General features: G+C 60.7%; 198 protein-coding genes, 3 tRNA genes and 6 pseudogenes. 95 read left to right on the top strand and 112 right to left on the bottom strand.

The features are described 5' to 3' along the window. Positions 1-69: 69 nt before the first annotated feature. Together DM826_RS03105 and rfbD are read left to right on the top strand one after the other, a co-directional pair. The gene (locus DM826_RS03105) at positions 70-1359 is read left to right on the top strand and encodes a lysylphosphatidylglycerol synthase transmembrane domain-containing protein (protein WP_133304622.1); all 1290 of its coding nucleotides are present in this window, start codon (positions 70-72) and stop codon (positions 1357-1359) included. Between the two features lie 153 nt (positions 1360-1512). Beyond that, entirely contained in the window at positions 1513-2379 is an 867-nt protein-coding gene (gene rfbD, locus DM826_RS03100; protein ID WP_120101345.1) for a dTDP-4-dehydrorhamnose reductase, read from the top strand. Here the strand turns inward: rfbD and DM826_RS03095 are convergent. The 3 genes from DM826_RS03095 to DM826_RS03080 all read right to left on the bottom strand — a co-directional run bounded on the left by DM826_RS03095 (position 2371) and on the right by DM826_RS03080 (position 5051). Continuing rightward, entirely contained in the window at positions 2371-3300 is a 930-nt protein-coding gene (locus DM826_RS03095) for an NAD-dependent epimerase/dehydratase family protein (protein WP_120101342.1), read from the bottom strand. The two genes, rfbD and DM826_RS03095, sit on opposite strands and share 9 nt — an antisense overlap. Before the next feature lie 200 nt (positions 3301-3500). Then, the gene (locus tag DM826_RS03085) at positions 3501-4577 is read right to left on the bottom strand and encodes a glucose-1-phosphate thymidylyltransferase (protein WP_120101337.1); all 1077 of its coding nucleotides are present in this window, start codon (positions 4575-4577) and stop codon (positions 3501-3503) included. Between the two features lie 3 nt (positions 4578-4580). Beyond that, the gene (locus DM826_RS03080; RefSeq protein ID WP_120101335.1) at positions 4581-5051 is read right to left on the bottom strand and encodes a cupin domain-containing protein; all 471 of its coding nucleotides are present in this window, start codon (positions 5049-5051) and stop codon (positions 4581-4583) included. A 107-nt stretch (positions 5052-5158) separates the two neighbouring features. On the opposite strand from DM826_RS03080, the gene lhgO reads away from it, so the two are divergent. Both lhgO and DM826_RS13195 read left to right on the top strand, forming a co-directional pair. Further along, positions 5159-6367: an L-2-hydroxyglutarate oxidase gene (gene lhgO, locus DM826_RS03075; RefSeq protein ID WP_120101333.1), complete on the top strand. Its 1209-nt coding sequence runs from the start codon at positions 5159-5161 to the stop codon at positions 6365-6367. Positions 6368-6390: 23 nt separating this feature from the next. Further along, positions 6391-6957: pseudogene (locus tag DM826_RS13195) on the top strand (sugar nucleotide-binding protein). Positions 6958-7245: 288 nt separating this feature from the next. Here DM826_RS13195 and DM826_RS03055 read toward each other — a convergent pair. Together DM826_RS03055 and DM826_RS03050 are read right to left on the bottom strand one after the other, a co-directional pair. Continuing rightward, positions 7246-9609, bottom strand: coding sequence for a hypothetical protein (locus tag DM826_RS03055; RefSeq protein WP_120101325.1), 2364 nt, complete (start codon positions 9607-9609; stop codon positions 7246-7248). A 182-nt stretch (positions 9610-9791) separates the two neighbouring features. Further along, positions 9792-12767, bottom strand: a complete 2976-nt coding sequence (locus DM826_RS03050) for a BGTF surface domain-containing protein (RefSeq protein WP_165853236.1) — start codon at positions 12765-12767, stop codon at positions 9792-9794. Between the two features lie 277 nt (positions 12768-13044). Here DM826_RS03050 and DM826_RS03045 point away from each other — a divergent pair, with 277 nt between their 5' ends. Both DM826_RS03045 and DM826_RS03040 read left to right on the top strand, forming a co-directional pair. Continuing rightward, positions 13045-14451, top strand: coding sequence for a COG1361 S-layer family protein (locus tag DM826_RS03045; protein WP_133304621.1), 1407 nt, complete (start codon positions 13045-13047; stop codon positions 14449-14451). Beyond that, the gene (locus DM826_RS03040; protein WP_120101319.1) at positions 14452-16953 is read left to right on the top strand and encodes an efflux RND transporter permease subunit; all 2502 of its coding nucleotides are present in this window, start codon (positions 14452-14454) and stop codon (positions 16951-16953) included. Between the two features lie 4 nt (positions 16954-16957). On the opposite strand, the gene DM826_RS03035 is transcribed toward DM826_RS03040, so the two are convergent. The 4 genes from DM826_RS03035 to DM826_RS03020 form a co-directional block, all read right to left on the bottom strand. Further along, the gene (locus tag DM826_RS03035) at positions 16958-18064 is read right to left on the bottom strand and encodes a tubulin/FtsZ family protein (protein ID WP_120101317.1); all 1107 of its coding nucleotides are present in this window, start codon (positions 18062-18064) and stop codon (positions 16958-16960) included. A gap of 83 nt (positions 18065-18147) precedes the next feature. Beyond that, positions 18148-18942 (bottom strand): VOC family protein, encoded by a 795-nt coding sequence (locus DM826_RS03030; RefSeq protein ID WP_120101315.1) that lies wholly within the window; start codon positions 18940-18942, stop codon positions 18148-18150. Between the two features lie 44 nt (positions 18943-18986). After that, the gene (locus tag DM826_RS03025; RefSeq protein WP_120101313.1) at positions 18987-19454 is read right to left on the bottom strand and encodes a TIGR04206 family protein; all 468 of its coding nucleotides are present in this window, start codon (positions 19452-19454) and stop codon (positions 18987-18989) included. Positions 19455-19456: 2 nt separating this feature from the next. Beyond that, positions 19457-20566: an OBG GTPase family GTP-binding protein gene (locus DM826_RS03020; protein ID WP_120101310.1), complete on the bottom strand. Its 1110-nt coding sequence runs from the start codon at positions 20564-20566 to the stop codon at positions 19457-19459. Positions 20567-20749: 183 nt separating this feature from the next. Here DM826_RS03020 and DM826_RS03015 point away from each other — a divergent pair, with 183 nt between their 5' ends. From DM826_RS03015 to DM826_RS03005, 3 genes are read left to right on the top strand one after another with little or no spacing between them, the layout of a single operon-like run. Beyond that, on the top strand, positions 20750-20953 hold the full coding sequence (locus tag DM826_RS03015) for a VNG_1110C family protein (RefSeq protein ID WP_120101308.1): 204 nt from the start codon (positions 20750-20752) through the stop codon (positions 20951-20953). A gap of 59 nt (positions 20954-21012) precedes the next feature. Further along, positions 21013-21390, top strand: coding sequence for a DUF7541 family protein (locus DM826_RS03010; protein WP_120101305.1), 378 nt, complete (start codon positions 21013-21015; stop codon positions 21388-21390). 49 nt (positions 21391-21439) lie between these two features. Continuing rightward, complete coding sequence (locus tag DM826_RS03005) at positions 21440-21907, top strand: DUF6684 family protein (RefSeq protein ID WP_120101303.1); 468 nt, start codon at positions 21440-21442, stop codon at positions 21905-21907. Between the two features lie 4 nt (positions 21908-21911). On the opposite strand, the gene DM826_RS03000 is transcribed toward DM826_RS03005, so the two are convergent. The 8 genes from DM826_RS03000 to DM826_RS02965 all read right to left on the bottom strand — a co-directional run bounded on the left by DM826_RS03000 (position 21912) and on the right by DM826_RS02965 (position 31634). Further along, a complete protein-coding gene (locus tag DM826_RS03000) occupies positions 21912-23468 on the bottom strand; it encodes a GAF domain-containing sensor histidine kinase (RefSeq protein WP_120101300.1) in 1557 nt (518 codons plus the stop codon). A 66-nt stretch (positions 23469-23534) separates the two neighbouring features. After that, complete coding sequence (locus tag DM826_RS02995) at positions 23535-24644, bottom strand: M20/M25/M40 family metallo-hydrolase (RefSeq protein ID WP_120101298.1); 1110 nt, start codon at positions 24642-24644, stop codon at positions 23535-23537. Beyond that, positions 24641-25876, bottom strand: a complete 1236-nt coding sequence (gene lysA, locus DM826_RS02990; RefSeq protein ID WP_120101295.1) for a diaminopimelate decarboxylase — start codon at positions 25874-25876, stop codon at positions 24641-24643. The genes DM826_RS02995 and lysA overlap by 4 nt, the downstream gene beginning before the upstream one ends. Positions 25877-25940: 64 nt before the next feature. Then, positions 25941-27593, bottom strand: a complete 1653-nt coding sequence (locus DM826_RS02985) for a hypothetical protein (RefSeq protein ID WP_120101292.1) — start codon at positions 27591-27593, stop codon at positions 25941-25943. 60 nt (positions 27594-27653) lie between these two features. Beyond that, positions 27654-28493, bottom strand: coding sequence for a 2,3,4,5-tetrahydropyridine-2,6-dicarboxylate N-succinyltransferase (locus tag DM826_RS02980; RefSeq protein WP_120101289.1), 840 nt, complete (start codon positions 28491-28493; stop codon positions 27654-27656). A gap of 98 nt (positions 28494-28591) precedes the next feature. Then, on the bottom strand, positions 28592-29359 hold the full coding sequence (gene dapB / locus DM826_RS02975; RefSeq protein ID WP_120101286.1) for a 4-hydroxy-tetrahydrodipicolinate reductase: 768 nt from the start codon (positions 29357-29359) through the stop codon (positions 28592-28594). Continuing rightward, on the bottom strand, positions 29356-30270 hold the full coding sequence (gene dapA / locus DM826_RS02970) for a 4-hydroxy-tetrahydrodipicolinate synthase (RefSeq protein ID WP_120101284.1): 915 nt from the start codon (positions 30268-30270) through the stop codon (positions 29356-29358). The genes dapB and dapA overlap by 4 nt, the downstream gene beginning before the upstream one ends. A 494-nt stretch (positions 30271-30764) precedes the next feature. Beyond that, positions 30765-31634, bottom strand: a complete 870-nt coding sequence (locus DM826_RS02965; RefSeq protein ID WP_120101282.1) for an aldo/keto reductase — start codon at positions 31632-31634, stop codon at positions 30765-30767. A gap of 97 nt (positions 31635-31731) precedes the next feature. On the opposite strand from DM826_RS02965, the gene DM826_RS02960 reads away from it, so the two are divergent. From DM826_RS02960 to DM826_RS02940, 5 genes are all read left to right on the top strand, one after another. Beyond that, positions 31732-32553: an inositol monophosphatase family protein gene (locus DM826_RS02960; RefSeq protein WP_120101280.1), complete on the top strand. Its 822-nt coding sequence runs from the start codon at positions 31732-31734 to the stop codon at positions 32551-32553. 55 nt (positions 32554-32608) lie between these two features. After that, positions 32609-33175: a hypothetical protein gene (locus DM826_RS02955; protein ID WP_120101278.1), complete on the top strand. Its 567-nt coding sequence runs from the start codon at positions 32609-32611 to the stop codon at positions 33173-33175. A 126-nt stretch (positions 33176-33301) separates the two neighbouring features. Next, complete coding sequence (locus DM826_RS02950; protein WP_120101276.1) at positions 33302-33760, top strand: PH domain-containing protein; 459 nt, start codon at positions 33302-33304, stop codon at positions 33758-33760. Beyond that, a complete protein-coding gene (locus DM826_RS02945; RefSeq protein WP_120101274.1) occupies positions 33757-35442 on the top strand; it encodes a PH domain-containing protein in 1686 nt (561 codons plus the stop codon). Before DM826_RS02950 ends, DM826_RS02945 begins: the two co-directional genes overlap by 4 nt. An 87-nt stretch (positions 35443-35529) precedes the next feature. Beyond that, positions 35530-35898, top strand: a complete 369-nt coding sequence (locus DM826_RS02940; protein ID WP_120101272.1) for a hypothetical protein — start codon at positions 35530-35532, stop codon at positions 35896-35898. A 109-nt stretch (positions 35899-36007) separates the two neighbouring features. Here the strand turns inward: DM826_RS02940 and DM826_RS02935 are convergent, their stop codons facing one another. Next, positions 36008-36655, bottom strand: a complete 648-nt coding sequence (locus DM826_RS02935; RefSeq protein WP_120101269.1) for a bifunctional 4-hydroxy-2-oxoglutarate aldolase/2-dehydro-3-deoxy-phosphogluconate aldolase — start codon at positions 36653-36655, stop codon at positions 36008-36010. Between the two features lie 295 nt (positions 36656-36950). Between DM826_RS02935 and DM826_RS02930 the strand changes: the two genes are divergently transcribed. Next, positions 36951-38531: a winged helix-turn-helix domain-containing protein gene (locus tag DM826_RS02930; protein ID WP_120101267.1), complete on the top strand. Its 1581-nt coding sequence runs from the start codon at positions 36951-36953 to the stop codon at positions 38529-38531. An 80-nt stretch (positions 38532-38611) separates the two neighbouring features. Here the strand turns inward: DM826_RS02930 and DM826_RS02925 are convergent, their stop codons facing one another. Both DM826_RS02925 and DM826_RS02920 read right to left on the bottom strand, forming a co-directional pair. Beyond that, entirely contained in the window at positions 38612-39376 is a 765-nt protein-coding gene (locus DM826_RS02925) for an ABC transporter permease (protein ID WP_120101264.1), read from the bottom strand. Next, positions 39373-40356: an ABC transporter ATP-binding protein gene (locus DM826_RS02920; RefSeq protein ID WP_120101262.1), complete on the bottom strand. Its 984-nt coding sequence runs from the start codon at positions 40354-40356 to the stop codon at positions 39373-39375. Before DM826_RS02920 ends, DM826_RS02925 begins: the two co-directional genes overlap by 4 nt. A gap of 291 nt (positions 40357-40647) precedes the next feature. Between DM826_RS02920 and DM826_RS02915 the strand changes: the two genes are divergently transcribed. Continuing rightward, complete coding sequence (locus tag DM826_RS02915; RefSeq protein ID WP_120101260.1) at positions 40648-41664, top strand: aldo/keto reductase; 1017 nt, start codon at positions 40648-40650, stop codon at positions 41662-41664. 22 nt (positions 41665-41686) lie between these two features. Here DM826_RS02915 and DM826_RS02910 read toward each other — a convergent pair whose 3' ends face one another. From DM826_RS02910 to DM826_RS02895, 4 genes are all read right to left on the bottom strand, one after another. Next, a complete protein-coding gene (locus tag DM826_RS02910; protein ID WP_120101257.1) occupies positions 41687-41926 on the bottom strand; it encodes a SelT/SelW/SelH family protein in 240 nt (79 codons plus the stop codon). A 63-nt stretch (positions 41927-41989) separates the two neighbouring features. Next, entirely contained in the window at positions 41990-42562 is a 573-nt protein-coding gene (locus DM826_RS02905) for a response regulator (protein WP_165853233.1), read from the bottom strand. Positions 42563-42665: 103 nt separating this feature from the next. After that, positions 42666-43364: a DUF7546 family protein gene (locus DM826_RS02900; protein WP_120101252.1), complete on the bottom strand. Its 699-nt coding sequence runs from the start codon at positions 43362-43364 to the stop codon at positions 42666-42668. Positions 43365-43367: 3 nt separating this feature from the next. Further along, entirely contained in the window at positions 43368-44714 is a 1347-nt protein-coding gene (locus DM826_RS02895; protein WP_120101376.1) for a heme o synthase, read from the bottom strand. Between the two features lie 180 nt (positions 44715-44894). On the opposite strand from DM826_RS02895, the gene coxB reads away from it, so the two are divergent. Beyond that, entirely contained in the window at positions 44895-45617 is a 723-nt protein-coding gene (coxB, locus tag DM826_RS02890; protein ID WP_120101249.1) for a cytochrome c oxidase subunit II, read from the top strand. Between the two features lie 87 nt (positions 45618-45704). Next, entirely contained in the window at positions 45705-47537 is a 1833-nt protein-coding gene (locus DM826_RS02885) for a sensor histidine kinase (protein WP_120101247.1), read from the top strand. A gap of 36 nt (positions 47538-47573) precedes the next feature. Here DM826_RS02885 and DM826_RS02880 read toward each other — a convergent pair whose 3' ends face one another. Then, a complete protein-coding gene (locus DM826_RS02880) occupies positions 47574-48194 on the bottom strand; it encodes a hypothetical protein (RefSeq protein WP_120101244.1) in 621 nt (206 codons plus the stop codon). A gap of 118 nt (positions 48195-48312) precedes the next feature. Here DM826_RS02880 and DM826_RS02875 point away from each other — a divergent pair, with 118 nt between their 5' ends. After that, complete coding sequence (locus DM826_RS02875; protein ID WP_120101241.1) at positions 48313-49044, top strand: DICT sensory domain-containing protein; 732 nt, start codon at positions 48313-48315, stop codon at positions 49042-49044. A 92-nt stretch (positions 49045-49136) separates the two neighbouring features. On the opposite strand, the gene DM826_RS02870 is transcribed toward DM826_RS02875, so the two are convergent. Continuing rightward, positions 49137-50132, bottom strand: a complete 996-nt coding sequence (locus tag DM826_RS02870; protein ID WP_120101238.1) for a transcription initiation factor IIB — start codon at positions 50130-50132, stop codon at positions 49137-49139. A 225-nt stretch (positions 50133-50357) separates the two neighbouring features. Here DM826_RS02870 and DM826_RS02865 point away from each other — a divergent pair, with 225 nt between their 5' ends. After that, positions 50358-51092 (top strand): helical backbone metal receptor, encoded by a 735-nt coding sequence (locus DM826_RS02865; protein WP_120101236.1) that lies wholly within the window; start codon positions 50358-50360, stop codon positions 51090-51092. Positions 51093-51122: 30 nt separating this feature from the next. Here DM826_RS02865 and DM826_RS02860 read toward each other — a convergent pair whose 3' ends face one another. The 5 genes from DM826_RS02860 to DM826_RS02840 form a co-directional block, all read right to left on the bottom strand. Beyond that, positions 51123-52277, bottom strand: a complete 1155-nt coding sequence (locus DM826_RS02860) for an SPFH domain-containing protein (protein ID WP_120101234.1) — start codon at positions 52275-52277, stop codon at positions 51123-51125. Between the two features lie 59 nt (positions 52278-52336). Next, positions 52337-52945: an NfeD family protein gene (locus DM826_RS02855; RefSeq protein WP_120101233.1), complete on the bottom strand. Its 609-nt coding sequence runs from the start codon at positions 52943-52945 to the stop codon at positions 52337-52339. A gap of 87 nt (positions 52946-53032) precedes the next feature. Next, the gene (locus DM826_RS02850; RefSeq protein WP_120101232.1) at positions 53033-53236 is read right to left on the bottom strand and encodes a DUF7312 domain-containing protein; all 204 of its coding nucleotides are present in this window, start codon (positions 53234-53236) and stop codon (positions 53033-53035) included. Between the two features lie 72 nt (positions 53237-53308). Beyond that, positions 53309-55060 carry a pyruvate kinase gene (gene pyk, locus DM826_RS02845; protein ID WP_120101229.1) on the bottom strand — a complete coding sequence of 584 codons (1752 nt, stop codon included), beginning with the start codon at positions 55058-55060 and terminating at the stop codon, positions 53309-53311. A gap of 84 nt (positions 55061-55144) precedes the next feature. Beyond that, the gene (locus tag DM826_RS02840) at positions 55145-55519 is read right to left on the bottom strand and encodes a response regulator (protein WP_120101227.1); all 375 of its coding nucleotides are present in this window, start codon (positions 55517-55519) and stop codon (positions 55145-55147) included. 152 nt (positions 55520-55671) lie between these two features. Between DM826_RS02840 and DM826_RS02835 the strand changes: the two genes are divergently transcribed. After that, entirely contained in the window at positions 55672-56373 is a 702-nt protein-coding gene (locus DM826_RS02835) for a TVP38/TMEM64 family protein (protein WP_120101225.1), read from the top strand. A gap of 9 nt (positions 56374-56382) precedes the next feature. Here the strand turns inward: DM826_RS02835 and DM826_RS02830 are convergent, their stop codons facing one another. From DM826_RS02830 to DM826_RS02805, 6 genes are all read right to left on the bottom strand, one after another. After that, positions 56383-56805 (bottom strand): GtrA family protein, encoded by a 423-nt coding sequence (locus tag DM826_RS02830; protein ID WP_120101223.1) that lies wholly within the window; start codon positions 56803-56805, stop codon positions 56383-56385. After that, positions 56806-58260 carry a sulfatase gene (locus tag DM826_RS02825; protein ID WP_120101221.1) on the bottom strand — a complete coding sequence of 485 codons (1455 nt, stop codon included), beginning with the start codon at positions 58258-58260 and terminating at the stop codon, positions 56806-56808. It lies immediately after the preceding gene. A 78-nt stretch (positions 58261-58338) separates the two neighbouring features. Next, positions 58339-60480 (bottom strand): methionine--tRNA ligase, encoded by a 2142-nt coding sequence (gene metG / locus DM826_RS02820; RefSeq protein ID WP_120101219.1) that lies wholly within the window; start codon positions 60478-60480, stop codon positions 58339-58341. 82 nt (positions 60481-60562) lie between these two features. Continuing rightward, positions 60563-61648, bottom strand: a complete 1086-nt coding sequence (mfnA, locus tag DM826_RS02815; protein WP_120101217.1) for a tyrosine decarboxylase MfnA — start codon at positions 61646-61648, stop codon at positions 60563-60565. Positions 61649-61734: 86 nt separating this feature from the next. Continuing rightward, positions 61735-62652: a PhzF family phenazine biosynthesis protein gene (locus DM826_RS02810; protein ID WP_120101215.1), complete on the bottom strand. Its 918-nt coding sequence runs from the start codon at positions 62650-62652 to the stop codon at positions 61735-61737. A 53-nt stretch (positions 62653-62705) separates the two neighbouring features. Further along, positions 62706-63215, bottom strand: a complete 510-nt coding sequence (locus DM826_RS02805) for a nucleoside deaminase (RefSeq protein ID WP_120101374.1) — start codon at positions 63213-63215, stop codon at positions 62706-62708. A gap of 105 nt (positions 63216-63320) precedes the next feature. On the opposite strand from DM826_RS02805, the gene DM826_RS02800 reads away from it, so the two are divergent. From DM826_RS02800 to DM826_RS02790, 3 genes are all read left to right on the top strand, one after another. Further along, positions 63321-64025 (top strand): phosphoribosyltransferase, encoded by a 705-nt coding sequence (locus DM826_RS02800; protein ID WP_120101213.1) that lies wholly within the window; start codon positions 63321-63323, stop codon positions 64023-64025. A gap of 73 nt (positions 64026-64098) precedes the next feature. Continuing rightward, positions 64099-64479: a DUF5820 family protein gene (locus DM826_RS02795; RefSeq protein ID WP_120101211.1), complete on the top strand. Its 381-nt coding sequence runs from the start codon at positions 64099-64101 to the stop codon at positions 64477-64479. A gap of 49 nt (positions 64480-64528) precedes the next feature. Next, positions 64529-64975, top strand: a complete 447-nt coding sequence (locus DM826_RS02790) for a UPF0179 family protein (RefSeq protein WP_120101209.1) — start codon at positions 64529-64531, stop codon at positions 64973-64975. Here DM826_RS02790 and DM826_RS02785 read toward each other — a convergent pair. Next, a complete protein-coding gene (locus DM826_RS02785) occupies positions 64972-65790 on the bottom strand; it encodes a M14 family metallopeptidase (RefSeq protein ID WP_120101207.1) in 819 nt (272 codons plus the stop codon). The two genes, DM826_RS02790 and DM826_RS02785, sit on opposite strands and share 4 nt — an antisense overlap. Before the next feature lie 63 nt (positions 65791-65853). Then, positions 65854-66336 (bottom strand): DUF309 domain-containing protein, encoded by a 483-nt coding sequence (locus DM826_RS02780; protein ID WP_120101205.1) that lies wholly within the window; start codon positions 66334-66336, stop codon positions 65854-65856. 89 nt (positions 66337-66425) lie between these two features. Between DM826_RS02780 and DM826_RS02775 the strand changes: the two genes are divergently transcribed. After that, a tRNA-Leu gene (locus DM826_RS02775) sits at positions 66426-66509 on the top strand. Positions 66510-66645: 136 nt separating this feature from the next. Then, positions 66646-67584: an alpha/beta fold hydrolase gene (locus tag DM826_RS02770; RefSeq protein ID WP_120101203.1), complete on the top strand. Its 939-nt coding sequence runs from the start codon at positions 66646-66648 to the stop codon at positions 67582-67584. A 10-nt stretch (positions 67585-67594) separates the two neighbouring features. On the opposite strand, the gene DM826_RS02765 is transcribed toward DM826_RS02770, so the two are convergent. Genes DM826_RS02765 through DM826_RS12765 form a run of 3 tightly spaced genes read right to left on the bottom strand, consistent with a single transcriptional unit; the run spans position 67595 to position 71787 of the window. Further along, the gene (locus tag DM826_RS02765) at positions 67595-67879 is read right to left on the bottom strand and encodes a DUF7508 domain-containing protein (RefSeq protein ID WP_120101200.1); all 285 of its coding nucleotides are present in this window, start codon (positions 67877-67879) and stop codon (positions 67595-67597) included. Then, positions 67876-68319 carry a DUF5796 family protein gene (locus DM826_RS02760; protein ID WP_120101198.1) on the bottom strand — a complete coding sequence of 148 codons (444 nt, stop codon included), beginning with the start codon at positions 68317-68319 and terminating at the stop codon, positions 67876-67878. Before DM826_RS02760 ends, DM826_RS02765 begins: the two co-directional genes overlap by 4 nt. Before the next feature lie 48 nt (positions 68320-68367). Further along, positions 68368-71787: a BGTF surface domain-containing protein gene (locus DM826_RS12765; RefSeq protein WP_133304620.1), complete on the bottom strand. Its 3420-nt coding sequence runs from the start codon at positions 71785-71787 to the stop codon at positions 68368-68370. Between the two features lie 124 nt (positions 71788-71911). Here DM826_RS12765 and DM826_RS13345 point away from each other — a divergent pair. Further along, positions 71912-71980 (top strand): annotated as a pseudogene (locus DM826_RS13345) (zinc-ribbon domain-containing protein); the annotation flags it as partial. Positions 71981-72022: 42 nt separating this feature from the next. Further along, positions 72023-72241 carry a hypothetical protein gene (locus DM826_RS02745; protein ID WP_233735657.1) on the top strand — a complete coding sequence of 73 codons (219 nt, stop codon included), beginning with the start codon at positions 72023-72025 and terminating at the stop codon, positions 72239-72241. Between the two features lie 39 nt (positions 72242-72280). Here DM826_RS02745 and DM826_RS02740 read toward each other — a convergent pair whose 3' ends face one another. Next, positions 72281-73564, bottom strand: coding sequence for a hypothetical protein (locus tag DM826_RS02740; RefSeq protein WP_133304619.1), 1284 nt, complete (start codon positions 73562-73564; stop codon positions 72281-72283). Positions 73565-73723: 159 nt separating this feature from the next. Here DM826_RS02740 and DM826_RS02735 point away from each other — a divergent pair, with 159 nt between their 5' ends. Continuing rightward, positions 73724-74614: a shikimate kinase gene (locus tag DM826_RS02735; protein WP_120101187.1), complete on the top strand. Its 891-nt coding sequence runs from the start codon at positions 73724-73726 to the stop codon at positions 74612-74614. Further along, positions 74611-74904 (top strand): chorismate mutase, encoded by a 294-nt coding sequence (locus DM826_RS02730; RefSeq protein WP_120101185.1) that lies wholly within the window; start codon positions 74611-74613, stop codon positions 74902-74904. Before DM826_RS02735 ends, DM826_RS02730 begins: the two co-directional genes overlap by 4 nt. A 6-nt stretch (positions 74905-74910) precedes the next feature. Here the strand turns inward: DM826_RS02730 and DM826_RS02725 are convergent, their stop codons facing one another. From DM826_RS02725 to DM826_RS02695, 7 genes are all read right to left on the bottom strand, one after another. Then, positions 74911-75846 (bottom strand): DMT family transporter, encoded by a 936-nt coding sequence (locus DM826_RS02725; RefSeq protein WP_120101183.1) that lies wholly within the window; start codon positions 75844-75846, stop codon positions 74911-74913. A gap of 66 nt (positions 75847-75912) precedes the next feature. Continuing rightward, entirely contained in the window at positions 75913-76593 is a 681-nt protein-coding gene (locus DM826_RS02720; RefSeq protein WP_120101181.1) for a carbonic anhydrase, read from the bottom strand. A gap of 64 nt (positions 76594-76657) precedes the next feature. Beyond that, a complete protein-coding gene (locus tag DM826_RS02715; RefSeq protein WP_120101179.1) occupies positions 76658-77107 on the bottom strand; it encodes a Rieske (2Fe-2S) protein in 450 nt (149 codons plus the stop codon). A gap of 50 nt (positions 77108-77157) precedes the next feature. After that, entirely contained in the window at positions 77158-78153 is a 996-nt protein-coding gene (locus DM826_RS02710; RefSeq protein ID WP_120101176.1) for an aminotransferase class IV, read from the bottom strand. Beyond that, complete coding sequence (locus tag DM826_RS02705; protein WP_120101173.1) at positions 78150-78809, bottom strand: anthranilate synthase component II; 660 nt, start codon at positions 78807-78809, stop codon at positions 78150-78152. Before DM826_RS02705 ends, DM826_RS02710 begins: the two co-directional genes overlap by 4 nt. Before the next feature lie 16 nt (positions 78810-78825). After that, positions 78826-80382, bottom strand: coding sequence for an aminodeoxychorismate synthase, component I (gene pabB / locus DM826_RS02700; protein WP_120101169.1), 1557 nt, complete (start codon positions 80380-80382; stop codon positions 78826-78828). Between the two features lie 44 nt (positions 80383-80426). Further along, positions 80427-81080, bottom strand: a complete 654-nt coding sequence (locus DM826_RS02695) for a helix-hairpin-helix domain-containing protein (protein ID WP_120101163.1) — start codon at positions 81078-81080, stop codon at positions 80427-80429. A gap of 109 nt (positions 81081-81189) precedes the next feature. Between DM826_RS02695 and DM826_RS02690 the strand changes: the two genes are divergently transcribed. Beyond that, complete coding sequence (locus DM826_RS02690; protein ID WP_120101159.1) at positions 81190-81999, top strand: DUF7847 domain-containing protein; 810 nt, start codon at positions 81190-81192, stop codon at positions 81997-81999. Between the two features lie 28 nt (positions 82000-82027). On the opposite strand, the gene DM826_RS02685 is transcribed toward DM826_RS02690, so the two are convergent. Next, a complete protein-coding gene (locus DM826_RS02685; protein WP_120101155.1) occupies positions 82028-82834 on the bottom strand; it encodes a shikimate dehydrogenase in 807 nt (268 codons plus the stop codon). An 83-nt stretch (positions 82835-82917) separates the two neighbouring features. Here DM826_RS02685 and DM826_RS02680 point away from each other — a divergent pair, with 83 nt between their 5' ends. The 4 genes from DM826_RS02680 to DM826_RS02665 all read left to right on the top strand — a co-directional run bounded on the left by DM826_RS02680 (position 82918) and on the right by DM826_RS02665 (position 86271). After that, complete coding sequence (locus DM826_RS02680) at positions 82918-84378, top strand: D-aminoacyl-tRNA deacylase (RefSeq protein ID WP_120101153.1); 1461 nt, start codon at positions 82918-82920, stop codon at positions 84376-84378. Positions 84379-84408: 30 nt separating this feature from the next. Continuing rightward, on the top strand, positions 84409-85575 hold the full coding sequence (gene ftsZ / locus DM826_RS02675) for a cell division protein FtsZ (protein WP_120101150.1): 1167 nt from the start codon (positions 84409-84411) through the stop codon (positions 85573-85575). 85 nt (positions 85576-85660) lie between these two features. After that, positions 85661-85834, top strand: a complete 174-nt coding sequence (locus DM826_RS02670) for a protein translocase SEC61 complex subunit gamma (RefSeq protein ID WP_120101148.1) — start codon at positions 85661-85663, stop codon at positions 85832-85834. Beyond that, positions 85834-86271: a transcription elongation factor Spt5 gene (locus DM826_RS02665; RefSeq protein WP_120085663.1), complete on the top strand. Its 438-nt coding sequence runs from the start codon at positions 85834-85836 to the stop codon at positions 86269-86271. The genes DM826_RS02670 and DM826_RS02665 overlap by 1 nt, the downstream gene beginning before the upstream one ends. A gap of 168 nt (positions 86272-86439) precedes the next feature. Here DM826_RS02665 and DM826_RS02660 read toward each other — a convergent pair whose 3' ends face one another. Beyond that, complete coding sequence (locus tag DM826_RS02660; RefSeq protein ID WP_120101146.1) at positions 86440-86736, bottom strand: DUF7565 family protein; 297 nt, start codon at positions 86734-86736, stop codon at positions 86440-86442. A 128-nt stretch (positions 86737-86864) separates the two neighbouring features. On the opposite strand from DM826_RS02660, the gene DM826_RS02655 reads away from it, so the two are divergent. Continuing rightward, positions 86865-87599 carry a PHP-associated domain-containing protein gene (locus tag DM826_RS02655; RefSeq protein ID WP_120101372.1) on the top strand — a complete coding sequence of 245 codons (735 nt, stop codon included), beginning with the start codon at positions 86865-86867 and terminating at the stop codon, positions 87597-87599. A 15-nt stretch (positions 87600-87614) separates the two neighbouring features. Here DM826_RS02655 and DM826_RS02650 read toward each other — a convergent pair whose 3' ends face one another. Further along, positions 87615-88109: a metal-dependent hydrolase gene (locus tag DM826_RS02650; RefSeq protein WP_120101144.1), complete on the bottom strand. Its 495-nt coding sequence runs from the start codon at positions 88107-88109 to the stop codon at positions 87615-87617. A gap of 319 nt (positions 88110-88428) precedes the next feature. Between DM826_RS02650 and DM826_RS02645 the strand changes: the two genes are divergently transcribed. After that, on the top strand, positions 88429-89532 hold the full coding sequence (locus DM826_RS02645) for a pyridoxal phosphate-dependent aminotransferase (RefSeq protein WP_120101370.1): 1104 nt from the start codon (positions 88429-88431) through the stop codon (positions 89530-89532). A 73-nt stretch (positions 89533-89605) separates the two neighbouring features. Further along, positions 89606-90781, top strand: a complete 1176-nt coding sequence (locus DM826_RS02640; protein WP_120101142.1) for an ArsA family ATPase — start codon at positions 89606-89608, stop codon at positions 90779-90781. A 25-nt stretch (positions 90782-90806) separates the two neighbouring features. Here DM826_RS02640 and DM826_RS02635 read toward each other — a convergent pair whose 3' ends face one another. From DM826_RS02635 to DM826_RS13265, 4 genes are all read right to left on the bottom strand, one after another. Continuing rightward, a complete protein-coding gene (locus DM826_RS02635) occupies positions 90807-91631 on the bottom strand; it encodes an SDR family oxidoreductase (protein ID WP_120101140.1) in 825 nt (274 codons plus the stop codon). An 82-nt stretch (positions 91632-91713) separates the two neighbouring features. After that, a complete protein-coding gene (locus DM826_RS02630; RefSeq protein WP_394338537.1) occupies positions 91714-92517 on the bottom strand; it encodes an endonuclease V in 804 nt (267 codons plus the stop codon). A 2-nt stretch (positions 92518-92519) separates the two neighbouring features. Continuing rightward, entirely contained in the window at positions 92520-93449 is a 930-nt protein-coding gene (locus DM826_RS02625) for a rhomboid family intramembrane serine protease (protein ID WP_120101136.1), read from the bottom strand. 85 nt (positions 93450-93534) lie between these two features. Further along, positions 93535-93657 (bottom strand): hypothetical protein, encoded by a 123-nt coding sequence (locus DM826_RS13265; protein ID WP_267899958.1) that lies wholly within the window; start codon positions 93655-93657, stop codon positions 93535-93537. A 298-nt stretch (positions 93658-93955) separates the two neighbouring features. Between DM826_RS13265 and DM826_RS02620 the strand changes: the two genes are divergently transcribed. After that, a complete protein-coding gene (locus DM826_RS02620; protein ID WP_120101134.1) occupies positions 93956-94309 on the top strand; it encodes a PadR family transcriptional regulator in 354 nt (117 codons plus the stop codon). 24 nt (positions 94310-94333) lie between these two features. Here DM826_RS02620 and DM826_RS02615 read toward each other — a convergent pair whose 3' ends face one another. Together DM826_RS02615 and rnhA are read right to left on the bottom strand one after the other, a co-directional pair. Then, the gene (locus DM826_RS02615; RefSeq protein WP_120101131.1) at positions 94334-94930 is read right to left on the bottom strand and encodes a DUF7108 domain-containing protein; all 597 of its coding nucleotides are present in this window, start codon (positions 94928-94930) and stop codon (positions 94334-94336) included. Next, positions 94923-95513: a ribonuclease HI gene (gene rnhA / locus DM826_RS02610; RefSeq protein ID WP_120101129.1), complete on the bottom strand. Its 591-nt coding sequence runs from the start codon at positions 95511-95513 to the stop codon at positions 94923-94925. Before rnhA ends, DM826_RS02615 begins: the two co-directional genes overlap by 8 nt. 140 nt (positions 95514-95653) lie before the next feature. On the opposite strand from rnhA, the gene DM826_RS02605 reads away from it, so the two are divergent. Beyond that, complete coding sequence (locus DM826_RS02605) at positions 95654-96616, top strand: transcription initiation factor IIB (protein WP_120101126.1); 963 nt, start codon at positions 95654-95656, stop codon at positions 96614-96616. Between the two features lie 290 nt (positions 96617-96906). Beyond that, positions 96907-98169, top strand: coding sequence for a DNA repair protein NreA (gene nreA / locus DM826_RS02600; RefSeq protein ID WP_120101124.1), 1263 nt, complete (start codon positions 96907-96909; stop codon positions 98167-98169). Between the two features lie 5 nt (positions 98170-98174). Here nreA and DM826_RS02595 read toward each other — a convergent pair whose 3' ends face one another. Together DM826_RS02595 and DM826_RS02590 are read right to left on the bottom strand one after the other, a co-directional pair. After that, entirely contained in the window at positions 98175-98627 is a 453-nt protein-coding gene (locus tag DM826_RS02595) for a DUF302 domain-containing protein (RefSeq protein WP_120101121.1), read from the bottom strand. A gap of 60 nt (positions 98628-98687) precedes the next feature. Then, a complete protein-coding gene (locus DM826_RS02590) occupies positions 98688-98981 on the bottom strand; it encodes a DUF5789 family protein (RefSeq protein WP_120101118.1) in 294 nt (97 codons plus the stop codon). A 134-nt stretch (positions 98982-99115) separates the two neighbouring features. Here DM826_RS02590 and DM826_RS02585 point away from each other — a divergent pair, with 134 nt between their 5' ends. After that, positions 99116-100228: a DUF7139 domain-containing protein gene (locus tag DM826_RS02585; protein WP_120101115.1), complete on the top strand. Its 1113-nt coding sequence runs from the start codon at positions 99116-99118 to the stop codon at positions 100226-100228. Here DM826_RS02585 and DM826_RS02580 read toward each other — a convergent pair. Together DM826_RS02580 and DM826_RS02575 are read right to left on the bottom strand one after the other, a co-directional pair. After that, positions 100225-102018, bottom strand: coding sequence for a helix-hairpin-helix domain-containing protein (locus tag DM826_RS02580; protein WP_120101113.1), 1794 nt, complete (start codon positions 102016-102018; stop codon positions 100225-100227). The genes DM826_RS02585 and DM826_RS02580 overlap by 4 nt on opposite strands. Positions 102019-102038: 20 nt before the next feature. Continuing rightward, positions 102039-102488, bottom strand: a complete 450-nt coding sequence (locus tag DM826_RS02575) for a DUF5788 family protein (RefSeq protein WP_120101111.1) — start codon at positions 102486-102488, stop codon at positions 102039-102041. Positions 102489-102598: 110 nt separating this feature from the next. Between DM826_RS02575 and DM826_RS02570 the strand changes: the two genes are divergently transcribed. The 7 genes from DM826_RS02570 (at position 102599) to DM826_RS02540 (ending at position 108756) form a co-directional block, all read left to right on the top strand. Then, positions 102599-103942, top strand: coding sequence for an alkaline phosphatase family protein (locus tag DM826_RS02570; protein WP_120101109.1), 1344 nt, complete (start codon positions 102599-102601; stop codon positions 103940-103942). Positions 103943-104004: 62 nt separating this feature from the next. After that, complete coding sequence (locus DM826_RS02565) at positions 104005-104436, top strand: DUF5791 family protein (protein WP_120101107.1); 432 nt, start codon at positions 104005-104007, stop codon at positions 104434-104436. 1 nt (position 104437) lies between these two features. Further along, the gene (locus DM826_RS02560) at positions 104438-105331 is read left to right on the top strand and encodes an SDR family oxidoreductase (protein WP_120101104.1); all 894 of its coding nucleotides are present in this window, start codon (positions 104438-104440) and stop codon (positions 105329-105331) included. A gap of 83 nt (positions 105332-105414) precedes the next feature. Further along, complete coding sequence (locus tag DM826_RS02555; RefSeq protein ID WP_120101102.1) at positions 105415-106593, top strand: DHH family phosphoesterase; 1179 nt, start codon at positions 105415-105417, stop codon at positions 106591-106593. A 77-nt stretch (positions 106594-106670) separates the two neighbouring features. Continuing rightward, complete coding sequence (locus DM826_RS02550; protein ID WP_120101368.1) at positions 106671-107774, top strand: aldo/keto reductase; 1104 nt, start codon at positions 106671-106673, stop codon at positions 107772-107774. A gap of 42 nt (positions 107775-107816) precedes the next feature. Continuing rightward, on the top strand, positions 107817-108191 hold the full coding sequence (locus DM826_RS02545) for a methylglyoxal synthase (RefSeq protein ID WP_120101100.1): 375 nt from the start codon (positions 107817-107819) through the stop codon (positions 108189-108191). Between the two features lie 34 nt (positions 108192-108225). Further along, the gene (locus DM826_RS02540; protein ID WP_120101097.1) at positions 108226-108756 is read left to right on the top strand and encodes a DUF7332 family protein; all 531 of its coding nucleotides are present in this window, start codon (positions 108226-108228) and stop codon (positions 108754-108756) included. On the opposite strand, the gene DM826_RS02535 is transcribed toward DM826_RS02540, so the two are convergent. Both DM826_RS02535 and DM826_RS02530 read right to left on the bottom strand, forming a co-directional pair. Next, on the bottom strand, positions 108757-109251 hold the full coding sequence (locus DM826_RS02535; protein ID WP_120101095.1) for a hypothetical protein: 495 nt from the start codon (positions 109249-109251) through the stop codon (positions 108757-108759). It lies immediately after the preceding gene. Positions 109252-109295: 44 nt separating this feature from the next. Continuing rightward, the gene (locus tag DM826_RS02530; protein ID WP_120101093.1) at positions 109296-109718 is read right to left on the bottom strand and encodes a DUF371 domain-containing protein; all 423 of its coding nucleotides are present in this window, start codon (positions 109716-109718) and stop codon (positions 109296-109298) included. A gap of 142 nt (positions 109719-109860) precedes the next feature. Between DM826_RS02530 and truD the strand changes: the two genes are divergently transcribed. Continuing rightward, positions 109861-111240, top strand: a complete 1380-nt coding sequence (gene truD / locus DM826_RS02525; protein WP_120101091.1) for a tRNA pseudouridine(13) synthase TruD — start codon at positions 109861-109863, stop codon at positions 111238-111240. Between the two features lie 56 nt (positions 111241-111296). On the opposite strand, the gene DM826_RS02520 is transcribed toward truD, so the two are convergent. Next, a complete protein-coding gene (locus DM826_RS02520) occupies positions 111297-112136 on the bottom strand; it encodes a universal stress protein (protein ID WP_120101089.1) in 840 nt (279 codons plus the stop codon). Positions 112137-112501: 365 nt separating this feature from the next. Between DM826_RS02520 and DM826_RS12945 the strand changes: the two genes are divergently transcribed. The 4 genes from DM826_RS12945 to DM826_RS02505 all read left to right on the top strand — a co-directional run bounded on the left by DM826_RS12945 (position 112502) and on the right by DM826_RS02505 (position 115038). After that, positions 112502-112651, top strand: coding sequence for a DUF7512 family protein (locus DM826_RS12945; RefSeq protein ID WP_165853232.1), 150 nt, complete (start codon positions 112502-112504; stop codon positions 112649-112651). Between the two features lies 1 nt (position 112652). After that, entirely contained in the window at positions 112653-113684 is a 1032-nt protein-coding gene (locus tag DM826_RS02515) for a sulfite exporter TauE/SafE family protein (protein WP_120101086.1), read from the top strand. Between the two features lie 137 nt (positions 113685-113821). After that, entirely contained in the window at positions 113822-114226 is a 405-nt protein-coding gene (locus tag DM826_RS02510) for a helix-turn-helix domain-containing protein (RefSeq protein ID WP_120101084.1), read from the top strand. A gap of 101 nt (positions 114227-114327) precedes the next feature. Further along, complete coding sequence (locus tag DM826_RS02505; protein ID WP_120101082.1) at positions 114328-115038, top strand: type 1 glutamine amidotransferase; 711 nt, start codon at positions 114328-114330, stop codon at positions 115036-115038. Here the strand turns inward: DM826_RS02505 and trxA are convergent, their stop codons facing one another. Continuing rightward, positions 115039-115476 carry a thioredoxin gene (gene trxA / locus DM826_RS02500; RefSeq protein ID WP_120101079.1) on the bottom strand — a complete coding sequence of 146 codons (438 nt, stop codon included), beginning with the start codon at positions 115474-115476 and terminating at the stop codon, positions 115039-115041. Positions 115477-115675: 199 nt separating this feature from the next. Between trxA and DM826_RS02495 the strand changes: the two genes are divergently transcribed. Continuing rightward, entirely contained in the window at positions 115676-116587 is a 912-nt protein-coding gene (locus DM826_RS02495; RefSeq protein WP_120101077.1) for an NAD(P)/FAD-dependent oxidoreductase, read from the top strand. 27 nt (positions 116588-116614) lie between these two features. On the opposite strand, the gene DM826_RS02490 is transcribed toward DM826_RS02495, so the two are convergent. From DM826_RS02490 to DM826_RS02475, 4 genes are all read right to left on the bottom strand, one after another. Then, entirely contained in the window at positions 116615-118048 is a 1434-nt protein-coding gene (locus tag DM826_RS02490) for a sensor histidine kinase (RefSeq protein ID WP_120101074.1), read from the bottom strand. 109 nt (positions 118049-118157) lie between these two features. Next, positions 118158-118688, bottom strand: a complete 531-nt coding sequence (locus tag DM826_RS02485) for a DoxX family protein (RefSeq protein WP_120101072.1) — start codon at positions 118686-118688, stop codon at positions 118158-118160. A gap of 243 nt (positions 118689-118931) precedes the next feature. Next, positions 118932-119162: a hypothetical protein gene (locus DM826_RS02480; RefSeq protein WP_120101070.1), complete on the bottom strand. Its 231-nt coding sequence runs from the start codon at positions 119160-119162 to the stop codon at positions 118932-118934. A 290-nt stretch (positions 119163-119452) separates the two neighbouring features. After that, complete coding sequence (locus DM826_RS02475) at positions 119453-120280, bottom strand: sulfite exporter TauE/SafE family protein (protein ID WP_120101366.1); 828 nt, start codon at positions 120278-120280, stop codon at positions 119453-119455. Between the two features lie 105 nt (positions 120281-120385). On the opposite strand from DM826_RS02475, the gene DM826_RS02470 reads away from it, so the two are divergent. Together DM826_RS02470 and DM826_RS02465 are read left to right on the top strand one after the other, a co-directional pair. Continuing rightward, positions 120386-120775: a CopG family ribbon-helix-helix protein gene (locus DM826_RS02470; protein WP_120101067.1), complete on the top strand. Its 390-nt coding sequence runs from the start codon at positions 120386-120388 to the stop codon at positions 120773-120775. A gap of 216 nt (positions 120776-120991) precedes the next feature. Next, positions 120992-121846 carry a ZIP family metal transporter gene (locus DM826_RS02465; protein ID WP_233735656.1) on the top strand — a complete coding sequence of 285 codons (855 nt, stop codon included), beginning with the start codon at positions 120992-120994 and terminating at the stop codon, positions 121844-121846. 12 nt (positions 121847-121858) lie between these two features. On the opposite strand, the gene DM826_RS02460 is transcribed toward DM826_RS02465, so the two are convergent. Together DM826_RS02460 and DM826_RS02455 are read right to left on the bottom strand one after the other, a co-directional pair. Continuing rightward, complete coding sequence (locus DM826_RS02460) at positions 121859-122434, bottom strand: DUF1684 domain-containing protein (protein WP_120101065.1); 576 nt, start codon at positions 122432-122434, stop codon at positions 121859-121861. A gap of 79 nt (positions 122435-122513) precedes the next feature. Next, on the bottom strand, positions 122514-124205 hold the full coding sequence (locus DM826_RS02455; RefSeq protein WP_165853231.1) for an FAD-dependent oxidoreductase: 1692 nt from the start codon (positions 124203-124205) through the stop codon (positions 122514-122516). 207 nt (positions 124206-124412) lie between these two features. Here DM826_RS02455 and DM826_RS02450 point away from each other — a divergent pair, with 207 nt between their 5' ends. Further along, the gene (locus DM826_RS02450; RefSeq protein ID WP_120101061.1) at positions 124413-125657 is read left to right on the top strand and encodes an FAD-dependent oxidoreductase; all 1245 of its coding nucleotides are present in this window, start codon (positions 124413-124415) and stop codon (positions 125655-125657) included. Between the two features lie 178 nt (positions 125658-125835). Here the strand turns inward: DM826_RS02450 and DM826_RS02445 are convergent, their stop codons facing one another. Both DM826_RS02445 and DM826_RS02440 read right to left on the bottom strand, forming a co-directional pair. Continuing rightward, complete coding sequence (locus DM826_RS02445; protein ID WP_120101058.1) at positions 125836-126408, bottom strand: DsrE/DsrF/DrsH-like family protein; 573 nt, start codon at positions 126406-126408, stop codon at positions 125836-125838. A 1-nt stretch (position 126409) separates the two neighbouring features. Continuing rightward, positions 126410-126655: a sulfurtransferase TusA family protein gene (locus DM826_RS02440; RefSeq protein WP_120101056.1), complete on the bottom strand. Its 246-nt coding sequence runs from the start codon at positions 126653-126655 to the stop codon at positions 126410-126412. 270 nt (positions 126656-126925) lie between these two features. Here DM826_RS02440 and DM826_RS02435 point away from each other — a divergent pair, with 270 nt between their 5' ends. The 5 genes from DM826_RS02435 to DM826_RS02415 all read left to right on the top strand — a co-directional run bounded on the left by DM826_RS02435 (position 126926) and on the right by DM826_RS02415 (position 131114). Next, the gene (locus DM826_RS02435) at positions 126926-128116 is read left to right on the top strand and encodes an MBL fold metallo-hydrolase (protein WP_120101054.1); all 1191 of its coding nucleotides are present in this window, start codon (positions 126926-126928) and stop codon (positions 128114-128116) included. A gap of 8 nt (positions 128117-128124) precedes the next feature. After that, positions 128125-128616 carry a YeeE/YedE family protein gene (locus DM826_RS02430; RefSeq protein WP_120101051.1) on the top strand — a complete coding sequence of 164 codons (492 nt, stop codon included), beginning with the start codon at positions 128125-128127 and terminating at the stop codon, positions 128614-128616. Continuing rightward, positions 128613-129089 (top strand): DUF6691 family protein, encoded by a 477-nt coding sequence (locus DM826_RS02425; RefSeq protein ID WP_120101049.1) that lies wholly within the window; start codon positions 128613-128615, stop codon positions 129087-129089. The genes DM826_RS02430 and DM826_RS02425 overlap by 4 nt, the downstream gene beginning before the upstream one ends. A gap of 34 nt (positions 129090-129123) precedes the next feature. Further along, positions 129124-130302 carry an inorganic phosphate transporter gene (locus tag DM826_RS02420; RefSeq protein WP_120101046.1) on the top strand — a complete coding sequence of 393 codons (1179 nt, stop codon included), beginning with the start codon at positions 129124-129126 and terminating at the stop codon, positions 130300-130302. Between the two features lie 80 nt (positions 130303-130382). Then, positions 130383-131114: a DUF2103 domain-containing protein gene (locus tag DM826_RS02415; RefSeq protein ID WP_120101044.1), complete on the top strand. Its 732-nt coding sequence runs from the start codon at positions 130383-130385 to the stop codon at positions 131112-131114. Positions 131115-131135: 21 nt separating this feature from the next. Here the strand turns inward: DM826_RS02415 and DM826_RS02410 are convergent, their stop codons facing one another. Next, positions 131136-131723: a hypothetical protein gene (locus DM826_RS02410; RefSeq protein ID WP_120101042.1), complete on the bottom strand. Its 588-nt coding sequence runs from the start codon at positions 131721-131723 to the stop codon at positions 131136-131138. Between the two features lie 243 nt (positions 131724-131966). Between DM826_RS02410 and DM826_RS02405 the strand changes: the two genes are divergently transcribed. The 5 genes from DM826_RS02405 (at position 131967) to DM826_RS02385 (ending at position 136233) form a co-directional block, all read left to right on the top strand. Further along, positions 131967-133736: a cbb3-type cytochrome c oxidase subunit I gene (locus DM826_RS02405; RefSeq protein ID WP_120101362.1), complete on the top strand. Its 1770-nt coding sequence runs from the start codon at positions 131967-131969 to the stop codon at positions 133734-133736. Between the two features lie 52 nt (positions 133737-133788). Beyond that, on the top strand, positions 133789-134292 hold the full coding sequence (locus DM826_RS02400) for a preprotein translocase subunit SecD family protein (protein ID WP_120101039.1): 504 nt from the start codon (positions 133789-133791) through the stop codon (positions 134290-134292). A gap of 177 nt (positions 134293-134469) precedes the next feature. Next, entirely contained in the window at positions 134470-134832 is a 363-nt protein-coding gene (locus tag DM826_RS02395; RefSeq protein WP_233735652.1) for a DUF7520 family protein, read from the top strand. A 112-nt stretch (positions 134833-134944) separates the two neighbouring features. Beyond that, positions 134945-135214 carry a DUF5816 domain-containing protein gene (locus tag DM826_RS02390; protein ID WP_120101036.1) on the top strand — a complete coding sequence of 90 codons (270 nt, stop codon included), beginning with the start codon at positions 134945-134947 and terminating at the stop codon, positions 135212-135214. 104 nt (positions 135215-135318) lie between these two features. Further along, positions 135319-136233 carry a MinD/ParA family ATP-binding protein gene (locus tag DM826_RS02385; RefSeq protein ID WP_120101033.1) on the top strand — a complete coding sequence of 305 codons (915 nt, stop codon included), beginning with the start codon at positions 135319-135321 and terminating at the stop codon, positions 136231-136233. Positions 136234-136255: 22 nt separating this feature from the next. On the opposite strand, the gene acs is transcribed toward DM826_RS02385, so the two are convergent. Then, entirely contained in the window at positions 136256-138247 is a 1992-nt protein-coding gene (gene acs / locus DM826_RS02380; RefSeq protein ID WP_120101030.1) for an acetate--CoA ligase, read from the bottom strand. A 258-nt stretch (positions 138248-138505) separates the two neighbouring features. On the opposite strand from acs, the gene DM826_RS02375 reads away from it, so the two are divergent. Both DM826_RS02375 and DM826_RS02370 read left to right on the top strand, forming a co-directional pair. Continuing rightward, entirely contained in the window at positions 138506-139618 is a 1113-nt protein-coding gene (locus DM826_RS02375) for an FIST signal transduction protein (protein ID WP_120101027.1), read from the top strand. Further along, on the top strand, positions 139611-141497 hold the full coding sequence (locus DM826_RS02370; protein WP_120101025.1) for a sensor histidine kinase: 1887 nt from the start codon (positions 139611-139613) through the stop codon (positions 141495-141497). The genes DM826_RS02375 and DM826_RS02370 overlap by 8 nt, the downstream gene beginning before the upstream one ends. On the opposite strand, the gene DM826_RS02365 is transcribed toward DM826_RS02370, so the two are convergent. Then, entirely contained in the window at positions 141494-142135 is a 642-nt protein-coding gene (locus DM826_RS02365) for an FAD-dependent oxidoreductase (protein ID WP_120101023.1), read from the bottom strand. The two genes, DM826_RS02370 and DM826_RS02365, sit on opposite strands and share 4 nt — an antisense overlap. A gap of 207 nt (positions 142136-142342) precedes the next feature. On the opposite strand from DM826_RS02365, the gene DM826_RS02360 reads away from it, so the two are divergent. Beyond that, entirely contained in the window at positions 142343-144106 is a 1764-nt protein-coding gene (locus DM826_RS02360) for a 2-oxoacid:acceptor oxidoreductase subunit alpha (RefSeq protein ID WP_120101020.1), read from the top strand. Continuing rightward, positions 144103-144966, top strand: coding sequence for a 2-oxoacid:ferredoxin oxidoreductase subunit beta (locus tag DM826_RS02355; protein ID WP_120101017.1), 864 nt, complete (start codon positions 144103-144105; stop codon positions 144964-144966). Before DM826_RS02360 ends, DM826_RS02355 begins: the two co-directional genes overlap by 4 nt. Here DM826_RS02355 and DM826_RS02350 read toward each other — a convergent pair. Next, positions 144960-145859: a DUF6517 family protein gene (locus DM826_RS02350; protein WP_120101014.1), complete on the bottom strand. Its 900-nt coding sequence runs from the start codon at positions 145857-145859 to the stop codon at positions 144960-144962. The two genes, DM826_RS02355 and DM826_RS02350, sit on opposite strands and share 7 nt — an antisense overlap. A 189-nt stretch (positions 145860-146048) precedes the next feature. Here DM826_RS02350 and DM826_RS02345 point away from each other — a divergent pair, with 189 nt between their 5' ends. From DM826_RS02345 to DM826_RS02330, 4 genes are all read left to right on the top strand, one after another. Then, complete coding sequence (locus DM826_RS02345; protein WP_120101011.1) at positions 146049-147422, top strand: geranylgeranyl reductase family protein; 1374 nt, start codon at positions 146049-146051, stop codon at positions 147420-147422. Positions 147423-147493: 71 nt separating this feature from the next. Next, the gene (locus tag DM826_RS02340) at positions 147494-148333 is read left to right on the top strand and encodes an aldo/keto reductase (protein WP_394338536.1); all 840 of its coding nucleotides are present in this window, start codon (positions 147494-147496) and stop codon (positions 148331-148333) included. A 44-nt stretch (positions 148334-148377) separates the two neighbouring features. After that, positions 148378-149139, top strand: coding sequence for a hypothetical protein (locus DM826_RS02335; protein ID WP_394338535.1), 762 nt, complete (start codon positions 148378-148380; stop codon positions 149137-149139). A gap of 47 nt (positions 149140-149186) precedes the next feature. Continuing rightward, positions 149187-149381, top strand: a complete 195-nt coding sequence (locus DM826_RS02330; RefSeq protein WP_120101009.1) for a DUF7333 family protein — start codon at positions 149187-149189, stop codon at positions 149379-149381. Here DM826_RS02330 and DM826_RS02325 read toward each other — a convergent pair whose 3' ends face one another. The 11 genes from DM826_RS02325 to DM826_RS02275 form a co-directional block, all read right to left on the bottom strand. Next, a complete protein-coding gene (locus tag DM826_RS02325; RefSeq protein WP_120101007.1) occupies positions 149382-150470 on the bottom strand; it encodes a DUF373 family protein in 1089 nt (362 codons plus the stop codon). It abuts the gene before it with no gap. 109 nt (positions 150471-150579) lie between these two features. Then, positions 150580-151491 (bottom strand): coiled-coil protein, encoded by a 912-nt coding sequence (locus tag DM826_RS02320; protein WP_120101005.1) that lies wholly within the window; start codon positions 151489-151491, stop codon positions 150580-150582. 282 nt (positions 151492-151773) lie between these two features. Continuing rightward, positions 151774-152346: a GTP-dependent dephospho-CoA kinase family protein gene (locus tag DM826_RS02315; RefSeq protein ID WP_120101002.1), complete on the bottom strand. Its 573-nt coding sequence runs from the start codon at positions 152344-152346 to the stop codon at positions 151774-151776. A 1-nt stretch (position 152347) separates the two neighbouring features. Continuing rightward, entirely contained in the window at positions 152348-152545 is a 198-nt protein-coding gene (gene spt4, locus DM826_RS02310; protein WP_120100999.1) for a transcription elongation factor subunit Spt4, read from the bottom strand. Next, entirely contained in the window at positions 152546-153124 is a 579-nt protein-coding gene (locus DM826_RS02305) for a DNA-directed RNA polymerase (protein WP_120100997.1), read from the bottom strand. It abuts the gene before it with no gap. A 1-nt stretch (position 153125) separates the two neighbouring features. Further along, the gene (locus DM826_RS02300) at positions 153126-153509 is read right to left on the bottom strand and encodes a DUF188 domain-containing protein (protein ID WP_120100995.1); all 384 of its coding nucleotides are present in this window, start codon (positions 153507-153509) and stop codon (positions 153126-153128) included. Between the two features lies 1 nt (position 153510). Further along, positions 153511-154740: a translation initiation factor IF-2 subunit gamma gene (locus tag DM826_RS02295; protein WP_120100993.1), complete on the bottom strand. Its 1230-nt coding sequence runs from the start codon at positions 154738-154740 to the stop codon at positions 153511-153513. A 77-nt stretch (positions 154741-154817) separates the two neighbouring features. Next, on the bottom strand, positions 154818-155258 hold the full coding sequence (locus DM826_RS02290) for a DUF5809 family protein (RefSeq protein ID WP_120100990.1): 441 nt from the start codon (positions 155256-155258) through the stop codon (positions 154818-154820). A 31-nt stretch (positions 155259-155289) separates the two neighbouring features. Beyond that, on the bottom strand, positions 155290-155667 hold the full coding sequence (locus tag DM826_RS02285) for a DUF5810 domain-containing protein (RefSeq protein WP_120100987.1): 378 nt from the start codon (positions 155665-155667) through the stop codon (positions 155290-155292). Positions 155668-155749: 82 nt separating this feature from the next. Beyond that, positions 155750-156247 (bottom strand): ribosomal protein S18-alanine N-acetyltransferase, encoded by a 498-nt coding sequence (rimI, locus tag DM826_RS02280; RefSeq protein ID WP_233735650.1) that lies wholly within the window; start codon positions 156245-156247, stop codon positions 155750-155752. 83 nt (positions 156248-156330) lie between these two features. Continuing rightward, entirely contained in the window at positions 156331-158310 is a 1980-nt protein-coding gene (locus DM826_RS02275; protein WP_120100985.1) for a bacterio-opsin activator domain-containing protein, read from the bottom strand. A gap of 252 nt (positions 158311-158562) precedes the next feature. Between DM826_RS02275 and DM826_RS02270 the strand changes: the two genes are divergently transcribed. Both DM826_RS02270 and DM826_RS02265 read left to right on the top strand, forming a co-directional pair. Continuing rightward, positions 158563-159393, top strand: a complete 831-nt coding sequence (locus DM826_RS02270) for a bacteriorhodopsin (protein ID WP_120100983.1) — start codon at positions 158563-158565, stop codon at positions 159391-159393. 100 nt (positions 159394-159493) lie between these two features. Beyond that, positions 159494-159724: a DUF7860 family protein gene (locus DM826_RS02265; RefSeq protein WP_120100980.1), complete on the top strand. Its 231-nt coding sequence runs from the start codon at positions 159494-159496 to the stop codon at positions 159722-159724. A gap of 690 nt (positions 159725-160414) precedes the next feature. Here the strand turns inward: DM826_RS02265 and DM826_RS02260 are convergent. Beyond that, entirely contained in the window at positions 160415-162388 is a 1974-nt protein-coding gene (locus DM826_RS02260) for an aconitate hydratase (protein ID WP_120100978.1), read from the bottom strand. A gap of 175 nt (positions 162389-162563) precedes the next feature. Here DM826_RS02260 and DM826_RS02255 point away from each other — a divergent pair, with 175 nt between their 5' ends. Then, a complete protein-coding gene (locus DM826_RS02255) occupies positions 162564-163028 on the top strand; it encodes a deoxyuridine 5'-triphosphate nucleotidohydrolase (protein ID WP_120100976.1) in 465 nt (154 codons plus the stop codon). Positions 163029-163067: 39 nt separating this feature from the next. Here the strand turns inward: DM826_RS02255 and DM826_RS02250 are convergent, their stop codons facing one another. The 4 genes from DM826_RS02250 to DM826_RS12940 all read right to left on the bottom strand — a co-directional run bounded on the left by DM826_RS02250 (position 163068) and on the right by DM826_RS12940 (position 164862). Beyond that, complete coding sequence (locus DM826_RS02250; protein ID WP_120100973.1) at positions 163068-163634, bottom strand: hypothetical protein; 567 nt, start codon at positions 163632-163634, stop codon at positions 163068-163070. 153 nt (positions 163635-163787) lie between these two features. Further along, a tRNA-Lys gene (locus DM826_RS02245) sits at positions 163788-163861 on the bottom strand. Positions 163862-163938: 77 nt separating this feature from the next. Continuing rightward, positions 163939-164598: a DUF7119 family protein gene (locus tag DM826_RS02240; RefSeq protein ID WP_120100971.1), complete on the bottom strand. Its 660-nt coding sequence runs from the start codon at positions 164596-164598 to the stop codon at positions 163939-163941. 96 nt (positions 164599-164694) lie between these two features. After that, positions 164695-164862: a hypothetical protein gene (locus DM826_RS12940; RefSeq protein ID WP_165853230.1), complete on the bottom strand. Its 168-nt coding sequence runs from the start codon at positions 164860-164862 to the stop codon at positions 164695-164697. 293 nt (positions 164863-165155) lie between these two features. Here DM826_RS12940 and DM826_RS02235 point away from each other — a divergent pair, with 293 nt between their 5' ends. The 3 genes from DM826_RS02235 (at position 165156) to DM826_RS02225 (ending at position 167722) form a co-directional block, all read left to right on the top strand. Further along, on the top strand, positions 165156-165488 hold the full coding sequence (locus tag DM826_RS02235; RefSeq protein WP_120101354.1) for a hypothetical protein: 333 nt from the start codon (positions 165156-165158) through the stop codon (positions 165486-165488). Positions 165489-165564: 76 nt separating this feature from the next. Continuing rightward, positions 165565-167337: a nitrite/sulfite reductase gene (locus tag DM826_RS02230; protein WP_120100969.1), complete on the top strand. Its 1773-nt coding sequence runs from the start codon at positions 165565-165567 to the stop codon at positions 167335-167337. Positions 167338-167428: 91 nt separating this feature from the next. Next, positions 167429-167722, top strand: a complete 294-nt coding sequence (locus DM826_RS02225; RefSeq protein ID WP_120100967.1) for a DUF6360 family protein — start codon at positions 167429-167431, stop codon at positions 167720-167722. A 54-nt stretch (positions 167723-167776) separates the two neighbouring features. Here the strand turns inward: DM826_RS02225 and DM826_RS02220 are convergent, their stop codons facing one another. Beyond that, the gene (locus DM826_RS02220) at positions 167777-169174 is read right to left on the bottom strand and encodes an FAD-dependent oxidoreductase (RefSeq protein ID WP_120100964.1); all 1398 of its coding nucleotides are present in this window, start codon (positions 169172-169174) and stop codon (positions 167777-167779) included. A 141-nt stretch (positions 169175-169315) separates the two neighbouring features. Continuing rightward, positions 169316-170824, bottom strand: a complete 1509-nt coding sequence (locus DM826_RS02215; protein ID WP_120100962.1) for a phytoene desaturase family protein — start codon at positions 170822-170824, stop codon at positions 169316-169318. Positions 170825-170924: 100 nt separating this feature from the next. Between DM826_RS02215 and DM826_RS02210 the strand changes: the two genes are divergently transcribed. Then, positions 170925-171989 carry a Brp/Blh family beta-carotene 15,15'-dioxygenase gene (locus tag DM826_RS02210; protein WP_120100959.1) on the top strand — a complete coding sequence of 355 codons (1065 nt, stop codon included), beginning with the start codon at positions 170925-170927 and terminating at the stop codon, positions 171987-171989. Here the strand turns inward: DM826_RS02210 and DM826_RS13340 are convergent. From DM826_RS13340 to DM826_RS02195, 3 genes are all read right to left on the bottom strand, one after another. Beyond that, complete coding sequence (locus tag DM826_RS13340) at positions 171919-172158, bottom strand: antitoxin VapB family protein (protein WP_165853229.1); 240 nt, start codon at positions 172156-172158, stop codon at positions 171919-171921. The two genes, DM826_RS02210 and DM826_RS13340, sit on opposite strands and share 71 nt — an antisense overlap. An 88-nt stretch (positions 172159-172246) precedes the next feature. Further along, a complete protein-coding gene (locus DM826_RS02200; RefSeq protein ID WP_120100954.1) occupies positions 172247-172732 on the bottom strand; it encodes a nucleic acid-binding protein in 486 nt (161 codons plus the stop codon). After that, a complete protein-coding gene (locus tag DM826_RS02195) occupies positions 172729-172980 on the bottom strand; it encodes a hypothetical protein (protein ID WP_120101351.1) in 252 nt (83 codons plus the stop codon). The genes DM826_RS02200 and DM826_RS02195 overlap by 4 nt, the downstream gene beginning before the upstream one ends. A 227-nt stretch (positions 172981-173207) precedes the next feature. Here DM826_RS02195 and DM826_RS02190 point away from each other — a divergent pair, with 227 nt between their 5' ends. Next, entirely contained in the window at positions 173208-173477 is a 270-nt protein-coding gene (locus tag DM826_RS02190) for a hypothetical protein (RefSeq protein ID WP_120100951.1), read from the top strand. A gap of 38 nt (positions 173478-173515) precedes the next feature. On the opposite strand, the pseudogene DM826_RS13315 reads toward DM826_RS02190, so the two are convergent. The 4 genes and pseudogenes from DM826_RS13315 to DM826_RS02180 all read right to left on the bottom strand — a co-directional run. Then, positions 173516-174130: pseudogene (locus DM826_RS13315) on the bottom strand (replication factor C small subunit); the annotation flags it as partial. Positions 174131-174133: 3 nt separating this feature from the next. Continuing rightward, positions 174134-175411: pseudogene (locus tag DM826_RS02185) on the bottom strand (replication factor C small subunit); the annotation flags it as partial. Positions 175412-175435: 24 nt separating this feature from the next. Beyond that, a pseudogene (locus tag DM826_RS13190) lies at positions 175436-175798 on the bottom strand (AAA family ATPase); the annotation flags it as partial. A gap of 79 nt (positions 175799-175877) precedes the next feature. Further along, positions 175878-177476, bottom strand: coding sequence for a methyl-accepting chemotaxis protein (locus DM826_RS02180; RefSeq protein WP_120100946.1), 1599 nt, complete (start codon positions 177474-177476; stop codon positions 175878-175880). A 201-nt stretch (positions 177477-177677) separates the two neighbouring features. Between DM826_RS02180 and samp2 the strand changes: the two genes are divergently transcribed. From samp2 to DM826_RS02165, 3 genes are all read left to right on the top strand, one after another. Next, the gene (gene samp2, locus DM826_RS02175; protein ID WP_120100943.1) at positions 177678-177878 is read left to right on the top strand and encodes a ubiquitin-like small modifier protein SAMP2; all 201 of its coding nucleotides are present in this window, start codon (positions 177678-177680) and stop codon (positions 177876-177878) included. Between the two features lie 68 nt (positions 177879-177946). Then, positions 177947-178435: a peroxiredoxin family protein gene (locus DM826_RS02170; protein ID WP_120100941.1), complete on the top strand. Its 489-nt coding sequence runs from the start codon at positions 177947-177949 to the stop codon at positions 178433-178435. Continuing rightward, on the top strand, positions 178436-178915 hold the full coding sequence (locus DM826_RS02165; protein WP_120100938.1) for a GNAT family N-acetyltransferase: 480 nt from the start codon (positions 178436-178438) through the stop codon (positions 178913-178915). On the opposite strand, the gene DM826_RS02160 is transcribed toward DM826_RS02165, so the two are convergent. After that, positions 178909-179979 (bottom strand): DNA-methyltransferase, encoded by a 1071-nt coding sequence (locus tag DM826_RS02160; RefSeq protein ID WP_120100936.1) that lies wholly within the window; start codon positions 179977-179979, stop codon positions 178909-178911. The two genes, DM826_RS02165 and DM826_RS02160, sit on opposite strands and share 7 nt — an antisense overlap. Positions 179980-180132: 153 nt before the next feature. Here DM826_RS02160 and DM826_RS02155 point away from each other — a divergent pair, with 153 nt between their 5' ends. The 4 genes from DM826_RS02155 (at position 180133) to DM826_RS02135 (ending at position 185111) form a co-directional block, all read left to right on the top strand. Continuing rightward, complete coding sequence (locus DM826_RS02155; RefSeq protein WP_120101349.1) at positions 180133-180903, top strand: 23S rRNA (uridine(2552)-2'-O)-methyltransferase; 771 nt, start codon at positions 180133-180135, stop codon at positions 180901-180903. A gap of 112 nt (positions 180904-181015) precedes the next feature. Next, a tRNA-Glu gene (locus tag DM826_RS02150) sits at positions 181016-181090 on the top strand. A 498-nt stretch (positions 181091-181588) separates the two neighbouring features. Further along, the gene (locus DM826_RS02145; RefSeq protein ID WP_165853228.1) at positions 181589-182572 is read left to right on the top strand and encodes an outer membrane protein assembly factor BamB family protein; all 984 of its coding nucleotides are present in this window, start codon (positions 181589-181591) and stop codon (positions 182570-182572) included. 1252 nt (positions 182573-183824) lie between these two features. Then, positions 183825-185111, top strand: coding sequence for an endonuclease/exonuclease/phosphatase family protein (locus DM826_RS02135; RefSeq protein ID WP_120100932.1), 1287 nt, complete (start codon positions 183825-183827; stop codon positions 185109-185111). Between the two features lie 496 nt (positions 185112-185607). Here the strand turns inward: DM826_RS02135 and DM826_RS02130 are convergent, their stop codons facing one another. The 6 genes from DM826_RS02130 to DM826_RS02105 all read right to left on the bottom strand — a co-directional run bounded on the left by DM826_RS02130 (position 185608) and on the right by DM826_RS02105 (position 190232). Then, complete coding sequence (locus tag DM826_RS02130; RefSeq protein ID WP_133304618.1) at positions 185608-186087, bottom strand: hypothetical protein; 480 nt, start codon at positions 186085-186087, stop codon at positions 185608-185610. A 525-nt stretch (positions 186088-186612) separates the two neighbouring features. Beyond that, a complete protein-coding gene (locus DM826_RS02125; protein ID WP_120100926.1) occupies positions 186613-187323 on the bottom strand; it encodes a Stp1/IreP family PP2C-type Ser/Thr phosphatase in 711 nt (236 codons plus the stop codon). Continuing rightward, positions 187323-188057 carry an FHA domain-containing protein gene (locus DM826_RS02120; protein ID WP_120100924.1) on the bottom strand — a complete coding sequence of 245 codons (735 nt, stop codon included), beginning with the start codon at positions 188055-188057 and terminating at the stop codon, positions 187323-187325. The genes DM826_RS02125 and DM826_RS02120 overlap by 1 nt, the downstream gene beginning before the upstream one ends. After that, positions 188058-189221, bottom strand: a complete 1164-nt coding sequence (locus tag DM826_RS02115; RefSeq protein ID WP_120100922.1) for an ATP-binding protein — start codon at positions 189219-189221, stop codon at positions 188058-188060. A gap of 25 nt (positions 189222-189246) precedes the next feature. After that, positions 189247-189903, bottom strand: coding sequence for a hypothetical protein (locus DM826_RS02110; RefSeq protein ID WP_120100919.1), 657 nt, complete (start codon positions 189901-189903; stop codon positions 189247-189249). A gap of 50 nt (positions 189904-189953) precedes the next feature. After that, positions 189954-190232: a hypothetical protein gene (locus tag DM826_RS02105; RefSeq protein ID WP_120100917.1), complete on the bottom strand. Its 279-nt coding sequence runs from the start codon at positions 190230-190232 to the stop codon at positions 189954-189956. Positions 190233-190499: 267 nt separating this feature from the next. Between DM826_RS02105 and DM826_RS02100 the strand changes: the two genes are divergently transcribed. The 4 genes and pseudogenes from DM826_RS02100 (at position 190500) to DM826_RS02085 (ending at position 195233) form a co-directional block, all read left to right on the top strand. Further along, positions 190500-191033, top strand: coding sequence for a hypothetical protein (locus DM826_RS02100; protein WP_120100915.1), 534 nt, complete (start codon positions 190500-190502; stop codon positions 191031-191033). 4 nt (positions 191034-191037) lie between these two features. Further along, positions 191038-193014 carry a coiled-coil domain-containing protein gene (locus DM826_RS02095; RefSeq protein WP_120100912.1) on the top strand — a complete coding sequence of 659 codons (1977 nt, stop codon included), beginning with the start codon at positions 191038-191040 and terminating at the stop codon, positions 193012-193014. A 320-nt stretch (positions 193015-193334) separates the two neighbouring features. After that, on the top strand, positions 193335-194480 hold the full coding sequence (locus DM826_RS02090) for an outer membrane protein assembly factor BamB family protein (RefSeq protein WP_120100909.1): 1146 nt from the start codon (positions 193335-193337) through the stop codon (positions 194478-194480). Positions 194481-194597: 117 nt separating this feature from the next. Then, positions 194598-195233, top strand: a pseudogene (locus tag DM826_RS02085) (IS6 family transposase). A gap of 70 nt (positions 195234-195303) precedes the next feature. Here the strand turns inward: DM826_RS02085 and DM826_RS02080 are convergent. Continuing rightward, positions 195304-196518 carry an outer membrane protein assembly factor BamB family protein gene (locus DM826_RS02080; protein ID WP_120100907.1) on the bottom strand — a complete coding sequence of 405 codons (1215 nt, stop codon included), beginning with the start codon at positions 196516-196518 and terminating at the stop codon, positions 195304-195306. Positions 196519-196849: the final 331 nt, after the last annotated feature.

Raw genomic sequence — 196849 nt, 5'->3', positions numbered from 1 at the left:
CCAATCCGTCCCGCTTCACTTCCTAGTAGATTTGGCACTTCGTTAGAGCTACTAGCGAAACGATACTAGTTGCACATCTCTCTGACCGACCGGGTTCCCCGTCTAAACAAGGCCGAAACACTCGATTCGGAAAGTTTTGATATCACAGCCGAACTTCCGCTGCGGGCAATCATTGCTGGGTTTCGAACGACAGAGGTACCAGTCTCATGGCAGAGTCGGGAAGCAGGGGTAAGCAAATTGAATGCAACAAAAAAAGGACCAGTCTACTTCCGTCGTGTTATCTCTCAATTTGTTCGTGGAAATATGGCTGGATTCCGAGATCTGTTTGCCACTGTGACTGATCAGGGGATCGCTCGAACGCTTGGTGCAGCACTGTTCGGAATACTGTTACTTATTGGGCTTTTCTCATTTAGTGGGTTCACCGAAGTATTTAGTACGGTACGCACCGCGAACCCATTATTTATTGCTGGGATTGCTATTATATATCCACTCTCCTTTGTTTTCCGGACGTGGCGGTGGCGGGTTCTCTTGCGAGCAAGCGGACATCTGGCGAGCCGAGCTAATGCCTTCCGGTGTATTATGTCTGGATGGTTGGTTAACTCACTGATTCCTGCACGGGCCGGTGATGTGCTACGAGGATATGCGCTGAAAACGACCGAAGGAACACCGTTTAGTGTTGCTGTTGGAACCATCGTCATTGAACGCGTCCTCGATATGCTAGTCTTAGGTCTCTTAATGACTGTTGTCGCTAGTTTTTACCTTCGATCACAACAAACAATTTACCTCGCACTTGGTGCTTTTTTGATTGGCGTTGTCCTTCTTATTGGACTTATTATAATCTATCTTGTTGGAGACCGACTTTCTGATCTCCTCGCCGATCATGTTGCAGGCGTCAGTAACTCAATCAAGACAGTCCGACAAGCACTCAAACGGGTTAGTGGAAATCCCTTTGCGCTTGCACTTGCAGCAGCCATTTCTCTACCCGTCTGGATGATCGAAGTAACGACGATTTATTTTGCAGCGAAGGCAGTTGGAATAACACTTAGTTTCGTCCCCACAGTCACAGCAGGTGTCTCGGCGTTTGTTTCACAGGCAGTTCCTGTCACTCCTGGTGGGCTCGGAACTTACGAAGCAGCTATCACCTCAATTCTTGTCTTGTTCGATATCGAATCATCGACTGGAACTGCTTTGGCATTAGTCGATCATTTCACACGACTATCAGTTATTTATGTGATCGGATTAATTACCACAGTTCATATTATATTCCAATCTCGCTTATATTTCCGCGATCAAAAACAAAAAAGCGAACAGGAGTCCGATCGAATCCAGTCGTCAATTGGCCCCGAGGAAAGCGACTAATCTCGTATATAATTTTGTGTTTAGAATCAACTCATCTGATGAGAACGCTTGGGATGTTAGATATCGGTATGAATCAATAAATCAAGATATCAGAGATTCAGATACCAAACGAAAACCATAAAATGTTATGTACTCACCATCTTCAAATCCAGTATGGATTTCTTAGTAATCGGCGGAACAGGACTTGTCGGTTCAAATGTCGTCACGGCTACCACTGACGAACATACGGTTCAGTGGACATCCCGTAATTCGAAAAGCGAAGGGCACGAACTTGATAAAACTGAGAGAGACAGAACAACCGAACTCATATCAAAGCTGAATCCTGACGTCGTTGTCGATACCGCAGCCTTCCACGCTGTAGATGACTGTGAACACAGTCGAGCTAAGGCGTACGATGTAAACGGTACTGGAACTAGAAACGTTGCTATCGCTGCAGACGATGTAGATGCACATCTGATCTATTTTTCAACAGATTATGTCTTCGCAGGACTACCTGAAGAGACACCGTATAAGGAATCGGACTATGTTGCACCGATTAACTACTACGCGGAGACAAAGTACGTTGGCGAACAAGCTGCCAAGATCGCAGCAAAGCATACCATCCTCCGCCCGAGCGTTATATATGGACTCTCAAGTGACAACTTTGTTACGTGGGCACTGGGAGAGCTTGATGCGGGTAATGAGATTACGATCGTCAACGACCAAATATCAGCACCGACATACGCACCTGACCTCGCACAAGCATGTCTTGATATCGCTGAGCAGGAGATAACAGGTCTCTACCATGCTACTGGCCCCGAGAGCTGCTCACGATACGAGTTTACGGTACGGCTGGCTGAGGTATATGACTATGATACCGATCTCGTGAAACCGATAACGACGGAAGAATTCGGACAGGAAGCACCACGACCGAGTGATAGCACGCTTGATTCCACGGCTCTATACGAACAGCTTACCGAAGAATTCACACCGCCAAAACAAGCATTCAGCGAGATGGCACCGCAGATTAGCTCAGACTAACGCACGAAATTTGTCCGCCAATTCTTCAACACCCTGATCGATAGTATAACACGTCTCGAAGCCCTCATTGCGGATTTTTTCGTCACTGACGATATAAGAAAGTTGGTTGAGTTGTTCGGCTTCGGTGTATCCGATTTCGACGCCCGGGAAGTGGCGTTCAATGGCATCAACGACATCCTGTAGCCGTCCGTTCTGTCCGACAACATTGTATGCCTCCCCATCTCCGAGTTCAGCCCCAGCGAACAGCATGGATCTAACAGCGTCTTGCACATGGAGATACGGTCGCTGTTGGTCTTCTGCACCTTCGTATACAGTAAGGGGTTGTCCGGTCGCTGCAAGATACGCAAACTTGTCAACGACGGTATCGAACCGCATACCGGTTGTCCATCCATACACTGTACCGAGACGGAGTCCAGTTAGGCCCATTGTGCCGTCCCACCGCTCAAACATTTCCTGTTCAGCCGCAAGTTTTGCCTCACCGTATGGTGATTCAGGATCGCATTCGAAATCCTCCTTGATCTTCTCTTCAGTAGTGCCATAAACCGAACAAGTGACTGCGTTAACAAACTCTTCAACGCCAGCATCGCGTGCAGCCTCAAACACGGTCAGTGCACCTTCGTGGTTTACTTCCCACGTTTTGTCCGGGATATCAAATGTTTCCGGTGCGTTCGTAATCGCTGCAAGGTGGAACACTGTATCGACATCTTCCATCGTTGCGCGGACTACTTCTTCGTCTCTAATATCTCCTTCAACGAAATCATAGCTCGCATACGACGGAAGATCCCACAACGCGTTGAAACGTGGTTGGCGAAGATTATCAAGGATACGGATTTCTTCCCCGGAGAACGCTGGATGATCTGGTATTTCTCTGATGAGTCGAGAGCCAAGATAGCCTACGCCACCAGTAACAAGTACTGTCATACTACGAGTAAGAAATCAGTCGATACTATAGTTTTCGATATTCGAGACGATATAATCCTGCTCAGTCTGGTCAAGATCTCCGAACTCCAGTACGGCCTCACAGTTACGACCGGGGCATTTCATCACTCGACGTGCTTCAAGCACGTTACCAGCGACAATAGTACCACAGTCAGGGCAAGTATGTGTGATTATTCTCATTGTTATAGTTCCAAGGATGAGTTTCGGCCGACGACAAATCGGTCACCGGATGGTTGTGTGCCGTCACTGGAGGTAATCGTTGCCTCTCTCCCAATGAGGCTATCAACGATAGTTCGATCGGCCGTCAGTTCGTTCGCTCCGCTTGCCACACTTGATTCGATATGGACATTGTCGACTGTCGAATCGTCGCCAATGCTTGTGTAAGGGCCAATGTAGGCATTGCCGCCGATACGGGTTCGTTCACCGATAGAGACCGGGCCACGGACGACAGCTCCATCTTCGATAACGCTGTCTTCACCGACCTCTACGCGTCCGGTCGACGAGGCCCCTGCTTCGATCGTGCCACGAATATCGGTCTCGATATCGTCCAGCACAAGTCGGTTTGCGTGGATCACATCTGTCGGCTTGCCGGTGTCTTTCCACCAACCGTGAACGACATGTGACTGGACGTTTCGACCATCATCTAACAAGCCTTGGATCGCCTCGGTGATCTCCAGTTCCCCGCGCCACGAAGGTTCCAGCGCCTCTATTTCGTCAAATATTGCGGGTGTGAAAACGTAAATACCGATGAGAGCAAGATTAGACGGCGGATCCTCAGGTTTTTCCACGAGGCCGACCACATCACTGGACTGATCATCGGTATCGACCACACCATAACGTGAGGGCTCATCAACTTCCTGTAACCCGATGCCGGCAGCATACTGACTGCTATCGAATTCAGCGACTAGATCAGTGATCCCATCACGCATCAGATCGTCACCAAGATAGACAACGAATGAATCATCGCCAACGAAATCACGTGCACAACCGACCGCGTGGGCTAACCCGAGTGGTTCGCCTTGAACGATATAGGTAATATCGACGCCAAAAGCACTCCCGTCGCCGAAATATGCCTGGATCTCATCGCGGCCTTTCTGTCCAAGAATAATGCCTATTTCTGTGATCCCTGCATCCTTCAGATCCTCGACAGCATATTCCATGACCGGCTTGTTGGCAACTGGAACCAGTTGTTTTGGGCCGGTATGAGTCAGTGGTCGAAGCCGCGATCCAGTGCCGCCAGCGAGTATGACTCCTTTCATTGATTACTCGTGTGGGGGCTCTTCCCAATCAAGAGGGATTTTATCCGTATCATACGGCAGCCGTTCCTCGTCAGGATCTTCATAATCATAGAGGTTCGTTGGGAAGTTCAGTAACAACACACGCTCGTCACCGACGGCTTTAAATCCGTGCCAACAGTCACCTGGAACCCGAATCGCGTTCATCGTTCCCTCACCGATAATGTACGTATCGAGTTCACCTTGGCTCGGTGAGTCATCTCTGTCGTCGTAGATAGCAACCTTGGCTTTCCCACGCGGGACAACAAAATGATCAATCTGGCCGCGGTGGTGTCGGTGCCACGCTCGAATAATCCCTGGGTACGTTTCCGAAAAATACGACATAGTCGGTTTGTCATCTCCAGCATAAAAATCCCAATCGGATCGCCAAATCTCAGTGAGATGTCCCCGTTCGTCGGCATTGATTTGAAGTTCTTTGACGGCTACGTCGTGTATCATAAGGTGCAGATCACCATTATCACAGTCGTTATTATGTTTTCCGATACAGAATATACAACCAGAAGTATCAAAATAATTTAGTTGGTTCCGATTCAGAGATGAACAGTATGAAATACGATGTTGCAATCGTTGGAGGAGGATGTGTCGGTTGTTCGGTTGCCTATCATCTCGCACGCGAAATGGCGTTCGATGTGTGTGTCATCGAAAAAGAACATCAACTGGCAAGCCATCAGAGCGGTCGTAACTCAGGGGTACTCCACCCGGGTTTCAATTATCCACCAGGGTCACTCAAAGCCCGGTTCGCAACAGCGGGAACAAAGCAAATGAAAGAGTACTGTGCGGCCAACGGGGTGCCGATAGAGGAACTCGGCGTGCTCGTCGTCGCAACGGATAGCGAGGAACGAGCTCGGCTTACGGAGCTTCAGGAGCAAGCGACCGAAAACGGCGTCGAGACAGAACTCCTCGAAAATGAAAGAGAGATCCACGAACACGAACCGCATGCCGCAGGCGAAGCCGCGTTGTACTGTCCCGAGGCGGCATCGGTGGATTCGCAAAAATATGTCCATTCACTGGCAGGGGATGCAGAGAACGCAGGAGTCGATTTCTACACCGGCGCGGAAGTACAGGCAGTCAAAACGAATGGTAATACCCACCGGATCAGTACCTCAATCGGGACGATCAGTAGCACCTATCTCGTAAATACGGCCGGGCTATACGCCGACAAACTGGCTCATCAAATGGGTGTTGGTCATGAGTACCATGTCGTCCCATTCCGTGGAGAGTACTACGAACTCGTCCCGGAGAAACGACATCTCGTAAACTCGATGATCTATCCGACACCCGATCCAGAACTGCCGTTTCTCGGCGTCCACTACACACGGCGAAGCGACGACAAAGTCATTATCGGGCCGAATGCAGTGTTGGCTTTCGGACGAGAAGCGTACAAAAATACCCAATTCGACATCACAGAGTTACTCACAACACTCGGATACAGTGGGTTCTGGCGGCTGTTCATGTCGGAGAAGATGATTCGCGTTGGACTCAACGAGCTGCACAAATCGTATCGTAAGTCGGCGTTTGTCAAGGCAGCAAAAGACCTAGTTCCTGAAGTCACGGACGACGATTTCCAGCGGAGTTACGCCGGGATCCGGGCACAGATCGTTCGTGACGACGGTCAGCTGATCAAGGAGCCACTGTTTGAACATGGCCCACAGTCGACACACGTACTTAACGCTGTCTCACCAGGATTAACCTCGTCACTCCCCTTTGGCGCACACCTTACTGATGAAATTATAGCGAATTTGGATAGCGTTTAGAAGATGGAAAGGCTGGTATCGATATGCAAATGCTCGTTATCGGTGGGTCGGGGCTCGTTGGCTCGAACATTGTCGAGATCAGTCAAGAGAACGGTATCGATGTTCACGCAACGTATCACAGCAAGTAAACATCGCATACGGAGATCCAATTGGGCAAAACTGATTCCAAGCGGACAGCTGAGGTGCTCACCGATGTCGATCCTGATATCATCGTCGATAGCTGTGAGAGCGATCGGGACAAGGTATGCCGATGCAACGCGGTAGGGACACGGAATGTTGCTGGTACCGTAAAATCGAATAACGCGCATACGATGTATCCCTCGACCGACTACGTGTTCGCTGGCGACCAACCGGAAGCACCGTACACTGAATCGGATCGAATTGCATCGGTGAACTACTATAGACAAGCAAAATACGCAGCTGAACAGGCAGCAAAGATCACTGACGACATGACGATTCTCCGTCCAAGTATGATTTATCATCTTGCCTCCGAAAATTTCGGAACGTGGGCCCTCGGCGACTCAAATCGAATAACCGGATCAAAATCGTCTATGCCCAAACTTCGACACTCATATATTCCCCAGATTTAGCACACACGTGTATTGAACTGTAAACGTTTGACCGGACTCTATCACGCAACTGGCCCCACATCGCTGACGAGATACTATTTTACCTGTGAGCTTGCAATAAAGTTTGGATGCGATGCGGATCTTGCTACACTGATTAGTACTGAGGAATTCAGACAAGAGGCTCCTATACCGACCAACAGTGGTCTCGATCCGACACGGCTGTACGACCAACTCGATCACAAATTCAAAACGCCGGCCGAAGCAGGCCAATCAATGAGCGCGATCCAAGAACAGTAATCGCAGTCGAACTCAGCCAGAATCCGACAGCGAAACAGAATTTCCGCTACGAACGGCTGCCTCAGAAACAGTCACTCCCTCCGATCCGATCTCGTAGGAGCCAGCATACGGAACGCGAACCGAATACTGCCCGTCGTCACCTGCTGTCACCCGACGTTCGTACGTCACCGTTTCGTTGCCGACCGTAACGGTCGTTTGAATCACTCGTGTCTCACCGGGGATACCATCCCAGCTGAGCTCTGCGCCGGGGACAACCTCATACACTTTCCGATCGGCTGTCGCGTGGATCGCTCGATAGTGGCCGAGCCCTGCGGTGGTGTTGGTCGCACTCCCCCAGTTCGACCAAAGCCGCGCCTGCATTGAGTCCGGTGGTGGCCCAAAAGCTGGTTCAACGACAACGTAGCCAACTGGCTTCTCAGAAAGTCGTTCGTACCACGGTGTTGGATCGGTTGCAGTGAGGAAATCGCGGTAGTTATTCCGAGCATACGTGTACGATTCTGATTTACCATTTACATAATAGTTGTACGCGCGATTCCAACTCCACCGACTAAGTACATAGTTGTCCGGCCATGTCGTGCCCGTATCGGTCGCATAGTCGTTGATAGCGATCGATGTCTTGTATGCTTCGTCACTAACTTTAATATCATCTGTGCCAGTAAAAGTCTGAAATAGCCCAAACCCACTGACGAGAAGAAACACAACCACGATGATACCCAGAACCCGGGGCTCTGGCAATGAAATTGTGCGATTAACGGTAGAGTCAGGAGTTGTTGGATCCAGAGAGTTAACAACTCCCAGAGGATCGATCAGATCAACAATCCCAAGAACATAGACAAAAACAAAGCCAGCAAAGACGGCACACAACAGGCCGAACTGCGAAGCAAAACGAAGTTGAACAGTCCCAGCAACAAGCAGAGTCCATCCATATGCGCAAAGTACAGTCCACGTCGAACGATCCACAGCAGCGAGCCGGTAGCTCACATACACAAGCCCAACGAGTCCGAATATGAAAGTTGCACCGAGGTAATAGAACGGTGTCGTCACAACTCCAATATTTGGACTAAAAAGAGACGCTGTCTCCGAGATTCCGGTGCTCCCGGTTCCGCTGAAGTAGGCCACCCCCCGCATCATTGCATCGCGCACTGTCGGCACAGTCAACCATACAATGCCGGTGGCCACGATACCACTCACAACCTCAGTTATAAACATAGTTGATGCAGATAAATCAAGACGATGAGCAGCTACACCGATTCCGACAACCACGGCACTCCAGCCAAAGAGCAGAAGCGGTGTTGCTGCTCTAAAAAGCGGCGACCATCCGAGAGCAATATGAACTGCAAGCGAGATCAGTGCAGCCGTTCCGAGTGCACCGAGAAACCATGCGTTTGCGGTGAACGGATCACGGTTTTTCCGGCGGTTAATAAGAGTGCTGATGACAATATAGGCGGCCAACGGAGCGACTAACAGGGATCCGCCGCGCCATGCATGAACCTGTCCGGCAACGCCGAGTATCACTCCAATCACACCGGTGATTCGCCGACGAGCAACGACGCGCCAGTGTGAAGACTCGGTCACGAGAGCAATTAGTCCAGCAATCGCGATGGTGACAAGAAGATAGTCGAACGCATGGTGATCGCCAAAGCCGAGAGCTGACCGGTAGGCGAGAATTGGCGTAGTCGCATAAATACCGAGAGCGGCGAATCCGATCCGACGATCGGCGAATGAAGCGGTGGCAATCCAGTATAGAAGCCCTCCGGTCGCTACTGCAGCAAGCACGGGGTACCATGTCAGAACGCTCGATACGGCCTGCTGTGTCCCACCGAGGAGCAATGTTCCAACCCACAATGTGGCAATCATGAACACGTCGTGACTTCGGACAGCAGCTGGAAGCGATCCGAGTGTCGCTGGTGTTCGCGTCAACTCGTCCAGCCAGAAGCGATAAAAGTAGGGATCGTTGCCGAGGAGGACGACATTTTCACCGCGGAACACCGCTGACCACGAGAAGGCGGTTCGCATCACAACAACGAACAGCAGGAGTACAACAAGGGTCCCAAGAGCCACCGGATCAAGCGATCCTAATCGGCCCCTGATACCGGCGATATCGATAGATAGTGAGACAGAACTCTTATCCGCGGCGTCTGTCGTCCTACCGTTGAGAACGGCCCGCACGGCCTCTGGGTCGCGAACCCGGTAAGCGTCATCAACGGACTTAATAATACCTGTCGAGACAATTTCGCCGAACGTCCCGGAATCAAGCGGAACATCGTCGAACGTCCACGATCCATCAGCATCAACATCCAGAAGCGTTCGAAGATCGGACTCTATTTCGGGCCGATCGGCGAGCAACTCAGCGGTCGCCGACTCGACGTTGGACATAGATACTGATCCTAAAGCCGACGAATTAAATCATTCGAAGCGGCGGCTGTTAGGGTATGTTATCGTCTAACGATAGCGCAAAACAGCCGTGTGCCGCGGCTCAGTTGTGAAAAATACGAAAATGAGGGCCGACACGAGGTCGGTGGTTATGGGTGAAGCCCAGTGGGCGTCAGCGTGTCAGATTAGTTCTGACGGCGGACAGCCAGCAGGGCAGCACCGATGAGGGCGATGAGGGCAACGACTGCACCGAAGCCAGGCGTACCGTCGTCGGTGGATGCGTCACCATCGTCGGTGGACTCGTTCATCTCACCGTCGTCCTCCGGTTCTGGTTCTGGTTCTGGTTCTGGTTCTGGTTCGGTCTCGTTGGTTTCTTCGTCCTCACTGATAGATTCAACAATGACTCCTTCGGTGGAATCAACGCTCGACCCTTCGACACGGTAGTTCGCGCCGAAGACATCACCGACTTCCTGATTGGAGAGGTCGTAGGTGGTTGTAACCGAGCCGTCCTCAGTGATATTCACGTCGTTTCCGAGTTGGAAGGAAGACGACGCGTTACTTGAGACAAGACGGATTTCAGCGTCTGTTCCCGGTGCAACGTTTGTTGTTCCGGAGAGTTCCGCACTCTCACTATTGGCAACCTGAACCTGACCGTCATCGTTCAGGTTGTCGAAGGTGATCGACCGTGGCGCAAACTCAAGTTGGGCTGTGCTGTCCACGACCTCACCCTGTAGCAGGTACGGGAAGTTCTGGTAGGAACCACCAGATCGTTGGCTGAACGGAGCCGATGAAGTACCTGCACCGCCGCTGTCAGACGCACCAGCGAACTCGTAGCGGTTGTCGCCGTCATCTGCATCATATTCCATGAAGGCCTCAAACTCGACTTCCTCATCCGGTGCGTCGCCGTTCGCGAACGCACTGTCCGAGCTTGTGTCGGCAACAAGGAAGAACTGGCCGTTGTCCTGATCAAGAACCAGGAATGTGTCGGAGTCCGACGTGGAGCTGGTTAGGTCAATCTCAAGCGGTGCCTGATTGCCCGTTTCTGACTCAGCAATTACCTCAAAGTCAACGTTCTCGTTGGTTTCAACGAGTTCAGCAAGCCGTTCCGTTGAGGCACCCTCGCTGAGCCTATCGAAGTCAACGCTCTGCGGACCAGAGTCGGTCGTAACATCACTGTCATAGTTGTTGGCGGTTGGAACACCAGCAACAAGCGAACCGAAGATGCCGGTTGCTTCGACCTGCACGACGACCCGGTCGTCGACAGCAATTTCGTCTCGAACGGTTGCGGCGTCAACAAGCTCCTGAACGTCAGTAGTCGCGTCAGCGTCATCCTCAGGAGCTGTGTGAACGGTGATGTCACCGATCTCCGGTTGGGTCAGCTCAAGGGACTGACTAGCAAGCTGGTTGTTGGCTTCGCCGCCGGGGTCGGCGTCGAAGACCTTGTCTTCACCTGTGTAGCCGGCAACCGAAATCTGGTATTCGGCCGGCTGGATCGGTCGCACGATCTGGTCACCGACGTTCTCGCCACCGCTGGAACTCGCGTCGATGATGTCCATTGCATCAAGGTATGCTTCGAAGTAGGTGTCACCTGATGCGGTGGCACTGCTCGCACTTGATGCGAATGCGCCATCATCCTCATAGAGGTCTCGTGGTGTGAGACTACCTGCAGCCGTGATATCAGACCCTGATCCAGTAGCGGGACCAGCATTAGGTTTCGCGGCGGAATAAATCGCACTTTCGATTGTTTCAACGTTACTGGTGTCGTAGACATCGCCCTTTGAGACGTTTTGGGTTGTCCCGATCAGGCGAGTATTGAACCGAACTTCCATAGGTTCGCTTGCATCGTCCGCTTTGAGGTAGAGTACCTCGACGAAGTTCGTGTCCTCGCTGCCGATCTGGACGTAGGTTTCGTCGTTATCAGAGAGCGTTAGGTTGAATTCGGCGATGTCACCAGCACCGACCGATTGGACGCCTTGAGAGAGCGACGCATCAGCGTCACGCTCGGAGACAGAGACATCAGCACTGGCGGATGACTCTGTGTCAACAACTTCGAAGTTGAAGCTGTAGTCATTTTCACCAATGTCAACGAAGCTGACATCTTCCTCGCCCCACTCTCCAGAGGTGATGAGAGCCTTCTCATCGAAGTTCAGATCTTCGCCATCTTGACCGTCTGCGTACAGTCCAATCTGAACCTGTGAGTTGGCACTGATCTGAAGACGATGTCCGAGATTGGTCACCTCGTCTCCGTCACTGGCGGCAAACTGACCGATATTCGTTCGATCAACAGTGACGCCTGCAGCATCAGTGGTCCCGCCACCCGGTTGGGCGATGGTAACTGAGGTAGAGTCAGTGATTTGCGGTGGGGCACTTCCTGTAACAGAGCTTGCTGCGAGGGCACCCTCAAAGGCAGCCTTTGCAGACTCATACTCGTAGTTGCCGTTGGTACCGCCTAGACTACTCCGAATATCGATCTTTCCGGTGTCGGACACTTGAATACCGGAAACATCAGCCAGTTGTGCTGTGGCCATGATGTTGAACAGTTCAGTATCATCAAGGTCACCATCAGCACTCACATTGGCGTTGAAGTTAGACCGGGCGGAGCTAACGTCAAGCTCAACACGGCTGTCTCCGAACGTACCGGGAAGTGCAGGCTGATCATCTTCCGCGAAGGTGGCACTAACATCCTGTTGTGTCACTTCAAAGATCAATTCACTGTCGCCGTTGACATTGGATGCATCCGTGAAGGCCGAGTCACTGAGGAAGTATCGGCCACTACTGTATCCCTCAGTGTCTATCTCAGCACTCGAATCACCACTTGGGGTTGTAGCGGTTGGACCATCGATACTAACTTGTTCGACAAATTCTGAGTTATCGATCGATCCAGTATTAGAGGCCCCAACACCGGTAATACGACGAACTTCTACATCGCCTGACGGAGCCCTACTGGAAGTGAACCGAACAAGATTCTTTTGTCCTGCAAATAGTACTTGCTCATTTTCAAGTTCATATTCTTGTCCACTACTACTCGGATCGTTAAGACTCGATACGTCAAACGCAGTCGCACTGCCTGCGAAAGCCACTGTCCCTGCGAACACGGACGTGACCATGATCGCTGCCAAAAAGACAGCGCGCAGTTTCTCGTTATAGTTTCGTTCTGTCATAGGTTGTTGTATTGTCTGCAGCAGTACGCACATCGTCCGCGCCGACTATCCAGGACGGACAGCGGCAGCCAGCCGATTGCAAGCACTATGGGTAGGGGCGATTGAAATGTACAAGACGGTTGGTAAATACTTTGTGTACTTCGGTTGTCGGCCGGGGGATGAACACGAATAAACTGGCACTCTGTTCCACAACCCATTTTCACTGGTGGATACAGAAGTTGAGTATGCACGCAGGCGCGACACAGATTTTCTCCCCGAATCGATCCCCGCCAACTCGGTGCCCTCAACAGTCGAAGCGGAGACACGACCAGCCGACAGCCGGGCGTCAACGGACGACGGCGGCGGCTGTCGATGGAGGCCGTCGATGACGACCGGTCGCTCACCCCGAAACTGGTTGCTCATCGCCGTCGTCGTCGCCCTCTGTACGACCGCTGTCGGAACCGGGGTCGTCGCCGGACTCGACGCACAGGGACGACCGAACCTCTCGCCGTACGTCTCCGACAACGAGGTGACCCCCGGCTCGGAGACCACAATTGAGGTCGATATCAGCAATGACGGGACGTTTATCGACGGCAACGAGGCCGACCGGAGTGCGGTCACAACCGCCCGCGATGTCGTCGTCAAACTTCGCGCACCGAACTCGCCGATCTCGGTCAACACGAACGCTGTCGCGCTGGGCGAGATCACCGAAGCCGGCAGCCCGAAAACCGCCGCCTTCGATGTGACCGTCCCCAAAGGTGTCGATCCGGGCACCACCGATTTCCGCGTCACACTCGACTACTCCTACACCTCCAAAGCACAGAACGTCGACTCAGGAGTCCCGATCACGATCAATCAAGAACAGATCGACACTGAAACCGAAACCGTCCCGATCAGAGTTACTGACGACGCCCGCTTCGAGGTCACTGAACTCGACAGCAACCTCCGGGTCGGCGAAGAGGGAGAGATCACGGGCCAACTCGAAAACATCGGCCGCGATGATGCCCGCAACGCCGAGGTCAGCTTCGCACCCGACTCGGAAACCGTCGTCGCCCTCGAATCCAACGTCGCTGTCGGCGACATCGAAGCCGGCGAAACAGCCCCGTTCAGCATCCCTGTTGAGGTCACCAGCGAGGCCGAAGCGGTACCCAAACGTTTCGACCTCCCTGTCACGTTCCGCGACACCAACGGAATCCGGCAGTCCGACGACGACCCTGAGTTCCGCGTCGACATCGGCAGCCAGCGCGATGCCTTCCTCATCGAGCCTGTCGATTCATCGATCGAGGCCGGCGGCAGCCGCGCCCTCGACATCGAGGTTACCAACAACCTCGATGAGCCGGTCTCCGACATCGAGGGCAAGCTGTTCGCCGACGACCCACTCGATAGCTCTAACGACGAGACGTTCACCACCGAACTCGATCCCGGTGAGACCACCACGGTCACCGTCGATCTGAGCGCGGCCAGCGGCGCGACGATCAAAAACTACCCTGCCTCGATGGACTTCCGGTACACCGACGCCGACGGCGACAGCAAGCTCACCGACAGCTACCGGCTGGCGGTCAGCGTCACCGAACCCACAGATGACGGCGGTGGCCTCCCAGTTGTTCCACTCCTGCTCGTTGTGCTCGTCGTCGCCGGCGGTGCGTTCCTCTGGCGGCGCAAGGGCGGCGAAATAGGTGACTTCGGCGGGCTTCGGGACAACTAAATGGCCGATCGAGGCCTCGACCTCGAACCGTCGCTGAACGCGCTTAACAGCCTCATTCTTGGGCGACCAGTGGCCGTTGTCGTCGCGTTTCTTGCGGTCACCGCCTTCCTGATGGGTGGGATTGGAATGATCCAGACGGTCGAGGATCAATCAGACGCCTTCTCAGAGGACATCGACGCCCAAGAGGCCCTCGACGCTGTCAACGAGGAGTTTGGTGCGACCTTTGGCGACGACGAAGAGTCGACCCAACTACTCCAAGACAGCCAAAACACCCTCAGCAAGCCAGCATTACTCCGCTCATTAGATGTGATCAAACGCACGAACGAGCGGGCTGAACTCCGACTGACAGACGCCACCGGGCCGGCGACGATCATCGCCCAGGAGATTGATCCAACCGCCGAGAGCTATGCGGCCCAACGCCGAGCGATCAGCCGTGCGAGCGATACAGAACTCAAGACCGCTGTGCGCCAGAGCGCGGATAGACCCGGCTTTCAGGCACTTGTCTCGGAGGATTTCAACCGTCGATCAGCGAGTGCCAGCGCGTCGATAACTGTCCTCACCCATTCATTCCCACCGCAAGGCGACAACCTCCAAGAAGTCCAACTCGGCGTCAAAGAGATCGCCGATCGAAGTGACGGCGACATCCGGGTCTTCGGGCTGGGGATCACCAACAGCGAGACTGCCAACGTCATCGGCGACTCCCTTGGAATTGTCATGCCGGCTGTCCTCGGCCTGATCCTGCTGTTTTTGATCGTCGCCTACCGCGATCCGTTCGATCTGATCCTCGGGTTGGTCGCACTGCTGTTATCGCTGCTGTGGACGTTCGGCTTCATCGGCTATGCCGGGATCCCATTCGACCAGAACATGATCTCGGTGCCGATCCTGCTGTTGGCGGTTGGCATCGACTTCGGCATCCACATTGTCAACCGCTATCGGGAAGAGAAAGGCCGTGGGTTCGATGTCCGCGAGGCGATGACGATCACCAACAGCCAACTGGCGGTTGCCTTTTTGATCGTCACCGTCACCACCGTCTTCGGCTTTGGCGCAAATCTGACAAGCAACTTTGAGCCGACCCGCAACTTTGCGATCGTCGCCAGCGTCGGCATCATCTTCACGTTCCTCATCTTCAGCTTCTTCCTGCCGTCGGCGAAGATCATCGCCGACCGCAACCGCAAGCGGTTCAACATCCCGAGCTTTGGTTCCTCGCCGCTGGCAACCGAGGAATCGATACTTGGACGCGCGTTGCCGGCCGTGGCAAGCGTATCAAAGCGCGCGCCGGTCACGCTGCTCCTCATCTTCCTGGTCGTCTCTGGTGGGGCCGCCGCCTACGGGGCCGGCGTCGACCGAAGCTTCGAACAGGAGGACTTCCTCCCACCCGAAGACCTGCCGGACTACATCGAGAACCTCCCCGAGCCATTTGCGCCGAGTGAGTACACCGCCGCCGGCAGCATCAATTTCATCGAGGACAACTTCGCCGCCGGCAACGACGACCAGATCACGATGTACATCGAGGGGCCGTTCACCCGTGATTCGGCCCTTGAGTCGGTGTATCGAACAACCAAGGAGCCGCCGGACACCTATCTGACAACCGGCAACCGCGCTGAGACGACGAGCATCATCACCGTCATCCAGAGCTACGCCGACCGTGATCCCGAGTTCGCCGCCCTCGTCGCCCGCAATGACCGCGATGGCAACGGCGTCCCCGACCGCAACCTCGAACAGATCTACGACGCCCTCGAAGCCTCGCCGGCAGGTGACCGCGCCGACGAGTATCTCACCGATGACCGGCGAGCGATCCGCGTTGAGTTCGCTGTCGAATCCGACGCCTCACAGGGCGAGATCACCGCCGACTCCAGGGAGTACACCGAAGACTTCCGGTATACCGCCACCGCAACCGGAACGATCGTCGTCTTCCAGGCGGTCACCGATCTCATCTTCCAGTCGGCGTTCCAGAGTCTGTTTCTCGCCATCGGGCTGACCGGGGTCTTTCTTATCGGCGTCTACTGGCTGCTTGATCGGAAACCGCTGTTGGGGGTTGTCAACGTCTTGCCGATCCTCGTGACAGTCGCGGTGCTGCTGGCAACGATGCGGGTGCTTGGCTTATCACTCAATGCCGTCACCGCGACGATTCTCTCGATCACTGTCGGCGTCGGCGTCGCCTACTCGGTGCATATGACCCACCGGTTTATCGACGAGTACACCGGCGGCGCAAGCACCGACAAGAGCCTCAGGATTACCTTACAGGGTACTGGTGGCGCGCTCGTCGGCAGCATGCTGACCACCTCGATCGGTACCGGCGCGCTCGTGCTTGCCATCTCCCCGATCCTCGGGCAGTTTGGGTTGCTGATGGCGGTCAGCGTGTTCTATTCGTTTGTCACCGCGATCGTCGTCTTCCCCTCGGCAGCCTACGTCTGGGCGCGATACGATCAAGGCAGGTCATTCAGAGATTGGCTGTGGGAACAGACGAACAGCACGCCGCAGTTCGCTAGCCACGAAGACTGATCAGCTACCCGCGATCGGCCGCTGCACGGAACGCCCGCACGCGCGGGCACGATCCAACACCTGTTAATAGCGCGATCATCGTGATCGCATCGCCGTCAGGCTCGGGCATATCGCCGCCGCGGATCTCGACGCTGCCGGTTTCTTGGGCCAGCCACGAGCGGGCATCCGAGACTGCGCGGCGATTGAGCCAGTCGGGCGGCCCACCAACGATCAACAACCCGCGTTCAACTGACTCACGTTCGATCTCGACAGTGAGCTTGCCGCGAACCGCTCGCCGGGACGTTGTCTCGATAGCTTTGATCGCGGTTGTGTCGTCGATCTCGCCTTCCTCTTCGAGGATCCCAAGCCCGAACCGTGAGCTGGTTGGCCGCTCGATCGTCTGGCTGGCGTAGCCGATGGTGGCGATCCCGCCGGCCCCGAAGGTGTTCTGTACCTCCGAGGCGTCGACAACGCGTTCGGCGATCTGGCGGTCGTGATCGCCCTCGCCGGCCGCAAACAGCGCGGCAACCCGCGTTGTCAGCGTCTCGTTGAGGTCGGCTTGCACCTCTGGGTCGGTCGCGCTGTCGCTGGAACCGAGCCACAGCTCGTTGTCGAACAGCAGCAAGGCGTCTGTCGTCGTGGTCAAATTAGCAAGCGCACGACCGGTGTTGCGTGCGGCTGTCGGCGTCGACCCATCATCGGGGGTAGCCGCAACCGCTGGCAGGATCCCAAGCCCATACACCGGGATATCGTAGACCCGGCGTAGTTCATCGGCCAGTCGCGGCAGGGCGGTTGCACCGCTGCCGCCGGCGAGGCCGACACAACAGAGGATCGCGTCAGCCTGCGAGGAAACAGCGTCGTCAACAGCGTTACCCAGTTCGGTCGCCTCGGAGTCGGCCGCCGCCGCGCCGACGCTACGGTCGCCCTCGACGCCAGCCCCCTCGGCCTCGATGACTCCGTAAAGATGGCGTCGATCGTCCGGGATCGACTCCAAACTGGAGAGATCACGCTGGTCGGTATCGAGGGCGACGCTGTCAACAACGAACGACCGCGAACGGCTGGCGTCGGCCGCGACGAGACGGTCGGCGATCCGACAGCCCGCGCCGCCGACCCCACAGACGGTCAGTTGCATACGGAGTGCTCACAGCGACACCGCAAAAAGAATACGCTCGGGGAATCGGTCGCCGCCACCACGTCGACGGCCGAGCGAAACGATCAGAATGGGAACAGCGAGTCGCTATCGGGATCGCGGTCGATCAGCTCGATCTCGTGGCCGTCCTGATCGCGGGTGAAGGCATAGAGATCGTCACACTCCTCGGGACTACGGTAGTCGTCGGCCTCCCGGAGCATCAACTGCTCCCAGTCGTCGTTGAGGTCGTCGACGCGGACAGCGAGATGGCCCCACGCGTCGCCCATCGTGTACTCTCTGCCATCGTAATTGTAGGTCAATTCAAGCCACATCGCCTCTTTAGCGTCGTCTTCGGGCGCCATGAAGTAGTTCGCAAAGGAGCTGGCCTCCCAGCGAGAGCGCGGCTCGACGTATTCGAATTTTCGCGTCCAGAAGCCGAGCGCCTCGTCGGCGTCCTCGACGCGGATCATCGTGTGATCCAGCGACCACAGCGCGCCGTAATCGCGCTGAACGATCTCGACCTCGTGGCCGTCGGGATCCTTGACGAACGCATAGGAGCCGCCGCAGGATTCAGGGTCGCGATAGTCGTCGACACCCTCGTCCATCAGTTGCTCATAGTGGTCCTCAAGCTCGCCTTCGGGCACTCGAACCGCGATGTGACCCCACGCGTCGCCGACCTCGTACTCTACCTCGTCGTCGTTTTCCGTGAGTTCGAGCATCGCTCCGTCGTCGTGCATGTCCTCGGGGCCGAGATAGGCGATGGTGAAGCCGTCGCCCTCGTAGCGTTCCTTCTCCTCGTAGTCGAGATGGGTCTGGTACCAGTCAAGTGACGTTTCCAGATCCGCGACCCGCATCATGACGTGATCGAGTGTCCCAGTCATACACCGGAAGTGGGGTCGCCAACGCGAAAAGGATACCGGGACGGCTACTCCTGTGGCGAGATCGGTGGCGCGCCGAATGAATCCAGTACCGGATAATAGAACCACCAGCCAACCATCGCCGCCGCAATCGCGCCGACGGGGATCGTCCCAGCGGCTCCACGACCGAGCAGTCCCCACCAGACGATGACGGACGTGATCGTCGACAGCGCGAGCAGACCCACGGTTACCCGCACATCCTCCCGCTCGAAGACGACACCGCTGGCCGCACTCAGGAGCGCGCCACAGTAGAACCCGAGCCCAAGCGGCCACACCTGTAGCGACTGTGGGAGCGTCGAAAACCCCTGTGTCGCATCGAGATACGACGGTAGCGGCAGGGCATGCCACGGGTTCGTATTGACCAGTCCCCAACTCATCACCGCTGTGAGATCGCCGGTACCGTTGAGTTGGAGAACCCACGGAACGACAGCCAGCGTGAGAATGGCGGTCACGGCGGCCGGTGACGAGCGAGCCACGGTTACCGGCTCTTGATGATCCGCAACACGTCCTCGTCGGCCAGTTCGTGGTCGGTTCCCACCTGCTGCTCGTCATGTTTTGCACTTGGGCCGCTGACGCGAGCAAACCGAAAGCGATCCTCGAACTCGCCGCCGAGTTTGGTGAGGGCGTCGCCGATAGTATCGCCCTCTCGCAACACCAGTGGTTCGTCGTAGTCGACGCCCCGGCTGGGTTTGTCCATGTAAATACGAACAAGTCCGAGTTCATCCCAGATGCGCTCGGTCAAGCCATCAAGGCCTTTCTCCTCTTCGGCACTGATGAAAATACACTCCTCGGGATCAATGTCGTGCTCCCGAAGGTTCTCGTGGACGGTCGGCAGGTAGTCCTCGTCGATCAGATCGGCCTTGTTGACCGTGACCATCGACGGGATGTAAACGCGGTTGTCCATCATCCCGTCGACCAACTCGTCGATCGAGGGGTCGCCGCGGACGGTGATCTCGGCGTTGACATAGCCGTTCTGCCGGAGCACCTCTTTGATGGTATTTTCATCGAGGCTGACACTGTCGCTTTTGTTAACCTGAATCCCGTTTTTGTGTCGCTGGCGGATGTGGATGCTCGGTGGCTCCGTATCGAGGCGGATGTTGTTGTTGTAGAGTTCCTCACGGAGGCGTTCGTACTGGTCGATCTCGAAGACAGAAAGCATGAACACCGCGAGATCGGCCGTGCGGACGACAGAGAGCACTTCTTGGCCGCCACCACGACCGTCGGCGGCACCCTCAATTAGGCCCGGTACATCGAGGATCTGGATGTTCGCGCCGCGATATTTGAGCATCCCGGGGTTGACATCCAGCGTGGTAAATTCGTAGGAGCCGGTTTCGCTGTCGGCGTTGGTCAGCGCGTTGATCAGCGTCGATTTGCCGACGCTGGGAAAACCGACGAGGGCGACAGTGGCGTCACCGTGTTTTTCGACGGCATAGCCGCCACCGCCGCCGGCGGAGGACTGGTTTTCGAGTTTTTCTTTCTTCTCGGCGAGTTTCGCCTTCAGCCGACCGATATGGGCCTCCGTCGACTTGTTGTACGGGGTTTCGGCGATCTCCTCGCGAATCGATTCGATCTCCTCCTCCAGTCCCATTATCGGTCAGTGGGCCATCGCCGTCGAAAAGGCTGTCCATTCACGTGGTTCTAATCGACCCAGATAGGGTTCGAAAACAGCCATGTGCTGAGCGAAGAACGACGATGAAATCAGTTTTCATCCCTCGAAGGGGGACTTCGATATCATTATACGCTATCCCGCCGGACATTCAGGTGGACTGATATGCCGAACCCAACCCGACTGCGTGACAGTACGCAGATCGAACTCCCCTGTCGCTCCCTCGAGGGGATTCAAGATGATCTCGAAGCCGAACACACGGTCACTGTCGTTCAACCCGAGGGCCAACAGTGCCGGATCATCGGCAGCCCCATCGAGATCAAAGCCGCCAGCAACTTCCTGAGTCGACACGGCGTCACACTGCCGTAGCGCCACTCACTCATTGTTGCTTCCGAAGCGCGTTTTAGCCTGCACCTCCTAATACACCTATGGATGAGACGCCGGGACTCAGCGAGCAGTACCGCAAGGCAAGCCCGTGGCCGCTGTTTATCGCCCTCGGCGTCCCGATCTCCGAGATCGGCCTCGTGTTCAACGTGTTGCCGATCGCTGTCGGGGGGCTGCTGTTGTTCTGTGGCTGTCTCGCCGGGATGCTCCAAGAGGCCGGCTACATCGACGCGCCGTGGCGTGCCCTCGGGGTAATGGCCTTGCTGTTGGGCGGCCTCGGTGGCGCGATCCTCTATGTCAACCCGCAGGTCGGGGCTGACATGACGATGCGGGCCTATGCCGTGTTGGCCAGCGCGGCCGTCATCATCGCCGGTGTCGTTGCCGGCACGCTGCTCGTCCCGAAACGACAACAGCCAGCCTGAGCCGATCCGAACCGGAAACCTATTTGTGCGCCCTGAAGTATCCCGTGATATGGAAGCCAAGATCTTTGATCGAGAAACGATGCTCGATCTGGTGGTCAACTTCATCCCACTGGGGATTATTCTGTTTTTCATCGCGCTCTTCGTCGTGGTCACACCGTGGGGCTTCAACGTCAGAACCTCCGGCGTGATGCTTGGACTGATGATCGTCCCATTCGTCGCCTTGGCGATCCTGACGTATCTTTCAGCGAAGGCGATCGCTGGCGATGAAAAGACAAAGCCGGTGTACGCCCAGGGGCAAGCCGGCCTTGAGGAAGCCGAACCGGAACATCACGGCGACGATGACCACACACCCGACGAGACTACCGACGCTAGCGACGCGGCTGCCGACGGCAACGACGGCGAGGAAGTTGACAACGACGAGGGCAACGACAGTGACGGCGGCGACGCTGACAGCGAGACAACAGACAAACAGGATAGCGACGACACCGCTGACGACGCTGGCGAGCCGGCAGCGTAGCTTCTTATCTGACGTTTGTAAACTCGAAGCGCGCTCCACCATCGAAGCTATCGGTGAGTTCAACCTCCCAGCCGTGGGCTTCGGCGATCTGTTTGACAATCGGGAGGCCGAACCCGGTGCCGTCCTTCCGGGTCGTCTCACCGGCATCGAAGACGGATTCCCGTCGGCCTTCCGGCACCCCGCGACCGTCGTCCTCAACAAAAAAGCCGAAGGTGCCGCTGTCGGGTGCACGCGTGTTCGTGTACATGACATTTTTCAGGCCGACACGGATCGTGATCGGCCCCTCGTTGTGGTCGATCGCGTTCCGAAAGAGGTTCTCGAAGACGTGTGAGAGCCGGTTGGGGTCGCCGTGGACGGTGAAGTCATCGACGACACGGAGTTCAGCGTTGGGGCTTTCGATAACATCCCAGCAGTCGTCGACGAGGTCAGGGATCTCAACTGGCTCCATGTTGTCGACAGATTGCCCCTGTCGGGCAAGCATGAGCGTATCCTCAATGATGTCCTCCATCCGATCAAGCGCGTCAACCACAGTGTCGAGATGTGGACTGTTGCACTCAGATTGGGCGATCTCAAGCCGCCCCTGGGCGACATTGAGCGGATTTCGGAGGTCATGCGAGACGATGTGGGAAAACTCTTCGAGGCGCTCGATTTGGCGTTTGAGCTCCTGTTCGCGCTGGCTGCGTTCGAGCTCGTAACCAACCCATTGGGCCAGCGTCTTCACCGTCAGCTTCTGGGCCTCGATCAGCTCCGGATCGCGGGGTTCGTTGCCGGCAAAGCACAGCGAGCCATACACCTCGCCGTCGACGGTGATCGGCGCGCCGACGTAGCATGCCAACCCCATTTCGGTGTACACGGGGAGTTCTGAGAGTGCGTCGTCGGTGCCGGCGTTACCGATGGCAACGGGCTCATTTTCGGCGATCGTAAGTTGGCAGTAGTTGTCGGACAACGCGGTCGTCTGCCCAACAGCGATGTCGTCGTGATCCCCGGCGACGGCCAACACCTCGACATCGCTGTTTTCGATCCGGGTCGCATACGCAAACGGGTAGCCGAGTTCAGCGGTGCCGACCTCAAGGGCGCGGTTAAGCTTCTCTGAAAAGGACAGCTCCGATTGGTTCGTGATCGAGTACAGCCGCGAGATAGCTGCCGTCGACTGTCGCCATGGATCCGAGGAGTGATGTTCGCCGCCGACACCGCCGAGCGTCTCGATGCGGGCGGCCAACAACTCGGCTTCGCTGTCGCCGTCAGTTTTCGGCACGTAGTCAGCCCCAGCAGCCAGCACCTGGCTCACAACATCGATATCATCCGGTGACGCAAAGAGGAGAATCGGAAGCTCCGGATCCCGCTCGCGGATCCGAGAGAGAAAGTCGACGATATCGTTCTCAAGCGGTGGTTCGACGACGAGACAGTCCGCATGCTCGGCCTCGTAGGCACGCAATCCCGCGTCAGCCGTGTCGGCACTGGCGACCGAGAACTCGGTGTCGGCCGCCGCCGGCTCAGCCCCGTTGGTGAGCGTGTCGGGTGGATTGGCCGGCCCGACATGTAGCACGCGAAGCGTTGACATTGTCGGAATTATTGAATGATTACTAATAAGCGTGTCTACACGAACGACGCGATGATCGCGACGGTCTCAGTACAGCGCGTCGAGAGCAGCCGTCACGGCATCGGCGGCCGCCCGCACATCGGCGAGGCGGACATATTCCCGGTCTGCGTGGGCGACCGCGCCCTCGTCGTCGGCTAACACACCAGGGCCGAAGACGACCGTCGGCGCGGTCGGCGCGAAATGAGAGGCCTCCGTTGCCGCCCCAAAGGCTCGCACGTCGCCGCCGCTGGCAGTCTGGAGCGCGTCGACGATGGCGGCGTCGCTGTCGGTGACAAAGGGATCAGGAAACGGTGTCTCTGGGTCAATGAGGTCGACCGCAACGGTCTGCTCGTCGGGTACCTGCTCGGCGAGATGTGTTGTCAGTGACGACGCAAACGCCTCGCTCGTTTCCGGCGGAACACTTCGGCGATCAACGGTGAGTCGACACTGATCCGGCACGCGGTTTGGCGTGTCGCCGCCAGCGACGATCGTCGGGGTGAGTTTTGGGTCGCCGAGGAGCTCATGTCTGTCGGGGCCAACCGCGTCGTCGTAGCTCGCAAGCCCCGCCAACACGTGTTTGAGGCCGAAAACGGGATTGTCGTCGGCTGAAACGCTGGCGGCGTGGCCGCCGGCGCCAGACACCGTGATCTCGGCTTCACACTGCCCGCGGGCGGCGATACAGACATCGAGGTCGGTCGGCTCGCCGACGATGAAGCCGTCGGCGGACAGTCGGTCGGCAAGCGCGGCCGCGCCGAGTTGGGTGGTCTCCTCGTCAGGTGTGATCGCCAGCGTGAGTGTGCCCTCGCCGGGATCAGTTCGTAAAAACGCCGCGAGCAACGCCGCCAGCGGCCCCTTTGCGTCGCAAGCGCCTCGCCCGCGGACGGTGTCGCCGTCGCGCTCATAGGGGATGTGTGGGGCGACGGTGTCGATGTGGGTGTTGAGGACGATATGCGGGCTTGCTGGGTCGCCGTCGTCGATACTATCACCCGCACCGCGACTGACGACCACGTTCCCGTCGTCGACGCGTGGCAGATGGCCAGCATTAGTCAGTGTCTCGACCAGCAACTCGCGCATGTCGTCGACAGCCTCGTGAGAAGGCGTTTGAACGGCCTTGGCGTGAAACGCCTCGATATCGAACCCCGTCGCTGCCGCGGTCACTGTTCGACCCGGGTTACGTCGTCGAGTGTTTCGCGCCGCCGAACGACGCGGTCGTCGCCGTCTTCGAGGGCGACCTCGGCGGGTCGCGGCTGGGAGTGGAACTGGCTGGCGAGTTCGTAGCCATAGGAGCCCGCGTTGCCGATTGCGAGGATATCGTTGCGCTCGGGGCGCGCAATGGGGCGGTCAGTGGCAAACACGTCCGCGCTCGTACAGACCGGGCCGCCGACGGTGACCGGTTCGGGCTCGCGATCGGGTGCGGTGACGTTTCGCATCGGATGGTAGGAGCCGAACATCGCCGGGCGAATGAGGGTCGCAAGGCTGGCGTCGACGCCGACGACCGTTGCTGTCGGGGTTTCTTTGATTGTGTTGACAGTCGTCAGGATGAGGCCGGCGTCGGCAACGATGTAGCGGCCTGGCTCCAATTTGAGTTGCGCGTCGATGTCGCCGACTGCGTCTCTGACCATCTCGCTTGTTTTTGCAAGATCAAGCGGCGGTTCATCCTCGTGGTACGGCACCCCGAACCCGCCGCCGATGTCGACGAATTCGAGGTCGCCGACGCGGCGGGCCATCTCGCCGACGCGTTCGATGGCCTCGCAGTGATCTTCGAGGTCGTCGGTGAGGACGCCGCTACCGGCATGGGAGTGTAGGCCGACGAGATCGAACTCCGCGCGGACGCGTTCGGCGACATCCGGCACTTGCTCGTAGGGAATCCCGAACTTGGCGTCGTTGCCGGTGGCGACCTTCTCGTGGTGGCCCGTCCCGATTCCAGGGTTAATTCGGATGGCGATGCGGCCATCGTAGCCGCGCTCGGCGAGGCGGTCGAGGGTGTCGGTTGCGCCGATCGTGATCGTCAGTCCCGGCGCATCCTCGGCGAGATCAACGGCGTAATCGAGATCGTGAGCCGGCGGGTTGACCGCGGTGTACTGGAGCGTGTTGGGGTCGGCACCCGCCTGAATCGAGCGTTCGAGTTCGCCCCAGGCCGCACACTCGATGTCCGCACCAACGTCCAACAGGGCCGAGAGGACAGACTGGCCGGTGTGGGCCTTCGCGGCGTACATCACGTGGGCGTCGGGAAACGCCGCCGAAAACCGCTGATAGTTCGCCTGCACGCGATCGAGATCGATGACGTACAGCGGTGTGTCGTGAGTTGCAGCCAGCGAGCGAAGCTGCTGGTCGTCCCAGTCGGCCAGCCGGCGAACGGGCGGAGAGTCAGCGAGATCGGGTACAGCCATTACCCATTGTGGGGGCGGTCAGCGATTCAATCCTTTGGTTCGGGGCGTCGTCGCTGCCGACTGGTTACGCAGAAGCGTTACCCGCGGGTTCGTAGCTGATCGAGGGCTCTTGGCCCGGTTCGACCGGGATGCGTTCGATCACCGTGCCGTCAGAGTCGGTAATGACGATGTAGTAGTCGACGTTTGCCTCGCCGGGTGCAGGCTCGGTGTCGACGTTGTCGACAGCGTCGACATCACCACCAGCGAGGAACTCCCGCACTGATTCGGTGTCGCCGAGTTCGACCGCCTCGCCGCTGGACGCGCTGACGAAGACGCTGCGGCTGATATCCGTGTTGTCGATCGGGACGACCTTGCTGTGCCACCAGAGTTCGTCGTTGATGAACACCGGGATCGGTTCGACGACTTGGAAGTTATCGCCCCACCCGGTTTGGGAGTCCTCGCTGCGGACGATCCCCATTGCGCGCTCGGGACCGGTCAGCGTCTCGCCTTCCGAGCCGAAGTAGCGGAGGTCGCCGGTCGCGGCGTCGATGAACCAGACCTCATCAAGCCCGCGGGTGTCCTCGCCGTAGGGCTCCATCGCGGTCACGTAGCTCATCTGTTCGCCCTCCAAGTCGATCACGAACGGCTGACTGTTACCCGCGCCGGCCGGCAGCGTGGCGACCTCGACTTGGCCGGCGTGTTCGCCGACGATGTCGAGTTGGTTGATGATCCCGTTGCGGTAGCCGAGCGAAGCCATCTGTCGACGGCTGTTGTATAGTGGATAGAGCCGCTGTCCCTCGAGTATCTCGCTGGCTTGGGCTTCCTCAGGTGAGAGGAGATCAATAGTCCCGTTCGTGTGCAGCAGCGCGCCGCCGTCCCAGACCGGCACGGTATGCGGGATCGGCGTCAGCCGCCACTCGTGGGTCGTCTTGGGGTAGTACATGTACGCCTGCCCGTCGTGGGTGAACTCGACGGCATCATCGAAATACTGGGCGAAGTAGTCGGTTGTCCGGAGGTTCCACGCCGCGCCACGCTGGAGGTACATCCCCTCGCCGATGGCGAACGTCTGATTGTCGTAGGCGGTGATCTGTCGATCCTCCATCCGCGTCATATCCGAGAGCAAGACGCCGCGTTGGTTGCTCAACAGCTTGTTGCGGAAGCCGTCGGGTTCGATGGCGTACGACCACGCCAGAGAGCCGTCCTCCGCGCGGGCGATGTCGCTGGGGCCGAGTCGGTGGGTGCGGTAGGACACCGATCCGCGGGTCTGGACATCGGCGACGGCCCGTGGCGCGATCCGTGGGTTCTCAGCGTTGACACGGGGGAACTCCTGGATTTGGTCGGCCTCGCCCATCGTATCTTGCGCTAGGCTGCGCTCGGTTACCATCCCCGCCGGCACCGAGTAGACGAAGCCGACGAGCAAGCCAACGGTGAAGACGACGACAAGGAGCCCGAGTTTCTGGTTGGCCGATGCCGGCAACAACGGAGAAACAGTCGTCGACATCCCATCGACTGGCGCGCCCGCGAGCGGTGGGAGGAACCACAACACGGTCGCAGCGACCGCTGTCGTCCCGATGACGATGAGCCCGAAGGGGCTGTAGAGCGTTTGATACACGAGGCCATGCAACAGCGGTCGCACCACGTAGGCGACGGCGACGATCACCAGAAAGCCAGCAAGCCGTGTGCCGAGATGTCGTTGGAGGTCAACATCCGCGAAGCGGAGACCAAAGCGTTCGTTCACAACAGGGGTTGGCCGACCCACCTGTTGAGGCTTTCTACTTTACCAGAGTTATCAGACAGATTACTCTCGCAGAGCGTCTTCCTGCTGCGTTGCTTCCAGCGTCTCTTCCTCCACGTCGGTCGCGACGACGGCTGGCTTGTACGCGCCGCCGTCGAAGAGGTCGTGGTCGCTGACAGAGGATTCGACGAACCGCGTGAACGCCCGCCGCTCAGACGGTAGGTGGCCGTAGATAACCTCGTCGTCGACAAGATCGTAGACCGGAATGCGCGGGGTGAGGAGGGTGTTTTCGCCAACAATCGAGTTTTCACCGATCTTGAAGCCCGAGGTGACCCGGCAGCCCGCACCCAGCGAGACGCCGTCTTCGATGATGACCGGCGCGCCCTCGACTGGTTCGAGGACACCGCCGATCAACGTGTTCGCGCCAAGTTTGACGTTTGCGCCGAGTTGTGCGCAGGATCCGACCGTATCACAGGAATCGACGAGCGTGCCGTCGCCGACGTACGCGCCGATGTTGATGAAGGAGGGGCTCATCATGATGCAGTCCTCGCCAAGGTAGGCACCGCGGCGGATCGTCGTTCCGTCGGGCGTGTTGCGGGTGCCGCGGTCGGCGAGGTCGTCGGTGCGGCGCAGCGGGAGCACGTCGTTGTAGTCGACACCGCCGTACTCCTGTGTTTGGTTGTGTCGCAGGCCGAAGTTGAGCAGAATACCCTGTTTGACCCAGCCGTTGGCTTCCCACGAGGTCACGTCGTCGCCCGTTTTCTCTGCGGCGCGTACCTCGCCGGCTTCGAGTGCTTCGAGGAAGACCTCAAGCGTCGCGAGGTCGTCGTCAGTGGCCTCGTCGGCGGTGAGGCCGTCATCATAGCGGTTCCACAGGTCGGTGATTTCGGATTCGAGTGTCATAGGATGACTCTCTCACTGAATGATTTGTATCCGATGGTTTCAGGTGGAACAGCGAGAGATCCTGTTAAATCGTAGAGGAAGGGTACGCCGGTTGGATACTAGCCTTCGATAACCTCGAAGAAGTCGTACCAGCCGGCGTCCCGACCAGCCAACCACTCGGCGGCATCCAACGCGCCTTCGGCGAAGATACTCCGATCGCCGGCGCGATGCGTCAGCGACAGCGTCTCGTTGCTGCCGCCGAGGAGCACCTCGTGTTCGCCGGCGATGTCGCCAGCGCGGCGCGCGTGAACGCCGATCTCATCCTCGGATCGAGGGGCCTCGCCCTCGCGGCCGTGGACGCGCTCGCTGAGGTCGTCGCGGACGTCTTCAATGTCATCAAGCAGCGTTTTGGCGGTGCCGCTGGGGGCGTCGCGCTTGGCGTTGTGGTGTGTCTCGGTGAGTTCGATATCGGCATCGGGGAGGGCGGCGGTCGCCTCCCGGACGGCGAGCCGGAGGGCAGCAACGCCGCGCGAGAAGTTCGAGGCTTTCAGCACCGCCGTCGACTCGCTTGCGCTTTCGAGGGCGTTGAGGCCGTCATCGTCGAAGCCAGTCGTCCCGGTGACGAGGGCGACGCCGTGATCGGCGCAGGCCTCGGCGTACGCGAGGGCTGATTCAGGGCCAGTAAAATCGACGACGACAGCGGGCTCGTATTCGGCCAGCAGTTCATCGAAGTTGTCACTCGATTCGACAACGACCCCGGAGATCAGCTCGTCGACCGGGGTGCGGTTGACCGCGAAGGCAACATCGATCTCCTCGCGGTCAGCAGCCGCCGCCAGCACCTCTCGGCCCATCCGGCCGGCCGCGCCAGTGACGGCGATCTCGATCATTCGGTCGTCGCCTCCGCCTCAGCAAGGTCACTGTCGAGTTCGTCTAGTCGCGCTTGGAGTTCCTCGCGGTGTTCCTCGGAGAGTTCGGTCAGCGGCGAGCGGATGCGCTCGGGAGCGTAGCCACGCATCGCCATCGCGGCTTTGACCGGAATCGGGTTGGTCTCGACGAACAACTGGCGGGTGAGCGGCCCGAGTTCGTGGTGGATCGCGCGGGCGAACTCGTAGTCGCCCTCCAAGGCCGCCCCAACCATCGCACAGGCGCGTTCGGGTTCGACGTTGGCGACGACGCTGATCGCGCCATCGCCGCCGGCCGCGAGAATTGGCAGGGTCATTCCATCGTCGCCGGAGAGGATGGAGAAGTCTTTCCCGCGGGTGCGCTCGATGACTTCCGAGATGCGGTTGAGGTCGCCCGAGGCGGCTTTGTAGCCCGCGATATTGGGGTGGTCAGCGAGTTCGACAGCGGTGTCAACGGCGATGTTGCGACCCGTCCGGCTCGGGACGTTATAGATGATCTGCGGGAGGTCAACCGTGTCGGCGATCTCCTCGTAGTGCTCGTACATCCCCTGTGGTTCGGGTTTGTTGTAGTAGGGAGAGATGAGCAGCAGGGCGTCGGCACCGGCGTCGGCGGCCTGCTGAGAGAGGTCGAGGGCTTCGGCGGTGTTGTTCGAGCCGGTGCCCGCGATGACGGGCACGTCCTCAACTGCGTCGACGACGGCCTCGACGACCTCGACGTGTTCGGCATGCGAGAGCGTCGCCGACTCGCCGGTCGAGCCCATGGGGACGAGGCCATCGACGCCCGCTTTTTCGAGCCGCTGGGCGTCCTCGCGGAGCGTTTCTGTGTCGATCTCGTTGTTCTCGGTAAAGGGGGTCACCATCGCCGGGAAGACCCCGCTGAAGTCGATTTGTGTCATGGTTGTGGTGTCGCTGGGAGTCGTATGGTCGGAAGACTATGCGAGATGAGTAAAAAGGCCCGAAACGGGGGTGCCACGCCCGGAACGAGCGATCAGACTGCGCGCTTCTTCGGACGAGCGGGACGCACTGCTATCGGATCGGCGTCGACCGCGATGATAGCAGTATGGTTCACACCGAAGTATGTGCAGTAACCGAACTTAGGCGTTGTGTCTGCAACCTCACAGCGAGAAACACCGGGCATCGGGCCCGAATCAGCCAGCCGACCAAACCACGCCCTGGCGGAATGAAAGGGCGAGGCGTGCTGGGCGAACCCGGACGTTCACGAGAGCAAGCTCTCGTGAGCCAACCAGAAATCTCCGATTTCTGGTGACGATGCAAGCACCGCAACCGCGAGCGAAGCGAGCGGTGAGGAGCGCAGCGAGTCCCGGGAGTCCAGCACGCCGAGGGCTTTCTACCCATTTGCAGAAACAGCAGAGTCGACACCGACGACCGATTATCGAGGGTCAATCGAGTTGAGCCGATCCATCTCTGCATCACTCAGCGACAACTGCGACGCGGCGACATTCGCTTCCAGATGCTCAACACTCGACGTGCCGGGGATCGGGAGCGTCACATCTGAGTGCTCCAACAGCCACGCCAGCGCGATCTGGTGGGCCGAGGCGTCGTGGGCGTCGGCGATCTCGGCAAGCACATCGTGGGCCCCGTCGTCGTCGACGCCGTACAGCGGGCCCCACGGAATGAAGCCAACACCAGCGGATTCACACGCCCGCAGAACGGCTTCCTGCTCGCGGTTGGCGACGTTGTAGCGGTTCTGGACGGTCGCAACGTCGACGATCTCTTGGGCTTCCTCCAACTGCTCGACGCTCACATTTGAGAGACCGACGTGGCGGATCTGGCCGGCATCTTTCATCTCGGCGAAGGCATGCACCGAGTCCACAAACGGCGTGTCGGGATCGGGCCGGTGGAACTGATAGAGATCGATCTCGTCGACGCCGAGCCGATCAAGACTACAGAGAACTTGATTCTGCAGGAAGTCTGGATCGCCATGCGGAAGCCAGTCGCCGTTGCGCGTCCGTAGCAGCCCGGCTTTCGAGGCGACGACGACAGCTGAATCCGTGCCGTCGTGATCGAGTTCCGCGCCAAGCAGTCGCTCGCTGACACCGGGGCCGTAGGAGTCGGCCGTATCGATGAAGTCGACGCCGCAGTCGACCGCCCGGCGGATCACCCCGCGCGCTGCTGGCTCGTCGGCGGGCGAACCGATGATGTCGTCGCCGGTGAGCCGCATCGCGCCGAACCCGAGGCGGTTGACGGTGAGGTCACCGCTGATCTCGAATCGGTCGCTGTCGTTGGATGGTGTAGTCATATCTGCGCGTTCGACCGCCGTCGACAAAACAGCAAGGGCGGGGATAATCGACAGGTGCTACCGATGATCTGAAACAGTCGCCGCCCATGCGGTCGGTATGGAACACGCGACCGATGACCTCACTGCGGTCGCCGCGGAGGCCGTCAAGGCTGGGGGCCAGTATCTCCAAGAGGTGTTCAGAAACGGCCGTGTCGACGGCGAATTCAGCAGTATCGACGTCAAGGCCGCTGCCGACCGCGAATCGGAGACCCGAATCCAAGCGGTGATCGACGACCACTACCCCGACCACGCGTTTCACGGCGAGGAAGCGGGTCGCATCGGCGACAGCGACTACCGGTGGGTCGTCGATCCGCTCGATGGCACCAACAACTTCGCCAGTGGCTACCCGAAGTTCGCCACCGCGGTTGCGGTGCTCTACGAGGAGACGCCGGTGGCGACAGCGATCTACGAACCCCTAACTGAGGATCTGTATCTCGCCGATCGCGACGTCGGAGCAACGCTCAACGGCGAACCGCTGTCGGCCACCACGTCGCTCCCGCTGGAACACGGGACGGTCGCGCTCGTCGTCGGCCTCTCGGTTGTGACCGATCCTGACGGACTCACACAGATACGGGCACTCGAAGCAGCCCTCCGAGAGGAGTGCAAACGCGTCGTGACAACCTGGGCCCCCTGTGTCGACTGGGGGCTACTAGCTCGGGGCTCGATTGAGGGACTTGTCTGTGTCCAGCCCGACATCTACGAACAGCACGCCGGGAGCCTGCTGGCTGCCGAAAGCGGTGTCGTCGCAGACGACACAGTCAGCGAGGACGGCCGCTACGTCGGGAGCCCGGATCGTGAGGTGACCGCGGTGGTACGAGAGGTTGTTAACGACGTCCTCACGCTCGAAGACGACACCACCAACGACCAGTGTAGTACTTAGAGATGCCACAACGCGCTTAGAAACGGTTTAGTACGATCGAGACCATCGAACAGGTATGCCGAGTCGTCGTGCGTTTATTGCTGCAGTCGGTGGTATCGCCACGCTCGCGGGCTGTACCGCCGGGCGCAACCGACCGGCGTCGGCAGCCCCCAACGAAACGACTGACCAGTCGGCGACAGGCAACGACGATGAGGGGCTCGTCGAGCCGAGACGTGGGCCAACCGGAACAGTGCGGCAGTTTTACCGCGCGCTGCTCGCCGAGAACGTCGACGCGCTGAACGCGACCATCGTCCACTCCAAATCGCCGACCTACCCGGTGGAATCTGAGCACGTCCCACCAGCGGCGTTCACCGAATTTGAGGACGTACAGATCGCCAGCGTCGAGGAAGTCTCAGTGCAAGATCTGGTCGTCCAGCGGCTCGGGAACCCGACACAGCTGGGCGACTGGAAGGAGGCGATGGACGCCGATAGCGTGCAGTACGTCCACACAACATTCTACGTCACAAAGCCGGACGAAGAGCAATCCTACGAGGCCAACACGGTCGACTACACCGTCGAAGACGACGGGTGGTACGTGCGCTACGACGCCAGCAAGTCAACCCACGGACAGGCAGATTCCTGATCCCCAGCACGTCGATCCACGGACAGACAGATTCCTGACCGGCGGGCGGGTGATATTGAGACTTATACACCCACCACACGTACTGATCGGTATGCATACTGGGCGTCGCCGACAGGAGGCCTGGCGATGAACGCGCTCAACTCACGGATCCGAATCATCTGGGTGCTCCGATCGCTGGTCGGCGCGCTCATCCTTGGCGGTGCCGCCACCGGGGTCGCCGTCTACCGCTCGGCGTCGCTGTCGATCCCGGCCGGCCTCACCGCGCTGTTTGTCATTCTCGGCGTTGTCCACGCAATCTTGCGGTATCGCAACTGGCGATACGTCGTCAACGATGACGCCCTCTATCTCGAACGCGGCGTGCTCACACAGGTTCGCACCGAAGTCCCGCTTGTCCGGATCCAACACGTCGACTCCCGGCGGTCGGCCTTCGAGCGACTCGTCGGTCTCGCCAGCACCGTCGTCTACACCGCCGGCTCCCGCGGCGCGGACGTGACGATTCCGGGGCTGACACCCGACGACGCAAGCGACCTCCGCGAGCGACTCAAGGGGCTGGCCATCGACGCCGACGGGGAGGACGCGGTGTGAAGTTAGCCCCGCTGTCGGTGCCGTATCGGGCCCTCCAGAAGGCCGGCCGGCTGGCGATTACGCTTGTCGTTCTTGGCTCTGTCGGCACCGGCGTCGGCTTTGGTGGCGCGCTGGTGGCTGCCGGGATCGGCGGTGCCATCGCACTGGCACTCGCCTACGAGTTCGCCTACTACCAGCGGTATCAGTACACATTCACCGACGACACCTTCGACATCGAATCCGGCGTCCTCAACCGCCGAGAGCGGGAGATCCCCTACGGCCGGGTGCAGAACGTCGACATCAGCCGAAACGTCATCCAGCGGCTGCTCGGGCTGTCGGCGATCAACCTCGAAACCGCCGGCGGCGGCTCGACGGAGGCGGCGATCAGATACGTGACCGCCGATGCGGCGACAACGATTCAAGACGAGATCCGCCGACGGAAGCGCAGAGAGAACCAACGGCGACGCACAGCCACCAAGGCAGCCGACGACACAGAGGGAGACACCGCTGACGGTGGCAGCGAAACGACCGACAGCGCGGCGACACGCGAGTTCGACGAACCCGACGAGGAGTTGCTGTTTGAGATTTCGCCGAGCGAGTTGGCGTTGGCTGGGATCCTTTCGTTTGATCCACGCGTCCCGGGGCTGTTGTTTGCGGTCTTTACGGGATCGATCCCGTTTGTCTCGCCGGTCGTTCCCGAACCGGCAGCCGTCGCAACCACCGGGCTCGATCCGACGCTCGTGTTGTTCGTCATGGGTGTGGTGTTGCTCGTCGGCTTGGTCGTCCTCTCGTGGGTCGTCGGCGCGATCTCGGCGGTCGTCAACTACTGGGGGTTCCGACTGACGCGATCGGAAACCGAGCTTCGGTATGAGCGCGGCCTGCTCCAGCGATACAGCGGAACGATCCCCTTCGAGAAGATCCAGACGGTGACGATCAGCGACAACCCCCTCAAGCGGCGGGCGGGGTATGCGACGCTGGCGGTCGAAACCGCGGGCTACGCGCCAGGGCAGGCAAACGACCGCGGCAGCGAGGCCGCCGTGCCGATCGCCGGCGAAGATCGGATCCGGCGGTTGGCCGAGGAGATCGACAGCTGTGAGACAGGTGCGTTCAATCGGCCGCCAAAGCGGATTCGACGGCGGTATCTCGCGCGGTATCTCATCGCACTGGCTGCGGTGACCGGGCTGCTGTATGCGGGCAGCGTTGTCATCGACGCAGCCGCCGGCCTCCCGTGGTATCTCCCGCTAGTGGGCGTGTTCCTCGCGCCGATCGCTGCCCACTACAAATGGCTCCATCGCGGCTACCGGCTGGGTGCCGACCACTTCGTCACCCGAAACGGCGTCTGGAACCGCGAGACAAAACGAGTTCCCTACCACCGCCTGCAGACCGTTATCGATAGTCGAACGCTGTTCCAACGCCGATGGCGCGTCGCCACCGTCATCGGCGATACGGCAGGCTCGCTGTCGCTGCTCGGCAACGACGCCGCCGCCGTCGACATCGAGGTCGACGACGCCGTCAGCCTCCGGTCGGAGTTGCGGGATCGCCTGCAAGCGTCGCTGGCTGATCGGCGACGCCAGCGGACAGGATGGTCAGCAGTGGCACAGGAGGAGGGGCAACCTGGTGGTACAACCTCGACTGCAGACGCGAATGAATCGACCGGAGGAGAGGCCAACACAACGGCTGACGACGAGCATCGTCGTAAATAGCGTTGAATGAGAGAAAACACCACAATCACGCGTTCATATCTTGCAGATTGCTCAATGTTTAAGTAGTGGTGTATGTGAACGTTGCGCATGGAGTCGCCACGATCGACCGCCCAGCGGTATCGTGTGCTCTCCGAGATGACGACACAGGATGGAATGACGGTCGCGGATCCGACCGCGGGAACCGTCTTACAGGTGGTGAGTTATCAGGACGACGCACTCCACGATCGGCTCGCAGGCGTGAATGTCGGCAGCGTCGTCACGATTGGCTTGGAGCGCGCCGGCACACGGGCGAACGCGTATGTCGCGTATCGGCCGCCCGAAGGGTGTACCATCACACACAATCCGCCACTACAGCTAGAGACCCGAGCGCAGAGAACTGACGACCCAGCGACGACAGAGATCAGCCATCCCGTGCTCCATCACGGCTCGGACGATACAACCCCACCGACAGTGTAGTCGGTGAACCGGAGGACGCCAACGACGTAGCTTATTTTTGTATTTTTACGTTATAGAAAACAATTCGACAGTGCGGTTCAAGGCGAAAAAGAACCACTCACACGCCGGATCAGGTGCGAGCGTCGTCGATCACGGCCCGGAACTCCTTGGCAGTCTCCGTGATGATCTCAAAGTCGCCGCGGGCTGCAGCCTCGTAATCGACAAGCGCGCCGCCAGCACCGACACATTCCGCACCAGCCTCGATGTAGTCGCCCGCATTGTCGGGGCTGACGCCGCCGGTCGGCATCAGCGGAATCTGCCCGAGTGGGCCCTTGATCGCACCGAGATGACCCGGCCCGAGCGACGAGGCTGGGAAGACTTTCAGCAGATCCGCGCCGGCCTCATAGCCCGTGATCGCCTCCGTCGGCGTCATGATCCCCGGTGCGACGAGCGTGCCGTAGCGGTTGCAGGTGTCGATCACATCCTCATGCAGGCTTGGGCTAACGACGAAATCCGCGCCGCTGAGCATGACCGTCCGGGCAGTCTCGCTGTCGAGAACGGTGCCGACGCCGACGGCGATCTCGTCGCCGAAGGTGCTGTCAAGCTCCTCGACCATCCCGGCGATGCCAGGCGTGTCAGCGGTGAGTTCGATTCCGGTGACGCCGCCGGCCAGCAGCGCGTCGGTGATTTCGATCAGCGTGTCGGCGTCAACCCCCCTGAGGACAGCGACGACACCGCTGTCCCGGAGCTGTTGGAACACATCGTGTTTGGTGCGCATGATTGGTGTAGCGTCACCCACGGTAGTAAAAACCGGGTTCGCAGCGACAGGCAATCGAGGGGGAGCCCAACATCAGTTCATTGAACTGTCGGAATAGTGGTGATAAAACTGATTTCGGAGACACAAAGCGGATATCGCCGTCTATGCGCAACAATCGTGTATGAAGGCGTTAGATTGATTACTATTGCTTCGAGTTGACAACCCGTATGAACAGTGGAGTCGGCGGAGTGGGGGCCGCCAGCGACGGACGGACTAGCCAGCTAACTAACACATCTGCAACGGGAGGGAGCGACCAATGATGAAGAAACCGACCGACTCAGCGTCCTTCAGCGACACCGAATCGGCGGTGCTCGAAGCCGCGCTGCGCGACCCGGAGGCGACAAACGCCGACATCGCCGAGCAGACCGATACACGGGTTGCCCTCGTCCGGGATATCCGCGAGGAGTACGAAGACCAGGTCGAACTCCCGGACGACGCCGCTGACGCAGACGACGCGGTTGATATCGATGTCGACGCCGCGGATCTCACCGACTCGCAGCTCGCGGTGCTGGAAGCAGCAGCCCGCGATCCGGACGCGACAAACGCCGACATCGCCGAGAAAACGGGCAAGCGAATCACCTTCGTCCGGGATGTCCGTAACGAGTACGAAGACCAAGTCGACGTCGGCGTCGAGCCGGCTGCCGACGAGGACGACAGTGACGCGACGGACGGCAACGACGAGGTCGAACTCAGCGACCGCCAACAGGAGATTCTCGCGCTTGCCGAGGAGGATCCAGACTTGACCAACGCTGAGATCGCCGAACAGACCGGCGCGCGGGTCACACTCGTCCGGGATACTCGCAGCGAACACGCCGACGGCGGCTTCGAATTCGGGGGCGAAGCAGCCGACGACAGCGGGTCGGCTGATAGCGACGACGGCTCGACCGACGGTAACCTTCAGGAACAGATCCAACAGGTCGCCGCCGACAACCCCGAGTGGACGTACGGTGAGATCGCCGCGGAGGTCGGCGCACGCGTCCCGCTCGTTCGGGACACGCTTGCCGACTACGACTACAGCAGCGGCGGCGGGATCGAAACCGCCGACGACGGCGAGTTGCCGCCCGGCGTCGACGCGAGTGTGCTCACCGACACCGAACAGGCGATCCTCGAACTCGCCCAAGAGGATCCCGAGTTGACCAACGCCGAGATCGCTGCCAAAACCGGCACCCACGTGGCGATCGTTCGGGACACTCGGGTCGAACACGAGCCCGGCAAATCGGCCGACTACGGTGGCCAAGGTACCATCGAGGAGGACGATGCGGATGACGACGATGCCGGCACAGTCAGTGCCAGCAGCGACGATGACAGGGAGTGGGAGCCCGGCGAGCCAAGCGACCTCCAGACGGAGATCCTCCGACTCGCCTTCGAGGATCCCGAGTTGACCAACGCCGAGATCGCCGACGAAACGGGGGCCCGAATCCCGGTTGTCAGGGACACCCGCGACGATTACGCCGATCTCGAGCGCTCGGATCTCGACGACGACACCGACGAAGAGACGACCGAATCGTCGATCGACACCGGCCCGGGCGAGCCGACGGCCGTCCAGGAGTCGATTCTGGATGCCGTCGCCGAGAATCCGGATGCAACCAACGCCGAGATCGCCGCCGACCTCGACGTGCGAGTCACGCTGGTTCGGGACACGCGACGAACCTACGACGCCGACGACGCAGGCGGCAGCGACAGCGCAAGCGAGGCTGACACCGACACAGCCGACGCAGCTGCTGACAGTGCAGCCGAGACAACCGCTGAGCCCGAGGCCGGCGTCTCAATGGGGCGACTCGTTGCCCTGGCGATACTGGTGATCCTACTCATCGTCGTCGTACTCAGCTTCAACTGACGACGATCGTCGTGGCTGTTTTTGCGGTCGCAACTGGATCGGTTGCAGTCGTTGTAGCAAGTAAAACTGGTTGGGATCGATCAGTCAGTTCGCGGGATCGCATACGCACCGGCGACGAAGAACGCAACCGCCAGCACCGCGACCACAGCCAGTTCAAGCCCGTATGACTCCTCGATGGCCGGCCCGTACGTGAGTGCGCGAACGCCGCGAGCGAAGTAGGTCAGCGGCGAGAGTTCGACAAGCGGTGCAAACCAACCGGGGAGGAGTTCGAGGGTGACGAATGTATCTGACAGAAAGAGCAGGGGAAACGCGATCGTGTTGCTGGCGGCGATGACACCGTCCTGCGTCGAGGAGAGCCGCCCGAGGATCGCCCCAAAGCCACAGAACAACACGACCGCACCCACGATGAACGGCCCCAACAGCGCGAGCCGGGGAGTGATCGGTACCGCAGCACCCGTTAAGACGACGACCAACCCAAGGATCAACAGGCTGGCCAGACCGATGATGGCGACGTTGACAAGCGTGTGAGCAAGTAGCCACTCACCACGTCCCAGCGGTGTCGTCGCCAGCTTTTCAAACCGGTTGTCGTCGCGGTGGCGGGCGATCTCACTACCGACGCGGGACAGCGGGGTGAACAGCACCACCGTCGCCAGATAGCCGGGGATGTAGTAGGCTGCCGGCTCGGCAAACAGCCCGCCGTCGGTCGGCTGGGTGCGGACAAGCGCGCCGAAGATCACAACCAGGAGGACAGGGAAAAAGAAGGTAAAGAAGACCGCCGTTCGGCGACGGAGGAAGGAGTGCCACGCGGCAACGGCCTCCGCACGAATCCGTCGAAGGCGGCTCATTGGGCACCCTCCTGTGGCTCGGCTTCGGTCGGTGAGGGTGCGTCTGTCGGTGTGGCGACTGTGGTGCTGTCGGCGTTGCCAGCGGTTGCGAAGGTCTCACCGGTCAACTGGAGGTAAACATCCTCCAGGCTGGGCTCACTCCACGCCAACGAGCCATACTCGATACCGACTGTCGACAACACCGCGACCGCGTCGCCGATCTCGACCGGTGAAACGCCGTCGACGACGACCTCAGTCGATCCCGCAGTGGCCGCGAAGTCGGCGTCGGTGAGTGCGTCGACAGCGGCCGCCGCTTGGTCGGTGTCGATAACAAGTTGGCTCTCGCCGCCGTGTGACTCGATCAACTCGGCTGGCGTCCCGACGGCGACTAGTCGGCCGTCCTGGAGGAGCCCAACCCGATCAGCGAGCCGCTGAATCTCTGTCATCGAGTGGCTTGTGAGGACGATCGTGGTGCCGCCGTCGGCCAACTCCTCAAGCAGCGACCACAATGACTGTCGGCCCGCGGGGTCGATACCGGTCGTCGGCTCATCAAGAAAGAGGAGGTCGGGGTCGTTGACCAGCGCGATCCCGACGCAGACGCGGCGTTGCTGGCCACCAGAAAGCGTCTCATACCAGCTATCTGCAGCAGCAGCCATCCCGACGGCCGAAAGCACTTCGTCTGTGTCGCGGGCCGTCTCGTAGAGTCCGCCGTAGTAGTCGATCAGCTCGCGGGCGGTCAGCCGAGCAGGGGGCGAAAACGACTGGGGGAGCAGTCCGATCCGATCGGCGTCGACCGCGGTTGGGGCCTCGCCGTGGACAGTGATCTCGCCGTCGACCGGCGTTGTTCCGGTGAGCGCGCGGACGAGTGTCGTTTTCCCCGCGCCGTTGGGGCCGATCAGCCCGAAGACCTCGCCGTCGGCGACCGAGAGATCGACATCGTCGACGGCGACCGTCTCGCCGTAGCGTTTGCTGACACCGGCGGCGACAACAGCCTCGTTCATATCCGCACTCGGCGCGGTTTCGGCCTAAGGATTCCGTTTCACCGCTCCCGGGTTGTCGAGCCCAACAGCTAAGATGGGGGAGTCACAAACATACACGTATGGCCGGGGGGCTATGGGGGGGTAGTGGCGACACCTGTCGCGTTGACAGGGGCTACCTATCGACGGTTGCACTCGTCATGATGTTCGTCATCTGTGTGGCGATCAGTCTGACAACAGGCATGGCTGTCTTCTTATAACAGTTCTACCGCCGCAGGTGGATACGCTTTTCACGCGATAGAATCACCTGCCTGCATGGACTATCGACAACTCGGTGCGACTGGAACCCGCGTCTCGGAACTCTGTTTTGGCACGTGGCGGTTCGGCCGCCGAACCAACGGGGTGCTGGAAACTGACGAGGACGACGCCCACGAACTGCTGGATGCCTTCGCCGATCACGGCGGCAACTTCATCGATTCAGCGAATATTTACGGCGACCCCAACGGCACCAGCGAGTCCTACATCGGCAGTTGGCTCGAAAACCGCGACCGCGAGAAGTTCGTCCTCACCTCGAAGGTGTACTTCGAGTACGACGAGGACAACCCCAACGGGTCGGGGCTCTCGCGAACGCATATCCGCAATCAGATCGACAAAACGCTTGACAATCTCGGCACCGACTATCTCGACCTCTATTACATCCACCGCTGGGACGAGAACACGCCGATCGAAGAGACGCTCTCGGCGCTGACCGGCCTCGTCGAGGACGGCCGGGTGAACTACCTCGGTGCCTCAACGATGGCGGCCTGGCAGCTCACGAAGGCTCTCTGGAAAGCTGACGTCAACGACTACCAGCGGTTCGATGTTGTCCAGCCGTTGTTCCACGCTGGCTACTACAAGGACGTCGAGGACTACCTCTCGGTGGCAGCCGATCAGGAGCTCGCCGTCTGTCCGTACTCGCCGCTGGCCGGCGGCTTTCTCACCGGAAAATACACTCGTAAAGATCCGGATGACCCGAAATCGGTGCAGGCACCTGACGGCTCCCGGGCCAGCTTCGACGACCGCTTCGAGCGATTCTATCTCTCCGAGCGCGGCTGGAAGGTGCTCGATGAGATCCGTGCGGTCGCCGACGAGGTCGACTCCACACCAGCCCAGGTGTCGCTGCGCTGGCTGATGGATCAGGACGCCTTCACCTGCGTGCCGATCATCGGCGCGCGGACGGTCGAGCAACTGGAGGAGAACGTCGCCGCCGCCGAGGTGTCGATCACCGACGACCAACACGACCGCATCACCGACGCTCGGTTCAACGAGGACGGCGTACGGTGGGGCCACTGAGCGACACCGCTTCTGCAGGCGATTAGCGACCAACGACGTACGGGCGAACCCGGCGAACGATATCGTCGACATCGAGGGGGTCGTCTGCTTTGTCGAACACGACCTCGTCGTCGACACGGACGATGAACACGCCGTGATCGCCCATCACCAGGGAGATTCGATCAAGCTGGTCGGCGAACTGCCGGCAGATCGCTTCTTCGACGGTGAGTGCGCGATCAAGAAAGCCACACGGAACACAGTATTCGATTTCAATCGTCGACATACGGGGGAGACGGACGGTGGCGGCAAAAGCTGTGGGTTGCTGGTGGAACGACGTTGCGTCGGTTTATTCGCTTTCGTGGATCCCACGGAACGCATCGCGGAGGTCATCGTCGGGGAACTGCTCGAGAATCTCGTTCATCTCGGTTTCCAACTCGTCGATCCGCCCTTCGAGGTCGTCGAACCGCTCGTCGTCGATCTCGGTGGGCGAGAACTCCGCGGTCAAGGTGGCGTACTTTTTGTGTGTCTCGTAATACTCGGAGACCAGCTCCTCGTAGTCGTCGATCAGGAAGGCCTGTTCGACCGCGGTCAACAGCTCCTCTTTTGAGACGGGTTTGGTGAGATAGCCTGCCAGCGGCATGTCGATGATGTCGAGATCCGGGTCGACGGCGGTGACCATAATCACCTGACAGTCGGATTCCCAGTCGTCGATGTGATCGAGGAGTTCGTCACCCGACATCCCCGGCATCCGGCGGTCGAGCAAGACGAGATCGATATCCGAGGTAAGTTCAACCAATGCCTCGCCGCCGGTGAACGCCACCCGCGCCTCGTAATCGTCCTGCAGGTGATGGGCATGCAGTGCAGCGAGGGATTGTTCGTCCTCGACGATGAGGATCGTTCGCTCACGCTCGGAATCCATTGTCGATGCTTCAACAGCACCCATCAAAACTATTTCGCACACGAAACGATGGCGACGCCGCGCATGACCGAGCGTGCCCGCCTCCCGCGTCACCGCGACCGGCCTACCAGAGGGACGCTGACCGCCATCGCTGCAGCCACGGCACCACGGTCGGCCGCCAGTAGAGCAGCCCAGCCGTTACCAGAAACACAGCCGTCGACAGCCCGTAGGAGACCTGCAGCGCCGAGGTGACAAGCAGGGAGCCACCGCCCGTGAGCGCCGAGATGAGCGAGGCGAGAATCGGCCACGAACAGGAGACACACGAAAACAGGCCGATCAGCCCGGCGGCCGCCGAACCAGCAGCGTCGATAACGGTCACGTAGACCAGATACGCGAGCGCGGCGTAGCCAACGAGATAGTTCGGCATCAACGTGATCGTCACCCGCTGGCCGCTGTACAACAGGGCTGGCCCATACCCCGGCGGCAACGGAGCGATCCGTAATCCGGTCGCCGCCTCGCCGACACCGACCGTGATGAGCCCGCCAGCGACCGCCAACAGCGCGAAGTAGCCGCCACCGACCGCCAGCGCGCGACGACGAACCCGGGTCGCCACGGTCGCCGCTGGCCGGCTGTTGAAAACGACCCACACGCTCACGTTGATCCAGACGGCGGCGTAGGCGACCAGGCGGAGTGAGGCAAAGCTCGCAGCCGTCAGCAGCACGTAGAGAACGGCAGCCAGCAGTTGGCTGTTTAGAAACAGCGCCCAGTAGAGCCGGCGACCGGTCGGCACGGGGATCGAGAGCCCGCCGGTCGTCGCAGCCATCGGCTACAGCACCAAGCCCTCGATGACGATGGCCAACAGGACGGTGCCAAGATAGGCATTCGAGGCGTGGAACGACCGGAACGCCGCCGCCTCGGTCTGTTCGTAGTGCAGACGGATGACAAACCAGAGGAACAGCGCGCCGAAGCCGACGGCGACAGCGACGTAGATCCAGCCGAGGACATCAGCAGCGGCTAACGCCGCGCCGGCGATCAGCGTTGCCCCGAAGTACCACAGGATGTGTCGCCGCGTTGCGGTTTCACCGTAGACGACCGGCAGCATCGGGAACCCGCCGCGCTCGTAGTCGTCCTTGTAGGCCAAGGCGAGACTGTAGAAGTGCGCCGGCGTCCAACAGAAGATGAACGCCGCAAGCAACAGGCCACCAACGCCGATCGAGCCGGTGACCGCCGCCCAGCCGATCAACGCCGGCAGCGCGCCGGCCGCACCGCCGAGGACGGTGTTTTGGACGGTGTTTGGTTTCAGGATCAGCGTGTAGATCACGCTGTAAAACAGGATGGCGACGACGCCGAGGGCAGCCGTCAGCAGATTCACCGTCGCAAAGAGGGCGATCGACAGCGTCGTCAACGCCAGCCCGAAGGCGACGGCGTTGCGGAGCGGTACCAGATCCGTCGCCAGCGGGCGATCGCTGGTACGGGCCATCCGTCGATCCACGTCGCGTTCGAGAATGTGGTTGAACGTCCCCGAGGCACCGATCGCAACCGCGCCGCCGGCGAGGGTTGCGCCGACCGTGTAGGGCGTCAACCCTGACCCGCCAGCCAGAGCCATCGCCGCCGCCGCAACGAGACACAGCAGCCACATCAGCCGTGGCTTCATCAGCCGGAAGTACGCAAACAGTGTCGCTTTTGTCCGCTCTACGGGGTCGGTCGGGATCGGTGGACGACTCTCAGGATCGAGCGGTTCGGATGGCTCCGGTGGCCCACTCGGCACATCGTCTGGATCACCGGTTTCGGCTTCCAGCCACCATGTGAGGGCAGCCAACAGCCCCCCGAAGATTGTCACGCCAGCCAGCAGGTGGATCGCCGAGATGCGGTCGGTACCGCCGGTCGTTGCCACCACCGCGCCCAGTCCAGCCTGGGCTGGATAGGCGAAGATCGCGACGGCGACCGCGAGTTTGACGCGGCGAGCGGCGTCGGTGCGGACGACCGCCACCGCCGACGCGAGAACGCCGAACCCGACGACAACGGCGACAATTCGGTGGCCGAAGGCGACCCAGCCGTCGAGAGTCGTTGGCAGCGACCAGCCGGAGCCACAGGCTGGCCAGGCCGTACAGGCCGCGGCGGCGTCGGTCAACGCCGTCGCCACGCCGACAACGAGGAGCAGGTACACGCCCATCGTTGTCGCCGCCAAGAGGAGCGGCACCCGATCCGGAAGGCGAACGCTGGAACTCACTACAGGATGGTTGGGTATCGACGTATATATGCGTCCGGATTCACGCTATCCGGCGACCCAACGGGGAGCCGATACTGTGGAGTCAGCAGGTATTTACACACGCCACACCAACAGGGGACAACGATGAACGCAAGGCGTCTCGCGGCGGTCTCGACGGTCGCAGCAGTGTTGGTGACGCTGCTTGCCGACCCAGTTGCCGCCCAATCGACCTCGGCGGAGTTGATCTATGGGCTCAACGAGCAACTCCTGATCGTTGCGATCCCGATCACGCTGTTAGTCGAAGGGATTCTGCTGTATGCTGTCCTCAAGTTCAAAAGCAACGACGAGCCAAAGGAGACCAAGGAGAACCGGCGGCTTGAGATCACCTGGACGGTCGCGACGGCGGTCATCCTCCTGTTTGTCGGGGTTGCCTCCTACGGCGTGATGGCCGACGACAGCGTCGAATTCACCGGCGGCGAAGAAGAGGTCGCCCCCGACGAAAACGACGTGCTGATCCAAGCCCAAGCCTACCAGTGGGGCTGGGATATGACCTACCCTGAGCAGGATGTGACGGTCAGCGGGGCCGGTGAGGGGCCGACAATCGTCGTCCCGGCGAATCAGGACATCTATGTCAACGTGAGCTCGCGGGACGTGATCCATGGCTTCCACGTGCCGGAGCTGGGGATGAAATCCGATGCCATCCCGGATCAGACGAACTACATCAAAACGAACGTCAGCGAGACGGGGACGTATCAGGGCTACTGCACTGAATACTGTGGCGTCGCCCACTCCCAGATGTACTTCACGATTGAGGTCGTCGACCAAGCCGAGTACAACGAGTGGCTTGACGAACAGCAGGCGAGCTAACGACCGACACCAACCGCCGCCGTCGACACCGACCGAACGATGACCACTATGCTTATTCCTGCTGTCCACCTCTGGTAAGCCATCTTGATGATTCAGTTGCTTGGAGCAGGCGGGAGCCTGCTGGCCGGATCAGGGCTCCCGACACCTACGTTTTTGACGTACGTGCTCGCGTTCAGCCTTGCTGCCGTCATCTGTTTTGCCGCTATCCCGCGAGCGCGGGCGATCAACGCGGCCGATGACACCCGCAACGGGCTGGTCGCGCTCGTCGCCATCAGCGGCGTATGGGCCGCCCTACAGGTCGGCTATCTCGCCGCGCCGACGCTGAGCCTCCAGTATGGCTTCTATATCGCCGGCCTTGTCGTCGGGCTCAGCACGGTTGGCCCCTGGCTGTACTTCTGTTCGGCCTACACCGGCCGCTCGCTGCACGATAACCCGACCTACCGGCGGATCGCCATCGCCGTCTATCTAGTGATCGTGTCGATCAAGGTCACCAACCCGATCCACGGGCTATATTTCACCGCAACGCCGACGACAACGCCGTTTATCCACCTGATGATCGACCACGGCACGCTACACTGGCTGGCGATGGGATTGGCTTACGCGCTGGCGACGGTGGGCATCTTCATGCTCTTCGAGCTGTTCGCACAGGTCGATTACGACACCCGCCCGTTCGTCGGCCTCGTCGGCCTGACGGCCCTGCCGGTCGCCCTTGATATCCTTGGCTCGATCAGCCCGAACGTTATCGATATGTCCTACTCCGCACTCGGCGTCGCGGCCTTCGCGGTCGGCGTGCTGTTCGTCTACACCGACCGCTTCGAGACGATCCAGCTGGCCGGCCAGTACGACAGCCCGGTGGTCGTCCTCGGTGACGACGACGAGATCAGAGATTACAACCGCCGGGCCGCCGAGCTGTTTCCGGCCCTCAAAGACGGGCTGGGCGAGGAGCTTGCCACCGTGGTACCAACGCTGTCGCAGTGCCCCAACAACGAGGCGGTGATCGAACTGGAGATCGACGGCGAAACGCGGTACTTCCAATCGACAACGAGTCCCTTCAGCGCGAGCCGCGTCCAACTCGGCAGGCTCCTGGTGTTGACCGACGTAACCGCCCAAGAACGCTACCGCCGGCAGCTCGAAGCCCAAAACGAACGGCTCGAACAGTTCACCGGCATGGTCTCCCATGACCTCCGAAACCCCCTAAACGTCGCCCAGGGCAACAGCGAGATCATCCACGAGCTGCTGACAGCGGCACAAACTGACGACGGCCGCTACGAACCGCTCACTCCTGACACACTGGAAACCATCGACACCGCCGCCGAGACACTCAGTCGAACCTTACAGCGAATGGAGTCGCTGATCGACGACCTGCTCGTGTTAGCACGGGAGGGCCAAGAGATCGACGAACTTGAGCGCGTCTCGCTGGCAGCCATCGGCGAGAACTGCTGGGCGATGGTCGAGGGGAAAGCGGCCACGTTTGTCGTCGACGACGACCTCACCGTCGAGGCCGATCCCGACCGGCTCCAACAGCTGTTGGAGAATCTGTTTCGGAACGCGATCGAACACGGGGGACGCGACGTGACGATCCGGATCGGGGCACTCGACACCGAGACAGGCTTCTATGTCGAAGACGACGGCCCCGGAATCCCGGCGGATAAACGCGACAACGTCTTTGAATCCGGCTACACGACCAACCGCGAGGGAACCGGCTTTGGGCTGAGTATCGTCTCGGAGATCGTTGCCGCCCACAACTGGCGGATCACTCTCGCGGAGAGTTCAACCGGCGGCGCGCGCTTCGAGATTATTATCGACAGCGACGACGCAAACACCGATGACGCACCATCCGCCGACACCGATGTGGTCGACACCACAACAGACACCGATGCGGTCGATACCACAACTGACAGCGATCGCAGCGGAAAATGAGACAGCCACAGCAGCAACTCGCCGTGCAACGCCGGTTTACAGCGTGTATGTCAGTCGCTGGTTCGGCGCGTTCGTCAGCGCGACGGTGTGGATCACCTTCGCCACGTCGACCCCCTGCGGTAACTGTTCGACCGGTGTGATCACGCGCGCACTGCACCGCGGTTCGATCACAACATGGTTGGTGTGACAGCCCGGCGCCAGCTCCGCGGAGTTCAGCGCGATAGGGGCTCGGTCGTAGGTGTAGCCGTCGCTGCCGATGAACGTGGTACGACGGCTCAGCCAATGGAGCCGCTCATCGCTGGTGTTTTCGACATCGAACATGGCGCAGTGGTGTACCGCCCCCGTATCGGCGACCGCATCGCGGTGGTGGCTGTAGACGAGATCCGCGATCGACACCTTCGGCACGCCGACCAGCGTAGCCGTTAGCCTGTCGGTCTCGATGGTCAACGCCGACCCCGCATGCGACCGAATCCGGTCGGTGACCGTCGGCTCGGCCACAACCGTCGTATCGGCAGCCGGCGACGACGCAGGATCGGCACCTGCTTTCGTGGAGAGATCACGCCACGCAACCGACGACGACTCCCCCGGCTTCTCGTCTGTGGTTGTAGCCCGGTTCTCCGCGTCTGTTTCCACGACCCGGTCGCGTGAGCGTGTCATACCCGTAAACTTCGGGCGAGAAGATAATAAGTGATATGCATATTAGCTTGACATATGTTCGCAAACCACGATCCACGCTGAGAGCAATCTATTTACTTGCGGGTGGTGGAGTATCGATATGTCCCTGGCAGACGTTATCACATATGTTAAAGACAAGGAGAAGACCCTCGTGGTCTTCAATCCGCCGGCCGGGAGCACACTCATCACCGACCTCAGGGACTACTTTTCGACACAGAACGTCGCTGTCACGGGCAAACAGACACATTCCGGCGAGCCCGAAAACGTCGCCGTCCTCCGGCTCAACGGCGAGGTATTAGCCTCGGTGCCGGTTACACAGCTCCAAGAGCTACTGGCCGGTGGCGGCCTTCGCGAGACAGGGATCGGGATCGATGACACCGACTACCATGAGATCCTCCAGCATCTCAAGGAGACGACGTTTACCTCCTATGACAAAGCCGAGATGGTGACCATCTCCCATGAGATCGAGGATCGCGCGCTCCGCGTCGGCGGCGGCCGTCTCCTCGCCGGCTTTCAGGAACCCACGAAACTCACCGAGCAGGCCGACCGTTATGAGCGACTGGCCGCACAGTCGCTGGATATCCACACCTTCGCTATGCCGGGCAAGCCTGTCGAAATTGATGGGCTTACCCATCACACCGAAGCGACTACCGAGATCGGCGAGTCGTGGTTTGTCGTCTTCGATGGCAACGGCGATGACAGCTACAAAACGGCGTTACTGGCGACCGAGCAGGCGCCAAACTATTTTTATGGCTTCTGGAGCGATGATCCCGAGATCGTCGATAGCATCGGCGACCACCTCGACAGAACGTATCTCACGGTTGCACCGTAACGAGGCCACTCGATGCGCTCGTCAAAACTGAAAAATAACACACCAGCAATCACAGCACTGACGACCGACCGCTGATCGGGACGACAGACCGCTTAGACCAGCATCTCTTCTTCAGCTTCCAGCAGCTCGTGATACCGGTTGCGGATCGTAACCTCGGAGATATCAGCAACCTCCGAAACCGCGGCCTGGGTCGTCTTTTCGTTCGTCAGGAGCGCGGCCGCATACACCGCGGCGGCAGCCAGGCCAACCGGCGATTTGCCGCTGTGGACGCCCTGCTCTTTGGCGTTTTTCAGCAGCTGTTTTGCTCGCATTTCGGATTCCTCGGAAAGCTCCAGCGAGGAGGCAAACCGTGGGACGTACTGCTCGGGATCGGCGGGCCGCACCTCAAGTGAGAGTTCCCGAACCACGTAGCGGTAGGTACGTGCGATCTCGCTTTTCTCAACTCGCGACACGTCAGCGATCTCATCGAGGCTACGCGGGACGCCAGCCATCCGCGCGGCGGCGTACACACAGGAGGTCGAGACGCCCTCGATTGAGCGACCCGGCAGCAGATCCTCGTCGAGTGCGCGCCGGTAGATGACCGACGCCGTCTCACGAACGTTGTCGGGGAGGCCGACCGCCGACGCCATCCGGTCGATCTCGCCGAGGGCCTGTTTGAGGTTGCGCTCCTTGCTGTCGCGGGTGCGGAACCGCTCGTTCCATTTGCGGAGCCGCTGCATCTTCTGGCGTTGTCGCGCGCCCAGCGAACGGCCGTAGGCGTCCTTGTTTCGCCAGTCGATGTTGGTCGACAGGCCCTTGTCGTGCATCGTGTTCGTTGTCGGCGCGCCGACGCGGGACTTCTGGTCTTTTTCGGCGCTATCGAAGGCCCGCCACTCGGGGCCGCGGTCGACGGAGTCTTCGGTGATGACGAGCCCGCAGTCGTCACAGACGGTTTCACCGTGTTCGTCGTCGGTGATGACGTTACCGCTGCACTCAGGGCACCGCAGGCCGGCTTGTTCGTCCTCGGTTTCGGTTGTCGACTCGGTGCCACGCTGCCGCTCTCTGGAGGGCGATCGATCGGTCGTCTTGGTAAAGGTTTGATCACTCATTGTCTAAGGGCCCCCTGCGAGATGACGAACGGGGGAGCTATCGTCTCCTACACAATGACAGACCGATACTTAAGCAGTGTGGTATTGTTTTGCGACAGCATCGCTACCGGCCGAATTTGGGTGAATGACCCTGATAGTTTGGTATCAGAAACACAATATGAGTCCGACGGATGGCAGCGACTCACAAAGCGAGCATATTTTGAAACCTCCACTCCCAACAAGGGTATGGAACAGCCGCGGATCGTCTCGCTGGCGCCGAGCGCAACGGCCACACTTGCAGCTCTCGGCGTCGCCGATCGTGTCGTTGGTGTCACCGCACACTGCGAACTCGACCGACCAACAGTCGGCGGCTGGCTAAACCCCGATTACGAAACAGTCGCCGACCTTGACCCTGATCTCGTCTGTACCAGCGACGGCCTCCAACGAGAGATCCGCGATGCGCTACAGGAACGCGGCCATCGCGTCCACCACCACGAGCCGAGCCGACTTGATGCGGTGCTGGCGGGCTTCAAATCGCTAGCCGCGGCTGCCGGTGTCGACGACGCCGGCGAGCAGTTGGTCGCCGACTGCCGACAGCGACTCGACGCTGTTTCCGAAACCGTCGGTAGCGACGACGGGCCGGTTGTCTACTGCGAGGAGTGGTCAGACCCGCCGATGGCCGCCGGCAACTGGGTGCCCGATGCGGTCGACGCCGCGGGTGGTCGCTACCCCTTCGTCGACCCGGGTGATCGCTCACAGGAGGTCGATCATGAGGCTGTCGCCGAGACCGACCCCGACCACGCTGTGTTGCATATCTGTGGCACCGGCGACAGCGTGTCCGCTGATCGACTGCAAGAGCGCGGGTGGTCACTAGATGCTGAAGTCCACGTTGTCGACGACTCACTGCTGAATCAGCCGAGCCCCAAACTGATCGATGGGATTGAGTTGCTTTCACAACGGCTGTATCCGAATCAGTCGTGAAAAATACCGACGAGCAGGCGTCAATCCGCGCTACTCGGTCTCTTCTTCGGTGACGAGTTCCTCGTCGTCGACCGGTTCATCGAGATCCGGCTCCGGAATATCCGGCTCGCCAACATCGGCCTCGCCGCCAGCGATGTCAGCCTCGCCGGATTTGATCTGTTCGGCCTCCTGTTCGAGCTGTTCGATATCCATCTCGGCGGCTTGATCGATCTCGCCGAGGATCTCGTCGATATCGTCGAGCCCGAGCATCTTCCGGGTCTCTGCGTCGAACTCCTTGCCTTCGAGCCCTTCGCTCTCTTGGACATCGCTGCCGGTAAGCTGTTTGCCGTAGCGACCGACCAGCGAGGTGAGCTCCTGCGGGAGGATGAACGTCGAGGACTCGCCTTGGCCGATGCGTTCGAGCGATTCCATGCCGCGTTCGATGATCGCGCGTTCGCCCATCGCCTCGGCGGATTTTGCACGCAGGACAGTCGAGATCGCATCACCCTGTGCTTCGAGGATCTGACTTTGTTTCTCACCCTGGGCGCGGATGATGTCGCTTTGTTTGTCACCCTCGGCGGTTTCGACGGCACTGCGGCGTTCTCCCTGTGCTTCAAGAATCATCGCACGGCGGCGACGTTCGGCGGAGGTCTGTTGCTCCATCGCCTGCTGGACGTCCTTCGAGGGGTTGACCTCACGCACCTCGACGCTCTCGACACGAATCCCCCACTCGTCGGTGGGTTCGTCGAGTTCTTTGCGGATCTTCGAGTTGATCTCTTGGCGTTTGTTGAGCGTGTCGTCAAGTTCCATATCGCCCAGCACGGCCCGCAGTGTCGTCTGGGCGAGGTTGGAGACCGCCTTCTTGTAGTTGTCCACTTCGAGGAACGCCTTCTTGGCGTCCATCACCTTGATGTAGACGACGGCGTCGGCGGTGACGGGTGAGTTGTCCCGGGTGATCGCCTCCTGTCGCGGCACGTCCAGCGTTTGGGTACGCATATCGAACGCGTAGGTACGGGAGACAAACGGCGGAATGAGGTTGAACCCCGGTTCAAGCAGCTTCCGGTACTCGCCGAAGACCGTGAGCGCCTCTTTCTCGTAGGCGTCGACGATCTCGACGGTCTGCCAGATCGTCACAGCGACGACTGTCAGGAACAACAGCCCGACAGCAAGGGTCGTCAACTGCAGTTGGAGGACAAGCGGATCCATAACATGACGTTGGGTTGAGACCCCAATAAGGGTTGGCTTCGTGGCCCTATCTGGGAGGATTACCGCTCAGCGTCAGTCTCTGTGGCGGCCGCGCTGTCGGCGTGTTCAGCCGCAAACGCCGCCGCGGCGGACTCATCCTGCACACCCTCTTCGCGGCCCGCAGCCAACTGCCGGTCAATGTCATCCTCGATGGTTTCGAGCGATTCAACGGTGACGACGTTACCGCCGCCGGGGTCAATCACCATCACGTCGGCCCCTTCAGGGATCTCGCCGTCCATCGACCGCGCCGAATAAAAGGGGTTGAAGCCGCCGCCTTGGAGTTTGACCTCGCCGCCGGTCGGCGTCACCCGTTCGGTAACCCGGCCGGTCATCCCCTGCAGCGTCTCGGAGTCACTCGTCTGGGCTTGGCCCTTCCCACCGTAGAGATCGAGTTCGTGGTAGACGTAGAAGGCAATAATCCCGAACAACAGCACGAACAAGCCGAGCGCAAACGGCCCAAGAAACGGGAACAACAACCCGACCAGCCCCGCGCCGAGGAGCCCGATGCCGACGACAACGAAGTTCGCACCCGGCGCGAGGGCTTCCGCCAACGAGAGCAACAGCCCGGCGGTCACCAACAGTAGCGGCACCGCCTCCGGGCTGATGAACTCCGTGATCAACACGACCATACACCCCATATGTGTTCAACGGATTTAACCCTTGAACACGGCCACGTGGACGCCACCAGCACACACCGAAAACAGGCGATGACAGTCTTACAAGCCGGTAACGACGACGCCAAGTGTCAACAGCACACCAAGCACGACGAAGGTTGCATGCTCCAGTGAGATCGATTCGGGTTCGATGATGGTGTCGTCGGGATCGTCCTCAGCATCGGGGCCGACAGCATCGATCGAAAACTGCCACTCGCTGTCGTCGTCGGCTGGAGACTCGACATCGCTGTCGACGGGATCGGCCATATCGTGACAACGGGTGGGAGAATAATAACCCTTGTCTCAACGGTGACAGTACCGGCGTGGTGATCGACAGGGTTAGCGCGGCGTCGACTGCAGCACATCGCCATCGAAGACGATCCCGCGTTCGGCATCGATGCTGATCGTCTCGCCGTCAGCGATTGAGTCCGGAACGGTGGCATCGCTGAGCATCGGAATCCCCAACTCGCGGGCGACGACGGCGGGGTAGCCGGTGAGTCCACCGCGGCCATCGATGATGCCGGCGATCTGCTTGACATCGCCGGTGAACTCGCCGTCGAAATCAGCCGAAAGCGAGAGAATCGCGCCCTCGGGAACAGTCGAGAGATCGCCGTCGGTGATCCGCGCCAGCGGGCCCGACGCTCGGCCACCAGTGATGGATTTGCCGCTGGCGACCTTCTCGGCGGCGATGTGGACTTTCAGCATGTTGGTTGTGTTGGCCCCTTCGACCTCCGAGAACAGCCCGGAGATGGCGACAACGGTCTCGCCGCTTTTGGCCGCCCCAGCACTGATCGCCGCCTGGACGCTGCTTTCGAGGATGGTGTCGGCGTCCGCTTCGTACTGGTGATACTGTGGGGTGACGCCCCAGACCAAGGCGAGTTGGCGACGCACCCGATCGTTCGGCGTGGTGGCGACGACGGGTACTGGTGGTCGGAACTTCGCGGCCTTCCGGGCAGTGTAGCCGGATTCACTGGCGGCGACGATGGCGGCCGCACCGATATCACGGGCGAGATAGCGGGCCGACCGCGCCAGCGGCTCGGTGCGGGAGCGATCACTGGCGGCAGGGACGCGCTGTTCGACAGTTTCGGCGTACTCGTCGGTTGACTCGACGCGGCTGACGATGTTGGCCATCGTCTCGACAACTCGAACCGGGTGGTCGCCGATAGCAGTTTCCCCGGAGAGCATGACCGCGTCGGTGCCATCGAGCACGGCGTTGGCAACGTCGGAAGCCTCGGCTCGTGTCGGCCGCCGGTTGCCGATCATCGAGTCCAGCATCTCGGTTGCCGTGATAACCGGCACGCCGTTGTTGACGCATTTCTTGATGATCCGTTTCTGGATCATCGGGATATCCTCAAGCGGGCACTCAACCCCGAGATCGCCGCGGGCGACCATGACGCCGTCGGCCGCGCTGATGATCGAATCGAGGTTTTCGACCGCGCCGGCGCGTTCGATCTTGGCAACGACAGGGATGTCCGCGCCAAACTCTTCGAGTTTGTCGGCGATAGCATACACGTCCTCGCCGTCGCGGACGAAGCTAGCGGCGACGAAGTCGGCCTCCTTGTCGGCGGCGAGTTTGAGCTCCTGTTTGTCGCCGGGGGTGATGAGATTGATATCGAGGTCGACACCCGGGATGTTGACGCCCTTTCGACTTTGGAGCTTGCCGCCGTTGGCGATCTTGGCGGTGACCTCCTCGCCGTCGACGTTGGTGACGGTGGCTTCGATCCGGCCGTCGTCCAGCAGGATCCGATCGCCTTCGCCGACGCCTTTGATCGATACCGAGAGGCCGACCCGCTCGGGGGTCGCGGTATCGCCCGGCGCGAAGACGACCTCCGAGCCCGCTTCGAGCTCGACGTGGCCGTCGATCTCGGCGGTTCGCACTTCCGGCCCTTTGAGATCGACCATCAGCGCGAGCGAGCGGTCGCCCTCGGCGTCGACCTCCCGGACGCGGTCGATGACTGTCGCTCGGTGCTCCGTCGAACCGTGGCTCGCGTTGAGCCGGGCGACGGACATTCCCGCCTCGTTCAGCGCACGAATTGTCTCCGTGTCGCTGGAGGCTGGCCCGAGCGTACAGACGATTTTCGCGTTTCGCATGGCTCGGCGTACGTCAGGCGGCTTAAAAAAGCCCCACGATCCGCCCGTCAACGACGCCTGCCGGCGGACTGGAATGATCGTGACTCAGCCGGCCAACGATCCGTCGAGTGCGTCGTCGAGTTCGGCGGTTAGCTCCGGGCCTTCGAAGGGTTTTGTCACGTAGCCGTCGGCGCCGGCTTTCGCGGCCTGTCGCATCTTCTCGGTTTGAGAGACGCTGGTGACCATGACAACGGTTGTCGACGGCGACCGGTCTTTGATCGCCGAAAGCGCCTCGATCCCGTTGAGTTTCGGCATCATGATATCCATCGTCAGCAGATCCGGTTCGGTCTCAGCAAAGACCTTGATCGCCTCACGGCCGTTTTCGGCGGTACCGACGATCTCGACGTGGTCGTCGATCGCCTCGGAGACGACCGTCCGCTGAAACGCGGAGTCATCAACAACAACTGCTCGGGGTGGCATAGCCACTGTACGGACGGCGCGCGCATAACAGTTGGTCTCTGGGCCGTCGGTTTCGGGATGGTCAGCCTGACTGTTCAGTTGACGCGAAAAACAGCGCGGTCGACAACAAAAACGGGTAGGTTCAAGCATCTCCCGGCATCACCTGTGAGCAGATGAAGGTGTTTGCCTCGCGGGCGGATCGATGGCGGACGCTCCTGCTTATCGTCGCCGTCATCGCCGCGTTTGTCGGCCTCTACGTTGGAGCCCGTCGGTATGCCCCCTTCGTGTTCAATGCCCAAGCCCTCCGGGCGTGGATCGCCGGCTTCGGCATCTTCGCACCGTTGGTGTTTGTGTTCCTGCAAGCCGCTCAGGTCGTCCTCGCGCCGATCCCCGGACAGGTCGTCGCCCTCGTTGCCGGCTACCTCTTCGGGCCGGTCTATGGGACGATCTACAGCCTGACAGGGGTGCTGATCGGCAGCGCGATCGCCTTCAGCCTCGCCAAGCGGTACGGCCGATCGTTTGTCGAGCGGGTCATCGCCGACGACGTGATCGATCGGTTCGACGCCTTTGTCGAGCGGGTCGGTGCGCCCGGCCTGTTTGCGTTCGTCATCATTCCCGGGTTGCCTGATGATGCGATCTGCTTTCTGAGCGGGCTGACGACCTGGCGACTCCGGACGTTTCTGGCCGTCATCGCGGTCGGCCGGCTCCCGGCGTACGTCATCACCGTCTACGCGGGCGGTGAGTTCGCCAGCGGGCGGTTCACCGAAGGCATAGCACTTGTCGGGCTCATCATCACGATCTCGGCGGTCGGCTACTACAAACAAAATGCCGTGCGTGATCTGGTAACGCGACTGGAGCCGCGGCTGCCGTTTTGAGCAGCCATCTCAGCCCCACGTCCATTTCGCATCAAGCACGTACCGATACAGCCCGCTGATGAGGATGGCGACGGCGTTGCCGACAAGATACAGCAGCCCGAGCCACTCAACGAGTGCGTAGAGGATGGCCAACTGCAGTGGGATCGCCGTCCCGCGGACGATGTTTGTTTTCAGCAGCCCGACGAGGTAGTCGACCCGGCCGGTGTTCTGTGAGTCCTGAAACGTCCAGGCATTGTTGAGAATATACGAGAGGATGATCGTGATCTCGATGGCGATTGTCGCCCCCAACAGATAGTTCACCCCAGCGCTGTCGACAAAGAGCCACAGCAACGCCATCTGGATGCCAGCAGTGAACGCGCCGACAGCGACAAACCGCCGAAGCTGGACGGCCAGCGGGCCATACAGGAGGGCACGGAGAAACGAACGAAGCACCTATTTGTACCCCAGCGCGGCGAGTCGTGTTTCGAGTTCCTCGTCGACAGCGTCGTCGTCGGTGGTGTCGGCGTCGGCTGCGGCCGACAGCATCGCGGCGTGTTCGGCGGCGAGCTCGCCGAACCGGTCGTATGCCTGCTGGGCGTCGGCAGCCAAATCACCCTGCTGAGCGACCATATCATCCTGCTGGGTTGGATCCCGCTGTCGGTCGTAGAGTTCGATCTCGCCGGTTTCAGTGTTCTCGATATAGATCCACCGCTCATCGCGGACACTGACCAAGAGATCACCGTCGTCAAGCGATCGCGGGATCGGCTGGGTGGTGACCTCCTCGCCGCGGACGGCGACCGAGACGATCGGCGTGTCAGCTGGAGCCGCCCCATCCCGAACGGTCGGCAGCAGCGACTCGCCAGTCCACGCGTCGGGGGCCGCAACCCCGAAGCAGTCGGCGATCGTCGGCGGGAGCGCGTCAAGCCCTACAGGCTGGTCGATTCGGCGGGCGTCGCTGCCAGGGAGGTCGACGATGAGTGGCACGGTGATCAGTTCATCGTAGAGCTTTGGGTAGTGGGCGAGATGGCCGTGTTCCTGGAACTCTTCGCCGTGGTCGCCGGCGACGATGACGGCGGTATCGTCGTCGTGGCCGGTTTCCGACAGCGTCTCCAGCAGGCGACCGATACTGGCGTCAACCTGGGTGACGGCAGCTTGGTACAACATGCGGAGGTCGTCTAGAGTCTGCGGGCCGACCTCCAACCCGAACGCGGTACGGGCGTGGGCCCGCAGCATGCGGTGGGTGCCAACCGTGTCATCGGAGACCGCGCGGATATATCGGGGGGCAGGGACGTACGGCGTGTGGGGATCCATGTAGTGGATCCACAGGAAAAACGGCTGGTCGTCGTCCTCGCGGGCCTCGATGAACTCGGTTGCGCCCTGCTCGATATCGAACATGCGAGAGGTATCGAGGAAGGGTCGGTCGTCGGCGTCGCCGCTGAGCCACGATTTGACGCGGCGAATCGGCGAGGTTGCCAACTGTACCCACGCCTCAAGTGTCGGGTGGGTCGCGAGATACCGGCTGTAGATGCTCGATCCGACGCTGGCGACGAAGGGTTCGAACTCATCGAAGCCGTCGTCGTACCCCCAATGCGAGGTCAGAAAGCCGTTGGCGGCGTTGTACCCGCCGGTGGCGATGTCAGCGTCGGCGAGGACGCGCGGCAGCGTCGGCGAGTCCTCGACGCCGATGCGGCCGCTGTCAGCGAACACCGGCCGTGAGGCAAGCATCGAGGGAAACGAAAACGGCGTCCAGTTGCCGGTTGCAAAGGCGTTCTCGAAGACCGTCCCCCGATCAGCCAGCGACGCCAGCGTTGGCGTCTGGCCGACCTCGCCGTAGGGGCTGATGGCGTCGGCGCGCAGCGAGTCGACCGTGATGAGGACGGTGTTCGACACGTCGGTATCGGAATCCATGGGATGGCAGCGGCTGTATAGCCGTCCCACGGGCCACCGCTATGAAAAGCCTACTATTGCGACGCTGTCGCCCGACTGCTACTGAATTCGCGTCCCGATCGGAGCGTCGCCGTGGGTCGTCAACAAGTCAGCCTCATCGCCAGCGGCCAGCAGCATGCCGTTGGATTCGACACCGAAGAGCTCCGCTTTTTCGAGGTTGGCGACGATAATGACGCGGGTTCCCGGCAGGTCGCTGAGGTCGTGGAGTTGCTTGATCCCTGCAACGAGTTGGCGTTCCTCGTGGCCGATATCGACCTGTAGCTTGGCGAGTTTATCAGCGTCTTCGACGCCCTCGGCGTCAATGATCTCGCCGACTCGAATATCAAGGTCTTGGAAGTCCTCGAAGCTGATTCGCTCCTCAGTGAGGGATTCGAGGTCGGCAGCCTGTGCGTCGGTGTCGGCGTCAGTGGTGTCGTCGGTCATGGTATCGTTGTCGGTATCGTCTGTGTCGTCCGCGTCGTCATCATCCGCTTCGTCGTCGGTCGCGGCCTCGACGCGCTGTTCGAGCTTTTCATTGAGTTCTTCGACGCGTTCGGGCTCGATTTTGGCGAACAGTTCGTCGGGCTCGTCGAACTCGCCCTGCGGGGCCTCACGGGCAACGGCAACGGTCGCGTCGGCGACATCGCCGTCCTCACCGAGTTGGGCCCAGAGTCGCTGGCAGGTCTCGGGGGCAACCGGCTGGAAGAGGACGGCCAGCGCCTTCGAGAGTTGGACGCAGTCGTAGATGACCTGTTCGGCGCGCTCGGGGTCGTCATCAGTGAGCTTCCAGGGCTCGTTGCGCTGGATGTACTCGTTGCCAAACTGTGCGAGGTCGATGGCGGCGTTGCCGGCCTTGCGGATCGAGTAGTCGTTGATCGCGGCCTCGAAGTCGGCGACGGCCTCGCTGATTCGCTCGTCGACTTCATCGGAGACGGTTGCGTCGGGCGCGCCGCCGTAGTTGCGCGCGGCGAACAGCAGCGACCGGTAGACGAAGTTGCCGAGCGTCCCGACAAGTTCGGTATTAACGCGGTCGCGGAACTTGTCCCACGAGAAGTCAACGTCCTGCTGGAAGCCGCCGTTGGTGGCGAGATAGTAGCGCAGGAGGTCAGGATGGAACCCCTCATCGAGATACTCGTCGGCCCAGACCGCACGGTCGCGGCTGGTCGAGAAGCCTTTCCCGCCGAGGGTGACGAATCCGGAAGCCATGATCGCCCGTGGCTCGACGTAGCCCGCGCCGTTGAGCATCGCCGGCCAGAAGATGGCGTGGTGCTGGATGATGTCGCGGCCGATCACATGGACGATCTCTCCGTCGTCTTTCCATGGCTGCTCCCAGTCGTAGGTGTCGCTGCCAACGCGGTCGGTGTACTGTTTCGTCGAGGAGATATACTCGATTGGCGCGTCGACCCAGACGTACAGAACGAGGTCATCGGCATCGTCGCCGTCAGCGTCGGGGGCGTCCTCGGGGTAGTCGATCCCCCAATCGAGATCACGGGTGATACACCAGTCCTGGAGGCCGGATTCGATCCATTCCCGCGGCTGGTTTTGGGCGTTCGATGTGCCTTCCAGTCGGTCGAGGAACTCGGTGAGATAGTCCGCAAATTCGGAGACCTCGAAGAACTTGTGCGTCCGTTCGTGGTACTCCGCAGGGTTGCCGGTGATCGAGGAGACGGGATCTTCGATCTCGCCGGGTTCGAGATGGCGTTGACAGCCGTCATCGCATTCGTCGCCGCGGGCCGTTTCGCCGCAGTACGGGCAGGTGCCCTCGACGTAGCGATCCGGAAGATGCTGATCCTCGATGGGGTCGTAGGCCACCATGATCTCCTTCTCGTAGATGTGGCCGTTGGCGGCGAGTTCGCGGACGATCTCTTCGGTGGTTTCGGTGTTCGTCTCGTCGTGAGTGTGGCCGTAGTTGTCGAACTCGATGTCGAACTGCGGGAACGTCTCCTTGTAGGTTTCATGCCACTCCAAGGCGAATTCCTCGGGAGAGACACCCTCCTTGTCGGCGTTGACGGCGACGGGTGTGCCGTGCATGTCCGAGCCGGAGACAAAGGCGGTCTCTTGGCCGAGCGTTTCGAGTGCGCGGGCATACACGTCGCCGCCGACGTAGGTTCGCAGATGGCCGACGTGCAGGTCGCCGTTTGCGTACGGCAGCCCGCAGGTCACCACCGCGGGACGGTCGGTTGGGAACTCTTCGTGACTCATTGGCTACGTGTTGGCGATGAGAGCCTAAAAGCCGCTGATTCGTCGGCGTCGCTTTCGGCATCAACAACAACACTGGCTCGTGTTACGACCGCACGCGATCCAGATCGGCGAGAAATGCCTCCAGCGACGCCCGACTCACGTGGGGCATACAGACGATCCGGAGGTCGCCATCGGCCGTGCGGGCGATTCGCCACTCTTCGTCGCGCAGGGCCTCGAACGTCGCCGGCGACACCGACGCCGTCACCAGCGGCAGCGTCGGCTCGACAACATTGATCCCGCGATCAACAAATTCCTCGGCCAGAAACTCGGCGTTGGCCTGCTGGTCGTGGTACTGCTGGCGGTAGCCCGCCGGCCAGAGTTCGTCCATCGCAGCGACCGCGCCGGCGACGCCAGCGCCGCTTCGGGTGCCGGTGAGTGTCGCCTGCGACGTGGTTTCCAGATATGGCGTATCGACAGCGAGGGCATCGACGGTTTCGCGGTCGCGGGCGAGGAGGCCGCCAGCCGGGACGGCGGCCTGCCCGAACTTGTGGGGATCAATCGCCATCGAGTCAATCGGCGCGTCGGCAAACGACCATTCGTAGTCGGTGAACGGGAGGATGAAGCCACCCCACGAGGCGTCGACGTGCATGCGCGCGTCGGCATCGTGGGCGAGGTCAGTCATCGCGGGGATCGGATCAACGCGACCGTACTCGGTTGAGCCGGCGACGCCGATCACCAGCAGGGTGTCGTCGTCGACGGCCGCCGAGACAGCGTCGAGGTCGGCGCGGTAGTCGTCGTCGACGGGAACCGTGCGGAGTTCCACGCCGAGCATTTCGGCGGCCTTGGTCACGCTGAAATGGACGCTTGTTGGGGCGACGATGTTCGGCGTGTCGCCGCCAGTCGTCTGTGCCCCGTCGGCAAGATTGCGGGCGGCGTGGACGGCCTGAATGTTGGCCTCGGTGCCACCGCTGGCGACATAGCCGTAGGCATCGTCGAGGCCAGCGATCTCGCCCAACTGATCGACGGCGTCCGTCTCGAGGTCGGCGACAGTCTGGTAGGTCGCGGGATCGCCCGGATTTGTCGCCAAGAACTCGACGGCAGCCTCGTGAGCGCGAGGATGGGGCTCGGTACACATCGAGGAGAGCACCCGGTCGAACGCCTGTGGTTGCCGCTGCCGTACGCGCTGCATTACCACCTCATAACGGCGAAAGACGTTTAGCCGTTGTGTTCGATCCGGTAGTTCAGGATCGTCCATTCACGTCCGCGCCGGCGGAATCAGGCTTCGATGATCTCGTCGTCCTCGGCGGGTGGCACCGTGAGTGTCCCGTCAAGGGCGACAGCGGCCTCGCCGCCGACCCGAACCTCCTTGCGACCACGATCGTCGACGCCCACATCGACCCGGACGATCCCGCCGCGGTCGACAAAATGCCCCTGTTCAAATCTGAGGTCGTCCGGCAGCTCGTCGAAGGCCTCGTAGGCGTCGAGATACGCGCCGCAGGCACCGCTTGCGGTGCCGGTCACGGGATCTTCGTCGACGCCAGCCCCGGGGGCAAACATCCGGGCGTGCAACGTCGATTCTGCGTCGAGGGTATCGAACGTGAAGGCGTAGATCCCGGTCGCGTCATACTCGTCGGCGAGGGCTTCGATCGCCGCCAGATCCGGCTGGACGCCGCTGAGTGCTTCGAGGAAGTTGACCGGGACGATGAGGAAGGGGAGGCCGGTCGTCGCCCGCGCGATCGGGAGGTCGGCACCGACATCCCGGAGCGTCGCGGGATCGAGTCCGAGCGCGTCGGCCACCCGGTCGTAGTCAACCTCGACGGTCTCGACCTCAGGGCGGGATTGGGTCATCCAGACGACGCCGTCGTCTTGGAGTTCGATATCGAGGACACCAACGTTCGTTTCTAAGCTGTGGGTGCCGGGCTCGATGGCCCCATCGGCCGCCAGCAACGCGTGGCTGGCGATCGTTGCGTGGCCACAGAGATCGACCTCCTGGGTCGGCGTGAAATACCGGATCCGACGGTCGGCGTCGTCAGTCGTCGAGAGAAAGGCGGTTTCACTCGCCGACAGTTCGCGGGCGATCGCTTGCATCTGTGTCGCCGAGAGCCCATCGGCCTCGGGGACGACCCCCGCGGCGTTGCCGGCGAAGGGTTCGTCGGTGAAGGCATCGACGAGCAGCGTGCGGCGTGTGTCCATACCCACCCTACGGAACCAACGAGTTCAAACCCCGGGTTCCAGCCGGCGGTCGATCACCAACACTCCCGGTGTACCGCGTCGCCGTCATCGGGCAGCACCGGGCCGGCAACGACGACCGAGTCGCTGCCGCGCTCGAAGACCGTCGGCGACGGACAGACCATCTCGGCGTCCCGGAGTTCGCCGAACCGTTCCGCACTCGTTGCATACACGACCGCGCGCACGCCGGCGTGATACAGCCCGCCGGCACACATCGGACACGGCTCAGTTGAGGTGTACAACACGAGGTCGGTAGGCTCGTCGAACTCGGCGGCCGCCCGGCGAGCGAGCGTGAGTTCGGGATGTTCAGCCACGTCGTTTTCGGTGACAACGGCGTTTCTCGCTTCGGCGACAACGGTGTCGTCCTGAACGAGCACCGAGCCAAATGGTTCGTCGCCGCGGTCGGCCGCCTCTCGGGCCAGCGTCAGCGCACGGCGGATATGGCTCTCGTGATCGAAGTCGGCAAACGGCGGCCCGGGAGTCGTCGCATCAAGATCGGTTGGATCGGCGACGCGGATGACGGACATATCGAGACAGACGGCGGCGACAGCAATGGACGTTTGGGGATCGCTGAACACCGCTTGTGGCCTCACGAGCGTTTTATATACCACGGCGGTCGACGCCGAGACAAGATGAGCGGCCCCCCAGCAGACTTCGATTGTACGATCACGAACTGGGAGTACATCTACGGGCTGTGTCGAGACGTGAGTACCGCGGTGAAGGAAGCCGACTTCGAGCCGGATATCGTCGTCGCCCTCGCCCGCGGCGGCTGGTTTGCCGGGCGATGCCTCTGTGATTTCCTCGGGCTCGACGACCTGACGAGCCTGAAGATGGAACACTACGTCGGCGCGGCCGAGAAGGGCGCGGACGCGGAGATACGCTATCCGCTGCCGGAGGGCAGTGTCGCCGACAAGGACGTGCTCATCATCGACGACATCGCCGACACCGGCGGCTCGATCAGCCGCGCCTACGAGTATGTGACCGACCGCGACGTTGGCGAGGTGCGCACTGCGACCCTCCAGCTGCTGGATACCAGCGAGTTTGAACCCGATTTCGTCGGCGAACGCCTCGCCGAGTGGACATGGGTCGTCTACCCCTGGAACTTCATCGAGGATATGGTCGATCTGATCAGCGGCGTGATGGCCGACGCCGACAGCGAGACGTTTTCGCGGGAGGCGATCCGGGCGGAACTCGCCGCCGTCCACGGGATCGATAGAATCGAAATGGAGATCGCCCAGCCCGACCGTCTCGATGAGGTACTCGACGAGATGAATCGCCGCGAGGTCATCGAGTCAGTCGGCGACGACGAGTGGATGCTTGTCGACGACGAGGCGTGACCGACAACGACGCGACAACGAGAACGTCGCCGACAACCGCGACCGCTTAGTGGGTCGGAGCCAACCCACACCCATGGACGCGTCATCGCTCCCGGCCGGCTGGCAGTGTTGGCACGAGGAACGCGACGGCCGGGTGATCCTCGCCTACCGGCCCGATGTCTTCGACTCCGAGGCGTTTCCTGCGCCGTGTCTGCCGACGATCTACGTGACCAGTGGTACCCCGCGGCGGCGACCCGGCGGTACCCCCACCGATACCTGGCAGGTGACACTCTTCTTAGAGCCAGAGATCGAAGCAGCCAACGAGAGCTACGAGGATCGATCAGCCGCGATCGACGGCGCGATCGACCACGCCGAGCGGTTTGCCGCCGGCAAGATCGACTACAGAGCCCTGTATCAGGTGCCGCGGGAGGCCTACTTCGACCGACTTGACGAGCTGATCGGCGAAAGCGGGTAGCGGTCGATCGAGGGGAACGGTAATCTGGCTTGATCCTGTAGGGGCAGCCATGACTACCGTCACGCTGATCGGCGACCGCCTCGCCGAGGAGGGCCAAGAGTTCGTCTACGGTGGCGAGGCAGGGGGCTGTGAGGGCTGTCCCTACCGAAGCCAATGTCTCAATCTCACCGAGGGCCGTCGCTACCGCGTGACCACGATCCGCGACAACGCCCAACTGCTTGACTGTGCCATGCATGACAGCGGGGTGCGCGCCGTCGAGGTCGAACCCGCACCGGTACGCGCCAACGTCGCCTCTCGGGGAGCGTATGCGGGCAGCAAAGCCGAACTGGAGGGGCCCTGTCCGTACACCGAGTGTCCGAGCCACGAGTTCTGCGTCCCGGACGGGGCCGACTTCGAGACGGAGTACCGCATCGCCGAGGTCGTCGGGGAGCCACCACACGACTACTGTGAACTCGACCGTGATCTCACGCTCGTCGAGCTTGAAACCGAGGATTAGACCGTTTCCCACTCGGCGACCGTCCCGACCCGCTCGGAGCGGTAGCCAAAGATGTCGGCGTAGCCATACGGCGAGAGCAACACCGGGTAGAAATCCGTCTCGGCGTGGATCGCCTCGCCGTCGACGGCGGCGAAGGCGGTGCCCGCGGACACAAGTTCAAAGTTGTCGACAAACACCTCATACTCCGTCCCCTCGGCTTTCGGGATCGGGCCCTCGACCCGAAAGACAGGGATGGTCTCGGGATCGGGAACCGTAAGCCGATCCATCGCATCGTCAAGCGGGAGCACCCCGGTTGCTGCTAAGAATGCTCTGACGAGTTCGTAGCCGTTTTTGGCGGCGTCATCGGTGCCCTGAAGCCCACATTCGACCTCGATGACGTTTGGGTATTTGATCAGTCGGCCATCGGTGTTGTCGTCGGTTTCGGTGATCACCGACACCGGGAGCTGCGGGACGATCTCGCGGGCGACCGTGTCGACGGCTTTGACCGCGCCGATCGGCTCGGCGTACGACTGCGTGGAGTGTAACGCGAGCGTCGTGCAGTCTTCGATCTCAGCCAGCAGGTCGGCGGCGAGTCGGCGTTCGTGGTCGTCGGCAGCCGGATCACCGGGGAACACGCGGTTGAGATCGGCTTCGAGATACCGCTGGCCGGCTTCGAGCGCCTCCTCGTTGGCGATGATCAGCTTGACCGGTCGCTCGACGGTCGGTTCCTCGGCAAGCAATCGTTTGATCGCCAGCGGGCCACAGGGCTCGTCGCCGTGGATCCCGCCGATGACCGCGACCTCGGGAGTCCCCTCACCGAGCTCGTAGACCTTCATTGTCGGTCTCACGCCACCGGGCTATTTTATCTCCCCGATATCCGAGAGCCATCGATCAGCGGACTACTCCAGTTCCTCGGCGTACGCGTAGTCAGCCGGGTAGGCAGTCGAACTCTCGCCGTCGACGGTGAGCTGCCAATCTTCAACGAGCGCTGGCTCGCTTTGGGCCGCGTTGATCGTCGCTCGGATATCGTCGACAGCGACACCGTAGAAATCATCCGGGACGCCATGGAGATACTGATCGGCCGTGCGAAACAACGACCGCATCCCGTCATCATCCTCGAAATCGACGTGTTTGTAGACGCCGGCGGCGACCTGCACCATCCCGTGGAGAAACGCACTTTCGGTGGTACCGCTGCCGTAGTTGTACCACTCATCCTCGAAACAGTCGTGGGATTCGTGGTACGCGCCGTCGTTGAACAGCCGAATCCCGTGTTCGACCGCCCGCCGGAGCGTGGCGTGTTCCCACTGGCGGTCGGAGTGTCGCCACCCAGTTGGGTTGCCGAGCGGCGGGGCGACGCCCGGATCGCGGGTGTGGTCGTCCATACCGCTGCTTTGCTGCCGACGGACAAAGGCGTGGCTGCTGGAGAAAACCGACGCGTTAAACAGGGCCGCGCTGGTACTGTCGCTCGCGTGCGAGGGTAGCCAAGCCGGGAAACGGCGGCGGACTCAAGATCCGCTCCTGTAGAGGTCCGTGGGTTCAAATCCCTCCCCTCGCATCGCCGGGGTCACTCCCGTGATGCGGGAAGACCGCTCTTGAGCGTTCTTCCCTCGCAAAACTTCTCTGCACCCACACACCAAGCTACAGCATCAGCGAAGTGGCGGATATAACTATCTCGCTGCCCAACCACTGGTATGTCGATCCGCAAACTCCTCGCGTCCGCTGCAGTCGGTGGGGGAGCCATTACGGCACTCAACCGGTGGCTGCAGGCGACCGCAACCGACCTCCAACCGCCACTCGACGGTGCCCACCATACCTACCGATGGCGCGAGATAGATATTGCCTACACCGAGGCTGGCGACCCCGAAAATCAGACGCTAATCTTACTCCACGGGATCAACGCCGCCGGCTCAAGCGGTGAGTTCCGCGAGGTCTTTGACGACCTTGCCGAAGAGTACCACGTCGTCGCGCCGGAGCTCCCTGGCTTTGGTTGTTCTGACCGGCCACCGCTGCGATACTCCGCGACGCTGTACGAGGGGTTCGTCGCCGACTTCCTCGCCGAGTACGATGACCCCGCTGTCGTCGCTTCGTCGCTGTCGGCAGCGTACACGCTGGACGCGCTGACAGCAACCGAGACAGCAGTGTCCGAACTGCTCCTCATCTGTCCGACCGCCATCGCTGGCCCGGAACCGCCGAACCAGTGGCTTCGGGAGCTGTTTCGACTCCCGGTGGTCGGCACCGGGCTGTTCAATCTCGTCGCGTCGAAACCCTCGATTCGGTATTTCAACGCCGATCACGGCTATTACGATATGGCCACCGTCACCGAGGACTGGCTAGACTACGAGTGGCAGACAGCCCACCAGCCGAACGCTCGCTTCGCGCCAGCGTCGTTCATTAGCGGCTATCTTAACGCGGACATCGATCTCGCAGAGGCACTGTCTGAGCTTGCGATTCCAACAACGGTTCTGTGGGGTCGTGACGCCGAGATCACACCGCTGTCACAGGGTCGAAAGCTAGCAGCCGAGGCGGACGTCCCGCTTGTTGTCTTCGATGACAGCAAACTGCTACCGCACGTCGAGTTCCCCGAAGAGTTCGTCCCACTCGTTGACGAACAGCTCAGCAGCGATCGCTGATCCCGAGCGGTTAGTCATCAAGCTGTTCGGCGAGCAGTTGCTCGGCATGGGGCTTGTTGTTCGCCAGTTCCCATCGGATCTGCGCTGGATCGCCGACATCGGCCGCGTCAGTCGTATAGTGGAACTCTGTTCCCTCGCCATAGGCCAAAACTTCTCTCAGTTCGTCCGGTAACGCCCCGATCCCAAAGCCGATTGTGGTGCCCGCAGCATCGCCAAGCTCATACAGCGCGTACCGATCCGGCACCTGAGAAACGAGCGAGCGATCAAGCTCACGCCATGGTTTGCGGAGGCTCATGTATCCAGCTCCGATTCTGGGACGAACTCATAGCTCTCCTCGCCCCAATCGTCCTCAACGAAGACGAAGACACGGCCGCGGGCGGTCTCAGGATCAGCGTCAATCGTCGTTCGATGATCGCCGCTCCGGCGTACCGTAACACCCGGGAAGACCTCCTCTTCGTCGCCGTCATCTAACAAAATGCGGCCGACTCCGGTGTCTTCAAGAATGTCATCGTGTGTTTTCAGATCGTTGACGTAGAGCATGACGCCCTCCGTTTCGGTCGGATCAGTGACAAGCAGATGCGTTTCTTTGCCTGGGTTGGTGGTGAGCGAGCCACTGACCTTTGTTGGGGCTCCGCGGTACATCGTCGTTCGGTCGTCAGCGTAGGTGACGACGACGCCTTCGGGACGGAGTTCAACACCGAGTGTTCGGGGGGCAACGTCGCTGTGGACTGCCATAGGATAGTTTCGTTTGAGATATTCAAAAGACCGTGGATTCAGCCGTAGTTAGCTCCAGAATCCGAGAACATGGGCAAGACCGGTAATAACGGTGGCGGCGACAACATCCCGGCTACGAAGACCGATAGCCCCGAAAATACTGGGGTCAGAATCGGTGTCGCCACCATCAGTATCGGTAGGATCGCTAGACTGATCAACAGGACTAGGGTTTGTGCCCGACGTGACGTTTTGACTATCAGTGATATCAGTTCCGCTTTCCGGTGCTGTCACGGTGAGTTGACCGGTTGCAGTGTCATCTTCGGTGCTGATAGTGTAAGGATACTCTCCGACTGCAAGTGTAACAAACCGATCAGAAAGATCGCGTGTGGTGTTTGTTCCAGCAGAGAGAAAAACAGCATCTTCGCTGATAGTTTCATTGTTAATTCTGAATTCAACAAGTTTGCGATCAGAAATACTTCCGGTATTGTTGATGGTCGCGTTAATTCCAGCGAGTGAACTTCGCTGTTCAACTGTCACCGACTCCGGTGCCGAAGTAATATTAAATCGAGCTGGACTCTCAAAATTCTCGACGACAGTTGCTCCACGTTTGTCAATGACACGGTTGTCAACGAGACGACCATTGGAGTAGAATTCGACCTCGACACGCTGTTCGGGATCAAGTTGTGAGAAATCAGCCTCAGCAGTGAACAGTCGATCATCCTCTATTTCGACATCCTCGATCGTCACAAGCTCTTGATTGGGACCTTCGCTCTCAATAAATTGAATCGAGACATCTGATCCGGGTGCGATGGTTGTGAAGCCAGTCACTTTACCATCAGACTCAGCTGGAACAACTAGATCACCATCTGGTGTCGTTCGATCGTACTCGACGGTAGGCTCTAACACTTCAAACGAACTGTTTGCACGAATAGTGGTATCGCGATCACCAAAGTATGGATAATGTTCAATGCCCTCTTCAGGTTCAACTGCGCCTGGATTGAACGGATTCGGCTGTTCACCGTTCGCTATTGAGTAGTCATTGTATTGGAATCGTTCGCCGTCCGGAGACTGGTACTCCACCTCGAAATTGAGGATGTCGTTTTCTTTAGGCCGATTATCGAACGGGTTCGTTCCACGGGTGTCAATAATGAAATACGCACCACCGATCGTTGGTGTGTCTCCAACGAGGCTTTCATTCTCGGTCGACCACTGATCGGCCGTATCGTCAGGCAGGACATAGATCTCACTGTCGCTCATCCCCCCGAATTGGAGTTCAGAACCTCCGTGATTGGCACCCCCATATCGTTCGGCGTCGAGACTGATTTCAACCCCTTCGCGTCGGTTGTTCAACTGTGCGATCTTGTCAGCAGGAATGTTACCAGGATCATCAGAATTCTCATCGATAACCCCGTTGTTTGCAATACCATCCAGGCTTGCCCCGTACATTCCCGTTGCCTTCACCTCAACGAGAAGTCGATCACCGAGTGAAATATAGTCACTTTCAGTTGCGAGAGATTGTAACTCTCCGAGATCCTCTGTGGAGAGTGGCTCTTGATCCTCCTCAAACTGATCAAGTTCGTTCGCTGATCCAGCGGGCAGAACATACGTGTTGACTGCTCTCAACTCAGGCTGGGTGAGGACAATGTTTGATCGATCAAATGGTCGCCGGAGATCAGGGATATTCTGATCGCGAAGCATTACCGTTCCAGTTCCGCCAGCAACAAGCCGGAATCGATCGGCTTGTAGCGGTGCCCCTCGTGGAGTAATACCGACCTGTTCCCTGAATTCTGCAAGGGTGTTTGCGACTTGGTTTCCGTTTTGATCAACAAATGAGACACCGCTAAACTCATTTTGTGGAGGATCAACAGCAGTTATAGGGTCATCAGTATCTCCACTTGGGCTGGGATGTGCATAACTAGTAACGTCCCCTTCAATAGGAATGTACACATCACTGGAAGGTCGATTTGTTCCAACAAGACGGGTATTGATCACGAATCTAGCGTCGCCAGTGACATGGAGGATATCAAGATGGTTCTGTATGTTTGCTTCTCCATCTTCCTTGTCACCACCAACGAGTATGTATGCCTCATCAAAACTTTGATGCGTCAGATCGACCTCAACAAAGTCGCCTGCAGGTGACCGATAGGAATCTTGAGAAAATTCGTTTGTCTCATCAGTTCGTCGAATATCGGCAACCGTGAATGCATTTCGGACGGTATCGGAGCCAGTGCCACCATTAGCGTCTTTAACAATAAGTCGAACATCGTACTCGCCATCAATGAGATCATCTCGCGTTGGCATCGTGATTCTTGCAGTTTCAGTATCTTCCGAACCCGGAGGTGAGGTGAGAGGTACATCTTGAGAAATAAATTGTTCTCCGTTCGGATCAATAACAATAAGACGAGCATCGGTTACAGCGACACTACCGCTTCCAGAAGTAGGCGGATTCGTATTATTTGCCTCGTATTCAACGAGGACATCTTCCTCACCTCGCACATAATTATTCGTGACTGAGAGGATTTCTGCTCTTGCAGGGCTCGGAGAATACATTTCAGTCGCAACATCCGGCTGTGTAGAATTCACCGTGATATTTCTCCTTTGATCCGAAACAACATGGCTAAATTCTACACGGCGTGTCGATTGTCGGTCAATTAGAATTGATTTGGTTTTGTAGGAGACCCCGGAAACATTGCTGATTATTTTTTGCGTCACTGGCTGATCAGCATTATTTTCAATATCAGCCCCAACGTGCAGTCTCCCATCCTCATAAGAGGTTTCAGTAATGCTGACCTCACCCGTTCTTGGAATCGTCACGGTTTCTGAGACGCTCTCATTTTGCGTTACGGCGTCAAATGTGTACTCGCCAGGGAGCAAGAAGGTCTCATTATGATATATTTTTGTTTGGTTGCCACCATCAAGTTGGATCGTCTCCTCGTAGGAGTCTCGTGGAGTTCGGTTAAGGAAAACTCGTTGTGTGTCACTATCTGTACCCCTGTTTCTAACCGTAGCTGATAGATTAACACGAGTCCCACTGGTCTCGCTGATATCGCTAAAATCAGGTTCGACACTGAATGTGCCGTCTACAACAACAAATTCCGACCATCGTATCGGAATTTCTTCACTCTCTGCATCACCACGAATCTCAACTGTTGGATTGATCTCCTCAGTCGGACGAGACGGAACTGAACTCCAAAATAACGAAAGCTGGGTTCCACCAGCTGGAATAGTTGCGTTTCGAATAATATCTTGTTCTTCACCGTTAGCAATCAATCGAACATCAGTAGTTGCATCTTGACTACGTGAGTTCGATACGTCAACAAGGATTCCAAGTGAATCTCCTTCATCAAGCTCGTTTGGCCATTGAACCTCGTCAATACCAAGATGTGAGTCTGCAGCAACACCACCGGTAAACACGACTGAAATAAAGACAATGCTAATGATTAAAACCGCAAGTAATCCGACTGCATCGCCAATATAGGACTTATCCATGGATACCAACGTTAAGAAATTTATGTAACGAACAGTAATATATTCATCGGCCCGATTATCAGATCGGTATATCTCCAATATGAAAGAATTGATATGCTGACCAGCTATTCATCTACCAACGACCATGCCGGCGTGTGATAACTGTGGCACCGAGGTCGACAACACAGCCACGTTCTGCCCGAACTGTGGTAAGCCACAGGACTCAGACACCAAACGAAAGGTGATAATTGGCCGGGTGAGCTACGCCGTTGGCTTCCTCATCATCGTCGGCGGGCTCTCAGTGCTTCCAGATAATCTTGGTGGCATTCCGGTTGTGTATGGCGGAATCCAGCTATTCCCACCAAGTCGACAACTGCTCGGCCGCGTATTCGGCCGCCCACCAAAGGTCTGGGCAAACGCTGTGTTCGCGCTTCTCTTCGTCCTAGTTGGCGGACTCCTCATCTATCTGTTGTAACCAGCCGCCGGAACCAATTATTGAGATGCGGGTCAGTCATCATCGACGACGGAACAACAACACCGTCAGCAACGAGAGTGTCGTCATGATCCCGCCCACGCCAATCGGACCGATCAATCCGGTTCCCCCGCTGTCAGATGTACTACCATCATCACCAGAAACAGACTCCGACCCAGTTTCTGGTTCGGGAGCAACAACAGTGAGCGTCCCGGTTGCCGATTCGCCGCCGGCACCGACGGCATAGCGTTTGTCCCCCGGCTCTTCAGGAGCGGTAAACGTCGCTGTGATCTCTGTCGACGCCCCACCGGCCAACTGCGTTCTGACTGTTTGTCGCTGCCCGGCGAGTTCGAACGTTACAGCCTGCGTGTCGCTGCCGGGCCACTCGTTGGTGATCGTCGCCGACATCGTCACGGACTGGCCGGGGTCGACACGATCGGGAAGCCGCAGTTGGGTGACGTTGAATGGCCCCGTTTCGACAGCCCCAGTCGACAACGAGGCGGTGTCTCGAACGCCCGTATCAGTCACTTCGACCATGACCGCCTCCGGCAGTCGCGGCAGGCCAGCGAAATCAGGGCGGAGCGACCCATCGGCAAATCCACGGAGCACAATCGTCTCCTCGTCAGCATAAACATCATAGCTCTCGGCCCCGCGGGTGAACGGCCGACGGTCATCGAACGGCCCGTTTTGATTCCGGAGGAACCGATCGTCCATGAACGCGGTCTCTAACTGTGTGTAGTTGAGATCCGGACTGCTCAGGTTGACGTTGTACCGGAGGCGATTCGATCGCACCTCCAGTTGCCGATCAGAGCCGACCGCGCTCGGTGGGCTTGGTTCCCACGCAACATTCAGCGTCTGGACAAGCACCTCAAACGCGGTCGCCGATTCGGTCGGGGCGGTTCCGTTGACACGCCCGTCCTGGAACCTGAGCGCGACATCTCGCTGATCGGCCGGGAGGAGGATGTACGTGCCATTGAGCTCGGTCGTTTGCAGCGTTTCATTCCCCTCGACAAGATCGATCTCTCGAACGAGTCGCCCGAGTTCATTGTCATCGGGGTCGTATACCCGCAGATGCAGCGTCTCAACGTCGGTTCGGTTCGTCGTGTTGGCCAGGTCACGACTGACATTACCGAGGCCGAGGCGCTGGCCCTGCCAGTAGACGCCACCGTCGGTTAGCGTGGCGTCGGGGGCGTCGCTCTCAGCATCATCGACAGCGTAGACCGCGGTTGTCGTGTCACCGGTTGCGGCGGCTGCCGAGCCGACGATGACACTCCCCACGATGAGGAGAGCCGCCGCCAGCACCACCAGCCGCAGCGTGCATGCCATCGGACTCACCGACCAGGGTGTCGCACCGAGACAGTGGCCGCAGCGGTTCGACGAACGTTGCACATGCCTATCAGTTCGAGCCCGATCGTATATAACCGCTGTCCTGCCAAACAGGGCCGAACCGCCACACCTTTGATCGCTGCACCCACCCCTGTTGGTATGAACGGCGTCGCAACCGCACCCGGTGCCGGCACCGTCCTCAACGCCCTGGCGACCGGACAGGGCTCGGCGTTCGCTATCGATGTCGAGACGACGGCAACCGTCGAACTCGCGGCCGACGCCGACGCGGTGACCGGCGAGATCGCGGGCGCACCCGACGCCGACACCCGCCTGATCGAACGCTGTGTCGAACGCGTCGTCGAGCGCTTCGGCGATGGCGAGGGCGGCACCGTCGCCACCGACAGCGAGGTGCCGATGGCTGCCGGCCTGAAAAGTTCGAGTGCCGCCGCCAACGCGACCGTGTTGGCGACGCTCGACGCGCTCGGCGTTGAACTTGTCGACGACGACACTGATGATCTGGCCGCTGGCGACGCGATCACGAAACTCGACGCCTGCCGGATCGGCGTCGAGGCCGCCCGCGACGTTGGCGTCACGATCACTGGCGCGTTCGACGATGCCAGCGCGAGCATGCTCGGCGGCGTCGTCGTCACCGACAACACCGCCGACGAACTGCTGGCCCACGAGACCCGCGAGTGGGCCGTCCTCGTCTGGACGCCGCCGGAACGGGCCTACAGCGCGGACGCCGATGTTGACCGCTGTGGAAACGTCGCCGAGATGGCCGACCTCATCGTCGAGTTAGCCCTCGACGGTCGCTTCGGCGAGGCGATGACGGTCAACGGGCTGGCGTACTCGGCCGCGCTTGATTTCGATACCGACCCGACCGTCGAGGCCATGCCGCACTGCCACGGTGTTTCGCTATCCGGCACCGGCCCGAGCGTCGTTGCCGTCGGCGACGAGGCGTCGCTGGCGGCCGTCCGCGAGTCGTGGGCCGAGCGAGACGGGACGCTGATCGAGACCACCACACGAACCACTGGAGCATCCATCCAATGAGCACGAACCCCGAACCCGACGAGATGAGCCTGGAGGAACTGCGCGCAGAGATCGAATCGATCGACCGCGAGATCGTCGAGTTGATCGCCCGCCGCACCTACGTCGCCGAGACAATCGCCGATGTCAAAGCCGAACGCGATCTGCCGACGACCGATGAGAGTCAGGAAGACGCGGTGATGGAACGGGCTGGCGAGAACGCCGCCAAGTTCGATCTCGACTCGAACCTCGTGAAGACGGTTTTCCGGCTGCTGATCGAGTTGAACAAGGTCGAACAGCGCGAGAGCCGCTAATTCGTTTTATTCACTTAGATCTGTTGCGTTCGTCTCTCGGTCGACCCAGACACGGTCACGGATCGTTGACTGCTTCAACAGCAGAAAGCCGACGAAGATGACGACGAAGCCAGCAATGGCCGCGATATCAAGTGACTCGTCGAGTACGAGCCATCCCGAGAGGGCGGCAAACACAGGAACAGCATACGACACAAGGTTGATCTCAATCGCACCGAGGCGATCGAGTAGTTCGAAGTAAATGACGTAGCCAACCGCGCTTGCAAACACCGCGAGATAGGCGACTGAGATAATCGCGACCGGCGTGACGGCAACGTCACCGACGGATTCTGCGGGGAGACCAGCACTCATCGCGTGCAACAACAGGGCTCCCAGCGCGGTCGACCACGCAACCATCCCTTCGGTGCCGATATCGCTGTCAACGCGCTGGACGACGACGCTGCCGAGGGCGACACAGGCCGCCGCCAACAGGACGAACGCCGGTGCGAGGAGGTCGGCAGCGAGCGGGCCAGCTGATTCGGGCCAGGCGACCAACCCGACGCCGAGAAATCCGAGCAGGAGCCCGACCGTTTCGATCCCGCCGAGTCGTTCCTGCGGGAGCAAGACCCGAGAAAACCCGGTTGCGAGGATCGGGTTCATCGCGATGAGGATGGCGGCGACACCGCTGGTGACGCCCTGTTGGCCAATAAACAAGAAGGCATTGTAGAGCGCGATGATGAGCGCCGCGCCGACGCCGACGACTAGCCAGTCAGCCCGGCTTCGGGGTCGCCACTCGCCGGTCGTCGCGGCTACGTAGCCGAGCATCAACACGGCAGTCACGTCGTATCGCACCGCCGCGAACAACACCGGCGGCATGAACTCTAAGCCGAGTTTGATCGCCATAAACGAGGTGCCCCAGAGAAACGACAACAGGAGGAACAGCCCGCCGTCGCGTGTGGTGCTCACAGTCGGGCTTTGGCGAGGGACTTGATAAAGGAATTGCAGCGAGCGGGTGGGCGTCAGCTGGCGGCGTCAGTACTCCCAGAGCCGCTCGATCCGGTCGTCGATCTCGGGATGGGCTGCCTGCAGCGCGTCGACGTCGATTTCGCCGTCAATGTTGATGACGTGAACCTCACCGCGTTTGCCGTCGTACTGATCCTGAAAGTCATAGACGACGCCGATCGTCGTCACGGCGTCCGGAACGTCATCGCTGTGCCGCAGATGCTCGATCTGGCGGTCGACGTTGTATTCGACGAGTCGGTTGATCGCCGCCTCTCGTGAGAGATCCTCGGGAAGCCGTTCAACGCCGGGCGCAAGGTGTGGTTTCAGCAGCCCGAGACTGTGCTCGATGCCCGCTGGTTCGTCAAGCCCGTTGGTCAGATCCTCATAGGCGGCGGTGACCGCGCCACAGCCGGTGTGGCCGACGACGATGGCAGTCTCAGTCCCAGTGTGAGCGATGGGATAGAGCACGTCGCCGGAAACCGCCGGCCCCGACGCTGTGTCCTGGATGACGCGGTTGCCGATGTTGCCGCAGCTAAACAGCTGGCCCGGTTCGGTGTTCTCCCACATGGCGTCCTGCAAGACGCGAGAATCAGAACAGCAGACAGTGACCGCACTCGGCGCTTGCCCGTCCTGGACAGCATCAAACCGGCTGTCGAACTGCGCGGCGTGGTCAGCGTTGGCGGCCAGCAACCCAGTAACAAATTCGTCCATAACCATCGATCTCACCGACGGCTCATATAGCTTCGTGACCGCCGGCAAGCGACTGGATTGCCGGTCAAAACTCGCGGTTTGATTTCGACCCCAGATCTGTCGGATCGGTCTCGATCCCGCCACAGCCGACGAACTCGTAGTCGTCGTCGACGAGCTGGACGACACCATCCTCAACTGCGAGATCGACCTCACTGAGGTACGCGCCCTCGCAGGGCCCGAAGTTGCAGAACCCCGTGTCGGACTCGAAGTACGCCCCATGATTCGTACAGATGATCTCGCCGTTGCGCATCTCCGCGCCGGAGCCCTTGTCGAGTTTGATGTGTCGGAAGTGCTGGCAGTAGTTGAGCCAGCCGACGACGCCCGCATCATCCCGCAACATGATCGCCTCCCTGATCTCGCCGGATTCCCGGTCGGGACTCTCTTGAATGTCAGCGTCAGTCGGCCGCACACGGAACAAAAACGTCGTATCCGTCGGCACGTCGGCGACTGGTACGATCTGCCCGTCAGCACTCATTGGTGGGCGATAACGCCCCGCCGGTTTAACCCTACAGTTCCCGGCAGCGATCAGTCATAGTGCTCGCGCTCGATGCGGGCAGCAAAGAGCCGCGAGAGCAGCGTCGTGACCGGCCCCGCAGCGGTCGAACCCGTCGTTTCGCTATTGCTGTCGTCGCCACCAGCGTCGTCGTTGCCGGCGTCGTTTCCGGCATCGTCGGCGATCCGAATTCCATCGACGACGTCAACGGGTCGTATTTCCCACGTCGAATTCGTCAAAAAGACCTCGTCGGCGTTGCGGATCTCGTCGGGCGTGTACTGACCTTCTTCAACTGGAATTCCCTCTTCGTCAGCGATGTTGAGGACAACGCGGCGGGTGATTCCCGGCAGCACCGGGCCGTCGAGACTCGGGGTTCGGAGCGCGTTGTCGCGAACGAAAAACAGGTTGCTCGTCGCGCCCTCGGCGACGTGGCCGTCGGCGTCAACCATGATCGCCTCGTCGGCATCGGAGACGCGGAGTTCGAGGCGGGCGAGGATGCCGTTGAGGTAGTTGTGGGTTTTCGCCCGCGCTGGGATCGCAGCGTCGGGAACGCGCTTGGTTTTGACCGTCTGGAGCGTCGCCGGCTCCTCGTAGACTGGCTGGCCGTCGCTGCCGCCGCTGGGCAGCGATTTGACGATAACGACGACCGTCGGATCGACGGCCTCGTCGGGTGTGAGTTTGCCGGGCTGGACGCCGCGGGTGATCGAGAGTCGGACGTAGGCCTCGCTGAGATCGTTGGCGGCGAGTGTGTCCGCGATCCGCCGGTGGAGGTCGTCGGTGGCAAGTCCGTGCTCTAAGCCCAGTACTGAACACGTCTCCTGCAACCGGTCGGCGTGAGCATCCCACGCGAAGATCTCACCGCCGTAGGCGCGCATTGTCTCGAAGGCGGCGTCGCCGTAGAGGAAGCCGCGGTCAGCGACGTTGACACTGGCTTCGTCGGCCGGTACTAACTCGCCGTCGACGTGAAAAACGAGGTCGGCGTTGGCTGGGCTATTTTCATCGGTGGTCGGGTCGGCTGGATCACTCATTGCTGGCCCCCGTTCGTAGCGTACTCCTCGCAGATATCGACAAAATTCTTGACCATCCCCTTGCCGTCGTCGGTCAAGATGCTCTCGGGATGGAACTGGACGCCATACTGCGGCTGCTCGCGGTGGCGGACGCCCATCACGACCTCACGCTCGTCGGCCGTGTGAGCGGTTTCGACGAGGTCGTCGGGCAACTCGCCGCGTTCGACACACAGCGAGTGGTAGCGGCCGACACCGAGTTCGCTGTCGAGGCCCGCGAACAGCCCCTCGCCGTCGTGAGTGATCGTCGAGGATTTCCCGTGGACGACGCTGGGCGCGTGGCCGACGCGGGAGCCGCGGGCCGCACACATCGCCTGATGGCCGAGACAGACGCCGAGAATCGGGCACTCGAACTCGAAGACCTCCATCGAGACGCCGGCTGACTGCGGCGTTCCGGGCCCTGGCGAGAGGACGATCCCATCGGGGTCGATCTCGCGAACCCCGTCGGGGTCGACGGCGTCGTTGCGCCGGACGGCCACCGCGCCGGCGAACTCGCCGACGTACTGGACGAGGTTGTAGACGAAGGAATCGTAGTTGTCGATCACGAGCACACGCGGCCCGTCGGCAACGTTGCCGTCGATGATCCCGGCCGTCGCTGCTGACGACGAGTCCGCGCTCATGTCACCACCTCCGTGCTCATTTCGCGGCCTCCTCGACGGTCAGCCGGCCGGCGGCCAGCGCGTCGTCGATGGCGGTCACGAGTGCACGGCCCTTCGCCAGCGTTTCCTCGTATTCGGCTTCCGGATCGGAGTCGTGGACGATCCCGGCGCCGACGCGGAGATGATACTGCTCGCGGTGCCGCGTCAGCGTCCGGATAATGATGTTGAGCGTCGCCCGACCGTCGAAGCCGAACAGCCCCATACTCCCGGTGTAAGGGCCGCGCCGGGTCGCTTCGAGTTCGTCGATGATTTCCAACGTTTTGGGTTTCGGCGCGCCGGTGACGGTGCCACCGGGGAACATCGCGGCGACGGCGTCGGCCAGCGAGCGATCCGCCCGCAGGCGGCCCTCGACTTCGGAGACGAGATGCATCACCTCGGCGTAGCGGTCGATCCGGCGGTACTCGCTGACCTCGACGGAACCGAACTCACTCACCTTGCCGAGGTCGTTGCGTTCGAGATCGACCAACATCGCGTGTTCGGCGCGTTCCTTCTCGTCGCCCAGTAAGTCGGCTTCAAGGGCGTCGTCGGTCGTCACCGTCGAGCCGCGCGGCCGGGTGCCGGCGATGGGTTCGGTTCGTAGGCGGTCGCCCTCGCGTTCGAGGAGGAGTTCCGGGCTCGCGCTCACGAGGTCGATTCCGCTCCAGCGGTCGTCGCCGCGGCCCGAAAACTCGATCAGTCCGGAGTAGGGCGCGGGGTTGACCTCCCGGAGCGCGTCGTAGGCGGCGACCGGGTGGACGGCTGCGGGCGCGGTCAACCGTTGGGAGAGGTTCGTCTGGAAGGTGTCGCCGTCGCGGATGTACTCTTTCACCTGTCTGACGTGCTCGGCGAAGGCAGCCTCGCTAGTGTCACCGGTGAATTCGGCGTCGTCAGCTTCGACCGGTGGGTCGCCGATATCGGGGTCGCCGTCGCGGGCGGCCGTCGCCAGCGACGATGCTCGCTCAACAGCCGCCTCGTAGATCTCGTCGATAGCGTCGGGGTCGGCGGCTTCGGGGATTCGCGGACAGCAGGTGATTCGCAGGTCAGCGGCGTCATCGTGTGGCTCGGGCCACGCGGCCACACAGTCGTAGACACCGACTTGGAGTCGCGGGAGCCCGCGATCGTCGACCGCGTCGCCATCGAGCGTTTCGAGTTCGCGAGCGATGTCGTAGGAAAGCCAGCCGAACGCACCGCAAGGGTAGGGGATTTCACAGTCGCCGCGAACGAGCGTTTCGCCGTCGAGCAGCCCAGCGAGGGCCGCAAGCGACGGCGTGTCGCGCTGGTCGTCGCCGCCGGCTGCCCGTTCGGTGTCGGCGACGACAACCTCTGGATTGACTGTCAGTCGTTCGATCGGCTCAACCCCAAAATAGCCCCAGCCCGGCTGCCCGCCTGTCGTCTCCAAAAAGACGCCGCCAGGGCCGTCGCGAGCCCGCCGGTAGGCCGCAAACGGATCGGCGACGGCGACCCGGAGTTCGACCGGGATGCGCGCCCCCGGCGGGGCGTCGGCCGCCAGCGAGCGGAACGCCGCCCGCTCGGTGACGACAGTCGGCGATTGCATATACGCCCCCTGTCACCGCCGGCGGGTAACAGTTTCGTGCGCGGTTATTTCTCGCTCGCGCGATCAATCCAGTTGCTCACCGTTTTCGGCGAGACGTTGATATCTTCGCCGATTGCCTCGGCATCGCCCTCAGCCAACTCAGCGATGGAAGTGATGCCGGCGTCGTGGAGTCGTTCGCTGTAGGCCGGGCCGATGCCCTTGATCGAATCTAGCGGCGCATCGCTGTAGTCGTCGCCGCCGTCGTCGGCAGCCGTGTCGGTGTCGGGTTCGGCCTCAGTTTCCGTCGCCTCCGCCTCGTCAGCGGCCGATTCAGCCTCCGCATCGTCGACAGCGACCCCAGGGTCGGACTCGTCGGTCGTCGTGTCGGCTGGAGGCTCGTCAGGAGTCGCCGCCGCATCGTTCTCCGCAGCAGCCGCCTCAGCGGCCGGCGCGTCATCTGCCGCCTCAACGGCCGGTTCGTCAGCTACCGCCTCATCAGCCGCAGCGTCATCGTCGACCGGCTCCGGGTCGGGCTCAGTCGTCGAGTCCTCAGTGTCGACCGAGTCGGTCGCAGCCGGCTCGGTAGCCGAGGCGTCGACCGGTTCTGCAGTCGCCTCATCGGGGTCGTGTTCGACCGTGACCGTCGTTTCCGTGCGGCGGTCGTCGTCGGCTCCCCCACCGATGCCAAGCAACGATTTGAGCTTGCTGAGTAAGGCCATTACCGGTTGGTACGCGTCGCCGCTATTTAAAAACCAGTCACAATCTAACACGATTGCGCCTCCTGAGACGATTCAATGCGTTAATGTATTTTCGCTGAAATCGCCACACATGGCTGCAATTCGGTCCCTGAAACCGGCCATCGGTAGTCTCGTTCGCAACCCGATCATCATCGTCGTCGCGGCGGTGGTGGGACTCCTCCAGTTACCACAGTTGCTCGTCCCAACAACGTCGCCACTCCTCTCAACGGCTGTCTCGCTGGGGATGAGCGGCCTGCTGCTGTTCTTGCTGCCCTTCTATCAGGGCGGGATTATCGGGATGGCCGACGACGCCCGTACCGGCACCACGAGTATCGGGACGCTGATTGACGTTGGGAAAGCGAACTACGTCTCGCTGCTGCTGTCGTATGTGGTGGTCGTTGCCATCGCTATCGCCTTCGGGATCATCGTCGCCATCGGCGCGGTTGTCGGCGGCGTCGGGGTCGTCGCCGGCGGCGGCCAACCGAGCCCAGCGATCCTCGCGGTCGTCGGCCTCATCGGCCTCCTCTTGGTCGTTGGCTATCTCGCAGTGATGGTGTGCATCCAGTTTTACGCCCACGAGATCGTGCTCAACGACGCCGCCGTCGCCGAAGGGTTCACCGGCAGTGTGAGCCTCGTCCGCGAGAACCTCCTGAGTGCGATCGGCTACAGCCTGCTCATGTTCGTCGGTGGCGGGGTTATCGGCGGTCTCAGCGGGGCAGCATCCATCCTACTGTCGCCGCAGCCGCCGCTGCAGTCGATGCTGCCCGAGCTATCGCTGCCGGTGATGCTCGGTGTTGGTCTCGTCTCGATCCTTGCGACGGCCCTGCTTGGGGCATTCTACGCCACGTACTCGGTAACATTCTACCGCGATATCGCCGGGTCGTCAGGATTCCGGCTGTAAGCCTGCCACCGCGATACTGCGTGTGCGGTTACTCCAAGGCGTCGCGTAACGCCGCATCCATCGCCTCGATCGGGGCGTCCTCGTCGGTCCAGATCTCGAAGGCCTCCACACCCTGAAACAGCAGCATCCACAAGCCTTGGATCGTCGTCGCCCCGGCGGCGTCGGCATCGCGGAGCAGTCGCGTGTCCCGTGGCGTATAAACCGCATCGAGGACGGCAAGTCCGTCGTGCAGCAACGCGGCCGGAACTGGTGTCGCGTCCTCTTCCATCCCGACGCTCGTCGCATTGACCAACAGATCGGCCGCCGGCACCGCCTCGTCTAAGCTGTCAAGGCCGCCACCGCTCGCACCGTCAACCTCGCTGGCCAGCGACTCGGCGCGTTCGACCGTCCGATTGGCGATATGCACGTCGGCCCCGGCGTCAGCGAGCGCGAACGCCGCCGCCCGACCCGCACCACCGGCACCGACAACGACTGCGTCTTGGCCGTCAATCGCGACATCGTGGTGTGTGAAAGAGCGCGTCACGCCGGCCGCGTCGGTGTTGTACCCCTGCGGCTGGCCAGCGTCGGGGAACGCGACCGTGTTGACCGCGCCAATGCGAGCGGCCAGCGGGTCGGGCTCGACGATCTCGAAGACGTCCTGTTTGAACGGGATCGTGACGTTCAGCCCGGCGATTCCGAGGGCATCCGCACCGTCGATCGCCTGTTTAATCTCGTCTTCGGCGGGTTCGAAGGTAACGTAGGTCGCGTCGATACCGCGGTCGGCGAAGCCGGCCGTCTGCATCGGTGGCGACACCGAGTGGCCGACCGGGTTGCCGACAATTCCGTACACATCCATACTCCGCCGTCGGGCGGCCAGTGCGTAAATTCCTGTGTTCTTCGATCCGGTGGCGTTTTGCTGATCGATCTCCCAGCGGGAATATGATCGGCATCGTCGTCAGCCGGGCCGACGAGGCCTCGACGCATCTCGGCGAGCAACTTCGAGCGGTCGGCGAGTGGACAGCCCACGAGGATGAGCGCCGCGCCGACGGCGATGGCGGCGGCACCTACTACACGACAGCGGGCTTCGAACTCCGCGAGTTCGACACCATTCACATCGAACTTGCCGATCCCGCGCCAGCCTTCTCGGCCCCCGACGACCTCGATTTTCTCGTCTTTGTCTCCCGGCACGCTGGCGACACCGGCCGGCTGCTGACCGCCCACGTCACGGGGAACTTCGGGCCGGCGGAGTACGGCGGCGAACCCGGAGCCTTCGCCCGCGCCGCACCCGGTGCTCACAAGGCGGTCATCGAGGCCCTCAGCGAGCACGCGCCTGACGATTACGAGGTCGGTATCGAATGCACGCATCACGGCCCGACCGACTGCACAGTCCCGTCGATGTTCGTCGAACTCGGCAGCGGCGAGGAGCAATGGCAGGACGCGGAGGCTGCTCGCGCGATCGCCAAGGCCGTCCTCAATCTGCGCGGCGTCGCCGCGGATCACCGCCCAGATGGCCTCGAAGCACCGCGCCACGTCGTCGGCTTCGGCGGCGGCCACTACACGCCGCGCTGCGAGCGGATCGTCACCGACACTGACTGGGCGGTCGGCCACATCGGCTCAGATTGGCAACTGGACGCCATGGGCGATCCTGCCGCCAACCGCGAGGTGATCGATGCTGCCTTCGAAGCGAGTGCCGCCGAGCTGGCCGTCGTCGACGGCGAGAACCCCGACCTAGAGCGCGTCATCGACGACCTCGGGTATCGCGTCGTCAGCGAGACGTGGCTCCGGACTGTGGGTGAGCGACCGCGTGTGGTCGTTGACGCCGCGGAAGCGACACTGTCGTCGGTCGCCGAGGGGCTTCGGTTCGGCGAGGTCGCCGTCGACAGCGACACCAACCGCGACGGCGACACCAACCCGGCAGAGACGTGGACGGTCGTCTCACTGCCCGACGACCTCATCGCAGCGGCAAACGGGATCGACGCCGACGCGACGGTAGCGGCTGTCGTCGAGACAACAATCGCCTACGAGACGACCGAGGGGGCGACGCTGCCAGCCGGCCGCGCCCTCGTCGCCGACACCACCGATTTCGAGCAGCTGATCGATCGGCTGGCTGGATTGCTGGCAACCGACTACGAATCGGTCGAACAGACGACCGAGGGCGTCATCTGTCGGGACACCGGGTTTGATCCAGGGAAGGCCGACACCCTCGGTGTGCCCGAAGGCCCGAAGTTCGGACGGCTGGCGGCCGGCAAGACGGTGACGGTCAACGGCCGGGAGATTACCCCCAAGTCCGTCGAAAGCGAGCGCATCGAGCGGTTCACAGTCGACTGGCCGGAATCGGATCCGGCCGGCCAGCGGGCTGAAACCGCGTCAGACGGCCGGCTGACGAATGGGGAAAGATAAATAGGCTTGGTTCGCAAGCCACGGACAGTAATGGACTCTATCGTTGACGACGCTATCGACGAGGCCGAAGACTCCGCGGCCGACGAGCAAACAGAGACTGGCCCGCCCAGCAACCCCCAGTCGGGCTCGATGACCGACGAGGAACTCCAGGACGTTCTCGAAGACCTCCAGACCGACATCACCGTCGTCGGCTGTGGTGGCGGCGGCGGCAACACGGTCAACCGCATGGCTGAGGAGGGCATCGAGGGCGCAAAGCTGGTCGCCGCCAACACCGATGTCCAACACCTCGTCGACATCGAGGCCGACAGCAAGATCCTGATGGGCCAACAGAAAACCGAGGGACGGGGCGCAGGCTCGCTGCCGCAGGTCGGCGAAGAAGCCGCCCTCGAAAGCCAAGAGGAGATCTACGATGCCATCGAGGGCTCGGATATGGTCTTCGTCACTGCCGGCCTCGGCGGTGGCACCGGCACCGGTGCAGCCCCCGTCGTTGCCAAGGCCGCCCGCGATTCCGGCGCGCTCACCATCTCGATTGTCACGACGCCATTCACCGCGGAGGGCGAAGTTCGGCGCACCAACGCCGAAGCCGGGCTCGAACGCCTCCGCGACGTAAGCGATACGGTCATCGTCGTCCCCAACGACCGCCTGCTCGATGCGGTCGGCAAACTCCCCGTCCGGCAGGCCTTCCAGGTCAGCGACGAAGTCCTGATGCGCTCGGTGAAAGGAATTACCGAACTGATCACCAAACCCGGCCTCGTCAACCTCGACTTCGCCGACGTGCGGACGGTCATGGAGAAAGGTGGCGTCGCCATGATCGGCCTCGGCGAATCCGATTCGGAATCGAAGGCCCAAGACTCGGTCAAAAGCGCGCTTCGCTCACCCTTGCTTGATGTCGACATCTCCGGGGCGAACTCCGCGCTTGTCAACGTCACCGGTGGCAACGACATGGCTATCGAGGAAGCCGAGGGCGTCGTCGAGGAGATCTACGACCGGATCGACCCCGACGCCCGGATCATCTGGGGTACCTCGATCGACGAGGAACTGGAGGGCACGATGCGAACGATGATCGTCGTCACGGGCGTCGATTCCCCGCAGATCTACGGTCGCAGCGAGGCCGCCGCCGAGCAGGCTGAAACCGCCCAAGAACCGAGCGAATCGGCCCCTGTCGACGATGACGACGATATCGACTTCGTCGAATAACACCGTATTTTCCGCGTTTGCTGACGATGCGGCCGCCGACACGCATCAATAGATAAAAAAAGCCTCGCGTCGAACGTCGGGCAACATGGACGTTCCGTACGATCTCAACAGCTATGTGCGCGTGCTCAAACTGGCGAGTACGCCATCGTGGAACGAGTTTTCGCAGGTCTCGAAGATCGCTGGGGCCGGCATTCTGCTGGTCGGGCTGCTCGGCTTCATCATCTTTGCGATCATGAGCTTCATCCCCGGTGGTGTCTGATGAGCATCTACGCCGTCAAGACGACCGCCAGCCAAGAGCAGACGGTCGCCGACATGATCGCCACCAAGGAGGAAGACGAGATCCACGCCGTGCTCTCGCCTGACTCCCTAACGAGCTATGTGATGGTCGAGGCCGACGGTACGGCAGCTCTCGAACGGCTTTTCGATGAGATCCCGCACGCACGCTCGATCGTCCCCGGCGAATCCGGTCTCGCCGAGGTCGAACACTTCCTCTCGCCGACCCCCGACGTTGAGGGGATCGCCGAGGGCGATATCGTCGAACTCATCGCCGGGCCGTTCCAAGGCGAGAAGGCCCGCGTCCAGCGCATCGACGAGGGCAAAGATCAGGTGACCGTCGAGCTCTACGAGGCGACAGTCCCGATCCCGGTGACGGTTCGTGGCGACCAGATCCGTGTGCTGGACAGCGAGGAGCGATAGCTCCTCGGGCCATGCGAGCGGCGTAGCCGCGAGCAGATAGTGAGGAACGGTAGTTCCTCAGACCATGCGAACGGGCGCGAGGCGGTTTCCCGCCTCGAATTCGCGGCGCTATGCGCCGCGCATGGCCCGTGAGCAGACAGCAAAGAGCGAGAACAGCGAAAAAAAAGCTCAGTTGACTGCGTCAAGATCGGCGACAACGGCTTCAAGATCGGCTTCGGCTTCGATCTGTGTTTTGAGTTCTTCGCGTCGCCGTACAGCCTCGGAGTCAGCATCATACGCGCGAACGAATTCGGCGCGGGTGTGTTCCTCAAAGGCGTGGCGGATGGCGAAGTAGCCGTCGGGGACGATCGTTCCACAGACTTGACACTCATGTTTTGTATGTTGGGTGGTCTGGTGGTGGATCAACTCCTCGACGGTCTCGGTCTGTGTGCCACAGCCGTCGATGCCACACCGCCATGGGCTCATGGATCACCGTTGCGGTGGCGACGGTATAACGATTGCTGTGCCGACGGCGTCCGGCGACGAACCGATATCGACTAAGGGATGTGGGGAAACCATCGACCGTGAGCGACGCCGACCAGACCCGTGTCGACATGCACACGAAACTGCTCGATGAGCGTGTTGTGTCGCGGGCGAAACAGCGGGGGATCGATGTCCTCGTCTACGCGCCACATTTCACACGGCTCCCACAGATCAAAGAGCAGGCAGCCGCCTACAGCGATTCGGAACTGCATGTCGTCGCTGCCCGGGAGGTGTTTACCGGCGACTGGAACAACCGCCGCCACCTACTGGCGATCGGTCTTGATGAACCGGTGCCGGATTTCATCACCTTCGAGGGCGCGATGGCTGAATTCGACCGACAGGACGCGGCGGTAGTGGTTCCCCACCCGGAGTTCATGAACGTCAGCCTCACCCACCCTGAGATCCGTGCCCACGCCACCCGGCTCGACGCCATCGAAACCTATTGTGCCAAACTGTTTCCCTACCAGAACCGCCGCGGCCAGCGGATCGCCGCCGACCTCGACCTTCCTGGGTTCGGCTCCTCGTATACCCATCTACCGGGGACGGTCGGCGAGGCATGGACACAGTTCGACCGTCGGATCGAGTCGACAGCCGACCTTGTCGACGCACTCACGACCGGCGCCGACCGACAGGTGATCCACCGCAATGGGCTGGGCCACCGTGGCCGGCAACTACTCGAATACGGCCATCTCGGCTACGAAAACAGTTGGAAGAAGATCGATCGCCTGCTGCTGTCAGGCGACGAACCGACCCATCCGCGAAACCTGCTCTATGAGGGGCGGTTCGATGACGTGCGTGTGTATTGAGGATTGATATGACGATTACAGCGGAATGCTGAGTCCCATCTCAGCGGTGTAGGTGGTTACCTCGGGTACCACGTAGAACAACACGCCAGCGAAGGTACCGACCTCAACGATAGTGACCAACACGGTCACAAGATCGGATTTGCTGCTGGAGACCGGAATCCCGACTGGGAGGTTGTATTCGGTCTTTGAGAGCGGGTAGAACAGCGCGATCCCGCGGGTGCTCCCGACGACATCGAGGATGTAGTGGGTCGCAATCCCGATCCAGACGTAGTTGAGGTTGCCCATGTAGATCGGCCACGCGGCGAAGATGCCCAAGACGAGGAGGTTGTGCAACGTCTTCCGGTGTTTTCCGAAAGCGGTGTCAACATCCGGAAACAGCGCGCCCAGCGTCACCGGCACCAGGAGTTCGACCATCATCCGCGCGGTCTCGATGGTGGCCGACGGTTCCAAGACGTATCCCAAGCCGATGCTCAACAGGACGGCGTTGAGCACGTGCCCACGTTTGTTCATCGAGTGGGCCAATACAGCCACGCTACGTGTATCTTTGTGATTGGTTTGCTCGGACGGTGTCCGGATGCGAGCAGCCAAACAGGTGGGTCGACCGGTTGATCAGCCGCTACCCCTGGCGGACTGAAAGGGCGAGGCTCTCCCGGCGAACCCGGACGAAGCAAGCACCACAACGAACGAAGTGAGTGAGGAGCGCAGCGAGTCCCGGGAGCCGAGAGAGCCGAGGGCTTTCGATACCTACATCTCACACGTAACTCCTTGTTTGACCACCTATCCGACTGAGTGACGAAAGACACAGGGCAACGGCGTGTCAGCCGTCAGTATGGACTACCAGACGCCGCAGTTCTTTCACGTCATGCAGTACGCCGACGCCGCCGACGGCGACACCATCGACATGGTCAGCGGCAATCCCGACTGGGAGCCGCCGAGCGCGATCCGCGATGGACTCCACGAGTACGCCGACGGCGACGCCGCCGACTTCCAGTACCCGCCAAGCGACGGGCTCCAACCGCTCCGCGAGGAGATCGCCGCCCGACGCAACGTCGATTCCGACCGCGTGATCGTCACCAACGGCACCGGCGAGGCCAATTACCTCGGAATGGCTCGCGCGCTCGACAGCGACCGCGGCAGCGAGGTCGTCTTGATCGATCCCGTCTACCCCTACTACCCCGGCAAGGCGTCGATGCTCGGCGGCGAGACCCGGTTGGTCGCTGCCGACCGCGACGGCAGCCTCGACACGGCGGCGACCTGCGAGGCCATCGGCGATGACACCGCCCTCGTCGTGCTCAACACGCCGAACAACCCGACCGGCGCGGTCTACGATCTTGATTCTGTCCGCGCGGTCGTCGAGACCGCCGCCGATCACGACGCGCTCGTCGTCGTCGACGAAGTCTACGATCACTTCGACTTCTCGGGGGACTTCGAGAGCGCGCTGACGCTCGACGCTGACAACGTCATCGTCACCAGCGGCGTCTCGAAGTCGATGGCGATCACCGGCTTTCGCGTCGGCTACGCCGTCTTTCCGCCTGCCCTCATCGAATCCGCGAAAACCCGGCACATGCTCGTCAACGTGACGACCAGCCGCCCGGCCCAGCAGGCCGTCTACGAGGCCTATCGGGCAACCGACCCCGACTACTACGCCGACGCCCGCGACCGACTCGAATCCCGGATCGAGACGTTCACCACCGCGCTCGACGCCGCCGGCGCGGAGTACACGAGGCCCGACGGCGCGTTCTACGTGCTCGCGCGGTTCGAGGGCTTCCCGGGGACGATGGCGAACGTGAAGACGCTGATCGACGAGGCCGGCGTCGCAGGGATGCCAGGAGCAACGTTCGGGACGGCCCGCGAGGAATGGATTCGGTTCGCCTTAGTCACGCCGCGGGTCGAGGCCGCTACCGAGCGATTGGTCGACTATTTTGCTGACTGAGACACCAATGACTACCACCCGCTGACTGCGACCGACCGACGCCTACACAAGTCCACGCTGTCTGAAAGGCAGTATGAGCGATATCGACGTCGAGGCAGTCGAGGAAGTCGACGACGAGGGCGAGGAGACTGACGAGTCGGTCGCCGTCGACGCTGCGGACGGCGACACCGAGGTCGAAGTCACGGCGACGACGACCGACCTCCCCGATGGCGTCGACGCCCCCGAGTACGTCCTCTACGGCGGCAAGGGCGGCGTGGGCAAAACGACGATGGCCGCTGCGACTGCGCTATCGAGTGCGGCCGGCGGCGCGGCGACGCTCGTCGTCTCGACCGATCCAGCCCACTCGCTGTCCGACACCCTCGACACCGAGGTTCCGGCGCGACCGACTCGCATCCGCGAGGAAATCCCGCTGTGGGCCGCCGAGATCGACCCCGACGCCGCAATGGAGGAGGGCGTCTTCGGCGCGGACGGCGAGCCGATGGGCGGGATGGGCGATCTCGGCGACCAACTCGGCCCGATGGGCGACATGCTCGGCGGCATGGGCGAGGGCGACGATGACGACGCCGGTCTCGGCGCGATGCTGGGGATGGGTGGCTCGATGCCAGGCGCCGACGAGGCCGCAGCGATGCGACAGTTGCTGGAATACCTCGACGACCAACGCTTCGACCGCGTTATCGTCGATACCGCGCCGACCGGCCACACGTTACGCCTGCTCCAGCTGCCCGAGATCATGGACTCGATGGTCGGCCGCGTGATGAGCATCCGCCAGCGCATGAGCGGGATGGTCGACGGCCTCAAGGGCATGTTCGGCGGCGGAGACGATGATCCCGAGCCATCGGCCGATCTCGACGAACTCCGCGAGCGGATCGAACGCCTGCGAGCCGTCCTGCGCGACCCCGACCAAACGGATTTCCGCGTCGTGATGATCCCCGAGGAGATGAGCGTCGTCGAGTCCAAGCGGCTCGTCGGCCGCCTCGGCGAGTTCGGGATTCCCGTGCAAACGCTGGTCGTCAACCGCGTCATGGAGAGCGTCGACGACATCACCGACGCCGACATCGACCCCGAGTGGATCGTGACGCCGAACCTCGAGGACTGCGAGTTCTGCCAGCGACGCTGGCAAGTCCAGCAGGATGCGCTGCAAGCGGCGACCGATCTCTTCCGGGATCGGACGGTCAAGCGCGTGCCGCTGCTCGCTGATGAGGTTCGCGGCGAAGGCGCATTGCGCGTTGTGGCGGCCTGTCTGCGATAGAACGCGGTAGCAATCAGGACGACACTCAACTCAGTCGCTGTAGCAACGACCACACCGCATCACGCGCACTATCGGGAAGAAACCGCGCAAGGACGGCTGCCGAGGCAGCCTTGCCGACCGGAATCCGAGCCGGCGGTTTGGTCGAGCTGGCGGCGTCAACGATATCCTCGGCGACACGCTCCGGCTCGACCGAGCCGGGGCCGTCGCCACCGATGGCTTGGGTGTCGTCGAACATCGTGTAGAAGTCCTCGTAGGCACCCGAGCGGTCGATGCCGTCGACCTCGTCTTCAGCGCGCTCGGTGAACCCCGTTTTGACCGGGCCGGGTTCGATGACGACGACGTCGATATCGAACGGTTCGACCTCGGCGCGTAGCGCGTCGGACATGCCCTCGACGGCGAACTTCGAGCCGCAGTAGACACCGCCGCCGGGGAAGGCGACGCGGCCAGCGACCGAGGAGATGTTGATGATCGTCCCGTCCTCCTCGCGGCGCATATGCGGGAGGACGCTCTTGATGAGGCGGTGGGGGCCGTAGACGTTGACCTCGTACTGCTGTTCGACCTGTGCCATCGGCACGTCCTCGACCGGGCCGAACTGGCCGTAGCCGGCGTTGTTGACGAGACAGGAGATGACGCCGTGCTCGTCGAGGATGCGGTTGACGACGCGGTCGATGTCGTCCTGTTCGGTTACGTCGAGTTCGGCAGTCTCACAGCCGGCGTCGGCCAGCGGCTCGATGTCCGAGCGGTCGCGGGCGGTCGCATAGACCGTCCAGCCCTCCTCGAGGAAGGCCAGTGCCGTCGCCCGCCCGATCCCGGATGAACAGCCGGTGATGAGTACCGTCTTCGGTTGCACACTCCCACGTTGCCGTCGGGGGAGTTAATTATGCAGCATCTTCCGGATGGCCATTGCGGCTGGCCCAACACCCGCCACCAACTCACGATAAGTCGGATTTGATTTCGTCGGCATAGCTGTCAGCCAGTCGTGTCGGCTCCGGGAGCTTGTAGCCGTCACAGAGCGCGGAAACGAGATCGGCGGTCGTCTCGGCGACGACGCGGTGGCCCGGGCTGACGTAGAGCGGATTGATGTGGCGGTTCGACGACTCGTACTGCCGGGACTGGTAGGCGTAACCGATGACCGTGCCGTCGGCGCAGTCGACCGCGTCGTCGGCCTCGATTGGCGTTCGCCAGCCAACGGGCCGACCGTCGACTGACTCGCGGGGTGTCCCACAGAGCAGATTCTTGACGATGCCGATACTCGGCGTGTCGAAGACGACGCCGAGATGGGTCGCCAGGCCGGCCTGTCGGTAGTGGATTCGGCCGCTGCCATCGAAACACAGCAAATCTGGCTCGCAGTCCAGCGTTTCGAGTGCCGCCACAATGGGGCCACCCTCACGGAACGCCAGCAACCCCGGAATGTAGGGGATCGATAGTTCGGTCACGGCGTATGTGCGTTCGACGACTTCGCCAGCTTGTAGCACGACGACCGCGCTGATCGCCCGGTGATCAAGAAATGCCTGATCGACGCCAGCGACGAGTGGGGCGTCGGCGGTGGCTTCAGTGTCGCTAGCGGCCGCACCGAGCGATTGCTGGGTCGAATCCGACGATATATCGACCGCAGTCGGATCAAACCCGAAACGATCCTCGAAAACAGCGGTGTCAGCGATCTCGCGCTGGAGCGATTCCATCGCCTCCTGCGACAGCGACGCGTCCGGCAGGAATTTAGGGCGAACGGGCTCCACAGTTAGAACCGACCGCGACCAGGGCCACCGGGGCCGCCCGGCCCACCTGGCCCGCCAGGGCCGCCGCCGAACTGGAGTTGGTTTGGTACCTGCACCTCACCTTTGAGTTGGCGGCCGTACCATAGCCCGATTACAAGGCCGACGAGGTGGGCGAAGTGAGCGACGTCGCCCATGCCAGCCGAACCGGCCGCGCCAGGGTTGATGAAGAAGAGCACCGAGATGAGCGCGAACCCGAAGGTCAGAATGTACAGCGGAAGCGGAATCACAAAGAACAGCAGCACCTTGAGATCCGGCTTGAGGACCGTAAGCACGCCCATGATCGCAAAGACCGCGCCGCTGGCCCCAAGCACCCGGGAGGTCTCACCCATGATCAGCGAGATGCCGACGTGGCCCAACCCAGCGAGTGCGCCCGCGGCGAGGAACAGGGCGACGAATTTCTTCGAGCCGGTGTAGCGTTCGACCAGCGGGCCGAAGAAAAACAGGACGATGCTGTTGGCCGCGAGATGATAGAGCCCGCCGTGTGAGAAGATCGAGGTAAGCCACGTCCAGAGATATTCAGGGTTGGTCGTCGACAACGTAAACAGCGAAACGTAGGCGCGAGGGCCGAGAAAAACGCCGACAAGCTGTTGGAGGAGGAAGGTGATCCACATCAATCCCAACAGTGTGTAGGCCGCGTTGCCACGGAAATAGCCAAGCGGGCCACCAACGCTCCGCAGTTTGTTGAGAACCCCTTGTGTTGTCGATGCCCCACCAGAGGTTTCGACAGAGTCGTCGAACCCACTATCGAAGACGCCATCAGGATCATTCCAGTCGTCAAGGCCCGGACAGTCGTGGTTTTCCGGCAGTCGATGGTCGGCACAAAACGTGTGGCCACACCGCTTGCACTGGTACGGCATATTCTCGTCGGCACCACACTCGTCGCAGTTGGCCATTACCAGTAGCTAACAGCGGTGGGATAAAATGCGTTTGGCTCTGTGGGGTATCGTCGATGCTGCCAGGTGGACACCAAGACCGAGATCACGACTGCTCGCTGTCGTCGCCGTCGCCCGTTGGCTGTGGCTTCTCGGCGGTCGCTGACTCGAAGTTTGTCGGGACGACCGTCAGATGCTGGATGCCGAGTGAGTCGGTGCTCGCACTCATGACAGTCGGATATAGCACTCACACCCTGAAATAATTACCCATGCGCATATCGCATGCGACACCGAAGCGATATGCGTGATAGACATCACATTCTGCGGAGCGGTCGCGGTTGTAGTTATGAGTGATACTGACAAAATAATACATTTGTCCCTGAATCGGCGGCAAACGATCAGAAAGTGGTGTTTTGAACAACACACAAGTGTATTTCCGCCTTATATCGCCGAGTTGTAGCACGAACGGTGGCGTAAATTGTTGATTTTGCAAACTGTTAAATAGATACATGACATATCAATATGTGATGTCAGAGGCACAATCAATCAGCGACGGTTCGGGCAAAGTGCGGGATCTCACCGCGTTTCAGCAGAACATTCTCGCTATCCTCGCCGAAGAAGCACGGTACGGCCTTGCGATCAAGCGAGAACTCGAGAACTACTACGGAACAGAAGTCAACCACGGGCGACTCTACCCCAATCTTGACGACCTTGTCGAGGACGGCCTCGTCGAAAAGAGCGAACTCGACAAGCGAACAAACGAGTATGAACTCACCGACGCCGGCTACAACGCGATCCTCGATCAGTTCGAGTGGACGCTCTCGAAGTTCGTTACCGATGACGAGCGCGCCGACGACGTCCGCGCACTGATCGATCAGTAAGTCGTCGTCGACAGTCACTCACCACTACGTTTTCGCCGACCACTCCGGGCACTCGGTGTCGGCGAAGCTAAACACATACTCCAGAGAGGCGTCTAACGCCGCCTGCTGGTCAGCCGAGGCCCAGACGTTTCGCGGATAGTATTCCTCACAAAACTCAGCAAGCTCGTCGGCCGTGGCGGTTTCGATGCGACGACAGTAGTGGTTCCCCATGAAATCAGCAAACGCCCGGGCGTTAGCCTCGTGGATCGGCCCGTGGGCGTCGCCAACGGCCGCAACAAGCGCAGCATTGTCAGCCTCGACAGCCGCCCACGTGTCGTCGCCAGCCCCCGAAAGCGGAATCTCAACCGCACGGTTGGTGTCGTCAATGCGGTCTAACTGAACCGTTCCGTCGGCTATCCACTCGTCGGGATACAAGACGAGCGTGTCGTCGTCCTCGCGAATACGAGCCGTGTAGTCGTGAGCCGCAAGCGTCTCATCCCGGTCGGTGCGGTAGGCATCCGCCTCGGCCTCGTCAGTGGCCTGGCGGGCCAACCGTGTCAGCCGCTCGGCGGCGTCGACAACCGCCTCCGGGAGTGGTGTCGCGTCATCAGAGTCGGCGTCTGTAGGATCTACGTCAGTCATCAAAGGCCTCGTTTGCGAGTTCGTCGGCGCGTTCGTTGACGGCGCGGGGGACGTGGGCGATCGACCAGCGATCGAAGTCGGTGAGGAGTTCGCGGACGCGGACACGTTGCTCCCGGAGTTCTGGATCGTTTGTGTCCCACTCGCCGCGAACCTGCTTGACGATTAGCTGGCTGTCGCCGCGGATGTCAACCTCGCTGGCTCCAAAATCCTGAGCGGCCTCAAGGGCTCGAAGCAACGCCGCGTACTCGGCTTGGTTGTTCGTCGTTTCGCCGATCTGCTGGCCACCCTCGGCGGCGATCCCATCCCCGGTGACGATCACCCAGCCGACCGCCGCCGGGCCGGGGTTGCCGCGGCAGGCTCCATCAAAGTAGACGTGCGCGCGGCCGCCGCCGTCCTCCAACAGCAGCGTCAGTTCGGCCGGGTCAGCGCCCTGTACCACGACCTTGTCATCGTAGGCGACAGCGACCGCCGCACCGCGTTCGGCCCGCCAGCGTTCGTGGTCGGTGTTACCCGCCTCGACGCTGACGCCGGCTGCTTGAAGCTTGTCGGCGGCCGCGTCGGGATCGCACGTGATCGTCGGCATAGCTATGGGGTCGATCGGGAGCCTAAAAGAGAGTTCGCTCTCGGGAGAAAAATTTGGGATTTCGGGAACATATCTACGGGATGTGATCTCACCACATACACAAGACTTAACAATGGGCAGTCGACAACCATATAAGTGTAATGACACGGTCCAGCCGTCAGCGATCCAACCGGGAGCCCCAACGTCAGGAAACCGAGGCCGACGAGGAGGAGATCGACCTCGACAACGTCGATCCTGACGAGGTCAAGCGCACGGCCGACGACGAGCTCATCCATGAGCCGACCGGTCTCATTCTCGAAGAAGATCAGATCGATCGCGGCCCGGAGTGGCGGGCGTTCAACCACTCCGAACGACAGGAGAAATCCCGTGTCGGCGCGCCGACGACGAAGACGATGCACGACAAGGGGCTGACGACGACCATCGACTGGCAGAACAAGGACGCCTACGGCCGATCGTTGTCCTCCGAAAAACGGAGCCAGATGCACCGGCTCCGCAAGTGGCAGGAACGCATCCGCACGAAGGACGCCGGCGAGCGGAACCTGCAGTTCGCGCTCAGCGAGATCGACCGCATGGCGAGTGCGATCGGCGTTCCCCGGTCGGTACGCGAGGTCGCCTCGGTCATCTATCGCCGCGCGCTCAACGAAGACCTGATTCGTGGCCGTTCCATCGAGGGCGTCTCGACGGCCGTGCTCTATGCGGCGTGTCGAAAAGAAGGCATCCCGCGTAGCCTCGAAGAGATCGCCGAGGTCTCCCGTGTCGAACGCAAGGAAATCGGTCGTACCTATCGCTACATCTCACAGGAACTTGGCCTCGAAATGCGACCCGTCGATCCGAAAAAATACGTCCCCCGCTTTTCCTCACAACTCGAACTCAGCGAAGAAGTCCAGGCGAAGGCCAAGGAGATCATCGACACGACTGCAGAGCAGGGACTCCTCTCCGGAAAATCGCCGACAGGCTTCGCCGCCGCAGCGATCTACGCCGCGTCGCTGCTCTGTAACGAAAAGAAGACTCAACGCGAAGTCGCCGATGTCGCCCAAGTGACCGAAGTCACGATCCGCAACCGGTATCAGGAGCAGATCGAGGCGATGGGCATTCCGACCTGAACGACGGGATCTGATTTTCGGCGGTACTCAGTATGAACAAGCAGGCAACTGCATTAGCCGACTGAGCAACCGCAACCCTCGGCGGACTGAAAGGGCGAGTCGCTCTCGGCGAACCCGGACGATGTAAGCACTGCAGGAGTGAGCGTAGCGAACGACGAAGCGCGCAGCGAGTCCCGGGAGCCGAGAGCGACGAGGGCTTTCTACACATATTCCCAAACCGGATCAATTGTAACTCTACCCCGCACACCTAGCCGAATATTGAAGCCGACTGCCGCCCCACCATCGTATAGATGCGGCTTTCGGAGTTCATCGAGATCGAGAAAAACGAGCGCGCCGAGCGTCGCCGCCTCGCCGGCGAGAAGTCCTACGAAATCCTCGACCGCCTCGACGGCGTTGGCGACCAGTTTGCCGACATCAGCGGCGGCGACGCCGTCGGCAGCGTCTCCCCATCCATCTTCGTCGGTCGCTCAGGCTACCCAAACGTCTCGACTGGGCTGCTCTCCCCGGTCGGTAACGAAAGCGACGCCGGGCAGTTCGTCACCGACGGCGCGTGGTACGAGGAGGGCGTCAGCATCGGCGACGTGTTCGAACGCCGTACCTCGCTGTTGAACGCGAGTCAAACCACACCCGTCGAGACCAACGTCCACGACACGTGGGAGGGATTCCTCGGCGTCCAACGCGAGGTCGCGCTGGCCGACCGGCCGATCGGGATCGAAGTCGGCCTCAACGGCACACCCGAACTCGATCTCGCCAACAGCGTCGACGAGGTGTCGGCTCCGACCGGCCCGCGAGCGCGGGCCAACGACGCGACGCTGACCGAGAATCCCCACGTCCCCCGTCCCGTGAAAAAGACGCTCGAAGACGACGACTGGCGGGCAGGTGGCGCGATGAACTACCTATACAACCGCGGGTTCGACGTCTACGAGATCAACACGATCCTCTCGGCGGGCGCGCTCGGCCAGCAAGCAAACCGTCGGCTCGTCCCAACGCGGTGGTCGATCACCGCCGTCGACGACACCGTCGGCCAGTATCTACGGGGCAAACAGCGCAACGCCACAAGCGTCGATACGGTCTCGGTCTGGCACAACGAATATCTGGGCAATAGCTTTTGGATCATCCTCGCCCCCGGCCAGTGGGAATTTGAGCTCGTCGAATTCAAAGCCCCCGGCAGCGTCTGGAACCCCGATCCAGCCGCCGGCATCTGGCTCGCCAGCGACTACGAGGGCCGGGAGGGACGGTCCGGCTATGTCGAGGAGACCGCCGGCGCGTACTACGCCGCGCGGCTGGCCGTCCTCGAATATCTGGACTCGATCGGCCGACAGGCGAAAGCGCTCGTCCTCCGGCACGTCTCCGATGACTACTGGGGCCCGGTCGGCGTCTGGCAGGTGCGGGAAGCGATCCGCCATGCCTTCGACGGCGACCACGCCGAAAGCGAAACGTTCGACGACGCTGTCACTGGAATCGCCGAGCAGCTTCCGGTGAGCAGTGCCGACCTCCAGCGAAAATCAACGCTTGCTGCGGGGCGACAGACCGGCCTCGACATCTTCAAATAGTCGGCTTACTCGTCGCTGTCGAGTTCAGCGAACACGGCCTCGACCATCTCGCCGGTGTCGTCGATGATCGAATCCATCTCCGCCTCGTCAGTCGGCAGGCCAAGCAGGCGGGCGATTTTCATGATGCTGAGGTGGTAGACGCGCTGGACGCCCGGCTCCTCCTGCCAGATGATCATATTACACGGCATGAGCGCGCCGAGTCGCTTATCCGTGGCATCCAGCGCGCGGTCGGCGATCGCCGGGTTGCACGCACCCAACACGTAGTAGGGATCGCGGTCGGCGTCGACCTTCTCATTGAGCATCTCTGAGGGCGAGAACTCGACTGGAACCCCGAATCCGTTGTCAGCGCAGACCTCACGGACATACTCGATGGCTGCCTCGTGTTCCATCTGCAGGGTCGCCTGTTGTTCACCGTACTCAGCGGGGTCGATGGCTGCGGGATCGATAGGCAACGTCATAGGTGCAATTGGGGGTGCGGTCGCAAAAGGAAGGTGGTCGACGCGTCGAACAACAGAATGTTACTCGGTGGCGACGGGCTCGCGGCCGACTACGTCGCGAACGGCGGCGACAAACGTCTGTCGGCGATCAAAGTAGGTGTCCTCAACCGACTCAAGGATCGTCGCCAACGACTCGGGGCCGTCAGGCGTCCGGATGTCGGTGTCGCCGAACTTTTCGAGAATGTCGCTTTTGGTCTGTGGCCACGTGAGCCGGGCGGCGACGCGGGCGATCGGCGCGCCCTCGACGGCACGGCCGTCGCCGAGTTGTACCGTCGGCGTCGCCTCCTCGTCGCCGGTGTCGTCGTCATCTGACATAGCCGTGCGTTCGGTCGGTGTGTTCCTAATCGTTTCGATCGTCTCAGCCCACCGGAACCCCAGACGACGAGCATGTATACTGAATGCCAACTGTCTGACGTACTGTTTTGTACCGGGCCCGCGTACGTGGGGGTATGACCGCGCTTTCGGACGCCTATTCGGGGACTGTCGCCGACCAGCGGGGGCGGGGGCGGCTGTATCTCGGCGTCGGCCTTTTCGGTGTCGGCGCGATCCTCGTCGTCGCCGGGATCGTCGCCGCCGGCTCGGGGCTGTTGACCGCCCAGGGCTACTCGCTGGGTGAGGCTCGCTGGCTCGCCGGCGTCCTCGGCGGCGTCGGCGTCCCGGCGGTCTTCCTCGGGATCTTTACCATTCTCCCGGCCGGCCGGACAACACGGGGGGCCGCCCTCATCGGCGCGTCGATCGCCATGTTCGGCGTCGCGCTGTTTGCCTACGCCTACCCCTGTCAGTGGATCGGCAACACCTGCGCGACAAGCGGCCCGAACCTGACACTGCCGACCGCCGGCGTCTACTTTCTCGGCACGCTGACGACCTTCTGGTGTCTGTTCACCGGGGTTGCAAACTTCAAAACCCGCAACGATCCCGGCGGGACGGTGCGGATGGAGATCCGCAACATCACCCGTCAGGGTGACAGTGGCGACGACGACAGCGGCGATGGCTTTGGCGGCTTCGGCGGCGTCGGCCTCTTCGGCACCGATCCCGATGGCGATGTGGCGACCCAGACGAACGCGCCGGGATCGGCACCAGCCGGCGGAGCGGCCGCCACCAGCGACGGCGGCGCGACAACCGAGCAACTCGCCTCACCGCTGGACGGGCCGACGACGACCCAGCAGGCGACAGGGTCAGCGGCGGCGGGAACTGACGGAGCCACAACCGGATCGACCGGATCGGCTACATCAACGGCGTCGACACCCACGGCCGAACCGTCGACAACGACCACCGAGACGACGTCATCGGCGACACAGTCGTCGACATCGACACCCGACCAGCCCAAATCGACGACCAACAGCGGCGTCGACCGGGTGTCGCCGAAAGCCAGCCGCGGGCCGACAACCACCGCATCCGGGCGATCAGATAAGTCGGGAGGCGAGAACTCGATCGATCGCTACTGCGGGAGCTGTGCGCAGTTCAAATACGTCCGCACCGACAGCGGCATCAAGCCCTACTGTGCCCACCACGACGAACTCATGGACGACATGGAATCCTGTGACTCCTGGGAACCCCGTTAGTGCAGAAACGCCCGTAGCTCCGCACTCGTTTTCGCGTTCAGCACGTCAGCCGGTTCAGCCCACCCACGACGAGCCGTTTTGACGCCGTACCGGCGATTATCAAACTCAGCGGGGCTGTGCGCGTCGGTGTTGATCGCCACCGTGCCGCCGGCCTCGACGACGGCTCTGACCGCCTCGCCAGCGAGATCCAAGCGGGCCGGGTTCGCATTGATTTCGAGTGCTGTGTCGGCGTCGGCGGCCGTTTCGGCCAGCCGTGTCATATCAACCGAGAGGCCAGCGCGGCTGTTGAGCAGCCGACCGGTCGGATGGCCGATCACATCGACCGAGGGGTGAGTCGCCGCCTCACAGAGGCGGTCGGTCGCAGCGTCAGTATCCTGATCCAACGCGCTGTGGGGGGAAGCAACGACGATGTCCAACTCGGCCAACAACTCGTCGTCGGTGCTCAGTGAGCCGTCGGCCGCGATGTTGGTCTCAACACCGTGGAAGACAGTGATATCGCTGTCGGCCGCCACCGCCGCAACCGCCGCCATCTGCTCGCGGAGGGCATCGTCGTCGAGTCCGATGTCCTCGATGATCCCCGGGCCGGTAGCGTGATCGGTCACGCAGTGGAAGTCGTCGCCGCGGTCGGCTGCGGCCGCCACCATCTCCTCAATCGAGTGGCCACCGTCCGACCACTCGCTGTGGGTATGGCAGTCGCCGTTGATGTCGCCGGTCTCGACGAGCGTCGGAAGGGTGCCTTCGGCGGCGGCGTCGATCTCACCGGTATCCTCGCGGAGTTCCGGTGGGATCCACGCCAAGCCGAGTTCCGCGTACATCGCGGCCTCCGATTCGCCGGCGAGTTTGACGCCGACGCGTTGGCTGTCCGCGGGATCGGACGCGGCGTCGCTGCCAGCAGGATCATCGCTGTCGACGTCGGTATCGAGAGCCGAGATATCGAAGAGGCCGTACTCATTGAGCTTGTAGTCCTGTGCGATCGCCCGGTTGCGAAGCCGGACGTTGTGCTCTTTGCTGCCGGTGAAATACTGGAGGGCCGCGCCAAACTCGTCAGGAACGACGACGCGAAGATCGACCCGGACGCCGTCGGCTCTGAGGCTGGTCTTGTGGCTCCCAGCTTCGATCACATCGTCGGCGTCGTCCCAGTCGGTGAAGCCCTCGACGACCGCCTCGCTGTCGTCGCTGGCGACGAGGACATCCACATCCCCGATGGTATCCTTCCACCGGCGGATCGAGCCGGCGACATCAACGCGGCCGACAGCATCGAGCGTGTCGAGATACGCACAGAGGTCGTCGGCGACGGGGCGAGCCGCACCGAGTCGTTCGCGCTGTTGGCTCTGGCGGGCGAACGGAATGTTGTCGAGGATATTCTGCTCGGTCTTTGCACCGAAGCCCGTGACCTCTTGGATCTCGCCGGCCTCGGCAGCGGCTTCCAGTTCATCAAGCGTTGTAATGTCCACCGCCTCATAGAGGGTACCAACCGTCTTCGGGCCAACACCCTCAACGCTGGTGAGGGCAGCCATCTCGACGGGCAGCGATTCCCGCAGGTCTTCGAGTTCGTCGATCGAGCCGGTTTCGACGTATTCGACGACCTTTGAGGCGATCGCGTCGCCAACGCGGTCGATCTCGGCGACGGCATCCTCGCCGGTCGCGGCCAGTTGGTCGATCGGCTCCGGGTAGTCGGCGATGTTCTCGGCGGCCCGGCGGTAGGCGTTTGGCTTGTACTCGACGCCCGTTGCTTCGAGGCGGTCGGCAAACTCGACGAGCAGGCGGGCGACCTCGTCGTTGGAGCGCATACCGGTGGTTGGGTCGCCGGCTACTTAGCTCCGGGCGGCGGGCCGCTGCGGTCGCCGTCGTCGTGGCCCAACGCCTTGCGGAGAAACCGTGTCCATCGCTTCCGGTCGGCGGCGTCCTGTCGCTGGGCTTCGGCTTCGAGGTCGACAGATTCCAACTGGTCGAGGGCGTTGAGCGCGCGGTCGATCCCGACGATCTCATCGGCAAGGTCGACACCCTCCTCGTAGCTGATCACGCCGTCTTCGATCTGCTCGACGCGCTCGATGCGTGCCCGGCGGAGGTTTCGTTTGGCAGTTTCGACGCGGTCGCGCTCGCCCGGCGGGATCGTCTCCCGGCGTTTGATCTCGAAGACGAACGCCCGGAGATCGATCGTCTCGCCTTGGATCTCGATCGCCTCCGGGAGCTGGTGGCCGACCGTCGCCCCGTCGCGGCCGATCCGTTCGAGGAGCTGTTTCTGCTGGTAGGCCTTCACAACTGTACTCAGGGCTCGGCGTACTTGCCTCCACCGCCACGGCGTCACCGACAGCGGCCCAAATCGGCCGAAAACTGAACCTTCTTATGTGATTCACCAGTAGAACCGATATGGGTTTGTTCGAACGGCTGCGCGGTGACGACGGCCCCCGCGTTGCGTTCATCGGCATCGACGGCGTGCCGTACAGTCTTCTTGCGGAGCACAGTGATCGGTTTCCAAATCTGACCGCCCTCGCCGCCGAGGGTGCCGGCGGCGCGATCGACAGCATCGTCCCGCCGGAATCGAGTGCCTGTTGGCCCGCGCTCACGACCGGCGTCAACCCCGGCGAAACGGGCGTGTATGGCTTCCAGGATCGCGAAAACGGCTCCTATGAGACCTACGTTCCGATGGGCCGGGACGTTCAGGCGACCCGGCTGTGGGATCGGGCCACCAACGCCGACCGGAAGGCGACCGTGATGAACGTCCCCGTCACGTTCCCGCCACAGCGGAACGTCCAGCGGATGGTCTCGGGCTTTCTCTCGCCGGGGGTTGAGAAGGCCAGCCACCCCGAGGAGTTGACCCAGACGCTGGAGGACGGCGACTACATCATCGATGTCAACGCCAAACTCGGCCACAAGGACGACAAAAGCGAGTTCGTCGATCACGCCCACAAGACCATGGATCGGCGGTTTGAGGCCTTCGAGCAGTATCTGTCGGCCGACGACTGGGATCTCTTCTTCGGCGTCTTCATGACGACCGACCGGGTCAACCACTTCCTGTTCAAGGATTACGAACGCGACGGCGAGAACAAGGACGCCTTCTTCGAGTTCTACGAGCAACTCGACGACTATCTCGGGCAGATCCGGGAAATGCTGCCGGATGATGTCACGCTCGTGGTCGCCTCCGACCACGGCTTCACCAGCCTCGATTATGAGGTACACTGCAACACGTGGCTCGAAGAGGAAGGTCTCCTGTCCTACGAAGACGACGACCACAGTGAACTCGGCGATATCGCCGACGACACGACAGCCTACTCGCTGATCCCCGGCCGATTCTACATCAACCTCGAAGGCCGAGAGCCCCGCGGCAGCGTCCCCGAATCCGAGTACGAGGCCGTCCGCGAGGATCTCAAAGCCCGGCTCGAATCCCTCGAAGGCCCCGACGGCACGCCGGTCTGTGAGCGCGTCGTCGAGAAGGAAGACGCCTTCCGCGGCGACCACGACGACATCGCCCCCGACCTCGTGGCGGTTCCGAACCACGGCTTCGACCTGAAATCCGGGTTCAAGGGCCACGACGATGTCTTCGACACTGGCCCCCGAAACGGGATGCACAGCTTCGACAACGCGACGCTGTTCATCGACGACAATGACGCAACCATCGAGGACGCCGATCTCTACGATATCGCGCCGACGATCCTTGAGCTGATGGAGATCGACTACGACCGCACCGACTTCGACGGCGCGAGCCTGCTGTAGACACCCAGCTGTCGACCCACACGAGCGGCAAGGGTTTTGCCGGCGGCACCGCAACCGACGGTATGCTTCATACGCTTGCTGAGGAGACGGCCGATCTTTCTCCGAACGGACTCCACGCCGCCTACGAGCGCTATCTCCAGAGCGTTATCGAGACGGTCGGCGTCGACACCGCGGTCGCCGACACCGATCTCGACGGCGACACCATCGAGGCCGTCGTCGACGGCGAGACCGACGATCTGACGCTCACCGCGGCGGCTGCTCTCGCCGCCCTCGACGACGACACACCCGACGCCGAGGCGATCGTCCTCGAGACACGGGATCACTTGCTGATGGGGATGACGACGGCCGTCCTCGATGTCGACGCCGTCGCCGCCGAACTCGACGCTGATCTCACCGGCCAGGAAGTCCAGCAGGCCATCGAGGGCCGTATCGACATGACACTACCCGAACTCGCGGCAATCCAATCGGTGATCGAACAGCGGCTGGAGGCCTGAGATGGCGCGGGTCGTCATTCTCGGCTGTGGCTATATCGGACTCGAACTCGGCCGCCAACTCACCGCGGCGGGCCACGAGGTCATCGGCGTCCGTCGCTCTGACTCCGGCCAGCAGGCCATCGAGGCGGCCGGCTTCACCCCCCACCAAGCTGATCTTACCGATTCTGACGATATCGACACGCTCCCGGATGCCGACTGGGTGGTCTTCGCCGCCTCTTCCGGCGGCAGAGACGCCGCGGCGGCCCGGGAGATCTACGTCGACGCACTGGGCGACGCTATCGACAACTACGGGGGTCGCGAGTCGCCACCGGATCGCCTCGTCTACACCTCCAGTACGGGCGTCTACGGCGACCACGACGGCGACTGGGTCGACGAGGAGACACCGCTGGAGCCAACGACCGACAAGACCGAGATGCTCGTCGAGGCCGAACGGATCGCCCGCGAGGCGGCCGCCGCCCACGGCATCGACGGCACCGTTGCGCGGTTTTCCGGCCTCTACGGGCCGGATCGCTACCGGCTGGATCGCTATCTTGAGGGGCCGGTGACGGAAGGCTATCTCAACATGGTACACCGCGTCGACGCCGCCGGCGCGGTCGCCTTCGTACTGACCGAAAACTGCGCCCGCGATGAAGTGGTGCTCGTGACCGACGACGAGCCGGCCGACAAATGGGAGTTCGCCGACTGGTTGGCCGACGCGTGTGGCGTCCCGGAGCCACCCAAACAGACGAAAGAGGAACGCCTCGCCGAACGCGATCTCTCAGCGGCGGGTCGTCGTCGCGTGCTGACAAGCAAACGCTGTTCGAACGAGTATCTCCGCGAGCTTGGCTACGAGTTCACGTATCCGACCTTCCGCGAGGGCTATCAGGCTGCGATCGACGCCTACACCGGCGAGTAAGCCACCATCGTCGTCGCTGGGTCGGTGTCGACAGCGGTAGATCGACACGAACGTTCTTGATGGCGGCCCCAAATAGGCGTGGTATGGAGCAGTTCGTGGCCATCGATGGCGCGGTCTCAGCGGTCGCGACGGCCATCGAGAGCCGGCCGATCCTCGTCGCGATCGGCCTCGTCATCATCGCTGGGGGGGTGGCAGCAGCCTACCGCTGGCTGCGGACGACCCCCGGCGATCGGTTCAGCGAACTGGTGGCTGACCGCGAGGCGGCTGTCGTGCTCATGCACCCAAATCCTGATCCCGACGCGATGGCGGCGGCGATGGGTGTCGCCGCCCTCGGCGAGCAGGTCGACACCGAAATAACGATCCAGTATCCCGGCCAGATCCGCCACCAGGAAAACCGGGCATTTCGAACCGTCCTCGAACTCGATATCGACCCCGTCGATCACGTCACCGAGTTGGCTGCCGAGGACGTGATCCTTGTCGATCACAACGAGCCCCGCGGCTTCGATGGCTGTGATGGGATTCTCCCGCTGGCGGTCATCGATCACCACCCCGGCGACGGCAGCGGCGAACAGTTTACCGACGTGCGTACCGATTACGGAGCCTCCTCAAGCATTGTCGCCGAGTATTTCCGGGATATCGCCGCGGTGCCGGTACCGGCCGACGAACACGCCAGCGAGACCAACGCCAGCCGGGTCGTCCCCTCCTTTACCGCGACCGGGCTGCTGTATGGGATCTTAGCGGACACCCAACATCTGACCGTCGGCGCGGCGGCCGCCGACTTCGACGCCGCCGCCTATCTCCAGCCCGGCGTCGACGAGGACAAACTTGACCGCATCGCCAACCCGGAGGTCGACGCCGAAGTGCTGGAGATCAAGGCCCGAGCGATCGCCGGCCGCCAGACCCAGGGTTCGTTTGCCGTCTCGGATGTCGGTACCGTCACCAACGCCGATGCGATCCCGCAAGCGGCCGACGAGCTCATCCGACTAGAGGGGATCACCGCAGTCGTCGTCATCGGCGAACGCGAGGGGACGATCCACCTCTCGGGGCGCTCACGGGATGATCGGGTTCACATGGGCCGGGCCTTAGAGCAGGCGACCGCCGACGCCCCAACCGCGAGTGCCGGCGGTCATGCCCGGATGGGCGGCGGCCAGATCGCCCCCCAAACCGAGGTCACCGACGGCGGCGAAACCGACCGTGAGCCGGCGATGAACCGGGATGCCCTTGTCGAGGAGATCTTTGCCTCACTGTCGGGTGACGTGTGAAACTGTCGCGATCCCAGTACCATCCACACGCTGACGCCGATCCCGACGCTTATTCGCCGCGCGCCGAAAATGGGGCCATGGCAACCGAACGCGGGACATGGAACTACCGAGACCGCTTCGGCGACAGCTTTGGTCGCACCTACTTCCGGCGATTCCCGCCCGGCGTCGCCGCCTCAGTCGGGCTCGGCACCTATCTCGGCGAACCGACCGATACCGTCGACAACGACTACCGCGAGGCGATCACCGCCGCCCTTGACAACGGGATCAATATGATCGATACGGCGATCAACTACCGCTGTCAACGAAGCGAGCGTGTTGTCGGCGACGCCCTCGACGCAACCGATGTCGACCGCAATTCGGTCGTTGTCGCCACAAAAGGCGGGTTTCTCCCCTTCGACGGCGAGCGACCCGACAATCCGGGACGATACATCCGCGAGCAGTATGTCGAGCCCGGGATCGTCGACCCCGAGACGCTTGTCCGCGGCAGCCACAGCATCGAGGCCGGCGTCATCGACCACCTGCTCGATCGATCGCTGTCGAATCTTGGTGTCGACCGGATCGACTGTTACTACGTCCACAACCCCGAAACACAGCTACTTGACCGCGACCCCGAGGTGGTCTACGACAGCCTCGAAGCCACCTTCGAACTGCTAGAACGGCGGCGGGCGGCCGGCGATATCGGCTGTTACGGGCTAGCGACGTGGGAGGCGTTTCGGGTCGAGCCGGGAGCCGAGCAGTTCCTCTCACTGCCGAGGGTGCTGGAGCGTGCCACGCAGGCTGCCGAGACCGTCGGTGTCGACGATCACGGCCTGCAAGTGTTGCAACTGCCGTTCAACGTCGAGATGGCCGACGCGTTCAGGCGGGCGACCCAGCCGGCCCCGACCGACGCCGACGAGGAGGGCCCGGTCAGCGTCCTGGAGTATGCCCACGCCGCCGGGCTCCACGTTGTCACCAGCGCGAGCCTCGGGCAGGGCGCGTTGGCAACGTCGCTGCCGCCGGCGATCGCCGCGGAGCTAGCCGGCGATACGACCGCCCAGCGGGCGATCAACTTCGCCCGGAGCGCCCCCGGCGTGACGACCGCACTGGTCGGGATGTCCTCGCCGGCACACGTCGCCGAAAACGTCGCCGCCGGGACGTTCGATCCACTTGGAGCAAGTGCGTTCGATGCGATCTTCGAGTAACACCGCGAACTTTCAAGCCCCCAGCGGGCACAGCACAAGCCAATGCGATTGGCACTGATCGCCCACGATGAAAAGAAGGATGACCTGATCGAGTTCGCCCGCGCCCACGAGGAGTGGCTTTCGGAGGCCGAACTGATGGCGACCGGGACGACCGGCAAACGCCTGATGGAGGCGACCGACTTGGATGTTGAACGGAAGGCCTCCGGGCCACTCGGCGGCGACATGCAGATCGGCGGCGAGATCGCCGACGGCGACTGTGAGGGACTGATCTTCCTGCGGGATCCGCTGACCGCACAGCCACACGAGCCGGATGTCTCCGCGCTGTTGCGGATCTGTGATGTGCATGACACGCCGCTGGCGACCAACGAGGCCTCCGCAACCTTCCTGCTGGAGGGGCTGTTCGCCGACGACCGCTAAGGAGACTTTTGTACGAGCGGCGACAATCCACTGTATGGCATCCCCGAGGCTGCACCGAATAGCGGCTGTGGTCGTGAGCCTGCTGCTCGCCACAACCCCGGTTGCGGCCGTCGGCGGGACGGGAGTCGGTGAGATCGGTGGGGGTGACACCACCGCAGCGATCAGTATGTCCACAGACAGTCCGGCCAGTCCACTCCAACAGTCCGACACAACCGGCGACAACGCCTGTTTCCCGGCGGGCGGCTACAACTTCACCATCGGGACGCTCGGCCCACAGATCGAGATGGTCGTCCACCTCTCGCTTTTGACCAATCTTGGCGGCCCAGGCACCATCGGGATCGAGCTTGCGGGGACGACCGCCGAGGACGCACCACCGATGATCGAGCTTCGAACAGGCGTCGTCTTCCGTGGGGTGACCGATGTTGAGCGGTTCCTCAGCGATCCCTTCGGGCTGTTTGCGATCGCCTACGAGTACCGGTTCAACCTCCCGCTGGGCGGCAGCGGCGTCGACTACCAGTCTGACGAGCCGCCGCTATCCGGGCCTGTTGGCGACGCCGACTGTTAGTTAGTCGCTGACGACGGCCCGAACGTCCTCACCAGAGTAGGTGGCGAGTTCCTGAAAATTTGCCCCGTAGCCGCCGACCTTGGCGTTGATCACAAGGCGGCTCAGCCGCTCGCGCTCCGATGATGAAAGTCTGATCCCTCCGTTTGGGAAGCCAACGCGCTCTTCGACGCCCGGGCGGAGATCAAAGACGCGATCGACAGTGCGAAGCGGTTCGTTGCTGTCGTCCGTATAGAGAAAGGCTCTGAGCGTGATCGGCTGGCGTTCCGTCCCGGTGTTTTCAGCCGTCACGACAAAGTCGATTGCCGCGCCCTTATCCTGGAGTGTCTGCTCACGGAAGACAATCCCCGAAAACGGATCCGCTTCGCCGTCGGCCGTGCCGTTTTCAGCCTCCTCAAAGCCGGGGAGCTGGGGATCAAGCTCCGGTGGGCCGCCGAGACAGCCGGCAAGCCCGACCGAGATCCCGAGAGCGGCAAGGGCCGCACGTCGTGTGGGCATAGCGTGGGGTACGGTCGCCGCCGGTAAAACAACGGCGTCGTTGGCTATGAGTCCACGCGGAATTCAACGGTCGCTGTCGCGCCAGCAGCCAGTTCGGCCACCAACTCGCGGTCGATGTCGGTGGCTGCGGCGTCGGCGTCGATCATGACGGTACGGTCGTCGGTGTACGTGGAGGTGCGGGCAACCATGCTGCGGTCGTCGTCGAAGGTCAACTCGGGGTGGCCGCGACCGGTGATCGTCTGACTGTGGTCGCCGACCTCGATGATGACCGTGATCTCGGCGTCGGCCGATTGGGCCGCTGCGACGAACGCCGGATCAAAGTCGGCGGGCACCTGATCGGCCTGAATCCCGAGAATACAGTCGCCAGCGGGGGTCAGCCAGTCGTCGCTGGTGAACTCGAAGGTCGACTCGTGGGTCGCTTGGACGTGCTCGTGGCCGTGAGTGGTGATCGTTTCTATTTCTGCCATATCCGGGCTCCCGTGGGACGCCGCAAGTATCGCTCGGTTCGCTATCGGTGCGCAGTCGCTCGTTGGAAGGGACAGAGGGATGTGGGAGCCCGTTCGACGGGAGGTATGCACAACGACCGCCGGTCGCCCGGAGTGGTCGCCGATGCGTGAGGCCCACCCCATCGAGCAGGCAGTCGGCATCGACTACTACGTCAGCGACACCGACGGCATCGGCGGGCAACTCCGCGTCGAACCCGCGGATTTCCGGGTCGAGGAGATCGAAAACTTCGAGCCCGAACCGCTTGCGGCCGACCCTGGTGCCTACCCTGAGATCCTGTTACGGGTGACGCTGCAGTCGTGGGACACCAACGATTTTGCCGGGCGACTCTCGGATGCCCTCGAAATCAGCCGCGAGCGGATCTCCTGGGCTGGCACGAAGGACAAACACGCGGTGACGACACAGCTCTTCTCCGTGAGCAACGGCGATCCCGAGGCCATCGCGGGCCTGGATATTCAGGCCGCCGATATCGACGTGCTCGGTCGAACCGGCCGGCCGATCTCGTTTGGCGATCTTCACGGCAATCGGTTTCAGATCCGGGTGCGGGAGGCCGACGCTGACGCGGGCGAGCGCGTCAAGGAAATCACCGACGATCTACGGGCCTTCGGTGGCGACGAGGGCGACGACAGCGGCGACACTGACGACACCGTCATCGCCGGGATTCCCAACTGGTTCGGCCAGCAGCGGTTCGGGAGCCGCCGGCCGGTGACCCACGAGGTCGGACTCAACATCGTCGCCGGCGAGTGGCGCGAAGCGGTGCTGTCGTACGTCGCCAATCCATTCGAAACCGAACCCGAGGCAACGCAGGCGGCCCGGGCGTTTGTCGCCGAAGAGGCCGCCAGCGACGATCCCGACTGGGGGGCCTGTCTCGACGAGCTGCCCGGACAACTCGGCTACGAGCGATCGATGCTGCATCGGCTCGCCGAGGACGGCGCGTCCGCACCCGACGATTTCCGGCACGCACTCGAAGCTGTCCCCTGGAACCTCCAGCAACTGTTCGTCAACGCCGCCCAGTCGTCTCTGTTCAACCGCATGCTCTCGGAACGCCTGCGCCGCGGACTGCCGTTTGACCGCCCGGTCGCCGGCGACGTCTGCTGTTTCGTCGACAGCGACGCCCCAGAGGGGCTGTACGCCCCCGATACCGACCGCCTCCAGCGTGTCGCCGAAAGCCGGGTCGACGTAATGAAACGTCACTGTGATCGTGGCCGGGGGTTCGTGACCGCGCCGCTGGTCGGCACCGACACCGAGTTGGCCGACGGCGAGCCTGGCGAGATCGAACGTGAGGTGCTTGCGAACGCAGGCATCGAACCAGGCGACTTCGAATTACCAGGAGAGTTCACCTCAAGTGGAACCCGGCGAGCAATTTTGATGCGTACCGATCTCGCTGTCGATCCCGACGACCTGACGTTTGCATTCGCGCTGCCGAGTGGGTCGTACGCGACCGCGGTGCTGCGGGAGTATCAGAAGCGTGGGCCGATGGAGTAGGACAGTCGAATCGAAAAACAGGGGAACCCACCACAGCCACGCCGTCGTCGCTTGTCTCAGGCTGTTCGCGGCGGCGGCACCATGTAGACGTTACTTGACGCCTGGGCGATAATCGTCTCGGAGACGCTGCCGATCAGTAGCCGCCGGAGGCGACTCTGGCCGCGAGAGCCAAGCAGGATCGTCGTCGGCGTCACCTCGGCTTCGGCTTCGAGGATCTCTTCGGCCGGATCACCGTACCGAACCTGGGTGTCGGTGTCGATATCCCACTGGTCGAGTCGGCCTTCGAGTGTCGCCAACTGGTCGGTGGCGTCGGTGTCGTTGTCGGGTTCCTTCGGCGATTCGACGTGTACGAGCGTCGCCTCCTGGGTCGCATGGCGGAGATAGGAAAACGCGTTGAACGCGCGATCGGCGTTCTCCGAGAAATCCGTCGCATACAGAACGCGCTGGAAGAGGTGTTCTCGGAGCACGTCGGGATCGTCGGCCTCGCGTTCGATCCGGTTGACTAACAGCGGGACGACCGTCGTCCGGGAGAGGTTGCGCGCGGTCGATCCCAGAACCCGGTTGGCAAGGGGGCTTTGTCCGCGGGAGCCGACGATCGTCAGGTCGGCCCGCTCGGCGTCGGCGATCCCGTTGATTCGGCGGTGGGGCGTCCCCCGCACCACGTGGGTGTCGGTGCTGAAGCCGGCGTCTTGCATGACACGCTCATACCGGTTGAGCCCCTCCTCCCGCCGCTCCTCGAAGTTCATCCCCGGCATGCCGGCGTGCATGTTTGAGGGGATGACCGTGACCAGATGGATCTCCTCGACGCCGATGCGTTCGAGACACTCCAGGCAGGTTTCGTTGTGGATCGCCGCCTCGCTGGCCGCCGACAGATCGGTTGCATAGATGGCGCGCATACCAGCAGGTACACCCTCTGCCCTTAATATTGTTTCTATTAATCAATACTATTGCTGCTACGAGTCGCCATCTCAATCGGTCGATGCGCGAAGTTACCAACTACTGCCGAAAAGTATCGGTGACGTTCGTAAATGTATCAGCGCGCGTAACAGAGTGTGCCGCGGTTTGTCGGTCGATTTTTGCGATACGCCGCGACGGCTGTATTCCCATAACGTATGGAGATATTCACGTGGGATAGCCGTCGCCGCCGCGTTAGTAATATTGTTTAGTAAACCCAAAACTATTATCACGCTGCTCCGACTACGAGCTACTGAGCAGAACAGTATGAACCACACAAGACTACGAACCAACGGGGCACAGACCGATGATTGAGGCTGGCTCGCTGTCGGCTAGCATCGACGGCGCGATACTGATCGGCGCGGTGCTGGCAGAGGCGATCATTCTCTATGGCGTCTACGGGGTCGTCGAGGATGTGCTCGGCCAGCGCGTCGTCAACCGACTCAGGAACACATAACATGGAGCTACTCGGGCTCAGTATGGCGATGGTCGGGCTGTTCGTCGGGTTCGGCCTCCTGATCGGCGTGCTGTTTGGCTTCTTCGGGATGGGTGGCTCCTTCCTTGTCACCCCGGCGCTGCTGGTCATGGGGTATCCGACGCGTGTGGCCGTCGGTAGCGGCCTCGCGTTCGTGTTCGGTACCTCCGTGATCGCAACGCTGAAACACCGGGATCTCGGGCAGGTTGACTACAAACTCGGGCTGTTGATGATCGTCGGCACAACCGCCGGCATTGAGGTCGGCAAACAGACGGTCGTCTATCTCGAAGCGCTGGGGCTTGCCGGCTCGATCATCAGCGTGACCTACGTCTTCCTGCTTGGCGGGATCGGCGCGTTCGTCACCTACGAAGCCGTCAAAGGCGACAGCGACGGCGGTATCGACCACGATGCCGCCGAGGCGGCGGCTGATGCCGACGACATCCCGGATATCGCCAAAACGATCCAGTCGTACAACGTGCCGCCGATGATCAGCCTCCGGGGCGGTGTCACCGTCTCGCTGTGGATGATCCTCGGGGTTGCCTTTGCGACCGGGTTGCTGTCGGGCTTCCTCGGTGTTGGCGGCGGCTTCATCCGGATGCCGGCGTTGTTCTATCTCATCGGTGTCCCGGTGCCGATCGCCGTTGGGACGGATCTCTTCGAGATCGTCTTCTCCGGTGGGCTGGGGAGCTTCCTTTACGCGCTCGACGGCGGCGTCGATCTCTCGATCGTCGTCCCGCTGTTGGCCGGGAGTGCCTTCGGCGCGCGGATCGGCTCGGCGGCGACCAGCATCGTCAACGAAGACGACATCAAGGTCTACTTCGGGCTGATGTTGCTCGGCGGCGCGCTGGCGGTGGCTGTCCGTGAAATCGGCAAAGTCTACGAGATGCCGATCCTCAACCGTGTGAGCCTGGTATTGATCCTCGGCTCCGCGCTGTTGGTCAGTGGGGCGGTCGTCTACAGCAGCATCACCGCACTACGGGAGGAGAGCCGAACCGCCTCACCAGCCGTGGAGTAAAAAGACGGACGGCAAATGACAGTGGTGACGATGAACTGGTATCGACAACGACCGCCGCCGGCGATCACAGCGACTGTGTATAGAATTGTAATCGATGCACAACACTTTTGCTGTCACAGCAAGTAGTGGTTACTACAATGGTTGATTCAATGGCCGAACAACTCCGGTCAGATATGCGATGTGAGGATCTCCTGGCCTGTTTTCACGGCCTGAAGCCGCTTGATCGGGAGTGCTTTCAGGCGTTCGTGACGGCCGAGGAACCACTGACAGTCGATGACGTCGCCGACGCTGTCGATCGAGAACGGTCGACAGCGTACCGATCGGTACAGCGACTACTACAGACCGGGTTCCTGGAGAAAGAACAGATCAACTACGACGCCGGCGGCTACTACCATGTCTACGTCCCAACCGATCCTGAGGTTGTCGCCAACGAGATGCAGCGACTCCTCAACGACTGGTACGCACAGACGGGGCAGTTGATCCAGGAGTTCGAGGAGAAGTACGCCGATGTCACGCCGCCGACAGCCGAAGTGGAATCCTAACGACGCGACAACGACGCCAACTCGCACACGACAGCCAGGGTACACAACGTGGCCAGCACAGTCCCTGACACGCAACGAGATTGTCGCACAATCACAGACCCATGGAACCCCATATCGCCATCGTCGATGCCTCAATCGGCGACACACCGGCCGAACGAAATCTGACCCGCGAGATCGACGCCGAGACACGTACCTACAAGGCCAGCGAGGGCGAACGCCCGCCGGCGCCGGAGCAGCGCGATCGGGCCTACGATGCCGTTGTCATCAGTGGTTCCCAGACATCGGTCTACGACGACCACGACTGGATTCACGAGTTGACCGCGTGGGTTCGCACCGCACAGCGGGCGGACGTGCCGATGCTCGGGATCTGTTGGGGTCACCAGCTGCTCGCCCAAGCCTTCGGCGGCCGAATCGTCGATATGGGTGCTTATGAGATCGGCTACCGATCGATCGAACAGCGCGGCGACGATCCGCTGTTTGCCGGGATCGACTCGCCGATGACCGCGTTTGAGACCCATTCCGACCGCGTCGCCGAGCTACCAGCCGGGGCCGTCGAGTTGGCCCGCAATGAGTATGGGGTTCAAGCTTTCCGGCTGGGTGCCAGCTACGGCCTCCAGTTCCATCCGGAGTACGACCGCCAAACGGCCGAGTGGATTCTTGACTCAAAGGATCTCGACGAGGAAACAGACGCTGACGCCGCCGCAACAGTCACCGACGACGCTGTCGCCGCAGCCACCGAGACAGCCGGCGTGTTCGACACCTTCCTCGACATTGTCGCCGACCACAGCCGCCAGCCTGGTCGGTCGTGGTAGTTACCGATAGGAGTCGATAACGTTCGTCAGCTGGGCCGCACTCTTGACACCGACCAACCGATCAGCCGGCTTTCCGTCGCTGAAGACGACCATCGTCGGCACGCCTTGGACGCCGTGCTGTTGGGCAAGCCGCTGATGGCGGTCGATATCGACCTTTGCGACAGCGGCATCGGTGGTGGCAGCGACCTCCTCGACGATCGGTTCGAGCTGTTGACACGGGCCACACCAGTCCGCATAGAAGTCGACGAGGACGACATCGTACTGCGCTGTTACCTCGTTGAAGTGGTCAACGCCGTCGATGTGGATCGGTGTCTCCAGGGCGGTGTCTGGACGGCCATCAGTATCGGCACCACTCGACGGCTCGCCGTCTTGGAGGCTTTCCATCAGTTCCTGCCGCTTCTGTTCGCGGATCTCCTCGATCGAATCAGCGTCACTCATCACCCTCAGGTAGGGGATCATGATATATTATGCTTGTGCTTAAAATGCGCAAGATAGCTTTAGTCAAATAAAGCCAAAAAGCCGCATATAGATATTTAGAGCCGTAAATAGAGCCAATTGAGAAGATTCATCGATTTAGTTGTGTGCATCAGATGAAACACAGGGTCTAAGTTCGTTCGTAGTCTTGTATTTTATACACATGTCTGGAGTCGCAATCATCGGTGGTGGCCCGGCTGGGTTGAGTGCAGCGATCTACACGGCGCGTGCCGACAAACGGACGCTCGTCTTCGATGACGGTGGCGGCACCACGCGGGATGTCAGCCGGATGGAGAACGTCTATGGCTTCCCTGATGGCGTCACCGGCCCGGAGTTGGTCGAGGTGGGCCAAGAGCACGCCGAAAAGTACGGTGCCGAGCGGATCAGCGAGGAGGTCGTCCACATCGAACGCACCGACGACGGCTTCCGCGTCGAGACGACCGTCGATGAGTACGCTGTCGACGGGGTGATCCTGGCGACCGGTGCCGATTACGAACGCCCGGCGATCGCCGATGTCGAGGCCTACGAGGGCCAAGGCGTCTCCTACTGTGTGGAGTGTGACGCCTACTTCTACCGTGATCGACCGGTTGCCGTCGTCGGCAACGGCAACTACGCCGCGACAGAGGCCCTGATGCTGTTGGACTACACCGACGATGTTCGGCTGCTTACCAACGGTGACGAATTCGACGCTGATCCGGAGCTTCAAGCGAAGGTCGACGCCGCGGAGATCCCGGTTCGCACCGATCGACTCGATCAGCTGGTTGGCGACGACGGCTTGGAGGGAATTGTCACTACTGACGGCGAGACGATCGCTGTCGACGGGCTGTTTGTTGCCCTCGGAACGGCCGGCGGGACTGATCTCGCCGAGATGCTCGGAATTCCGGTCGATGGCGACGAGATCGTCACCGAGCCGGATCAGTCGACGACAGTCGATCGCGTGTATGCAGCTGGCGACGCCACCGGCGGCCACCAACAGATCGCAACCTCCGTCGGCGAAGGAGCCCGCGCCGCAATCAACCTCCTCGAGGCGTTCCGCGGGGCCGACTACGTCGACTACAAGAAGGTACCAGCCTAGCGGGTCGACAGCGCGCGGCGACCTATCTCACTCCGCGTGTGGGAGCGTCACGACGAAAACGGCACCCTCGGGATCGTTGTCAGTGACCGACACCGAGCCGTCGTAGGTCGACACAAGCGTCTCGACCAGATAGAGGCCAAGACCGGTACCGGCGCTATCCAGCCCGGTTTCACCCTTCCCGAAGATCTCTGCCTTTTGATCGTCTGGGACACCGGGGCCGTTGTCCGCGACCTGCACGGTCACCGTGTCGGCCTCGGCGGCGGCTGAGACCGTGACCTCAGGTACCGGCTTATCGTTGTGCTGGATCGCGTTTTTCAGGAGGTTCCGGAACACCGAGCCGAGCATCTCGTTGCCGGCGACGGTGACATCGGGAATCCCGCCGTCAACGGTGATGCTGGCGGCGTCGTGTGCATCCCGGATGCTGTCGACCTCGCCGTTGAGAACCGGTCGCAGGCGAACTGTCCCGACTGCGGTGTCGGTATCGAGCAACACATCCGACATCTCGCGGGCGGTCTTCGTGAGTTCGACCGCGTGTTCCGCGCTCTCACGGATCGTCTGCACGTGCGTTTCATCGTCGGCTGTGACTCCGTCTGTGAGCACGTCGCTGTACGCCAAGATGAGTTGGAGGTCGTTGCGGATGTCGTGGCGAAGCACCTGGTTGAGCGTCTCAAGGTCGTCGCGCTGGCGTTTGAGCCGCTGCTCGTAGGCGACCCGCTCGGTCGTATCGATGAGGCTTTCGACCAACTGGACGACCTCCCCCTCGTCGTCGACGATCGGGGCGGCATGCACCTCATGGACGCGCTCGGTGCCGTCAGCGTCGTAGTGGGTATGCTCAACAGTCGTCGGCTCGCCGGTCTCGACGACCTCCTGGAGCGGACAGGGTACCGGATCATCCCCCTCGTCACACGGCCGGTCGCGGTCGTGGGTCACCGAGTAGCAGGTCGTGCCGGGATGGCCGTCAGCAAGCGAGTTCGCGTGCTGGATGGTGTAATCGTCGACATTGAGGACGTAGAGGGGATGAGGAACTGCTTCGATGATCGTCTCCATCGATGCGGGCCCATCGTCGTCAACGACTGGGGTGGCTGTTTCGCGGTCGTGGAACCCCCAGTGGGTGGCACAAAGTGTCCCGCTGTCGTCGTAGGTGGCTCGGCCGCGCAACGAGACGGGAACGGTCTGCCCATCGGCCGTGGTGAGGACGGCCGGGCGGTCGTCGACACGGCCCGTGTCGGCACACGTCGCCAGCGTGTCGGCGATGCTCTCGGCTGGAACCGAGAGGATCGTCGCAAGGTCGTTGCCGACGAGGGTATCGCGGTCGATATCGACGCGCTCGATCAGGGCCTCGGAGACAGCGGTGATGTCGCCAGCCGGATCGACCACAACGTACGGATACGGGATGGCAGCGGTGGGCGGCCCACCCGAAGGACAATCGGTGTCATCTGCCGAGTCGACCGTCTCTGTCATATCCGAGACAACGGTCGGCACAAACAAGCAAGCGGTGGCTGTTCTCAGCTATCGGGAACGACGCGGCAAAAAGTGGAACGAATCGGGTAAAATGCGACGACCCAGCCGGCTACCCGAGGAGGTAGCGCAGCCACGGTCGTTGGCTGACGAACTCGGTGTCCTCAATGAAGCCGTCAACGCCGACCACGCGGCCGGCGGCGAAGATCCCGATGATGGCGAACAGGAGCAGTCCCATCAGGTCGCCGTTGACGTAGCCGTGGGCCCAGTCGGCGTTCCCGAGGTAGAACAGCACCATCAGGAAGCCGCCGAAGAAGGCGGCCAGCCGCGTCAGCGCGCCGAGCATAACGCCAAGCCCGATGAGGAACTCCCCAACCGGGATCATGAAGTTGGTGAACTCAAGCAGCCACGGCGTCTCGGCGACAAAGCCGAAGAGCCACGCGATCGGGCTGTCGGCGTTGGCGAGGTAGCCACTGGCGTCGAACGGCTCGCCGGCGACGAAGGTGAACTTCGTCCAGCCGGCATGGAGGAACCAGTAGCCGGTGATGAGCCGCACCGCCAGCAGCAGATAGGTCGCAGCCGATCCGGCATCATCGAAGGCGTCTGTCCGGCCGAGCAGCGACGTGGTTTGTGTTGTTGTCATTGGGTCTCCCTCACAGGTATACCTTCGAACGCTATTGTATAAACGTACTAGACCAATTCCCGACAGATGGGAATATGGACAACAGAACACAAATCGGCAGAAAACCGGCTGTACAGCGGAGTATCGCCACCCGCGAAAAATCAACCGCGAGGTTTCCCTATACGCATAAGAAAAATAACCAATAGAACCAAGAATTTGCGTGGCTGGAAGAGCGGGAAGAAAGGATGCGAAAAACGGCAGCGATCAGTCTTCGAGGCCGAAATCTGCGAGCGAGTGAGTGTGGTGCCACATCGAGACGACCTCCTCAACGTCGAACGTGAGGACACCATCGGTCAGCTCAATCCGAACAGTATCATCGTTGATCTCTGTGTCGTGGAGATGCATTTCCAGTGGCTCCTCAAACTCCGAGACAGCAAGCATCAGTTCACCTTTCGATTCGAGTTCCGCCTGTAGTTCGTCAGCTTCGACTACCATTGCAGTTAGCCAATGGGTATAGATAGAATAAACTCTTCTTTGTTTTACCAGAAATATATTTTTGTCGAAACGTATTTGTACCGGAAGTAAGCCACAGCATAAATAATCGTGTGTTTAAAACACAATACAGACTCTGGATTACCGGGTGGGAGTCTCCAGAGAGCAGTCGCTAGGGCGCAGACAGACGGCAGACATGCCCGATCATGAAAGAGAGCAGTATTGCGACACCGGTTTTGAATAGATATGCCTGGCGAACCGACAGCAGGCAACGGGCTGTGCAACAATGCTCATCAGAACACGCCGATGATGAAGCCCAGACCCATGATGGTGAGCACAGCAGCGGAAACAACCGGTAGATACGGCGTGTACTGCGAGACGGTCTCCTCGTGGTGTTGATAGCCCGCAATCAGCAGCATCGTGAGGCCGACGATACCACAGATGACGGTTATCGCGTACGCGCTCATCAATGAGAGACAATAATTCGAGCCAGCACAGAGAGCGATAATCTCGAACTCCTCCTCGTGGGCAAATCCAAGCAGGAAGGCAAACCACGCAATCCCAAACAGCCCCCGTTCAGCAACCTCAGTAGAGGCATCGTGGTTGTGTGCGTCTCCACCGATGGATGGAAGGGCGCGTGTTAGCCGAGAGCCGAGTCCGTCGTCAACTGATGACTGAGGATGCGTGTCGTGGCTATGGTCGGCTCCGGCATGGCTCCCCGACTCGTGGGAAGAATGGTCGTCGTGGGCGTGTTCGTGATCGCTGCTGCCGTGAGAGTGACCATGTTTGTACTCTCGAATCCCAAGGCCAATGAGAAGCACCCCTGCAACCAGACTGACCGGGCCACCGATCTGGACACCACCAAACACGGTGAGTGGATCGTTAACTTGTGTGAGACTGAAGTAGGATTTCGCATAGAAGAACACGCCGACCATGGCGAGGCTACTGATGAGATGCCCGACGCCGATAAGCAAACTCGCCGCCAAGCCGGAGAACCACTTGTTCGTCTGATCCAACGCATAGGAGGCAGCGACAGGCCATCCGTGACCGGGTTCCATACCGTGGACAGCACCGAGTGCGACCGAACCGAGTAGCAGGCCGACGGCGTCTCCTGGGATCATCGTCATATTCGTCGCTCGGCGAGAACGCCGAATAACGGTTGTTAATACCTGATCGGGGGGAACATCATACGCAGGCTCTTGTGTCCAGCTATCCGAGGTGATCGTATGCGAACGAGCTTCAATATCCCTGATAGCGTTGTCGAGGAGTTCGACCAGGTCTGGCAGGAGGAAGGACTGGATAACCGATCCCGGGCGGTACGCGAGGCGATGCAGGAGTATATTGAATCGCACTCCCAACTGGAGACGCTCAGCGGAGATGTGATCGCACTTATTGCCTTTGACTACCGCCACCACGAGGTGATCGAGGAACTCCACGGGGTGCAACATGCATACCAGGACGTAATCCTCAACACGAGTCACACACATCAGGGAGAGTGGTGTCTTGAATCCCTGTTCTGTCACGGCACTGGCCGACAGGTACGGGAACTCACCTACCGCCTTCGTGATTTCGACGGGGTAAACCGGGTGAAGCTCATGATCATCCGAGATGACTGAGCATTAGTATTGCACATAATTTGAAATACTAATAGAGATGTGTCGACGGTGCTGCGCTGATAGTTACAGAGCAGCAGTCAATGAATAGCTTTCATAAGCCTTTATTTCGTCTAATGCCGTTTCTCGTGGAATCATCCATCTCGTCACAAGAATTAATAATACGAAATGTGTATTTATTAATGTAGAGAAATGACAATACAGCAAATACTATCGTCGGTGCAGACAGCGCATCGAACGCAAGCCACTGCTGAACGTGCAGTTGGGATCACCGGCGTTGTCGCACTTGGGGGACTCTCCGTGCTCGCCTACAGCGTCGGGGTAACATGGAAGCTCCTGGCGATCTCGTGGGTTGCCTTCGCCGCGATGGCAATCGGCGCGCCGCTGGGGGCGCGAACAGCCCAGACGGCCCGGCCCGTCGAAACTGTCTGGGGGTACGGCCTCGCCAGCGGCGCGATGGTGACCAGTGCCGCGCTGTTCCTGATTCCGCAGGCACTCGGCCAGCACGGCCGGTTCGGAAGCCTTGGGATCGCGGCCGGCTTCCTCACCGGCTACGTCGGCCACGCACTCGGTCACCGCCTCACGCATCTCAACCTCCCGATCGAACAGACGGCCGCAGAGCTGACCGTCCACGCGTTAGCAGCGGGTGCGATCATCGGGGCGATCTACACGGCGATGCCGTCGCTGACATCGATTCTCGGCGTGGCTCTCGTCTCACACAAGGCCCCGGCCGGCTACGCCGCCGCCCGGCGGCTGGCTGACCGTGATCGATCGGTCGTCGCACTCCTGTTGCCGGCGGCGGCTGTCGGGTTGATCGCGCTGCCGGTCGGAATGACCGGGTTGTCGCCGTCGCCGATGCTACGTGGCCTCCTGTTTGGGTTCGGGGCTGGCGTCTTCCTGCATGTCGCCGTCGACCTGCTGCCGGAGTGTACCGCCGGCAGTGACACGTGCCCCGTCGACGCCGCAGGCGACAGCGACGCCCATCGCTTCCAAGATCGGCTGCGCACCCACGCCGCCGTGAGTTCACTCGGCGGCGCGGCAGCCGTCGTCGCTGCGTGGCTTGTCGTTGTCTAACCGGGTTCCTCTTCAGCGGGGATCGGCAGGTTCACCCGGGAAATCCTGTTCGCCGGCCTCAATGCGGACATCGAGCCAGTTTTCGGGTGGAATCATCGGACACTCGTAGGCGTGGTTGTAGGCACACGTCGGATTGTACGCCGCGTTGAAATCGAGAATCCACCCGTCGTCGACGCGGTGGGTGTCGGGTTCGAGGTCGAGATACCGACCGGCTCCGTAGGTCGTCTCCCCGCTCGTTGCGTCGCGGAACGGCACCCAGAACCGATCTGCCTCCCGATCCGGTCGGTACGCCTGCAGGGTATACGTTTCACCATCAAGCTCGAAGCTGAACGCACCCCAGCGGAGATACGTCTGTTCGCCGTCGGCTGTCGTTTCGACGGTGACCGATTCTTTCGTCTCGTGTTCCTCCAGCGGCACCACGAAGCGATAGGCTGGATCGGGTTCGTAGTAGGCGAGACCCGGAAACGACGCGCCGCGCTGGGCGTCGGGTAGCGGCGACCGCGGTGACCGTTTGAAGTGGTCACGCTTTGCCTCGCGCTGCTGTCTAATGCTGTCGGCCCACCCCTCAGGCGGTGATTCTGCTGCCATACATCAATATTGCTCTTCTAACACAATAACGCTACTGGCAGTGAACCAGGATAGCCCGAGGCAGCTCCAGTGACGGCGGTTACTGTTCTGCTGTCACCGGTTCGGTGTCGGCGGCGTCGGCTTCGTCGCTGTCTACCGCGGCCTCGTAGCGGTAGTAGCCGCCGGTGAGGCTGCTCGCCTCGATGCCGTGTTCAGCGAGAATCCGGGTCGCCATGTAGGAGCTCTTGCCGATCTTGCAGTAGGTGAAGACCTCCTCGTCCGGGTCGGCGTCGGCAGCCCACTCCCGAAGCTTGCCGAGCGGAACGTTCTCGTCGCCGTCGATCCAGCCCTGGGCCTCGCGCATCTCGGGTGGGCGAGTGTCGATGACGGTCGCGTCGTCCTCACGCGCGAGGAACTCATCGAGATGGACGATGTCGGCGACGCCCTCGACGACGTTCGCGCCGATCATCCCCAGCATGTTGACCGGATCCTTGGCGGCCGAGTATGGTGGGGCGTACGCCAGATCGTAATCCCGGATGTCAAAAACGGTGTCTTCGTGGACGATAGCCGTCGCCAACACGTCGGTTCGTTTGTCGACGCCGTCTTCGCCGATGGCCTGTGCGCCAAAGAGCGTCCCGTCGTCGGGATCGAAGAGGAGTTTAAACTGGATCTCGGTCGCGTCGGGGTAGTATTCGGCGTGATCCGGCTGGCTCGTGTAGATCACCTCATAGGACTGTTCCCGTTCGTCGAGCGTCGCGGCGGTGTCGCCGACGGTGCCGACATCGAGGTCGAACACCTTGGCGATCGCCGTATCCAAAACGGGATCGAGTTGGTCGTCGTGGCCCGCGATATCGTTGGCCGCGACGCGACCCATGCGGTTGGCCGGGCCACCGAGCGGTACCCACGCGTTCCCGTCGGCACGGGCTGCCGGTGGGGCGGCCGCATCGCCGACCGCGTGGATCGACTCGACCGAGGTTTGCATTCGCTCGTCGACAGTGATCGCGCCGCTGTCGTGTAACTCGACGCCTGCCGATTCGGCCAGTTCCGTCCGCGGGGTGACACCGGTGGCGACGACAACGAGATCGAAGGTGTGGTCGGTGTCGTCCATCGTGGCGACGACTGTCTCGTCGCCGGGTTCGGTCAGCTCGTCGACGCCGGTCTCCAGCCGAAGATCGATCCCCTGCTCGCGGAGGTGCAACTCGACCATCGCCGCCAGCTCCGGGCCGAGCGCGTTCGGCATCACCTGGTCGAGCAGTTCCGCGACGACCACATCGTGGCCGGCCTCGTGGAGGTTTTCGGCGACTTCGAGCCCGATGTAGCCGCCGCCGATGACGAGTGCGCGCTCGGCGTCGGCGACCTCCTCGCGGATGCCTGTCGCATCCGAAACGGTGCGGAGGGTGTGACAGTGCGCCAGCTCGTCGAGGTCGAACATCGGCGGGACGAGCGGTTCGGCTCCAGTTGCGACGACGAGATCATCGTAGGCGATCGTCATCGACTCGCCGTCGGCGTCGACCACCGAGACGGTCTTTGCGTCCGGATCGATATCGGTCGCCGTGACGCCCGTGCGGATGTCGAGATCGAAGGCGGCACTCAGCTGCTCGACGCCCATCACCGCGAGGTTCTCCTCGGGGACGGTGTCGCTCAGGTGGTAGGGTAGTCCACAGCTCGCATACGAGACGTGTTCGCCCTGTTCGAGGACGATGATCTCGGCGGTCTCATCGAGTCGTCGCAGCCGCGTCGCGGTGCTCATCCCGGCAGCGTTGCCACCGACGATCACATACTGCGGTGTCATAGCTGTGTGAACGGCACAAGACCGCATAAATGGGTGATCGAGTTCTCAGTTGGAAGGAACGCCGAGGCAAACAGTCGAACGACAAACGCGTGCTGTCCATTCGGTGTCGGCATCTGTATTGTATATTTTGTGAACACACTATTCGCTACATTGCCGCATTCATCCCGAAGAAACTATTTTAGGGCTGTATAAACAAGATAGAATTGTATGATACAAACAACAGTGCTGGTCATCGGTGGCGGCGCGACCGGAGCCGGGATCGCCCGCGACCTCGCACTGCGCGGGGTCGATGTGACGCTTGTCGACCGCGATGGCCTCGACAGCGGGACGACAGACCGGTCACACGGGCTGCTCCACAGCGGTGCGCGCTACGCCGAAACTGACCGCCCGAGTGCCGAGGAGAGTATCGCCGAAAACCGGATTCTCAAAGAGATCGCCGGCGAGGCGGTACGGGAGACCGGTGGGCTGTTCGTCCAGCTCGGCGACGACGACCCCGCGTACTTCGATCGGAAGCGCGAGGCCTGCGAGGATATCGGGATTCCAACCGAGGTCATCGACGGTGACGAGGCGAAGGCACGCGCGCCGGGACTCCCTGACGATGTCGAGCGGGCCTTCACCGTCCCCGATGCGATCACCTATCCCGCCCGTCTGGTTGCGATGAACGCAGCGGACGCCCGCGAGCACGGGGCGAGCATCTACCCGCATGCGCCGGTCGAAGAGATGACCGTCGAGAACGGCCGGATCACCAGTGTGTCCGTCGGCGGGATGGTCAACGACGAGATCAGCGCCGAGTACGTCGTCAACGCCGCCGGGCCGTGGGCCGGCAAGATCGGGGCGATGGCTGGCGTCGACATCAATATGTTCCTCTCGCGGGGGGCGATGACCGCCGTCGAGTACGACGAGCTCGACGTGGTGTTGAACCGCGCCCGCGAACCGAGCAACGCCGACATCGTCGTCCCACACGAATCGGAGGTGATCCTCGGGACGACGAGCGTGCCGATCGACGACCCGGACGACTACGACCGTGATCCCGCGGAGATCGACGAACTCCGCACCAAGAGCGCGGAGCTGTTGCCACCCGTCGAGGACGCGCCGGAACGACGCACGTGGTGGGGTGTTCGGCCGTTGTACGCGCCCGACGACGGGGCCGGTGACGGCCGCGATGTCTCGCGGGACTTCTTCCGGCTCGACCACGCGGACGACGGGGTCGAAAACTTCGTCAGCGCGGTCGGTGGCAAGCTCACGACCTACCGGCAGATGGCCGAATCGACGAGCGATCTGGTCGCCGAGCGGTTGGGCGTCGACGCCGAGTCGACGACCGCAGAGCAGGAGCTTATCGGCGCCGACGATCCCGAACTGCTCGATGCGTTCGTCGATGAGTTCAGCGCGGCCGGGATCGCCGACGCAGACACCGTCGCCACCGCGGATCGGCTGTCGCCGGCTGACGACTAAGCTGTTGGCGCACAGCTGTCGTCGAGGTGAAGAACAGAAGCGGTTCAGACACGCAGTAGTCGCCTTTTTTCGAGACAGTGATCAAATAGCGACGCCGTTTGGAACCGCAGCGCAAAATAGTCGGTCTCCCGGCGGCGGCGATCCTGTTGCAACCGCTGGCAAAAGCGCAGTACCCGAATTAGACCAGCAGTTGAATATCTGATTCGGCCATGTGTTGGAGGGCGGTGGCCGCGCCGACGCCGACGGTCACATCGTCGTAGAAGTCGTCCTCGTCGTAGTCCATCAGCTCGATGGTCATCTGACAGGCCTGGAGTTCAACGCCCTGCTCCAAGGAGAGGTCGATCAGTTCCTCGATCGTCGCCGTCCCGTTGTCGTCGATCCGGGACTGCATCATGCGCGTGGCGAGCCGATCCATCCCCGGGAGGGCAGCCAGCGCGTTCGGCATCGGCATGTTGGGGTTGCCGACCGCCGACAGCTGGAGGTTCTGTGACTTCTCCTCGTGGAGAATGTCGAGCCCCCAGAACGTATGGAAGACGACGACATCCCAGCCGAAGGCGGCAGCGGTGCTCGCCAAGATGAGCGGCGGATAGGCCATATCGAAGGTGCCCTGTGTCGCCACGATCGTCATCTTCTGTTGCTCGTCGTCGGCTTCAAGGGCGGCAACCGTCTCCTCTAACTCCTCGACGCGGGCCTGCAGCTCGGCGGCACTCGGCTGGGTACCGTCAGCGGTACTGGATGGCTCTGTGCTCATGTTAGGCCGTCTTCTCGACGTAATGTTTGTACACGTCGCCGTCCTCAACCTGGTCGAGGAGTTCGACGCCGCTGGTGCCAGCCGCCCAGCCGTCGATATCGCTCATGCTGCCCTTGTCGGTCGACAGCACCTCAAGGACGCCGCCTTCCGGCACGTCGTCGATGGCGGATTTGGTTTTGACAACCGGCATTGGACACGATGCACCCTTCACGTCAAGCGTCTCGGTAACGTCGTAGTTTACGCTCATGCTGTGTGGACTCCGTTTGTATTGGAGTTACCCTACAATATTGGAGCAGGATATAAAAGAATACCGATTAGTGTGCATCTCTCAAACAATTACTGTGGCCGCGCCCTGCAACATCTCGCACGTGAAAAGGATATTTAGCCATTTATCTGGTGAATTCGCCGTGCTAACGGCCTGTTTCGCCGCGAGTGGTGCAGCCATCTATATTGTATATATTGGGAATTACTATACAAACTCTTTTGTATCCCCACCCTGTAGAGAGTGATGTCTCACATGGACGCTGACGACTTTCCAACCCCAGATGCAGACGTGACTAGTATCGAGCCGGAAGCGCTGAAAGGCCGGATCGACGACGGCGAGGCGGTCACCATCCTCGATGTGCGGATGGCCTCCGAATACGAGGAGTGGCACATCGACGACGAGAGCGTCGAGTCGATCAACATCCCGTACTTCGAGTTCCTTGACGAGGAGGTCGACGACGTGCTCGAACAGATCCCCGACGACCGCGAGCTCGTCGTGCTCTGTGCGAAGGGTGGTGCCAGCGAGTACGTCGCCGGCACGCTCCTCGAACGCGACTACGACGCGATCCATCTCGAAGACGGGATGAACGGCTGGGCACGGCTCTATGACGCCGTCGAGGTCACCGACTACGATGGAGCCGGCACCCTCCTGCAGTATCAACGCCCCTCCTCGGGCTGTCTTGGCTACTTCGTCTACGATGACGGCGAAGCAGCCGTCATCGACCCGCTACGCGCGTTCACCGACCGCTATCTCGACGACGCCGACGAGCTCGGCGTCGACCTGAAATACGCGCTCGACACGCACATCCACGCCGACCACATCAGCGGCGTTCGCGATCTCGACGACGAGGGCGTCGAGGGCGTCATCCCGGCGGCGGCCGTCGACCGTGGCGTCACCTACGCCGACGAGCTGACGACCGCAGAAGATGGCGACGAGTTCCAAGTCGGCGAGGCGACCATCGAGACGGTCGCCACCCCGGGCCACACCACCGGGATGACCTCCTATCTCGTCGACGACTCGCTGCTGGCGACCGGCGATGGGCTATTCATCGAGAGTGTCGCCCGGCCGGATCTCGAAGAGGGCGACGAGGGCGCGCCCGACGCCGCCCGGATGCTCTACGACTCACTGCAAGAGCGCGTGCTGACGCTGCCCGACGAGACGCTGATCGGCGGGGCACACTTCAGTGACGCCGCCGAGCCAGCCGCCGACGGCACCTACACCGCGCCGATCGGCGATCTCGTCGAGGAGATGGACCCCCTAACGCTGCCGAAAGACGAGTTCGTCGACGAGATCTTGGCGGACATGCCGCCCCGACCGGCCAACTACATCGATATCATCGAAACCAACCTCGGCCAGCAGACGGCCGACGATGAGGAAGCATTCACCCTTGAGCTCGGCCCGAACAACTGCGCGGCCAGCCAAGAGTCGATGGCGGGGGACTGAGCCGACCGATGGTCGCCGACCTCCTCGTCCTGCAGACGGTCGCTGAGCTGTTCCCCAACGGGATCAGCCGGTATGCGATCGGTGGGTTGTTCGTCGGACTCGGCGCGGCCGCGATCTACGCCGGCACCGCGATCAACGCCGGGGCGAGCACGTTTCTTGAGTCGACGCTGTCGTACGTCTCCGATCGCTCGCGGTTCGCCAGATACGCCGGCTCCCGCGACTGGCGGCTCGTGTTCACGCTGGGGATCATCCTCGGGGCGGCCGTCTACGCCGTCGTCTTTCAGGGCGGCGCGTGGACGACCGACGTGGCCCCGTGGCGACTCCTCCTCGGTGGGATCTTCGTCGGGGTCGGCACCCGGATCGGGAAAGGTTGTACCTCCGGCCACGGCGTCTGTGGCGTCGGCTCGGCGTCGAAAACGTCGATCGCGGGGGTGCTCGCCTTCCTGTTGACCGCGATCATCACCGCTCAGGTCGTCGCCGCACTGGGGGTGACGCCATGAGCACCGCCGCAGGCAACGAGGGCCGCCATCCCCTGTTCATGCCGCTGATCCTCGTCGGCGGGCTGATCTTCGGGTTCGGGCTGGGCTACAGCCATATGGCCCGCCCGGAGGTCGTGCTCGACTTCCTGCAGTTCGAGGACTTCGGGCTGCTGTTTGTCATGTTCGGCGGCGCGGCGGTCACCGGGCTTGCCTACATCGTCGTCCCACGGCTATTTGACCGCGCACCACTGACCGGGGACGGCTTCGGTCGCCGGCTGAAATCCTTTGATCGCAACGTGTTGATCGGCGGTGGCATCTTCGGCGTCGGCTGGGGGCTGTCCGGGATCTGTCCGGGCGCGGGGTACGCCAGCCTCGGCGTCGGCAACTTTCCGATCCTGTGGGCGATCGGTGGCATGTTCATCGGCGCCTACGCCCAGGGCGTCTGGCGGAGTCGCAGCGCACAGTCCGATGCCGCACCCGCGAGTGCGGACTAACGGCTGAACCACACGATTCTCTCATCATACTCTCATGGAACTTGCAGCTATCGCGTTGTTTCTCGTCGCTGGACTCGCCAGTCTATTCATGGCGTGGGTGATCGGAGCCGGCTCAAGCGGGGCGACCCCCTTCGCGCCGGCGGTCGGCGCCAACGCCATCCCGACGATGCAGGCCGCCTTCATCGTCGGCCTGCTCGGCTTTGCCGGCGCGATCACCCAAGGCGCCAACGTCTCGGCGACCGTCGGCAGCGGGCTGATCGGCGGCGTTGAGATCCCCGCTGTCGGCGTCATCGTGATCTTACTCGTCGGGGCTGGGCTGATGGCCGTCGGCATCCGCACGGGGTATCCGATCGCCACCGCCTTCACCGTCACCGGCGCAGTCGTCGGCGTCGGGCTGGCGATTGGGGGCGCGCCCGCCTGGGCAACCTACCAGCAGGTCGGTGCCGTCTGGGTGTTGACGCCGGTCGTCGGCGGCGGGATCGCCTACGGGATCGCCAGCGTGTTGCCACGACCAGACGCCCCCGAGACGGTCACCGTCCCCGTGTTGGCGGCGATCGTCGGCGTCGTCCTCGCAAACGTCGAGTTTGCGTTTCTCGGCCCCGGCGGCACGATGGGGTCGCTCACGGGCGCGGTCGGCCGACAGGTCGGCAGCGGACTGGGCACAACCGCCGGCGTTGCCGCCGTGGTTGCCGTGGGGATCGCCGCGGTCGTTCGGTGGGATATCAATCGCGATGAGGCCGGCGGGTTGCGACACGTGCTGCTCGTGTTGGGCTCGCTGGTCGCCTTTTCGGCGGGCGGTAGTCAGGTCGGGCTCGCGGTCGGGCCGCTGCTGCCGCTGTTTTCGACAGTCGGTGCTCTCTCGCCGGCGATCATCCTTGCTGGTGGTGGGGTTGGCATCCTCGCAGGGTCGTGGCTCGGCGCGCCGCGGATGATCAAATCACTCGCCCAGGATTACTCCGATCTCGGCCCCCGGCGGTCGATCGCCGCCCTCGTCCCAGCGTTTCTGATCGCACAGGTGGCAGTACTGCTGGGCGTGCCGGTGTCGTTCAACGAGATCATCGTCAGCGGGATCGTCGGTGGCGGTGCAGCCGTCGGTGGGGGGTCGGCAGTCGACCCCCGAAAACTACTGGTCACCGTCGGTGCGTGGGCCGGTTCGCTTGGGCTGTCGTTTGTCGTCGGCTACGGCGTGATGACCGGACTGCAGGTGGCGTAGTCGCTGTCACTACCGCCATCGGCGACCAGCCAACAGCCGCAAACGAACGGCGTTTTAGGTACCGCGTTGTACAGACAGCTATGGAGTGCCGGCAGTGTCACACCGATCTCGACCGCCCAGGCGACTACTGTTTGGTCTGTGACACCGCCAACTGCGATGCCGTCGTCGCCGTCTTCGAGCGCGATGCGGCGACGCTGACGATGCTCGACGGCGAAACAATCGTCGGCGAGACGACGATCACAACTGTTCCTGAGGTCGACAATACCCACGACGACCGCGCCACCGTGGTTGAACTCCGCAATTTCGCCGGGCGGGTTGCCGACGAGATTCGCCGGAAACGGCCTGAAACAGTCTTTGCCGCCGGCGAGCGCGACCCGCTGCGAGAGACCCGCAAACAACTCCACTACGAGTTTTATCGCGTCCCGGATGAGACGCCCGTCGAGACGGTGCGCAACCGCCGCGGCGAATCAGCCCTTGAGGTCGTCGACATCCCGCCACGGGAGAAGATCGGCGGGAGCCACTCAACGATCATCGGCGATCGCGCCGGCCGCAACGCCATCAGCATCGTTGCCGACCACCCCCATATTAAGAAAATCATCCCCGGGCCGATCGATGCCGGCGGTAAGGGCTCACAGAGCAGTCTCCGCGCGAAGATCACCCGCGCCGACCACAACGGCAACGTCCGCATGCTGCTGCGGGATGGCTCCAGTGTTCAGGAAAACCGGCTGGTGACAACCGCGCCTGATCTGGAGACGGGTGAACGCGTGCGGGCGGATCTGAATGAAGCTTTGGAGGACGCGGAACTCAAATAGCGGCGGTCAGTCGACCGACGCTCAGCGTGTCTGCGTCGACCGTGGTTTGGACGTAGGAACGTCATCCGGACACCGCCAGCCCAGCGGTTTCAGTTGCTGTGTGTAGAAGGCGGTGAGGCTCTCGGTGAAAACGACCTCAAAACTGCCGCGGTACTCCGTCCCACGTCGACTGCGAGTTGTCGTCGCTGATCGCGGGGCGCGTCGAAGCACGATCGCCCGCCGCCCCGACGGCAGGGTGTAGGCCGTCACCGACCCTTCGCCGACGCAGGTGGGTGGTCGCACCAATCGACTGTCGGTCGCGGTCGCTTGCTGTGGGGTTGGCTGGTCTTGTGTCCGACCACGAGTCTCGTATTTTCGGAGTTGCAGATGCTGTTGATCGAGGCCGTTGAGTTCGGCACAGAGCTGTTTCCACTGCCGAACGCGATAGCGAACGTCTGCAGTATTGGGGATGTCAGTGTTGGCAAACCCCGTTGCCAGATGCGTCGAGAGTGTCTTGCTGACCGCCCCAAAGGAACGATCAGTCTGATTGGTGATAACAAGTGAGATCTCGGGGATGGTTCCATCCGGAAACCGATCCTCGTAATCCTTCAGTAGCTGTTTGGCCCCCATCTGCGTCCCCCAGTTGTCAGTTAGTTGAATTAGCCAGTATATAAATCCATTTTTGTAGTCCGCTGTATATTCAGTTGCAGTTACAATTTTGGCAGCCAAGGAGCCGGATGAATGTGGGAGTGAAGCAGCGACCTCAGCGAGCATCCCTCCACCGATCAGCCGGTGGGACCCGAATCATTCTTAGGGTACGATGTCCATACCAATTGTATGGAACTCAACGCGCAGATCGCAGTGACCGTGCTGATGGGGGTGTTCCTCGTCGCGGTCGCCACGTTCCTCACACGAATTGAGAACTGGCGATCGTACACCCCTGTCGGCGGTGGGGGCTCCTTCATCGAGGAGTCCGGTTACATTGACGAAGAGAAACCGGCCGGGATCATCCGGTGGCTAACGACCGTCGACCACAAGGATATCGGCATCCTCTACGGGCTGTACGGCATCATCGCCTTCGCGGTCGGCGGCCTGATGGTCACCCTCATGCGGTTCGATCTCGTGACCTCCTCATCACTACTCGGCACATCGACGTACAACGCCTTGCTGACCAGCCACGGGATCACGATGCTGTTCCTCTTCGGGACGCCGATTATCGCGGCGTTCGCCAACTACCTCGTCCCGCTGATCATCGGGGCCGACGACATGGCGTTCCCCCGAATCAACGCCATCGCCTTCTGGCTGTTGCCGCCAGCCGCACTGCTGATCTGGGCCGGCTTTTTCGCCAAACCGCTGGGCCTGTTTGGGCCCGCCCAGACGGCCTGGACGATGTACACGCCGCTGTCGCTTGGGGCCGTTGGGCCGAGTGCTGACGCCGTCGGCGGTGCCGGCGTCGACCTCATGCTGCTCGGGCTGCATCTCTCTGGGGTTGCGGCGACGATGGGCGCAATCAACTTCATCGCCACCATCTTCACCCACCGCGGCGAGGAGGTTTCCTGGGCGAACCTCGATATCTTCTCGTGGACGATTCTCACTCAGTCTGGGCTGATCCTCTTTGCGTTCCCGCTGCTCGGCAGCGCGCTGCTGATGTTGCTGGCCGACCGGAACTTCGGCACCGCCTTCTTCCTGACTGATGGCGGTAACATCCTCTGGCAGCATCTCTTTTGGTTCTTCGGCCACCCCGAGGTCTACATCCTCGTGTTGCCGATGATGGGGATCGTCAGCTACGTCCTCCCGCGGTTTGCTGGCCGGAAGCTGTTCGGCTTCAAGTTCGTTGTCTACTCCACGCTGGCGATCGGCGTGCTGTCGTTCGGCGTCTGGGCCCACCACATGTTCGCGACCGGCATTGACCCCCGCGTCCGGGCGTCGTTCATGGCGGTGTCGATGGCGATTGCGATCCCCTCTGCGGTGAAGACATTCAACTGGATTACGACGCTGTGGAACGGCCGGGTGCGGCTGACGACGCCGATGCTGTTCTGTATCGGCTTCATCTCGAACTTCATCATCGGCGGTGTCACCGGCGTCTTCCTCGCGTCGATCCCGATCGACCTCGTGCTCCACGACACCTACTACGTGGTGGGTCACTTCCACTACGTCGTGATGGGGGCGATCGCCTTCGCCGGCTTTGCGGGTATCTACTACTGGTTCCCGCTGGTCACCAACCGGATGTACCAGGCCAGTCTCGGCAAGGCCCACTTCTGGCTCACGATGGTCGGCAGCAACATCACGTTCCTCGCGATGATCCTGCTGGGCTACGGTGGGATGCCGCGGCGGTACGCGACATACCTACCGCAGTTTGCGACGCTCCACCAGGTCGCCACGCTCGGAGCCTTCCTACTGTTGATCGGCCAGATCATCTGGCTGTACAATATGGTCTCCTCGTGGTTTGAGGGCAAACGCGTCGAAAGCGGCGATCCATGGGATCTCCGCCAAGACAACGTGCGCACCGTCGAGTGGCAATGGTTCGAGCAGAAACTCGACACCCAGATCGCAACCGACGGTGGCGACGAGGAGGTCGCAACCGACGGCGGCAAGCCGGCCGATGAGGCGGAGGCAGTCGCTGAGGAACGCGACGACGACTGATCGGCGCGGACTGACACGGTCTTTTTTCACCACCAGCTGTTGAGGGACTGATATGCTGCGACGAGAAGTGATCCTTGCATCCGGCGGAGTGCTCGCCACCGGGAGCATCGCCGGCTGTCTGGAACAGCCAACAGGGTCAGCGGCTGATGACGAAGACTCAGTAAATAGCGGGGCAAACGAGATCAACGACGACGCTGCACTGGAGGCAACACTCGAAGTCGGCGACGACAGCCGGACGTTGTTTACGACCACCGACATCGCACGTGTCGGTGCCGTCTCAACACGACCACAGACCGGGCCGTCGGTACCGATCGAACTCACCGCGGCGGGAACCGAATCGGTCACCCAGACAGCCGCCGCTGTCGACCTTGAGACCAGCTACGAGACGGCAACGATCACGATCACCCTTGATCGGGAACGAATCAATCAGTTCGGAATCAACGCTGAGCTCGCCATGGAGATAGCGGGCGGCGAGTGGAGCGGCCGGTTCGTCCTCACCTTTGCCGACGAGGCCGCGGCCAACACGTTCCGCGGTCGGCTGCTCGCTGACGGCTGAATCGGCGTCGGCTGACTACATCACCAGCACAATGCCGGTCACAAACATCATCAGCGCGATCCCGCCGAGAACGATTCCGAGCAGATCGCTGTCATCCATACACGGTGTTGGGCTGCCGGGGGCAAAACGACATCGGTCGGACGAAACGGGTAACCGGCTGCCGACCGCACAACGGATATGGCTACGAACGTCGGCGGGCGACGGCTCGTCGTTGGGATCTACGTCGGCATCGTCTGTTTTACCGGGGTTGCCGGCTACCTCGCAGCGGGCGTCGTCGGTCAGATCGAGCCACCACGACTGCTGTTTCTGATTCCGTTACCGGCAACCCGGCTTGGGTTGGCCGCCTACGGCGCGATCACGATCGCGCTCATTCTCGGCGTGCTCCTGATCGCCGTCACCGTCGTCGCCGACCGTGTCGACGATGTAGAGCCGGAGAGCATCGGCACCCAAGCGACCACCGACGAGCGGACAGAATCGACGACCGACGACGACGAGCGAACCGAATCCACAGCCGATAGCAACGACGACGCGAACCGGTGACGGCGGCCGCCGCCGCACAGCCGCAGCGAGGAGAGTGATCGTAAATCGAACAGCTGTCCAGGTTTATCGAACGGACGCACATCTTTAGTCATTGTACATGATAGACTGTGCTATGAGTGCCGACCCTGCAGACGGTGATGTGTTGACCGCCGCGGTGCGAACCGCCGACGGCACCGGGTATGCCGCGTACAACGAGCGCGCCGACGGCTCGGTTGCCCCATTCTATGTCGTCTACGCCGACAGCGACCGCAGCGAGCGATACGGGTTCATCTGTGGTGCCTGTGGCAGTCTCGCTGTCGGGATGGATCCGATGGGACGGCTCGATTGCGAGGAGTGTGCCAACAGCCGCAAGGCGTCCCAGTGGGACGCGGCCTATCTCTGAGAGACACTCGGCTTGCAGCTCACGACGCGACGACCGGACGACCGTCCCAATGGTCGACATGTTAATAACATGGATTTATGCCTGTGTCGGCGTGAGTGGCGAACATGGGTGACGGGCGCGTTATCGCAGTCGCGGGGGCGAAAGGCGGCGTCGGGAAGACGACGACCGCGATCAACCTAGGGGTGGCGCTCGCCCAAGCCGGCCAGACAGTGGCCGTTGTCGAACTCGATTTGGCGATGGCAAACATCGTCGACTTTCTGCAGTTCGAACCCGAACGCACCCTCCACGACGTGTTGTCTGGCACCGCCCCAACAACCGAGGCGCTGTATCCGATCGACGACCGGATGCACGTCCTACCGTCGGGCACCGAGTTGGCGGAGTTCAACGCGATCAACGTCGCCGCGCTCGCGCCGGTAATCCGGAGCCTTCGGCCGGCCTACGATTTTGTGCTGCTTGATACCGCCGCCGGCGTCAGCCCCGAGACGATCTATCCGCTCCGATTGGCCGATGAGGTACTAATCGTCTCAACGCCGCGGGTCGCCTCGATCCGCGATGCCAAGAAGACCATCGAGTTGGCCCACCGCGTCAACGGTGAGGTGATGGGCGTCGTCTTCGTCCGCGCGGGCACTGGCCGCGCGCCGCCGCCCGAACGGCTGGCGACATTCCTCGAAACCGACCTGATCGGCGCGGTGCCGGAAGACGAGACGGTCGCGGCCGCCCAAGATATGAGCCAGCCGATCTGTCTGTTCGATCCGGACAGCCCGGCAGCAATGGCGTATCAGGAGATCGCTGACGCCCTCGTCCTTGGCGATGGGACGGACGACGAGGATGATGATGACTCCGTGCTCGGTATGGGCGGCGTCGCCGACCTCCAAAACGCCGAGGAGATCGCCAAAAGCGCGGCCGAAGCCGATCCTGACGGGATGGACGGGGCGACCAAACCGCTCGAAGGCGATGAGCTCACCACCGGCGACCCCGATGACAACGGCTTCGAGTTTGTGAAACGAAAAGGCGAATAACTGATCGTCGGTGCCGCCTGAGTCAGTCGTCGCCGCCCGCGGCCGTCTGAATGTCGTCGACGATCTCAGGGTTGCGGAGGGTGCTCGTATCTCCTAACTCGTCGTCGTTGGCGATGTTTTCAAGCAGGCGACGCATGATCTTCCCCGAGCGCGTTTTCGGGAGTTCCGGCGTGAAGACGACCTTTTCCGGGCGAGCGATCGGGCCGATGGCGTCTTCGACACCCTCGATAACTCGCTCGCGGAGCTCCTCGTCTTCCTCGTAGCCATCCTCGGTGATGACGTAGGCGTAGACTGCCTCGCCTTTGATCTCGTGGTCGCCGCCGACGACAGCGGCTTCGGCGACGCCTTCGACGCCGACGATCGCGGATTCGATCTCCATCGTGCCGAGGCGGTGGCCCGACACATTGAGTACGTCGTCGACACGGCCGAGAACAGTAAAGTAGCCGTCCTCGTCGAGCTTCGCGCCGTCCTCGGGGAAGTATACCCAGTCCGCCGAATCGTTGCTGTCGACCTGTGAGTATTCCCGCCAGTATTCGTTGATGAAGCGGTCGTCGTTGTTGTACAGCGTTCGCAACATGCCGGGCCACGGTTTGTTGACGACGAGATAGCCGGCCTCGCCTGCACCGACCGGGCTGCCGCGAACGTCGACGATGTCGGCACTAACCCCCGGCAGCGGCGGCCCCGCCGAACCGGGTTTCATCTCGCCGATCGCCGGCAGCGTCGTCAGCATCATCCCGCCGGTTTCGGTCTGCCACCAGGTGTCGACGATGGGGCAGGACTCGTCGCCGATATGTTTGTAGTACCACTTCCACGCACGCGGGTTGATCGGCTCGCCGACGGTGCCAAGCAGCCGCAACGAGGAGAGATCATTCGCGTCGGGGTACTCCGTGCCCCACTTCATGAACGAGCGGATCGCCGTCGGCGCGGTGTACAGCTGGTTGGCTTCGTATTCCTCGATGATCTCCCACAGTCGGTGGCGATCGGGATAATCCGGCGTCCCCTCGTACATCATCGTCGTCGTGCCCAAGGCGAGCGGCCCGTAGACGATGTAGGAGTGGCCGGTGATCCAGCCGATATCGGCCGCACAGAAGTAGGTGTCCTCAGGTTTGATATCGAGGACAGCATGCGAGGTCCAACTCGCCCACGAGAGGTAGCCACCCGTCGTGTGTTTGACCCCCTTTGGCTGGCCGGTCGTTCCGGAGGTGTACATCAAGAATAGCATGTCCTCCGCACTGCGGGAAACAGGGTCGACCATCTCGCCGTCGTGGGCGGCGACGAGGTCAGCGTAGGTGTCGTGGCCCGAGAGATCGTGATCGAAGCCATCGTCGTCGGGGAGGCGATTGACGACGATCGTATCGGTGTCGTGGTCAACATCGGCCAGCCCCTCGGTCGCTTTTTCGAAGTGGTTCAGGGGGTCGCCGCGGCGGTAGTAGCCATCACAGGTGACCAGATGCTCGGAGTCGGCGGAATTCATTCGCGTCGCCAAGGCGTCGGCCGAAAAGCCCGCGAAGACGACCGAATGCGGCGCGCCGATCCTGGCACACGCCAGCATGGCGATCGGGAGCTCCGGGATCATCGGCATGTACAGCGTGACGATATCGTCTTCTTCGACGCCCTGGGCGCGGAGGGCGGCAGCAAAGGCGTTGACCTCGTCGTGGAGCTCCTGGTAGGTGTAGGTGCGGTTGGCCTCGTCGGTCGGTTCGCCGACCCACTCGATGGCGGCCTCGTCGCCGCGCTCGTCGAGATGGCGGTCGAGACAGTTTGCCGAGGCGTTCAGTTCGCCGTCAGCAAACCACTCATAGAACGGCGGGTTGCTGTCGTCGAGAATCTCAGTATACTCGGTGTCCCAATCGAGGAGGTCGGCCGCCTGCGTCCAGCAGTCCGGCCAGTTGGTCTCAAACTCGTCGTAGATGTCGGGGTCGGTGACGTTCGCCTGCTCGACGAAGTCAGCCGGCGGTTCGAAGGAATCCTGTTCGGCGAGTCTGGCTTCGAGGTCAACATCGGGATCAGCCATTGGTATCTGATCTCACTTGATTGTCCATGATAAATCTACTCACCATCTCGCAGTGAATGAGAATGCAGTGCAAAATCGAGCGTCGCAAAACCGCATGCAGACAGCGATGTCAGTGCTGCATACTCTGGTGGCAGTACTGATTCGAGCGCGCGTGCCGACGGCAACAACATCTGCGGCGGCAGCTGTACCACCGCTGGGGAGATGTGTCAACAGGTGTCGTAAGGACTTAGTATAATAACTAGTAAAAACAGATAGTTGATGGAACTCGCCTACAGCTCGGCGTCCGGTGACGTACTCCGAGACGAGCTGACGAGCCTGAGTTCACAGGAGCGCGTCGAGGGGCTGTTGGTGTTGGCCACGCCGTCAGTCGATATCACCGCCGATAGCTTCGAGACCACGCTGGAGTCGCTATCAGTGCCGGTCTGTGGCGGGCTGTTTCCACAGGTGATCGTCGACGGCGAGTCACGAACGTCGGGCCTGCTGGCGATCGGACTCCCAACGTCGCCGACGGTTACCGTCGTCTCCGAGTTGAGCGAGGCCGACGACGAGCTTGATGCATCGCTGCCGGCGGGGAGCTCGGAAGCCGCCTTCGTCTTTGTCGACGCCCACGCCGACGCCGATGGGGTTGGATCGCTTATCGACGCGCTGTTCCGCACCTACAGCGTCGGCCTCAGCGTTGTCGGCGGCGGGGCTGGCCGCCTCGACGGCGGCGGCGAGCCGTGTCTGTTTACCGGCGATGGCATCATCGAGGACGCAGCCGTGATGGCTGCCGTCGACCAACCGATCGGGATCGGCGTCCGCCACGGCTGGAACGAGGTCGCCGGACCGTTTCGCGTCACCGATGCCGACCACGGGACGATCCGCGAACTCGACGGCGAGTCGGCCTTCGAGGTCTACCAAGAAGCGATCGAGACCAACACCGATGCGACGCTCCACCGCGAGGACTTTTTCGAGACCGCCACCGCCTACCCATTCGGTATCAGCCGGCTGGACGGCGAGCCGATCGTCCGCGATCCCTTCGCTGTCGACGGCGACGCGATCTCCTGTTTCGGGCCCGTGCCGGAAGGGGAGTTTGTAACGGTGCTGGCCGGCGACCCCGACTCGTTGATCGACGCCGCCGAGCAGGCAGCCGAAACCGCTCTGACAGAGAAGCCGATCGCCGACGGCGCGGGAACCCTCTGTGTGTTTGACTGTATCTCCCGGCATCTGTATCTCGATGAGACCTTCGACCAGGAGGTCGCGGCGATCGACGCCGGCGGCTGGCCGATGGTTGGCGCCCTCACGATCGGCGAGATCGCCAACGACGGCACCGGCCATCTGGACTACTACAACAAAACAGCGGTTGTGGCGGCGGTGAGCGACGATGCCTGAGCGCCAACAGCGGGTGCAAGCCCTCTATGAGATCGCCCTCACGATCGGCGGCAAAGAGACACTCACGGAGACCGCCGACGCCGCGTTAGCGGGCTATCTCCGAAAGCTAAACTGCTCGGTCGGCGGCATCTTCCGGGCGACCGAGGACGGCTATACGCCGACGGCGACGATCCCAGCCGATCCGGCGGGCAACGCCTTACTGTCGGCCGGGATCGACCAACTTGCGGAGCTATCGAGCGAAGCGTTTCCCAGCCACACCGAGCCGACCGCCGGGGATCACTGCTATCTGTTTTCGCTGCCCGACTTCGGCGCGCTCGTCATCGGCAAACAGGGCGGAGAGATCGATACCGCAACACGGTCGGCGTTGACGCCGCTCAACGAGAAGCTTGCTGAGGCCTGCCGGAACAAGCTCGTCGAACGCCAACTTCGGGAGCAGCGCAACCGGTTTGAGGCCGTCTTCGACGCCATCCCCGAGCCGATCGCCGACACCGTCGTCGAGGACGGCACCGAGGAGATCATCGCCAGCAACGCCGAGTTTGAGCGCACGTTCGGCGACACCGACGAAACACCCGGCACCGCGATGGTACCTGAGGTCACCGACAGCGACACCGGCGAGTCGACACAGCATAGTCGCCCGATCGACACCGACGAGGGCGACCACCGGATCACCACCGAAACGACCTGTGAGACCGTCGATGGCCCCGGGGAGTTCCTCTTCCATGGCGTCCCTGTTGCGGGCGACCAGGCTGACGAATACATCCACCTCTACGTCGATATCACCGACCAGAAACGCCGGGAGGGTGAGCTGCAACGATATGAGCGACTCGTCGAAAACCTCCCGATCGGCGTCTACCGGACAACGCCGGGGCCAGACGGCGAGTTCAAACTGGTCAATCAAGGGCTGGTCGACATCCTTGAGGCTGACTCGAAAGCCTACTTCGAGAACCGGTCGGTCAGCGAGATCTACGTCGACCCCGACGAACGGGCGGCCTTCAGCGATCGCCTGCTGGCCGAAGGGACTGTCGACAACGTCGAACTGCAATTTGAGACCGCCGCGGGCAACCAGATTTGGGGCGAAGTCTCCGGCATCGTCACCGAGACCGACGACGGCCCGGTGTTCGAGCTCGCCCTTCAAGACATCACGACCCGAAAAGAGCGCGATCAGCAGTTAGACGTGCTCAATCGGGTGTTACGACACAACCTACGGAACGCCCTGAACGTGATCGATGGCAACGCAGCGATGCTCAACGCGGGGCTTGACGACGATGAGCTCCAAAGCCACGTCGAAGGGATCGAACGCCGGGTGTCGAATCTCGAAGAGCTCAGCGAGAAAGCGGTCACCGTCCGCTCGCTGTTCGATCAGGGGCGGTCGACGACAACGGCCTGCGACGTGCAGGCATTGCTCATGCGAGTCGCCAGAGAGTTTGAGGATCGCCACCCCGGAGCGCGCGTCGTCGTCGACGCCCCCGAGGAGTCGCTGTATGTCAACGCCGACGTGCGGCTGAAGATGGCCCTCTCAGAGTTAGTCAACAACGCCGTCGTCCACAACAACCGCGCAACCCCGGAGGTGCAGTTGACCACCGAAACGGTCGTCCGGGACGGCGAGCCAGCCGTCGAGATCGTGATCACCGACAACGGCCCCGGCATCCCCAAACACGAACGAAAAGCGATCGAAAGCGGCGAAGAAACGCCGCTGCAACACGGGACAGGGCTCGGGTTGTGGCTGGTCTACTGGGCGATGTCACTGCTCGGCGGCGACATCCACATTGACGACGCCAACCCCGGCACACGGATCGCCCTCCTGCTCCCGCAGGTCGGCGGCGACGCACAATCACAGTCTGACAGCGGAACAGGTGTCGCAGTCAACAGCGGCGACTAACCGAAGTTTTCGATCTTGGCGGCGTCCGGGTCGCCGCCAGCGGCGTCGATGGCGTCGGTTGCGGCGGTAACGAAGCCAGCAAACCCATAGACAAACACCTGTTCGTCGTCGTTGGTGGTGAGTGCCTCGTCGACGGCGGCAGCAAAGCCGTCGTCGTCAGTGATCGTGACGGTTGCACCAGCCGAATCGAGTGCCGACAGCCGTGATTCATGTACCGGGTCGGTGGCGCGGTAAACGATGTGTACCGTGTTGCCGTCCTCGTTTGCGCGTTCGCCGATGCCAACAGCCGGGCCGACACCGGGGCCGCCTGCCAATACGACGACACGGGCTTCACTCTCGTAGTATTCGGCACCGAACGGGCCGCTCATATCGATCCCATCGCCGGCTGTCAGGTCGGCGAGGTGGTCGCTAAACGGGCCGCTTTCCTGTGGGTCGATCTCAACTGTAATCTCGAAGGTGTCGGCCACGTCAGGCGAGGACAGCGTATAAAAGCGAGCGTAGTCCTCACCATCGACGGTTGCCAGCAGCTTGATAAACTGTCCCGGCTGGGCATCGAAGCCGTCGGGGCTCTCGAACTCGATGGCAACCGTCTCCGGGCCGACAGCGGTCACGTCAGTGACCGTCACCGTCGCATCCATACACCCGCTTCGGGGGCGACGCCAAAGGCTCTTTGCTCCGCAGGATGGTGGCGGCGCAACGCGGTGATATTAATCATGAAACCAAAAACAGTTGAAAACGGTCGCTTCGTTTGTCCATCTCCGAACAGAAATGGGGAATACTGGCGGTTCTGCGGTGGGTGTTCCAGAAGCCTTTTGATTTGTGGTGGAGTAGGGCGAGCACTACCAATGGCTGCGGATTTCAACTGGGCTGTCGGCGGCGAGGCCGGCGACGGCATCGACTCTACGGGGAAAATCTTCGCTCAGGCACTCTCGCGGGCCGGCCGCCACGTGTTCACCTCGAAGGATTTCGCCTCACGTATCCGCGGCGGATACACGGCGTATAAGATCCGCACGTCGGTCGACCGTGTGCAGAGTGTCGTCAACCGCCTCGACGTGTTGATTGCACTCACGCCGCGAACCATCGAGGAGAACCGCGATGAGCTCCACGATGGCTCGGTGATCATCTACGACGGCGAGCGCACCACCATGCAGGACGCGCCGATCCCGGATGGCGTCATCGGTCTCGACGTGCCGCTGAAACGGCTCGCCGAGGACGCCGGCGGCGCGATCATGCGCAACGTCGTCGCGCTGGGCGCGGCCTGTGCGGTCACCGGGTTCCCGATCGAAAACCTCGACAGCGCGCTCGAAAAGCGGTTCGGCGCGAAAGGCCAGAAGCTCGTCGACAACAACAAGGAGGCCGCCCGCAAGGGCCAGTCCTACGTCGAGGACAACCACGACCACGACTTCGAGTACGACCTCGAAACGACCGACAACGACTACGTCCTCCTGAACGGCGACGAAGCCATCGGGATGGGGGCGATCGCCGCCGGCTGTCGCTACTACGCCGGCTACCCGATCACGCCCGCGACCGATGTGATGGAGTATCTGAAGGGTCGGATCGAGCAGTACGGCGGCCACGTTGTCCAGGCCGAAGACGAACTCTCGGCGATCAACATGGCGCTGGGCGCGGCCCGAGCCGGCGCGCGGGCGATGACCGCGACCTCCGGGCCCGGTATCGACCTCATGACCGAGAGCTTTGGACTTGTGGCGACGACCGAGACGCCACTGGTCATCTGTAATGTGATGCGGTCGGGGCCCTCGACGGGGATGCCGACCAAACAAGAGCAGGGCGATCTCAACGCGATGCTGTACGGTGGCCACGGCGAGATCCCCCGCTTCGTGCTCGCGCCGACAACGATCGACGAATGCTTCTGGAAAACCGTCGAGGCGTTCAACCTCGCCGAGAAATACCAGTTGCCGGTGTATCTCACCGCCGACCTCTCCTTGGCGGTGACCGAGCAGACCTTCGAGCCCGACGCCTTCGATATGGACGCGGTCGAAATCGACCGGGGAAAGCTCGTCGACGAGGACGGCCTCGCCGAATGGCAGAACGAAAAGGGCCAGTTCCAGCCCCACGCGCTCACCGATGATGGGATCAGCCCGCGGGCGATTCCCGGTACCGACGAGGGTGCCCACATGACGACCGGGCTCGAACACGACGAGTTGGGTCGGCGTACCGAGGACACCGAGATGCGGATCAAACAGGTCGACAAACGCGACCGGAAGGTCGATACAGCCAAAGAGCGGGAGGATTGGGAGCCCCGAGAGTTCGGCGACGCCGACGCAGACACGCTGATCGTCTCGTGGGGCTCCAACGAGGGTGCGATGGTCGAGGCCATCGATATGCTTGCCGATGACGGGATCGACGTGCGGTTCATCTCGGTGCCGTACATCTTCCCGCGACCGGATCTGAGCGACGCCATCGACGACGCCGAGGACGTGTTCGTCGTCGAGTGTAACAACAACGGCCAGTTCGCCGACCTGCTCGAACGCGACGCCCTGGCCCGCGTCGACCGCATCAACAAGTACAACGGCGTCCGCTTTACCGCGGACGAACTCGCCGAGCGGATCAGTGGGGCACTCGCCGACGCCCCGGAGGTATCACAATGAGCTCAGACGTACGCTTCACCGACTTCAAATCCGACAAACAACCGACCTGGTGTCCCGGCTGCGGTGACTTCGGGACGATGAACGGGATGATGAAAGCACTCGCCAACACCGGCAACGACCCCGACAACACCTTCGTTGTCGCCGGCATCGGCTGTTCCGGCAAGATCGGGACGTACATGCACAGCTACGCGCTCCACGGCGTTCACGGCCGCGCACTCCCGCTGGCGGCCGGTGTCAAGATGGCCAATCCCGATCTGGAAGTCATGGCCGCCGGCGGCGACGGCGACGGCTACTCGATCGGTGTTGGACACTTCATCCACGCCGTCCGCCGGAACGTCGATATGACCTACGTCGTCATGGACAACCGGATCTACGGGCTGACGAAGGGCCAGGCCTCACCGACCTCGCGTGAGGACTTCGAAACGTCGACGACGCCAGAGGGACCGAAACAGCCCCCGGTCAATCCACTCGCGCTCGCCCTGTCTGCTGGGGCGACGTTCATCGCCCAATCGTTCTCCTCGGATGCGATGCGCCACACGGAAATCGTCCAAGAGGCGATCGAACACGACGGCTTCGGCTTCGTCAACGTCTTCAGCCCGTGTGTGACGTTCAACGACGTCGACACCTACGACTACTTCCGCGACGAGTTGGTCGATGTCGGCGAAACCGACCACGACCCGACTGATCTTGAGGCGGCCCAAGACGTGATCCTCGACGCCGAAAACGAGTATCAGGGCGTCCTCTACCAGAACGAGCAGGCCAACGCCTACGGCGCGGAACACGGCCTCACCGAGAATATGGCCGAGATCCCCGACGGCGCACCCGAGGACGCGACGGATCTGGTGCGGGAATTCTACTGAGTCGACACCGGATGTTCAAGCCCATCCAGCAGTGCTGAGACGTTGGCTGACTCCGTTTCCGCAAGCAGCTGTGGGTACGCACCGAACCCGATCACGTAATCTCCCTCGTTGGTGACCGCGGTGACGACGATCCGAACATCGATCTCAGCACCGCTCTCGCTGAGAATTCCAGCAAACGTCGAAACGGTCGTCTCGGAGCCCAGCACTGGTCGTGTCGTCGTTGACTGCTCGCTGCCGACAGAAAGCTGTCCAACCTGCCCGGCCAGCTCAGAAGCTAAGGCCTTGTTGTCGAGCTGTCCAAGCGGATTCAACGACTGCCCCAAGAACTCAAACCCAGGCGTGGTCACGACAACGAAGGCGCTGTTCGCCGAGTCAGTCCCGCCAAATTGCTGAGGTGTCACCCCCGAAGAGCTGGCTATCGAATGAGCAGCCGTCATCGATTGGCTCCCACCGCCGACAGTGTTCGAGAGACTGTCGGGGTCAACATCGTCCGGGAGATCCTCCTCGTCGTAATCGTCCGGAAGATCTTCGGGATCAACATCATCCGGGAGATCTCCTTCATCAACGTCATCAGCGTCGACCTCACCGGACGATGCCGAATCACCGAGTGCCGCCTCCGCGAGATCAACCGGTCGCTCGTAGGTGGCGACCTGGTTTGTGATCTCAATCCGGCGTGTTTCCCCACCGACCTCGACCTCCTCGTTGATTTCGAGGGTATCGCGGGTGGCGAGCGAGTACCCTGTCTCGCTGAGTGTCTGTTCGGCGATCGCTGCCGGCTGTGCTGTTTCTGTGAGTGGCCCGCTGCCGGTCGCAAACTCTGTGAGATCCGTACAGCCGCTGAGCGCGGCGATGCCAAGCCCGGTGGCGGCGATCGCCTGTCGTCGTGAATACATGCATGCAGGATACACTGTTAGTATTAAAAGTCCGATGAAAGAATACTGATAGTTGGTGGCCGAAAGGAACGCGGTTGCGTTCACCGATTGAGACGCTTCGCGAGGTTGGTGCCGGCAGGTAACTGGTTTCGATGCCGGTGGCCGGCACGGATGACGCACTTTTTTACTCGGCACCCTGAAAGCAGGTGTATGTCCTCCGACGCCTACGATATCGTGGTTGTCGGCGGCGGTACCGCCGGGGCCTTCGCGGCCGCGACCGCCGCCACTGACGGCCTCGATGTCGTGATCGTAGAGCGAAAATCCGAGGCCGACGCCGGCCATATCGCCTGCGGCGACGCTATCAAGGGAAAAAGTACGTTCCCCGACGTGATCGATCTCGACTACCTCAAAGACGAGTCATTTACCAACCGAGAGATCCGCCGGGCAGTGTTCGAAAACCCCGCCGACGGCGAGGATATCGAGATCGAGTTTGGCGAACCCGGCGCGGTACTCGACCGGAAACGCTACGGCGAAGTCCTCTTAGAGGAAGCCGAACGCGTCGGCAGCGAGATCCACTACGACACTGTTGTCCAGGATGTCACCCAGGCCGACGACGGCACCGTCACCGGCGTTGTCGGCACCCGCAAGGGCGAGCCCGTCAGCTACGACGCCGAGGTCGTCATCGACGCCGCCGGCGCGCTGTCGATCCTCCAGGAGAAAACCGACTTCGACGGTAGCTATTTCGACACGAATGTTCGGTACTCACAGTTCTGTTCGGCCTACCGCGAGGTCATCGATGTCGAGGAGCCCGTCGAGTGGCACGATGCGATCGTGTTCAAACCGACCAAGGAACTCGGCTATCTCTGGTATTTCCCCCGGACAGCGACGGAGATCAACGCCGGCTTGGGCTTCCAGATGGATCAACCGGAGATGCAGATGGTGCCGGAGCTCAAGCGGGCCGTCGAGGATCGCCCGGATCTAATCGAGCCGACCGTCCAGGATAAACTGGGGGCAGCGTTGCCAACTCGCCGGCCATACGATTCGGCGGTCGCCGACGGCTACATCGCGGTCGGCGACGCTGCCGGCCACGTCAATCCGACAACCGGCGGCGGCATCCCAGGAGCGGCAAAATCGGCCTACTGGGCGACAAAACAGGCGATCGGAGCGATCGCCGACGGCGACGTGAGCGAGGCCAATCTCTGGGAGTACAACCGCAAGGTGATGACCGGCTTCGGCAAACACTTCGCGGCCATCGATCTGTACAATATCTGGGGAACAACAAGCAGCGTCCAAGAGATCACCGAGATGGTGTCATCGGTGCCGGGCCAACACCTCGCCGACGCCTTGGCCGGCACCGGCACCGCGTCGATGCCGCTGTCGCTGAAGCTGCGGACGCTCGTTGATACCTTCGGTCACTGGGGTGAGCTCATGGAGCTTGCCAAGGTTCGCTCGAAGGCATCAGAGCTCTCCGAGCATTACGCCCGGTACCCGGCAAGCCCCGAGGGGTTCCCGGCGTGGCAGTCGGTTCGGGATGGCATCATGGATGAGCTCTACGAGATCACCGGCGCCGACCCGAAATACTGAGCCAGCAAGCTGGCTGACACGAATCGCGGCTGACCACAACGCCTTTTCGGCAACGAGACAATACTCCGGTGATGGCACAAAACGAACACCCCGCGAGCGACGAGTGTCCGACCGCCAACGAGATGCCAATGGTTGGACTCGGTACATGGAAAAACAGCGATCCCGAGGCCTGCGCCGAGTCGGTCGCCACCGCCCTCGAAACCGGCTACCGACATATCGACACCGCCCAAGCCTACGGCAACGAGGACGCTGTCGGCAACGGAATCGAGCAGGCCGCCGTCGACCGCGAGGACGTGTTCCTCGCCACCAAGATCTGGATCGACAATCTCGCATACGACGACGTGCTGGAAACCGCCGAGGCAAGCCTTGATCGCCTCGGTGTCGACAGCGTTGACCTCTTGTACGTCCACTGGCCGTCCCGAACCTACGAGGCCGAGGAGACGCTGGCGGCGTTCAACGAACTCTACGACCAAGGCAAGATCGACCGGATCGGCGTCAGCAACTTCGAGCCCGAGCAGCTCGCCGAAGCCATCGAGCTCTCTGACGCGCCGATCTTCGCCAACCAGATCGAGATTCATCCCCTGCTCCAACAGGAAGAACTACGGGAGGTCTGTGCCGACCACGACGTTGAACTCGTCGCCTACTCCCCGCTGGCTCGCGGCGAGGTCTTCGATATCCCCGAGATCGAATCGATCGCCGACGACCACGGCGTGAGTCCGGCCCAGATCAGCCTCGCGTGGCTGCGCCACCACGGGATCACGGCGATCCCGAAGGCGACAGGGGCCGATCACATCCAAGACAACTGGGCGTCGCTGTCGGTGTCACTGTCCGACGCGGAGATCGAAACCATCGACAGCATTGAGACCACCGACCGGCGGGTCGACCCCGACTTTGGACCGTGGAACAACTGACAGGAACACAACCTTCACATACTCCCGCGGATCAGTAGATAGCAATGGCACAGCGGTCACCCGGATTGATCGGCGCGATCCGCATCGACCTCCTGCGGCTCCACGAGACATGGATGGAGGTTGTGTTCCCGCGCCAACTCGATCCCGGACACGTCCTTGGGAAATGGAAGCCGGAGACTGGCGTCCAAACGGCTGGCTACTACCTCTGGGCGGCACTCGGCCTGCCGCTGGTGTTGATCGGCTACCCGCTGTTGTTGGTCGGCTACGGAACGCGGTTTTATGCGATCAAACTCGATAGTGCGGCCACCCGCCTCGGTATTCTCGGTGCAGTACTGGTCTCAGTCGTTGTCTGGGGTGTACTCTCAGCGGTTGCAAGCTATCAGTTCGGAACTGTCGGTACAATCAGTCTCAACGCCGAAGGGTTCCTCGCGGTCGTCGCCGCCAGTGTCGTGGCGACAGTCTCGGCGGTATTAGCGGTGTTGTTCAGCCGTGTTGGTGGGCGGGGAACGAGCGTCCTGTTGGCCTATCCAGCAGCGATGACCGCGCTGTTTCTCCCGCCGGTCGTCGCCGCACTCTTCGAGCCGACACTCCAAGAGACCATCTTCCCGTGGAGCGAGGATTTGGCGATCGGGATTCTCGACGGCCCACTCAGTGTTGGCGGGCTCAACGAGATCATCCGCGAGCAGTTCACCCTGGAAGGCACCGGCTACGTGCTGATGTGGCTCTCGCTGTCGGTGCCACTGGGCTGGTTCCTCGGTGGACTGGTGGCGTTTGCCGACATCATCCGCCCGAAAGACGAGTCATAAGCGGTCGTCTCCGCTACGTTTAGGCCGGCGGATCCCCTATCGAGGGTATGGAGTTTACGACTGGAACCACCGCTGGACTGTTCGTTGCTATCGTTGCCCTCGGCGTCGGCGGGCTGATCGCCGCGCCGATCCCGATGGCCCCCTCAACGATCATGATGATGGTACTGCCCTCAATGGCTATTTTTGGGCTTATCACCCTCGCCATCGGCGTCAAACACGGTGCGTATCGCGCAACCAACTGATTACTCGCTCACCGGGTCAGCCGGCTGTGTCGCAAGCGCGGTCGCCAACTTAACCCCGAGGAGGCTCACGAGTATCCCGCCAGCAACGAAGACAGCGAGTCGCTGGATCGGCGACAGCCCAACCGACCCGACGGTGAACTCGACGGTCAGCAGATAGCCGGTGAACCCGCGGGCGATGATCCCAACCGCCAGCATCCCTGCTGGCAGACTCAACATCGCTGTCGGCAGCGGCTCATCGGCGATCCAGCGATCAAGCAGCCGACCGGTGGCGGCGGTGACAGCCGCACCCGTCAGCCACGGGCTGCTGCTGTGAAGGAAGGCAGCGACCACAATCGGGGCCAACGATTCCGGCAGGGGCGTCACCGCAATGCCACCCGAAACCAAGCCAACAATCATCAACCCAGCCGCGGTCACATACGTGACAAGCGAGACTTGCCCGGAGTACAGCAGTTCTCGGCTCACCTCCGGGAGGCGACTAACGTATTCGTCGATCCCCAATCCCTTATACAACACCGCACCACCGAGAAGCGCCGCCAACCCAGCAAGCGCGACCGCAGGCGAAAACCACAGCAACAACGCCGGCACCAACAACAGGCTAATCCCCAGCGGCACCAACACCGTCGTGCGCAACTCCTCGTCGGCAAGAAACTGTTTGAGCAGGTAGTACGTCGACTCGATATCCCGGGCCTGTCGAACGACAACGCGATCGACGCCGTCGACCTGCAACCGGCTTTCGATCACCGGCAGGAGTCGCTCGTCGTCGGTCGTACCCGTCACGACAACGGTCGCCGTCAGATCATACTCGGCGGCAAGTTCGTCGATCTGGTCGGCCACCGCGCGGTCGGGGGCGGTCGTCCCCGCTGGCGAAGCCGATACCACCGCTACCATCGCGTCAGTGCCGGAATCATTGAGATCGCGGGTCACGCGGAGGGCTTCCAGTAGACAGTTGACGGTCGTCGCCTCGGGATCATCCAATCCGACATCGGTCACCAGCGATCGCACCGCCTCCCAGCCGACAACCGGCGGGGTCAACCCCGTCGCTGTCGTCACGGTGCTGTCCCGGTCGAGACAACAGACCAACGTCGTCACAGCCGATCCAAATAGGCGAGTGAGTAAAAAGCCAGTCGGTCGCCGCGGCGACACAGTGGCGCGGCTACCGAGGTGACACAAACAAAAGCAAATCCGCCTAACAGCCGACTTAGAGCAGCCCCGTCTTCTGGAGCTTCATCAGATCCTCGGTTTCGAGGGTTTCGCCTTCCTTGAACTTCTGGTAGATGTCCTCGGCTTCCTGCTTTTCTTCTTCCATCTTCTCTTGGCGCTCGTCTTTGCGCTCTTCTTCTTCCTCTTTGTCCAGCTCGCGGAGGCGCTTCTGGACGCGGACGAAGTCCTCGTGGTGGCGGTCAGCGGCCTCTTGGGCCTCGACGAACAGCTCGTGCATCTCGTCGGCCTCATCGCGCACCTCGTCGGCCTCCCGATAGGCTTCGATCATCTGGTTGTGGTGCTCTTGGGCCTTGTCGGCAAGCTCCGTGACCTTCTGGTGGTGCTGGGAGGCTTCGGAGCGAACTTCCTCGGCTTCCTCGACAAGCTCGTCGAGTTCACCGCTGTTGTCGACCTTATCTTTCTTTTCGGCGAGCTCCTCGCGTTTGGCCTCGATCTTCTCGATGAGCTCCTGTTCGTCCTCCGAGGACAGCACCTCGGTCTGCTGTTGGAACTCCAGATCCTCGATCTCGGATTCGAGCTCCTCGATGGATTTCCCCTCGTCGAGCTCGAGATCCTCTTTCATCTCCTCGACTTCATCGAAGAGTTCGTTGGCCTCGGCGTTGAGCTCGTTGCGTTTGTCCTTGTGTTCCTGGACTTCCTCGTTGAGCTCGTCGCGCTTTTCGCGGTGTTCCTGGGCCTCGTCGACCTTTTCGCGTGTTTTGGCGTTGAGCTCGTCGCGCTTGTCGGCGCGCTCGGATGCCATCTGGTTGAGCTCATTGCGTCGGTCGCGGAGCTGCCCAGCGAGTTTGATCAGTTTGCCTTTCGAGCCGTTTTCGAGTCGTTCGTCGGTGAGCTCGACGTTATCCGCTTCGTCAAGCTTGTCGATGTCGTATTCAGTTACTACACTCATGATTTGAACCTCGGTACCATTGTTGCTCCGGCCATGGCAGTGGCCAGCCACTGTGCGATCGACCGTGGATAAGAATTCCCGATCATTCGTCGTGCGATGCCACCAGCGCCGGAGGCGTTCTGGTGACTCTACATTCTGTGGGCCGGAATATAAATACTTCGGTGGGAGAGACCCTGCAAAGAGCTACCATACCGCCCGAATTCGGCGTATGTGGGTCGTTCACATGAACCAGCGGAGTATAAAAAGCACGCTCCACCGCGGCTGTGTGATCTCCAGCAAACGTTAGTCGAAAAGCGAGATCGCGGCGTCGGTGTCGCCGTCGAAATCGGCAAGCAACTCACGGGCTGTCGTGCGAACCGCTGGCCTGACCGGAACATGTACCATCCCCTCGCCGGGTTGGCCGTAGACAACGCTGGCACCGTCGGGTAACGCGAGGATCGCCGGCAACGCGGCCAGATCCTCCTCGCCGTCGACGCTGATCGTGACGGGATACTCCGTACCGATCGCCGCCTCACGAAGCGTCGTCAGCAACGATTCCGAGATCGTCGCCGGCGGATTTGTGACCAACAGCCGCCGACCCGCAAGATCGGCCAGCGTCGCTTCAACAGCGGGATCGACGGGTTCGCGCTCGGTACGGCCATCGATAACAGCGATATCAGGCTGGCGACCGGCGTCAGCGAGCGTGGCGGTCACCACATCGCCGACGGTCAACAGCCGTGGGGGCGGCGACGCGTCTGCAGTGGCTGTTGTTTCGGCATGCTCATCGACGGCTGCCAACAGGGCGTCGGGATCAGTGTAGATCTCGCCGAGTGGGTCTTTCAGCTCGACACGGAGCGTCTCGGGGAGCTCAAGCACACTACCGAACCTTCAGGGCGTAGCTGCCTGGGTCGCTGACGTTCATCTCGGTGGCGATCTCGCTTTCCTCGGGGTGGGAGACGATGACGTAGCCGGCCCAGTCCTCGGTCAGACTGGAAGACCCGCAGTTCTCACAGGTTTGGCTGTCGGCCTCGTTGACAAAGTGACACTCCCGACAGGCCAGCCGGTCGGCCGCCATTTAGGCACCCTCCGCCGTCGCGTCCTGCTCGCGCCGTTTGCGGGCCCGCTCCAGCCATTCGTGTTTACCCAAGCCGGGCTGTTTGGCCGTCAACCCAATCTTCGAGTCCCGCGGGTTGCGCTCGTCGATGCTTTTTGTGACGATCCGCGTGCGTACCGCGTCGTCGACGCCAAGGGAGTCGGTCGACTCCGTCGAGGCCAACTGCTGGTTTTCGGCGTCGTGGGCGAGATATTCATCGGAGATCTGCGAGACGTGGAGCAGGCCATCGACGGGACCGATCCCGACGAAGGCACCGAACTCGACAACCTCGACGACGGTGCCGTCGGTGACCTCCTGCATCGAGGGATCGAACGTGATGGCGTCGAACTCGGCCTCGTAGTAGACGCCGGGGCGGTTCGGCAACACGGTGCCTTCGCCGATCTCGTGAACCTCGATGACGCTGACGACGCTGCCGACATCCTCGTCCATGCGTCCCTCTAGTTTGTCCTGCAGCAGGCGTTTGACCCGCTGTGGCGACACATCCGCCAGCTGTTCCGGCGGCACTTCGACCGTATCTTTGAGTCGTACCCGTTTGTACATATTATGGTGATCGTATCCCGAGAGTGGTTTCGCCCTGTCTGCTGACAACGTGAACGCCGTGGGATCGAAGGCGATCACGCAGTGGGGCGTCGTTCGTGACGACGTAATCGAGCTCGCCGTCGGTGGCTAGCTCAACGATTGCGTCGTCAGCATATGAGACGTTCGTTTCGACGACACGACACCGACCGGCAAGATCTTTTCCCACGCTGGCGGCGGTCGCGGCCTCGCTGTGACCGCCAGCGAGCGAATCAAGCTCCTCAATCACCGCCGACGGGACAACCAACTCGGCGGTGGGGCCGAACAGCCGGTCGAGTTCGTCGAACACACGGATATCACATTCGACCGGCATCATGAGTGCGTTGGTATCCAGCCCGACGACGACCATGCTACGCCCGCAGTGTGCCGATGCCGATCAGCCGCCACCGCGCGCCGACACGGCGGTTGATGGCGATGGTCGCGCCGTCGCGGGCACAGACCGGGCGTTTCAGGTTGACCTCGCATTCGCCGTCGCGCGCGCTGGTCACCGCACCGACCGTGGTCGCAGTACCGACGGTCAGCATCAGCGGTTCGCCTGTCGAGATGGTCTCGACCTCGTCGTTCTCGCCGACAACGCGGTCAAGCAACTCCACGTCCATCTCGAAGCCGTTCCGCGTCGGCGGCAGCGTGCCGGGCTCGCCGGCGACCTGCCCGCCCAACGAATCGCCCTTCGTGAGGCTCGGATCGAGGCCGGTGCCGACGCCGATGAGACCGCCTGGCCCCACGGAATCGGGAGCACCGTCACCGGCCTGCAGCGACCGGATCGTCGTCGTCAACGGCTGCCACTCGGTTTGGCCGCCTTCCTCAACCTCGCGGCCCGGGCGGAGTTCAATCTCGTCGTCAGGGGTGAGTTCGCCGCTGACGAGGCTCCCGCCGACGACGCCGCCGGTGAGATCCTCCCAGGTTGTTCCCGGGCGGTTGATATCGAAGCTCCGGGCGACGAACATCTCGGCGTTGTCGTCGTCGCTGCGATCCGGCGTCGGGATCGTCTCCTCGATCGCGCCGATCAGCACATCCAGGTTCGTCTCCTGTTGAGCACTGATCGGGATGATCGGGGCGTCCTCGGCGACCGTCCCCTCGACGAACTCCTGGATCTGCTCGTAGTTTTCCATCGCGCGCTCGCGGTCGACAAGATCGAGCTTGTTCTGGGCGATGACGATGTTGTCGATCCCGATGATATCGAGGGCCATCAGGTGTTCCTCAGTTTGGGCCTGTGGTACGTCCTCGGTTGCCGAAACGACAAGCACCGCGCCGTCCATCAGCGACGCGCCGGCGAGCATCGTCGCCATCAGCGTCTCGTGGCCGGGCGCGTCGACAAAGGAGACGGTGCGCAGCGGCTCGCTGGTCTCGCCGTCGGGGCACGCTTCGTCGACAGTGTAGCAGTCTGGTTCATCGACGCCCGGACATTTCCGGAACGTCGTGTCCGCATAGCCGAGTCGAATCGAGATGCCGCGTTTCATCTCCTCGGAGTGCTGGTCGGTCCACGAACCGCTCAGTGCTTCGACGAGCGTCGTCTTCCCGTGGTCGACGTGGCCGACGAGTCCGATGTTCACCTCCGGTTGTGTAGTCTCTTGTGTCACTATTGACCTCCTCAGAGTAGTTCTACCAAAAGTTCGCCCTGAACGACTGATAAAGGTGCTGTTCTGGGTGCGTCCCGTCACTCCATCTCGTCGTCGGTCGCCTCGAAGGCCGGTCGGTACTGCTCGCCAAACGCTCGTCGCCGAACCGTCGCCGCGGCCGCATCGGGTTCGTTCTGATACGTTGCCGCAACAACCGTCTCGGCGAACGGGACTGGGTGCCAGACGACTGACGGAACGTCGTCGCTGCCGAGCGTCTCGACACTGTAATCCGGGTGATCGTCACACCACGACTCGAAGGCCGCGCGGTCGCCGTGGTGAACCTCCAACAGGGAGGCAAACAGCGCGTGGCGAGCGGTTTCGATCACATCGCTCGTGACACGGTCGTCGTACTCCTCGGGCGCAAATTCCATCGCCTTCGCCGTCTCCTTGACGACGATCTGGGCGGTCGATCCCAGCGACTCGTAGACTTCCTCGGCCGCATCGACTGTCTCGGGAGCGTAGACGCCATCAGTTTCCATACCGATCCAAGTCGCTGCCGCGGTAGGACTCTTATTGTTCGTCCTCGCCCTGCATCTCGCGGGTGAATTCGCGGGCTTCCTCGATGATCGCCTGGGCGTCGGCGTCGAGGGTGCTGTCAGCGGCGTTGTGTGCCGACGCCCCGCCATCGATCCCGTTTGGCAGGCCACTCGCGGGTTCGGGATCGCTGTGGCTGTGGTCGCCAACATGCTCGTGGTCATCAGTCGTTTCGGCGTGGTCGACGACGCGCTCGCCGAGAGCAGCCCGCGAGAGCCCGTCCCAGTCGGCGACGGTATCGTCCAACCAGGCCTCGTGGTCGCCGCCGTGGAGGATCGCGCTGACCGCAAGATGGTCGGCCAACGGCTCGCCGCCGCCGAAGGGAGCCGCACAGACCGGACACAGATAGCTCATAGAGCAGGTAGCGCCGACAGCGACAAAACAGCACTGCTCGATTGGCGGCTGCACAGTACCCGCGCACAACGATCCGACTGTGCTATTCCGTATCGAATATGTGCGTTCGCTCCGGCTGTTTCGCCATCACGATAGCATCCTCGCCGTCGTCGTAATACCCCGAGAGACGGGTGACCGGCTCAAAGCCCTCCGAGCGGTAGAGCCCTCGGGCGCGGCTGTTGTGTTCGCGGACTTCGAGTTTGATCCGGCCGACGCCCTCGACTGTCAGCCCCAACACCGCCCGCTGAAGGAGACGACGACCGATTCCGTTGCCCTGCGCCGTCGGGTGGACGGCAAGATCCTTGATATGGCCGAGATCACGGCCGTAGGTCGGCGTCACGTCGGCGACAATGAAGCCGGCGATCGAGCCATTGGTCGCAGCAACCAGAAAGTTCGGCTCGGTGAGAAACCCCTCGAAGGCAGGATAGGGCCACGGCTGCTCGAAGACCTGCGTTTCGATCCGGTAGATCGACAGCAGGTCAGCGCGGGTGGCCTCCCGTATCAGCGGGCTGTCCTCGCCCGGGGTGATCGATGTCGCCACAGCTACATGTGCAGCTACACGGCGGGAAATAAAAAGACGCTGGCTCACGGGGCACCGGCGGCCCACTCGGCGACAGCAACGACCTACCGGTCGTCGGCGTCGACGTACGCAGAGACAAGTTTCCGCTGGGCGGCCCGGAGGTGTTGGTGGAATGTCTGGCGGGTGATATCCATCGTGTCGGCGATCTCAGCGCCATCGACCGGTCGTGGCCACTCGAAGTAGCCGTTGAGGGCCGCCGCCTCAAGGGCCTCCTGTTGACGGTCGGTGAGCCGCTCGTCGATCTCGGCGGTCACCTCGTTGAGCCGGCGGTCACGGCGGTCGCGCTGGGTGCGCGCCCGCAGGTCAACCCCATCGTAGGCGTCGCCAAGCACCTCAAGCAGCGACCGCACATCCCGCTCCGGCGGGGTCTCGACGGTCAGCACTGCGCCGTCGGCAGTCGCCGTGATGCCGGTGATCACCGCGCCGTGGTCGGCCAACAGCTCCCCGGGAGCCGTGGTCTCGACAGTCACCGCCACCGTGCGTTCTGCGTTGGTGGCCGAGACCGTGCGGGCGTCGCTCACGAACGAGAGGGATTCCAACTCTGTTGTTGGGACATCACAGGACTCGGCGGCGAGATACCACTCACAGCGGCCGTCGCTGGCGCGGGTCGTCCCGACGCGTTCGACCGGCGTCCCAAGCGTGTCGGCGATCTGTGACAGCGGGAACGTTCGATCACGGATGTCGATCTGGAGTTCGGTGACCTGGTCGGTCGTGAGCACCCGAGTCGTCTCAACGGCGTGGATCCCGTTGGCGATCATCTTGGCGAGGGAGGCGAGGATGGTCTGTTCTCTATCGTCGAGAAGTTCCGCATCGTCCGCGTAGACGCCGAGCAGCCCGTACCGACGGTCGCCGTAACACAGCGGGATGACAAGCAGGCACTCGGCGTCGACTGCCTCGGGAGCGAGTTCACCGTCGGCACAGTCGGAACATCGCCGCGGCTCGTTGGTCTCGATGGCGGTCTGAATCGGGGGTGCCAACGCCGAGATCGACACCGACGATGGAAGCGAACAGCCGCTGCTGGCGGTGATCGTAAACGACTCGTCGTCGACGCAACCGATCCAGCCGGCGGTGTAGCCCGGCTCGGCGGCGATAGCCTCACAGACGCGGTGTTCGATCACCTCACGATCGGTGGCATCCAACAGCACGCCCGAGACCTCACGGAGCAGCCCGTCGACCCGATCAAGGAGGCGACGAAGCGTCCGGCGGTGCTGGCTGAGCTTGTCGGCGCGGTCGGCGGCGATTTCGGTGGCCTCCCGGCGGTCGGTGACGTCGATCTGGAAGCCGACGTAGTGGGTGAGTTCGCCGTCCTCGTCGTGGATCGGCGCGATCGTCAGCTCGTTCCAAAACGGGGTGCCGTCTTTCCGGTAGTTCCGCACCTCGACGGTCGTCGGCTCCTCGTTGTCGATCGCCGACGCCAGCTGTGCCGTCGTCTCTGGATCGGTACCAAGCCCCTGGAGCAGCCGTGGGTTTCGGCCGAGCGTCTCCTCGGCATCGTAGCCGGTGAACTCACCCCAGGTGTCGTTGACGTAGACAAGCGGGTTATCCGGCAGCGAGGGGTCGGTCAGACTGACGCCGATCGGCGCGGCCTCGATCGCACGCTGTAGCTCCGCCGCGTCGGGTTCGTGGTCGGTGACATCCGGTTGTGGGGTTGGTTCCGTGTCGGTGCCGGTGGAAGACGGTAGCACCGCAAGGAGCCGCTCGGTCGTGTCTGCGCCATTGTTGTGGACGTAGCGGTCGATATCAGCTTCAAACGACAGCGGGAGCTCGTCCTTGTCGGCATCGGTGACCAAGACGAACGGCAGGTCGGGATCGAGCTGTCGGACAGCCGAGCGCAACGCAAGGCCGTCGTCGCCGGGGAGGGTGTACTCGCTGATCAGACAGTCGATGGCTGTCGTGCCGAGCATCCCCAGAGCGGCCGTGGCGGTGTCAGCGGTCTGTACATCACAGCCGGCGGCCGCAAGCGCGTCGGTCAACCGATCGTCGGTATCGGACGAAGAGACCACTAACACTCGCGGTGCGGACATACCTGCCGGTTGGAATCGGACAGGTAAATAGCTACGGCGAACCGGGAACGACGGCGGTGGTACTCCTGTGGCGACAGGGGTAGCAACTCAGTGGCGACGGTGGTGGCAACTCAGTGGCGATGGTGGTCGCAATCCGGTGACGACGACGTTGCCGGCGTGTGCGTCGCGGCGTTGGTGTATCAGTTTTTGAAATAGTACTTGCGGAATATCCAATCAATTTTAGTGGTCACCGATCGATGGGACAAATGGATTATGGCAGCACTCACAGCAGCCCCACCGGCGGTCGCACTGACAACCGATTTCACACAATCGGAGTTGTTCGCACAGATCGCAGGAAACACATCGCTGTCGGCCTCGTTTTGGGTCAATATTGCCTTAGCTGGGCTTGCGATCCTTCTGTTCGTGTATATGGGACGAAACGTGTCGGATTCGCGTGCCCAGTTGATCTTCGTGGCGACGATGATGGTTCCGCTTGTCTCGATTTCGAGCTACACCGGCCTCGTGTCGGGGCTGACAGTCGGCGTCATTAACGTTCCCTATCCCGGCGGCGGCTCGGAAGATGTGCTTATTATGTGGGGTCGATACCTCACATGGGCGCTGTCGACACCGATGATTCTCATCGCGCTTGGCCTGCTGGCGGGCACCAACCTGACGAAGCTCTTCACCGCTGTCGTGATGGATATCGGGATGTGTATCACCGGGCTTGCCGCCGCGTTGACCACCTCTTCACTGCTGCTGCGCTGGTTTTGGTATCTCATCAGCTGTGCGTTCTTCGTGGCCGTCATCTACATCCTCCTTGTGGAGTGGCCCAAAGATGCACAGGCTGCCGGCACCGCGGAGATCTTTAGCACGCTGAAAACCCTCACTGTCACCCTGTGGCTGGCTTACCCGGTCGTCTGGGCGGTCGGCTCTGAAGGGCTGGCCGTGCTCGGAACCACCCAGACCTCCTGGGCCTACAGCCTGCTGGATGTCGGCGCGAAGTACATCTTCGCGTTCCTCCTGCTGCGATGGGTGACTGCCAATCAGAACGTGATCGGGAGTATCGCCGGCGGCTCACTCGGTTCGGTCTCGTCGGCTGACTGACGACACACGTCGGACCCGGCTTGCGGTTCCATGTTTTTCGCGTATCGACGGCAACGAGGCAACGAAACGCATTTTATCGCTGCAGCCACCAGTGACGAATATGGCTGGACGATACGGTGAACTGGACTACTCAGTCCTCACGAAACGCGGCTTCCTGATTGGGGTCGCGCTGTTTGCGATTGGGGCCCTCGGTGAGCTGGGGCTGACCGCCGCGGGGCTGACGGTGCCGGACTGGGAGCGCGCACTGCTGTTCGATATCGAACTGCTTGGCATCCTGATCGGGTTGCTGTCGCCGTTTATTTTCGGTGTGCTGTTGCCACTGACCGAGTAAGGAGGCCTCAAGCCGACGGGTGCGATCTTGTCGCTTGATTAGACGCGGCAGTGCTGACAGTTTTAGCTACGAGACTGGTGTCACTCGTCGATGTGAGTTGTTCCGAAAGGGGGGTTGCAAGTAAGATTGCAGTGCTACCACCATGTTCAGTGGGGTAGCGGGGTTCTAGGGGGGTCAATGTCGCCGTTACGTCGGTGGCGACACTCATTGGTTGGCGAGTGGAATATAAATACCTGCCGCCGAGAATATCACATTAGATAATTTCGGGTGAAACAGAGCACCAGCGAACGAGTCGCTCTCTCAGGGAGACAAACTTGGCTACAGGACGATCGACAATGCGTCGGCTGGGGTGTGTAGAAAACTGCGAAGGAAGGGAAGTGGGGGAACTTCCACACCTGTTCAGTTGGGGGGTAGTCGCCTTGATTGCATCAAGGGACTACTGTGATATCGGCGGGAGAGATATAAATAGATTTTGCCCTGAGAATCAAAAGTGATATTTTGAGTCGTGATGTCTCGAAGGCAACGATGGGACAAGCGCACCCAACAACCAACGCCACAGGAGATAGCTCCACACGAAACGCTCCCGTTTGCACTATACATGCCACAGTAGCACACAAAAGTCAACGACGCGATAGAGCAACGTCTCACCGTCGTGGGAGGTAATAAAAATCGAACCGGGGAGCGCGCTGTTTAGTCGTCGGCGGGTGCGGCACCGCTGCCGCCGGTTGCTTGCTGTTTCGTCCACGAGAGCTTGCCACCGGCAGCGAGGATATCCCGCTCGCGTTCGGAGGCGTGGAGTTCGGCCGTGAACTCCCAATCGTCGTTGACACGGCAGGTGAACTCCTCGGAGCCATCACGGACGCCGCCACCGATGTCGTCGACGACAACGATGTCGTCGCCCTGCTCGATCTTGGCGTACGTTTCCTCGTCGATCGTCAGCGGAACGATCCCGAAGTTGAACAGGTTCGCACGGTGGATCCGGGCGAAACTCTGGGCGAAGACAGCCTCGATGCCGAGATACATCGGACACAGCGCAGCGTGTTCACGCGAGGAGCCCTGGCCGTAGTTCTCGCCGGCAACGAGGACGCCGCCATCGGCTTCGAGCGCGCGGTCGGCGAAGGTGTCGTCAATCCGGGAGAGGGTGAACTCAGAGAGCTTCTCGATGTTCGACCGGTACATCAGGATGTCCGCCGTCGCGGGGATGATGTGGTCGGTCGTGATGTTGTCCTCCATCTTGAGGATGGTCTCGCCGCCGACCGTCTCATCCAGGGAGTCCTTCAGCGGCACGTCGCCGATGTTGGGGCCCTTGATGAGTTCGTCGTCGATCGACTCGTCGGGGCTGATGAGGTCGGCGTCGGAGCCGTCGTAGCTCTCCGGCAGTTCGATGCCCGGCGGTTCGAGGTCGCCGAGTTCCTCGGCGAGATCACGCGGATCGACGATTTCGCCTTTGATCGCCGCGGCGGTGGCGACCTCCGGCGAACAGAGGTAGACGCTGTCGTCTTCGATGCCGGAGCGACCCTCGAAGTTGCGGTTGAAGGTTCGCAGCGAGACGGAGTCGGAAGCCGGCACGTGGCCGATCCCGATACAGGCACCACAGGTCGCCTCCGAGAAGTTGACCCCGGCGGCCATCAGCTCGGCCGTCCAGCCCTGGCGGGCCAGAATCTCCGCGGACTGTTTCGAAGCAGGGGCGACGATCATCTCGGTGTGTTTGGCGACCTCGCGGCCTTTGAGCATCTTCGCGCCCGGCAGGATGTCCTCGTAGCTGCCGTTCGTACAGGAGCCGATCATGACCTGCTCGACGCGCTCGCCTTCGACCTCGCGAACGGGCACGACGTTGTCCGGCATGCTCGGCGTGGCGATGAGCGGTTCGAGTTCGCCGAGATCGATCGTGATCTCGTCAGCGTACTCGGCGTCGGCATCGGGTTCGAGCTTTTCGAAGTCCTCGGGTCGACCGACGCGTTCGAGGTAATCTTTCGTCTGCTCGTCGGTCGGGAAGATCGACGACGTGGCACCGAGCTCGGTGCCCATGTTGGTGATCGTCGTCCGTTCGGGCACCGTCAGCGACTCGACGCCGGGGCCGGTATACTCGAAGACCTTGCCGACGCCGCCTTTGACCGAGAGGCGGCGCAGCATCTCAAGGATGACATCCTTCGCGGAGGCCCACCCTTCGAGTTCGCCCTCAAGCCGGACGTTGACGACTTCCGGCATCTCAACGTAGTAGGGGCCGCCACCCATGGCGACGGCGATATCGAGGCCGCCCGCGCCGATCGCAAGCTGGCCGAGCCCGCCGGGGGTCGGCGTGTGGCTGTCCGAACCCAGCAGCGTCTTGCCAGGAGCGGCGAAGTTCTCCTTGTGGACGTTGTGGCAGATGCCGTTGCCCGGCCGAGAGAAGTGCGCGCCGAATTTGCCGGCCGCCGAGCGAAGGAAGCGGTGGTCGTCGGTGTTTTTGAAGTCGAACTGGTAGGTTTGGTGGTCGCAGTACTGGGCCGCGAGCTCAGTCTGGACGTCTTCGAGCCCGAGGGCCTCGAACTGCAGCCAGACCATCGTGCCGGTCGTGTCCTGCGTGAGGGTCTGGTCGATTTCGATACCGATCTCCTCTCCGGGGGTGAGTTCCCCTTCGACGAGGTGATCGTCAAGGATTTTTTCTGTAAGTGTCTGTCCCATAACGTTCGCTCGTCGTGCCTACGCGGACATAAATCCCGCGTATGCCGTGAGAAACCCGATCAGAGCCGGTAGGAGGCTGCTACAGCGGGTTCGACCCACCAAGCCACGGGTCACGATGAGACCACAGCCCACCGGCTCCGGTACTGTTTTCGGCGTTGCCGGCGACCGCTCAGCCATGTTTGAATCCGGCGCGTTCGTCGGCGAGTACCTTACCTCAATCACCGACAGCCAACTCCAACCCAACGGCGTTGACCTCACCGCCGCCGCGATCTACGAGCAGACAACCGCCGGCCGGATCGGCCGGGACGGAAAGACGATCGGCGATCGCCAGGAGATTGACGCCGACGACGGCGTTTTTCGGCTCGATCCAGGAGCGTACGTCCTCCAGTACGCCGAAACCGTTCAGATCCCTGAGGGCCACATTGGCTTCATCTATCCGCGGTCGTCACTGATGCGGAACTCCTGTATGCTACACACGGCGGTCTGGGACGCCGGCTACGAGGGCAAAGGCGAGGGGCTGCTGGAGGTGCATCACGACATCGAGATCGAAGACGGCGCGCGCATCGGCCAACTTGTCCTCGCCGAAGCCGACCACGAGACAACCTACGACGGCGACTATCAGGGTGAACGAACGGAGTAGCCCCTCACAGCGACGAGAAAACACTCCAGAACAGCTGCGTCAGTCGTCCATGTCGATCGCCGTCAGGTCAGTGTCACCGACGGGCGGTGCTTTCCTGAGTTCGGGGCCGACCATCGACATCTGGTAGACAGCGTCGGGATCGAAATGCTTGTGTGTGAATTTGAAGACGGTGTGTTCGAGCGCGCCGTCAAGCGTCGGGAGGGTGCGGATGAGTCGATGGCGGGTGCCGTTGTTGCGATCGAGGACGTAGACCTCGATGTCGTCAGTCGGCACGAACACGTCATCGGGTTTGAGCACGACCTCGTAAGGGCGGTTCGTGTGGCTGAAAACGAGGGTATCGGCCAGCGGGTCGTTACCGAACTGGACGATCTCGGGGGCTGCGGCCCAGCCGGGATCCAACACGCGGTCGATCTCACGGTAGTCGACGATGTTACGGATCGTCGTCCGCTCGCGGATCTCTTGGAGATCCGGCACCGACCGACTCTGGAAGGAGACAACAAGATCTTTGACGAGACTCCGGAGTGAGTCGTCGCTTGCCGCCGAGTCGGTGGCTGGCTCGGTGGCTTCAGAGCGGATAACGTTTGGTGAGGTTTCGTGTCGTTTCATCGATGGATCGAACCGCTTCCGGTGTCTATCTCCTCTTCGTGGTGGACTCTCAAAACTGTTTCTCACAGTTGAGTAGGCAGTTGCGGTCAGCAGGCACGCATCGACACAGAGAACCGGTGGTTCGGAGAGCTTGATTATCCTGATACAGGAAAACGGGCTGGGAGGGAGTTGAACCCCCGACCGTCTGGTTAAAAGCCAGACGCTCTCCCTAACTGAGCTACCAGCCCTCACCAGTGCTTGCCGGCAGGCGGTGATAAGGGTTTTTACATCGGTGCGGAGCAAGCGTCGACGGCGACGCCCTCGGCTACTCGTCGGCGAAGTAGGCGGCCAGCGCGTCGGCGACGATATCCCCCGGCGGCCGGTTATCCATCGATGCGCGGTGCCGCAGTTGGATATACTCCTCGGTCGGCAGCGTCACCGTGAGTTCGCCGGGCGTGATATCGTGATCGCGGAGTGCGGTTTCGGTGTCAGCGCCGTCGTTGATCGCGCTGGCGATCGACCGGATATCCCGCACGGTCAACTCGGCATCGAGACTCGCCCACGCCAAGAGATACCGATCCTCCGCGGGCACGCGAGCGATATGCTTGGCGGCGGTCGGCGCGATATGCCCGCGGGCAACGTGGCGGCGGATCGACTGCGGGAGATCATGGACGCGCGCCCACTTGCGGATAAACGAGACGGTGACGCCGTCGCCGGCGGCCTCGGCGGCAGCCTTGTAGGATCCCCGGCCTCGAACGAGGGCTGCACAGGCCGCCGCGCCGCGCAGCATCAGCACGTGGTCGTTGCCACCGACCGCGCCGGTCGCAAAATCGTGGACGACCTCGGCGGCCTCCGCGACGCTGTCGGGGTCGTCGGGATCAAAGTCGACCGCGTCGGCGGCGCGCTCGCCGGTGATCTCCGGATCGGCGCGGACGACGGGGGTGCCAACCGGTGTATCGCGGTCTGAGCCGTACTCCGTGGTCATTTACCCAACAAAGAACTGCCCGGGACAAAAGTGCCGCGCACGGTGGTAGCCGTCGCGGCAAACCGCAGGCAAAAGCGGGGCTCCATCCGCACGGTGTCAGTCCTGGTGAGCGGTGGCGTCGCGTGACTCGGGTGCGGCCTCGTCGACAGCGTCCTCGGCGGCCGCCTCATCGGCCTCGCGCCGCTCGGAGAGGTGTTCCCAGATCTCGGTACAGCCGGCTCCGTCGGAAAGCTCCGCGAGATGGTCGGCTTCCTCAGTTTGCATCGCTACCCTCCGTGGCCCCGACACGTCGCCGAGTAGAGATCGCTGCAACAGTGGTGATGTGCGTCGTTTCGGTCATCATACTTCCATAGTAGTCCATCCGTCTTAACCAACATCGAACCCGTAACACTGGCCCGCGCTCGGTGATACCGGATCGTGTTGCAGCTATACCGGACGCCGACTTCATTCCAAAACCACACGACGACGGTGGATTGTGGTATCGAAACGGTGTCACCGGTGCGGTCAGCGATTGCAGCGGGCGACTCCTACAGGTAGCCGGCGACCCAACAGACTGTGTGAGCGTTGCCCTACGTATCCTCGATGACGGCGCGTGGCTCTCGGTGAACGACCAGCGACGCGTCAGCGTCAGCGAACTTTGGCGGCTCCATGCCCCCGAGTTTTGTTCCTGTGAGCTTGTCGACTTCATCGCCGAGGGGTTCACCGAGGTCTCCGCCGACGGCCGCGATGTGGCGGTGACGACCTACGGCCAGTGTATCGAGTGTGGGGAAAGCGGCGTCCCCGGGAAACTCCCGGTTGGCTACATTCACGAAGGGGAATACCGCAACTACGACCGCGAACACGTGATAATGGAACCGATTACGAACCGGTCGGACAGAAACCAGCAATAGTATCCGGTTTAGTGAACCACCGGGGATGGTTGACGCGGGGGCGGACTGTTTACAGGTAGAGCTATTGGGTGGGCATATGCCAACTGACGTTGAGCGATGGAAATCGGAGGTCTACGGCAATGAGATCCGAGAGCATCTCATGGAGTTCGCCGAGCAAGGCTGGGAGTCGATCCCAGAAGACGAACACGACGCCTGGTTCGAGCGGTTCAAATGGTGGGGGTTGTACCACCAGCGCAACGGCCAAGAGAGCTACTTCATGATGCGGATCGGGACGCCAAACGGCGTGCTCAAGCCGGGGCAAACCGAGGTCGTCGCCGAGATCGCCGACGAGTACGCCCGCGGTCCCGAAACGAACCCTGAGTTCGGCGATGGCTACGTCGACTGGACGACACGGCAATCGATCCAACTGCACTGGATCAAACTGGAGGATATCCCGGAGATCTTCGAAAAGCTCGAGGCCAACGGCCTCTCAACCCAGCAGGCCTGTGGTGACTCCTGGCGGAACATCGTCGGCAACCCGATGGCCGGCAAGGCCCCCGAATTTGTCGACGCATGGCCCGTCATCAAGGAGCTCAACGAGACGTTCAAAGGCAACGACGACCACTCGAATCTGCCCCGCAAATGGAAGGTGTCGGTCACCGGCTCGCCGGACGGCTCCGGCCAAGGCGACATCAACGACCTCGCACTTGAGCCAGCCTCCAAAGAGATCGACGGCGAGGAAATCCGCGGCTTCAACGTCCGTGTCGGCGGTGGCCTCTCGCGGAACGAACCGCGCTTGGCCCGTGATATCGATGTCTTCGTCCGCCCCGAGAACGCGGCTGAGGTGGCCGGCGGCATGTCCGCGCTGTTCCGCGAACACGGCGACCGCGAGGATCGGTACAACGCCCGGATCAAGTTCCTCGTCGACGAGTGGGGCACCGAGAAGATGCGCCGCGTCCTCCAGGAGGAGTTCGTCGACTTCGAACTCGAAACCGCCGGCGAGGACATCCGCGAGCAGTACACCTACAACGCCGGCGGCGAGGAACACGGCGACCTGATCGGCGTTCACGAGCAGCGCGACGGCAACTACTACGTCGGCCTCAACGTCCTCGTCGGCCGGATGGGTGCCGACGACACGCTCGAACTCGCCGACCTCGCCGAAGAGTATGGCTCCGGCGAGGTTCGCATCAGCCAACGCCAGAACGTGATGATCACCGACGTTCCGGAAGACGATCTCGACGACCTCCTCGACGAGCCACTGCTTGAGGACTACTCGCCGGATCCCCATCCGTTCATGCGTGGGTCGGTCGCCTGTACCGGCACCGAATTCTGTTCGCTCTCAATTGTCGAGACCAAAAACCGCCAAGTGCGCTATGCCCGCTGGCTCAAGGAGAACGTCGAGCTGCCCGACGGCGTCGAGGACTTCCACATCCATCTGTCGGGCTGTACGGCCTCCTGTGCCCAGCCGCAGATCGCCGACATCTCGCTGCGCGGGATGAAGACGCGAAAGGACGGCGAACCGGTTGAGGCCCTCGATATCGGTCTCGGCGGCGGCCTCGGCGAAAACCCACAGTTCGCCCAGTGGGTCGGCCAGCGCGTCCCAGCCGACGAAGTACCCGGTGCGATCGAAAATCTGCTGGCAACCTTCGAGGCCAACCGTGAGGGCGGTGAGACGTTCCGTGAGTTCATCGCCCGCCACGACGAGGCGGAACTGGAGGAGTTCATCGAGCCCAAGGAGACGAGCTACGAGGATCCCTACATGCACAACACGAAGATGACGTGGTACCCCTACGCCGAGGACGACGACATGGATGCCTCCCCCGCGCCGACCGACGGCGAGGGCAACTCCATCGCGCCGGCTGACGACTAAGCCGCCTACACTATCGCTCATCACGCTGTTTTACTCGATTGAAACTGATTCGAAACAAAGCCTCAAGAACCAGCCCCGCCTATCGGCGGCCATGTCAGATCGACTCCTCTCGGTCAACGCCTACACGACACTCGACCTGCTCGACGGGGAAGCCGAGGCCCACGAGTTCACCGAATCAGCCTACGCCGTCGTCAACGCCACCGCGCCGCGAAAGAACCCTGACCACGTCAAACTGGAGATGGAACTCGATAACGCCGAACTTGAGCACCTACCAGCCCACGCTGACCGGGTGCGGCTGACGCCGGAGCAGGCGCGAACCATCGCCGCTGATCTCGAAAAATACGCCAGCAAGGTCGAGGCCAATCTCGACGATAGCGACGACTAACGTCGCTGGTTCTGCAAAACGCGGTCGTGGGTTCTGAAAACGCGGTCGTGTCGATTAGTCGTCGGCCGCAGCTGAATCGACGGCGTCGACCTCGATGGTATCATCATCGGCATCGGCTCGCGGGAAGTGGCCGATAGTCGCCTCGCGGAAGGCCTCCTCGTCGAACTCGTAGTCACCCTCCAGGGAGTCCAGCAGGGTGTGGGTGTCCCGCATCGCGTTTTTCAGACAGGTCGACGCGCCGGGCGAAGGCGTGATGTTGAAGATGATGTCGTCACCGACGATCTTCGCTTCGCCCATATCCAGCGATTTGTTGGCGGTGTCGACAATCTGTGGCCGGATGCCGCCGTAGCCTTTGGCGCGCTCGATGTCCTCCAACTCGACGGTCGGGACGACCTTCTGGACATCCGGGAGGAATCGTTTGCGGCCGATGACGGGAAGATCATAGAGGAGGTTTTCGAGAACGAACGGGAGCAGAATCCGATCGGCCATGATGTTGGCGTAGCTGAGGAACGCCGCTGGCGTAAAGCCGAAGACATCGAAGAAGTCCGGCACCGACGAGAGCCGACCGCGTTCGAGCCCGGGGACAACCTTCGCCGTTGGCCCGAACCGTGTGATGGAGTCGTCGTGTACCTCCGCGTCACCGTGGACGGCGGCGAAGGGGAGTTTCTTCATCTGCAGGGTGTAGACCTTGCCGTTCAACAGCTGGTCGTCGGCGATGAAGAAGCTCCCTGCGACCGGGAGCAGCGACATATCCTCACCGTAGTCGAGTTCCTTGGCGATCTGAAGGCTGTGAGAGCCGGCGGCGACGACGGTCGCATCCGCGTCGAAACGGCCCGAATCGGTGGCGATGGTATGACCGTCGAGCGTCGGCGTGATGTCGGTAACTTTCGTGTCGGTGTAGATGTCGACATTGGCCTCCTCGCGGGCCTGCTCGGCGAAGGATTTCGTCGTCTCGCCGTAGTCGACGACGTAGCCGTCAGGGGTCTGGAGGGCGAGCAGGTCTGTGTCGGGATCGCGGCCCTCAACGACCTTCGGCTCGATGTCGGCGATCTCGTCGCGCTCGATGGGCCGGAGTTTCGGGAAGAGTTCGCCGAAGCCCTCCTCGTGGTAGCGCGATTCAAGTTTGGGGACTTCCTCGTCGCCGACCGCCAGCACCATCTTGCTGCGTTTCGAGTGCATCTCGCGGTCAGGGTCGTGGTTTTCGAGGTAGCCCGCGAGTAGCTCCGCGCCCTCCTTGACCTCCTCGGCTTTTTCGAGCGTGTAGTTGGTCTCGATGTCGCCGAAATGGAGGGTCTGGGAGTTGTTGGTGTGATGGGAGTTGATCGCGCCGAGTTCGGGCTCCTTTTCGATCAGTGCAATCGAGTCGATGTCGGTGAACTTCGCGGTCGTGTACAGCAGCGACGCGCCGCTGATGCCGCCGCCAACGATCACGAGGTCGTATTTGCCAGACATGGGTGGATCTACCGCCGCTACGTCGACTGTCGTGCTCCGCACTGATAACTCATATTTTTTGTCGCCGATGTTTCGACAAATGACGAATTCTGCATCGACAGTCAAGCGGTTGCGTTCGCCGCCGCGTCCGCCAGCGTGAGATCAGTCGGCCGCCGCCGCGTCAGTTGTGAGCGTCGGATGATCCTCCAGAACTGCGGTGGCAGCATGTTCGCCGCTGAGCAGACACATCGGCATCCCGATCCCGGGTGCGGTGAACCCACCGGTGTAGTATAGCCCGTCGACGCCGGTTCGGTGTCCCGGCCGGAACGGCCCGGTCTGCCATAGCGTGTGGGCTAAGCCGAGGGCGGTTCCCTGCGGGTCGCCAAACCGGTCGACGTAGTCGTTGACGCAAGCGGTTTCCTCGACGACGATGCGGTCGCGGAGGTCGACGCCGGTGTTGGCAGCCAGGTCGGCGAGGATCTGCTCGCGGAACTGAGCCCGTCGCTTGGGCGTGTCATCTAATCCGGGTGCCAGCGGCACCAAGACGACGACCGCGTGGTGACCATCGGGGGCGACCGTGTCGTCGGTCACCGAGGGCACCGAGAGGTAGTACGCTGGCTCGTCGGGCCACCCCGGATCGTCGAAGATGTGCTCGAAGTGGGCGTCCCAGTCGGTCGGCAACACGAGTGTATGGTGGGCCAGCGGCTCGATGTCGCCCTCAACGCCGAGATACAGCATAAACGCCGATGGGCCGTAGGTTCGCTCCTCCCAGTACTCGGGGTTGTGGTCGCGAGCGGCCGGCGGGAGCAACTCGCGTTCAGTGTAGGCCGGATTGGCGTTGCTGACGACGACCTCGCTGTGGTCGGTGCCGCGGTCGGTCGCGACGCTGAGACCATCACTGGTTGGGGTGATCTGTTCGACGGTCACCCCGGTTTCGATGTCGACCCCCTGCTCGCGGGCAAGCGTCGCCAGCGCGTCGACGACGCCGGCTATCCCACCCTCGGGATAGAACACGTTGAGGTTGAAATCGACATGCGCCATGATGCTGTAGAGCGCGGGCGTGTTGTGTGGCGCACCACCGAGGAAGACAAGCGTGTACTCTAAGAGCTGCTGGAGCTTTGGATGGTCGAAGTACCGGGCGACGTAGTCGTCCATCGTGCCGAACAGCCGAAGCCGAGGAAGCATCGGGATCAACGCCGGATCCAGATAGTCCCGGAGTCGCTCGCGGCCGGCGTACAGCACCCGCTCCATCGCCAACTCATAGTTTGTGGCGGCGATGTCGAGATACCGATCCAGGGCCGCCCCCGCGCCGTCCTCATAGGAGTCGAAGATGTCGTGGATATTCGCGCGATTCGGCGCGATGTCGACGCTGTCGCCGTCCTTCCAGTGGACGCGATACTGTGGATCGAGGCGTTCGAGCCCGTAGTAGTCGCTCGGCTGTCGGTCGAACTGCCCGAAGAATCGCTCGAAAACGTCGGGCATGAGATACCACGACGGCCCCATGTCGAACCGGAACCCGTCGCGTTCGAGCACGCCCGCGTGGCCGCCGAGGTGATCGTGTTGCTCGTAGAGTTGGACGTCAATCCCGGCGTCGGCGAGGAAGGCTGCCGCCGCGAGTCCGCCGAACCCGCCACCGACGACGGTCGCCTGCTGTGGCTGACTGCTGCCCATATCGGATCATGGGGCGGCCCCCGTATCGGCTCGCCGGGCGTTCCCAGATCGTAGGACTGCGCGGCCCCATTTATATGTGAACAACCCCCACAATCGTCGTATGAGCGCGCTCAGTGCGCGGGCAATCAGCCGACTGTCTCACCGGACGGACAATCACCCGTCGCTGCTGCTCTCACGGGTCGCGTTGCTGGTAGTCGCCGTGACGTTCGCGGCGCTGGCCGCAGCCGGGGTGTCGGTGCCGATGGAGGCCCAGATGGTCATCTATCTCGTGGGGATGATCGCGCTCAACCTCCCCCACGGCGGCTACGAGCACGTCGCCAACCTCCGGCGGCGACGCCCGGACTTTCGGTGGCGGTACGTCGCAGTATATCTGGCGGCTGTTGGTGGCTTCCTCGGACTGCTGTTGGTTGCGCCGGTTGCGGGCTTGGCGCTGGCGGTCACTGTCGCCATGGCGAAAGGCGGCCTCGGCGGGGTGAAGGTACTCGATGCGACCAGCGGCACCGACCACCTACAGACGCGGGCCCAACGGCTGCTGGCGGCCGGCGTCCGGGGCGGGAGCGTGATGCTTGTACCCATCGTCTTCTGGCCCGAGACGTTCCATGCCTTCAGCGCGCTCATGGTCGGTCTAGTTGAGCCGGGCGGACTCGCGCCGTATGCGGCGTACTTCGATGTGACGCGGCCGGTGATCGCCGCCGGGTACGGGCTGGCACTGGTCGCCCACATCGGGTTGGGCTACGTGCGAGGTGGCGGTCGCTCGTGGCTCGTCGATGCTGGAGAAACGCTGCTGTTGGCGGCGTATTTCGCGGTCGTGCCAGTTGTCGTCGCCGTCGGGCTGTACTTCCCGCTGTGGTACTCCACCCGGCAGGTCGCCCGCGCACAGACGGTGCGAGAGCCACCGGTCGGCGACGATCAGTGGGATCTGCTTGGCGGTGACGACCCGACGACGACCGCACTCCGAGCGTGGGGGCTGCTCGTCGCGGGTGCGATGGCAACGGTCGCTGTGTTGGCGGTCGTCTACTGGGCTGTGCCGAATCCGTTTGCGAACAGCACGCTGCTGGCCGGCGCGGTGGCATTCTGGAGCATCTTCATCAGCATCATCGCGCTACCCCATGTCGTCGTCGGCTCACTGTGGGATCGCGAGCGCGGGATCTGGTATGTGCCCTGACCGGTGACGGTCGCCGCCTCGACCGCTCAGCGTTGAAATCGCGGTCTCGTGTCACCAGCTGGCCGCCGTGTTCGACGACCTCGCTGAAACTCTCGTCGTCGCGTTTCAGGGCCCGCAACTGCTCGTATGTGGACTCGGTGACCGTGATATTCGTCGACGCGATAGGCACACGTACGTGTATCTAAAGCATTGTGTCACTGCTGTGCAACGAGACCGGGTATCGATATAAACTGGCCTCAACACTCACGAAGCAAAAGCTAGTCATCTGTTCGGTGGGACTCGTCCAGTTGCCGGATACCGCGTTCTACAATGGCTCGGGTCACGAAAAGACTCGTCTCCTGCTGGAGTGCGTGCATGAGCGATGCGGCTTGCTCTCTGTGTAGCATTCCACGGTGGTATCCGAGGGCGATGATGCCGATGGAGCCGTGGACATCAACACCAGCCTCGGAAGCGGCCTCCCGAGCAGCGAGATCATCCGTCAGAAACGTTACGTCGTAGTCGGTTGCGACTGCCAACGCGGCGCGTTCGCCTGCATCCAGCTCCGTGGATGGAACGGGCCTCGCTGCCGCGTCAACGAGTTCATACGAGCGGTCGGATAATCCGTCGGGAATACCACCCGTCTCGACTTCCGCATAGACCGTCTCCGGTATCAGGAGGGTATCGAACGCTGCCAGTAGTTCGAGGGCATCGATTTCGGCAAGATGGATAAGCGGCCCAGCATCCGAGACAGCCGCAAGTGTCACGCGTTGAGACCCCAGTCGACATCCTCTTCAACGATCTCTCGCTCCCGTTCAGCACGCTCAACCTTCGTCCGGCCGACGCGGTCGATGGCGTCCTCGCGGTCGAGGTCGCCGTCGAGGTATTGGGCGAGCACCAGATCGTCCCACAGGTCTTCAAGCCCGCGTTCGAGCGCGCGCTCGAAAACTTCGGACTCGGGAAGCCCGCGGGCTTCCGCAATTGCTCGAACCCGGTCGGAGATTTCAGCGGCCATGCTGTGTGGTTGTTCGGCATCGGTCATAAATCCGCGTCCGTCGTTCAAAGTCGGCCTCGGCACTCATAGGGCTCGTCACCGGCAGGAGCCACCCCGCCTCGGAGCGGTGCTATCGTCATCGGCCACCGACAGTAACGTGCGACACGGAAAAGACGGTTGCGCCTCGGCTGTCGCCGCGTGCCATTCGGTCACAATATTCATTATCGACACGCTCCTATCGAAGGTGCATGCGATCATCAGACAAAAAAGCAACAACAGCGGCGTCAGTCGGAGCCTCAATCGGTGCGTCACTCGGTGGGAAAGCCGGCCCGTTCGGGGCCGGGATCGGCGGCGGTCTCGGCGGGGCAACCGGATACATCGCCGGCGCGCTCGTCCCCAGCTGCGGCTGCTGTGGCGGGAAAAAGAAGCTCCTTCCCGATGGCGGTCAGCCGGTCGCTGAGCACAATGCCGGCGACAGTGGAACGGACGGCGTCTCAATTCCGGTCACCGAAGAATAACCGTACCCATCGCAGTACGCACGGTATCAGTTGGAGAATCAGTTCTCGTCTAACGCCAGCGACGCCAGCAGTGCCTCAAGTTGCACCTGTTCGTTCGCGCCTTCCGTAATCCGGTAGTCGGCCTCGCCGATCCGCTCCATCAGCCGGACGGCCGCCCGTTCGTCGATCCCGAGATCCCACACCGACCGGTGCAGTTGGTCGATGATGTCGCCACCGGCCATGCCGGTATCGGTCAGCAGGGTATCGAGTGTCGCCCGCGATTTAGCGAAATCACCGTTGATCGCGTCGGTGACCATCGCCTCGATCTCCTCGGGACGAGCCGTCGACGTGATCAGATAGACCGCTTCCTCGTCGACGACTTCGCCTGTTGTTGCCGCAGCCTGGAGACTGTTGATCGCCCGGCGCATGTCGCCGCCCGCTGCGTAGACCAAGGCCTCCCGGCCGTCGTCGGTGATTTCGATGTCCTCAGCGGCAGCGATCTCGTCGATCTGGGCGGCGATCGCCTCGTCCGACAGCGGCGAGAATCGGAAGACGGCACATCGCGACTGGATCGGATCGATGATCTTCGAAGAGTAGTTACAGGAGAGAATGAAGCGGGTGTTGTCGGAAAACTGTTCCATCGTCCGGCGGAGTGCTGACTGGGCGTCGTCAGTATTGTGCGTGAGAATCCCGTTAGCGAGCATGAAGTTCGGCGTGTCGTCCATGCTGATGTTGTAGGCTTTCCCGCGGTGGCTGTACTCGATGCGGGAAATCGTCGCAGTTTGAACGTCACCTCGGCCCCCGTCAGCGACGAGTCCGGGTTCGAACTCCTCGCGTTCGTAATGCTCGTGGTGGGGGAGGTCGCCATCTCCGACGACAACGAACGTGTATTCGTCACCGTAGGTATCCAGAAACTCTCTAACCTTCTCGGGTTGACCCCACAGTTCGGCGACACCTTTGACTTCGATCACAGTATCATCAAGCAGGAAGTCGGGATGGTACACCGAATCCGACAGTTCGAACTCCGGTTCGTACTCGTACTCGATGTTGGCCTCTTGGAGTGCCTTGGCGACCTCGTACTCCCAGTCCGAACGGACGAGATGGCCGAGTTCCTCGCTGTGTCTGATATTTCCACCCGTCGGTTCGTGTCCCTGAAGTGCTTCGGAAACCTTTTGAGCGACTTCGGGATCGCGCATCGGGTTGTTATCGCCACTGATGTCGCAGACCGGGTAATCGCAGTTCTCGGTACTTTTTTCGATCAGTCGCTCGCGTTCGTCCTCGTCCAAGTCGGTCCACCACTCCGACATCGTTTCGCCGATCTGTTCTTTCACGGATTCCGCATCAGCGTCAACGACCCACTTTTCCCACGGAGTTCCGGCTCGCATCTCACTGAGCGATTCGCGGACGCGTTCGACTGTCTCTTCATCCATTTTCCAGACGTGGACACCGTGGAACGCACCGCCGTAGTTCGGGTTGTTCTCGCCAGCGAACCGCCCATCTGCGAGTTTCTCGACGATTTTCTCCCGTCGCTCGTCTGACCACTCCGTGCCGTACATCGGGTTGCCGTCGCCGCTCATACTGCGGCTGTGGCCTTCGTCCTTACAGTCGATGGAGCAGAACCGTCCTGCTGTCCAGTCGCCGCAGATTTCACACCGAGAGACACCGATGTCGTCTTTAAAATCCGCGATCTCATCGCCAGAAGACAGCTCTCGAAGCTCTTTTTCGATCAGTTTGCCATCCGCTCCAACCACGAAGAACGGATGGGTTGGGCTCGCATGGATCGTCCGTCCGTCATCCAGTTCGACTTCGAAGAAGTCCGCAACGCCGGAGTCAACGAGGGTTCCATTATCCGACTGAATCTCGTTTGTCTCGAAGTCAACCGACGGCATCGGTTCACCGTCTTCGGCGACCTCCTCTATCGGTTTGACCTCCGGTTTCGACGGATATCCCGTCACGACTTCCGTGCCCGGCGGCACACACAGCGAGTCGGCCTCATCAAGGAAAATAATCCGGTAGTCGTAGCCGCCGAAGGAGGCGCGGGCGAAGTTTTTGATCCGGTCGCGCACCACGTCGATCCCGCGCTGATCGGAGGCGTTGAGTTCGAGGAAGTTCCCCTGCCAGTCGTCGCCGTATACCTGCCGGGCGATGGCGGTCGCGGCGGTCGTTTTGCCGATGCCCGCCCCACCCGAAAACAGGAGATGCGGGAGGTCGTGTTGATCAATGTAGCTCTGGAGGCGTTCGACAATGTCGGCTTGGCCCTTGATGTCGTCGAGGGTCTGTGGCCGATATTTTTCGATCCAGATCTCCCGACCGGTGGCCCCCGCGGCGTCGGCGTCGCTCATACCTGTGGTGGCGGCCGGGAGGCTGATAAACGCCCCGAGACGTGGTCGCCGGAGAGAGACGCGGCAGCGTTCAAAGAACCTAGCTGCTGCGAAGTTGATCGACGCGATCTTCCAGTTCGTCGATCGCCTCGGTCTGTTCGTCGGTTGCGGCGACGATGTTCTCGGCGGCAGCGTCCGTCTCGGAAGCGTGATCGCGGGCCTCCTCAAGCGTCGATGTCAACTCTTCGACGGTCGCCGCCTGGTCGTCAGTTGCCCGGGAGACCTCGGCGATCCCGTCGGCGGCCTGATCGACGGCGGCCGCGATATCCTCGAAGGCGGTCAACACGTCGTCGATCTGGTCGCCGGCCGTTTCGATCTGCTGGTGGCTCTCTTCGGCTGCAGTGATCGTTGAGTCGGCCTGCGACTGGAGGTCGTTGATGCTTTCGGTGATCTCCTCGGTGTGTTGGCGCGTCTCGTCGGCGAGGTTTTTCACCTCGTCGGCGACGACCGCGAAGCCATCCCCGTCCTCGCCGGCGCGGGCGGCCTCGATGTTGGCGTTCAACGCCAGCAGGTTGGTTTGTTCGGCCACATCGGAGATGACCTCGACGACGTTTTCGATGTCGTCCATCCGCTCGCCGAGATCGGTGACCGACTCGACAAGTTCCTCGCCGAGCTCGGTAACGTCGGTGGCAGCAGCATGCGCGTCTTCGGAGGCAGCAAGCCCATCGTTGGAGGCCTCACGCGCCGTTTCGGCCGCCGAGTCGACCTGTTCGGCGGTGGCGGCGACCTCCTCCATGCTTGCCGAGAAGGTCTGCATCTCATCGACACTTTCCGCAAGCAGTTCGTTTTGGTTATCGACATTGGTGGCGATCCCGTCGGCCGCACTGACCGCTTGCTCGACGGAGTCCGCAAGGCGGGCTGCCTGCTGGTCGACCTGGGTGACGACCTCTTGGAGGTTGTCGGCCATCCCGTTGACCTCTGCGACGACGCCGAGCAGCTGATCGTCGACGAACTCGGTGTCATCGAAGGCGGCACGGGCATCCAGCTGTCCGGCGGTCAACGCCTGCAGCGTGCCGGACACCTCAGCGACCAAGGCCTCGGTCGCCTCCTGGCGGCGACGCTCCTCGGTGAGATCCTGTACCATCTCGACGGCACCAACCAACTCGCCGTCGTCGTACACCGGCATCACCGTCACCTTGGCGTACCGTTCGACGTTGCCGCTGTGGTCTGCGATCCGGTCTTCCTTGACGTAGAGATGGCGGGACTCGTCTTCGACGGTCAGCCCGTAGACCTCGTCGGCGGTCGTCGGTTCGGCAAGCACCTTCTCGATCATCGTGTCGTCGGTCGAATCATACAGTAGCATTCCGATGTCATCGCGCCCGCGTGCCTCATCAGCGGTGATGCCGGTGAGCTCCATCATATCGTGATTCCACGCCTGGATCGTCCCGGTGGGATCGATCACAAAGGCGGCCTGCGGAATCCCACTCAGCAACACCTGCCCCGATATATCGAAGTCGTGGTCGGCCGCGTCATCGGGCTGCTCATCGGTTTCGATCACCGGTTCGACCGTGACGTCGTCGGTGCCCTCGTCGGCTGTCGCTGCCCCGGTAACCTGTCCCCCATCAGTACGCGGGGCGTGATGCTCGGTGTCGCCACGTCGGAACCGAGCGTGGATGCCAGCCAGCAGATCAAAAAGCATTGTACCACTACTACACAGTCGATAATGATATAGCTTCGGCCACAACGGCAGTATCGGTGCGGCGTATGCGAATCTATTGACAGTTTAGACCATCAATAGCGGTGGGATGTTGCGGTGAGAGAGCAGTATCAATCGGTGTCGACACCAACAGTTCAATCGTGGAGCCGACACGCTTTATGAGTCGCCGGCTATAGCCCTGCTATGGACGTGACCGTCGATGTCGTCAGCGAGACCACCCACGAGGTGAGCATTGACGACGGCGCAACCTACGCCGACCTGCTGTCGGCGATCGACTACAGCCCACAGGAGGTGTCGGTGCTTGTCGACGGCAGCCCAGTGCCGGAAGATCAGCCCGTTGCGGCTGACACCGTGCAGGTCGTCCGGCTGATCAAAGGCGGATAACAGGCCAACCAGCCCGGCTGACGCGCCGGGACGGGAGTATTTTTACTCCGGCGTTCGCTACGGCCGGTATGTACTCGACGCCGACCGACCTCTCGATCGAACTCCCGAACGGGGGGCCGGGGCCCGATCCGCTCCGCGTCGATCAGGTCGATGCCGACTTTGTCGTCCTCCTGTTTCACCGCGATTTTCACTGTAGCAACTGCCAAACACAGGCCAGCGAGATCGCCACCCGCTACGATGAGTTTCGCCAGCATAACGCGGTCGTTGTCTCGATCCTGCCGGAGTCGAAAGAACGGGCCGCCGAGTGGGCCGACAGCTACGACCTCCCGTTTCCGGTCGTGGCCGACCCCGACAGCACAACCGCCGACCGGTTCGGCCAGCCCGTCCGCTTCGGCGTCCTCGGCAGGCTCCACGATCTGATCGGCCGGATGCCGCTGGTGGTGATCATCGACCGCCGCGGCGAGGAGCCACGGCTGGTGTACTCCTATGTCGGCGACGCACCCGGGGATCGCCCGACAGTCGACAGCCTCCTCTTAGAGCTTGAACGAAATCAGTAGATGAGCGACCAGGTGTCGATCCGGCGTGGCGATCCCACAGACCGACTCGCCGTTGTCCGACTGTTCGACGCCGCGATGCTCGATACTGCTGCCGACCGCCTCAGTCGACAACTCAGCGCAACAGACGGGCTGGTTCTCATCGCCACCCGCGAGGAGACACCGGTCGGAGCGATCGCCCTCGATGCCTCGCCAGCGAGCGAGGAGAAGCGAGTCACTGTCGACGGCACGCGGGTCGACAGCGACACGGATCCGGTGCGGATCACAGCGATCGCCGTCCGGCGGCGACGACGCGACCGGGGGATCGGCCGTGCGCTCATCGTGGCGGCTGCCGAACGCGTTGCACCGCGGCCGCTGACCGCCGGGTTCGACGAGGGTGTTCGGCCATTCTACGACGCCTGTGGCTTCGAGATCGACCCTCACAACGATCGGTACTGGGGGGTTCGTTGGCCGGAGACGGCGGCAAGCGAAGCACCTCAGTAAGGAGAGTCCACACCCGCGTCGTCGCCATCGAATGGGGTATGTGTCACCCGATAGCCTGCATCGGTCGAGTCCACCGATTCAGCCGCGTAAAACCGGATTGATTGCTCTTGGTTGGTGCGAACAGGCACGTCGTAGTGGGTTGCGTCGTAACTGAACGTCTCGCCGGCGTCGCGTTCGGCGGCGACGAACTCCCGGTGGGCGGCGAGTCGGTCACCGATGACCTGCCGGGAGAGGGCGGGTACGTCGTCGATCCTGGCTTCGAAGACCGACCCGAACGCCGGATCGAGTTCGTAGCCGACGGAGTTGCGCCCGGCGACGGCCGCCGCCAGTCCGGTTGTGCCGGTACCGAAAAACGGATCACAGACCGTGTCGCCGTAGACGCTGTACATGTTGATCAGGCGGTAAGGGAGCCCGAACGGGAAGGCCGCGGAGCGATCCCGAAGCGCATCGTCGGCGAGCGATTGCTCTACCCCGCGGAGATCAGTCCACAGATCCGAAAACCAGCGATTGCGCTCCTCCCAGAAGTACGCGGCGTTGTACCGGGACTCCGCGTTGGGCTCGAACGATCGGCGGTCGCCGCCGTTACGGAACGGCAACACGTACTCGTGTTCTAACGTGACGTAGGCGTTGGGGGGTACCATCCCGCTGCCCATGAACTTCGCCGCTGAGTTGGCCGGCTTCCGCCAGACGATCTCGGGAAGTGGCTCGAAGCCACGGGTAGTGAGGGCGTCGATGATCCGGGCGTGGTTCTGATACACCCGAAAGCCACCATCCAGCGTTCGGGTCGCATCCCCGATGTTGATACAGGCGATGCCGCCGTCGACGAGAACCCGATCGAGGCCGTCCCAGACAGAATCGAGGATCGCATGCATCGCCTCAAAGGCGGCCTCACCATCACCGGCAGCAAGGTGGTCGCCGATGGCCGGATCAAGGTCGGTAAAAAGCTCGTCCCACATCTCGATCATCGGGTACGGCGGGGAGGTGACAACGAGTTCGACACTGTCAGCCGCAAGGCCCGCAAGGCCGCGGGCGTCGTCGATGACGACCCGATGTGTGGTGTCCATCCGTCGACTACGTAGATGGGTGTCACGGGCATAAAGTATCCCCACGGGCGGAGTGCGGCACGTCTTTGCGTCTGCGTGTCGTGGCTCGGATATGGACACACTCGCCGATTCGAGCACGAACACCCGTGAGCGGCCGACCCCGAGGTGGAACCTGTGACCCGCAAAGACGAATACTACAACCGCGCCAAACAGGAGGGCTACCGCACGCGAGCGGCCTACAAGCTCAAACAACTCGATCGGGAGGCCGACCTCCTGAGCCACGGCGACACCGTCGTCGACCTTGGGGCCGCCCCGGGCGGCTGGCTCCAGGTCGCCGCCGAAGAGGTCGACGAAACCGGTACCGTCGTCGGCGTCGACTTCCAGCGCATCCGGGAGTTGGAGCACGCAAACATCGAGACGATCAAGGGCGATATGACCGAGGAACGAACGAAAGATCGGCTCAGCAAAACGATCGGCGAGGGCGGCGCGGATCTCGTCATCTCGGATATGGCACCGAATATGACCGGCGAGTACGATCTCGATCACGCCCGCTCAGTCCATCTCGCCCGGCAAGCCTTCGGGGTCGCCGAGGACGTGCTGGCGACCGACGGCGATTTCGTGGCAAAGGTGTTCCAGGGACAGGATCTCGACGCGCTCCGCGAGGAGATTGAGGACGCCTTCCAGTACGTCCGGACGATGAACCCCGAAGCCTCCCGGGATAGATCCTCGGAGGTCTACCTCGTCGGGAAACACCGCCTGACCGCACCGATCAGCGTCGGCGAGACCCGCGACGTCGAGATCATCGATGTCGGCGAAGAGGGCGACGGCGTCGCACACATTGACGGATTTACCGTCTTCGTCCCCGACACAACGACCGGCGACACCGTCGAAGTGGAGATTACGGACGTGAAACCAAGCTTTGCGTTCGCCGAGCGCGTCGACTGATCGCCGGCCAGTCACCCGGGCGGTGACACCGACTGTGGGTGTGCAATAGATACACACCCCGGCCGTGATTGATGAGGTTTATGTATGGCCGCGGCGTGACTCGATATGCCGCGCTCGGTTGGTGTAGTCCGGCCAATCATCTTGGCCTTTCGAGCCGAGGACATGGGTTCAAATCCCATACCGAGCATGAGATTTACGGGCAAACCGCCCTATTTTCACACACTCACCTTCTTCAAGAAACTTTTACAAAATACGGAGAATGCTGCCGGGAAATAGCGCGCGCTTCAGTTACCACTCTACTGGGCACAGTCGAATAGCGGTATCTGTCCCTAAATTGAGAGATCAAGCTGTGCAAGATATAGAGGGTTAATACAGTACTCAAATATTGAATTGTAAATAGAAAACAGTCACTCGTAGGTATTGCTGGGTGGAATCTATCGCTTTCGCTGGGTGCAGTAGTGATTTATTGCAAGAATTTTCATACCGGAGTGTGACTCACGAAAGGGGCTTCGGTAGACGACAGATGTTGATACTGGGGGGACTAATTACATCTGGCATCTCTGGCTGTCTCCGGCTTCAGGAGGCTACTGATCCAAATGAGGAAACCCAAACAGGCTCAACTGGGGGAAGTGATGTTTCACTCACGGAATCATGGAGTGATCCGATTGGAGCGTCACACATTTATGTGGATCAAGGCAAATTCTATTGGAACGATTGGGGGGCAGTTGGTCACGCACTCGGCGATGTAGGCCTTGAGTGGTCTCGTGAAGTCACTCATCCGAACATTCAGTCCACCGGCCCTGAACCAGCATTTGCAAAACAGGGTCAATACATACTTTTCGGGTTTAGTCCAGAGAACCCCGAACAGGGGGGCCATTTCCACGCATATAATAGGGCTGGTGAAGAATTATGGGTCTCTGAAGCCCCCTCTGACGGTAAACACAATTTTCCGATTGATGCGACGATCTCAGGAGACATCGCAGTGGTGGGGGCGAGGCAAAAAGGCGGCCAGCTGGATGGTGAGCAAGACCCACTTGTTTGGGGTATTGATGTCGACACCGGAGAAGAACTATGGGCAAAAAGTCGTGATGAACATGAAATGTTGAAGCTCGGTTATGTCGGGAGCCACGATGGAGATATCTACCTTGGCTGGGGAGGCGGGACGAAGGTCCTCAATAAAACGGACGGGACAGTGATCGACTCGAAAGATTCCTGGTCAATTACCTATGCTGCTTGGGGCGGGTCAACGGGTCATGTTCACGGTGAAACTCTCTTTGCTTGTGCACCACAGGGTGTTCACGCATATCCGATTGGTACAAACGGTCTCGAGTGGTCATACTCAGACACAGGGTGGCCCGATGCCCCCCTTGCCGTGGATAACTCTCTCGTTGTAGCCGCGGCAGATGAAGGCGATATATATGCTTTGGAAAGGGAGTCCGGCGAGGAACGATGGACTACAAGTATCACTGGCGCAGTCAGGGCTATCGACACCTCTGCATCCCACGTTTGGGTGGGTGATAGAGAAACTGGATTGACAGGTTATGATCGTTCGACAGGAGAAATAGTACATCGGTCGACCCAACCGCTCGATGGTGAAGATATCGCCGTTGCAAGTGATGAACTCGTGATCGGTGGCGATACCGTCACAGGGTATTCTATCAATTTCTGACTTCAGAACCCATTATTTGTACCAGAGGAGGGGCCACAGAAGCATTCTCAACTCTTACCTAATCTGTTGCAACATTTCTGGCCTGCTACTATTGCTACCACTCAGTGTACAGATACGCGCCCTTTATTCAGCAGTCACGTTGAGAAGTGATAGATATGTGACTGGCGTTATCGGTAGTGAACCTGCCGGAGAGCGTCGGCTGTCGCTCTACCTGAAATGCGGATATACTTCTGTGCCGTTGCCAAATCGTTCCAGCCCATCAGTGCTTGGAGCGGAACCGGTGCAACCCCTTGATATGCGTGATAGCTGGCTGCAGTCGCTCACAAAGCGTGCGGATACACTCGGCCGTCAATGTCTGCTGCCTCGGCGGCGGCCGTCACTCGTCTGTTCACAGCACTGCGCGACCGGGGAAACGCCTCATACTGGTTGGTGAACCGTTCCAGACACAGTTCCAACCGAAGCGAGAGATCGATTGGGATAGACCGCGCGGAGGCCACTGTCTTGGGATGCCACCTCGCTTCCATCGCTTCCTCGTGTGTGAGTTCCTCGTTATGAGTCGTCTCTTGTGTTGCTTGCCGCCGACAGTAGCCACACTCACAGGGTTCGTGTTGCGGAATGCGGAGGAGCATCCGATCCCAGTCAAGCCACTCTGCGTGGAAGTGAGCGATCTCACCGGCTCGGAGCCCAAGCCTACCAGCTGCCAGACACACGAACCGTGTTTGTGGATCCTTTGGCTCCGGGAGTGAACTGCATGCTTCCAACAGCAATTCGAACTCTCGATCTGTGAGGACATCCTCGTGGGTATGTCGCGTGGTCAACGATTCCCGATGCTGTTGGGCCCATTCGCTCGACTGCTGATAATCGTCTGTCATCCACGGTCATAACGGCAATCCAGCGAAGTGAAAGGCAGCATATCGCTGACGAATCAAATTAATGACTGCTGAATGTAGAGCTCACATATCATACATCAATGAATAACAATATTCTATTATGACCGTTGCTTCGCTTAATTATGGAAAAACAACACCTGATATGGTTTCTATTTTGTAAATGATGTTCACAGCCGATTCAGAGAACCTCGGGAACGCACCGACAGGAAAAGTAATGCTATCCGAATGTCACTCACGGCCGGTGATCTATCGATACGAAAGGGGAGCGTCTCCGAATCGGTTAATCGGTTGGGATTCATGATCAAATTATAGTATTGATTTCAGGGAAAGTAGCTTTATTCAAACCCTCCAAACACGTCGGTATGGATATCTCGGAGTTGTCCCAATCGACGACGAGTCGTCGAGCGGTTCTTGGTAGTGTTGCTGGGCTGACCGCTGGGGTCGGGGCCATCTCACGGGCTGCAGCCACCTCGCCAGCCTCGACGGTGACAGTCATGACAAGAAACGCCTACCTCGGTGTCGACCTCTCTAACCTGTTACAGGCCGGATCAAACCTGGAATTTTACGCTCGCATCGGCCGGTTTTTGAATGATTTCGATCCCACTATCTACGCGGCGCGTGCAGAGGCTATCGCTGCAGAAATCGAATCCCAGCAGGCAGATATTGTCGGCTTGCAGGAGGCCGGACAGCTCCGTACAAAACGGCCGGGGGAAACTGACGACGAGGCACTAGCATTCAATTTTTTGACGCGCATCGTATCCGCGCTTGAAGACCGCGACCTCTCTTATCGTGTGGCGGCTGACACGGTCACGACCGACATCGAACTTTCCGGGGAGTTGTCCGATGGGGAGGTGACCCTTGACCTTGCAGATCGAGACGCCCTGCTGGTTCGTGAGGGAGTAGAGGTGACTGAGACTGTAGCCGATACCTTTGATGAGACGATTACGGTCAAAATCCCGACCAACTCCGGGGACGTGACACTGCATCGAGGATACTGCACTGCGAATATCCGCGTCGGAGGAGTCGATCTTACTGTCAGCACAACCCATCTCGAATCGACTGCCATGGAACCCCGGCGGCGGCAGGCAGAGGAATTACTTACCATACTCCCCTCGGATCGACCGGTTATCCTGTGTGGCGATTTTAATAGCGGCCCAAGAGCCGAGACGGAAACGTATGGGTTGCTGACAGAGACCCTCAATGATCCCTACGCTGCCCTCCGTCCGGACGCTAACGGCAGTACCTGCTGTCAGGCTGCCGATCTCCAAAACGATGACTCACAATTGGATCGACGCATCGACGGCACGCTCTACCGTGGCGATCTCCACCCAACTGCCATCGGTCGCGTGGGTCACCGTCCCGATGACCGTATCACGATCCAGTCCGACGGCGAAATGGTTCGACTCTGGCCCTCAGATCATGCAGGGGTGGTCGCAACATTCGATCTGTCGGGGCAGACGGATTCGGCTGCAACAGCGACCGATTCTGATGACAACAAGACTCCTTCGACAAGCAGGAATCGTACCGATAGCAGTCAGAATCATTCTGAATCAGTTTCCGAGTCAGAAGTCCCGGGCTTCAGTGTAGGGGGTACGGTTGCTGCCCTCGGCGGATTTGGGTATCTTTTGAAACGTCGTCTAACCCAGTGACTTCGGGGGAATAAGCAGGCTTATATACTGATTTGTGGAATTTGCATGGATATTCTCAGATTTATATGACTGAAACATCCTGGAAAATACGCACCTTGTATTTATCACTCGGCGAATCCTCTCATTTGGTAGCTGATAGGTAGCCGAGTGACCGATGTAGAGGAGGTATGCAGCAGCATGACTGCGATTACTCTTTCAGTATGTGACTGAATCAGATGCAAGAACAAGCGTAGGATTGCTCGTTTCGGACGCGATAGATCACCCGGTGGTCTATGGGTTTTCCGAGAGACATTTTGAACGTGTAAACGCATCAAGTTCGGTCTCACTTACGACTTCGAAGTGAACGCCGATACACTCGTTTTCATCTTCTCGTTCGTAATTAGTGACCGCAACGACAACGCGAAGACAAAGAGCGATGAATACGCCTTGCAAGCGGTGGTACTGCTGGACACAGTTTCCAAACCCTGCGGCCTCACTTGGGAGACTTTCCATGACACTATTCCTCCGTAGTGACGAGATGGAGCACCTCATTCCCATTCGTATCTTCTCCGCGGACACTGAACACTTCCAGCGTAACCTCTTGGGCGAAGTCAGAACTGACCTCAACCCCGATGCCAATGTTGCGACCGCCGTCGATATCTTCGACATTGATAGTGCGTGTCGTCTCGCCTGTATCTTCGAAATCGTTCAGCATCACCCCTCGGATGTCCTCCTCATAGCCGGCCATTGCGGCTTCCACCGAGTCGCGGTCGACACGATATATTTCGTCAGCGATACCGGGATACGATCTGTGTTGAGTGTCCAGGTCATCAGCGTACGTTTCTTCTGACGCATCTGAACGGTGCCTGAATGTATACACGATTTGGGCAACGTTGGAGAGATCAACCCGGTTTTCAGTGGTCCCGACAGTGACTTCTGCAGCAACCATCGCGCCTTCAAGATCATCTTCTGTGGCATCTTTATCGCCTGCTTTCAAAACTAATTTGTCTGCGTCCCTGCGGAACTCCTGTTGGCTTTGGCTCCGGATTTCGTCGCCGAGTGGTTCGTAGCGATTGACCGGAATGGTACCTGTTATGGCCTCTTGCGTTTGTGTTTCACTCTGTTGTGATTGTGTTTCACTGTCTTGAAACCGGAGACAACCCCCTGTGATCGATATAAACCCACCGAGCAACCCAGCGACAGCACGACATGATAACGGCTGGCTAAAAATGTCGATATAATTTTTAATTACGAAATATAAAACTACTGCTTAGGCGCGTATTTCCAACTAAACCTTCATAAGGTGCTGCATAGGGCAATTGCATCTTGCAATTGACTATTTCTCATTTGGCATTGATAACCGCAACATTGGAATGTTCTGCGTGTTCACACTCAGCTACTTCCATCCAATGAATCAGCGACGGTGACGCCCGATAACAAAATTGTTTCATTTGCCACTGAGGATCCACTCAGAATTCCAGGAGACCAGATCATTCGTAGTGGGTTGCTACCATACCCACACTCAACAGGCAGCGAGAATAACTGCAATATTATCGGAGCCACCGTTGTCATTGGCCGTCGTAACCAAGTCATCGACAGTAGCACCAAGTGACGCCGATGAATTAATACTGTCGTAGATGCTCTCTTCATCGACTTCCTCAGTCAGACCATCAGAACACATGAGTAGATAGTCATCGATATCCGGTTGGTAGAAGTCCGGACTCACAGACGATTCTGTCCCTAACGATTGGGAAATAACATTCCTTTGAGGGTGGGTTTTCGCTTCTTCAGGCGTAATTTCCCCTTCATCAATCAACTCTTGGACCAGCGAGTGATCCACAGTGATTTGCTCAAGCGACGCCCCAACATTGTATGCCCGACTGTCCCCGACGTTGGCAATCACGATGTCATCGTCGGTGAGAATCGCGGCAACGACGGTCGTGCCCATCGTATGAATGTCTTCAGCCGCTGCATACTCGTGGACTTCTTCATTAGCCGCCGTGATTGCGTCATCGAGAATCGATTCAAAATCTTCTCTCCCGTTACCCAGAGCCGTCGCGACGGTCTCTGAGATGGTCGACGTCGCCATATCGCTGGCCACATCGCCGGCTGCATGTCCGCCCATTCCGTCGGCAACAATCACCAAGTGTGCCGACTCAAACTCGGTTGTCGTGATTGCGTCCTCGTTCGTCGTCTTCTCCTGACCGACGTCAGTTTGGGCTGCGATATTCATTAGTGCCTCGCGTACAGAGATTCGACCCTATTTGTCAGTGAAACGATTTCGTGCTGGAACTCATCTGCGATATCGGTTTCAGACAGTGTTGCGTTCGTGACTTTATTATCCAGTCGTTGGAGCACATGTTCCATATCCGATTCCACCTTATTGTAGGCCTGATCATCGACAGGACATTCGATGATCGTATCATAGAGGGTCTGAATGTGGGTGTGACATTCAGTCACAGCTTCCTTTTCGACTTCTTTCCGAATCAATTCGCCGGCGGTCTGCACATAGGCAGTGATTTCGGGGCCCTCCTGGCGATGAGACTCTTCTTTTGTGACCACCTCTTGAGACTCGGATTCATCGACAGTCCCACGCACATTCGCGCGGATTTTCACACCGATTCCGAGTTCAATGACACAATCATCGGTGATCTCAATGAATTCCCCTTTCGCTAATTCTGTTTGTCCAGGGCCTGTCTCGACGAGGATTGGATTCGTACTCGTTAGATTCTCCACGTTGATCCCGCGGGTACTTGCACTCAGTTCGACTGGGGCTTGGCCATTGGATTTCCGAGATACCCCAGCATCTCGAACCCCGAGATCATAGATCCGATCGTCAGCTTCCGCCACGACATCGAAGTTGCCATTGTCTTTTCGGTAAAGTCCGACTGGCGAGTCTGTAACAGGAATCCGTTCAATGGTTTCTGCCTGGCTGGCTTCCTGAATGGGGATCAAATACCGTTTCATCTATCCCTCCCAAGCTTCCAGACTGGATTCTGTTTCTTCGATTGCGGTTTCAAGATGATGTTGGGTGATTGGGACTATTTCATCCTCTGAGCGGGCCTCTTTCAGCGCGCTTCGTGCGGCTTTCGAAGCGATGATCTCCAAGTCACTGGAGGAATACCCATCGGTCAGGGCTTTGATTTCGTCCCAATCGATTTTGTCAGTCAACACGGGCCGATCACGCAAATGTACCCGCAGGACAGCGGCCCTCGCCGTGGCATCTGGTGGCGGAACTTCGATTCGTTCATCGAACCGCCGCCACGCCGCCCCATCGATGCTATCAGGCAGGTTGGTTGCACTGACAACGATCACGTCCTCACCTTTGATGTCGGACATCTCAGTCAGGAATTGCGTGATCATCTGCCCTTCACTCATCGTCTTGTTGCCACTGCCCTCACGCTCGGCGGCAATGGCATCGATTTCGTCCATGAAGAGCAGACATGGCTGGTGGTTGCGTGCGACTTCGAAGACCTCCTCCATGTTTTTCGCCGCTTCACCGACGAGTGAACTGGTGATATCGGAGGCCTGCACTTCGATGAAATTGTATTCCAATTCACCAGCCAACGCCTTGGTGATGAAGGTCTTCCCGGTTCCTGGCGGGCCGTACATCAACACCCCGTTGACGACGCCTAAATCATACTCCTCGTACAACTCAGGGCGTTTCAGTGGGTCGATCACCTGATCTTTGAGGGTTTCTTTCAGATCGGTCATCCCACCGACATCGCCGAAATCCATCTCGGGGGTATCTTCAAGGAAGGAGGTGGGATCGATTTCGTCGTCGTCATCAGGTTGCCCCTGTGGTTGACTGTCACGTCGGTCGCTGGTCGAGCCACTGCCGCTGGACCCTGAGGATGAGCCCCCTGATGGTGAGGAGTCACTGGTGAGGGCCTCACCGTTGGATAGTTTCTTCGCTGCTGCCTTGAGATTTTCAGCCAGCTCTAACCGCTCTTGTTTGAGTGACTCGTTTGATTCCAACTCTGCCCACTGTTCTAAGACGTCGACACACTCCTTGTAGTAGCGGGCGGCTTTGTCGTAGTGATCCTCGCTGCGAGCGGTTTCAGCCTGTGACCGATACCGTTCGTACTCGGACTCTAAGTGTTTCTTCTGGGCATTCTTTTTGAGCGACATGAATTGAAGTTACAGCCGAAGGCGATTACAGCGTTTGATTCTGTTCGATGTCGATATCGATATCGTCCGTCTCCGTGTCACCATTTACTTCTTCTTCGATATCGATCTGTTCGGACGACATCTCGCCTGCGGCCATCTCTTCCATCAGTTCGAGTTCCTCCGGTTCTTCGGTCTGGAGCTCTTGATCCAGAATCTCCACATCGAGAGCTTCCTGGACTTCCTTCATATCCTCCATTTCAAGACCGAATTCTGCCATCTGCTCCATGACCTGCCCCTGCAGCTCTTGGGCGTTCATCTCATCATTGAGAACAGTAGTGAGCGTGATATCGGCCTCATTGCTCTGCATGTCCATCACTTCACGCATCCCTTCGATCGAAATGATCGTCCCCAGCTTGACGCTCTTCTGTTTGTGTTTTTGTTTCTTGATGGTGTACTTCTTTTTCTCGAATTTGGCCTTCTGGGCGTACTGCTTGCGTTTCATTTCATCGGCCTCAGCCCCTTTTTGCATGAGCTTCTCGTACTTCCTTTGATGTTTTTCCATCTCCTTTTCGACCTGTTTCATGCTCTGTTCGAGCTTCGTCTTATCTTTCCGTAGCTCCTTTTGACTGTAGACGCTCTCGTCAAGCAGTGATTCTGTATCAGCGGTGCCAAATCGGTCCTGAACCCAGTTTCGTAGTTCCATGATCGGTGTTGTATGTTGTGAGGTTATTATTTTTTTTTTTGACTATACGTTCAGAGGTCTGGTTTGACCGTCAAGACGGTCCCAACGACGCCGATAACTGCCCCCAAGCAGGCGGCGATCACGAGGAGTTTCATCTCACTAACCGTGACCGTCAGCCACTGCTCTCCGAGGGTCGCCTGCGCGTAAATGACCCCTGTTCCAACGACAATGCCTGAGAGAGCCCCCAAGGTGACCCGGCGTTCCATGAATTTGTACACGCCAAGTAGGAGGCCAATCCCAAGCAGGAGGTTCACCACGAACGCTCCAACTGTCCATAGCATCACGCTCATTTGTTGTCTTGTGTCACCCGCTTAACCCGTCATACCATTACCACTTAAAGATTTGTACCGAACGTAATTTTGTAGTTTTCTCCAGAATGGATAGACTAACTATAATCTATTTCGTTGTAATTTATTTGTGTCCCTCACTCCGAGATAGAGATAGTTATTTATGGGACAAATGTAGAAACATCCTGATGCAGTACCCAGACATGAACCACTCGGCATTCCATCCAACAATGGTTTCCCTCACAGACAGGAAGCTCCACCAACTAATCCATGGCTGAAAATGACGATACTGAACGGTATTTGTATACCGTTCAATACACCGAAGAAGCCGAACGGAAGCGGGTGGAGTATCTGTTCAAAAATTGGAATGAGGGGGACATCGAGACGCCAGAGGGACTTGCCCGCATTGCAGAGGGGGTTGACCATGAGGAATTGTACCAAGAATTGGTTGCTAAAGTCCCAAGCGAACAAATCGGGGTCTATCGGCTGCAACCCACAACCCCAGAGGTGGAATCCGAATCGATTACTGTCACTGAAGAAATATCGGCGTCGCTTGATGCAGTTGAGACGTTTTTGGAATACATCCTGTCCAAAAAGAAGGCAGTACTCCAATCTGGGTCTAGAAACGAATACGAAATGTACACCAAAAAGGGTCGTGCGGAAGTCTCGTACGAGCTTGATGATACTGCTGGCGACATTGTCGTCGTCAGAATTCGTGTCGATGGGATCCCCCCAGCTCCGGAGTTCCTTGGGGACTTTTTCGAAACTGAGCTTGGGGATTACGCAGCCAGCCAATCGGAGTGATACCATGACTGATTGTCAAGAGAAATTTGATGAACTCACATACACGGCGAATCGAGTTCTTGATCGTGACTTGGCCGGTCTCACAAGAATGCCGGATCGATCACGAATCGAGAAATACAACGAAATCAAGGCTGATGAAGAGGAATTGCGTTGGGACTTCGGCAAGGAGTGTCCTGACTTCCTCTCGAAAGATGCCCGTCAACGGGCGGCTGGGGAGTTGACATTGGCTCGGTTACTGTTGGCTGCCAGCTTTTACAAGGAGTCAGAAGTTCCGACCGCGATGCAGGGAGACTTCATCGAGAAAGAACTGGAAGCGGTCGTCGAATTCGACCGGTTCAAACAGTTCGATGCACTCGATGAAGACCAAATCGAAGAGAAGGTCCGCCGGATGGAAGGGGAAGTGTACGAACTGGTGCAGGAATACACCTCCACGCAGATCGCCAACATGGATAAACTGATAGAGAATCCGGAGGTCCAACAAGAGGTCATCGAACGACTCGTCGAACGGTATGACGATCGCCGCGAGCGGATTCGGCAAGGCTTCTTCGTCTACGTCGAAACTCACGGGCTGGAACACCTTGTCGAAAGTATCGAAGACGCCATCGAAGCAGTCTCCGATTCCACCGACGAACGAGAGAAGATCCAGGACGCCCTCCGCGAGGAGCTGACCGACCTGGAAGATTCACTCGAACGTGGCTTCGAACGGCAGCGCACTCAAATCCAAACAGAAATCAGCCGGGTCGAACGGCAGGTGGCGAGTGAAACCGTCGATGCTGCGGACATCCGCGCTGAGATTCAGAATATCGATACCATCGATGAAGACGCGTTGGCTGAGTTGAACGATGCCATCTCTCGAACCCAAGAACTCGAAACGCAGTTGGATACGAAGATTACAGAGTTAGAAACCGCCAAAGAGGAAGCCGTCAAGTCCGGCAGCGAAGAGGTAGGGGAACAAGCTGCCCAAGTTGTCGAAGCGGAACTCGAGCGACTCACCGAACAGCGGTCTGAACTCAAAAACGAAATCGACCGCCTCCAAGTTGAGCGCGAGGAGATCGAATCCGCTCGGGATCGACTCGATGAACGCCAGCAATCGCTTGAAGAACGAGTTGAGGAAGTCGAAACATCCGTCGACGACACGGGAGGGTTGGAAGGCAAAGACGTCGTGACCGCCTCTACGGCCCGACTCTTTGAGATGGATTACATGGGGCGGTTCGACACTGGCATGTTCGAAGTTCAATCGATTCGCATGCCCAATGACACCTTTGAGGTCCCACATGACTACTGGGATGGCCGGAGTGAACGCCGCAATGAAGCCTCCCGGATGACGAACCTCCTCCAAGAGCACGACAAAGAACTGTCCGGGACGCATCCTACCAACCCAACCGCTCGGTACACGATTACCGAAAGCAAGTACATGGGGCTCAGTGAGTCCACTGAAATGATCATCGAAGCCACGGTGGCCTCCCATCTGGAGGCCCATGCGATTAATGGGTTCGACGCGACACCCGCTGATTTGGATGATCTCCTTGGTTTCGTCAACGATGCGGTGCGTGAAGCCTCAAATCAGGAAACCCCGTATCTATTGGGGATCGCCTCACCGACTGGCTGGACCGATCGCGTGCAGAATCTGGTCAAAGAGGACGAACTCGCTCGGACACGCTTCAGCCGCCACGTCAGTGTCTGTCTGGTTGATCTCCGTAATGGCGAGTTGATCTACGATCCTGCTGACCCGGTCGTCGCTGAAAACATTAGCTTGTTCGAGCGGGCTGTCCAGACTGAGGCTGTCGATGATTGTTACGCCTACCTCAAATCAGAGTATGTCTCTGATCTGGGCCGTGAAACGGTCATGCTCCAAGAGATCACTAACGAAACCGACTACGATCGCCATGTGGTGAAACGCTCTTTCGATCGCGTCGAAAGCAACGGCGATGGGGAACAGTTCTATATCGATGAAGACGGCTTAGCGATCGATATAGGATAACAATCGAGTTATGCGCAGTGCGGGACGATTGTATTCCATTGTCTTGCTCAGTAAGTCAATATGAATGATGTTGATGCCAGGTTGTAGGTTCAGTTCTCCAGAAAAGACCAACTAAAGGCTGCTACCCATCGGATACCTCCGGTATAGTTCAAAAATAGCGAAGGCTTAGTTGTATTGTGAAACTGCCAGCTTACCCGACGAGAATCCACCCAGGGAATTGATTCGGTGGGGTCTCAAGATGAGTTTCAAACATTGCACAAGAAGGTAATTTAAATATCAATGGATCAGAAACATCGGATACTGATTAGCACACCAAGATTATGAAACGGCGTACTCTCTTAGCAGCTTGTTCGACTGGACTGTTTTCCGGCTGCATTCAATTTACGCAGGGACAATCAAATTCAAATGGTGGTTTCACAGGCACCACATGGGAATTCGAAGCTGATGCTCCCCTAACAAGTCCTGTCTCTGATGGTGAAACTGTTTACGTTGGCTCTCTCAACCAGTCCCTTTTTGCGATCAACAGAACCACTGGGGAAACGGAATGGAGTGTCAGTTCAGAGCAGTTTTCATCTTCAGAACTCACCATGGCTAATCCGTTTATTCTTGAAGATTCGATAGTTGCCCAAACTGACCAGGATATAGTCCGTATCGATAAAGATTCGGGTGAGGTTCAAGCTGCGATGACTGGGTATCCTGGGGCAGAGTTTGCTACGGTTTCAGCTGAGATGGTAGTAGGTGAAGAAGTTGGTGAAGGTGTTACTGCGTATGAAAGTATTGAAGGGCCACGACTGTGGCAAAGTGGTATTTCTACAGGTTACGGACATACCTATTCGCCGCTCATAGGTGATGATATCGTCCTGTTTGCCACAGTAAGTGATTACGTGAATTCACCAGATGCTGACCGTGATAAAGACACACGGGTCTTTGCGCTCGATAAGGATTCAGGTCAAAAACGCTGGGATTTCACACCAGATGACTTCATCGGTAGAAGTGCGGGAATCGCCTACACATTGTACGATGACATAGTTGTTGTTGATAATGAGGGCAAGATTTTTGGTTTATCTGGCACAGACGGATCTGTTTTATGGGAAGACGAAATCGAACGAAGAGGAAGTGGATCGAGTGCTCCACAACCAATCCCGTTCGAAGGAAACTTTTGGCTCGTATCCGGAGACATAGTAAGTTTCCAATTTGAAACAGGAACTACCAATTGGACAGTGTCTCCGGAATCCATTCATCTTACCTCAAAGCCCCCAACGCAGGAATCGATGACCTGGGTACCAACCGGTGACTTTTTCGAACCATCAGCAATCACATCAATATCTCAAGACGGCACCATTGGAGATACCTATGATTTCCCACAATCCTTCGAGAAATCACCTGCCGTAGATGCTGGATCGGTTTTCATTAGCCATTCAGACGGTGTATTGCGAGCCTATGATAATCTCAGTCGATATCAGTGAAGGCCTCTATCATTCTTCAAAACGAGAATCAACTTTTTACGAGAGGCCTAAAGCCCAAAACTACGGTCGTGTTTAGTTAAGAGTGAAAACTGAGGCGGAGTGAATTTCGGCTGGTCTATGGCAGAAATCACTCGCCTCAGCGGTTGTAACGACTGGCTTGAATTAGATTTTGTGGAGCGAGAGCGGACACCGAGCGAGTTGATGAAGCTCGGTATTCGGTTACATCTGGCTAGATTATCACTTTCGAATACCGTCTCAGAACTTGAGAAGTTCGGTGTCCAACGTTCACGAAAAGCGGTTCACGATTGGGTGCAGAAAGCAGATTTACAGCCAGCCACCGATGCAACCCCGGATCACATCGCGTTAGACGAGACGGTGATCCGGATCAATGGCCAGCAGTATTGGCTGTACGCGGCGGTCGATCCAGAGACAAACAAATTTCTCCATGTTCGGCTGTTTACGACTACGACAACGGTATTGACGCAGAAATTTCTCCGAGAACTCCGTGAAAAACACGATGTGTCTGAGGCTATATTTCTCGTCGATCATGCGCACCATCTTTCAGCGGCACTGAACCGAGCAGGACTCCGATTTCAGACTGTTCGCCATGGAAATCGGAATGCCGTCGAACGTATATTTCGAGAAATAAAACGCCGTACATCTTAGTTTAGCAATAGTTTCAGCCACGTCGAACCAGCAACCGCAGAAACATGGCTCCAATCGTTCGCAGTCTGGTGGAATTCGCTTAACTAAACACGATGAAAACTACCTCCCAAATTAATATCACTGATTGGATTCTCTGTAAAATGAAATATCGAGTCTATCACTCTATGAATACGTGCAAGCCATTTCCTGCTCCAACATATAGTCGATTATTTGATACAACAGGTTCAGTCATAATTGGCGATGATATGACTTCAGTCCAAAGTTCTTCACCAGAGTCTTTCAAATGAGCCGTAATTGAACCTGCACTACTACTTTTTCCAACTGTGTAAATTCGGTCAGTTGTAACGATCACCTCACCGGAATTATCGAGTTCAGATTGGAATTGAATGTCACCGGTAGATTTCTCGACTGCAGCCAATGAAGTATTCGTATTCACATAAACAGCTGAATCATCTACAGCGATATTTCGGAGGCCCTCGTAATTGAGGCCCCCTAACTCGGTGGCCCACTCTATTGAACCGGTCTGTGTATCTAACGAGTACAAACCCATCACCCCAGAAGGTTCTGAGTCATCGGCTGCAAACGAGCCGACGTTTCCTACGGCATACAGTCTCTCACCTTCAACAACTGGTGACGATTGAAGTTCAAATGATCTGGTCCACTCCACATCCCCCGATTGATTGATAGCAACTGTTTCACTTCCCGTTGCATACGTCACCCCATCGACTATGGCTGGTGTCAGTTGTTTTTGACCACCTAAATCGTATTGCCATCGGGGTTCTCCACTATCAACGTCTATTGCTCTGAGGATCCCGTCTCCAGTTGCCTGATAGAGCGTATTATCCGCTATAGCTGGGCTTCCCATTGGAAAACTACGATCGTCATCAATTGGTTCAAGATCCTTATTCCAGATTTCTCCGCCATCGAGCTCAAATGCCCCCACCCATCCCGTAACGCCATCTTCTCTGCTTCCACTCAAATAAATCATATTATCGACCGCCATTGAGTGGTTGGCTCGCCGGGCGATCTCCGATCCATTTGGCAATTCGATTGGGAGCTCATATTGGTTGCCACCACCAATCAAGAGGCCGTCATAAATCGCAAAGGAATCATTGACGTCTACTGTTCCATTCTGGGTGTTTCCAATTTGAGTGGGTCCGACTCTTTCCTGCACATATGCCGTGTTCGCCGCATTATAACCATACTGCGACCAATCGATAGCTTGCCCAGATAGTGATTGTCCCTCTGGAGATGAGGTTTCTTGGTTTGAATCAGGAGACGTTCCATTTGAGTCTCCAAATTCTGTACGTAAACACCCACTAACCGCAGTTGTGGCAGCGATACTTGAGAGTAAAACCCTACGTTTCGTCATGGTGGCCTTATTCGAAAAGGTTCTTTAATTGTAACGATTGGTTAGAAAATTCAGATTAAAATAACATAGGTTAGTCAGAACTGCTGTCCACGCCTGAGCATGGTGTTCCGTATTCGGGGCACCGTGAAAATTGCTACATAGAGGAGATTTTTAAGCATAATAGATCGATACATTGCCATTGTAATGAATCGTCGAACGGTATTAGCGACAATAGGCTCAGTCGATCACATCGAGCAGCTCACCACTGCCGATAGCCGATGCTGAATCGGTGGTTTCGGTGACTATCTGAGCGTTCAGGTGTCGTGAACAGGATCTTCCAGCTTCTACAGTC

The organism is Halonotius aquaticus (assembly GCF_003605575.1).
GTDB classification, from domain to species: domain Archaea; phylum Halobacteriota; class Halobacteria; order Halobacteriales; family Haloferacaceae; genus Halonotius; species Halonotius aquaticus.
Note: the sequence above shows the minus strand (reverse complement) of the source record. Positions and strands in the feature narration are given on the sequence as shown.

Coding starts and splice junctions, on each gene's coding strand:
- DM826_RS03085 (WP_120101337.1), bottom strand. CDS start 4,577: ATGAAAGGAGTCATACTCGCTGGCGGCACTGGATCGCGGCTTCGACCA.
- coxB (WP_120101249.1), top strand. CDS start 44,895: ATGAACGCAAGGCGTCTCGCGGCGGTCTCGACGGTCGCAGCAGTGTTG.
- DM826_RS12945 (WP_165853232.1), top strand. CDS start 112,502: ATGATTGAGGCTGGCTCGCTGTCGGCTAGCATCGACGGCGCGATACTG.
- DM826_RS02490 (WP_120101074.1), bottom strand. CDS start 118,048: ATGACAGAGACGGTCGACTCGGCAGATGACACCGATTGTCCTTCGGGT.
- DM826_RS02100 (WP_120100915.1), top strand. CDS start 190,500: ATGGCTGAAAATGACGATACTGAACGGTATTTGTATACCGTTCAATAC.
- DM826_RS02740 (WP_133304619.1), bottom strand. CDS start 73,564: ATGGCATGCACGCTGCGGCTGGTGGTGCTGGCGGCGGCTCTCCTCATC.
- DM826_RS02300 (WP_120100995.1), bottom strand. CDS start 153,509: ATGGTCGTCGTCGGGCTGGATACCAACGCACTCATGATGCCGGTCGAA.
- DM826_RS02430 (WP_120101051.1), top strand. CDS start 128,125: ATGGTCGCCGACCTCCTCGTCCTGCAGACGGTCGCTGAGCTGTTCCCC.
- DM826_RS02570 (WP_120101109.1), top strand. CDS start 102,599: ATGGGTTTGTTCGAACGGCTGCGCGGTGACGACGGCCCCCGCGTTGCG.
- DM826_RS02540 (WP_120101097.1), top strand. CDS start 108,226: ATGGCATCCCCGAGGCTGCACCGAATAGCGGCTGTGGTCGTGAGCCTG.
- DM826_RS02125 (WP_120100926.1), bottom strand. CDS start 187,323: ATGAATATCGCAGCCCAAACTGACGTCGGTCAGGAGAAGACGACGAAC.
- DM826_RS02980 (WP_120101289.1), bottom strand. CDS start 28,493: ATGACACTCGAATCCGAAATCACCGACCTGTGGAACCGCTATGATGAC.
- DM826_RS02190 (WP_120100951.1), top strand. CDS start 173,208: ATGCGATCATCAGACAAAAAAGCAACAACAGCGGCGTCAGTCGGAGCC.
- spt4 (WP_120100999.1), bottom strand. CDS start 152,545: ATGGCGGCCGACCGGCTGGCCTGTCGGGAGTGTCACTTTGTCAACGAG.
- mfnA (WP_120101217.1), bottom strand. CDS start 61,648: ATGCAGCGCGTACGGCAGCGGCAACCACAGGCGTTCGACCGGGTGCTC.
- DM826_RS02900 (WP_120101252.1), bottom strand. CDS start 43,364: ATGGCTGCGACGACCGGCGGGCTCTCGATCCCCGTGCCGACCGGTCGC.
- DM826_RS02655 (WP_120101372.1), top strand. CDS start 86,865: ATGCACACGAAACTGCTCGATGAGCGTGTTGTGTCGCGGGCGAAACAG.
- DM826_RS02510 (WP_120101084.1), top strand. CDS start 113,822: ATGGTTGATTCAATGGCCGAACAACTCCGGTCAGATATGCGATGTGAG.
- DM826_RS02110 (WP_120100919.1), bottom strand. CDS start 189,903: ATGGAACTACGAAACTGGGTTCAGGACCGATTTGGCACCGCTGATACA.
- DM826_RS02105 (WP_120100917.1), bottom strand. CDS start 190,232: ATGAGCGTGATGCTATGGACAGTTGGAGCGTTCGTGGTGAACCTCCTG.
- DM826_RS02355 (WP_120101017.1), top strand. CDS start 144,103: ATGAGCTCAGACGTACGCTTCACCGACTTCAAATCCGACAAACAACCG.
- DM826_RS02455 (WP_165853231.1), bottom strand. CDS start 124,205: ATGACACCGCAGTATGTGATCGTCGGTGGCAACGCTGCCGGGATGAGC.
- DM826_RS02960 (WP_120101280.1), top strand. CDS start 31,732: ATGGAACACGCGACCGATGACCTCACTGCGGTCGCCGCGGAGGCCGTC.
- DM826_RS02800 (WP_120101213.1), top strand. CDS start 63,321: ATGAGCGGCCCCCCAGCAGACTTCGATTGTACGATCACGAACTGGGAG.
- DM826_RS02790 (WP_120101209.1), top strand. CDS start 64,529: ATGACTACCGTCACGCTGATCGGCGACCGCCTCGCCGAGGAGGGCCAA.
- DM826_RS02270 (WP_120100983.1), top strand. CDS start 158,563: ATGGCAGCACTCACAGCAGCCCCACCGGCGGTCGCACTGACAACCGAT.
- DM826_RS02495 (WP_120101077.1), top strand. CDS start 115,676: ATGTCTGGAGTCGCAATCATCGGTGGTGGCCCGGCTGGGTTGAGTGCA.
- DM826_RS02735 (WP_120101187.1), top strand. CDS start 73,724: ATGAACGGCGTCGCAACCGCACCCGGTGCCGGCACCGTCCTCAACGCC.
- DM826_RS02595 (WP_120101121.1), bottom strand. CDS start 98,627: ATGACGTTGCCTATCGATCCCGCAGCCATCGACCCCGCTGAGTACGGT.
- DM826_RS02395 (WP_233735652.1), top strand. CDS start 134,470: ATGGCTACGAACGTCGGCGGGCGACGGCTCGTCGTTGGGATCTACGTC.
- DM826_RS02350 (WP_120101014.1), bottom strand. CDS start 145,859: ATGTATTCACGACGACAGGCGATCGCCGCCACCGGGCTTGGCATCGCC.
- DM826_RS02880 (WP_120101244.1), bottom strand. CDS start 48,194: ATGACACGCTCACGCGACCGGGTCGTGGAAACAGACGCGGAGAACCGG.
- DM826_RS02265 (WP_120100980.1), top strand. CDS start 159,494: ATGGCTGGACGATACGGTGAACTGGACTACTCAGTCCTCACGAAACGC.
- DM826_RS03035 (WP_120101317.1), bottom strand. CDS start 18,064: ATGCAACTGACCGTCTGTGGGGTCGGCGGCGCGGGCTGTCGGATCGCC.
- DM826_RS02340 (WP_394338536.1), top strand. CDS start 147,494: ATGGCACAAAACGAACACCCCGCGAGCGACGAGTGTCCGACCGCCAAC.
- DM826_RS02720 (WP_120101181.1), bottom strand. CDS start 76,593: ATGGACGAATTTGTTACTGGGTTGCTGGCCGCCAACGCTGACCACGCC.
- DM826_RS02795 (WP_120101211.1), top strand. CDS start 64,099: ATGGACGCGTCATCGCTCCCGGCCGGCTGGCAGTGTTGGCACGAGGAA.
- DM826_RS03030 (WP_120101315.1), bottom strand. CDS start 18,942: ATGACTGGGACACTCGATCACGTCATGATGCGGGTCGCGGATCTGGAA.
- DM826_RS02770 (WP_120101203.1), top strand. CDS start 66,646: ATGTCGATCCGCAAACTCCTCGCGTCCGCTGCAGTCGGTGGGGGAGCC.
- DM826_RS02475 (WP_120101366.1), bottom strand. CDS start 120,280: ATGATCCCAGGAGACGCCGTCGGCCTGCTACTCGGTTCGGTCGCACTC.
- DM826_RS02825 (WP_120101221.1), bottom strand. CDS start 58,260: ATGGATTCCGATACCGACGTGTCGAACACCGTCCTCATCACGGTCGAC.
- DM826_RS02810 (WP_120101215.1), bottom strand. CDS start 62,652: ATGGACACACGCCGCACGCTGCTCGTCGATGCCTTCACCGACGAACCC.
- DM826_RS02290 (WP_120100990.1), bottom strand. CDS start 155,258: ATGGAAACTGATGGCGTCTACGCTCCCGAGACAGTCGATGCGGCCGAG.
- DM826_RS02545 (WP_120101100.1), top strand. CDS start 107,817: ATGCGATTGGCACTGATCGCCCACGATGAAAAGAAGGATGACCTGATC.
- DM826_RS02710 (WP_120101176.1), bottom strand. CDS start 78,153: ATGAGTGATCCAGCCGACCCGACCACCGATGAAAATAGCCCAGCCAAC.
- DM826_RS02260 (WP_120100978.1), bottom strand. CDS start 162,388: ATGGGACAGACACTTACAGAAAAAATCCTTGACGATCACCTCGTCGAA.
- DM826_RS02605 (WP_120101126.1), top strand. CDS start 95,654: ATGACACGGTCCAGCCGTCAGCGATCCAACCGGGAGCCCCAACGTCAG.
- DM826_RS02220 (WP_120100964.1), bottom strand. CDS start 169,174: ATGTCTGGCAAATACGACCTCGTGATCGTTGGCGGCGGCATCAGCGGC.
- DM826_RS02335 (WP_394338535.1), top strand. CDS start 148,378: ATGGCACAGCGGTCACCCGGATTGATCGGCGCGATCCGCATCGACCTC.
- DM826_RS02170 (WP_120100941.1), top strand. CDS start 177,947: ATGTACTCGACGCCGACCGACCTCTCGATCGAACTCCCGAACGGGGGG.
- DM826_RS02115 (WP_120100922.1), bottom strand. CDS start 189,221: ATGTCGCTCAAAAAGAATGCCCAGAAGAAACACTTAGAGTCCGAGTAC.
- DM826_RS02730 (WP_120101185.1), top strand. CDS start 74,611: ATGAGCACGAACCCCGAACCCGACGAGATGAGCCTGGAGGAACTGCGC.
- DM826_RS02330 (WP_120101009.1), top strand. CDS start 149,187: ATGGAGTTTACGACTGGAACCACCGCTGGACTGTTCGTTGCTATCGTT.
- DM826_RS02400 (WP_120101039.1), top strand. CDS start 133,789: ATGCTGCGACGAGAAGTGATCCTTGCATCCGGCGGAGTGCTCGCCACC.
- DM826_RS02875 (WP_120101241.1), top strand. CDS start 48,313: ATGTCCCTGGCAGACGTTATCACATATGTTAAAGACAAGGAGAAGACC.
- DM826_RS02555 (WP_120101102.1), top strand. CDS start 105,415: ATGGAGCAGTTCGTGGCCATCGATGGCGCGGTCTCAGCGGTCGCGACG.
- DM826_RS02390 (WP_120101036.1), top strand. CDS start 134,945: ATGAGTGCCGACCCTGCAGACGGTGATGTGTTGACCGCCGCGGTGCGA.
- DM826_RS12940 (WP_165853230.1), bottom strand. CDS start 164,862: ATGCAAACTGAGGAAGCCGACCATCTCGCGGAGCTTTCCGACGGAGCC.
- DM826_RS12765 (WP_133304620.1), bottom strand. CDS start 71,787: ATGGATAAGTCCTATATTGGCGATGCAGTCGGATTACTTGCGGTTTTA.
- DM826_RS02805 (WP_120101374.1), bottom strand. CDS start 63,215: ATGTCCGTCATCCGCGTCGCCGATCCAACCGATCTTGATGCGACGACT.
- DM826_RS03055 (WP_120101325.1), bottom strand. CDS start 9,609: ATGTCCAACGTCGAGTCGGCGACCGCTGAGTTGCTCGCCGATCGGCCC.
- DM826_RS02225 (WP_120100967.1), top strand. CDS start 167,429: ATGTCAGATCGACTCCTCTCGGTCAACGCCTACACGACACTCGACCTG.
- DM826_RS02590 (WP_120101118.1), bottom strand. CDS start 98,981: ATGTCAGATGACGACGACACCGGCGACGAGGAGGCGACGCCGACGGTA.
- DM826_RS02935 (WP_120101269.1), bottom strand. CDS start 36,655: ATGCGCACCAAACACGATGTGTTCCAACAGCTCCGGGACAGCGGTGTC.
- DM826_RS02955 (WP_120101278.1), top strand. CDS start 32,609: ATGCCGAGTCGTCGTGCGTTTATTGCTGCAGTCGGTGGTATCGCCACG.
- DM826_RS02760 (WP_120101198.1), bottom strand. CDS start 68,319: ATGGCAGTCCACAGCGACGTTGCCCCCCGAACACTCGGTGTTGAACTC.
- DM826_RS02550 (WP_120101368.1), top strand. CDS start 106,671: ATGGCAACCGAACGCGGGACATGGAACTACCGAGACCGCTTCGGCGAC.
- DM826_RS02705 (WP_120101173.1), bottom strand. CDS start 78,809: ATGAGCGCGGACTCGTCGTCAGCAGCGACGGCCGGGATCATCGACGGC.
- DM826_RS02915 (WP_120101260.1), top strand. CDS start 40,648: ATGGACTATCGACAACTCGGTGCGACTGGAACCCGCGTCTCGGAACTC.
- DM826_RS02120 (WP_120100924.1), bottom strand. CDS start 188,057: ATGAAACGGTATTTGATCCCCATTCAGGAAGCCAGCCAGGCAGAAACC.
- DM826_RS02425 (WP_120101049.1), top strand. CDS start 128,613: ATGAGCACCGCCGCAGGCAACGAGGGCCGCCATCCCCTGTTCATGCCG.
- DM826_RS02135 (WP_120100932.1), top strand. CDS start 183,825: ATGGATATCTCGGAGTTGTCCCAATCGACGACGAGTCGTCGAGCGGTT.
- DM826_RS02780 (WP_120101205.1), bottom strand. CDS start 66,336: ATGGACGACCACACCCGCGATCCGGGCGTCGCCCCGCCGCTCGGCAAC.
- DM826_RS02865 (WP_120101236.1), top strand. CDS start 50,358: ATGGAACAGCCGCGGATCGTCTCGCTGGCGCCGAGCGCAACGGCCACA.
- DM826_RS13265 (WP_267899958.1), bottom strand. CDS start 93,657: ATGAGTGCGAGCACCGACTCACTCGGCATCCAGCATCTGACGGTCGTC.
- DM826_RS02515 (WP_120101086.1), top strand. CDS start 112,653: ATGGAGCTACTCGGGCTCAGTATGGCGATGGTCGGGCTGTTCGTCGGG.
- DM826_RS02670 (WP_120101148.1), top strand. CDS start 85,661: ATGGACGTTCCGTACGATCTCAACAGCTATGTGCGCGTGCTCAAACTG.
- DM826_RS02925 (WP_120101264.1), bottom strand. CDS start 39,376: ATGAGCCGCCTTCGACGGATTCGTGCGGAGGCCGTTGCCGCGTGGCAC.
- DM826_RS02360 (WP_120101020.1), top strand. CDS start 142,343: ATGGCTGCGGATTTCAACTGGGCTGTCGGCGGCGAGGCCGGCGACGGC.
- DM826_RS02320 (WP_120101005.1), bottom strand. CDS start 151,491: ATGAGTGTAGTAACTGAATACGACATCGACAAGCTTGACGAAGCGGAT.
- DM826_RS03050 (WP_165853236.1), bottom strand. CDS start 12,767: ATGACAGAACGAAACTATAACGAGAAACTGCGCGCTGTCTTTTTGGCA.
- DM826_RS03005 (WP_120101303.1), top strand. CDS start 21,440: ATGGAAGCCAAGATCTTTGATCGAGAAACGATGCTCGATCTGGTGGTC.
- DM826_RS02620 (WP_120101134.1), top strand. CDS start 93,956: ATGTCAGAGGCACAATCAATCAGCGACGGTTCGGGCAAAGTGCGGGAT.
- DM826_RS02940 (WP_120101272.1), top strand. CDS start 35,530: ATGGAGTCGCCACGATCGACCGCCCAGCGGTATCGTGTGCTCTCCGAG.
- nreA (WP_120101124.1), top strand. CDS start 96,907: ATGCGGCTTTCGGAGTTCATCGAGATCGAGAAAAACGAGCGCGCCGAG.
- DM826_RS02405 (WP_120101362.1), top strand. CDS start 131,967: ATGGGGGTGTTCCTCGTCGCGGTCGCCACGTTCCTCACACGAATTGAG.
- DM826_RS02650 (WP_120101144.1), bottom strand. CDS start 88,109: ATGAACAAACGTGGGCACGTGCTCAACGCCGTCCTGTTGAGCATCGGC.
- DM826_RS02240 (WP_120100971.1), bottom strand. CDS start 164,598: ATGACCACGGAGTACGGCTCAGACCGCGATACACCGGTTGGCACCCCC.
- DM826_RS02460 (WP_120101065.1), bottom strand. CDS start 122,434: ATGGCAGCAGAATCACCGCCTGAGGGGTGGGCCGACAGCATTAGACAG.
- DM826_RS02840 (WP_120101227.1), bottom strand. CDS start 55,519: ATGCCACCCCGAGCAGTTGTTGTTGATGACTCCGCGTTTCAGCGGACG.
- DM826_RS03095 (WP_120101342.1), bottom strand. CDS start 3,300: ATGACAGTACTTGTTACTGGTGGCGTAGGCTATCTTGGCTCTCGACTC.
- DM826_RS03000 (WP_120101300.1), bottom strand. CDS start 23,468: ATGTCAACGCTTCGCGTGCTACATGTCGGGCCGGCCAATCCACCCGAC.
- DM826_RS02690 (WP_120101159.1), top strand. CDS start 81,190: ATGGCTGCAATTCGGTCCCTGAAACCGGCCATCGGTAGTCTCGTTCGC.
- DM826_RS02435 (WP_120101054.1), top strand. CDS start 126,926: ATGGACGCTGACGACTTTCCAACCCCAGATGCAGACGTGACTAGTATC.
- DM826_RS02905 (WP_165853233.1), bottom strand. CDS start 42,562: ATGGATTCCGAGCGTGAGCGAACGATCCTCATCGTCGAGGACGAACAA.
- DM826_RS02645 (WP_120101370.1), top strand. CDS start 88,429: ATGGACTACCAGACGCCGCAGTTCTTTCACGTCATGCAGTACGCCGAC.
- rnhA (WP_120101129.1), bottom strand. CDS start 95,513: ATGCCGACGATCACGTGCGATCCCGACGCGGCCGCCGACAAGCTTCAA.
- DM826_RS02765 (WP_120101200.1), bottom strand. CDS start 67,879: ATGAGCCTCCGCAAACCATGGCGTGAGCTTGATCGCTCGCTCGTTTCT.
- DM826_RS02080 (WP_120100907.1), bottom strand. CDS start 196,518: ATGACGAAACGTAGGGTTTTACTCTCAAGTATCGCTGCCACAACTGCG.
- DM826_RS02250 (WP_120100973.1), bottom strand. CDS start 163,634: ATGAAACGACACGAAACCTCACCAAACGTTATCCGCTCTGAAGCCACC.
- DM826_RS02965 (WP_120101282.1), bottom strand. CDS start 31,634: ATGACTACACCATCCAACGACAGCGACCGATTCGAGATCAGCGGTGAC.
- DM826_RS02660 (WP_120101146.1), bottom strand. CDS start 86,736: ATGAGCCCATGGCGGTGTGGCATCGACGGCTGTGGCACACAGACCGAG.
- DM826_RS02255 (WP_120100976.1), top strand. CDS start 162,564: ATGTTTGAATCCGGCGCGTTCGTCGGCGAGTACCTTACCTCAATCACC.
- DM826_RS02095 (WP_120100912.1), top strand. CDS start 191,038: ATGACTGATTGTCAAGAGAAATTTGATGAACTCACATACACGGCGAAT.
- DM826_RS02470 (WP_120101067.1), top strand. CDS start 120,386: ATGCGAACGAGCTTCAATATCCCTGATAGCGTTGTCGAGGAGTTCGAC.
- DM826_RS03040 (WP_120101319.1), top strand. CDS start 14,452: ATGGCCGATCGAGGCCTCGACCTCGAACCGTCGCTGAACGCGCTTAAC.
- lysA (WP_120101295.1), bottom strand. CDS start 25,876: ATGGCTGTACCCGATCTCGCTGACTCTCCGCCCGTTCGCCGGCTGGCC.
- DM826_RS03015 (WP_120101308.1), top strand. CDS start 20,750: ATGCCGAACCCAACCCGACTGCGTGACAGTACGCAGATCGAACTCCCC.
- DM826_RS02585 (WP_120101115.1), top strand. CDS start 99,116: ATGACCGCGCTTTCGGACGCCTATTCGGGGACTGTCGCCGACCAGCGG.
- DM826_RS02520 (WP_120101089.1), bottom strand. CDS start 112,136: ATGCGCGCCATCTATGCAACCGATCTGTCGGCGGCCAGCGAGGCGGCG.
- DM826_RS02695 (WP_120101163.1), bottom strand. CDS start 81,080: ATGGCCTTACTCAGCAAGCTCAAATCGTTGCTTGGCATCGGTGGGGGA.
- DM826_RS02580 (WP_120101113.1), bottom strand. CDS start 102,018: ATGCGCTCCAACGACGAGGTCGCCCGCCTGCTCGTCGAGTTTGCCGAC.
- DM826_RS02195 (WP_120101351.1), bottom strand. CDS start 172,980: ATGGCCGCTGAAATCTCCGACCGGGTTCGAGCAATTGCGGAAGCCCGC.
- DM826_RS02210 (WP_120100959.1), top strand. CDS start 170,925: ATGAGCGCGCTCAGTGCGCGGGCAATCAGCCGACTGTCTCACCGGACG.
- metG (WP_120101219.1), bottom strand. CDS start 60,480: ATGAGTCACGAAGAGTTCCCAACCGACCGTCCCGCGGTGGTGACCTGC.
- DM826_RS02715 (WP_120101179.1), bottom strand. CDS start 77,107: ATGAGTGCTGACGGGCAGATCGTACCAGTCGCCGACGTGCCGACGGAT.
- truD (WP_120101091.1), top strand. CDS start 109,861: ATGCGTGAGGCCCACCCCATCGAGCAGGCAGTCGGCATCGACTACTAC.
- DM826_RS02530 (WP_120101093.1), bottom strand. CDS start 109,718: ATGGCAGAAATAGAAACGATCACCACTCACGGCCACGAGCACGTCCAA.
- DM826_RS02910 (WP_120101257.1), bottom strand. CDS start 41,926: ATGTCGACGATTGAAATCGAATACTGTGTTCCGTGTGGCTTTCTTGAT.
- DM826_RS02850 (WP_120101232.1), bottom strand. CDS start 53,236: ATGGCCGATCCCGTCGACAGCGATGTCGAGTCTCCAGCCGACGACGAC.
- acs (WP_120101030.1), bottom strand. CDS start 138,247: ATGGCTGATCCCGATGTTGACCTCGAAGCCAGACTCGCCGAACAGGAT.
- DM826_RS02615 (WP_120101131.1), bottom strand. CDS start 94,930: ATGACTGACGTAGATCCTACAGACGCCGACTCTGATGACGCGACACCA.
- DM826_RS02445 (WP_120101058.1), bottom strand. CDS start 126,408: ATGAGCACAGAGCCATCCAGTACCGCTGACGGTACCCAGCCGAGTGCC.
- DM826_RS02160 (WP_120100936.1), bottom strand. CDS start 179,979: ATGGACACCACACATCGGGTCGTCATCGACGACGCCCGCGGCCTTGCG.
- pyk (WP_120101229.1), bottom strand. CDS start 55,060: ATGCGAAACGCGAAAATCGTCTGTACGCTCGGGCCAGCCTCCAGCGAC.
- DM826_RS02685 (WP_120101155.1), bottom strand. CDS start 82,834: ATGGATGTGTACGGAATTGTCGGCAACCCGGTCGGCCACTCGGTGTCG.
- DM826_RS03080 (WP_120101335.1), bottom strand. CDS start 5,051: ATGATACACGACGTAGCCGTCAAAGAACTTCAAATCAATGCCGACGAA.
- dapB (WP_120101286.1), bottom strand. CDS start 29,359: ATGATCGAGATCGCCGTCACTGGCGCGGCCGGCCGGATGGGCCGAGAG.
- DM826_RS02230 (WP_120100969.1), top strand. CDS start 165,565: ATGCCAACTGACGTTGAGCGATGGAAATCGGAGGTCTACGGCAATGAG.
- DM826_RS02420 (WP_120101046.1), top strand. CDS start 129,124: ATGGAACTTGCAGCTATCGCGTTGTTTCTCGTCGCTGGACTCGCCAGT.
- DM826_RS02950 (WP_120101276.1), top strand. CDS start 33,302: ATGAACGCGCTCAACTCACGGATCCGAATCATCTGGGTGCTCCGATCG.
- DM826_RS02415 (WP_120101044.1), top strand. CDS start 130,383: ATGGAGTGCCGGCAGTGTCACACCGATCTCGACCGCCCAGGCGACTAC.
- DM826_RS02885 (WP_120101247.1), top strand. CDS start 45,705: ATGATTCAGTTGCTTGGAGCAGGCGGGAGCCTGCTGGCCGGATCAGGG.
- DM826_RS02285 (WP_120100987.1), bottom strand. CDS start 155,667: ATGAGCTATCTGTGTCCGGTCTGTGCGGCTCCCTTCGGCGGCGGCGAG.
- DM826_RS02535 (WP_120101095.1), bottom strand. CDS start 109,251: ATGCCCACACGACGTGCGGCCCTTGCCGCTCTCGGGATCTCGGTCGGG.
- DM826_RS03010 (WP_120101305.1), top strand. CDS start 21,013: ATGGATGAGACGCCGGGACTCAGCGAGCAGTACCGCAAGGCAAGCCCG.
- DM826_RS02485 (WP_120101072.1), bottom strand. CDS start 118,688: ATGACAACAACACAAACCACGTCGCTGCTCGGCCGGACAGACGCCTTC.
- DM826_RS02625 (WP_120101136.1), bottom strand. CDS start 93,449: ATGGCCAACTGCGACGAGTGTGGTGCCGACGAGAATATGCCGTACCAG.
- DM826_RS02345 (WP_120101011.1), top strand. CDS start 146,049: ATGTCCTCCGACGCCTACGATATCGTGGTTGTCGGCGGCGGTACCGCC.
- DM826_RS02370 (WP_120101025.1), top strand. CDS start 139,611: ATGCCTGAGCGCCAACAGCGGGTGCAAGCCCTCTATGAGATCGCCCTC.
- DM826_RS02165 (WP_120100938.1), top strand. CDS start 178,436: ATGAGCGACCAGGTGTCGATCCGGCGTGGCGATCCCACAGACCGACTC.
- DM826_RS02785 (WP_120101207.1), bottom strand. CDS start 65,790: ATGAAGGTCTACGAGCTCGGTGAGGGGACTCCCGAGGTCGCGGTCATC.
- DM826_RS02930 (WP_120101267.1), top strand. CDS start 36,951: ATGATGAAGAAACCGACCGACTCAGCGTCCTTCAGCGACACCGAATCG.
- DM826_RS02480 (WP_120101070.1), bottom strand. CDS start 119,162: ATGGTAGTCGAAGCTGACGAACTACAGGCGGAACTCGAATCGAAAGGT.
- DM826_RS02375 (WP_120101027.1), top strand. CDS start 138,506: ATGGAACTCGCCTACAGCTCGGCGTCCGGTGACGTACTCCGAGACGAG.
- pabB (WP_120101169.1), bottom strand. CDS start 80,382: ATGCAATCGCCGACTGTCGTCACCGAGCGGGCGGCGTTCCGCTCGCTG.
- DM826_RS02855 (WP_120101233.1), bottom strand. CDS start 52,945: ATGGTCGTGTTGATCACGGAGTTCATCAGCCCGGAGGCGGTGCCGCTA.
- DM826_RS02440 (WP_120101056.1), bottom strand. CDS start 126,655: ATGAGCGTAAACTACGACGTTACCGAGACGCTTGACGTGAAGGGTGCA.
- rfbD (WP_120101345.1), top strand. CDS start 1,513: ATGGATTTCTTAGTAATCGGCGGAACAGGACTTGTCGGTTCAAATGTC.
- DM826_RS02640 (WP_120101142.1), top strand. CDS start 89,606: ATGAGCGATATCGACGTCGAGGCAGTCGAGGAAGTCGACGACGAGGGC.
- trxA (WP_120101079.1), bottom strand. CDS start 115,476: ATGAGTGACGCTGATTCGATCGAGGAGATCCGCGAACAGAAGCGGCAG.
- DM826_RS02920 (WP_120101262.1), bottom strand. CDS start 40,356: ATGAACGAGGCTGTTGTCGCCGCCGGTGTCAGCAAACGCTACGGCGAG.
- DM826_RS02565 (WP_120101107.1), top strand. CDS start 104,005: ATGCTTCATACGCTTGCTGAGGAGACGGCCGATCTTTCTCCGAACGGA.
- DM826_RS02275 (WP_120100985.1), bottom strand. CDS start 158,310: ATGTCCGCACCGCGAGTGTTAGTGGTCTCTTCGTCCGATACCGACGAT.
- DM826_RS02680 (WP_120101153.1), top strand. CDS start 82,918: ATGATCGGCATCGTCGTCAGCCGGGCCGACGAGGCCTCGACGCATCTC.
- DM826_RS02365 (WP_120101023.1), bottom strand. CDS start 142,135: ATGGATGCGACGGTGACGGTCACTGACGTGACCGCTGTCGGCCCGGAG.
- DM826_RS02180 (WP_120100946.1), bottom strand. CDS start 177,476: ATGCTTTTTGATCTGCTGGCTGGCATCCACGCTCGGTTCCGACGTGGC.
- DM826_RS02835 (WP_120101225.1), top strand. CDS start 55,672: ATGAAGGTGTTTGCCTCGCGGGCGGATCGATGGCGGACGCTCCTGCTT.
- DM826_RS02870 (WP_120101238.1), bottom strand. CDS start 50,132: ATGAGTGATCAAACCTTTACCAAGACGACCGATCGATCGCCCTCCAGA.
- DM826_RS02665 (WP_120085663.1), top strand. CDS start 85,834: ATGAGCATCTACGCCGTCAAGACGACCGCCAGCCAAGAGCAGACGGTC.
- DM826_RS02305 (WP_120100997.1), bottom strand. CDS start 153,124: ATGTACAAACGGGTACGACTCAAAGATACGGTCGAAGTGCCGCCGGAA.
- DM826_RS02215 (WP_120100962.1), bottom strand. CDS start 170,824: ATGGGCAGCAGTCAGCCACAGCAGGCGACCGTCGTCGGTGGCGGGTTC.
- DM826_RS02895 (WP_120101376.1), bottom strand. CDS start 44,714: ATGGGCGTGTACCTGCTCCTCGTTGTCGGCGTGGCGACGGCGTTGACC.
- DM826_RS02090 (WP_120100909.1), top strand. CDS start 193,335: ATGAAACGGCGTACTCTCTTAGCAGCTTGTTCGACTGGACTGTTTTCC.
- DM826_RS02450 (WP_120101061.1), top strand. CDS start 124,413: ATGATACAAACAACAGTGCTGGTCATCGGTGGCGGCGCGACCGGAGCC.
- ftsZ (WP_120101150.1), top strand. CDS start 84,409: ATGGACTCTATCGTTGACGACGCTATCGACGAGGCCGAAGACTCCGCG.
- DM826_RS02560 (WP_120101104.1), top strand. CDS start 104,438: ATGGCGCGGGTCGTCATTCTCGGCTGTGGCTATATCGGACTCGAACTC.
- DM826_RS02410 (WP_120101042.1), bottom strand. CDS start 131,723: ATGGGGGCCAAACAGCTACTGAAGGATTACGAGGATCGGTTTCCGGAT.
- lhgO (WP_120101333.1), top strand. CDS start 5,159: ATGAAATACGATGTTGCAATCGTTGGAGGAGGATGTGTCGGTTGTTCG.
- DM826_RS02505 (WP_120101082.1), top strand. CDS start 114,328: ATGGAACCCCATATCGCCATCGTCGATGCCTCAATCGGCGACACACCG.
- samp2 (WP_120100943.1), top strand. CDS start 177,678: ATGGACGTGACCGTCGATGTCGTCAGCGAGACCACCCACGAGGTGAGC.
- DM826_RS03020 (WP_120101310.1), bottom strand. CDS start 20,566: ATGGGACTGGAGGAGGAGATCGAATCGATTCGCGAGGAGATCGCCGAA.
- dapA (WP_120101284.1), bottom strand. CDS start 30,270: ATGACACAAATCGACTTCAGCGGGGTCTTCCCGGCGATGGTGACCCCC.
- DM826_RS02385 (WP_120101033.1), top strand. CDS start 135,319: ATGGGTGACGGGCGCGTTATCGCAGTCGCGGGGGCGAAAGGCGGCGTC.
- DM826_RS02860 (WP_120101234.1), bottom strand. CDS start 52,277: ATGGATCCGCTTGTCCTCCAACTGCAGTTGACGACCCTTGCTGTCGGG.